Below are 230686 nucleotides of genomic sequence, written 5' to 3' on the forward strand. Positions count from 1 at the left end.
TAACGGCTGCCGGAGCCGCCAAGCACAGCTGCCTTCTTGATCTGACGATTCATATCGCCTACAACCCGCACATGATTCACATCGAACTGCTTCTTCACTGTATTCACTAGGTCCTGGAGCAGAATAGGTTCAGACAGCTTGCCGACACGTCCCAGCCCAAGCGTTCTTCCCTTCATATCCATATGATACAGATCATAAGCAACCTCTTCATAAGGATGAGCCTTCAGCATCGCCTGTACGACTTTGTTCCGAATGCTATGTGGTACAATTGTTTCAATTCTGACCTCTTCCACTCGCTCCATTTGTCCTTGCTTACCGATGAACGGCGTTGTATCATCTCCCGGGACAAAGGTACCATATCCGTCAATATTGAAGCTGCAGTGACTATAGTCCCCGATTGAACCTGCGCCCGCGCCAAGCACCGCATCAAGCACCTTTTGGTGATGGGACTTCGGTACAAATACAACCAGCTTGTACAGATGATCTGTATGCAGATCTTCTAGTGGAGAAACATCTGTTAGTCCAATGGCTTCTGCCATCCAATCGTTTATGCCGCCTTCTGCCACGTCAAGATTCGTATGGCTGATATATACCGCGATATCATGTTTGATCAGTTTCTCATACAGCTTGCCCATTGGGGAATCCGTATTCAGCGATTTGAGTGGCCTGAAGATGATCGCATGATGTGCAATAATGAGGTCTGCTTCCATACGGATCGCTTCTTCAACGACCTCATCTGTCACATCAAGAGCAACCAGCACCTTCTTTATTTCTTTCCCCAGCGTTCCCAGCTGAAGACCGATACGGTCATCAGGGACAGCTAGATGCTTGGGAGCAAGCTCCTCCATATAGGAGATTACGGTTTGTCCTTTTGCATACATGAGAGCACCTCCTCAATTCGTTTCAGCTCCTGTTCGAGCTCCCCGGCCTTTCCCTTTGCTTCAGGAAGGTCAGATTTAGATAAAGAAGCCAGCACCTTTTGGATCTTATCTATTTCCCACTCCCATTTTTTTACGAATACAGCTCCGCCCTGTTCCACCAAGAAAGGCCCCATCTTCAGCAGTTCGTCAGAAGTCAGCTCGATTACATGGTCAGCTGTCCCGATCAGTTTCGGTTCATATACTTCATCATTCGAGATATGGCTGAAATACCCGGGTACAGCAGCGATTATTTCATAAATTTTGCCATCTTCCTCAAGAATTCGTTCTGCTTCAATCACATAGTCATTATCGAACAGCCACTTTCGCAAAATATCCTCTCCAACATTAGGCTGCAAAATAAGACGTGTGACCCCCTTAAGCTTAAGCTTGCCGCGTTCTAGTATATTTGTGATAAGCGCGCCGCCCATCCCTGCGATCGTGATCGTATCCACTTCGCCTGCCTCGATTACATCCAGACCGTCTCCCCGTCTGACTTCGATCTTGGCCTGTAAACCACTGCTTGCCACTTGTCTCTTCGCTGCTTCATAAGGACCTTCATTCAGCTCTCCGGCAATTGCCGTGGCCGCCTGGCCGCTCTGAATACAAGCTACTGGCAGGAGCGCATGGTCTGAGCCGATATCAGCGAGATTCCGTCCCGGATCCATTAGATCATGTAATAGCTGCAATCTTTTCGATAATTTCAACATGCATTGCACCGCCCAACTTCATACTAAATGTGTACATTGCAAAGAATCTCACGACGATGACTTCGTGCACAAGTCAGGCACTGCGTCGTTTCGATGTTTGCAATCATCATAAAAAAAAGCTAAAATAATGGGTAATAAGAAATCGAAGGAAATATATCCAAAAAAAAGAAAAAACTATCCTCAGATTAAACAAAAAGACCTCCTGCCGCAAGCACAGCAGAAGGCCCTTAATCTAACTATTCAAGGAAATCTTTAAGCCGTTTGCTGCGGCTTGGATGGCGCAATTTGCGAAGTGCCTTCGCTTCGATCTGACGAATCCGTTCTCTCGTTACACCAAACACTTTACCAACCTCTTCAAGTGTGCGTGTACGACCATCATCAAGTCCGAAGCGGAGACGAAGGACGTTCTCTTCACGTTCAGTCAGTGTATCAAGTACATCCTCCAATTGCTCCTTCAGTAATTCATATGCAGCAGCATCAGCCGGAGCAAGTGCTTCCTGATCCTCGATAAAATCTCCGAGATGAGAATCATCTTCTTCACCAATTGGTGTTTCAAGCGACACAGGCTCTTGTGCAATTTTCGTAATTTCCCGTACCTTTTCCACACTTAGATCCATTTCTGCCGCGATTTCCTCCGGTGTCGGTTCACGCCCAAGTTCCTGCAGCAGTTGCCTGGAGACACGGATCAATTTGTTAATGGTCTCAACCATATGAACAGGAATACGAATCGTACGAGCCTGGTCGGCAATAGCACGAGTGATCGCTTGACGAATCCACCACGTGGCGTAGGTACTAAATTTAAAACCTTTGTTGTGGTCAAACTTCTCAACCGCTTTGATCAGACCCATATTACCTTCCTGAATGAGGTCAAGGAACAGCATACCACGGCCTACATAACGCTTGGCAATACTGACGACGAGACGTAAATTGGCTTCAGCGAGCCGACGTTTTGCTTCCTCGTCTCCATTCATAATTCGTTTAGCCAGTTCAACTTCATCGTCTGCCGACAGAAGCGGCACACGTCCGATTTCCTTCAGGTACATGCGGACCGGGTCATTAATCTTAATTCCGGGAGGCAGACTGAGATCATCATCAAAATGAAAATCGTCCCCGTCATTATTCTCGGAATCGTCATTAGGCCGAAGTGGATTATCCTCATCACTTTCATTTACCACATCAATTCCTAAATCACTGAGTTGTTCATAGAACTCATCCATTTGTTCAGGGTCTTGATCGAATGGAGACAGTTTCTCCATGATCTCTTTGTAATTCAAAGACGACCTCTTTTTGCCCTGCTCAATCAGTTGGTCCTTTGCTTGATCCAGCGTCAATTCTGTTTCTAGTTCAGCATGCTGATCATTCGCCATACTTCGACTCCCTCCTCCCTAGAAACATGGTATGATAATTACAATCATTGTCTCTCTAGGGTTATAATCTCACTTGCGATTTGTGCTGCACGCAAAAAGTCTCCGGATCGTTCGGCAGCAATCATTTCCTCTTTTTTAGAATCGATCTGCTGTAATACCGGATACTTTAATACCTCTTTAATACAATCATCCAGTGCTCCGTGATCCCACTGCTCAGGCGTATCCATCATGGAAATGGAGCTTACCGTCTTCTCAAGACGATCGTCTTGAAGGGACAGCATAAACATCCTTAGATCCGGAGGTTTGCCTTGAGCGTAATAAGCATATAGATAAGCAGCGATAGCTGCATGATCGCTAATGTTAAAGGCTTCACCAAGACGTTCACCAACATATCTAGCCGCCTCATCATCTTGAAGCATCCAGGATAGAAGCCTTCGTTCGGCCGTATGATAGGCAGGGAGTAAATTAGGTGTAGGAATCTGCCTATTTTGTTGCCTACCATTATTCCACCTTTTGTCGTTATTATCCCCATAACGCTCGTTTTTTTGCATTTGCTGCCTTTCGAGATTGCATTCCTGCTTCAGTGTCTCAAAATCCACATGCACTTCGGAAGCTAACTCCCGCAAGTACACCTCTCTCTCTGTAGGAGAAGAAAGTGGAGCAATCAGCTTGATGGCCTCACGCGAATAAGCAATCCGGCCACCTTCTTCTAGCAGTATATGGTTTTTTTTCAAGTTTATAAGTCTAAATTTTAACGGTGGAACAGCACCTTCAATGATTTGATGAGTGAAGCGGTCTCCACCATGCCTGCGAATAAATTCATCAGGGTCTAAACCATCTGTCAGGAGCGCAACCTTTGCTTGAATTCCTGCCGACTCCAGGATCGGTAAATTTTTGAGTGCGGCAGCTTGACCGGCGCGATCACCGTCATAACAGATAATTACCTCATCACTGAGAGATTTAAGCATACGGGCTTGATTTTCCGTCAGGGCAGTCCCCATCCCGGCAACCCCATTTTGTATTCCATGCTCCCAGGCGGAGATAACATCACCGTAACCTTCGAACAGAATCGCTTGTCCTTTTTTGCGGATAGAAGCCTTTGCATGATCCATATTGTAGAGGACACGACTCTTGTTAAACAGCCTCGTCTCCGGCGAGTTAAGATACTTCGGCTGGCCATCACCCATAATTCGGCCTGCAAAGGCGATGATTTTGCCACTGCTATTCTTAATTGGAAATATAACACGGTCTCGAAACCGATCTACGTACCCCTCACCTTCGTTCCGGGCCGAAATTAATCCGCCCTTCTCCATTTCAGCGAGCGGGAACGATCGTTTCGTTAGAAACTGTACAAGTGTATTCCAACCGGCTGGAGCATAACCAATCTGAAAATGGTCAATCGCTTTATCATTCATTCCCCGATTACGTAAATATTCGATTGCTGCCTTACCGTACTCCGTATTCTTCAACAAATAATGGTATAATTTAGCAGTAAGCTCATAAGCCTGCAGCAAACGCTCCGTTTCAGGATTATGATGTGCGACATCACGCCCTTGCCATTCCCCAAGAGGAACATGGCTCTCTTCTGCCATCGTCTTGACAGCCTCGGGAAAGGTTAATCCTTCGATTTCCATCCTGAATTTGATGGCGTTGCCTCCCTTGCCGCAGCCGTAGCAATAGAAGATTTGGCGTTCTGGTGTAACCGTAAAAGAAGGGGTATTCTCTGAATGAAATGGACAAAGCCCTTTCATATACTTGCCCTGCTTGGTCAGATGTACAAACTTGCTTACCGTGTCGACGATATCATGTTGACTCAGCACTGATTCGATAACACTTTCCGGTATATTACCCTGCCCCGCACTCATCTTAACCACCTTCATCTCTTTAACACGTAAATAATTATTCGCTAAACTTACACAATCTCCTGCAAATCCTTCAAAAGTTTTGTCAGTTTATGTTGAAATAACTTCCTGTCCTCATCTGTCATGGGCTTTGGACCCTTGCCATACTGGCCTCTCTTCCTAGCCTTAGCGTGCGAATGCCGAGTATCAAGCAAAAAGTCAATATCCTGATTGTCGATAATTCTGCCTCGGAACGTAATTACGCTGCAGGATTTGGCCAGAGCTAATGCAGCAAGTCCATAATCCTGGGTTACAACAATATCTTGTGCCTTGATATGATTAGCAATATACAGGTCAGCACTTTGATCACTTCGGTCAACATGCACGATCGTGGTCCCTTCTGCGCCTTCTAGCCGATGGTCGTAGGAAGACACCATGAGTACATGAATCTGAAATGCTGCTGCGACAGTCTGAATTTCACGTTTTACAGGACATGCATCCGCGTCCACCACAATTTTCCTATGCAATATTCATCACCGGTCCGGGATATTATTATATACGCCTTCATGCATCGTAATTCCTGCTCCAATCTTCACATGGAAAATAAAGGACAAATACGGAACGGAGCCTATTCCCCGTTCCGTATATATATTTCTAACCAAATTACCTTTTTAAGCAAATATCAGGCATTAAATTACCAGACGAGCTTGGAGAAATCTGCAAAAGCCTTCAAGTCTTTGTCAATGGATGCGAGAAGACCCAACCGATTTGCTCTAATTGCTTCATCTTCAGCCATGACCATGACCGAGTCAAAGAAGGAAGTTATCGGCTCTCTCCATTCAGCTGCTATGCTTAGTGCCTTCTCCGCATCCCTCGCGGTCAATGCCTCGCGATAAGCCTGTGCTGTGGAGCTCCATGCTTTATACAATGTACGTTCACCTGCTTCGACAAAGACCTCCTCAGTCACAGAGGCATTCGACGCCTTGGCTGCGAGGTTGCCTACACGGTTAAACGAATCAACGGTAGATTTAAATTCACCAGCTGTCTCCACCGTGCTCATTAGTGCCATACCACGGTTCACAACAGATACGATATCATCATACCCTGCGCTGATCACCGCATCCACAACATCATAACGCATCGTTTCAGACAAGAGCTTCTTAACACGCAATGCGAAGAACTCCTGCAGGTCCTTACGGATATCATCCTTGGAACGCTTCATCGCCCGCATGTTCTCATGGATTTCAATTCCGATCTCGAAGATCTCATCAAGTGTGATCGGCAGCTTATGATCAAGCGCGATTTGTACAATGCCTGCAGCCTGACGACGCAGTGCATACGGATCCTGAGAGCCGGTAGGGATAATGCCGATAGAGAAGCATCCCACAATCGTATCTATTTTATCCGCAATGCTTACAATTGAACCAACAATAGAAGCAGGTACTGTATCCGACGCGCTTCTTGGCTGGTAATGCTCAAATACAGCCTTTGCTACTTCAGGGCGTTCTCCTGCGCGCAGCGCATAATCTTCACCCATGACACCTTGCAGCTCTGGGAATTCATACACCATCTGTGTGACAAGATCAAATTTGCAAATGTCCGCTGCCCGGCTTACCAGATCCACTTGATCCGCAGAAACCTGAAGCTTGGCTGCAAGCGTATCAGCGATCTTGCGAATGCGGCGAACCTTATCTCCTACCGTACCGATTTCTTCCTGGAATACGATGCTTTCCAGCTTCGATAGCGCATCTTTGATCTGCAGCTTTTGATCTTCCTCGTAAAAGAATTTCGCATCAGACAGACGAGCACGTAATACTTTTTCATTCCCTTTTGCAATGACGTCAAGAGATTCCGCTCCCCCATTACGAACCGTAACAAAATAAGGAAGCAATTTGCTGTTCTCGTCCAGTACCGGGAAATAACGCTGATGCTCTCTCATGGAAGTAATCAGCACATCCTGCGGGATGTCCAGGAACGATGCTTCGAATGAACCGTAGAGTACAGTCGGTGTTTCAACGAGAAACAGTACTTCTTCCAGCAAATCCTCTTTAATAGCAATCGTCCAATTCTTCTTAGCTGCCAAAGCTTCGATCTGGCTCACGATAAGTGCACGGCGCTCTTCAATGTCAACAATGACATGCTGTTCACGAAGGGCCTCTACATAGGCAGACGGCTCTGAGATCGTCGTGTCTGAACCGAGGAAACGGTGCCCTCTCGATATATTCCCCGACTTCACACCTGCAATCTCAATATCGATAACATCGGAACCGAACATCGCCACGATCCAGCGAATAGGTCTAACAAATTTCAAGTCATAAGCAGCCCAGCGCATAAATTTAGGGAAAGTCATCGCATGCAGCACCTGAAGCAGTCCGTCTGCAAGCACCTCTGAAGTCTGGATACCTTTACTGCTCTTCGTAGCATAGATGTATTCTACGCCGCTCAATTCTTTGAAGGTAAACTGCTCAGGTTCTACACCTTGGCTTCTGGCAAAACCAAGTGCAGCTTTACTCCAGTTTCCGTTGTCATCGAGTGCAATTTTTCGGGAAGGACCTTTAACTTCCTCTTCAATATCCTCCTGCTTCTCAATGACATCCTTGATGATAACAGTCAATCGGCGTGGAGTGGCATAGGCCAGAACTTCGCCGTGAGTGACTCTTACACTGTCCAACCATTTAACAAGCCTGTCTTCGAGCTGCTCTATCGCTCCCCGAACAAAACGTGCAGGCACTTCCTCAAGACCGATCTCAAATAACAAATCTTTAGACATTATAGTGCACCTCCTTGTTTGAGCAGCGGGAATCCGAGCTTCTCGCGTTCCTCCAGATAGGTGGCCGCTACTTGTCGAGCCAAGTTACGCACTCTGGTAATATACCCCGTGCGTTCTGTAACACTGATGGCTCCTCGTGCATCGAGGAGGTTAAATGTGTGGGAACATTTAAGAACATAATCATAAGCAGGGAATACCAAATGCTGATCCATCGCTTTTTTGGCTTCTTCCTCGTACATGTTGAACAGAGTGAACAGCATGCGCACATCAGAAACCTCAAAGGTATACTTGGAGTGTTCATATTCCGGGTGTTTAAATACATCACCGTAAGTAATGCCGTTAACCCACTCTAGTTCGAATACGTTGTCCTTGTCCTGTATATAAGAAGCAAGACGCTCCATACCGTAAGTAATTTCAACGGAAACCGGATGAGTTTCAATACCACCTACCTGCTGAAAATAAGTGAATTGAGTGATTTCCATGCCATCCAGCCATACCTCCCAGCCTAGACCTGCGCAGCCAAGCGACGGGTTCTCCCAGTTGTCTTCAACAAACCGGATGTCATGCTTCTTAGCATCAATACCAAGAGCCTGAAGGCTCTCTAGGTAGATCTCCTGAATGTTATCTGGCGAAGGCTTGATGATCACCTGGAATTGATGATGCTGATACAGCCGGTTCGGGTTCTCTCCATACCGTCCATCCGATGGCCGTCTGGAAGGCTCTACATAAGCTACCTTCCATGGCTCAGGACCAATTGAACGCAAGAAAGTCATCGGATTCATCGTTCCGGCGCCTTTTTCCGTGTCATAAGGCTGAACAATAATACAGTTATGCTTTGCCCAGAAATCTTGCAGCGTCAATATCATTTGCTGGAAGTTCATTTTCATTTCTCTCCTTTGCAAGGTAAACTATTTCAAGTGCGCGAGGACAGCAAAAAGCCCCCGTCCTACGCCTGATGTTCAGACGTAGGGACGAGAGCTACTCCCGCGGTTCCACCCTACTTGACTGCACTCTGAAGAGTACAATCCACTTTTCCGTATCCATTTCATGCTCACGAGTGCCATTTCCTAAACCCGACCTGCCGGACTTTCACCATCTCCGACTCGCTCATTAACCAAAGGTCCTTTATTTAGTACTTTCTCGATCAACACATGTCTCATAAAGAGATATTACTATGAATAATAGCTTATATGTCATGTCATTGTCAAGCTGAACTCCCGGCATCGCAGCTTCTTCACTTTGAAGTCCAACGAAATAGTGCTATTTTCAATTAAAAGCCGTATTTGTCCATTTGATCGAGAAAATTACGAGATTTTAAATTCAAACCAAGCTGCTGATCCATGAAAGCTCGCATGATCTTCTTTATCTCCAGTTTGGTCTCATCACGAACAGAGACGTTTCCCAGCCGCTGCAGATCGACCAAGGCAAATAAACGAAGCAGCTTCAGCGCCCTAGGTGAAATGGACAATGCAGGCGGATCGAAATGCTTGCAGGCCCTGCACAGTGTTCCTCCGAGTCCTGGACTTATAAAATATTCCTCATCCGGTCTTTCCCGGCCGCATGATATGCAGGTAGTCAATTCAGGTGCATAACCAGCGGATTGCAATATTTTCATTTCATAAAGAGAAATGATAACAGCAGGATCTTTGTCTTCATTAAGTGCCGTAAGGCATGCTTTTAATTGCTTAAACCAAAAGCTTCCCGTCTCCTCATCCTGCAGCACGCGGTCGAGCAACTCACAAGCATAAGAGGCATAGGCAGCTTTAACGATATCTTCGCGCAGCAAATGGTGAGATTCAATAATCTCACCTTGGTTTAACGTTCCGAGCCCCTGATTTCGAAAAAAAACATATTCTCCGTGAGTAAAGACCTGTGTCAACCCGGCATGACGGCTTTTCGGTTTCTTGGCTCCACGAACCAAAACTCCTATTTTGCCTCCACTTTCGGTGCAAAGCGTAATAATTTTGTTCCCCTCACCGTAGTCCATACTGCGGATGACGATGCCTTCCAACCTATATAGCATGTCTCATCCCCCAATAGAAAGTCATGCTGTACTCTTTTAGGATTCGGTCTGTAATTCATCATAAGCCTCTCCCTCTGCGTCAGCATCTGCCCCTGCTTCACCCATGCTGCACGCACAGGATTCCTTGTATAACAGATAGGCATCGACATCTCCTGTCTTTGCAAAATACGTCCACGAAAAATCTCGCACAAGTATTCATCCTCTCTCTTCGGAAATGACGTGATAAGCATCTACGAATAGGATGTGCAGGGCTGTTGTTTCTATGCGATACATTAACTGGAATTGCTTGCTCACGAGAGGTTAGGCTGTTCATGTTTATTGACCGAAATTATGCGTCCCGATGGAAACCTAAATCTTTAAGTACACGCTCTTGATTACGCCAATCCTTCTTAACCTTTACCCACAGCTCCAGAAAAATTTTGGAACCGAGCAGTCTTTCAATATCTTGTCTGGAACGCTTTCCGACCTCTTTAAGCAGCGAGCCCTGTTTGCCGATAATAATCCCTTTTTGGGAATCGCGTTCTACGAAAATGACGGCAGATACCTGCACCGTTCCATTTTCTTGCACACGCATATCCTCAATGGTGACCGCGATGGAATGCGGCACTTCCTCACGGGTCATATGCAGAATTTTTTCGCGAATGAGCTCTGCAATGACAAATTGCTCCGGGTGATCTGTAATTTGATCATCAGGATAATATTTCGGACCTTCTGGCAAATACTTTTTGATCTGATCCATTAATGTATTGACATTATTTCCAAATTTGGCAGAGATCGGCACAATTTCAGCAAAATCAAGCAGATTGCGATATTGATCAATAAGAGGCAGCAGCGCTTCAGGCTCCACCTGATCAATCTTGTTCAGCACAAGGAACACAGGCGTCCGGACATTTTTGAGCTGTTCGGCAATAAAGCGGTCCCCGCCGCCCATTCCTTCAGAAGCATCGACGAGAAATAATACGGCCTCCACTTCGGAGAACGTATTAAACGCCGTTTGATTCATGAAATCTCCAAGCTTGGACTGGCGCTTATGAATTCCGGGTGTATCCAAGAATACGATTTGATTATCTTCTGCCGTATAAACCCCATGAATTTTGTTGCGAGTGGTTTGAGGCTTATCCGACATAATTGCAATTTTTTGTCCGATGACTTGATTCATCAGTGTAGATTTTCCAACATTGGGTCTGCCAATAATGGCAACAAATCCGGATTTAAAAGCTGTTTTAGACATATTTTCCTCCAAAAAGGGTCAATACCCTTATCCTTTTTATGCTTTCTCCAGAGCTTCCGGCCCAAAAGCGCCGGGCAGCAGATCGGTGATCGTTGTCTCCCGAATTTCTCCCTTGAGGTTGCCAAGGTATACAGGCATGCTGCTGTCACATAGTTCAAGTATAACTTGCCGGCACACCCCGCACGGTGCAATAGGTTCTTCCGTGTCGCCTACGACTGCCAGTGCCTTGAATCTGCGGGGGGCATGACCACTCGCAATGGCACTGAACAGTGCTGTACGCTCTGCGCAATTGCTCGGACTATAAGCTGCATTTTCAATATTGCATCCATGATATATATACCCATCTTCCCCTAAAAGCGCAGCGCCTACGCCAAATTTGGAATAAGGAATATATGCTTTTTTTCTTGCTTCGATCGCTTCCTGCATGAGCTGATTTGCATCCATATTTGTACCTCTTTTCGATTATTGTAAACGTGTATATAACGATGAGTTAAAAAATCCATCTAATGAACGGTTTAAGGTAGACAAAAATGCCGATGATGACGGCAAAAACCGCCGCCAGCAGTACAGCTCCGGCAGCGGTATCTTTGGCGGCTTTGGCCAGCGGGTGAATCTCGGGGGATGCAAGGTCAACAACGATCTCAATCGCTGTGTTAAGCAGCTCTGTCACAATTACAAAACCTATTGCCAAACTAATGAACATCCAATCCGTACGTGAAATATCCAGAAGCCATCCGGCAGCAACGGCCACTAGAGCAAGAACAGCATGAACCCGCAGGTTCCGTTGTGTTCTAAAGCCGTAAATCAGCCCTTCCATCGCATTTCGGAATACATCCACTATGGACCGTTGTCTCATTAGCGTGTCAACCCGACGCTTGCCAAGACAGCTTCTTGTTTACCCATCATTTCAGCTTCGCTTGTTTCATCCTGATGATCATACCCCAGCAGGTGGAGAAAGCCATGAACGAACAAAAATCCAAGCTCCCTTTCCACAGAATGACCGTATTCCTCGCTCTGTGCGATAGCCGTAGGGACAGAAATGATAATGTCACCGAGTACATCCGGAACGTCCACCGATTCGCCTTCCTCTAATTCATATACAATGTCAAGCTCTTCATCCAGCGTTTCATTCATTGCAAATGAAAGCACATCGGTAGGGCGGTCTATTCCGCGATACTCCTTGTTCAGTTCATGGATCTCTTCATCATTGACGAATGTAAGTGCAACCTCGCCTTCGTCTACACCTTCCATTTCGGCCGCTTTTTCAAGCAGTTGAGTCAGAAGAGAGATAAGCTCATCACTGATATTATATTGTTCTTGATTATTATCCCATGCAAGCTGCACACTCATATGGCATGCTCCTTTGTTTCAATAAATGTGATTTGAATTAACTATCTTTTGGTTTCTTGATCTCTTCAGGATACTCAATTCTCGAATGAAAAATCCCCATGACCGTCTCTTTCAGTGTCCTGGAAATAATGTCGAGCTCCCTCATGGTAAGATCACAATCGTTAAGCTGATGATCGTCCAGTCTGCTCTTAACGATCTTCTCGATCATGGATTCAACCTGTTCCACAGTAGGCTTGCGCAGTGATCGCACTGCAGCCTCTACACTGTCAGCGATGCCCACAATCGCTGCTTCTTTGGACTGAGCCTTCGGTCCCGGATATCTGAAGTCTTCTTCCGTAAAATCCGGTTCTACGCCTGCTTCTTCAGCCTGTTTCAGCGCCTTATGGTAGAAATAATGGAGGAACGTTGTACCATGATGCTGCTCCGCAATATCCCTTATTCGTTTAGGAAGCTTGTAATCCTTCTGCATCTCCACACCGTCTCTGGCATGTGAAATGATGATGGACTTGCTAAGCTTGGGATCCAGCGTATCATGCGGGTTCTCCATATTGTTCTGATTCTCGATAAAATAAATCGGTCTTTTCGTTTTGCCAATATCATGATAATACGAACCGACTCTGCATAGCAGTCCGTCAGCACCAATTGCTTCTGCAGCAGCCTCCGATAAATTCCCAACCATGACACTATGATGATAGGTACCTGGTGTTTCTGTCAGCAGCTTACGCAGCAGCGGATGGTTAGGGTTCGACAGCTCCACCAGCTTCAGAGCTGACAAAATACCGAATAATGATTCGAAGAATGGCATCAGCCCAATGGCAAGGACAGCCATCAAAATGCCGCCAGCAAAAGCAAAGCCTACACTATACATCGCTGCAGTTCGATCCCATTCCCCATTGCCAAGTATGGCCAGCATAAAGACTACGAGTGAGCCGATCAGAGAAACGATGATACCGCTCTTAAGCAGGGTCGAACGCTGACTAGCCTTATCCGTTGCGAAAATAGCCGCAAAGCTGATGATAATCGTAAACAGTCCAAAATTAAAGTCAAAGTTCTCGTTCAGCTGCGTGTTCAGGATAATGCTGCTTAGTATGCCGAAGATAATAGCACACACGTAAGCGAGGGGAATATCCAGCAGCTGCGTAATCAGCATGACACCAATCCCTACGGGAGCCAAGTAGCCGACATAGGCTCGGTTGTCATTTTGTAAGAAGCTGATGAGATGCATGCATCCGATCGTGATCGCGAAGATGCAGAACAGCATCAGGAGCTGAGAATTATTGTATTTGAACTCTGGACTGCTGATTTGTTTCATGTACATCAGAATTCCAATCGACAAACTGAACGATAAGAGCAGCAGCCCAAGCTGAGGCCAGTAGTTAACCTCGTCGCGAAGCAGCTTGTTGTCTTCCAGCAGCTTGTACACTTCTTCAGTAATAATCTCACCTTTGGCTACAAGTGTTTCGCCCTCTTCAATGAAGACCTGAGGTGTGTTCTCTCTTGCTCTTGCCTTGGCTTCTTTCGTTGCTTCCTCATCATAAAATTTGTTTGCCGTTATAACAAACCGAGTAAGCTCCTGTACGACCTCACGTGCAGTTCTATCCGTCAGGGAGCTGGTATTGACCATCTCAGCTACCTTGGCTCTTGGGGTTGAAGCATCCGTGATCTGGTCAACCATTAATCTTGATACGAGCTCACGGGCAACAGGCTTCATCTCCTGTATCTGTTCAGAGGACAACCGGGCGATCTTGATATAGGTCTCCTCCGGAATTCGGTAGGATTGCTCCTGTGTTACTCTATGAATCTCATCAAGCAATGCATCCGAATAGGTGCCTGTTCCCCGGTTGTTATTGATATAATTCGTAATCGAGTCACTTAGTCTTTGGGGAATTTCATCCTTATAGATCTCAATCTTATCTTCTCGGGAAATATCATCCTGATTGAGTCTGTCAATCCGATCCAATATGGAGGTCACCAAGTTCTCGTTTCGTAACGATACAATCTGATACACCGGCTGAACCGCTTCAGCAGCTTCCTCTGCTGCAATCGCCCTTGCCTGATTATCCTGTATCTGCATAGGAGCCTTGATTTCTTTTTCGCTGCGAGTTCCCTGCACAATATCATATCGTTCAGGCAGAAGACCTGGCGCCAGGCTGACGTAAAACAGAATCATCAGAAACAAAAACAGAAGATAGCGGACTCCTCTGCTATTCTTCCATCCAAGCTTTCTATTCTGAATAGATTTGTCCTTCGACAATTCCTTAAGGGTCATCCCACGACAATCCCTTCCTATTCTTGATTTTCGGCGGCTCGGTCATACGCGGTAATAATTTTTTGCACAAGAGTATGCCGCACGACATCCTGTTCTGTAAAATAGACAAACCCGATCTCTTCTACACCTTCGAGGATTGCCTTAGCATCAATGAGTCCAGATTTTTTCCCGCGGGGAAGGTCAATTTGCGTCACATCACCGGTAATGACCATCTTGGAACCAAATCCAAGCCGTGTCAAAAACATCTTCATCTGTTCTGGCGTTGTATTCTGTGCCTCATCCAGAATGATGAATGAATCATCAAGTGTCCGTCCGCGCATATAAGCAAGTGGAGCGATTTCAATTAATCCGCGTTCAAGTGCTTTGGCTGTCTGATCAGGACCCATAACGTCGTACAGAGCATCGTACAGCGGTCTCAGGTACGGGTCCACCTTCTCCTGTAGATCACCTGGCAAGAATCCGAGATTCTCTCCCGCTTCCACCGCTGGACGCGTCAGCACAATCCTTTTGACAGAACCTTCCTTCAGCGCTGCAACAGCTAGAACTACAGCAAGATACGTCTTACCTGTACCCGCCGGGCCGATGCCGAACACAATATCACGTTTTTTGATCGTCGTCACATAATGCTTCTGGCCAATCGTCTTCACTCGAATCGGCTTGCCGCGATATGTATTCGTAATCTCACCTTTAAATAGATCAAGAAGCTGATCCGCCCGCAGATCCTTAGCCAATTCAATGGCATACTGGACATCTCTTTCGGATAGGATATGGCCGTTACGGATAAGTACGAGCAGCACCTCAAACAGCTGACCCATGATCTCTACTTCCTGTTCCTTGCCTCTAATCGTTATTTCTGCTTCCCGGGAGTCAACAGTCGCCGGAATCTGCAATTCCATCATTTTAAGAAAAGCGTCCTGTGGTCCAAATAACGACTGCCCTTCTCCCGCGTTCTGAAGCGAGATTCGAATGCTGTAATTATTATCTGACAAATAGCCTCATTCTCCTTGACTTGGACTTGGGTTATGAACGAGCGGAAGCTCTTCCGCTATACTTTCTTCTACTTCGAAAAGCACTTTCATATAAACTTTACCATTCTCTTTCTTCTCATGCAAAATTTTTTCACTTATAATCTTTGTTCCTTTCCCATTTTTCGCTAAAATATCGTTTTTTGCTGCTGTAATTCCATACTGTTTGGCTTCTGCCTCACTCGGAGTAAGCTCCCTATAGTTCGTCTCCCTGTCTGTCTCCGTCATCCAGCCAATCGGCAGCTTAAATGACCTCCACGTGAGCGGCTCAACATCCGTTATGGTCTCGTATTTACTGAACGGTGTTTTATCATATCCCCAATACTGAATAGCCCAGTCTCCGATGACGATATACCTCCGCTCTTTCGATTCGCCTGAATAGGTAACCTGCTTCTGAACAAGCGGCACTTCAATGTTGTATTCGTGCCATACCAGTCCCTTTACGTTACCTTTGGCTACGACCAATTCACTGTTCTCCTCGTCACCCAATATGCCTGAGATAAGGATTGAGCCCTTTTTAACACGTGTATTCTTCTGCACTACAGGTCTTCCCTGTTCAGCATAAATTTCCGTAATTACCGCATCCGCTTTGCTCACAAGATGTCTCGGATTTAACAAGGGCTGCTTCTCAGGCTCGTCTGCCTCGACAACTTGAATTGTAAATTTTGTTCCTTCCCGGTTGACTCCGATCCATGCCGCAGCCGGCAGCTGCTTGATCAAATCTCTAGCCAGCTTGTCCTGTGTTGGCAGCCGAAAGGACCATTGAAACGGATATAACCCCTCTTGTTTTGCTGCAGCCAGAATCTCCTCCTCTGTTATTTTGACATTTCCCTTCACCTCTACATCCCATACAAGCGAAGTCATCGAGAATAAGATGGCAAAAAACAGAAATGCGCCCGCAACAAACATTTTTCTTCTCAATAGACGAGCTAGAAAAAAAGGAAAGCCGATGCGCTTCTTTACACGAACACGGCAGCCTGTCCGCCGCAAGAGCGGGCGCAGCTTGAAGAAATCTCGAAGTAAAATGTTCAAGCTGGCGCTGCTCTCACCTATCGATTGAATCTCCCAAACCTGAAGACCTCTGACAGCAATCTGGTTAATCATCGCTTCAAGGTCTCCACCCAGGAGAACAATATGAACACTTCCTCTCAAATTGGCTAGACTCGGTGTCTTCACTTTTCATCCCCCGTTCCCAGGTACTGTATATTGGTAATCCGCCCTTCCACAGCTACTTCTTCCGGGAGAATGGTGCGAATCATCAGATTGTTTCCGCTGATCTCGAGCCTCCCGATGGATAAATCCAGTACGAGCCGTTCTTCGGAGAAGTGAGCCACACCGCGATGATTTTCTATGTATAGTTGATTACTTCCAATCAGGGTTAGCCTGGGCGTGTCAAAAAGAACATCCTGCGGCAAATCGAGTGCTTCGCTGGTCCATTTGCGCAAATTGCGGCTGATTCGGGTCATTGGGCTGGTCTTCCCCCTTCCTGTACTTTAAACCATATGCAGTAAATTTCTGTTTTATGAAAGCATCGAAACACAAAAAAAACCGTCTTTTCTCATAAGAGAAAAAACGGCTTCAAATAGCTTATTTCCGCTGCCTCGTAAAGGACTGCTTCGCACGTGGCGGTCCTAATATCTCGGCCCAAATGATTCCTTTACGAATCTCATCTGAGCTTAATGGGGCATGGTTCGCACTAGCATCTGTTGTTGTTTCAAGAGGTTTCACCCTGGAGGCCTTCTGCCGCTGAGCCTTATGCTCAAGTTTCAGCCTTGCACGCTCCGTACGCATCTTCTCCACTTCAAGCTCCCGCAGCTTTTGCTCCAGCGCCTCGTTCTGAGCTGCAGCATATGCAGGCTGAGGCTGATCAGAATAGGAAGACGAATCGTCCTCGTAATTTTCATTTTCTTCCTCGTCATCCTCATACCTCGTGTCATAAGGCCGTTGCTGCTGACGAGCGTCCTGAGGATGATTACCGGGACGCGGAGCCCTTTGGGAAGGATGCTCGTCATTCGGCTTCTTGCTCTTTCCTATAAAGGACACCAATGCGAAAATAGCACCCAGCACAAAAATGAAGTTATTCATCACCCATTCGATAAGGTTCATTGACATCCACCACCTTATTTATTAGGGTTTGATTCGTCGTTGTCTCCCTGGCGATCATCAGGTCTTGCGATGGAGCCACGCATTTGAGTATCTGCTTCAATGTTGCGGTAATTCATATAATCCATGACACCGATTTGACCATTACGGAAAGCTTCAGCCATCGCAAGCGGTACTTCAGACTCGGATTCAACAACGCGCGCTCTCATTTCTACGACGCGAGCCTTCATCTCTTGTTCCTGAGCAACGGCCATCGCGCGGCGCTCTTCCGCTTTTGCCTGAGCAATCCGCTTGTCTGCCTCAGCTTGCTCTGTTTGCAGATCCGCACCGATGTTATTGCCTACGCTGACATCGGCAATATCGATAGACAGGATCTCGAATGCTGTACCGGCATCAAGTCCTTTTTCAAGTACAGTACGAGAAATCCGGTCTGGATGCTCAAGCACGTCTTTGTGAGAATCTGAGGAACCATTTGTACTTACGATCCCTTCGCCTACACGGGCGATGATCGTCTCTTCACCAGCACCACCGACGAGTCTGTCAATGTTCGCACGAACGGTAACTCGCGCTTTAACCTTCACTTCGATACCATCTTTTGCTACGGCAGATACTACCGGTGTCTCAATGACACGCGGGTTAACGCTCATTTGCACCGCTTGCAGAACATCGCGCCCTGCAAGGTCAATCGCTGCAGCACGTTCAAATTCAAGCGGAATATTCGCACGCTGAGCAGCAATAAGGGAATTCACGACACGGTCGACGTTACCGCCGGCCAAGTAATGGCTCTCGAGCTGATTAATATTGAGTCCAAGACCTGCTTTGGTCGCCTTGATCAATGGATTCACAATACGGCTTGGTGTTACCCGTCTAAGTCTCATGGCTACAAGTGTGATAATGCTGATTCGTACACCGGATGCAAGAGCTGAAATCCAGAGCATAACCGGGAAGAAGCTGAAGAATACGCTAAGAACGATGATCACGACGACCGCGATCAGAAGAATAGGTACGATACCTGACTCCATCATTGATTAAATTCCTCCAAGAACTTATTATTTTGACTTACGATATTGCCTTTCGCATTGTGTATAAACGCAGCATAACCCTTAATTAGGGATTTAAACGCTTGACGACAACCCGTGTTCCTTCTACTTTATGAACTGTTATCTGCTCATTAGCCGAAATAAAGCTGCCTTCTGTGACCACATCTACATTCTCTCCATCAATGACAGCGGTACCGGAAGGGCGGAGTGTAGTCAGACTGATTCCATTCTTTCCGATCAAATCTTCTCTAGTCCGGATCGAAGAGTAGCCTTGGTCTGCTGTCATGCTATCTCTGAGAATAAATCGGTTCCATATCCCGCGCTCCTTGAACATAATCGCGACAATAATAACAACCGCTATCGCTGCCGCTCCCGCAATACCGAGGGAGAACAGCGCTGTTCCCGTGTCGTACGCGGCTCGAACTACACCTGCAATCAAGCTTACCGAGCCTAATATCCCCAGGATACCGAAGCTTGGAACAAACAGCTCGGCTACCAGCAGCGCCAGACCGATAATGAAGAGGAACCAGGTCTCGGAACCACCGATGCCTGCCACATAGCTGCCTCCGAAGTACAGCGCAAAGCTGATAATGCCTATAATACCCGGAACGCCAAAGCCAGGAACAAACAATTCGATCAGAATACCAGCGATACCGAGAAACAACAGAATGGTAGATACCACCGGATGTGTGAGGAATGTGGATATCTTCTCAAACGTAGTTGGCTCCATCACATATAGGTTATCTGAGGAATATTCAAGCCATGCAGCAACTTCTGCAGGGGTCGAGGCAATCTTATCCGCATAACCTACCTCAAGTGCCTCATTCGCGGTCAAAGAGATAACCTGTCCCTGTTGCTTCGTCTTGTTAATCTCCGGCATTTCAACAACCATGTTAAGGTCTGTCATGCCCTGCGCAATCTCACCGTTCCGGTCGTTCTTCTCCGCGGCCGCCTGCATATTCGCCTTCCATGTAGCAACCGCCTTCGGATCCTCAATATAGTTGTTGCTGGCATCAACGAGTGCTGCAGCACCGATTGTGCTGCCAGGTGACATCGCGATATGATCAGCCGTTAATGCAATATAGCTGCCCGCCGATGCGGCATCACCATGTATAAAAGCCGCCACCGGGATACTGCTGCTCTGAATCATATCACCGATTTCCTTCGTCGTCTGGACCAATCCGCCCGGCGTATTAATTTGCAATACAATAAGCCCTGCTTCCATTTCTCCCGCTTCCTTGAACCCTCGTTCCATAAACTTGTGGAGCCCGCGTTCAATAGGCCGATCGACCGGTATCACATACACCGCTCCGGATTTCGCAGCCTGTGCGGATGGCATGCCGAATAATGAGGAGAACATTGTGAGCAGGACAATAGCGATCATCACAACAGAGAAATTCCACTTTTTCAAGGTGAATGCCAAATTTATAACCTCCCTCCTGTATAAGTCTATAATGTCACCATATGTCGTATATTACGCTTCATGCAAGCCTTACGTTTCAAAAAAGAAAAAACACCCCCTGAAATCAGGGAGTGTTTACGGTTTATGTTAGTTCAGAAATTGTTGAACTGCTTGGCTCACCAGCTTGCCATCCGCTTTGCCTTTGACTTTAGGCAAAAGGGCTGACATAACTTTACCCATCTCGGCTTTCGAAGAAGCACCGGTTTCCTGGATGGTCTGCTGTACAATGACTTTAATTTCTTCTTCGGTAAGCTGTACGGGTAGATACTTGCTGATTATATCAATTTCCGCTTTGGCATTCGCCGCAAGTTCTGTGCGACCCGCTTTATCAAATTCTTGGAGGGCATCTTTGCGCTGTTTGATTTCACGACTGAGGATATCAAGCACTTCGTTGTCATCCAAAGTTCTTTTCAAATCTATTTCAAGATTCTTAATCGTCGAACGAACCAATCGAATGGTGGAGAGTGTGAACTTGTCCTGACTCTTCATCGCTTGCTTCATATCTTCGTTCAATCGTTCGCTAAGATTCATGTTGTTCTAATTCCTCCTAAAACTTTCTCTTACGAGCAGCCTCGGACTTTTTCTTGCGCTTTACGCTTGGCTTTTCATAATGCTTGCGTTTCTTCACCTCAGCCAAAACACCATCTTTAGCGATGGAACGTTTAAAGCGACGAAGTGCAGCATCAATAGTCTCGTTTTTGCGAACTTTAGTTTCAGACACCAGTTTTCCCTCCCTCCGACCAGACCGTCCAAGAGCATATAACACGGTTCATCAAACTTAATTATAGGTGAAAATTCGTTAGTGTGTCAACCTCTATAAGAACACCCGCTAAAAAAGTATATTTTGGGGTTCATTGGATCAATTACTTACCTCATTAAAACGAGGGATTTGAAACTATTTTTGACATAAACCATACCGTTTTTGAGCTTCATGGACTCTCGATTACAGCAACTTATAGTATTAATGAAAGGGGGGCTACCGATAGCAAACTCAGCTGTGAGATTTGGAAATACCCGTAAGAGCTCCGAGACGTGCACCGCCGAGAACATGGTAATGAAGGTGATGAACCGTCTGTTCACCATCCTTGCCACAATTGTTGATAAGGCGATATCCCGATTCAGCGATACCCAGCTGTCTAGCCGCTTCTTGAGCTGCCTTATGTATCTCCCCGATCAGAGCAAAGTCTTCCCCTTCCACCTCATTGATTGAAGCGATATGCTTCTTCGGAATCACGAGTACATGTGTCGGTGCTGCAGGCTGGATGTCATGGAACACAACAACCTGCTCATTCTCCAGCACTTTATTTGACGGAATTGTTCCTTCAACAATTTTACAAAACAAACAGTCCATAATTGTAACCTCCAAATAGGATTGAATTGGACAACCAAAATCCTTATGTATCCGACCAGATTGAACTAAAGAAACTATCAGTGAATATTCGATATAAGCTGAGCTTGCGGGATCGAAACCATGAGATCTTTAGTCCATTCTATCGAACAGACAAGTTTATCATACAAGTTCATGTCTCCCGTTTCAAGAATAGTTAGCAACAAGCTTGTAGACTCCATAATGTAGAACCTATATCTAGTTTTAATAATAAGATTCAACAGACTACTTTAACGAAATACTCAAATTTTATCCTGAAAATATTCGTCTCTTCCTACTAAGAAATACCCCCTGCTTAAGCAAGAGGGTATTTCAATGACTATATGCAAGTTAGATCGAATAGTGAGATTTTTAGTAAAAAGGCAGTAAGGAAATGGCTGAGAGTGCGAACAGAGGAAGAATCAGCCGATTAAAGCGGCGGCGTCTGCCATAACCAAATCCACCGTATGGAAAAAAACCTCTATAATCGCCGCACGGGGAAGGCATGCATCCACAATAAGCATTCATTCCATGAACAGGTGCTTGCTGATAAGTATCGCAGGTCATCGGTACGGCCAAATATACATTTTCATCGTCTACACTTTCCACGATGCCATCATGTACAGATCCATCCTCCATCCATACCGACACATAACGATATAGATGATCGGAACACATTTTCTTCTTATCTTGTTTCTCCATGTGATTAACGCTCCTCCTTAAGACATTGGACTCATACCCACAACATATTCAGAGCTGGGCGAATTGTCACTGATTTTAAGGAGAAAAATGAACATTTTACATAGATGAATCCATCCCATAACTTATCAAAAAGTTGAAATTTATTAATGGAATCAGATTACAGCTGTTCAATAGCCACTTTGGATCCGCTGCCGGCCTCCTCCGCCGGAATAACAATCAGCTTCCTCGCTAGTCTCGCCCGAAGCTCAGGTACGTGACTGATGACGCCGACGGCAAGCTGATCATTGTGAAGCTTCTCCAGAGACGTAATAACCGTATCAAGCAGCTCGGAGTCAAGCGTTCCAAACCCTTCATCGAGGAAAAAGAATTGGAGCGGATATTGTCCGCGGAGCTGGATCTGTGCTGACAGTGCTAGCGCTAAGGACAGAGAAGTCAGGAACGTCTCGCCTCCAGACAAAGTGGATACCGGACGCTTCACTCCGCCATTTGCATCATCAACAATGACAAAGCCACCGCCTGAATCCACTTCAAGCGCATAACGCTGTTTGGTCAAATAGCGCAGCCTTGCTGACGCATCTCTGCAGACCTGTATGAGCTGTTCTTCGGCAACATATTCCACGAATGTATTACCCCGGAATACCGATTGCAGCTTGGACAGCTGCTCGCCATACTGATTCAGCTCGCTGCGCCCTGCTTCAAGCTCCATCCAGCGCGTATGACGACGTGTAATATCCTCAAGATCCCGCTCTGCTCTGGCTTTTACCCGCATCGCTTCTTCATCCTGTGCTTTGGCACCGCGCAGCTGCTCACTCATGGACAGCCATTCTTCTTCTGTCAGCATGCTACCTTGCAGCTTATGCTCCAGATCTTTCAGCCGTAAAGTTAGTTCTTTCTCCCGTTCACGAAACTCCTGAACGGTATCTTCTGTTTTTTGAACCGCATCGGGAAGCATATAAGCTGCTCTTACTTCCCTGCCTTCTGTAAATGGTGAACCGCCAAGCTCTGTTTCGTACTTCTTCGATATAACTGCCAGCTGGTCCTGAATGGAGTCCGCTGCCTGCCTTGACATGACTGCCTGCTTCATCGCCTCCTGCTTCTTCAGCTCTGCTGCGACGAGCGCAGATTTGGCGGACCTCGCAGCCTCACGGATGTCAGACAGCCTTGATGCAGCAGCCTCTAGAAGAGACTCTACGCGTTCTTCCTGCACCAAATGGCGTAGACGCGCTTCCCGTTCCAGCAGCAGCTCCTTCTTGCCTTGCCATTCGGCCTTGAGCTGTACTCTTCGTTTATCAATGGAGGCCAGTTGCTGCTGAAGCTCGTTCATGGTGGATGCTTTCTCTTCAAGGAAGGATACGCTCTTATCCAGTCTGAGCTTGATCTCCTCCGCTGCAGCATCCCTCTCCTGAAGCGATTCGTACCTCTGCATCGCTTCCTCCGGTGCGATGCCAGGCCATTCACGCGCCCAATCTGCGCGAATGGCCTCGTACTCGGCGGTGTGCAGCTCGATGCGTGCTGCTGCCTCCGCCTGCTGGCTGATGCAAGCGTCATATGCCGCTTGCGCCAGCCATTTGCGCTGCCGCGCCGAGGCAGCGCGCGTCTCCTGCTGCGCGGCTTCCGTGCGCAGCGCAGTCAGGGAGGCGGCGAAGCGATCCGCCGCCTCGCGGTAAGTGCGGGTGCGCGCAGCATAATCGCGCACCACCGCATCCGGCGCCGCAGCAGCAAGCTCAGCTGCGGCGATCTCTGCCGCAGGCGCGGCTTCCGCCTGCGGGGCATGGACCGCGTGCACGTCCGCGGTCCCTGGGTCTTGCTGCGCGAGAAGTCCGCGCAGCTCATGCAGCTGCTCGCGCAGGCCGAGGCGGAGCTCGTAGAGCTCTGCCGAGATGACGCGCAGCTGCGCGAGGTCCTCTTCACGAGCATCGCCCGGCTCGTGAACAAGCTCCTGCGGGTTCGGGTGATGCACCGAACCGCAGACAGAGCATGGCACACCGTCTGTCAGCTCAGCTGCCAGACGTGCCGACAGATCCCTTCGCTCATTCTCTTTCAGTTCATTCCGCAAACGTTCTTCAAACCTACCTAGCTGCTCAAGCTCCCGATCAAGCTGATGTCCGCTGAGAGCAAGCGCCTCTTGAGCCTCTCGCAGCCGGATAGCCAGCTGCGCTTGCTCTTCAGCGAGCCTCACTTCCTCAGAAGTCGTCTGTTCCTGCTCTTCCTTTGCTCTGGTCAGCTTGAGATCGACCTGCTGGGCTTGCTTACGCGATTCATTCAGCCTCTCGGCAGCCGTATCGAGCTTATGCTTCCCGGATACGGCCCCCGATACTTCCTTTCTTTCCTGTGCTTTCACTTCACAGGATGCAAGACCGTCCTGCAGTTCCTTTCGTCTCTGCTGTCCGCGTGCATGAAGGTCTTGTTCTTTCACAAATGCCTGATGGGTTTGTTCATATAGAACCTCTTCAGCATTTCTCTGCTGCTCAAGCTTGGCTAAAGCTTTCTTTGCCGCATCTGTTTCCCGCTCCAGCTCCCGTGCTTGTTCAAGCTGCTCCAGCCGAACAAGCAGCTTAGGCTCTTCCTCAGTCAAGACTCTCGCAGCTTGGTGCTCTACTTGTGAACAGTCCAATGCGGCCTGCTCCCACTGATCAAGCTGTACCTTAGCCGCTTCCGCAGCTGCTTGACGTTTAACGGATTCAGTCTGTATCTTCTCAAGCTCCTCCAGGATTGGAATGAGACCTGCCGCTTTGGATGACAATTCAAGCTGCTTCTCAAGCTCTGTAATGTGAGCTTGCTGCTGGATCATTCCATCTAGAAGCTGCCGATATTTACTGCGCTCCAGCATTTGCTCTCTTATTTTTGCCATGCCTTCAGCTGCTGCTGTCAGCTCCTCAAGCTGCTTCCGGGCATTCTCGGCCACTAATACTGATTCACTGAGCTTGCTCTGCACCTCTTCCAAGGCCTCCTTGCTCGCAAGACCCAGTCCTTGCTGCTCCGCTTCCAGCGCTTTCAGTGCACTGTCGTTCTCTTTCACCTTGCGGCTCAGCTTGATCGCAAGCTGATCTCCATACTTCTCCAGATGAAACAGCCGCTGCAGCATTTGCCTGCGCTCCGCTCCTTTAAGGGATAGAAATTCCGCAAACTTGCCCTGAGGAAGAACTACAGCCCTTGTGAAATCATCCATTTTCAGACCAATCATCTCTTCTACAGCTCGATTGACCTCCGCAAGCTTGTCTGCCAGTACTTCCTCGCCTTCTTCCGTAACGGCAACAAAACGGCTCACCGTATTGCTGATCGATACTTCACCCGTTCGCTTGAACCTTCTGTCCACACGAAAATGCTGTACACCCTTCTCTGATTGCAGTTCAAAGCTGAAGGAAACATATAGCGTGTCCTCCGCCTGATTCATAATCCCCTGTGTTCCGTTCACGGCTCGTTCCACTTTACCGTACATAGCAAGAGTGATCGCATCGAGAATGGTAGATTTACCACTTCCCGTCGGGCCAAAAATTCCAAACAGCCCTGTTTCCGTTAATGTCCTGAAGTCAATTTCCTGTGCTTCACGGTAGCTCTGCAAACCAGACAGCTTCAATTTGACAGGTCTCATGACACAGCCCCCTCTTCACCTTCCGCTGACAACTCCTCCTCATTGACCAGTTCGAGAAACAATCGAACCAGACTGTCATCGGGTACTGCTCCCCCGGTTTGGCGCTGGTAAAATCGGCGGAACACCTCATGCACAGGCAGCTCAGAACGAGCTGCACGCAGCTCCTCAGTCAGCATTTCCGGGTATACCGGACGGATATGGATAATTCCCTCTCGCGCCTTGCGAAGCTTTTGAATCTCTCCGAGAGACATCGCCTCACTCAGAGAAATCTCCAGATCGATATAGGCATTCGCGTCTCTGCCCTCCTCCAGCCATTGATACACTTGTGCGAGCCCTTCCTGGGCCTTCCATCGTACAAGTGGCTTGCCGCTACTCAGATAAACCTCTCTAGCTGAGGGCATGCCTCCGGGAGCAACATCAACCATGACAACGGATTTGGTCTGTCCGGATTCAGAGAAGCTGTAGGCGAGCGGAGATCCGCTGTAACGTATCATCCCTTCACCCTTGACCGCTTGCGGCCGGTGTAAGTGTCCGAGCGCAGTATACTGCGCGCCTATGGCAAGTGCTGAAGGATCCACCGTGTAAGCTCCGCCTACCTGAATGGGTCTTTCCGAGTCGGATTCAAGGCCGCCCAGGACATAGATGTGACTCATTGCCAAATTAACAGTGTCCTGCCGAAATGAACGGCCCAGATGCCGCATCAGTTCGCCGACACGTTCACTATATGCCTTACGCATGCCTTGCTCTTCAGCGTCATCTGTGAGCAGCTCGTTTAACCTTGACTCAGAAGGATAAGGGAGTGCCGCGACTTTTGCGACTTCCCCCGTTCTCGCGGCATTAACCGTTATAATCTCGGATGTTGGCAAGCCAACCAGCGTAATGCCTCTATTGTTTACCAAAGGAGAGACCGAAGCGACACGCTCCGGCTGATCGTGGTTCCCCGCAATGACCACGAGAGGTCTTCCTCCTGACGTAAGACGGGCACAGGCATCGTAGAACAGCTGCTCTGCAGCCGCCGGCGGATTGACGGAATCATACACATCTCCCGCCATTAGTATGACGTCCGCCTGCTGATCATCCGCAAGAGTGACCAGCTCGTCTACAAACGCCTCCTGCTCTTTAAGCCTGCCTCTGCCTTCCAGCATCTTACCGAAATGCCAATCCCCCGTATGCAATATCCGCATATTGTATCTCTCACTCCTTTACGCCGCATTTCTAGAGCTTCACTGCCGTATCCGCATCAAAGAAATAAAGCCATTTTTCATCAATTTCGTAATCCAAAATATCTTTTAACGCTCTTGCATAGAGATCAAGCTGAAAACGGTAGCCATCCGCCAGCTGTGCAACCCCGCCCCTATGCTCAAGCACCTTGTCTGTCTTATAGTCCAGCAGCACACGCTTGCCATCCACCTCATACAAACAGTCAACGATACCACGAATCAATACCGTTTCCTGACTGAGCTCGCTCTGCAGCCTCCAGTCCTTCTCATGTGAGATAGGCATGAACAAACCTTCATCCGTCTCATCCGCGGGAAGTCCGTAGCTGAACGGCATCTCCCTTCTGATCCATGCTGCTCTTGTCAGCTGTAGTCCGGGCTCACTCTCGTAGAACCTGAGTATTTGTTCAGGCTCAACGGCCTCTGCTTGATGGGGCAACAGAATATTCATCTCAATCAATCTTCCGATCGTCTCCTTAATCAGATCAAGACTCATCCCTGTCAACATCGGCATATGCTGCATAATGGTGTGATACACCGTACCTCTTTCGGTAGGTGTGAGCAGGGTCTCGCTCATAAATTTCGGCCGCCGCAGATGGAGTGTTTCTCTGGACTCTGGGCGAGCACCGTAGAGCTCCATTTCGTCCATCCACTCCAGCGAAGGACGATCCTGTGCTGCCAGCAGTGCCTTCATCTCGGTAACAGACGTGCTGGCTGGTGTCTTCGCTGCTGCCATATATGGATACGTCCATGAGAGAACATGATTAATCATCTGAGCTGTTTCGACCTTCTCTTCCAGCTTGGACAACACAGGTCTGCGCTCCATAAGTGCGGTTTTGCGATGCATCCGTTCCTCATCTATTCCTTCTTCATCAGGGAGAACTCCACTGCTTAAGCCTTGAACCGCATAGCTAGGCGTGATAGAAACGATCCAACGCGACGGATCATCACTGAAGATCCGGTGAGGCATACTGCCCACATTCTCCATTCCAGCCATTTCCCGAAGCGGCTCCCCGTCTGGATGACGGAATAAGGCCGGGCCTAACCAGTCCATATAGCTTCTTCCTGAAGCAAGAAGGGTTTCCGGCAGCAGCATGGTTGAGAGATCCTTGATCTGGGACCAGGCAAGTGCCCGGGCAGCTGCATCCTTGACTGTACCGATAAGAATCATCTTTTCCTTGGGACGAGTCAGCGCAACGTACAGCACTCGCATCTCCTCAGCCAGCAGTTCAGCATGCGCACGACGGCGGATCGCCAGATTGGCAAGTGTCGGATAACCGACCCGATGGGCTTCATCAATGAATCTCGGACCAAAGCCAAGCTCCTTATGCATCATGAAGGGAGAGTTCAAATCTTGCTGATTGAACATTTTGGACATCCCTGCTACAAACACGATCGGAAACTCGAGACCTTTGCTTCGATGGATCGTCATAATGCGCACGGCTTGATCTGTATCCCCCGTACCACTGACCGTACCGAGATCACCGCCATGGTCCTTCAGCCTGGCAATGAACGTAAGAAAACGGAACAAGCCCCGATGGGAAGTCGAGTTCTCGTATTGCTTGGCCCGATCATATAGCGCCTGTAGATTGCGGCTGCGCTGCGTTCCGCCTGGAAGACCCACGACCCAGTCTAGATAACCTGTGTCTTGGTAGATCCTCCAGATCAGCTCGCTCAAGCTTCCATTACGTGCATCATGCCGCCATTGCTCAAGCCACCCGCTAAACTCCCGAAGCTTACTTACTAGCGCTTCACTAGCCGCAGGCTCACCTCCATGCAGAGGATGATCTTGAATCTCTTCCCCAGCCTTAGTTGTATCCTGCAAAGCAGCTGACAGTTCGTTTACTAATCGTTCTGGTGATGGTTCTGCAATAAATCCATCTGTAAGATCTTCAATACGATCTTCTGTATCATCTATCGTCTCTGTCGCTGCACTAGCCTCTCTGAGAGCGAACTCCATTTCCAGCTGTGCTGCTTGCCGTTCACTGCTCTCACTGATGTCAGGATCCGAATAGACTGTAGACGACGTACCGGCCGAATTGCCTGCATCTGTAATGGTCTTCATCATTGCATCGTAGAATGACATATTTTTACCGGACAGACGAACCAGAGCAAGCTCCTCTTCATCCAGCCCTACAATAGGAGATCGAAGAACGGAAGCCAGCGGAATATCCTGCTGGGGATTATCTACGATTTGCAGAAGTGACAGCATGATTTCTACTTCCGTAGCTTCAAAGAAGCCCTTGCTCTGATCACCGGTTACGGGAATTCCTTCCCGTTTCAGCACTTCCATCATGAGAGGTGTCCATATTCTGGCTGATCGCAGTAAGATAACGATATCTCCGTACTTCGCGGGTCTCATGAGCTTGGTATGCTTGTCATAGATTTGCGTAGCTTCTCCCGAGCTGCCGACCATCTGGTGAATCCGAGCGGCAATATAGGAAGCCTCCAGCTCCGCCGTTTCCATCTCCAGCTGTTCAACCTGTTCAGATGCATCTGCCAGCTCGCCTTCTATTGCCTCAGCGTCTTCCGAGGAGCCTGTTCCAGCACGATCAATGAGTACAAGCTCTGGTGTATAATCTTCTGCCGATTCGGATGTCTCTGGAAACGAGGCGCCAAAGGACAGTGCGGCTGCATCATCGTATTCAATCTCAGCTACACCGGCATTCATAATCTGCCTGAACAGCATATTGACTGCATCGACTACTTCCTTGCGGCTTCTGAAATTGCGTGCCAGATCAATTCGCAGACCTTCCCTACCTCCGTCATGGTCATACCTTCTGTATTTATCCAAGAACAAGCCTGGTTCTGCCAGACGAAAGCGGTATATGCTCTGCTTGACATCACCGACCATGAACCTATTCCCAGGATTCTCACGGGAAATGAGGCTGACAATATCCTCCTGAACCGTATTGGTATCCTGATATTCATCCAGAAGCACTTCGTCAAACTGCTGTCTGTATTCCATAGCTGCATCAGAAGGGTACGATTGCTCCGGAGTTGAATCCACATGACGCAGGATCCGGAGCGCATAATGCTCCAGATCACTGAAATCAACGACTCCTTTTGCTTGTTTTTCTCGAGTGAATCGTTCGCCGAATAAGATGACGATCTCGGCAAGCTTTTTCATAAGTGGCGCTATCTTCGATAGTTCGCTAAGAAATTGCTCTGGTGTTCTGCCGAACATGACCGATTTCAGCTCGGTCACGGTCTTCTTCACCGATTCTCTCAGATCCTTCGCCCTCTCCTGAAGACCCGGATCAGCCTGACCTTTACGCACCGATTTGAGCTTCCCGAAGGCGGAGCTGCTAAACACATCATATAATTCTGACCATGATCCGTTTCGAACGTGGTTTAATAGCCGCTCTACCATCTCCAAATCCTCGGTAAAGGTCTCGGCGTAAGCTGCCGGTCCCTCTGGCTCCTGTGCAATATCAAGCGCCTGCTTGAGCTGATCTGACGCTCCGCCCAGAGCCAGCTCCGCATCTCTCATAATGCTTGCGACCCACTCCGTCTTGCTCAGCTCTTCCAATGACCGAACCTCAAACGCGGCTGCCATCTCCGACAGCCAGTGTTCGGGCCATGAATGACTGCGGGCAAAATCATACAGTCTTTGGACAAGTCCATACATGGCATCATCGCTTCGTTCTCCGCTGAACCAATCAACAAGCCTGCGAAAATCGCTTCCTTCCCCTTCTTCTCCGTACTTTTCTTCAAATAGTTCCATCAGCAGCTCCTGACGCATAAGCTCTGCTTCGTATTCGTTCAAAATTCGAAATGTTGGATCCAAGGGAATCAGCTGATAATATCTCCGAATGATCTCCATACAGAAGGAATGGAGTGTGGTAATCGGTGCTCTACCAAGCAGAGTCAGCTGTCTGGCAAGATGCTCGCTGCCTGGACTCTGCTCAAGCGCCGTTTCCAATGCATCACGAATCCTCTCCCGCATCTCAGACGCCGCTGCCTTGGTAAACGTCGCAATCAGCAGCCGGTCCACGCTGTACCCTGCTTCAGGATCTGATATTTTACGAATGATCCGCTCGACAAGCACAGCGGTCTTACCTGAGCCCGCGGCAGCAGCCACGAGCATGTCTTCTCCGGAAGAAGCAATCGCCTTCCACTGATCGTCGCTCCAGAAGCTTCCTTCCGGCTTTGGAATCATGTTCATACCGGTTCTCCTCCTTCCCTGTTAAATAAATCCCAAGCCTGGTTCTTGCCCGGTCTCTTGAGTAAATTGTATTCACTGCCTGGCATGCTCTCATCAAACTGGCATACCGATTTTAATGGACAAAACGTACATGCACTTTGCTGCTGCATGCGATAAGGAGATATTGATACATCTCCATTTGTTATCCGTGTTCCAATATCTTGAATCGTTCCGCGTACGGAGCTCAGCAGCATGTCCCACTGTTCCTCTGTCGCGACAGACGAGCTGCTGTAGAATCCACCATCCGTCTTCACAGCTACCGGAAGGATTGAGGAGTATCCTTTTTCCAGGGAGGTATCCATCTTCCCGATAACTTCACGATCAGCGAGCAGTAGTCCCTTCATCTTAAAACGCTTAAGCAGCTCCTGTTCGGCTTGTTCGGCTCCCATGCCATTGGCAGATTGAAGGAGAGGATTATGCACATGAAAATAGAGCACGCCCGCAGGATGAGCCTCTGCTCCGATCCACTCCTCCGCGTAAGTCAGCAGTACATCCAGATAAGTGAGCATCTGCAGCGACAGACCATAAAACACCTCATGCAGCTTCAGATCGGTCTGGCTGGATTTATAGTCAATAACCCGAAGTAATATTTCGCCATCTTCTCCTTCGGCTACATCTACCCGGTCAATTCGGCCGACAATTTGCATCACAACGCCGTTATCCAGTGTAAATGACAGCGGCGGCAGCGGCTTGTCTGGACCAAAATCCAGCTCCAGCGCCAGCGGCTCAAAGCTGCCCCTTCTGGACTGCTCGCCCAATATAATGGAAGCACGGCTTACGATGTTTTTGAGCTTGCGATAAATATATCCATAACGCTGTGTACTCAGCAAAATTTCACCTTGCAGCTGAGGCGCTAATACATCGACCGTTTCCTCTGCATAGGAAACGCACTCTTCACGGCTGAGATTAGCCCAGCTTAAGTTCTGCTCCTTCAGCTTCATCGCCATTTTGCTTAGAGCCGCATGGAACAGCTGCCCGATATCTGGCGCCTTAAGACGATATACTTGTCTCTCTTTCAGCTTCAGCCCGAACGAAACAAAATGAGAGAAAGGACATAACGCAAAGCGTTCCATACGGGAAACGCTGGTCTTGAGCTGTGTTCCATACAGCTTGAAGCTCGTTTCCTTCGTAAGATTGCGGGTACGGTTCTTATAGAACACGGATTCGAGCATTCGTTCAAGTCGAAGCTGCATTTCCGGATGTGTGAGGTACCAGTTATATACTTCCCACCAGGACTCCTCAATGTTCTTTCCTCTGCGCCATTCCCGAAGCTCGCCAATCAGATAGGACATCGTCAGTTCAGGACGAAGCAGGAAACTTGCCTGCTCCTTCCAATCGGGGGCTTGTTCTGGCCGAGAGAGGAGCAAGCGCTCCTCCAGCCCAGGAAACATCCGCTTCAAATGGCGAATCATTTCTGAAGGATGGAGCGACTTGCCGTCTTCATCTGCAAGAGGATAGCTGATCCATAGTCTGTGGCTGGCCTGGGTGAAGGCAGCATATATTAAGAAGCGTTCATCCAGCATTTTACGTGTCACGTCTGGCCCGAGCTGCATGCCATAGTCCGTAAGAACAGCTCTTTCAGAAGCGGTTAGAACCCCTTCCTCCTGCTGGATTTGAGGCATGGCGCCGTCTGTTGCGCCCAGGATAAATACATGACTGACCTTTCCTGTTCTCGATCGATCCAGACTTCCTATAAGCACTTGATCCAGTGCCGGAGGAATCAATCCCAGCTTCAGCTCGGCTAGTCCAGTCTCTACAACCCCTGCAAACAGCTCGGCATCCAAATGCTCGGTGCCCATCATTTCAACGACTTGATCCAGCAAATCCAGAACGGCGGTCCATATCCCGCGATGCTCGCGCGCCTGCTCAGGACTTCCTTCCTCAAGCGCCTTGCTGCTCAGCGCATCCAGCTTACGGGCAATATCTGCATCCTCCAGCAGCTTGAATAGAGCGATACATTGCTCCTTCGCGTTCTTTGCTTTTTTGAATCTCTTCTCAAAGGTATACAATGGAGACACTATCGTTTCACGACAATTCTCCATTAATTGCAGGAACCTGCTGCGATTACGTTCAGAACCGGTTGGTTCATCTTCTTCGAGGGACAAACTCGGCACTCCCTTCCACGGCTTGCCATCTGTCCATCTGTAGCCGGAAATTCCGGTCGCCAGCACGTAGTTCTCCAGCATATCCATGTCGTATCGACTTACGGTCCCATCCAGCGGCAGCAGCAGATCCGTCTTCACCGCGCGGAATACATCCTCATACTTCCATCGTCTATTGACGACATCCAGGGCCGACCTTATAAACTCGGCAAGCGGATGATGCAGCTCATCCCTGCGCTCATCCAGGAAGTAGGGCACTTCGTAATCCTTGAACAAGGGTGCAACAATATGCCCATAATCGCCCAGATTTCGGACAAGGACTGCCATATCCCGGTAACGAACCCCTTCTTCTCTTGCCAAACGTCTGATTTCTCGCAGCACTCCTTCGACCTCAGCTCTGCTGTTCTCGGCTGCGAAAATATTAATCCCTTCATGACCTGCATCCTTCATAAGGACGCGACGAGCCTCGAAGCCAGCTTCCAAATGCGCAAGCGCCGAAGAAGCATAACGAGGTGAGAGCGCCGGAGATAAATGAGTTGTACTAAATCCCGCTGCTGTATCTTCAGCGATCCCTTTTAACTTGACATAAGACATACCTGCAGAATAGAACAAGTTCATTTCATTCGGCATATGCAATGCATCATAAGGCTTGTCCAGGGTGAGCGATATGGTCACGGAGCTCGCGTTCAACAGCAATTGTCTGATGACGGTGAGCTCCTGTGGCGTAAAGCTGCGGAAGCCGTCAATCCAAACGTCAGCCTGCCTCACATATTCCGAGGAAGGAATTCTGTCTGCCAATTTGTCCAGTGTATCTTCTTCATCCATATATAGTCTCGATACTTCTTCCTCGAAGTCCTGGTATACAGTCAAAATATCATGCATCTTGTGGTGCAGAATTGTACCTGCTCCGGGCACCTCTCTCACTCGCTCAAGCTCTTCCTTCAAAGATTGTTCCTGGGTTCCGTATCGCTTCATTTCCGCATACAGAGAACTCAATTGATGGGCAAATCCCATTTGTGTACCCGATGCAGAAAAAATCTTAAGCTCATCCTTGCGCTTCTGCATTATTTTGTAGAGCAGCATTTTCTTGCCTTCTGCCCGAATTGGAATGAGTGCAGATCCTCCTGTTTCCTGCATCACTCTCAAGCTGAGCCTGCGAAAATCAAGCACTTGGGCCCGGACGGAGCCATTCACGCCATGAGAACGAATCATTTCGGTTTCTGCCTGGAAGGATGCCTGTTCCGGAACGATAAGAATTATAGGGCTACCTGCAGGGTTCTCACGAAGCTGGGCTGTAATTTGATTGATAATAGCCGTGCTTTTTCCACTACCGGCTCGTCCAATCATCATATGAAGCGGCATTTATTGAATTCCTCCCTTTTAATTCTCGAACTACATCATCAGCATACTGACATGTATGTATTTGAAGTCAGACTTTTCCTCCTAAAAAGATCAACAGAGGCTTGTAAATGACCAATATAACTAAGATATACAACTTATAAATTTCAAAATAAATGAAACAAAAAACCTTATAGAGTCTAAGCACAAGTATAACATATCTCATTCTACAGGAACATGCGTTTGGTAATTCCAGTAAGTCAAACCATGCTAAAATTCTTCCAATACAATCAAGCTTGCAATCTTCTACCAGCATCCAATTAATCATCGCTCCATCAACATACGTATAGTAAAAAAGCATCCGCACACTCTTTCTTCAAAGAGAATACGGATGCTTCATGCTGCAGCTGGTCTTAGCTTAATTTATACCGGATGGCGTTTTTGATCGAACCTCGAAGATGGCAAATTTCAAATAATGCCCCTCTTCCACACCCAAAATTTGAGGATGGTCTTTACCGGCAGCGCGCCAATCTACGAGCCTTAGTACTTTCCCTGCATCGGCTGCAGCATCCTGAATCGTTTCAAGGAACAAATCGGGACGCATATGGTACGAACAGCTTGCCGTTACAAGATAACCGCCTTCATTAACGAGCTTCATGCCGTGCAGATTGATATCCTTGTAGCCGCGAACAGCTCCTTTAACTGCCCCTCTTGTCTTGGCAAAAGCAGGAGGATCCAGGATGACAACATCAAAGGTACGTCCACCTCCGGCCGTCATGGCAAGCGAGGTATCTACCTTCTTGTCTCCTTTTGCCCTTGCAGCACGTTCCTCCAAGCCTTTAACCTGATTTCTCAGATATTGAAAAGCATCATCAATTACAAATTCAACACGGTCCTCAAAGCCGTTCAGCTTCACATTATCCCTGGCACTTTCAATCGCGTGCTCCGAAATGTCAAGACAGGTCACCCGCTTAGCTCCAAACTTGCAGGCATTTAGTGTAAAGCTGCCTGTATGGGAGAAGCACTCCAGTACATTTGCACCATCCCAATAAGGGAAGGTTACCACTTTACCACTCTTGTTGATCGGAGCGAGCGTCTTCACACCGTCTTGCTCCACCTCTTGGATCGTAATTCCACTTCTGCCGCCCCAGCCTGTCATCAGCGGTTCTATCGCTGCCCGGTTCTCCCGCTGATCGAAGAAATAGCCCGTCTTTTGTCCCTGCTCTATATCAACCTTTATTTTAAGTCCGTTTTCCGTCACCGTTACATGTCTTGGACATTCTCCATATAGCAGTCCTTTGACTTGATCAAGCCCCTCGAGTTCCCTTACACTGACATCGCTTCGCTCATAGATGCCCTTGGGCTGTACAACTTCGACCAAAGCCTCGACAATTGCCTCACGGCACAGATCCATACCCAGAGTCAGTATCTGAACGACAAGCACATCGCCGAATCGATCCACAACTAGCCCAGGAACAAAATCTGCCTCTCCGTAGATTAGACGGTAAGCATCTCCGCCAGTAACAAAGCGGACACGATGCCGCAGAGCTTGATCAAATTTGCGAACAAAAAAGGCTTTGTCCATTGTCGTGACCGGTTCATAGGAAACGACTCGAACGGTAATTTGGGAAGCCGGATTATAGTATCCGGTTGCCAAATAACGGCCTTGATGATTCTTTACCTCCACCAGTTGCCCTGGTTCCGCATTTCCTTCTACCGACTCAATCTCATTTTTGTAGATCCAAGGATGTCCCTGCTCCACTCTTTTTTTACGGCTCTTTGTAAGAATAACCGATGCCAAAATGCTTACAACTCCTTTTTATAATCAAGTAATCTGGTCTCTCACATGAAAGTCATGGTTGTCCCTTCACTAACATAAGATGAACAGTAGACAAGTCATGGAAGAGAGAGAAGGTGTCCTTGTAATATCATGTTACATTCTATCGTGTTCCCTCTAATATATGGATTAATCATTTTCTTCCTGGGCATGAAGCTGATGGAGGCCTCACTCTATAAACTCAGTGGCCCGCTGCTATTAAGCTCGCTGAATCGGGCCACCGCAACCCCGTTAAAAGGCATGCTGTTCAGCACAGGAATGACCGCTGTGCTGCAGAGCAGCACAGCGGTCACCGTACTGACCATCGGCCTCGTAAATGCGAATTTGCTAGGGTATGCCCGCACCCTCGGCATCATTCTGGGCAGCAATGTGGGGACTACGGTAACCACAGAGCTGCTCAGTCTGAAGATTGGCAAATACTCAGTTCCCATGCTGCTCTTCTTCATCAGCTGCTGGATCGTCTGTGTCATGCTCGGGGAATTAAAATATGTCATGCACAGCCGGCATTCGAAGGCCGTTCATACGGCAGGATATATCAGTTTCGCGGGAGCCGGATTCTCCATGGTTATGCTCGGCATCCTCATGATGCAGCGTATCGGGCCCGCCTTAGAGCAAGGCGGGGTATTCCCCTGGTTTGTTCAGCAAGCCAGCCACAGTGTATGGTGGGGCATGGCTGCTGGGGCATGCCTGACTGCGATTGTGCACAGCAGTGCTGCGGTTATCGGCATGGCCATCAGCCTTGCTGCCACCGGCGCCCTGCCTCCCGAAATCGGGATCGCCATTGTACTCGGCTCTAATGTCGGTACCTGTGTTACCGCTTGGATGGCCGCCATAGGAGGCAGCAAGGCAGGTCAATTCGTAGCATGGTCCCACATTATCCTTAATGTTGCAGGAGCTCTGCTGTTCGCCCCGCTTATCTCATTGCTCTATCAGGCGGCTGCCTTGTTCACAACCGAACCAGGCGCACAAATCGCACATGCGCAGACCATTTTTAATATCGTCTGTTCCTTACTGGCTCTCCCGTTATGCTATCTTAAAATTTGGAAGCGGCTGGAGCCTTAATCAGAGTTAAAGTTAAACCGCTTCTCTTCGTAGAAACTGAATTGCAAATTTAGATCTAAACTTGAATCCCGAGCTGCCTTAGGGCTCTTCGCAGTATCCTATCGTTGTTATCGTAGCCTTGATGCTGTTGTCTACTCCATGCCTCAAGGGGAGAATACCATTCGACCGCTTTAATTTCTTCGATCTGTGCTCTGTGCTTCCCGCCTACAGCTTCAACCAGATAGTAATGCACTTCTTTATTTACTTTGCCGTGTACAGCATGATAATAGGTATATTTTATAATGTCCACAGGTGCAACAATTCTTCCCTTAAGACCTGTTTCCTCTTCAATTTCACGAAGCGCCGTTTGTTCAACCGTTTCACCCGGCTCCATCTTGCCTTTTGGAAGAGATATTCTAGCATAGCGGTCCGTAATAAGCTGAACCTGAAGCTCATCACCCATATGCCGGAATACGACGCCGCCGGCGGAAATCTCTTTTCTTGCCATCTGAAACTTAGCACCTCTCCCTCTAACAACAAGGATTCCGAATTCTTTCCTCAGGGAACCTTAACCAATACCCCTCCAAAAGAAAACGAAATCCTTGTTCGTCTCCGTGATCCTATACTGTCCGTATTAACTTAGAGGGCAGCTTTTTGTGGCCCATTCTCCATCACCCGAACAAGCTGTCCTTCACTCGCGTGAAGTCCGGCCTTCGTCATCTTCACACGGCATACCTCACCAACGAGATGATCGGCGCCTTCAAATTCAAGCTGGATATAATTATCGCTATACCCATGAAGATGGCCCTCTGCTCGATCTCCTCTGCCTTCAGGTATAACCTCCAGAACTTGTCCAGCAAATTTCTCAGCATAGCTGAGCTTCATTTGATCTGACAACGCTAGGAGCTCTGTTACACGCTCGTTCTTCACTTCATCATCGACTTGATCCTCCATGCGTGCTGCTGGAGTCCCGGTCCGCTTGGAATAAGGGAAGACATGCATCTCTGAGAAATTAATGGCTTTCATAAGGTCATAGCCATTTCGGTACATCTCATGCGTTTCCCCAGGGAAGCCGACAATCACATCGGTTGTAATGGCCACATCCGGCATTGCTTGACGGATCAGTCCCATTTTATTATAGAACTGCTCGGTCGTATACTTGCGGCGCATCCGCTTAAGAACCGTATCATCTCCTGCTTGAAGCGGAATATGGAAGTGACGGCACATCTTCGAGGAACGGTTCAACACATCCAGCATCCGTTCATCAATTTGGCTTGCTTCAATGGAGCTGATGCGAATTCTCTCTAATCCATCCACTTTATCCAGATCCCACAGAAGACTCGACAAGTCATAGTTATCAAGATCATCGCCGTAGCCGCCGGTATGTATTCCGGTCAGGACAATCTCCTTGTAACCTGCCTCGACCAGCTGATGCGCTTGAGTAATAATGCTCTTCGAATCACGGCTGCGAGACAGTCCGCGCGCCCATGGAATAATACAGAAGGTACAAAAATTGTTACACCCGTCCTGAATTTTAAGAAAGGCACGCGTCCGATCGGCAAAGTCAGGTACATCCATCTCTTCAAATACGCGATTCTTCATTATATTGCGTACCGCATTTACCGGCTCGCGTGTCTCTTTGATCTGATTGACAAAAGGAATGATCTTGTCCCGATCCTGATTACCTACAACGAGATCGACACCAGGAATGTCCATAATTTCTGCCGGTGAAGTCTGTGCATAGCAGCCGGTTACTGCAACGATCGCATCCGGATTCTTGCGAACTGCACGCCGTATAATTTGACGGCTCTTCTTGTCTCCTGTATTCGTAACGGTACAGGTGTTGATCAGGTACACATCAGCGGTCTGTGAATCAAAGTCCACCTGCTCATATCCTTGTTCTTTAAATTGCTGCCAAATGGCTTCTGTATCGTAGAAGTTTACTTTACATCCCAAGGTGTAAAACGCCACGGATGGCATAATTACATTCCTCCCATTTCATCAGTTTCATATAAAATACAAGTCAAAGCGACCATGCCTGCTGTTTCGGCACGAAGAATACGTTTGCCAAGACCGACGGATCTCGCCCCTGCGGTCTCAGCCGCCTGTACCTCCCCTGTTGTAAATCCACCTTCCGGACCCACAACAACAAGTACAGAGGCACTCTCATCCGCAGACAATCCGGCTGCTAATGGCTTAATTACATCTCTCAGCTGCAAGCCGTCTTCTTTCTCATAGCAATAGCAAACGAGATCATAACTATCAAAAGAAGCTAGCAGCTCTTTCCATGACCTCGATTCATATACGGCCGGAATGCGATTGCGATGACTCTGTTCAGCAGCTTCCTTCGCTATTTTGCGCCACCGCTCCAGTCGTTTCCCCTCTTTTTTAGCGTCATATTGGACAATGGTACGTTCGGATAAAAAAGGAATAAAACCGACCGCACCGATTTCCGTACATTTTTGAATAACAAGCTCCATTTTGTCGCCCTTCGGCAAACTTTGTGCAATGCTTACCGATACTCGCGGTTCGTGATCCATAGGAAGCCACTCCACGACCTCTGCCTGCACCTGCGAAGCTTCTATGTGTGTGATCTGGACCATAGCCTCACGGGAAACTCCGTCACTCACAATGAGCTTATCCCCAGTCTTGCCCCGCATCACCTTGGTAATATGACGAGCATCATCTCCATGAATAATGGCTGTCTGTCCGTCGAATTGATCCTGTTCAATAAAATAACGCTGCATGGATCGATATGCCCCCTGCTTAACCAACTATCATTCTCAGAACTACACTTCTTTTAAATAGAAAATAACCACATAACATCTTACAACTTTTTACCGTCTCTGACTAGCCGCCAAGCAAGGTCATCACCATCTGGGCTATACCTATGTACCAGCTCATGGACAATTCATAAAGAGGAGTTATTGTCCACCGGTTCAGCGGAGTAATGACGATAATTAGAAATATAAGGATTGACCATTGCTCAAGTGACTGCAGCTTGATCCGAATACGAGTCGGCACAAGCTCCTCTACGATTCGGTATCCATCAAGTGGAGGCAGAGGAACGAGATTGAAGAAGAATAAGAAAAAGTTCGTTACATTAAAAATAGAAAAGAATGTCGAGATCGCAAATACAACACGCTGATTCTCAATAGAGTCCATGACTCCGAGCTGGATCATGGCTGCATAAGTAATCGTTCCGATCAGTGCGAGCACCAGGTTGCTTACAGGCCCTGCCGCAGAGACAACCACGCTCATCATCCGTCTGCGATCAAAATTATCCCGGTTTACCGGAATCGGCCTTGCCCAGCCAAAGCCGGCGATCACCAGCAGTAGCAGGCCGAAGAAGTCGAAATGCACCGCCGGATTCAAGGTCATTCTTCCCAGCATTTTCGCGGTGGGATCACCGAATTTATTGGCGAAGTAAGCATGAGCAAACTCATGCACTGTAAACGCAATAAGAATCGTCAGAATAAAAAAGGGCAGCTGGTCTAATGGATAAAAGAAAAATTGATCCATACTCATCCCTTATTTCCTCGAAACAATCGCTAGCCAGTCTTCGTCGCGTTGAATATCCATAATTTCGAAACCTGCTTCTCGCAGTGCTGTAAGGACAACTTCCTCTTTGTTCTTCCAGATGCCTGAAGCAATATACAGGCCGCCCGGCTGAAGTGCTTCATAAACATCATTAATAAAGAGAAGGATGACCTCTGCCAAAATATTCGCGACAACGATTTGAACTGGCATTGTGACACCAAGGGAACCGTCCTGCTTGTCCAAAATGGACAGAAGATCACTCTCGTATACCGTAATATGATTAGTAAGCCCATTTAGAGCACTATTCTCCCGCGCGCTAGACACCGCTACAGGATCAAGATCAAGTGCAAGCACGTGCTTTGCCCCAAGCTTCATGGCGCCGATGGCCAGAATACCCGAGCCTGTTCCTACATCAATGACCTCTTCGCCGCCCTGAACATATTTTTCCAGCGTACGAAGGCATAGAGAGGTAGTTGGATGCGTTCCTGTACCAAATGCCATCCCGGGATCAATTTCGATCAATTTCTCCGTTGCGCTTTCTGGTGTATACTCTTCCCAAGTCGGTTTGATCGTCAGCGTCTCAGATACTCTAAGCGGCTTAAAGTACTGCTTCCAAGCCGTAGCCCAGCTCTCTTCATCCACTTGCTTCACCGTAATTTCGGCCTTGCCTGCATCAATTCCATAACTTGCAAGCTCCTTGATTCGCGGCTTAATCTCAGCAATCACGGCATCCATATCCGTCGTATCCGCAAAATAGCCCTGGATAACGGCTTCGCCCTTAGGAATATCATTTAGAGGGTATTCGTACCATTCCCCATACTTTGTCGTTCTGATCTTGTCCTGTGTACCTGATTCTTCGATAGCTACTCCGCCCGCACCCGCTTCATGCAAGAAGTTCGAGATCATCTCTTGCGCTATTTCCGTTGTATGTATTGTTATTTCATTCCATATCATAATTTGCTGTTTCCTCCCCTGTATTCATACCCTCTATTGTACTATACAAACAATAGTGAGCACAAAGAACGAGAGAACTCCCATCCTTATTTCTCCACAGTTATTTCCATATTCCACTGATAATATAGTGCCCCTCCAACCAAAACCGTGCAAAAAAGCATCGGCGCCCTCTACCCGGGACTCCGATGCTTCCTTGTATTTACTCATATCTGTAATCATCCAGCTTTCTCGTCTGCCGCTCATCTGCCGCCTCACTACGGCGAAGCGCTTCAATATCCTCTTGATCAGCCTCTGCACTGCTGAATTCAACATCCTCATTCTTTGCTGAAGCGAGCTCACTGATCTTCTCCGATTTTTTTAATACTCTATCTTTTCTGCGGTTAGAAGACATTCTATATTCCTCCTCGGTTTCTGAATTAAATTAGACCACCGGATTCCTCAATGATCCGCAGCGCCTCATGATGCACGGATTCATCCACAACGACAGTCAGCAGAATGTCCTTGCCTGTCGGCCCTCCTGCGCCTCCATCACTCATACCGCTGGCAGATGGGTCGGCAGCTGCCAGTATTCCAGAGGATGCACTTGTAAAGGAACCATGTAACGTCGCAGAGGATAAACTGTCCATTGCACTGTTTAATATTGGCTCATTGCTTCCTTCGCCTGGATAGCGGCTGAAACGATCGATCGAAATACTCTCGAGCTTCAAGCTGCCCAGCTTGGCTGCAACCTTCTGTGCCTGCTCCGGGGAATTGAAATAAGCAAGGATGTTCTTATCCATAAGAAAACACCGCCTTTAGTCACTTCTCATTTAATGAAATCGATGCAGCTCCAGGCTGCTCTTCGAGCCTTAACATAGAATGCCGCAAATGGATGACAGCTATTCAGATGACCACGCAAAAAAAGGACTGCCCATGAACCATGGACAGCCCTTCTTGCATAGATCAGTCACCTCTAAATGCACGTTTAACCCGATCAAAGAACGATTGCTCGTGCTCATCCATCTGTTCTCCGCCGAGAGCGGCAAATTCCCGAAGCAGATCCTTCTGCTCATCGTTTAATTTGGTCGGTGTAACAACGACCACTTTAACATGCTGATCTCCCTGACCAGAGCCTCTCAAATGAGGAACACCTTTGCCTTTTAGACGGAAATAGGTTCCTGTCTGGGTACCCGCCGGGATTTTGAGCTTCACTTTCTCACGAAGCGTTGGGATCTCAATCTCATCACCGAGTGCTGCTTGTGCAAAATTAAGCGGCACTTCACAATAAATATCATTGCCTTCCCGGTCAAAGAAATCGTGAGATTTCACACGGATAACAATGAACAGGTCCCCTGAAGGTCCCCCGCGAAGTCCCCCTTCGCCTTCACCGCTCATACGCAGCTGTGCACCATCGTCCACTCCTGCAGGAATCCGAACATTGATCTTGCGCTGTTTACGGACTTTACCGCTTCCTTGACAAGTTCTGCACTTATCCTTGATGGACTTGCCTGAACCACCACAGTTGGAGCAGGCACGACGGTTAACCATACGGCCAAACGGGGTGTTCTGCACCACTTCTTCTTGCCCGCTGCCACGGCAGACAGAACAGGTTTCCGGATGAGTTCCTGGTTTCGCTCCTGAACCATGGCACGTATCACAGCTCTCTGTGCGAGGAATAGTAATATCCGTCTCTTTGCCAAATACCGCTTCCTTGAATTCAATCGTCATCGTATATTGAAGGTCATTCCCCCGCTGCGGAGCATTGGGATCGCGCCGACCTCCGCCACCGCCGAAGAACATATCGAAAATGTCGCCGAAGCCACCAAAATCCTGACCGCCAAAGCCGCCGCCCATTCCTTGGTTCGGATCCACATGACCATATTGATCATAGCGGGCACGCTTCTGTTCATCACTCAGAACGTCATAAGCCTCTTTAACCTCTTTAAATTTGGCTTCAGCATCTGCTTCTTTGTTAACGTCCGGATGATACTGCCGTGCAAGCTTACGGTAAGCCTTCTTGATTTCATCATCGCCGGCACTTTTGCCAACACCAAGCACCTCATAATAATCGCGCTTATCTGCCACTCTTCCACCCCCATAACTTTATAACAATACCGCATATACGTGACAAAAGGAAGGATCAAAGCGCGAAGAACTCCGGCTCTGACCTTCCCATGCTTGTCACTTGTAAGGCTTATAACTTCCTGTCATCCTTATAAAGGATTATTTATCTTTTTTGTCCTCGTCAACCACTTCGTAATCTGCATCTACGACGTTATCGCGTCCGCCTGCACTTGCACCTGCTGCGTCTCCGCCTTGTGCCTGTGCATCTTGTGCAGCCTGCTCATACAGTTTGACAGACAGCTGTTGAACGATTTCGGTAAGCTCTTCCGTAGCAGCCTTGATGTCTTCCACGTTGTCAGATTCCAGCGTTTTTTGCAATTTTTCTTTTGCAGCATTCGCTTTCTCTACTTCACCTGCATCTACTTTGTCGCCAAGATCCTTAACCGTCTTATCCACAGTGTAGATCAGCTGGTCAGCTGCATTTCTTACTTCAACAAGCTCTTTGCGTTTCTTGTCTTCCTCCGCATGCAGCTCTGCATCCTTCATCATTTTCTCGATCTCGTCTTCGCTCAAACCGCTTGAAGAAGTAATCGTGATTTTTTGGGATTTGTTTGTTCCTTTATCCGTTGCAGATACGTTAACGATACCGTTCGCATCGATGTCAAATGTAACTTCGATTTGCGGTACGCCGCGTGGAGCTGGAGGAATATCACCAAGCATGAAACGTCCGAGTGTTTTGTTGCCCGCAGCCATCTCGCGCTCCCCTTGCAGTACATGGATTTCAACGCTAGGCTGATTATCCGCGTAAGTAGAGAATACTTGAGACTTGCTTGTAGGAATCGTTGTATTGCGATCGATCATCTTCGTGAATACGCCGCCTGCAGTTTCAATACCCAGGGACAATGGCGTTACATCAAGAAGAACGACGTCTTTAACGTCACCAGTAAGGACACCGGCTTGAACTGCAGCACCCAGTGCTACCACTTCATCCGGGTTAACGCCCTTATGTGGTTCTTTGCCAGTCAATTTCTTAATCGCTTCCTGAACGGCAGGAATACGAGTAGAACCGCCGACCAGAACGATCTTGTCGATATCGTTAGCAGTCATACCTGCATCGCTAAGCGCTTGGCGAGTAGGACCCAGTGTGCGCTCTACCAGCTGAGCAGAGATCTCTTCAAATTTAGCACGAGTTAAGTTTACTTCCAAGTGCTGAGGCACGCCGTCAGCAACAGTGATAAACGGAAGAGAGATCGTCGTCGTCAGTACGCCGGACAATTCTTTTTTCGCTTTTTCCGCTGCATCTTTCAGACGCTGAACAGCAGCTTTGTCTTTGCTAAGGTCAATGCCTTGCTCTTTCTTGAATTCATTTACAAGGTAATCGATAATGACTTGGTCAAAATCGTCTCCACCGAGGCTGTTGTCCCCGCTTGTAGCTTTTACTTCGAAGAAGCCGTCGCCAAGCTCAAGGATGGATACGTCGAAAGTACCGCCCCCAAGGTCATACACGAGGATTGTTTGATCTTCGGATTTCTCAAGACCGTAAGCGAGAGCTGCTGCCGTCGGCTCGTTGACGATACGCAGCACTTCAAGGCCTGCAATTTTACCAGCATCCTTCGTTGCTTGACGCTGACTGTCATTGAAGTAAGCCGGAACTGTAATAACCGCTTGAGTTACGGTTTGTCCGAGATAAGCCTCTGCATCGGATTTCAGCTTTTGCAGAATCATTGCTGAAATTTCTTGAGCAGAATAATCCTTGCCATCAATGTTTTCTTTGTGGTTCGTACCCATATGACGTTTAATAGAAATAATGGTGCGGTCAGGGTTAGTAATTGCTTGGCGTTTTGCTGTTTCACCTACGATGCGCTCACCGTCTTTTTTGAAGCCGACTACGGAAGGGGTTGTACGCGCACCTTCCGGATTCGGAATAACCACTGCTTCGCCGCCTTCCATTACGGCAACGCAAGAGTTTGTAGTACCAAGGTCGATACCGATAACTTTACTCATGGAAAATATCCTCCTTCTTAATCTATACAAGGCAACACAAGGCCTGTTCTAAATTCATGTGATATCATGTAAAAAACGTAGTGTTACTTATGTTCGGAATTTTTACATAATTCGATTTATGCAAAATCCTTATATGTTACATACTTACCTTAACCATTGCAGGACGGAGTACCTTGTCTTTCAGCATGTACCCTTTCTGCACTTCTTCCACAACGACGCCTTCTTCATGCTCTTCGCTCTCGACCTGCATGATCGCTTGATGGAATTCAGGGTTAAACGCCTCGCCAACGGTTTGCATCGCTGTAAGACCTTCTGCCTGAAGCACGCTTTCCAGCTGACGGAAGATCATCCCTACGCCTTTGGCAAAGGAATCGGTTTCTGTGTTCGCCGGAGCTGTCGCAATTGCACGCTCGAAGTTATCAATAACAGGTACTAGCTCTGTAATCAGCTTTACCGATGCATATTTCGCTAGATCTTCCTTCTCCTTCTGAGTACGGCGACGGAAATTATCAAAATCAGCCTGGGCACGCAAGTAGCGCTTCTCATTCTCTTCAGCAAGTGCCTTCAGTCTGTCTAATTCTTGAGTAGAAGCATGAGGTTCAGCGGCAGCAGATTCCGTATCATTCACGGCTGCTTCCTGCGCTTCAGCGGACTCAGCCTGTGCAGCCTCGTTCACCATTTCCTCCTGCGGAGTGTTCTCTTCTGTATTCTCCATTGCTTGTTCATCTTTCAAGATGTTCACCTCCTTAAACAGAACTTATACTTTTCTTCCTGATCAGAACATTTCCTTACGTATCATTCAACATTCATAAGGTTCAGCCCTTTGTTGCATCTAGATTTCATTATTAAGCTTAAATTGCCCATCTTAAACTTTAACATGATCATTGTCCTTGATGGGCAGTGAATTATGTTACATGGGTAGGAATCTATTTATTTGTAACGATGTGTCAGCATCGTTGTCAGATTCTTGGACAGCATATTCAAAATATTGATCACTTTGGCATATTCCATCCTTGTCGGTCCTAAGATCCCAATCGTTCCTAATGCTTCCCCTTCAACCGAGTAGGAGGCAGTAATAAGACTGCAATTGGCAAAGGCCTCATGATCATTCTCTGTTCCGATCTTCACTTGGACACCCGTTCCTCCAATGGAGGGTGTCATAATCTTCATTATGGTCGATGTTTCTTCAAGCAAATCAAAAATATCCTTGACCTTGTCGACATCCTTGAATTCTGGCTGGGACAGCATATTCGTCGTACCGCTAAGATACAATCGATGATCCGGCTCCCCATCAAAAGCAGTATCCAATATTTTCATGAAAGCTTCGTACTCAGAGACATTTCGCTCCATTTCTCTCGCGACCTCTGAATATAGTCTCGCCTTCAGCTTATATAGAGGTACTCCTACAAGTCTCGTATTTAGTAGATTGACGACTCTCTCCATCTCAGACAACGAGACATTCGACGGTAAGCTTACCGTCTTATTCTCTACCTGACCAGTGCTCGTTACAATAATCGCCACTGCCATATTCTCTCCAAGCGGGAGCAGCTGAAAATGACGGAGCGACGTATGAAAAACTTCCGGTCCAAGCAGGATGGAAGTATAGTTCGTCATATGCGACAAAATGGTGGAGGTATGCTGTATGACCTGCTCCATCGCGTTTAATTTCTCAGCGAGCAGCCATCTGAGCTCCTTGAGCTCAGATGGCTCGGTAAACTTGAAAGGAACCAGATGGTCTACGTAATACCTGTAGCCCTTATGTGAAGGGATTCTGCCAGCCGATGTATGCGGCTGTTCCAAATATCCCATGTCCTCCAGGTCGGCCATCTCGTTACGAATCGTTGCCGGACTATAGCCGACATCACCTCTTTTCGAAATGCTGCGGGATCCAACGGGTTCAGCCGAACGGATATAATCATCAACAATAGCATTCAGTATCAGTCTTTGACGCTCGGTTAACATACGTGTCTCCCTCCCTAAAGATGTGATCATCATTAGCACTCACAACTAACGAGTGCTAACCAGTAATACAAAAATACCAAACTGACCTGAGCATTGTCAAGTCAGTTCAGTATCTTAAGAACTGCGATTTCATCACATGCATGCTGCTTGCTGCAGTTCACGCAATCGGTCCATACTTTTTCCGGAAAAATCTCTTTATTCACAATGGAGAATCCATTCTTCACAAAAAAGGATACCTCATAGGTTAATGCCATTACCTTCGGAATTTGCTGTTCTCTTGCCTCTTCTACGAGCTTGTCCAGAAGCAGCGACCCGATCCCTTGCCCTTTATGGCCATCGGATATGCCTAGAGACCGGATCTCGACCAGATCCTTGCCCAGCATGCATAAAGAACCGCATCCCACTACATTTCCGTCAACTTCTGCGACGACGAAGAGATCAATCTGCCTATACAGTACGTCTCGTGAACGAGGGAGCATAATCCCTCTCTCTGCATAACCCTTGATCATCTCGTACAATGTCTCGACATCCTCATGAGATGCCTTTCTGCAAACCGCAGCCATGACCGCCTCTCCTCCTATTCACGCCCTGACAAAAAGTAACATGTGTATAAATATACATCAGAGCGCATAAAAGTTCAAGGGATTATTTGACGGTCAATACACCAATAAATTCAGCAAAAACTTCGTTCCCGTACAGGACTCCCTGACTGCTCAAACGGTATCCGTCACCTGTGGCATCAAGGAGACCTGCATGCACCATTTTATGCAGCGGTCCAGAGAATATGTCTTCGATTGTTTCACCGAACTGTGCTTCAAAGCGGCTGCTCGATACCCCATCAAGCATACGCAGACCCACCATCATAAAGTCTTCCATCGCTTCTTCTCTTGTAATTTGAGCGGTTTCGAGTCTAGGAAGACCTTGTTCCGCTTTTTCTATATAAGGGTTCACACCTTTGACATTCATGTGACGTTCACGACCCACATATCCATGTGCTCCGGCTCCGAGTCCGTAATAATCTTCATTTCTCCAATACGTCATGTTATGACGGCTCTGCATTCCAGGCTTCGCGAAATTGCTGATCTCATATTGAACATATCCGGCATCCTTCATTCTCTGCATCAAATGCTTATACATCTGGAGCTCATGATCTTCATCCGGGAGAGGCAGCTGATTCTTCTGAAAAAGCGTATGGAAGAGGGTATTCTCTTCTACTTTCAATCCATAAATGGAGTAGTGAGGCAGATCGAGCTCAAGGGCTCTTGTCACACTCTCCGAGAGCATATCGACCGTCTGATTCGGTAGGCCAAACATCAAATCAATAGATAGATTGGTAAGACCCGCCTTGCGTGCATTTTCCAGACTGCGGTACACATCATCCGTATTATGAATACGGCCAATGCCTGTCAGCAGCTCATTCTGAAAAGCCTGTACGCCGAAGCTGACCCGGTTGACGCCTCCCTCTTTCATGACGGACAGCTTCTCCAGATCTGTTGTTCCGGGATTAGCCTCCATGGAGAATTCGATATCGTCTGCCCAGTCTGGGAAATAAGTCCGAACGGTTCTCAGAAAGTATTCCATCTCATCAGGCTTCAATACGGTTGGTGTTCCTCCACCAACAAAAATGGTCTTAATTTTACCTGGAGGTGTCTTCTTGACGGTGTACTCCATCTCCCGTTCCAGTGCTTCTAAATATTTCATTACCGGCTGATCCTTCAGCACATAGGAATTAAAATCGCAGTAGAAACATTTATTGGTACAAAAGGGAATATGAATATACACCGCTTCGGGTGCTTTGGTTATTAATTTCGGCATCTCTGCTGCCATGCGGGTATACCCCCTCTAATATAAGTTGTCTTGCAAAAAATATGCATGATCATTCATCGCTTACAAGAAGCCATTGTATCGTTAATGAAGAAAAAAGGAAAGCCGATACGGCTTCCCTTATTCTGTACATTAATTATCGTCAATCTTCAGTACCGCCATAAATGCTTCCTGCGGCACCTCTACATTACCTACCTGCTTCATCCGCTTCTTACCTTCTTTTTGCTTCTCTAGCAGCTTCCGCTTACGTGAGATGTCACCGCCGTAACATTTGGAGAGTACGTTCTTGCGCATCGCCTTAATCGTCTCGCGGGCAACAACCTTCGTACCGACAGAGGCCTGGATCGGCACCTCGAACATTTGTCTTGGAATAAGCTCGCGCAGCTTCTCACAAATAATCCGTCCGCGCTGATACGCACGCTCGCGGTGTACGATGAAGGAGAGTGCATCGACCTGCTCACCATTAAGCAGAATGTCCATCTTCACCAGATTTGAGTGGCGATAGCCGGAAATCTCATAGTCGTAAGATGCATAACCCTTGGTACTGGACTTGAGCTGATCAAAGAAGTCATATACGATCTCTGCAAGGGGGATATCATAAGTAATCGTTACCCGGTTGGAATCGATATATTCCATATTCAGATACTCTCCGCGCTTGCTCTGGCACAGCTCCATTACCGTTCCGACATAATCATTCGGGACGATAATGTCAGCTTTGACGTATGGCTCCTCTACGTTATCAATACGTCCAACCTCCGGATAGTTCGACGGGTTGTCAATTTCAAGAACTTCTCCGTTCGTTAGGTTAACGCGGTAAATAACGCTTGGCGCTGTGGTGATCAGCGGAATATTAAATTCACGTTCAATCCGCTCCTGAATGACATCCATGTGCAAGAGACCAAGGAATCCGCAGCGGAAGCCAAAGCCAAGCGCACTTGACGTCTCCGGCTCAAAGCTGAGCGAAGCATCGTTCAGCTGCAGCTTCTCAAGCGCCTCACGCAAGTCATTGTAATCTGACGTATCAATCGGATAGAGTCCGCAATATACCATTGGGTTAATCTTACGGTAACCAGGGAGCGGTTCCAGCGTCGGATTCTTCGCATCAGTAATCGTATCCCCGACCCGGGTGTCGCCAACATGCTTGATCCCAGCAACCACGAAGCCTACATCGCCGACGTTCAGCTCGTCCACAATTGTCATCCGCGGCATGAACGCACCAACCTCGATGACTTCAAATAATTTGTTTGTCGCCATCATCTTGATCTTCGACCCGGCTTTGATCTTCCCGTCGATGACACGAATGTATACAATAACTCCCTTATAAGGGTCATAATGCGAGTCAAAAATAAGCGCCTTCAGCGGATTATTCGGATCGCCGGTAGGTGCAGGCACACCTGTTACAACCTGCTCCAATATTTCTTTAATTCCGATGCCTGCTTTGGCGGAAGCAAGTACAGCTTCACTGGCATCAAGACCGATAACATCCTCAATCTCCTGCTTCACACGTACAGGATCTGCGCTTGGAAGATCGATTTTGTTAATAACCGGTAGAATCTCAAGATCGTTATCGAGTGCAAGGTAGACGTTCGCAAGCGTCTGAGCTTCAATGCCCTGCGCAGCATCCACCACCAGCAGCGCGCCTTCACAGGCCGCCAGACTACGGGATACCTCATACGTAAAATCGACGTGTCCCGGCGTATCGATCAGGTTCAGAATGTACTCTTCACCATTATCTGCCTTGTACGTCAAACGTACGGCCTGAAGCTTGATTGTAATCCCGCGCTCACGTTCCAGCTCCATTTGGTCGAGCACCTGCTCCTGCATCTCGCGTGATGTCAGCGCACCGGTATATTCCAGAATACGGTCTGCCAATGTAGACTTACCGTGGTCTATATGTGCAATGATACTGAAATTTCTAATTTTCTTTTGTCTTGCCTGAATGTCTGTCATGCCTTACCCCCACAAACAGCCTAATGTCAATCATCTCATTATAGCAGTTAGAGGTACAGCCTTCAATATTTGGATCAGCTATTCCGTTACACCGTTAAAAAGGGATACCACCCAGCGGATTCCGCTCTGCGATACCTGCTGGAGCAGACCTGCCGTTTTTTCGGCAAGGACATCGACGGCAGAAGCTTTAGCAGGCTCAGTGGCAAGTACATCCCGCGGGGTGATAATCTGAGGCTGTGCTTCAGGTAAGGAAGCAGATACAGTCTGCTCATAATCATTAGCCTCCACGGTCTGTTCCTGCCGCTGTCCCTGCTGTAATTGCTGCTGCACAGTTGCACCCTGACCTTGCTGTTGGCCCTCGAATGAGAATCCAGTTCCCGCGATTTGCATCCCCATCAGCATTCCCAGAATGAGCAGAATTGCAAATATAATCAGCCTTTTTCCAAATGCAGCCATTGTTCTTCCCCCAAATATCGAATTTGCTCCTTTGAGAGCCTATTTGTCTACCCTTTATTTGCTGATGAGGAATCGTCGGTGCTTGCCTTCTCCACATTCTGATCTTCCATGTACACTTCAGCAATAATATCCGCCAGGGCTTCCGATGTGCGCTTTAGTTCCTCTTCCGTGTTATCAATTCCGCCGATTTCAACCAGGATGCTGTTATCTGACAACGACTGGTTATACTCGCCGTTATTTCCTCCTCCGCCGTCCTTACCCCATACGCCTCTCGATACTCCGGGATACTTCTTCTCCATTTTCTTATGCAGCTGTGCGGCGTAAGCCTCATTTTTTTCCCAGTTTGGATTGTCATGGCCTATAATGAAGTACACTTTGGCATAAGTTACTCCATCAATCGCAGCTGTCGTCTTGCTCTTACGCTGAGAGTCGCGATGAATATCGATCAGATACGTCAGCTCGTCATTTTCCGCCATCGCTGCCTTCACGGTCTCTCTTGAATATTTATAGGAATAATTCCAGTTATAATCGTCCTGTGTGGTTACATAGTCTTCCTGTGCGTGAACAGTGCCTACACCCTGCTTCTCAAGCTGCTTGCTGACAAAAGAACCCACCCTGAACACATTGGCACTGGCTTTTCCGGACGAAGGATTCGTGCTGTCCGTGCCGAGCAGGGGATTATAGGCTTCATGTGGATGGGAATGATAGATGAGTACTGTTTTTTTAAGAGCTTCCTCCGGATCTGGCTCATCAATGACCTGGCCAGGCACCTCCGTAGGAGGATTTGCTTCTGCGGGTGGTTCCTCTTCCTTATTGCTCTCTGATGGATCAGAATCCGTCTCGTCATCCTTTCCTTGAACTGAAGAAGCGACAAAACCGGGGTCAGGCTGATAATCCTGTGGAGCTTCTGCCATCTCATTGCCTGAACCACTTCTCAATAGTACTGGCTTATTGCTTGCCATTCCGGGAACCTGACTTGCGATCAAACTCTTGGGATTCAGCGGATCTACACCTGTCAGCAGTTCAAACACAAATGATGTCACCTGTTCTGAAGTTAAAGTGGACTGCTGCTTGCCTTGGGCCAAATGTGGAATCTCCATACCAAGCACATCCATAAATATTCCGCTTGATATCGACCCGGCAAAGCCCTGCATGGAGGAGACCGGTGAAGTATTCAGCTTTCTCTCCGCCATCCCTGATAGACCAAGCAAAACAAAAAACAATGCAGACACCAGTATAAGCAGCAATAGTGCACGCCCTGTCGCCAAAATACGAAGAACACGTGCTCTCATTCTTGAAGCATTCCAGGTTTGGATCTTATTCATAATGTGTCTATTCCACCTCCGCGAGAGAATCAGCTTGATTCTTGTAATCTCTCATAATTCAAAACTATGAACTCTCACGAAGAAGTAGAACCATGAAAATAGCAAAAAAAAGAAGACCGATAGATTCGGCCTTCTTATGTGAGGTGGAAGTTTTGCTGGTATATCACTGTATAGCTGTGTTCAGCGCTGTTTAATGCGTATAGGACGCTACATTTTCCAGCTTCACGGCATCATGCAATGCTGCATTCAGGCCGCTTGCGATAATATTTGCGATATCTTCGATAAATTCGTCAATTTCCTTTGGCGTCACAATCAAATCATGTCCAAGCGGATCAAGCACTTCTTTTACCAGACCCAGTCTTTCCTGCTCGCTGATCTCATTCAACACCCCGAGAATCTGGCTGCCTGCCTCCGTTTGCTTGTTAAAGTGAGCCTGCATCAGTTCAAAAGTTGTGTTGACAATGGTTGAAGCGTAGCAGACGGTCGGTACACCGATGGCAATACAAGGCACGCCCATAATTTCCTTCGTAATCCCTTTGCGCTTATTCCCGATGCCGGAGCCTGGATGGATGCCAATATCGGCAACCTGTATTGTCGTGTTTACTCTTTCAAGCGATCGGGATGCCAGCGAATCTATGGCAATGATCAGGTCCGGCTTGGTAAGCTCCACAATTCCCTGGATCGTCTCACTGGATTCAATACCGGTAATGCCCAGAACACCCGGAGCTATGGCACTGACCTCGCGGTATCCAGGCGATACCTGATCTGGCATCAGCTCGAAGTATTGCCGTGTTACGAGCGTATTTTCTACAACAAGAGGTCCCAAGGAATCGGGTGTCACATTCCAGTTTCCTAATCCAACGATAAACACCTTCGATTGTTTGTTAATGCCAATCTTGGCGATGAAATCTTCCATCTCTTTGGTAAATACAGCAGTAACCTGCTCTTGAAGAGTCGTGTCGCCATTCCGAAGCTTGGGTACTTCAAGGGTCACATAATGTCCCATAATCCGTCCCAAGCGCTGCGCTCCTTGTTCATTCAATACATCAAGCCTAGTCACTTTTACGTCACCTAACTGCTCCACGTCCTCCTGGATGCCGGAGATCTCTTGTACCCCGGCAAGCTCGCGGGCTTCGATGGCAAGATCGGTGCGTACGGCATACTTTTGCAGATCTAGTGTCATGCTGTGTAGTTCCTCCCTCAGTAAGTAACAAGTTTATCGTAGTGTGCGCCGAACAAGACCTTTTTTATGCAAAACTGCCAGCTGATCCTCTATTTTCACAAGAACATCACATATGTTATTGTTGCTTTTTGAGGGTGCTCATGCTAGAATATTTTAAGTTGTGAAACGTTTTGTATTTCATAAGTATTGCCTTAACAGGAGGTGAATGTAATGCCAAACATCAAATCCGCTGTGAAACGCGTTAAAACTAACGATAAACGTCGTGCGCTGAACGCTTCCCAGAAGTCCGCACTGCGTACAGTTGTTAAAGCTGCTGACCAAGCGCTGACTACGAACGAAGTTGAAACAGCTAAAGCTGCGATTCAAGCTGCTTCCAAAAAATTGGACAAAGCTGCATCTAAAGGTCTTGTTCATAAAAATGCTGCAGCCCGTAAAAAATCCCGCTTGGCTAAAAAATTGAACGCTCTTACTGCTAACGCATAAGATTGCGTTTCTTATAATGACTAAGCAAAAATCCTGACCAGCCCAGCTGATCAGGATTTTTTAGTTCTATTTTTTATTTCAGGTTATTATTTAAACCGCAAGGCTGCACTATTCTCCCCAGTTAGAAACCAGGCTTCAAGCTTCGCCGCTGAGCTGCCAGGTAATTCCGTACTTGTCACGAACCATGCCGTACAGGGGACTGAAGAAGGTGGACTGCAGTTCCATCAGCACTTTCCCTCCGTCATCAGCCAGTCCTTCGTAGATCCCCTTCAGCCGATCGAGCTCCGAGGTTGTAATGGCAATGGTGACCTGATCACCTAAGGTAAAAGGCTGTCCATACATTGAATCAGAGAACAAGATTTTGTTGCCGTCCATCTCCAGCGCTCCATGCAATACCCGATTCTTCAAATGCTCCGGCATGGGCTCAGGTGAATCAGGAAGCTCACCATACGTCTGTATACCCAAATTCTTCGCCTGCAGTACCTTCTCATAAAAAGGAATTGCTTCATCACACTGTCCATCCAAATAAATATACGGTGATATAGCCATTGACATTGTTCAGCCTCATTCCGTAACAAGAGTATAGGCAAAAGACATATGCACCTATCGACCCAATTATATCCAAATTATGGAGTGGAATCTACCAGATTAGGCACCTAACTTCAGCAGGAACAATTCGAGGCCAAGCACCTTATCAATGGCTCCCGTTTTCATTTGGTAATCAAGCTCTGCCAGATGCTTCAGAATGACGCGCAGCCGATCCGCCTGAAATTTCTTCGACTGCTCCCCGGCAATCTTGACCGCATAGGGATGAAGGCCCAGTTGACTGGCAATTTGCTGCTGGGAATAGCTCTGGGAAGCCAGCTCTTTCACCTGCAGTATAATGCGGAACTGCCTGGCGATCAGCGCCATAATCTTGATTGGTTCTTCCTTCTGCTTCAATAATTCGTAGAAGATTTCAAGTGCATTGCTCAGCCTTAAGCGAGCGATTTCCTCAATCATGGCAAATATATTCTGTTCGGTGTTTCTTGCTACCATTGCCTCAACGTCAGAGACCGTTACCGTTCCACCCGAACCTGCATAGAGACACAGCTTATCTACTTCAGCAGATAAGGTCTGCAGGCTTGTCCCTGCTCTCGATACAAGCGCATCTGCTGCAGGCTTCTCGAGCACTACTTTCTGAGATTCGGCCTTTTTCACAATCCAGCTGATCAATTCATCTCCTTGCAGTGCTCCAAAGGACAATACCGTCGCTTGGCTTTTCATCGTTTTTACGATCTTCTTGCGTTCATCCAGCTTCTCGCCCTGGACCATAAATATAAGTACACTGTATTCAGCCGGATTGTCCAGATAGGACGTCAGCGACTCCATTCGATGCTCAATCTTAGAATTATCTTTGCCTGCTGTAAACAGCTGATGATCCCGAATAAAGATTAGCTTCCGAGGCACCAAAAAAGGAACCGTCTCCGCTTCCTCGATCACTTGTTCAATAGGCGTATCGGCTGTATCATATGTTGCTATCGCAAAGTCACGATGAGCTTCTTCAATCAGCTGCTCCTTCATTAAATCTGCAAACTGCTTCATCTGGTATTTCTCTGTTCCATACAGCAGATAGACACTAGCCGGACTACCCCCACGAATTGCTTTTACTGCTGCCTTTACATCACTCACGAACACACCTCCATCCCTACTATCCTAACAGAAAAAAAGAAAGACAACAAAGGGACCTTTCCGTCTGTCCTAACAGGCGGCAGGTCCCTATTGTTCAAGCATCTATATAAACACCGGAGATCCGAAGACTGGCTCTAGAAACCATTCGGCCGGCGGTCATACGACGCCTTCCATAACTTAATCGACTCATCATAAACGATGAATCATCATATACTTATTCAGATGCTGCTCAAATGGTGTGGGCCAAGTCTTATTTATTCGATTCAGCATTCTCTGTATTTTTGCTAGAGCTTGGTGTGCTGCTATTTTGTGTTGATGTCGGAGCTGTGGTGCTGCCGTCCGACTTCACAGGTACAGCATAGCTATGCTGCGTCGTTTTCCCTTCATTCTCTAGTTCATAGCTATACTTCAAACTATCCTCAGACCAGTTTCCTTTAATCCAAGTTCCCTTTAACTCAATGGCTTGTAATAGCTTCTTCTCTTCCTTATTTGCTCCATCCAGCTGATATACGTTAAGCTTCGCATCCTTAACTTCGACCAGGTACTTACCGTCAGGCGAGAGCCAATTCGGAGAAATCGTCATGACCATCCCTGGAAGGTCCATGCTTCTGAAGCCCTGGCTCTGAATCTGTGATTCATCTCCTGTACCTGGAAGCTCGCTTGCTCCTGGTGCACTGCTCGTTTCTGAAGAAGAATTCGACTGAATACTGAACGTTCCAGTGTCCGTTGAGCCCTGCTCACCAGCAGAGTTCTGCCCACTGGTATCGTTTTGCCCTTCAGCATTATTCTCTGCACCCTGCACATTCCCCGTTTGGTTGCCTGTGTTAGGCTGTGAAGATGATGAGCTGCTTGAGCTCGGGGCCGGTGTTTGATCCGTAGAAGACTTCGACGGTGATTCCGATTTATCTTCTCCATTACCATTCCGAGTGCCCTTACCAGAGTCAGCGGCAGAAGAAGACGGCTTCTCCGGATTATTCTGAGCAGATGTGTTGGGTTCAGCACGGTTGGTATAAGAAACAGGGGGGTCCGTGACCTGAGCGTTGTCGTTCCCTGCATTCGATTGTGACGGCACTTCTTCCGTTGGAGCTGTATCCGCCTTATTAGATCCAGTCTCGCCCGTGTCAGTGCCTGCTGCCTCAGTCTCCTCAGCGGCGGCTTCCTTCGGCTTCTCACTTGCATCCGCTTCTTCCGATTGAGAAGCGTGGCCCCCACTGCCGCTTGCAGGATCTGATTCCTGCTCCGTTTCACGCATCAGATGCGAGTCCACTTCGGCCTGATCCAATTGCTGTGGTTCATAATTATATACGGCAACACCGAGAATAACCGCTGCTGCTGCAGTACCCATGATCATACGGCCAACACGGGATTTCATCCATCCCTTAGAAGCTTTGGTCGAAGGACGACCAGGTAATACAGTGAGTTCAGGCTCCTTCTTCATCTCTTGAAGAGTACTTCCCTGTTCTTTTTTAGCACGATCTAACGCATCCAGCTGCGGCATAATTCGATCTACCAAGCTGAATGGCGGGGCTACGTCAGGTAATGCTTCTAAATCCCGCGACAATGCTTTTAATATTTGAAATTTCTCGGAACAGCTTGGACAAGTCTTCATATGCACAAAAAGCTGCTCTTTTTCCTTATCGTTCAGATCATTATCGATATATCGGTGCATGCTTTCCACCACCTCTTGGCATTTCATCTACGTTACACCACCTTTCTGATACTCCTGTAATAGATTCTGCAATTGCTGCCTGGCTCTAAACAAATAGGATTTCACCGTGTTTAACGGCAAGTCGAGACAATCGGCAATCTCATTATAAGAGAGATCCTGCAAATATCTTAATACGATCACGGCCCTGTGATGCTCGGATAGCTGATTAATTGCGGACTGGACATCCTTCGTTACATAAGTCAGCATGACTTCATGCTCGACATCCTGCCGATCTTCAAATATCATTTCATGCTCATCAATAGAAACGGTCGGTTTGGTTCTTCTAAATTTATCTATACAAATATTGGTAACTATACGCTGAACCCAGGTTTTGAACTGTGCTTTTTCTTCATACGAATCGATCTTGGTGTAAATGCGAATGAGCGCTTCTTGGGCAGCGTCTAGTGCATCCTGCTCATTATTTAAAATGTAGTATGCCGTTTTGTAGACGTGCTGTTCGATTTGTTGCAATAGGGTAATTAAAGCGTCGCGATCGCCTGATTGAGCGGCTCTGATGAGTTCCTGCTCTACCACAAAGGATCCCCCTCTCCTTGTATCTTTACAGACGCAAGTTATGCTCCATTTGTTGCATACATGCGTGATTAATACTCATCTAATTGTTAATACAGAATTTATGTTGGACCGAGTTATGCAAATCCTTATATAGAAAATATAGGTTTTTAAAATAAAAGCTTCCTCTACAATATCAAAATTCTGGAACATCGTCATCCAAATTTACCTAGTTCATTCATTTATATTGTTTGCAGAAGTCATTAGTTCCAAGGTTTGGGATGATAATGGGTATATTTACACTTCACGAAGGAAAACAGGAACCTTTATTCCCTCGCGTCTAAGTTCACACTACTCATTCTGAAGCATTAAAGACATGGAAGAAGTGCTCCCTCCTTAGTGCTTCCTTCGTGTCTCTATCCTTCAGGAAAAATATGTTTTTGCATGTCAGAAAGGGATAAATATAATATATCTATCGTTTGAATCAAAGCTTTTTGATAAGTCACAAAATTGATTAATTGAAAGAAACATATATAAGATAATCGCGTCTAACCTAGAGGTACAAAACGGAAGCTTGGAGGATATTCAGCATGAAGATCATTTACTCATTACTTGGAAGTATAGTTACTGCTCTAGCACTCTATTTATGTGTATATCAATTGATGGACGTATTCTACTATAACTCGCAGCCTGATGCAGGTCCCGGCAGCTTCCCGGGTCTATCGGCAACACTTGCCGGTATTTACTTATTCCCGGCAGTTACTCTTGTTATCTTTATTTTGTTTCTGTTCGTGTATAACAAGATGAATGTAAGAGGGATCGTATTTGGAGGTATAGCAGGTTTATGGCTTTACTCTCTGCTGATGACACTTGCTCCATCGCAAGTAATTAAGTACCTGCCTATTATTGCGATCATAGCGGGGTTCATTCTTATCAAACCTAGGATGTCCGACCGTGTTCTAAACTGGACACTACTGGGCGCCGCTTGCGGCTGGCTTGTGACTTATCTGATCATTATTGGAGGACGTGCATTTCAAAATACACACACCTCGTATTTTAACTTCAGTCCATCACAGCAAATTGTCGTGCTGGCTGGTATTTTAGTGCTTGGTATTGTCGGATGGCTGATCGGGATCAAAAAAAGCAGGGTTCAAACTAGATACTAATTCAAAGGCTGGTCTCATTTGAGTCCAGCTTTATCCGGCTTATAAATCCAAATTCTACTCGTGTTCCTGCTTCTGTATAATCTTTGATTTCTGCGATACGAAACTCTCCTTTTTCAGCCTTTTAGACAGCTCGTTTTCCCCACAAAAAAACGAACAGAAAACTAATGCGTTGTCTATTCGTCGTTAACATTGAACTATTCAATTATACCAAAGTCTAAAGTACACATAAGACTGAATGAAAGTCCGGCAACCTGTCCCTCCTATCAGCCTTCACTGATTGTAATTCCAGCAAGCAGTTCGTCCCAGGTCGTCTGGTCATTCATGTCGGGAGGAACATTCAGGGAACAGACCCGATCCAAATTCCATCCGGCATCAGTAATGCCATATTGACCCTTTACCGGATTCAATACCAATATGTGAAAATCACCCGGAGTCATCTGGGACAAAATGGCGCGTAATTGATGAGTCTCCTCATAGCTCGCGGACCATCGGATAAATAAGGTAAAAGAGCTGCGGGCTAGCTTGTCATAGAAACGCTGAATTCGCCTTTGCAGCTTCTCTTTATATTCCGGATAGACCACTGACCAATGCTGACCGGGAACAAGGGGAAAGTCATGTACGGAAATGATGTTATACAATGTATCCTTGATCATATAGGACTCCACAAGTCCTCCACGATCATGGAACACTGGACTTCCGTCATCCAGCATAATATGGGTATCTTCCAAGACTTGCAGATGGTTCAGCTCCATGAAGCCTTGAAATCGGTACTGCAGCAGTCTGTTCACATCGGATAGCTTCGTGGATATCATCCAGTCGAGCGGCAAGGATATTCTCCTCAGGTTATGCGTTGCTCTTATAATATGGAAGAGAGGGAGTGACTTTTTCAAGAAAAAGGGTGGAGGAACTTGAGCGTACAGGAACTGAAAAAGAATTATGATCTCATCGTAAGTTTAGGTATTTCCTGTGCGCCTGCAATTCAGTTGAGACGCCGGCTCATACTCAGCTGCTCAGCAAGGTCGTTCTCGGAGAGCAGGGTTCCTGGCAGATACTCTGCAAATATGATTCGGCGGCGCAATTCCTGATATGCTCTTGATTCTAGCGTAGGGGGAGACATTTCCTCACAGTTCCTTTGCTTTATTTATTTTATGTTAGCAAATAGACCATTTTTGAAAAGAGCAGACGGTTTGGCTAATATTACATTACAGCTTTCTGTTTATACTTCAATCTAATCATTTAGACGATGGATTGTTCTTAAGTTCAAATCCCCCCCAGCTTACTCCGTATATCCATCACTCCGTCTCTCACCCGGAACTGAACCTCGCCCATTGTATCTGTGCGGTAAATTTGCGAGCCGTATTGATCCAGTCTGTCCGTCACCGTAGGGTGTGGATGCCCATACGTATTGTTCACTCCTGCAGAGATGACTGATAGCTGAGGCTGCCAATAAGCAAGCCATTCCTCTGTAGTGGAGGTCTTGCTTCCGTGATGTGCGACTTTCAGGACGTCCACCGGACCCACACTACTACTCTTGCTCGTTAGATCCTTAGCCTCCTCATCTCCTCGTGATGAAGCCGCAGAAAGTTCCTTAGCATTCCCATTTAGAGCATTGTCCTCATGACTAACAGATTCACTCTGATTTCGCAGCCGATCCAAAATGTCCAGCTCAGCAGCCGCATCAATATCTCCTGTAAATAGGAAGGAACGCCCCTCCATATCCAGCTTGAATACAACCGAATCATGATTCTGCTCCTCCGATACCGGCAGAGGCGTCTTGTGATCTATACCAGGCAGCATCTCTTCAGGAGGAGCCGCCGGAGCCATAAAGGTAAGCCTCGTATCCTTGTCAGGCTCGTAAACCATACCATCATATGCTTCATATAACCGTATCCCCTTATCAAGTGCTGTCTGCAGCAGCTCATGGAAGGCGTCTTTGTCAGTCATCCGTCCATTAAACATAAATGTCGAAACCGGAATATCCTCTAGCACGGCCTGCAATCCCCCAGCATGATCATGATCACCATGGCTTAAGATGACTGCATCGAGCTGCTGAATCCCTCTTTTCTTCAGCAGCGGCACAAGCAGCGACTCCCCCACCTCATAAGGATCCCTGCGCTGCTTCCAGCTCTCTTGCTCTCCAAACTGAATCGTGCCCCCGCCATCCACCAATATATGCTTGCCCGCCGGCGTTGAGATAAGAATACTGTCCCCCTGCCCAACGTCCAGAACAGCTACAATCCCTTCGGAGGCCCGGTATGGACCTTGGTAAGATACGAACAATCCTGCAGACAATATTACACACAAAGCTGCTAACAACACCTTATGAAAAAAGTGAAAAGGTGCACGTGCATAATATCCCGCCCCTTGAGGTCCGAACACACTCTCCAGCTCTGGCCAGGCAGATGAAATTTGCAGCGCATCAATCGCGCCTTGGAGACGGGTTTCCCCACGAAGGAAAAATGTCCCTTGTTTTCGTGGCATGAAGCCGACAGCATGCTGTCCCTTAGAATGAATGACGTGATCTACCGTTAGTGGAATGGTATCATCATCACGCGGCGTTAACGGCTGTCTGCTGGCTCTCCATTCTTTTAGTAACAAGCAAATAAAATACAGCGCTAAGTAATAGGCAGCTACCGCCATATAATGAGGGGTTGACCAGATAAGAACAAACGACTCAAAGGTATTCAGCCAGGCTACAAAGTCAAAGGTCAAACTATTCAGCCACTCCGTAATCCATACAATAGGCTTCGTCGCAGGCTCCCACAAGTAGACGAGAGCCAAAGCAAGGGTGCCTAACGGCAGCACAAGGAAGCTGATAAAGCCTACGAGCAGAAAATTAGCTCCAAATGATAATAACGAGAATTGGTTAAAATAATAGACTGTCATCGGGAATGACAGCAGCTGAGCAGCGATAGTTACAACCGCAGTGCCGGACAAGACCTTTGGCCATTTGGTAAAATGCGGAGTAAGCATAGGGACGAAGATCATCAGACCTGCTGTAACCAGAAACGACAGCTGAAAGCTCACATTGACCAGCATGTAAGGCTCCACCAGCAGCATAATAAGAGCCGTCAGGCAGAGAATGTTCAGTCCATCTTTCATGAGGCCTTTTCTCGCCATATATAACCCCAGCATTGACATAATCCCAGCCCGAACGACAGAAGGTGAAGAACCGGATACAAGCACATAGACAGGCACTAGAAATAACGTAATCGTCAGTGCTGTCTCCTTACTGAGCCTGCATTTGGTCAACACAAATAGGAGAGCAGATACATAAATGGCGACATGCATGCCAGAGATTGCAAGAATATGCGTAAGTCCGAGCTGCGAGAACTCACCGTAGGTATCCGGGTGGATTTCGTCCCCGATCCCGATGACAAGCCCTTTCATATAGCCCGCATTCGGCTCCTTGAACATCGCCTCCATCTTGCCTCCGAGTTCTTCCCGTGCTGCATCGCTCCATCGTAATATGACATTTTTATCAAAAATGCTATCCAGCACAGTATGCTCTATGCCGTCTATCCCTTTGGCTTTCAAGAGCCAGTGAATTTGGTGTGTATGTAGATACTTTCTATAGTCAAAGCTGCCAAAATTGCGAGCCTTCCCGGGAGCCTCCAGTGTCCCGATTATAGAGAGCGTATCTCCTCGCTGCCACGAGTCTGCAATGTGTTGCTCCGATTCCTCAAGCAGTCTGATCTGGACCTGAATTTTCTCATTGAGCAAAGAGTCCGTTTGAGCTGCTATTTCATTTGCTTCTTCACTTGTTGCTCTGTCTGTACCTTCATTCGTATTTCCATTCGTACCTTCGGGGACTGGAGCTCCAATCTCTCTTGCATCATGTGCATGCAGTACAAACTGTACTCTGTCGCCATCCACCTCTACCTTGGACGCGATCGTTCCATGAAGCTCCACCGTCAGCCCGGTGATTTCGCCCTGTGGTTTTTCTTCTAAATAGGCGGGAAGCTCTGTTATGTTCTTCAGATCGTTCCATTCATAATAGGCACAGGACAGAACGATACTCGTCATTAGTACTGCAAGCAGGACTCCTCTAATATGCAATAAGTAAAATAAAATACTGAGCAGCATCATGACACCAAGCACAATGGCATAAAGTCTTAGCCCATCGTACAGATAAGCCGCAGCACTTCCAACAATCCAGCAGGCACAAAATAAGGCAAGCGGTCTTCCTTTCAATGGCTCCTCCCTCCTAAGCACAAAAAAAGAACCTCAAAGTACAAGCCATATTCTCATGGCTGCCTTCGAGGTTCTTCCTCTTGTTATTCGTTATTCGTTCTTATTCCGACACGGTCATCAATGTTTCTCTTGGCGGTTCATACCCGCTGAGCGATCGGAACGTAATCCCTTTATGCTCCATCATCTGGCGGACCTTGGTCGTATCCTTCGGATAGGGTCTATGGAATACAATTTCCGTAATCCCACTGTTGGCCAGCATGTTGGCGCAAGTCCAGCAGGGCTCATCGGTTACATAAACAGAGGATCCCTCCCGATCGGCCCGGTCTGTGAAGAGCAGTAGATTCTGCTCGGCATGAATGGTGCGAACACAACGCTGCTTCTTCACCATGACCTCCTTGCCATCCTCGATCGTAAGCTCATAGGCCTCGGAGATCATACATCCCGCCTCTGAACAATCCGGTACACCCATCGGTGCTCCATTGTAAGCTGTACCTAGCAGCTTCTTCCCCTGTACGAGTACGGCTCCTACATGTCTGCGGGGGCATCTTGAACGAGTAGATACCATATAAGCGATATCCATGAAGTAAGTATCCCAGTCTTTTCTTATGTCTGCACTCATCGTTCCTCACTACTCCTTAGACATTGATTACGCTTTATATTAATTTATATATAGATAGGGAGACATTTTCTCCAGCATCTTCATACCAATCCCTTTAACATTCGTCAAATCGCTTGGTTTCTGAAAAGGTCCATGCTCAGCGCGATAGTCCATGATGGCCTGTGCTTTTGTCTCACCTATACCAGGAAGCTCCATCAGCTCTGCCAGCGTAGCCGTATTAACGGCTACCTTGCCTTCAGCAGCAGAACTCACCTCTCCTGACACTACAGCGTCATCGGCCGGCTCTGTATCCTGAACTGCTTGGATAACAGCTGATTCTCCCTGAACATTTCCGCCACTGTTTCCCTCAATCTTTGTTGGTAATGATGAAGTCATGTTCTCTTCAATCGTTCCCTCAGGAGCAGTCTTTGAAGAATCTTCTGAAGTTACATGAGTATTGGCAGAAGAAGTATTCTGGCTTATAGCCTGCTCTTCTGCAGTCTCCTTCTCCTTGCTCTCAACAGCTTCTGTCTCCTTACTCTCATTAGCTTCCTTCTCCTTGCCCTCAGCTGATCCAGCTCCAGCTCCAGCATCTGCATTCCCTTCATTTACTGATAGAGCAACTCTGTCACTGATTTCGGTCCATTCTTCTGTACCTGAATCGCCAGATCCTCCAAACAATATGAGCGCGCTTGCAGACAGTGCTGTCAAGGCTATGACAATCGTTCCTCGCTTCACCTCATAAACCTCCTAAACTATTGTGACATTGATGTAAAATTTGTCGTCATGTAGTCCAAGACCTGGTGCATACACTAAGAAGAACGTAAGCCTGCGTAAGTACCGTAAAGCAAGAAAGGGGGAACCTCAAGATGTTGAAGGTTGGATTTATCGGAACCGGCAGCATGGGAAGTTTACTCATTAATGCCTTCCTTGCTTCTGGAGCACTTGACGCTAGACAAATTGTGGCAAGCAATCGGACACATGCCAAAGTTCTTAAGCTTTCATCCATCTATCCAGGTCTGAAAGCCGCTGAAACCAATCAGGAAACGGTCATGAAAGCGAACTTTATCTTCTTATGCGTAAAGCCGCATGAATTCAAAGAAGTCGCTCAGGATATCAAGCCCTTCATTAAACCGGAGCATATTCTTATTTCAATTACAAGTCCTGTTCAGATTCGGCATTTGGAGTCTGTGCTGCCTTGTAAAATCACGAAAATCATCCCTAGCATCACTCATTTGAGAGGAAGCGGGGCATCTTTATGTATTCATGGAAATCGAATGAAGGATGAAGATAAAAAACAGGTCGAGCAGCTGTTCTCTTATATCAGCCGACCGGTCCAGGTAGAAGAGTCCTTTACCCGGATCAGTTCTGACCTTACCAGCTGCGGACCCGCATTCATCGCTTATTTTCTGGAGCAATGGATCCAGGCAGCCGTGCAGCATACCGGAATTGATCATGAGGATGCCACTTGCCTAGCCAGTGAAATGCTCCTTGGAACAGGAAAGCTGTTAACAGAAGGAGCCATGACACCGTCACAGCTCCAAAAACGTGTTGCCGTCCCGGGTGGTATTACCGCCAAGGCACTCAATTTACTGGACTCAAACCTGGCTGGCGTATTCGACCAATTGATCCAGGTGACTCACGCAAAATACGAGGAGGACCTGGAACATCTGGATGCCGAATTCGGAGCGGGTGAGATTAACCGGCAACAATATTAACAAGCTTGCCTGGTACAGCAATCACTTTACGGATTGTTTTGCCAGAAAGTAATTCTTTGATGGCAGGCAGCTCAAGACTATGCGCTTCAAGTCCTTTGGCATCAAGATCAGCTGCGACGTGTGCACGCTGTACAATCTTGCCATTAATCTGAATAACGATCTCCACTTCCTTGTCTACCGTAAGGGATTCATCATAGTCCGGCCAAGCAACATAAGTAACGCTCTCTTCATGACCAAGGCGGGACCACAGCTCTTCTGCAATGTGCGGAGCGAGTGGTGACAAGAGCTGAACAAAGTTCTCCATTGCTTCGCGCGGAAGACGGTCTGCCTTGTAAGCATCATTAATGAAGATCATCAGCTGACTGATCGCTGTATTAAAGCGCAGATGCTCCAGATCGTCCGTTACTTTCTTGATTGTCTTATGCCATGTACGCTTGAATTCCTCGGTGCCTTGATCGCCGATCTTCTCGTTCAAAGTACCATCCTCGTTGATAAACAGGCGCCATACGCGAGCCAGGAAGCGGTGTGCGCCTTCAACGCCATTTTCGTTCCAGGGCTTCGTCGCTTCAAGCGGTCCCATGAACATCTCATAAATACGCAATGTGTCGGCACCAAAGTTGTCAACGATATCATCTGGATTAATGACATTACCACGGGATTTACTCATCTTCTCGTTGTTGGTTCCGAGGATCATGCCCTGGTTCACCAGCTTGTGGAACGGTTCCTTCGTCTCAACTATGCCCAGATCATACAGCACTTTGTGCCAGAAACGAGCGTACAGAAGATGAAGCACCGCATGCTCCGCTCCCCCAATATACAAGTCTACCGGCAGCCACTCACGCTGCTTCTCCTTCGAGACAAGCTCTTTGTCATTGTGAGGATCAATGAAGCGCAGGTAATACCAGCAGCTTCCGGCCCATTGCGGCATCGTATTCGTCTCACGGCGAGCCTTCATGCCTGTCTCTGGGTCAACCGTATTAATCCAATCCGTCACATTAGCAAGTGGAGATTCACCGGTACCGGAAGGCTTAATTTGCTCTACATCAGGCAGTACTAATGGCAGCTGATCCTCAGGCACAGTCTTCATTGTTCCGTCTTCCAGATGCAGAATCGGAATCGGCTCTCCCCAATAACGCTGACGGCTGAACAGCCAGTCCCGCAGGCGGTAAGTCACTTTGCCTTGACCTTTGCCGTTCTCTTCAAGCCATGAAATAGCTGCGGCAATTGCTTCTTCATTATGCAGACCATCCAGGAAGCCGGAATTCACGTGAGCTCCGTCGCCTGTATATGCCTCTTGTGTCACATCGCCCCCGGATACCACCTCGATAATTTCAAGGCCAAACTCCTTGGCGAATTCCCAGTCGCGGCTGTCATGACCCGGAACGGCCATGATCGCACCTGTACCATATCCAGCCAGAACGTAGTCTGCAATCCATACAGGTAGTTTTGCCCCGTTAACAGGATTGATGACATACGCCCCTGTAAATACACCCGTCTTCTCCTTCGCAAGATCGGTGCGCTCCAGATCGCTCTTCCGAGAAGCCTTCTCGATGTATGCTTCAACCGCTTCACGTTGTTCAGCTGTTGTGATCTCTGCAACCAGCTCATGCTCTGGAGCGAGTACAGCATAGCTTGCACCGAACAAGGTATCTGGACGGGTAGTAAACACGGTTACACCTGCATCATGACCTTCGAGAGGGAAAGTCACCTCCGCACCTTTGGATCTTCCGATCCAGTTCCGCTGCATATCCTTGATGCTCTCTGCCCAGTCCAGTTCGTCCAGGTCATCAAGCAGACGATCTGCATATTCCGTAATCTTCAGCACCCATTGGCGCATCGGCTTACGTACAACCGGGAACCCGCCGCGCTCACTCTTGCCGTCGATTACTTCTTCGTTAGCAAGGACCGTTCCAAGCTCCTCACACCAGTTCACCGGTACTTCGGATACGTACGCCAGACCGCGCTTATACAGCTGGATAAAGATCCACTGCGTCCATTTATAGTAATCAGGATCCGTCGTGCTGATCTCACGATCCCAGTCATAAGAGAAGCCTAGGGATTTGATCTGACGACGGAAGTTATTGACATTCTTCACGGTTATATCCCGTGGATGCTGCCCTGTATCAATGGCATGCTGCTCTGCCGGAAGTCCAAATGCATCCCAGCCCATTGGATGGAGCACGTTGTAGCCGCGCATTCTCTTGTATCGGGACACGATATCTGTTGCCGTATAGCCCTCTGGATGTCCTACGTGCAGACCTGCGCCTGAAGGATATGGGAACATATCCAGAGCGTAGAATTTCGGTTTATCCGAAGTTTCCTCTGTCTTAAATGTCTTGTTCTGATCCCAGTACTGCTGCCATTTCGGCTCGATTGCCTGGGGATTATAGCCGTGCTTCGGCTGTTCTTTCTGACTCAATGTGCATCCTCCTCGTCATCATAACCAACTTCTCCACGCGATTACAGAATGGTTCAGCTAGCCATGTAGCTTGCAACTTAATGAATTCTATAATCAAAAAAACCTCCGCATCCCATAGCGTGTCATCGCTAGGGACGAGAGGTTGTAATTCCCGTGGTACCACCCTAGTTAGCGGACATACGTGCTTCGTCGTCCACTCCCTTAAGCACCCTGTAACGGCGGTGAACCGATGAGGCTTACCAAATACTGAATAATTAGCTTAACCTCATATCTCCAAGGCGAGTTCATAGTGCTCCGGCAACCAGCTTGCACCGACCGCTGGCTCTCTGAAATACACAGGCTCTACTACTATTCCTCTTCATCGAAATTTCAATAATAATCGGAATCATTATACAAGAAGGACAAGGATAAAGTCAAATTTTGACGCTTTACAGTGCCGTATCATCCACATTGTCAAGCCATTCCTCAATCGTTCCGATCACCGAGGTGACACAGCCTTCTTCAAATGGAGAGATCAAGCCCGCAGTAGCCACCAGCTCTGTAAAGGATTTGCTTCCTCCTTGACGACATAGATTCAAATAATCAGACCATGCAGCAGCATAATCCTCTCTCGAGCGCTTCCAGAACTGGAACGCACAGATTTGAGCTAGCGTGTAATCAATATAGTAAAACGGAGAGCTGAAGATGTGTCCTTGTTTATGCCAGAAGCCTCCTTGCTCCAGATAACTGTTGTTCTCGTAGTTACGGTGCGGCAGATACTTCCGTTCGATCTCACGCCATGCCTGCTTCCGTTCTGCTGGAGTCGCATCTGGATTAGCATAGACGAAATGCTGGAATTCATCGACCGAAACACCGTAAGGAATAAAGATAAGGCCGCTTGCGAGATGCTCGAAGCGGTATTTGTCCACTTCATGCTCGAAGAACAAATCCATCCATGGCCAAGTAAAGAATTCCATACTCATGGAATGAATTTCGGCTGCTTCATGTGTGGGGAACATATACTCAGGAACTCCAAGCTCACGGCTCTGATACACCTGGAACGCGTGGCCTGCCTCGTGGGTCAGAACGTCAATATCTCCGGATGTTCCGTTAAAGTTCGAGAAGATAAACGGTGCTTTGTAGTCTGAGATGAACGTGCAATATCCGCCGCTGCGCTTTCCTTTTTTGCTGACCAGATCCATCAGCTCATTGTCCAGCATAAAGTTGAAGAATTCACCCATCTCCGGTGACAGCTCATCATACATCTTCTTCCCGTTCTGGACAATCCATTCCGGATCACCCTTAGGCGTTGCATTCCCTGTAGGGAAGACTACATTCTCGTCATAGTAATAGAGCTTATCTACGCCGATCCGTTTACGCTGACGCTCCTTGAGCTTGGAGGCTACGGGTACGATATGCTCCAGCACTTGAGCCCGGAATTTCTCCACCATTTCAGCGTTATAGCCTATTCGACTCATGCGAGCATAGCCCATCTCCACAAAATTGTTAAAGCCCAGCTTGATAGCCATGCTTGTTCTTACCTTAACCAGATCATCATAGATCCGGTCCAGTGTTTCCTCATGCTCGCTCATAAAGGCGGTACGTGCTTCCTCCGCCCGTTTGCGCATGGAGCGATCGGTCGATTCCCCAAATGGGACAAGCTGGGATAATGTGCGCTCCTCGCCTTCAAATTCGATCTTGGCTGATGCAATCAGCTTGGAGTATTCCGTTGTCAGCTTATTTTCAAGCTGTAAATCACTGATGATGTCAGGGCTGAACGTCTTGATCTCGAGCTCGGCGAGCTGAAACAGCTGCTTCCCAAATCGGGCTTCGAGCTCTGGACGAAATTCGGAATGGACTAGAGCTTCATAGTACTCAGTTATGTATTTCTGAAACAGGGGGGTTGTCTCATCGGAGAAATCCTTCTCTGCCTTGTAGAACTCATCGTTGGTATCCACTGAATGACGAATGGAGACAAGTGTCAGCTGTGTGGTTACGGCTCCTCTGAGCTTGTTGAGCTCATTCATTGCTTCGGCTTGATCGTCAGCATTCTTCGCTTCGCGAAACGACGTAAGCAGAATGCCAAACTCTTGTTCAAACTGAGCTACATCAGGTCTTTCATAACGATATTCACTAAATTTCATCGACGTTACACCTGCCCTCTCTTGATTTTACTACCCATTATATCCCAATTAGTTGTCCAGTTCTATGGAGTAAATGAAATTAATTGATAAGTGGTTAAAAAACAAATGACCTAACTCTCCTTGTCCACATCTGACTTCGCCGAAAAATATAAAAATAGCACCGCCGCAGCTCCTCATCTCAAGATGACCGCACTGCAGCGATGCCTACTATTAGAAAATATAACTTACCTGTTCATGCAAGCTCAGGCTGCCCGGCTATAGTCCGAAACATCGACATCCAGAGGAAGCTCATTGGCACGTGCTTTTTGTGCAGCTCTGAAGAAAACAACAACCAATACGACACTAATGACGCCTCCTGCTATATACGAAGCATCCATGCTCATACGGAAGCCGATCTCTGCATTCAGAATATAAACCATTGTTGTGTACAGCATTAACGCTCCCGGAATGAGGGCCACCCAGAAGTTCTTCCGTGCGACATACAGGTACATCGCTCCGACAAACAAGGCAATCACACCTGTTGCTTGATTCGCCCAAGAGAAATATCTCCACAGAATGTTAAAGTCGATCTGAGTAAGCACGATAGAGATAATAAAGAGCGGAACAGCGATGATCAGCCGTCTCTTCATGCTAAGCTGTGGCAGCTTGATGTAGTCTGCAATGATCATTCTTGCGCTTCGGAACGCTGTATCGCCTGAAGTAATCGGCAGTACAATAACGCCTAGCACGGCAAGTGTACCAACGAAAGCACCCAGCGTCACCCTCGCTACCTCGCTTACAACAAGCCCGGTGCCACCTTCTGCAAGCAGCTCATTTAAGCCAACCGGACCTTGAAACAGGCTCATCGCTGCTGCAGCCCATACCATTGCGATAATTCCTTCTGCAATCATCATGCCATAGAAAATTTTACGTCCCTGTCCTTCACGCTGTGTCGTCCGTGAGATAATCGGTGTCTGTGTCGCATGAAAGCCTGATAAGGCACCGCATGTAATCGTCAGGAACAACAGTGGAAAGATTGGCAGATTATCCGGGTGGAGGTTCGCCAGCGTCAGCTCAGGGATTGGGGCTTGCTTAAAGATCAGCATAGCTCCTACACCCACTGAAGATATCAGCAATAAAGCACCGAAGATCGGATAGAACCGGCCAATAATTTTATCAATCGGCAGCAAGGTCGCCAGAATGTAGTAGGCAAAAATGGCGACAAGTATATACCACATGCTGATTTGTCCATCCATCAGGTTATGAATCAGGCTCGCTGGAGAGGTGACGAACACGGTTCCCACCAAGATCAGCAGTAAAATAGCGAATGCGTTTACAACATGCTTCATGACTTTCCCGAGGAACTTGCCTGCAAGTTCTGGCAAATGAGCTCCGCGGTTTCGAATCGAGATCATGCCTGTCAAATAGTCATGTACTGCCCCGGCAAAAATACAGCCGAATACAATCCATAAAAAAGCGACTGGGCCGTATAACGCGCCCATAATCGGGCCGAAAATCGGGCCGACACCTGCGATGTTGAGCAGCTGAATCAAGGAGTTCTTGCTTGTGCTCATTGGCAGATAGTCTACTCCATCCTGATTTACATAGGCAGGGGTCGAACGTGAATCTTTAACCCCGAACATCTTTTCAATATATTTTCCATACGTGAAATAACCGAGTACTAACAGCAAGATTGATATGATAAAAGTAATCAAAATTACCGCCTCCTTATGAAATCGCTTACATTAAGTATAAATAAATGAGTAAGCCACGGGGCGATTTACGATTAACATGTCGTAATCTTGAGATAAGATGCATTAAATGTGCCATGAAGTGCATCAGATATGTGATGTGATGCAGGAATAAAGCGCACAGTTCTGTTATAATTCCATTGCTTCGCGGAACGCTTTTGCATAATTGCGGCTTACGGCAAGCAGCTCATTACTGCCTTTCAGTTCAAGCTGATATGCCCCGTTAAACCATGGAACCAGCCTTTTTACATATTTCATATGAACCATATAGCTCTTGTGAATGCGAAAGAACGGGTAGAGCCTGAGTTTTGCCTCCAGGTTCTTCAGCGGCGTTCTCACATGATGGACTTGATGGACAGTGACGATCTTCGTATAGGACTCTTCACGGGATAGATAAATGATGTCATCCGGGTCAATAAAGTGAATTTCTCCTTCTTCCTCTATGGATAGCTTCCCACAAGACTTGATTTGCACTGGGGAAGACAGCTCCTGACGTGGAGCAAGAATTGTTCTCTCCAATCGCTTGACGGTCTCTGCCATGCGTTCTTCGTCTATCGGCTTGAGCAGATAATCGAGCGCTTCCACTTGAAACGCATCAACCCCAAACTGAGGGTAAGCCGTTGCGAACACAATCTTTGGCGGACTCTTCATCTTCATCATGGCTTCCGCGGCCTGCAATCCGTTCATAATAGGCATTTCGACATCCAGGAATACCACATCAGGCTGCAGCTGAATTGCCTTCATGACCGCCTGCTCTCCCGACTCTGCTTCTCCCACCAGCTCGACTGAGGGATATTGCCCCAGCAGATACCCAAGCTCTTCCCGGCTATACCGTTCATCGTCAACAATTAAAGTTCTGATTCTCTCAGTCATTAGGTGTGATTCCTGCCTTTCATGGGTCTGATCTTCCGCTTGTAGTCACGGATGGAATGTGGAACTTCACTTCCGTTCCTCTATGCTCACTGCTCTTAATCTGTAACGAAGCTCCACTACCATACATCAGAGTCAATCGACGGGATACGTTGAACACTGCAAGCCCTGTTCCCGATGAGGATTCTATCCTCTGTATGCCTAGCTGCTGAAGCCGTTCCTCTTCAATTCCTTCTCCATTATCCCTGATCAGCACTGATACGCCAGTCATCGGGTCACCTGTGATCTCAATGTGAATTACACAATGCTCTGTCCGGTTACGGAAGCCATGTCGAATGCAATTCTCCACAAGCGGCTGTAAAGTAAGCGCGGGGACCATTGCCTGCAGAGCAGACTCTTTAACATCATAATGAATTGTGAGCTTGTCCTCGAACCTTATTTCTTCAATATTCAAATAGGAGCGAAGATGCTGCAGTTCCTCTAGAAGTGTTGCTCTTTCCGCAGTGGCTGCTGTCAGATTCTTGCGAATATAGTCAGACAAGCTCCGAAGCAGCTTGCGAGCCTTCACCACGTCAATTCTCGTTAATGACAAAATGGTATTCATCGTGTTGAACAGAAAGTGAGGATGAATCTGTGCCTGAAGTGCCTTAATTTCCGCCTCCCGTGCGAGCTCTTTCGCTTCGACCAGCTGGGCAGCTTCGAGCTGGTAGCTTAGCAGCATGGTGAGTCCAGACATGAGCTCAGTTGTTACATGTGTGATCTCCTTTTTGCTGCGGAAATAAAATTTCAAAGTCCCCACCGTCTGGCCTCCCTGTTTTAGAGGTCCTATGACAGCTGCCCCGAGCGGACAGCCCTGCTTCTGACAATGTATCTCCTCATTGTCTACAATGAGCATTTCGCCCTGCTCAATTACGTGCCGGGTTACCTCCGTCTGCAGCGGTCGCCCCGCAACATGATGATCGTCCCCGATCCCGATATGAGCCAAAATAACACGTTGATCCGTCATCGCAATGGCACTCGCCCTAACCTCTTTGAACAGAATTCGGCATACCGCTTCAGCCGATTCCATCTTCATGCCCTGGCGCATGTATCCAAGCGTCTGGCGGGCAATGCGGAGTGAAGTCTGCGCCTGCTGAGCGGCTGCCTTCTGCTCCTCGTTAACGACAGAACGGATAATGAGTACAAAGAGTGCACACCCAATTCCATTCGCAACGATCATCGGAAGACCGATATACCCGACTAAGCTGAGTGCCTGCTCGTACGGTCTTGCCAGCAGCAGAATAATCAGCATTTGCAGGGATTCCGCTAACGCTCCGAGAAAGAGTGCTTTTGAGAACCGGATCTGTCCGCCTTTCTTGCGAAACACACCTGCCAAAATTCCGGCCAATATACTCGCAAGCCCGCACGCAAGGCTAGTAAAGCCTCCCAAGGTAAAACGGTGCAAGCCAGCGATTAACCCGGCACCGAGCCCGATCTTCCATCCGCCAAAAAGTCCGGCCATCACGATGCCAACCACTCTGGAATTAGCAATGGCTTCCTCCTGGGATACCTCAAGCATCCACTTGTTAAGCGCCAATGAATCAGGATGGACCGTAAGCCCGGTATAGGTTCCGATGATACCCAGTACACCAAAGACCAGTACCGCGTGCACCTGTTGAACGGAAGTTAACTTGTCCCGGCTCAGCATCGTCCGAAAAAAACGCAGACGGGTCACGATAAACGCAATCGTTACGATGATACCAATGCGCTCCGTCATAGTAATTAGCAGTTCAAACAAGGGTTTCCCTCCATTTCCGTATTACATCCAGCCAGCCAAAAAAATACGAGGACTCCTGTAGTAGGAACCCTCGGTTGATGATCTAACACTCCCCAATTTATCATAGAGGCTTAACTGCAACGAAAAATAACCGTGAAGCGTCTTCTCCCGCAGGCTTCCACTCAAAATCCGCATAAATCTGTACATCAGAGAAACCTGCCTTGTGCAGCTCTAGCTGCATCCACACCGGATCATACGCCCTTTGATTATGAATTTCCTCGAATCGACGGTACAGATCCTTTCCACCCTCTTCGACTCGTGTAAAAATGCTGAGATGGTGCTCAATCTCATACGTCGGACGATGAAAGTCACAGGTCCATATGTAAGAAATCGATTTTTCATCAAGCACAAAGGGCTGCTCCTCATCATAACGAATAAACGTATTAGGATGGTGCACATCAAACAGGAACACACCGCCCGGCTTTAGGCCGGCATAGGTTTTTTGGAATGTCCTTACAATATCTTCTTCTTTGAGCAAATAATTTATGCTGTCACAAAAAGAGATGACCGTATCTGCCTCCTCAGGCAGCTCCCAATCCCGCATATCCTGCTGAACCCAGCGAATGGTGCCTTCTCGGAAAAAGCGGTTTCCTTGCGGCGACTCGTCCAGCTTCTGCCGAGCAACAGACAGCATATCTGCAGATAGATCGATGCCTGTCACTTCAAAGCCCGATTTCACCAGCGGGATCGTAATCGAACCGGTGCCGCAGCCGAGCTCGACAATGCTTTTTGGTATGCCATGCTTCTCCCAAGCCGTTCTAGCAAACCGCAGCCAATCCGGATATGGCATATCTTCCATAAGTTCGTCGTATACATAGGCAAATTTCCGATAGGACATGTTTGACACCACTTTCATAATAAAACTTAGTGTAAAAGTTGAGGTTAATAAGCGATTGCCTGGCTGATTACTCATGAGGGAAAGCGATTCTGTGAAAGAAGCACAGATATGTAAAATGATAGGCTCGCGCTGCGTTCGCTTTTTGGCTGAATCTCTCCGGTTGACTAAAGTCAAAAGTCGTTCTTATCCAAAAACCTCACGATCACGTAAACTCATTTTTCATAGACGTTTGCTCTCTCATAGAGGAATAAAATTCCCCTTATTCTGAATCCGCCAACATCAGCCTCGCTTATTAAAAAAACCTTTTTGCACCCAAGTACGGGGCAAAAAGGGGTTGCTCCTGCCTTACAAAGTGACGGCAGGAGCAACAGATGAAAAGCTTACATGATTTAGTGTGAGAGCTTTCGCTTCACTCAAATCATGCACAGCCAACAGCTTTAATGTCTCAGATAAAATTCATTCAAATAAATTAACTTCATCAAGAGAGCTCCAGCTTCTCGTTATTCCGACGGCTTATCTTCAGGGCCGGCAAGATACGTCCAGTTCTCTTTCTGCGTCACGAGACCGTCCTTCATTAGCTTGCCAAGTGCACGCTTAAAAGCTGACTTGCTGATGCCGAATTTGGACTTAATGATATCCGGTGGCGTCTGATCAGAATAAGGCATCCCTCCATTCGGGCGCTCCTTCAGGAAGGCTAGGATCCGGTCAGAATCCTCCGTTCTTCCGATCTCTTTGCGCGGAGCCATACCGAGGTTCACTCGGCCATCCTCTCGCACCAGCGTAACCCGAGCTCTCACCGTCTCACCGAGTCTTAAGAGACGGCTTCGCTCGGATGAATGGATCATGCCGATTGCACCAAAGCCAAGCACACCGCCATGCACCAGGACGAAGGTTCCCATCTGCAGCGGCTTGTACACCGTAGCTTCTACCCACTCATTCATCCAGGTTGTCGGGGCATGGAAGGCCAGTGGTGCAAGCTCACGCTCCCCAGCCAATTTGGCACGAAGCCGGCCCTGCTTGTCATGCTCCATAATAACAAAAACCTCATCGCCAACCTGAGGATGAAGTTCTTTCATTTCCGGCAATTCGCGGATTGGCAGCAGCAGCTGGCGGCCCAGCCCCATTTCAAGAAAACAGCCCAATCTTGGATGAACGTCTGCCACAACCAGCTTGGCCATCTCACCTAAGGTTAGAAAAGGTTTCTTCATCGTAGCCGCCAGGCGATCCTCAGTATCGTAAAAAATAAAGACTTCCAGCTGCTCGTCTACCTTAATCTCGCGTGTCAGCTCTGTATAATGCAGCAGCACATCCTCACTGCCCGTTGTCAAAAAATAACCGTACGGCGACACTTCCCGAGCGACCGGGAGTGTAACGACTGTTCCTGCAATTAAACTCATACCGTATTCACCACTTTGGCATCGGACCAAAGTCTTTCAATATTATAATACTCGCGTTCATCGCGATGGAATACATGAACAACGACGTCTCCAAGGTCCATCAAAACCCAGCGGGCAGAGTCCATGCCTTCAATTCCGTTTATTTTTACATTTTTCTCTTGCGCGCGTTTACGAACTTCTGTCGCGATCGCCTGAACCTGTGTATCTGAGTTCCCGTGACAAATGACAAAATAATCAGCGACTAATGAGATACCTCTAAGGTCCAGAGCAACAATATTCATCGCTTTTTTATCGTCTGCTGAATCAATCGCCATTTGAAGCAATTCGTTAGATGATACTGTCATGGATCAACCTCCAATTGGATTTGCAAAATTTTGTGATACTTTTAATTGGGCAATAAGATCATTACGCGTAAATAAGGTTAAAGGGTAAATCACTTTTTTTAATGTAATCAGATGTGAAATGGTGCCGTCAAAGCCAGCGAGAAGTGCTTCCTCAAGGCTATGCTCCGCCAATTCTCGAATATTATGCACACCTGGAAAATCACGCCCCGGCTCTATATAGTCCGCTAGGCAGACCACCTTATCCAGGAGAGACATGTTCACTCTTCCGGAAGTATGCCATCTGATCGCATTCAGCACCTCTGAATCCGTCACCCCATAGTCCCGTTCGGCCACAAATGCTCCAACCTCAGAGTGCCACAGCTGTTTGTCGTGCAGCAGAAGGTCCTGATTCAACCCGTTTCCCCGGATAACCTTCTCCATTTCATTTACCGGCCAGTACTTTGCAACATCATGCAAAATGGCAGCCAGATCGGCTTTGAGGGGATCAGCACCAAAACGTTCTGCCAATATTACCGCTGTTTCCATGACTCCTTGTGTATGTTTCCAGCGCTGTGGCGGCATTTGTTCGGATACGGCCTTGATCAGTTCATCTCGGCTCTGCAGCATACAACCCGCTCCTTGTAATATAATCAAGCACCGCTTTGGGAACCATAAACCGAACCGATCTCCCCTTCGCCAGTCTGCGTCTAATGCCTGTTGAAGAGATTTCGACCTGCGGCATGTCGGCATGGAGCACATGCTCCTGTAAGAAATCAGGCAAATCATCCAGATGCAGCTCAAAGCCCGGGCGGCCTACTCCAATAAACGTGACCAGCTTCGTCAGATCCTCGATTCGTTCCCAGCGCGACAAATAGTTAACCATATCCGCTCCAATAATAAAATACAGATTGATGTCAGGATGCTGTCTTCGAATAATCTCCATTGTATCTATCGTATAGGATACGCCGCCGCGTACGATTTCGACATCGAGCACTCTATAATCCCCATACTCTTCTGTCGCAAGATTCGTCATCTCGAGTCTCTGCTCTCCGGTAGCACCCGCTGCATGCTTATGCGGCGGAATATGAGATGGCATAAACCAGATCTCATCCAGCTTATACACATCCTTAACCGCCTCCGCTGCCATCAAATGTCCCATATGAATGGGATCAAATGTTCCGCCCATAATTCCAACTTTCATGCAGTGAACTCCTTTTTATACTGTACTCGTTACCTTCGTATCAGTTATGGAAGTACGATTTGCTTGTTATCACGCGATTCTTTGTAAAGTGTAATCGTGTTGCCGATAATTTGTACAATTTCGCTGCCTGTATGTTCTGCCAGCTCTTCCGCGATTTCATGCTTGTCATCCAGATTGTTATTTAGAATGGAGATCTTCATCAGCTCGCGCTTTTCAATCGCTTCTTCAATATGACGGAACAGATGTTCATTGGTACCGCCTTTGCCGATTTGAAAAACAGGGTCCAAATGATGAGCCTGTGAACGAAGATATCTTTTTTGTTTTCCAGTTAACATGATTATATTTGCTCCTTAAACTTTCATTTCGTTATTCTCAATTCACGAGGTAAAGCTGGCAAGAACTGCTCTGCGCATCGCTTCTACTGGTGCCTGTACGTGCAGCCAGTGCTCAAACGCAATGGCACCCTGATATACAAACATGCCGAGACCACCGTGAATAATACAATTTTTGTGCTTGCTGTCTGTCAGCAATTTGGTTTCCAATGGGTTATATATCAGATCACTGACAACAATACCTTCAGGTATGTGATGAATGCTGACCGGCGTTTGATCCGTATGAGGGTGCATACCTACCGATGTTGTGTTAATTACGATATCAGCCTGGGCCAATACCTGTTCCGCGCTATCTATACTATACCCATTTACATTGCCGAGCACCTTAAAATCTTTGGCCAGCTCCTCCGCCTTCTCCGCTGTGCGATTGAGAATGGTTAAGGACTGAGGTTGTTCCAACAGGAGGGCATAGACAATCCCGCGTGCAGCTCCACCTGCTCCAATGACAACCACATGCTTGCCTTCAATCGTAGAAACCGCTTCTTCCTTCAAGGAGCGCACATAACCGACACCATCCGTATTATAACCGATGAGTCGGTCATGCTCGATGACCACCGTGTTCACAGCACCGATGAACCGGGCACTCTCATCCAGTTCGTCCATATAGGATAGGATATCCACTTTATGCGGAATCGTCACATTGAATCCTCGGAAATTCATCGCCTTCATTCCCATTACGGCTGCCTGAAGATTCTCGGGCTCCACGTGCAATGGAACATAAGCACCCTGCACTCCAGCTTCCAGTAGTGCGGCATTATGCATCGCAGGAGACTTACTATGAGCAATAGGGTTCCCAATAACACCGAGAAGATAATACCCGTTGACGGGGCGGGTAACCTCTGTCGTCAAGTCCATATAAATCCCTTCCTCCCATGAAGCTCTTAAGGTGCTCCGTTGTAGGCTTTCGCCTCGATTAGATCAAGGATGGCCGAACCATTACACGAACTCCGCGAGGGGCATGAACAGCGACAAGTGCTCCAGTCTGTCCATTCACTTTAATCCAGCCAAGACCAGAGATAAATACATCGCTGCGGCTGCCTTTCGCAATTCGGATATCATGCCTCGTCCATTCAGGTAATTCCTCAAGACCTTCACGCGTTGGAGGCGATAACAATTCACCTGCATGATTCTCGAACAGCTCGTCCGCTTTCTCAAGCTTCGTCCGATGAATCTTGAGTGTATTATTCGTGTATAGAGTGAAGGATTGGTGTTCTCCTTCAATGAAATCAAATCTAGCGAGTCCCCCAATAAACAGGGACTGGCCGCTGTTCAACTGATAAACACTCGGTTTGAGCGGTTTGTCCGGCATAATCGCCTGCAGATCTTTACGGGATACAAGCTCACTGTAGCGCCAAGGATAAACGATACCCGGGGTATCAATAATAGAAGCTCCATCGTCGAGTGGAATATGCACCATATCGAGTGTCGTGCCAGGGTATCTTGATGTCGTAAGTTCCTGCTCCAGATCACTGTAATCACGGATCAATCTATTGATCAGCGTAGATTTCCCTACATTTGTTGCACCCACCACATATACATCCCGATCTCCACGATGCGTATTTACCGCTTCCAGCAATCGATCAAACCCTTGATTCTGTTTCGCACTGCAGAGTACGACATCCACAGTACGAAGCCCTTGAGCCTTCGCTTGCTGCTGTACCCAGTTGCGTACTTTGTTCCAATTCGTCACTTTTGGCAGCAGATCTGTTTTGTTCACCGCGAGAAGCACAGGATTATTCCCTACAAAACGCTGTAACGCCGAGATCAAGCTTCCTTCGAAATCGAACAAATCCACAATATGAATGACAAGCGCATCCTTGTCGCCAATCTTGCTAAGAAGCTTTAGGAATTCATCCTGATCAACGGTAACAGAAGAAGCTTCACTGTAATTTTTTATACGAAAACAACGCTGGCAGATCACAGGATCACGATCCAGCGCTTTCATCGGTGTATATCCCGGCAATTCAGGGTGTTCTGTTTGTAGTAGAATTCCGCATCCACTGCATCTCCCTTGGCCGTCATGCGTATGATTCATTTTTTCTTTTCCTCCTCAAGCCATAAACCTTTCCTGCGCAGGCGAGACAGTGCAATCCGCTCGACCCGTCTATTCAATTTCGTCATCCATCCTTCATCCGCTATTGCGATGGGAAGCACGAGGACGGTATACAGTCCCAGACGATTTCCACCGAACACGTCCGTCAGCATTTGGTCACCAACTACGACCGTTTGATCCTCAGCCAAATTCATCATTTTCATTGCTTTACGAAAAGGTATATTGGAAGGCTTTCTGGCCTCGTGAACGTATTCAATTTTATGGGGTGTTGCAAAAGTGGATACACGGGTCAGCTTGTTATTCGATACGATGACCAGCTTGAAGCCGGCATCTCTAACCTTCTCAAACCAAGCGATCAGCTCAGGCGTTGCTTCAGGAGCCTTTGCACCGACAAGTGTGTTGTCAAGATCCGTTATAATCCCTCTATAGCCCTGCTCATAGAGCGCAGCCAAATCAATATCAAATACCGTGTCAACCCGCAGCTTGGGCATCAACATTTCAAACAACATGTTCACCTCGTTTTTTCATACGACAAACTATAACATAATCTTTGCGGTTAGTAAAAAGGCAAACGGGCACGGGGCGCTTACGCCCGTGCCGTTCTCAGCCTTTTTTTCATTTGTCCGGCAATCCGCTGGACGTCTTGCCATTCCTTCTCTTCAACATGACCTGGGCTGTACCTTGCCAGCTCAAATTGCTTCAATAAGGAATTAAGCTCACCCGCTACATGCGGAGCTTCGGACTCCCATCTTTTTACCGATTCCCTCAGCGTCTCGTGCTCTGCACGTTTGAATCCCTTGCGCCTAAATGAACGTATCCATCGTTCTGTCTCAATGACCACCTTCTGATCGGGTGTCAGCGGCTTGCCTAATCGAAGTCTTAATAAATAGAAGTGAAGAGAAAAACGATTACGCCATAGCATGTAACCAACCCAAGCGGCAAGTACAGCACCCGCAGCCCAAATAATAGCCGGGCTTACCGTAAAGTCAGAGCTTTCTGTATTTTGCACAGGCTCTGCGAGCTCTTCTTCTTGCTCTGCTTCTTCGACCTCCGGTGTCTCTGCAAGATCCGGCTCCACCTGTTCCGTCAGCAGCGGCATATTGAATCCTGGAGTGGCTTCAACCGGAATCCACCCATATTCCTCTCCGAAGTACACTTCTGCCCAGGAATGGGCATCCGCATTGGTCACTGTATAAGACAGGGTTGGTGTATTACCCGTTGCCTGGGACAACACAGTATCCTCTCCAAAGGCTGCTTGACCCGGAGCATAACCTTTCACCCATCTTGCCGGAATATCCAGAGAACGTGCCATCATCACGAGAGCTGTCGAGAAATAATCACAGTAGCCTTCCTGTATTTCGAACAGAAAGCTGTCAACAAAATCTGTACTTTGTTTCAGCGATAAATTGGGATTGTTTGTGTATGAGAAATTAGTTGTTAAATATTCTTGCAGTAAACCGACTTTTTCATACGGCGTTTCGGCATCAGCCGTTATTTCTTCGGCAAGACTCACTACACGGTCAGGAAAATTGTTCGGGATCTGCAGGTAGTTATCGTTCACCGGGCTGCTATATAGGTCTTCCTGAGTCTCTTCAATCAGTCTCTCAACAGGAACGAGGGGAACCTCGGATACAATGGTATATGTCGAAGGGTAGCTTAATTCTCTTGGATTAGAATCCCAGTGAAGTTCTGCTTGTCCGCTCTTCCAATCCAGCTGATTAAACTCGGTCCCGCCATTAATCGCCTGAACCTGACTAATTGCATAAGCCCCAAATAGCACGGGGTAAACATCATCATTCAGCATGCTTACCGTCTGGGTTACCTCCCTCGTCTGGATCGAGCCCCCATCACCATTCACTAAATCATTACCCGAATCTACCTCATCAAACTGCCTTCTAGAAGTCGATGGCTCTTCCCATCCCGTACCGGAATATTCATCACGTGTCTCCCCGCGCCAATAGCTTCGCTCTGTCGTTGTGATCGTCATTACAGGAGAGTAGTCATAATTGAAGCCCCTGCCCAGACTGTTATCCTCTCTGCTGTATCCGGATTCTGAGGCGGACTCAAGTCCTCCTTCTCCCCCAGCAGTATTGCTTGCAGGAATGATATCCCCTCGGTAGTTAACCCAAGCCGTATAAGGGTCCGTTAGGACTGGCGGAACTTCAGGCATATTTACACCTGCTACAATAATAAGTGCAAAGATAACGACAACGTTAGCGATTACTTTGAGCGGATTACGTCTAAGCCTTTTCCACCCTTGTGGAAATTTAAGCTGGAACCTGCGCAGATGAAGGCACACGAGCCAGCCCATTGCAGCAAATACTATCCAAGCAACCTCTTCCCACAAAACAGCGAAAGTAAAAGAATCCAGAATACCCATTGCAATAATGTTTAGCCCGACAAACACGAGAATTCGCTTGGCATTCACTGCTAACCGAATAATGCACTCCAACATCACCCAAGTGCTTAATGAGAACCAGATATACGGATTGATCGTCAGCACGAATTCAACAAGCCAGCTCGACTCTTCGTCAGGAATAAAGATCGAGTACGACGACAGCACATAATATAAAATAAATAGCAGAACGATTGCTTTAATAACAAAGCGGTATCCTGACTTGATTGGAAAAATAATGTCTACAAGACTGATACCGATCAGTGTCAAAGCGACCAAGCTGGTCGTTTCCTGAAACCAGATAGGCTCCGTGTAAGTTACCCATTGCATTCCGATAATGACAATCCATAACAGGGCGAATGCATTGTACCAGGACCCTACAACTTTGCCGGCCCATGTTCTCATAGACCTCCACCTCCCATCGCTGAAGGCAGCTCTTGCAAATCAGACACTGCATACCCTTTGATTCCACGTGCACGCAGAAGCGACAGCCATTCACTCTTTTGCGTTTGGCTCGCACGCTGCTCGATACGGATATGGGAAGCGGTCATCCCGCGTGTACCCGCATATCGAAGTGATTCCAGTACATTTGCGTTATCCAGCGGCGAGATGAGAACAAAGAACGCTCCTTGCGGGAAAGTTCGAATTGTATCCTGAATGCTCGGCAGAAGATCACTCGTGCCTGTATAATCCAGATCGACAAGATGCTGAATCATCTTCTGTCGCTCGTTCTGACTGTCCGTAGGCAGGAACAGCTTGGTCTCATCGCTGATGGTGCATAGCCCCATGCTTAAGCGCTCGCGATTGCCATATTCAAGGAGCGAGGCTGCAGTAGAGACAGCAAGTTCAAATTGCTCCGAGCTCTTGTAGCCCTCTTCAGTCGCATCCAAGACCAAAATCATCTTCGGCAGCGACTCATGTTCAAATTCTTTGGATTTCCATTGTCCCGTCTTGGCCGTTGCATTCCAATGAATACGAGATAACCGGTCACCGTAGACATAGTCTCGAACTCCATTAATTTGCGTTGTCTCTCTGCGGGACCGTGTGAGTGCAGCTTGCGGACCAGACAGCCGGGAATTTTGATCGTAGAGCTGCCAATAAGGAATAAATACCGTTCTTGGAAGTACTCTGAAACTGCCGTAGGCGTTAAACGTCCCTTTATGCTCAATAAGACCGAAGATATCCTCGCTAATACATTCTGTTTCCATAAATTTGTATTTGCCTCGCTCAAGCGGAGGGGTAAGAAATACCAGATTTCCGCTGCCCCGCATATTCGGAACGAGACTTTCTTCAAATGACCACGATTCTCCATTATGACGCTTAAGCACTTCTCTCACGATGACGTAAGGCAACGGCAGCAGCCCTGGAATTTGAAGGCCGAGCTGAACGTGCACCTGATCTCCTGCATGAAGCAGCTCCGTATGTTCTCCACTGGAGGTTAACTGCCGTGTTCCCACAGCTCTCCTCGCACCGCCAAATTGGCCAATTAGCAAGTAGATGCTAAGCAAGGTCACCATGCCAAACAACATGATGGAAGTCTTGCCTCCCTGAAACAACACATAGAATAAACATATGATCCAGATGAATAGCACGATCCATGCTCTCGATTTCGTATATCGACCTGTGCGATAGCGAATTGGCTTCAGCATAATATTCAGCGCTCCATCGATACAGGAACGTGCTTCTGTTCAATAATTTGGGCAAGAATTTCTTCCTGGCTCATACGATCCAGTCTTGCTTCAGGCTTCAGCACAACCCGGTGTGAAATGACGTACGGCGCAAGAACCTTAACGTCATCAGGAATGACATAGTCTCTGCCGTTCAAGAATGCGAACGCTTTGACTGCATTCATAAATGCAATGGAAGCACGAGGGCTAGCCCCAAGCAGAACCGAAGCATGCTCTCTTGTACTGCGTACAATTCCAAGCAGATAATCGGTCACAGCCTCATCCATATAAACACTTCGAATTTCTTGCTGTACTTCTGCAATTTGTTCCATGTGGGTAACAGGTCTAAGCTTGTCCACAGGTTGTCCTTGCTGATGCCGTTTCAATAGATACTTCTCTGTTGCGGCATCCGGATAACCAAGGCTGATCTTGAGCATAAATCGGTCCAACTGCGCCTCTGGGAGCATATAAGTCCCTTCAAAGTCAATCGGATTCTGTGTTGCGCACATCATAAACGGTTTAGGAAGCTCATACGTATCTCCATCGACCGTGACACTTCGCTCCTCCATGACTTCAAGCAGTGCGGATTGCGTCTTTGTTGTGGCCCGGTTGATCTCATCGGCGAGCAGTATATTGGTCATAACCGGACCCGGTCTGAAATAAAAACGCTCATCCCTCGGATGGAAAACGGAGACACCCGTAATATCACTCGGCAGAATGTCAGGGTTACATTGAATCCTGCGGTATTCTCCCTGCATGGAGCGGGCTAACGCCTTGATTAGCTGCGTCTTCCCCGTTCCGGGAACGTCTTCTATAAGAACATGCCCTCCAGCCAGCAATGCTGTGAGCAATAATTGAATTTCAAAAGATTTGCCTAATATAGTAGATTCGAGGTTCGATTTTACTTCGGATATGATCTGTATCGATTCCTTACTTACGGGCATGTACGTATGTACCTCCTAATAGGCAGTATATTTTCCTTTTATTGTACATGAAGTGAGTAGGGAAAGTACAATGTTTGCTCTACCTTTTTTCATATTATGATTGCTAGATTTGAAGCTATAGGGTTTTCTTGTTTTCATAAACCCTTACTCTGAGCTTTGATAGTGTAACTTACTCAACCTTCTTAAGCAACAAAAAAAGGAGAAGCATTCTTACTTATGCTCCGCCTTTTTTAATGACTAACCATATTTTATTAACTCAGCCCTTCGGCTTAAAAAACAACGCTGCCAGAAAGGAGAAGATAATAGCCGATGATATACCTGCACTGGTGAGGTTGAACACCCCCGTGATTACACCGAGCCAACCATCTCGCTCCAGTTCGGTCAGAGCTCCATGAACAAGCGAGTTGCCAAAGCTCGTAATCGGTATCGAAGCGCCGGCGCCGGCAAACTTCACTAAAGGATCATACCAGCCTACCGCATCCATAACCGCACCCGATACGACCAGCGTACTCATCGTATGTGCAGGAGTCAGCTTGAGCACATCGAACATTAATTGTCCGATCACGCAGATCAGTCCACCAATAATAAAAGCCCATAGAAACTGCATGTTTTATTCCTCCCCTCTCTCAATTGCTACGGCATGAGCGATACAAGGTATCGTTTCGCCCTGCTGATAAGACAAAGGAGATAATAAAGCGCCTGTGGCAACAACCAATACTTTATTTAATTCCCCTTTTTTGATTCTTTTTATTAAATGACCATACGTTACTGTAGCAGAACAGCCGCAGCCGCTGCCCCCAGCAAATACATACTTCTGTGTGTTGATATCATAAATCATAAGTCCGCAGTCGTTGAACTCCGTCTGCTCCATCGGTATCCCTTCCTTATGAAGCAGCTGCTTGGCAATAGGCAGTCCAACTGAAGCGAGGTCGCCAGTTACGATCAGGTCATAATATCCAGGCTCGAGTCCTGTATCCCGAAAATGAGAAATGAGCGTGTCCGCTGCTGCAGGCGCCATCGCTGCTCCCATGTTATACGGATCTTTAATACCTAGATCCATAACTCGTCCAATCGTCGCGCGGCGAACGACAGGTCCGCTTCCCGTCTTGCTGATAATGGCGCAGCCAGAGCCTGTTACTGTATTTTGCGCAGTTGGGGGCTTTTGAGCCCCATATTCCGTTGGAAAGCGGAACTGCTTCTCAACCGTGCAGTTATGGCTTGAGGTACCAGCCAGAACGTAGTCTCCGCCTCCTGAATCCACAATCAAGGAAGCCAGCGCAAGACTCTCCATGGACGTCGAGCATGCACCGAATAAACCTAAGTATGGAACACCAAGTTGCCGCGCAGAAAATGAACTGCTGATGATTTGATTCATCAAATCACCACCTACAAAATACTGCAGCTCACTTTTCGATATGTTTGCGTTTGCGATAGCAATCTGCGCAGCCTGCTCAAACAGCCGGCGTTCCGCTTTTTCCCATGTCTTCTCGCCGATTTGCAAGTTGTCATAAATGTAATCAAAATCCTCGGCCAGCGGTCCCTCTCCTTCTTCAGGTCCCACAACGCTGGATGTACCGATTATCCGCGGCTTGTTCTCAAATTCCCAGGTTTGTCCTCCGACTCTTTTCATAGATGGTATCCTCCGAATCCAAGGCAAGCGTAGATTATACCTATAATAAATGCAGCAACGACACCAAACACGATGACTGAGCCAGCCAGCTTGAACATGTTGGCACCAACCCCCAGCACCAGTCCTTCAGCCCGATGCTCAAGTGCAGCGGAGCACATGGAGTTCGCAAATCCTGTAACAGGAACCGCGGTGCCCGCTCCCGCAAATTGCGAGATCTTATCGTATACACCGAAGCAGGTTAGAATAATGGAGATCAGAATCATAACCGCAACGGTCGGGCTCGCTGCTTCCTTCGTGCTCATATCGAGTCCGGCAACAAAAGCCTGCTGAATACATTGACCGATGAAGCAGATAAAACCACCTACAAAAAAAGCTTTAATACAGTTTGTCAATACTGCTCTTGGCGGTTCATGATTTTTGGCAATTTTCTTGTATTCCTTCGTATCAAGGGATAACGATGGAGTATTTGAGCTAGTATCTTGAGATTGAGATTGATCTGGAATCGTTGACACCCCCTCTAACCGTCTTAAATTTCGCTCGGGTCTTCACATTGTTTACCGAGGATAATTTAATTATGGTTAAAGCCCGCAAATGTTATGAATGGTAAATCATCCTTTCTTGTAGCCTTATGTGCAGCAGAGCCTGGGGGAGTCACATTTATTTTGCTGAAAATTGATTCGATCCAGCGTTATTTATAAAAAAGCAAAAAAACAGTTAAAATAAACAATACGCAGAGCATAATTATTCCTTTTCGTACATGAGGGTCCATATCGATCGCATACTCCCTTCATAAGTCCGGCTGATTTTATGGTTTCATAAAGCTATGCATTTCAGTATATGCACTGGGCGCTAGTCATGTGAGTCAGCTTCATCATTCCTTATTCTTAATGGATGGACAACAGGAGATCGTCAGTCCATAATAGAGTAATTGAACAGTGGTACATAAAGAAGGTACTTAACAATCAGAAGGAGAGATGAAGATGGAAAACAAAACCAAAGAATTGTTTAAGACACTTACCGAATTCCCTTCGGCTCCAGGATTTGAGAGAGAGCTGCGTGCATATGCCAAGAACCTGATGTCACAATATACGGAAGAATTCGTACAAGATCGGCTTGGGAGCTTGTTTGGCGTACTTCGCGGCGACGAGCAAGGCCCGCGGGTTATGGTGGCTGGACATTTTGACGAGGTAGGATTCATGACTTCTGGCATTACAGAAGCGGGTATGGTCAAATTCCGCCCGATTGGGGGCTGGTGGAGCCAAGCTGTTCTGTCGCAGCGTCTGCAAATTATTACTCCGGACGGCCCGATCGTAGGTGTCGTAGGATCAACACCAACCCATCTCTTGTCACAAGCTGATCGTGCTAAGCCCGTAGAGATGGACTCCATGTATCTGGATATCGGCGCGGACAACCGTGCAGAAGCAGAATCGTGGGGCATCAAGCCAGGTATGCAAATTGTACCGATTTGTGAATTTACCCCACTCAAAAACCCCAAGAAAATTATGGCAAAGGCCTGGGATAACCGTTACGGTGTAGGACTTGCAATCGAGCTGCTGGAAGCTCTGCATAAAGAGAAGCTGCCTAACATCCTGTATTCCGGCGCAACCGTCCAGGAGGAGCTCGGACTGCGTGGTGCACGCACTTCCGCGAATTTGATCCAGCCGGATATTTTCTTTGCTCTTGATTGCAGTGCTGCCAATGATATGACCGGAGATAAGAATGCTTTTGGACACATCGGCCAGGGGGCCTTGCTCCGTATCCTTGATCCCGGCATGCTAACACATCGCGGTGTTGTAGAATACGTACAGGATACCGCCGAGACGCACAAGATTAAATATCAATATTTTATTTCACCAGGGGGAACGGATGCAGGTCAGGTGCACTTGAGCGGTATTGGGGTGCCTTCCACGGTGATCGGTGTGTGCGCAAGATATATTCATACCTCATCCTCGATTCTTCATACGGATGATTATGATGCTGCGAAGGAGCTGCTCATCAAGCTGGTGAAAGGTCTTGACCGTACAACGCTTAATACCATTATTGAAAACTCTTGATCGTATGGCTGCTTAGCCAATAATTAATTGAGCAAGTGAATGACATATCACATAAAAAGAGGTGTCCTGTGACCGGCCTGCAATGGCCCACAAGACACCTCTTTTTATGTGAAGAAATAGTGTTAATTCATTGAGAGAGATTAAAGAAACAGGGGCGAGAATGCAATCCACGCAATAATGAATGTAACGCCTATGAAAAAAATCTCTACCCAGGCTCCCTGCTTGGACCCTGTACTCATTAATTTAAACTTGATCTTCCACTTGAGGGGTGGAAGCGGCTTGATTCCCCGATTCGTTAAACTATCTGCTGCCAAATGCAGCAAATAAGACAGACCACCGGCCATCCAAACCGCATCGCCGTATGATTGAGTTGAGCCATAGAGGAGAAATGTCCAAACGCCTACGCCATAAAGGGTATGGGTTAACCCACGGTGAGGCACCAGCGTTGTCAATATGAGCAGACTTCCGACGAGCAAATTCCAAGGAAGAAAGCTCCCTCCATAGATGATAAGCCCCAGTCCAATAAAAAACATAACCCACTGTCTCAGCGATCTTGAGGGCATAAAGGATACAATGGCGATTAGCGCTGCAAGAATTAAATTCCATGGATAGTTCTCCATCCCGTAAAAGCCCACGACAGCTGCCGCAACAATAAGAGCTGCCTGAACGATCCGAAGAAGCCAATTCGGAATGACCCGAGTGACCAGCAGTGAATTCGGTTCATCAATGTCAGGCAGCACCGAGCTGATCAAGGCAACGGCTGCCGCCGGGATTGACAAGCTAATTCCTCCCATATGCAAGAGTGAGAGCGAGACACCCGTCCCGACGATAATATGGGTTCTACCCATCATGATTCCTGTACTTCCTTTCTCTGCCCAATCTGTAGTTGTGAAATAGCCCCAGGTGTGTATACAAGACGGAGCAACTTACTTAAGGGAAATATGGAAATCATTATAGCACATACGTTCGTACTCGTACACCCAATATTATCCTCACATTAATATTCATTATGTAATTTAACCGCTACTGAATCCATATCATAATACCGTTAGCTGTTACAGCAAAAGCATAAAGGGAGCGAAGTTCGCTCCCTCTAATTTTTCCAAGCTGTTATATAAATAGGGTTAATTCCATACCTCATCTGCAATTTCTTTGACAAAACGAAGCTTGGCCCATTGCTCTTCCTCAGATAAGATATTGCCTTCCTCTGTCGAAGAGAAGCCGCATTGTGGACTTAAGCAGAGTTGTTCAAGCGGCACATAGGTTGCTGCTTCTGCGATGCGGGCTTTGATCTTCTCTTTATCCTCCAGCTCACCTGATTTGGATGTGATTAACCCCAGTACAATTTTTAAATTTGGGCGATTAACGTATTGCAGAGGTTCAAACCCTCCTGAACGCTCATCGTCAAATTCCAGGAATAACCCGTCCACATTCAAACCGCCAAATATCGTCTTCGAAGCATAATCGTATCCACCGCTTGCGAAGAAGTTGGATTTATAATTGCCCCGGCAAATATGCATAGTAATGACTAAATCTTCTGGCTTATTTGCAATGGATTCATTGATCATTCGCTGCATGACCTTCATCTCTTCAGCTGGATCGAGCCCCTTGGCACGAAGCTTATGATGACCTTCCTCTGAGAAGAGATCTGCCCAAGCAGTATCATCTAATTGCAAGTAACGGCAACCAGCATCATAGAAAGCTTGAACCGCTTTTTGATAACCAGCAATCGTATCCTGCAGGAAGGCTTCACGATCCTGATAAATCTCTTCATTCTGGTCCATACGGTACACGAGCATATTAGGACTTGGTATCGTCTGCTTAGCTACCGCTTCCCCTGCGTGCTCATTAAGGAATTGAAAATGTGCAATAAACGGATGTGATGAAAAATCAATCTTGCCCAGGACGTAACAGACTTCCTACATGATCATGATGAAATGGTATCATAGTTGTCTCTCCCTAAATTTGAAGTACCGAAAAGTATAACATAACTGAATAGAAAGATATTATTCATATAGTAATCATTTGCTAAAACTATTAACTATAACAAGTGAGTCTTTACTATCACATGAAGGCAATGATAGCAGATGGGTCTAGATTTATAAAAAAGACTACTCCTATGAGTAGCCTTAATGGATAATTTTTTCATTTTTTTGCCTTGTAAAACTCATGATACAGCTTCATTAATGCCCGCTTCTCAATCCGGGATACATAGCTGCGGCTGATGCCGAGCTCCTTCGCAATCTCTCGCTGCGTACGTTCCTCTCCGCCTGCTTCTAGCCCGAAACGCCCGACCACAACTTCCTTCTCCCGTTCATCCAGAATGTCGAGGTTCTGATATATTTTGCTCTTCTCGATCTTGAGCTGTACCTTATCCATGACCTCATCCGCTTCCGTGCCAAGGATATCTATTAAGGTAATTTCATTGCCTTCCTTATCCGTTCCGATCGGATCGTGGAGTGATACGTCCTTGCGAGTCTTTTTTAATGAACGAAGGTGCATCAAAATCTCATTCTCTATACAACGGGCTGCGAATGTCGCCAGTTTGGTACCTTTTCCCTGCTGAAAGCTCTCGATTGCTTTAATCAGTCCGATCGTACCGATCGAGATCAGGTCTTCCAAATCCTCACCGGTATTATCAAACTTCTTCACAATATGGGCAACCAGCCTCAGGTTATGTTCGATCAGAAGATTACGCGATCTTGCATCGCCTTCTGCCATCAGCTTCAAATGTTTGGCTTCGTCTGCCTCTGATAACGGCTGAGGAAATGCATTGTTCTTCACATAAGAGACAAGCAGTGTCAATTCCTTAATAAATAGAGCAATGGCCGTAAAAATACCAGGCACAGGTGACACCTCCTACAATCTTCAGAGTCTACATTCTTTGTCGTCTAACTAATGTATGTAGGCATGCACCCATTCGTGCCTGTACGAAGGAACTGCAGCGTTGTTTTTGACCTCAGCTCTTTCGTCATGACACCCCACATTCCTGCTTCGTATCGTCGAAGGACAAATTTGATCAAGAACAGGCCAATTTAGCAACAACTGTGTAGAAAGCTTACCTTTATTTGTACTATTCTGACAGTAGTTTATAGAGGAGGCTGATTATATTGGCAGTTAAAAAACGCTATGCACACGTCGGTACAGGAGGACGGGCATCCTTTTTCTATGAAGCGATCGTGGGCAGTTATCAGGATAGTGCCGAACTGGTTGCTTTTTGCGATTCGAATCAGACCCGCATGAACTATGCGAACAACCGGCTCGCTGAGAAGTTTCCGCACTATCGCCCCATCCCTACCTATAAGGCCGCTGATTTTGATGAAATGATTCGCACGGAGAAACCGGATGTCGTTATCGTAACGACTATAGACCGTACCCATCATCATTATATTATTCGGGCGATGGAGCTCGGCTGTGACGTCATTACCGAGAAGCCAATGACCGTTGACGAGGACAAATGCCAGCAGATTATTGACACCGTCGAACGGACCGGGCAGAAGGTACGCGTCACCTTCAACTACCGCTATTCTCCTCATTCGACCAAGGTAAGAGAATTGATCCGCGATGGCGTAATCGGTGATGTGCTGCATGTCAATTTTGAATGGCTGCTGGATACGAGACACGGAGCTGACTATTTCCGTCGCTGGCACCGGGACAAACGCAACAGCGGCGGGCTGCTTGTGCACAAATCAACTCACCACTTCGATCTGGTCAATTTCTGGTTGAACTCGGAGCCGAAGACGGTCTTTGCCATGGGAGATCTATTATTCTATGGAAAGGAAAATGCCGAAAAACGCGGGGAAACCTCCTTCTATCAGCGTGCATACGGCCATCCGGCAGCCAAGGAAGATCCTTTTGCCCTGGATCTCGAGAAATCTCCTTCATTAAAAGGACTGTATCTGGACGCCGAGCACGAGGACGGTTACCAGCGGGATCAAAGTGTATTTGGGGACGGCATCTCCATTGAAGATACGATGAACGTGCTTGTCAGATACAAGAATAATGCCATGCTCAATTACTCCCTTCACGCTTACGCCCCATGGGAAGGCCATATGGTATCCTTTAATGGCACCAAAGGACGCATTCAGATGCGGATTGGTGAAAAGTCCTATGTAAATTCCGGTGGCAAACAGACCGATGAAGGAGCAACCCGGCTCAGACAGATTCTAGTTCAGCCGATGTGGGAGGATGCTTATGAGGTTCAGCTGGAAAATAAATCCGGTGGTCATGGCGGAGCAGATCCTATTCTGCTTGAAGACTTATTCGGAACACCACCGGAGGATCCATTCCACCGTTCCGCATCCCATTTGGACGGAGCCATGTCCATCCTCACTGGTATAGCGGGCAACGTTTCTATGAGAACCGGGCAGGCTGTTCAGATTGAGAACTTATTAAAGTTTCCTTCAAGAGCTTAAATGAAAGCGTTCCCTATCCAGATGAACCTTAACGGTTTTTATCTCAAAATAAATTAAGGTTAGTAGACTGAATTGCATAGCATCTCGTTACTTGCATCAACCAATGAAGAAGCCGCATCTGTAAGGGATGCGGCTTTATTTATTGAATACAACTCTTGGTTCTATTACAGCTTACTCTACTCCAGTATCCGTAATCTTCTGGTTGGATTCCTCTGCGTATTCTCTAAAGATCGTATTGTAGTCGCCCTCGAGTACCACTCTTGGAGCTGCCTTGGCGTAAGGTGTATTGATCGTACGGTCATGATCGGATTTAAAAGGAATCTTGGCAAATTCATTATAGAACGCCGCGCCGTAGTTCTTGCCTTGATATACGCTGTCTGCTCCATATTGCTCGATAATGCTTTCATCATTCAGAACCGGCATGATTCCATTTCTGGACAGCTTCGTCTGTACCTCTTTCGAAACGAGGTATTTAATGACCTCCATTGCCGCATCTTTATTCTCTGTCATCTTCGTTAAGCTGAAGTAGGTAGGGTAGGCCTGCGTTCCGATCCCAGGTGCATCCGCAAAGGTTGGCATGGCGACCATATCCCAGTTCATCTTCGAGAACTCATCAGGAAATACCGATGTGATGGAAGACAGCCATCCGAACATTGCGAGCTCCTGAGCTTCAAGGAATTCTTTGCGATAAGGCAGCTTGTTCTCATGGGCCTGCATATATTCGCGGTAGCCGGATACATCTGCTGGTTTGGCAAATACGGTTTCATAGAAGGTTTTCCAGCGCTCATCCTGATCTAGCGTAGACTTTTTCGTGTCAGGGTCGACATACGGGATCGATAGATGATTCATTAGCAGAAGATGGGTCTCCGAGGAAGACAAGCCGACATATGACTTATCGCCTTCGGAACGGGTCAGCTTCTTGGACAGCTCAGCGGCTTCGTCCCATGTCATTCCGTCGACGGGATAATCGACACCAAACTTATCGAACAAGTCCTTGTTATAATACAGGACCATCGTGTTGTTGAATACGGGTACGCCCCAAATTTGGTCTCCCGAGATTTGCTTGATGGCATCGACAATGGTCGGTTCAAATTGGGTCATATCGATCTCATGCTGTTGAATCAGCTCTGTCATATCGTACTGAAGATCGAAGTCCGTGAGATACGTCGAGAATCCGCCAATGGATTCCCAGTAAATATCAATGCGCTGTCCTGCTGTAATCAATTCCTTCAGACCGACCTCATTGGTCTTCGGAATGTATTCAATTGTATAATCCGGAAATTTCTCCTTCAGCAGATCCCCAAAACGCTCGTTCCAGCTCTCTACAGAATCTCCACTGTTGGAATACACGTACAATGTATCTTTCCCTTCCACTTTGTTGTCCACGACAGGAGTTGTCGCCGTTCCGCCAGGGTCTTCCCCTTCGCCTGTGTTTCCTGCACTTCCGGTTCCCCCCGAGCTACATGCACTAAGTACCCATACCAAACTTAAGCATAGTGTTAAGAGCACGGAGTAAAATTTGCGACTGTTCATAATGATCCCCCTTCAAATTATAGAATCATGAGAGGTATTAAATCTTACTGCTGTAACAGCTGCACTTCGGAAAATACAGAGGTATTATAATTCTCTACCGGATTATTCTCATCTCCCGCGTCAACGGCCATTCCAATATAAAAGGTATCCAGGCCTGCCATGGTGATAGATGATACTTCCGTCCAGGCTGTACCATCCGATGAGTGATAGCCAGTGATGGTATCGCCTTCCTTAACCAGCTTGAACCAGTAAGGAGTGCTCAGCGATGGAATCGGGGGTGTCTGTACCATCTGCCCCCCTTCTTCTTGTCTGCTGTAGAACACGGAGCAGTACTGGTCGCCTCTAACCGAAAATCCGATCATCGCTTCTTTGGCGGCTGGATTCAGGCTGCTGCGGATCATCAGTCCTGAACGGTTATGAGGAGCCGTTTCGGACAATTGATCCAGTCTTGCAACGAGCTCTGCATCGCCTTCGAGCTGCTGATATACGTAATGAAAGGACTGATCCTCATTCGTCCTCCCACTATTACCGGCAAAGAGCGGATCAATATTCCCTCCTCCTTTCACTGTAAGTACACCATTCCTCAGGTCTGCATGCCCCTCTATGCCCGTCTCACCGATATCGGAAGAGCTCCAAGCCCCAAGCTCACCGTCAGCATTAATATGGACGACAACCGCATCAGAGTCCGTCTTCGTGCCGCTATTATCTACCGCTCTAGCTGTAATATAGTAACTGCCTTCCGGCAGGTCATCCCATTTCCATTGATAGGGAGCCGTTGTATCTTCTCCGAGCTTAACACCGCTTGCCAAAAATTCGACTTTGGCGATACGGCCGTCCGGATCATATGCCTGTGCATTAATCATGATCTTGCCTGGCTGGCCCTTTAATTCATTCATCTCAGGTGAGACAATGTTAACCACTGGATTTATGGAACCGCTACCAACTATGCTGTTCAAATAGTTCTCCAGATTGGTATATCCGTCACCATTCATGTCTTCATTCCGGTCAGCTGCCTCATTCGGATTCAGGCCTTGCTCAAGCTCCCACGCATCCGGCATTCCGTCCAGATCCATATCATCAGGTGCTGCCCCGCTTGCAAGCTCGGTCCATCCACCCACTTCCTCCGGATGATTGATGTGTCTTCCTGTCCGGTTACGCACATCGTTAACAAGTCTGGCATCAATGGAATCCCGTTTCGGCAGAATTGCCCCTGCCTGTTCCAGCACCAACTCATAAGCGTCTGCTGCAGATTGCAGAGTAACCGGGGTTACATGAAGTGGTTCGTATACAAGCTCCTTCCCCGTATCCGGATTCACTGCAAGCCAGTTGTCTTGGGTTGCTGCCTCATCCCCGTCAACTACATTGCCTGACACATGAAGCTTGCCATTCGCCCCGGTCTGACTGAGGATGATGCTTCGTTTGTCCAGCAAAGTATCCGGTCCGTACTTGTAGTAGTTGTTCACCATGTTAATATCCGCCTGGTCTCCGCCATAACCGCTGAGGTAATTCCAGTTATATACGATGTTGTTGCTGAAATCGAAGTTCTTATTGCTATCTAGTGTTCCCTTTACTCTGGGGTTACGGCTTGAGTTATGAAGCAGAATGTTATGGTGATAGCTGGCATTCCCTGATCCCCACAGACCGCCAAAGCCATGTCTTCCCTTCGAATGGCTCGACATGTGCAGCGCTTCGCCGACAATGGACCACTGTACGGTTGTGTTCTGATTCTCGTAAGGAGACAGCACTTCATCAACGCCCCATGTGACGGAGCAGTGATCTATCATGATATTGCTGTACCTTCTGGCCGACATGCCATCACCAGTCGATCCGGTGTGATCTCCCATCCTAAAGCGCATATAACGTATGATCACATTATCTGCCTCGATGTAAGTCGAATGGTTGTTGACACTGATTCCGTCACCTGGTGCGGTCTGCCCCGCCAAAGTAATGTTGTCACCTCGGATACGAAGCGGAGAATCAAGTGTAATATTGCCTGACACTTTGAATACGATCGTCCGGTTCCCCTGACTAACCGCTTCTCTTAAAGAGCCGGGGCCGCTGTCATTCAGATTCGTCACATACACGACATCGCCGCCGCGTCCTCCGGTAGCGTACATCCCTCCTCCTTCAGCTCCCGGAAAAGCCGGGAGAGCTTCGCCGTCTGTCGTTACTTGGACGGGTGAAAGAGGTTCATCCTGTGCGTAAGCTTGATAGGGGACTGCAATGACTGCAAGCATAGCAGTCAGCAAAGTCACTGAAACTTGGCGTTTCCACAGACTAATCATCCATTATTCCTCCTCATTTGTGATATACAGCACTTGGCCTGGCTCCATCTGAATGTCATAAGTATGGGAATAGACGGTTGAGGCATGGACATCAAGGTCTACTCCGGTAAGACGATATTTAGCTGCAAAGTCCGGAAGAACAAGCGTAATATCCGTGGCTCGTTCCGCCTTAATCTCAGCTGCAAAGCTCTTTGTCCTGCGGTCCCACTGGAGTGAAATGCTTCCGGTACAGAACCGGAACCCTCGAACGCGTCCCGCTTCCAACCGATCGGGAAGTGCTGGCAGCAGCTTCACCATCCGGGGGGATACATACAGCAGCATCTCTTGGATTGCATTCGTAATCCCGAGGCTCGCATCGAGCTGAACCGGTGCCTGAGCTTTATTCATGCTGACTCCCATATCTCTCCAGTCATTATGAACTGTGAAGAGATTAGTAAGCAGACAGGAGCGGGTCAAGATATCCAGCGAATCAAGTGCCTTCTCTCCGTCTCCCAGCCTTGCATAGACCGCAGACATATGTGCCAGCGACCAGCCGGTCTGTGCTCCAAGAACACGCATATGAACAGCCCGCTCCAAACCGTGAAACAGTTCTGGACTTTCCTCACGTGCAAATTCCTGACCCGGAAATACAGGATAGATATGGGACAGATGCCGGTGATTGTATCTGTCATGAAATTCGGGATGAATCCATTCCTTCAGGACCCCATCCTCGTTCAGCTTATAGGCAGGAAGACGCTTCAGAATGTGCTCCCAGCGAACAATATCCTCCTCACTGTGTCCCGTTCTTCGGCTACCTTCTATAAGATTCGTGAACAACTCTCTGATGATGGCAACGTCCATGGTAGCATCTATCGCAGTCGGCATAGGATGATCCAGGGACTCTGCCATGTCGGGTATATAATTGCCTGGCGTATTCTCGGGAGAAACGGATGGATATATATGGAGCAGTCCATCCTCACCTTCCGTCAGAAAGTCCTCGTAGAATAAGGAAGCCTCCGTCATGAAGGGCAAGGCCTCGTCTCTCAGGAATTGCTCATCTCCTGTGTACAGGTAGTATTCATAATAATGCCTCGCCAGCCATCCAGCTGCGCCGGTCCAATTCAAGATCACCGGAACGATCTGGGTCGGACTTCCGATACCCGGCGTCGTTCCTGCCGGAATGAAGATGCCTCTGGCACCGTATAACTTACGGGCATTCTCCCTAAAGATCCCCAGCAAGGAATCATAATGACGAAACAACGGTTTCATCAAAGAGGATAGACCTCCAACGGGTGCATGCCAATTCATCATCTGTACATTCTCATTGGCCATGTAATGACACCACATCAGTCTGTAATCTCCGCCCCATAATCCATATAGAGGCATTGGCAAGCCTTTCTCCTCGGTAGAGGAAATATAGAGATACCTCCCATAAGCCCACAATTTTTCAAGCAGAGATACAGAAGCTTTTCCGTCATAAGCAGTAAGAAGCAATTCTTCCGTCGATCTGTTCTCGTCATTCTCTGGCTCCTCAGAGCTGCTCAGCTCAACGGAGGCAGAAGAAAACAGTGCCTTATGAAGCAATACATGCGCTTCAAGCAGTTCTGTATAGGAGGAGCCCACTTCTGCCAATTCTTTTTTCAGACGGGGCCACGCCTTGCTCCTTGCATCCTCTGTAAATACCTTAACGAGAATGAGAACCTCGTTCGCTTTCGTAACCCGAAGCCGTTCACCTTCTCGCCTTACCTGTCCGCCGCTGTCTGTCTTCACCCTCAGAACTGCACCGTAGTCCGTTCCATTCTCATACCTTGCAGCAAAAGACAGAAACTCCCCCTCAACTGCCCAGTCTGCCGTCTCTTTCAAAGCTTGCAGCTGCTCAGCTCTCGAAGGATTATCACTTGGATGGATATCAAATGTAAGGGAGGCATCCACACTGGAAACACTAGATTTCAGTCTGTATACGATCATGTGATCCGCACGCGACACAAACAGGCTTCTATTATATGCCTCCTCCCCGTCCAGCCAGGATACGACCACTTCTCCCGTCTCCATATTCAAGCTGCGCCGGTAATGCCTAAACGCCTCCTGACCTGTCATGGAGAGTCTTAAATCCGCAAGTGGCAAAGGAGCAGACAGTGTACTGTTATACCCTTTTTCCTTGAGCGCGCGGGTTAGAACCCAGCTGGCCTCCTGGAACCGTCCCTCATCCATAAGCCTCCGTGTATCCTCAAGCGTATGACTGACATCGGGAAGAACTCCGATCTGCCCGCCGTGCCATAGACCGAGGTGGTTGATCAGGATCGTTTCATCCTGCACGCCTCCATACACGGATGCCCCGATCATCCCGTTTCCGGAAGGCAGTGCCTCTCTCCATTTGCTCTTCCACCACGAAGAAGGATACCTCGTGACCAGCCTGTTTTTGCTGCTTACCTTACCGCCCTTCATTCCTGCCGTCATCACGTACATTGTCTCCTTCCCTAAAGTAGCTGCATTCAAGTATGCGTTTACATTTTGCAGTTCATGGCGGTTGATGTGATGCACTTCACCCATAAGTCGGTTCTTCTTAGAATTATTTCTTGATCTTATTTCAGTTTTACCACGGCTCGCCGCACTGTTCTAATCTTTTCTTGCCTTAAGTATGCTCACCTTGATCTTTTTTGCTCTTATTTTATGGCTTTATTTACTATATTTTCTATCTATCTCGAACAAGGAACGCTATACTATAACCATCCTCAAAATGTTTACACCTGGAGGTGAGATAGGTGAAGGATTTTGCTATTTATCCGGCCAAGCGCAAAGGAAGCTATACGATGCCGAAATATCATTATCATGACTATTACGAGGTGTATTATCTTCTCTCGGGACATCGCTACTATTATATTGAGAATAAACGTTATTCGATTGATAAAGGAACCATTTTATTTATAGGCAAAAACGAAATTCATAAAACCGTTGATTCTGATAATCAGACCCCGGATCATGAACGACTGGTCCTCTATTTTAGCAGCCGATTTTTGCGTCGCTTCTCCGAAGATCAGCTTGAAATCCTGCTGTCCCCGTTCGACCAGGATAATCGCAAGCTCCAGTTCAGTATCAGGGACCAGAGTTATATTGAGCGTCTGATGTTTCAAATGCATCACGAATTTAACCAGCAGGTCTCCTTCGGACGAGAGCTGTATTTGGAATCTCTGCTGGTTCAGCTCCTGCTCTTCTCCACTCGTAAAATAGAACAAGACCAGCCCGCAGTTCCGGAGGATTCCATGAACGCAAGGATGGCCGAGATTATAGTGTATTGCAACACGCATTTTCGTGAGGAGCTGGGGCTCGAAGAGCTCGCAGCGCAATTTCATTTGAGCACGTTTTATTTGAGCCGGTTGTTTAAGCGAACGACGGGATTCACATTCAAGGAATATATCAATACACTCCGCATTCGTGAAGCCGAGAAGCTGCTGCGCGAGTCGAATCACAAGATCATTCATATCTCCGAGCAGGTCGGCTTCGCGAATGTGTCGCATTTCAATCGTAAATTCAAACAAGTCACCCGAATGGCTCCCAAGGAATTCAAAAAATTATTTACTGGCGATCGGCCGTTTCGTGGGTTCTAGCTGCTCAGCTTGCTCTCCACTGATCCCGGTATTCACTTGGTGTCATCCCCTCATATTTCTTGAAGATTCGATTGAAATAGCTGTGTTTATAGCCGACGCCCTCTGCGATCTCATTAATCTTCATATCTGTCGTCCGCAACAGCTCCTTAGCCCGCACAACGCGATAATCCGTTAAGTAATCGACAAAATTCACGCCGGTCACCTGCTTAAACAGGCGGCTTAGGGTATAGGGTGTGGTTCCTGCTGCACGGGCACAGCTGTCCAGGGATAAGTCCTGCATGTAATGCAGATGAACATATCGAATGGTCTCTTCGACCATTCGTTTCATTTGAATATTCGTCCGTTTCTTGAGATGCTCCATATACGGATGAATGACAGCTTCCTTCAACCAGTGCGAGAGCATGCGGGGCTCCCGAATCATGGACAGCTGCTCATACATGTTCTTTCCCTTGAACAATTGGTGAGGCTGAATTCCTGTCTGCAGGATGACATATTGCATGCTGCCATACAGCTGAAGTACACATTGCTGAACCCAGTATTCCTTCTCTTGCCCTGCCGAAACCTCTTCCAAAAACTCGTCAATCAAGAGCTCCATCTTCTCTTGTTCCCCCATTCGCATCGCCTCGATCAGTTCACGATCCAGTGCAAATGGATAATTTACACTCTTCTCCGATTCCGCATGTACATCCCACTGAGCATACTCCTGGTTCATATCAATAATCTGATTCTCGTCCCTGAACAGCCGTAAAGATGCGGTCTGATTCACCTCCATGAATAGATTCGGAAGTGATCGAACAAGTGTCGTTGGTTGACTAATCGTCACGGTAACCGCAAGTCTAAGTACTCCGCTCACTGTAGCCGACAGCGCTTCGGCAAAGCTCTGCAAGCCATTCAGCCGAACCTCCTCCACAGGCTGAATAACGAGCACACCGATCATCAGGTTATGGAAGCTTAGAATACTATACTGAGATAATTGATCTTTGGCCGTATCTTCAATAATGTTTGCTGCAGCAAAGGCGACCAGCCCTTCTTCGCCGATATCAAATCGAGGATCGGTACCTGGCTGACCTGTCAGCTGCACGATGATCAATGTGAATTTGCAGTCGGATACATTCCATCCATAATGCTTCATTCGTTCCCGGATATCCTTCTCTGAATATCCTTGCAAATGCCCTTGTACCAGTTGAAGTAAAAAGCTCTCCTTGATTCTGGGCAGTTCCTCCTTAAGTCGAAGCTGAAGCGCTTTGCTCTCGAGCGAAATTTCCTGCCATTCCTGCTCGAACAGCTTAAATTCATCAATATAATAACCATGGTTCCCAAGCTGCCTGTCACCTCTGAGCAGTGTGACAAATTGTTCGACAGGAGAGTAAATATGGCGTGAAGCAATCCAAGAGAGAAACAGAGCTGCAAGCAGCATCAACAGGCTGATCATAAAAATAATGGTCGATATCAGCTCGACCGTAGACGTAATAACGGACATTGGCGCCGCGGCAACATATGTCCACTGCTCCCCAAGACGGTCAAACGTATTATAGGACACCGAATAGGTGACCCCTCTCCATTCCTTTATGCTGCTCCCACTGGGCTTCCCCGTCTTTAAAAGATCTTCTCGCAGGCTGCGCTCGAATACCTCCGCATCAATACCATCATTGCTAGACACCATCGGCTTCATATTTTCATCCAGCAGAAAAGCGCTGCCCTCATTGTAAGGAGTCAGTGTCATCAGCTGGTCCAGCAGCTTCTCGGGTACCAGCGTAACCATGAGCACACCAAGCGGAGTCTTGTCCGCTCCACTAATTTTGTGGGACAGCATAATGACGGGTCCCTCCTTCACAGGTCCTTCTTGGGATGCACCGCGAAGTATGGTGGGCTGTGTGCTCCACATAAAATGCTCAGGGCGAGCTAATAAGGTCTCATATTCTTGTTGCAGCTTAGGTTCATACAGCTGTGTAAGCTGTGGATTAAACAAATAATGCTGGTTCTCTTGCTGGACAAATAATTGAACTTGTGAAATCAAAGGATGAGATCCATGGATAATGTCAAGCACCTGACTTATATTCCAAATCTCATTTCTGTTTGCGGGAAGAGAAAAATCCACCTTTTTCAGAGCTTCACCAAAGCTTGATTCCAAGGTCCAGCTCTCTACGCTCTGCTCCAAATATCCCAGAAGATCATCTATGCTTGCGGCCCGCTCCTCCATTTGCTTGCGGTGCAGCTCTGTCATATCGTCATTGATTGCCCCCACAGCAAACCAGTAAATACCGAGACTGGCGAGGAGACCAGGAATACTTGCGGCAAACAGAATGACGAGCAGGCTTTTACGATAATACTTTCCTTTGGAGCTCGGATATTTTCTCATTCCTATCCCCCTTTAATATGGAAAATAAAGCGTATACATTAGTTAATTTACATTTATATGTATCTAAAAAGCAACCCATTCATATGTCCGATGCCCCCTGCTTGAAAGCGCACTTTTCAGCGCAAGAATATAAAAAACCCTAACCCATAAGGTCAAGGTCGACTAATAACATCTCATTTTTCAAGGATTTCTGATGATCATCGCTAAACACTAAACTTCAATACAGGTAGTCAACGTTACTGGTCCAAGCATACCAGAGGGTAATGACACCCGATCATAACGATTTGCAAGTGTATTTGTTACCTCGACCTTCAGCACATTTTTTCCCGTCAATAAATGATCTGACAATGAAAAACGGTACGGAGACCACAGCTTCACATCTATAAGCCGCCCGTTCAGGAACACCTTGGCCATTTCGTGGATCTCTCCTAAATCCAGAATGACATCCGCATAGGAAGCTGTCCTGTTCCATTCGAGCTCTCTAGTATACGTCATCGTACCAGAGAAATGCTCCCTTCCTTCCCATTCAGTCCATGACGTAAGCGGGACTTCTCCTTCTACACCATCTACTTCCCAGCCATCGTTCAAGTCCTGGGCAACAGCCTCTTGCTTGGAGATGACAGGGTTTAAAGTCACAGCAGCTGCCGGGTCGAGCGCGATAACCAGACATTGTCTGCGTTCGATCGTTAGGGGGATATTCATTCCTCCATTTCTCGCTTCAGCCTGTACAGGTATAGAGGTGCCGCTCCATGCATCCCACAATTCAGGCTTACCCTCACCGTTCATAGATAAAGTACCTTTGATTGCTGTTTCGCCTTCGTTGACAAGCACATACAGATGGATACCCTCCTTAACAACATGACTGATTCTCAGTCCAGGGCTTAAGGGTTTAAATTCAGCTCGATGCGGGAGTATCTGTTCCACTCGATCTGCTACTGCTTCGATGGAGTGATGAACCTCCCAGCCCGGTTCAACGCAGCCGACAGGTGGTGCAGTTACTCGGTTGTGCTCCAGAATTCTCCCACCTTGACAGACAAATTCCTTAAGCTTCTCCCGTGTGTCCAGTTCAAACTGCTCTACATCCTCAAGAAGAACAATACGGTACCGCTGATTTGCTATAGCAATCATCCCGTTCTCAAGAACAGCTTCGTTCTGAAGCAGCTCCTCCTCCAAATAGTTAAACTCGATTTGACCTTCATACAGCGGTCTCGCCAGCTCCCAGGACAAATGATCCGCACGGCACAGAACACACACTTCAGGCTGATTTATGCTCTCTGTCATAACCCAGCTCATACGTTTAATATACTGCGAGAGACGGTCATACTCCGGCCACCAGATGTTGTTTGGTCCTACATCGGGAGCCCGCTCATGAAGCCGCTCCCCTTCGATAGAATAGTAGAAAGCATGTGGACTTATCAGATTAACGCCCCGGACGAAGAGCCAGTCCAAATACCACTTCATATCATCTGCCGTTAGAGCCCAGCTGTTACCTTTGGCGCATACGCCAAAGCATTCGTTCAAATTTCTTGATTTGTTCCGGTGCCGCGCTGAATCGGCCGAGCATTTGCCCATCGTGCTGTGCTTACCGGTTATACCGAGGTCCCCTTCAGGAGCAATCCAGCGCCAAACGATGTCTTGACCGGGTATGTGAAAATAGCGTAACAGCCCCATGTCGTCACTCGCTGCAGGGTGTCCAGTCAGCGCAATGCTATGCGCCTCACACCAATCATGAAGCGGCTTGTAGAAGCTTCGCTCCATTCTGTGTCTAACCGCCTTGCGGTAGCATCTCCGAATTTCGGCTGTGTTGTCACCGCTCTCAAGCCATAGGAGAACAAGATCCTCCTCCCGGTTCCCACTGCTCATGAACTCCTCAAGGAATCCTGCCGTCCAGGGCAGCATACCCTTGCGATGTTTTCTTCCGAGCAAATCCGGCTCATCTGTGAACATGGCGATGATACTGCTGCCAAAATGACGGCCGATCCGCTCATAATATCGTTCATGCGTAAGCTCAATGAACAGCTGTACGGCTTCCGGATTTAACAGATCGGCTGCACGGGGTGCACCCGGTTCCCCATCGTCCTGGCCGTAATGAATGCCCCGAATCGTGCCTAAGCTATACCGGTCGATAAAGGCGACATATGACCATGCTCCTTCATCTGGCGGAGCAAAGCTCACGATGCCACAGCTATCATCTGCCACTTCAATGATCTGCGTCTTGCTGCCTTCAATTCCTTCCAGCTTCGGCCCCGTCCGGCTAATCGCCTGCACTGATACGATACGGTCGCCTTCTTCAAGCGGGATAATCCATTCGGGTGTATTCTTCATTGGCTGCTCCAGCATGATAAGCCCGCGGCTCGCGTATTCCGGTTTACAGCGTACAATTTCCCCATTAGCACTCCCTGATGGATACATTCCTTCATCGTACAGGATGACGCGCATATTCATGCTTGCTGCCTCATCTACGATAGCTTCCACGAGCGCCATGAATTCATCGGATAAGTAACCAAGGGTATCCGGAATACCTATACGCGGGTGAAGAACAAAGCCTTCGACTCCTTTATCACGAAAATCACGGAGCTGCCGAAGCAGTTCCTCTTGCTCTAGGTTTCCATTCCAGAACCAGAAAGGCATAGGGGTGAATGCCCCATCGGGTGTCAAAAATTGTGTTCTGAGACTTTCCAGCTTCATCATCACAGTGATATCGTATCCCCTTTCCCAATTGAATTTAGACAGTCCGCTGCTTCTTATTCTACGAGACCTGTGCGGTCAACTCCTTCTACAAACCATCTTTGTGCAAATATATACAGAATGAGCGGAGGTAGTATCATCAGGAACGAAGCAGCCATCTTCATCGGCTCATCATAGATGGACGGTCCGATCTCCTCGGCTCTCATGTTTATCTCATTCGTTATACTGGCTACACCGACAGATAGAGGCTGATCTTCCATACCATGCAGGAAAATGCTTGGCGTATAGAAGTCATTCCAGTTCCAAACGAAGGAGAATAAGAATACGACGACAATGGCTGGCCTTGCCAGCGGCAGCATCACTCGGAAGAATACTTTTAACGGATTGGCTCCATCCATCATCGCTGCTTCCTCCAGCTCCTTCGGCTGTTTGGCGAAGAACTGCCTATAAATGATGACAAACAATGCTCCTTTGACTCCTTGACCAAATAACGCGGGCAGCACAAGCGGAACGTAAGACTCAAGGAATCCCAGCTGTGAAGCGGCAATCAGCTTCGGCAGTACGGTCAGCTGCGGCGGTACAATAAAGGTAAGCAGCAAACAGAAGAACCAAAATTTCTTCAAAGGGATATCAAGCCTGGCAAACGCATATCCTGCAACTGCGCATGAAATCGTCTGGAATACGGCTATGCTCGTTGAGAGAGATAAACTGATGGTGAGTGCTTTTGGATACTGCAGCATTTCCCATGCATCCTGCAGCATCCCGAAATAAATAACCCGAGGCACCCAGGTCACCGCCGGGTCCATCAAATCCACAGAATCCTTAATCATGCTCGTGATCATAAAGATAATGGGATTAAGATAGATATACGCCGTATCAATGAGGATGACATACAGGAAGCATTTGAATATAAGGCCTTTGTCCGCCTCAAGCCCAATAAGCTTGGTCTTCACGAGACGGCGGGCGGTTAGCGGCAAGCTCTTCGTTTTATTTTTGACAAAGACCGGTCTAGCCATGATATACCTCCTTTAACGGTAAGCGCTGGCCCTGCGTGAAATTCTCGAGAACAGGAAGAAAATAATACCCAAGAAAACGAGAATAATACTGAAATAGATCCAGGCCAGAGCACTCGACAATCCATAATCCGCCGTATTGACCATGTCGATAACAGGATTGGTCGGAAAAGTAAACAAATCGACCACCGTATAAATCGTATTTAACAGGATGAAGGGGACCATCTCTGGAAGTGTTATTTTCCAGAACGTCTCCCAAGGGGCTGCTCCATCCATCCGGGCTGCCTCATAGATTGAGTGCGAGATCGTTTGTCTGCCTGCAAGAAAGATCAAGATTTGAACTCCGGCATACCACAGCACAAGTACAAACGAACCCATTACCGCAATGATGGGTGCAGCCCAGCTGCCAGGAAGCAGCTCCGTTACGAAGGAAGAAATATTGTATCTCGTTAAGAACTCAATATCACCTTCACCTTGTGCCATAAATTCTTCAATCACCTGCCCGGTCGTAAAGATAACAGGAAGAAAGAAGATGACTCGAAACGCGGTGCGTCCCGCAAATTTCTGATTAAGCATAATCGCAATCAGCAGGGCGAAGATGACAATAACCGGGATCATGAGCAGTGCTTCTCGCAGAAATGGAATCAGCCCTTCGTACAAATATCTGCCATTCTCGAATAATATCGTCTTGTAATGCGCAAGTCCTCTATATTCCACCTTGAGCCCGCTCGCTAGAATTTCCAAATGATGAAAACTCATGTACAGCGAATACGCAAGCGGAAACGCCATAAAGATCAAGAAACCGATAACCCAGTTGGATATGAAGATGGAGCCCCACAGCTTTCGATGCGCTCGTGCACTAAGACGCCTCTTTTTACGTTTCATCTACGCTCCATCCCCTTTCAATACCTTGAAATTCTGCCCGGCAACCTCCTCACCGTCATATAAAATTGCCGCCTCCGTATAATTGACGATAATCATGGTTCCATCTTCATAGGTGGTCGCCTTTACCCCGTCAGCCAGCTCACGATGCTCAACAATAAACTGATGCTGTACATCTGAGAGCGCCTCATTATACCTCCTGTACTCCGAAGCTGCGGTATCCGCCCAGCTTGCATAGTGGGAGCTTTTGAGCTGGAGACCGTGTGCCTCGGTCAATCTGTCAGCCGGCACTGCTGTGAATAGAAATGAGGGGAGCGCACCATATTCAATATCCCGCAAAAAATCGTGCTTAAATTGCTGCCTGTCATTCTCAAATCCAGACGTATAGGTGATTAGTCCATGCACTGCGATTTGTGCAAAAGGAATGGCCTCCTGCGAGAACAGATCATAGGAGTAATCGTCTGGGAGCTCATTCACATGAGTAGCACCGCCCAGCATATAAAAGTTCGGACTTTCAATCCATGCCTCGCCCAATTCATCCTTCACTTGCTGAAGGAGCTCTTGCTGTATGGAGATCGCTTCCGTGCGGGAGGCTCCGATTCTAGTGTTATAGTCGCTGTCCAGACGACTGCCTGTGACGAGGAGAGACAGCCCATCTGCCCCTAGCTCAGCATAGGAGCTCAGCTCCTTGCGCAGAGCATTCTGAATAAAGCGACTGCTGGCCAAATAGACCTCATCACCGCGGATTCGGGCTTCCTGCATCGTCCCAGCCATGTTTCTTATCGCATGATACTGCTCACGGAATCCTCCGTTACCGGTATTATTGAACTCATAATTGACTCCCAGCATAACCGGGATATCAAGCGAATGGGCATGCTCGATTAACTCCTTCATCCCCTGCTCGCCGCCAAGCGCCGGATCAACACCAAGATATCCGCCATACTGTGCATAACCGCCTTTCTGCCATCCCAAGTAGGTTAATGACATCGAGTCAACTCCCCGCTCCCGGAGATCGGACAGAATATGTGCAGCTTGTTCAGTTGTCGTCGCTTGAATATAACGGCTCCCGAGCATCCCATCTTCAGAATCACCACCCAGAAGAGTGAGATGAAGCGGGATATTGGCAGATTCCGAATCGCTTTGTTTCTCAAGCCCTTTCTCTTCCATCAAGTACTTGCGGTATCGATCCGCCATGCCGACATAATCGGATTTGCCATTGTTCAAGAAATAATATCGTACAGTCCGATCAGTGCCGAAACGCTTATCTTTATTGTAGGTCGTAAAGCTCGTTCCTTTGCTCCGGTTCGTAATTTGCTCAAACGTGGCTCGATAGGTCTGCTGTGCCGTAATCCAGTTATAGCCGCTCAGCATGCCGGAAGGGGCGGCGAAAATATCGCTGTATTCGGCTCCCTCTTCTATTACAGCAAGCATTCCCTTCTCGCCAGAGTGAATTCCGAAGACCGGCATCTGGGCTGGATAACGAGAACTGAAGCCAAGCCGACTCATATAGGAGGGGTCTTTGCCGTATACACTTTCCTGATAACCAAGATTCGTATTCAGTCTGTGATCATCATAAGCGATCAATGCGCCGGATCCGTCCGGAACGAACAGATAACCTTCCCGATCGTTTGAGTGCTCTGATGCCATAAATGGGAACAGTCTCAGCCAGATCAAGCTGTATTTGCCTTCCTTCATGCCCTTATCCACGATCTTGGTCTCCACGTAATCGTCTTGTATCCGGATTTGGACAGGCACGGTCAATTCCAGCTTGGGCATGTCATATGTCCACTGAATGCCTCCGTCGATCTCCTGGATGTCTTCAATTGTGCCGCCTAAGGTCCTGAAATTACTCTCACGAGGCTGCGTGTTATATACCGTGAAATCGGTGTACTGGAACATGAGTGGCGAGACCAGGTGTGTCTTCCAAATTCCACCGATCGTCTCATTCTCGAAGTCTTGCGGATCAGGATAGGATCTCCAAATATTGCCGTTACGTTTATCCTCGACAATGAAGTGTCCTGTCTTCTCATCCAGCTTCAGAATCAGTGAATCGGTTTCTGCCGCTGCTCTAAAATCAGCCTCTACCGGGAGTGAGGCCTCTTGCTGCTCCGCACCTCCTGATGTCCCTTGCTGAGCTGCTGGGACCATGTCATCTCCTCTAAACTTCACTTCGAGCCTACTGGCACCAAATATGATAACGAAGGCGAGAAGAATGAAGAGCACAGCTTTTCTGTATTTTGCAAGCCTCATCTTAACAGCACCTCCTGATAGACTTCATGGACAAATACGAGCAGCTCGTTCGTAAGACCAATGACAAGAAAGATCAAGACTGCGAGCACAATTAAAGCGAACAGGCTCATTATCATATTCATCAAGGTTTCCCCTACGGTGTAATTATGTAAGGACTGAACCATCCAGATGAACAGAAAAGCGAGCCAGATATACATTCCGAGCTGGAGATAATCGTAAATTGCACCTTCTGCGCGTGTCATGACATTGGATAGGACAGCCAGCGGTACACCAATGAGAATAAAAGGCGTGAGTGCATAGGCACTGCCAACAAAAACATCCTTGAAACGTCCCTCTCCCCTGTAGATGGAGCTAATCAAATAATTGCTTACAACCCAACCGCACCACAGCCCTAGGAAAGGGAGCAGCACCGAGGTCACTGTAACCGAAGACGGCGAAACCGGGTTGAACGCAAAGCTCGTCATCTGTTCAGATAGAAGGAGCGCACTTCCTGTCAGTACCAACAGAATACACGCGCTCACATACCCGCCTTTATTCTCAAACCTTAATGCGGTAAAACCGTCGATGGGATGTCTTAGAATGACAAAAGCCTGTTTTAGTTGGGAGAACAACAGATACCTGTCATCCATTCGGTTTGAGAAGCCTTCCATCATCCGATTTGTTCTTCCTCTAGCTAGTCGGTTGACAACAAATATAAGTACTGCGGCTACTGCGAGCAGCGTAGCAAAGAATGAGAATCGAGCCTGGAACCACTGCAGCCGGATCTGCCAGAAGGACTCTGAATAACCTGCATCGTTTCCCGCAATTTTGAACAGCCTGGCGGCTTCCTCGTAATTTCCCTTCTTATACGCTACCTGTGCTAGACCTAGAATGGCCGGCAAATATTGTTCATTGAGACGAAGTACTTCCTTCCAGGGCTGCTCACTTTCGAGATACCTGCCCTCTTGGGTCAAGCGGTTCGCCTCATGCACCATTGCCCCGAATTCCGACAGACGATAGGCTTGCAGTATGCTTTCCTGACTGTCGAGCACATAAATTTCTCCTCTGGAATTAATATCAATCGCAGCAGGTGTCTTAATTAAACCGAGCTGGGACGAAGCAGATGATGAAGGTCCGCCGAAATAAAAGAGCAGATTGCCATTAGCATCATACTGGCTCAAATAGGTGTAATAGGAATCAACGACTGTAAAATTCCCTTCCGAATCGACTGAAACATCGACAATTTGGGGAGGGGTTGTAATGCCGTCAACATAACGAATGTCATACCAGTTATACTCGCCGAAGCTCTTCTTCGCCGTGCCGAATTTATTATATTGGGCAAGAATATTCTCTCCCTGGAAATTCAGCTTTTTAATCTGCTCGGCTTCCACTTCAGCACCGTTCGTTACGGTATAGATGAACCCCCCGTCATCGATCGCAAGATTGTTGACAGCAGGAGGAATTTTGCTCGTTTCATTTTCATACATCTCCCGGGTGTAAAATGCTCTTTTTATGGAATCAATGAAGGAAAATGGTGCCGCATTGGCTCCATAGAATCTTTGAAATTCCCCATCCGGGTTAAGCTGTACCAGCCCGTAATATCCGCCCATCGTGACAATATATATGTATCCGCGTTTGTCCGCCGCCACCTTGATGGGATCGTATTTCAGCTCCTCTGGTACATTGCTGGATTCAGGACGCTTATATTCCTTAAGCAGCTGGCCTGATGCCGACAGTCGAACAACGCGCTTATTCCCGGTATCCGCAATGAAAATATGACCCTTCTCATCAACAAATACGCCTTGAGGAGCATTCAGCGGATTCTCCGCCAGCTCATAATACCTTTCAAAATTCCCGTCTTTATCAAATTTCACAATTCGATTGTTACCCGTGTCTGCCACATAAATTTCATCAGACTCACTGATATAGACATCCGAAGGCTTCTGCATCGGCGAAGCCACGAATTGCCCCGGATTGTCTGGATCGGGTGCGGCGAGATCCTTGCCTATCATTTTGAAGGGTGTGTAGGCGGGCTGGGTGTCAATCTGATGTCCATAGCTGTCTTTCGTAAAAGTGCCGTAGGTTACGTCCGCCCATGCCGTATGCGGAACCTGCACAGCAGTCAGGATCAGTGCCAAACTAACGACAGACAGCCATGCACGTAATCCACAGTTAAACTTCATACGGATCCTCCTTTCCTTCACTACTTGATGCCGGAATGCGACATTGTGGCAATCACCTTGCGCTGAAAGAACAGAAACATAATCAGTGTTGGCAAGAACATGATGAGTGCAGCTGCTGCCGCTGCCGTCTGTCTGGCTACAGAGTTGGCAAGATTCTGGGTAAGGGTCGACAGAAAGAAAGGAAATGTCTTCATCGCATCGTCCTGCATGAACAGCGTCGATGTGGATACATCGCCCCAGATCGACTGGAAGGAGAGGATGGCGACTGTAGCACAGGCCGGCAGTGTAATCGGAATAATAATTCTTGCGAAGATCGTAAACTCCCTCGCTCCGTCAATTTTACCTGCTTCAATCAGCTCATTCGGAACCTGATCCATAAACTGCTTCATCAGAAATACACCTACGGTACTCGCGATATGAGGCAGGATATGTGCCCAATAAGTGTTCATAATACCCAGATTGGCAACCACTACATATCTGGGAATATTAATTGCCTCCTGCACAAACATCAGGGACACGACAATAATGGAAAATAGCAGCTTGTGACCCGGAAATTTATGCTTCGAGAGCGGATAGGCGCAGAGAGCGCTTACAATAGTGACGCTTCCTGTTCCGATGACGCCAACGACGATGCTGTTAAACAAATATCGTGAAACAGGGATAACGGCATCCCGGGTCATGACAAACAGCTCGGTAAAATTGCTCAAGGTCGGCTGCCGGACAAAAATATTCGGAGGGAAAATAAACAGCTCCGAGTACGGCTTGAGCGCATGGTTTATGATGTAAATGATCGGCACCAGCATCAGCACAGCGAATATGCCGAGCAGAAACGTCAAAATCAGCTGTGTTCTGTCCATACGCCGAAGCCAGAATTTATGGCGTATTACAGGCCGTTTGACTGACTTCTGTGATCCATCATTTGCGGCATGGTCCATGTTCATTCCCCCTTCGTACCAAACAATCTCCAGCTGAGCCTGTTGAATATATAGATCGTAATGAGCAGAACAACGGATAAAGCTGCTGCATAACCCATCTCAAACCGGACCAGCCCATAATCGTCAATGTGATTGACGAGAGTATGGCCTGCATATTCAGGAGTGGGCTTGGTCTGCGACAGCTGTTCACCAATGGCTCCAGCCTTGAACGCAGATACAATGGCCATCACGGAAGCAAACAGCATCTGCGGCCGCATATAAGGAATCGTAATATACCAGATTTCCTGCAATCTGCTCTTGATCCCGTCAAGCCGCCCGGCCTCATAGAGTGTCTCATCGACGTTCAGAATTCCGGCGAGCATCGCAAGGAAGCCCACGCCCATACTTGACCACAAGGTGACGATAATCATGGAATTCATCAGGTATGCAGGATCAAGCACCCATAACTGCGGTTCGTCAATGATGCCAAGCTTAAGCAAGAAGCTGTTTAGATAACCGATCCGATCTCCGGACAGAAGCGGCTGCCAAATAATCTGCATCACTACGCCTCCTGTTAGAGAGGGAGCATAAATCGCAAGCACGAACCACAGCCGAATTTTGTCTGGAATCTGAGCGATCAGCCAGGCGAGAATAAAGGACAGAATCAATCCGCCTGGACCAACCAGCACCGCAAATTTGATCGTATTCGGAATTGCGTGCTTTAGAAATAAGGTATCCTGTGAAAAAATGTACTCATAGTTGTCCCAGCCGATAAATCTAGGGAATTGAATTGTATTGAAATCCGTGAAGCTAAGCCCAAACGCAGCCAGTACCGGCAGAAGAATGAACAACGTAAAGGCGATGACAAAGGGAGAAATAAACAGGTAAGAAAGCCGGTATTTCCATATCTCCCTAAACAGCGCTGCAATACGATTGCTGCTGGTCTTTTGCTTTTTCTCTGGAGGTCTTAATGGCTTAGAGAGCTCTGCCTCATGGGTTGACATACCTATCCACTCCCTTCCAAGGCTCTGTCACCTGTGGTGGATCATAGGTGCTTACAATCTGTCCCTGATCATCAATGAAATTGAATTCCCTCGCCTTACGCCAAATCTCACGATCAATGCCGAGTATTCCCTCTTCAAGGGCATCACGGTAGTTCTGACCGCTCAGGACGGTTCTGTTCCATGCGTTCATCACTTCCCGCGGGATAAAATACGAGCCTGGTATATTGGCCATATCCTTGTACCAGCGCCACTGCTCAAGCATGACTGCAAGCTCTTCCTCGTTCCACGGCAGTCCTGTAAAGGCTTCAAGATTCGCCGTATTCCAGCGGAACGCTACGCCGTAGAATCCTTCCAGATCATTCCCGAATCGCTGCTGCGTCTCGCTCGACAGCCACCATTGCAGAAACTGCCAGGCTTCCTCTTTAAGATTGCTGTTTGAGAAGATCGACGCCGCGGTCTGATTTCCGCCTGTCCAGCGTTCTACTTCCCCGCGCTCACTCTCTGTTCCCGGCAGCGGTGCCATTCCCCACCAGCCATCCAGCTCCGACGCAGCTACACGCATCTGCAAATAAAAGTTAAAATCAGCGATCCCGATCGGCATATCTCCATCGCGGAAATGCTGGTAGAAGCTCGGAACTTGCTGCTCGATTCCATATACAGTAAACAGATCGGTCATAAGCTTGAAGCCGGTGAACGCCTCGGGTGAATCAAGTGCTGTCTTCATTCCGTCTGCCGTATAAAATTCAGCACCGTACTGATATAGGAAGGTCATGTAATCGTTATACGGAATGTGGAAGTTATATCCGTTCTGCTGCAGAGTGGGAAGCATCTCGATCACATCTTCCCATGTATCGGGCACGCCAAGCCCCAGCTTCTGCAAAATGTCCTTGCGGTAATAGAGCACCTGAAACCGCTGTGTTTCCGGCAGTGCATAGTAGCCGTCAGCAAAATAGTAGGGTAAAGTAGAGCCTGGTGAGTATTGTTCAAACAAATCATCAAATCCCGGATAATTGGACAAGTCCTCTACTGCCCCGCGAATGGCCAATTCAATCGGCCTTCCTTCCGTCATCCCCAGGGCAATATCCGGAGATTTACCTGCCGCATTCGCCATCACTAGTAAATTTTCATCTGGCAGCAGGTCCACCTGGACTTCGATGCCCGTCTCCGGAGTAAAATATTGATCCGCCATCTCCTGTATCAGATTGACATAGTCACGGCCATAGTTGACCCATATATTCAGTACCTCATCCTCACTGGACGATAGTCTGTTGTCTGAACTAAAGGAATGAAAGAAAGAAGAGGCATTTCTTAGCGTCTTCTCCCCCCAATTGGCTTCCATTCGCGGAAAAGCTGTGCCTGCCGGAGCAATATACAGCTTGTCAAGCGCAAGCGGTGCAGCCGTGAGACTCGCTGTAATTGAAGCAATCCGGGATGAGATCAGACTTAGATCCTCCAGCTTGTAGGGTATATCATTCGGATAACGAAGAATGTCCTCTACATCGGTTATTGCTGTAGACAAGGACTGTGAGTTTGCATCCGCTTCGCCATTCACCTCAAGCAGCATGGCCGCCATACGTTCAAGCTTCCGCTTAATCTCCTCTGTCCTTGTAATCAGCTCCGGAAAGTTCTCTTTGATTCTCCACGTTCGAGCTGTATCTTCTACTCCTCCGGTAATCGTGTTGATATTCTCAGATAAGGCTCTAATTGAAGCGAGTACTTGTTCTTGCTCGTTAAGAACTTGATTGTAAGGAGCATATGTAACAGCCAGTGTGAGGGTGTGCTCACCTTTTTCAAGGTATATTTCATAAGGTTCTTCCGCAGATTGGCCGATCACCAGCCCCTGCCAGCTTGTAGAATAAGAGATCGGATATGCCAGCAGCTCTTCGAAGGGCACCTTCCCGTCAATCATGATCTTCCGATACACCTTTTTGCTCGATTGGTAGCCTTGATAGGCCCTGATCCCTAGGTTATAACGTCCACTGTCCGGTACTGTGAAGCTCCAGGTTATTGCGCCGCCGCCATTCTGCCAGCGTGTGCCGCCGACGGCATTAAAGATCAGCTTGCTCGCGGCGTCCGGTGTCATGAGCGGGTCCTGATCCGTCATCGCTTGAATCGCTACATCATTCTTGGCCTGCATATTCTCGGCCTCAATTACGATGACTTCACTTCCACTCGCATTCCCATTGCTCACCGGCATGTTAGTCTGAAACACCTCGTAAGGCGGTATCCTTGTTGGCGGAACAAGCTCAATTCGATCGATAACGATAGGTGCAAAGGATTGAAGACGCAAGGTATGCTTGCCTTCGGTCAGCTTCCACTTTAGCGGTAGAGGAGTGGTTCCCTCCGCATCCTGAAATGGCTGTCTCATCCACTGATTCTGTTCAATCGGCCTGGGTCTAATATGGTTTCCATTCTCATCTGTCTTGAAAGGAAGCTCATCCCTGAACCATCTGGGAAACTCGATCGCCCTTGCCTCGTTGAACACATATTCACCTTCAAAGGATACAGCCATCGTTGTCGGCCGGTAGCTCTGATAAACGGCATCCTCATCAATCAAGGCGTGATATGACAGCGCCATTTCATACATTCCTTCGGCAGGAACATCAATTTCATACTCGATCCATTCCGTCCGGTTATTGCTCCAGATCAGTACATCTTCCTTGCCTGCGTATGAGCCGGCGGATACACTTGCCCCTTCCGATTGGCCTGAGATACTTGTGCCGGGTACGAGAATGGACTCCCGAGCCGGCGGAACTCCTTCTTGCTCCCATGAATCAGCAACATCCGAATAATACGGTTCGAATGCGCTTTCAATTGTGGGATTAACAAGCGGATATTCTCCATCCTTTGAATCTTGTAAGGAATCGGCAGCGGAGACAGGTGGAGTGGCAGAAGGGCCTGTGGATGGAAAGATGCCCGTAAACAGAACGATACCAAGCAGAAGGATAAGGAAAATATAGCGGATATGCTTCATATTGCACCTCTCTTTTCCTGTAAATCAGCTGAACCTTTCACCCGTAGTTTTATCGAAAAATAGTGCCTTGTTCATATCCATCGCCAGCCGTATCTCTGTCAGCTCTTCCACATGGTCTCTCGGGTTCACCCTGACAATTAAATCCTTGTCAGTTCCAATATCGACATACAAGTAGCGGTCGGCACCCATTAGCTCACTGAACTGATGTATGCCTTGGAATACAGCGTTTGGAAAGGTCTCGAACATGATTGGTTCTATGCTTATATTCTCCGGCCTGATCCCGAGGATAACGTACTTATTGACCCTGTTTCGCTTCCTCAAGGGAACAGCAGCGCTCTCCGGAATAACGAGACGATGTCTTCTCGTCTGAAACTCCAGCTGATCGTCCGCTTCTACAATTTTCCCTTCTATAAAATTCATCTGTGGAGAGCCGATAAAGCCTGCAACGAACATATTCTGCGGACAATTGTATATCAGCTCTGGAGAATCCACCTGCTGAATAATGCCGTCCTTCAGTACGATAATTCGGCTGCCCATCGTCATCGCTTCTGTCTGATCATGGGTTACATATATGGTTGTCACTCCAAGCTGTTTATGAAGCTTGATGATCTCAGTACGCATATGAACCCGGAGCTTGGCATCCAAGTTAGATAACGGCTCATCCATGAGAAATACCTGCGGATTACGCACGATGGAGCGGCCAAGTGCTACACGCTGACGCTGTCCGCCGGACAGCTCCTTCGGCTTTCGGTCAAGATACGATTCGATCTCAAGTATTCTCGCTGCTCGCTTTACCGCCAGATCAATATCATGCTTTGGCAATTTGCGAAGTCTTAGTCCAAACGCAATGTTCTCATATACGGACATATTGGGGTACAGTGCATAGTTCTGGAACACCATCGAGATGTCTCTATCCTTCGGCGGTAGCTGATTGACCATTTCATCATCGATCCAAATCTCGCCCTCAGAGATTTCCTCCAGCCCGGCAAGCATACGCAGCGTCGTCGATTTGCCGCACCCCGATGGTCCAACAAATACGATAAACTCTCTGTCCACAACCTCCAGATGAAAATCCTGTACGACGGGCTGCTGATCTTTGCCATATCTTTTGTACACATGGTTAAACAGGATTCGTGCCATCACCCTTCTCCTCTCGTTTCATCCTTCTTTTCACTATGGGCTCCTGCTGAGCTTTCCTGCAATTCCATTATTTTGTATCTGTGTATAAACGCTTTACTTTCGCTATTCGGTGTAGTCTGGATTGTTTCTGCTAACAGATCAACCATTTGTATAAATGACTAACCGATGCCGTATTTCTTTGTACTCCATAAAAAAGAATGCGCCGAATTCACGCATCCTTTTTGAAAATTCTATAGCAGCCTTTTCACAGACTATCGTACAATGTATATCGCTCTTTTACGGAAAAAACTCTCTTGAGAATTTGTTTTGACTCTGTCACTATTCCCGCTTTTCCTCACGAACCGGCTTGATATAAGCAGGGATCCCGCCTACTTTGATCGGAATAAAGTCTGTATCAAAGCTTCCATGATAACCAAATAGCGGTCCCCAATGATCATTTGTCACTTTAACGTCTATACGATATTTATCCATAGTCTCATCGTACCACTCCCTCACATCCGCTACACCGGAGAACCGCATGGGAAACCGAAATCCGATAATGCCTTCATAAAAACGCTGCTCACCAGATCGCAGTCTTAAGCCTCCTTCCTCATCGACAGTCAGGTCAATGTCCACTGCCAGATGCTGATGCGTGCCTAGATAATCCACAATCCTGTTCCGCTGACAGCTATAAATCATGGTGGCATCAAATCTGCGGCGTTGGTTACCAAAATCATAGGTCCGGATCCAAGTCACGGTCTCTCTTCCGAATTGATCCAGATAAGCATAGTTTTCTATCGTAAACGGCACATTCGTCCCTTTCTGAGGAAACATAATATTTCGCCAGGTACCGATATATAGAAAAGGAAGGGTATACATTCGTCCATACCATACGGAATCCATCACTCCTCTCCCGATTGAAGCGATTCCGCTTAAGCTGTTAAACCCAAATCGCTTCTGAATTCGGGGGTGGAGCTTCTCAAAATCGGTTCCTAGTACTGTCCGATAGATCGAATCCATTGCTTGTTCTCCTCTCTCATAGCTGCTTGCGGATACAGTGCTTTGCGGATGGAAGATGTGCGAGTGTCATACAGCCTATCCAGGCAAGCAAACAAACTGCCATATTTAAAGTGGCTGGATTAAACGGCGCAAGGAAGACGGATATATCTGAGATCGCTGCACCGATAGCGAGAAGCAGCATAGCTGCAATGTTGAATATGTAGAGCGCCTTTCGCCTGTGAAATAAGAGGCATAAGATCCCAACGGCTATTTCCAGCAGCCCCACCACCTGCAGCAAGAGCACTGCATTCGCCTCCGAACCGATGATCCCCTTCAACAGTGCAAGCTCCTGAGCATCCTGCGTAAGCAGCTTCGGTACCAATCCATGGTAAATCCAGGTAAACATAAGGCCAAACGTGACGATCGCATGAATAAATAGCTGCCGGTAGGATATTTTAGGAGAAATTCCTTTTTCAAGCCAAATCTTAAGTACATCAAAGCTGAGCGCTGTTGCCCAGCCCATCAATGGCCTGAAAACAAAAAAGTCAAACCATTTTCCCAGGAAATAAAATCGGGTCTTGTAATCATAACGGGTTAGAAACCGGATGCCCTTATCCGCCTGCTCATAGCGCCAGTACCCTCCTCCAGACAAAATAAGAGAGATCGCCTGATCCGAGGAGAAATGTAGGGAAGACATACGTTTATGATCCTGATGTTTCCCGGAAGTGGTCACTCCCTCCCCTTCTATTCGGAGCCCGAATCCGATGTTCGTCACATAACGAAATCGCTGTTTTTCCTCCTCTTCTTGCTTAGGGATGTAATCAATCTGCGAAAAACGAAGATCCCATTCCACATGCTTCTGTGGGTTTTGCGTGGCCTCCCAGATCGATTCCATGTCCGTATGGATGAGTGTCTCGACATATATCGGCTGATTCGCAAACACTCTCATGCCACCTCCTTAACGAAGCTCAAATTGTATATGAGAAAATAATCACAATGTAATTTATATTATAGACGCTGTAATACAGTAAAAGTTTCCTGTTTGTTCAAAAAAAGAGCTTCTCTGCAACAGGAGCTACCTGCTTGCATGAGAAACTCTCTTTTATCCACATCTTAGATTAGTTCAGATTTCTGGAGGAGCCGCTCTACAATCGCTGCAACTTCAGCTCTGGTCATATTTGCTTTTGGAGCAAGCTTGGTTTCACTTCTGCCATTAATAACGCCTGCTTGTACACTCTTCGCAATGCCCACGCTCGCCCATTTCGACGCATCTGGTGCATCCACGAAAGTATCAAGCTGGGAAGCATCCGCCGGCAGCGTGGTATTCAGCTCCGTGATTTCCATCGCCTTTGCAATGATGACCATGGCCTGCTCACGAGTAATTTGTTCATTCGGACGGAAGGTGCCGTCTCCAAAACCTTGAATAAGTCCAAATTCGGCTGCTGTTATTACAGCACTGTTATACCAGTCTGACATAGCTACATCCGTAAATGACGATGGTTGATTATCACGTGCTAGCCCTAACCCGCGAACAACAATTGCCGCAAATTCTGCTCGGGTAATATTCTGATCAGGATTGAACAGGCTGCTGCCTACTCCATCAACTACCATTCTTGATCCCATATTATTTACTGCAGCTTGTGCCCAGTGACCTTGTACATCACTAAATTCAATAGGATTCCAAATTACAGAATAGGAATTGCCGCTCGTCAAACTATTAATCATTGCATAATACTTGCTGTTGATCTGCGTAACTTTGGTTGGTACGTGACGTACCGAGCCATTTGCATCAACGATGACGCCCGTCGTGATCTTGCTTACGTCTACTCCATCAGGAATAGCAATCATCCGAGTAACAAATTGATTAAATTCAGAAATTTCAACGGACTGATTACCATAAGTGGCACTTATAGAAAAATCAACAGCAGGTGTAATCAAGGTGAATTTGCCGTTTACAGCTGCATTCTCGATTACCTTAACCATTTCACTATTGGTCGCTGCAACCTTCACTTCAAATTTAATATCCTGAAGTGCTGCAGCTCCAAACTCTTTCGAAATTTCATCAACTCGGATTGCATCTGCAGGCAGAATATATGCTGCATTTGATGTCTTGATTTCGAGCTTGGTCTCTGTCTTCTCCAGATTCTTGACCGTCTGCCCGGTTAGTTCACCGATCAGTACATCGGATTCCTGCTTGGAAGTAATGGATAAGATTGAGCTTGAACCTTCACTTGCAAGCTTATCATTTAATTTCTGTTCGTCTATAGACATTTTGATTACACTTTGACCATTTTGCTCACTAGTTGACACTGTTCCGATATCCTCTGCTTTGCCGTTTATCAGAATTTCTGATTCAGCTTGTGGTGCCGTCACTGGAGTAGTCGGCGGAGTCGGTACATTTGTATCGTCCTCGCTTGGCGGAGCAGTTGGTACCAATGGGGTCACAGACTCCGATTCAGCAGATTGCACACTGTTTCCTTTGCCATTAATGGCGGTAACCGTAAAGGTATAGCTCGTCCCGTTATCCAAGCCTGTCATTGTAATAGGGCTAGATGTTCCAAACACCTTATGGTTTCCTGGCATGGCGGTAACTTCATATCCCGTAATTGGGCTTCCTCCGTCATCCACAGGAGGAGTAAAGGTGATGATCGCTTGACGATTGCCTGCTGTGGCCGTTATATTGGTCGGCACCCCAGGAACCGTCATCGGCGTAGCAGTAACCGGTAAGGAAGGGGCACTATCACTGCCCGTGTTCGTTGCCTTTAGTACAAAATAATAGGCTTTGCCATTCGTTAACCCTGTAATGGTGTGACTGTAGACTGAATCTGTTACGGCAGCTACTTCGTTATCGATCGCTTCCGGCGATTCACTCATGAACACTTTATATCCCGTTGCCTCGTCCACTCCGTTCCAAGTCAAGGTCACTTCTCCATTACCAGCAACAGGCTCAAGCAATATTGGCGCTCCTGGTGCAGGCGGCATTGGTGTAACACTTGCCGATGAAATCGAAGATAGGGAATCTCCTGCACGATTAGTCGCTACCACGGTGAAGGTGTAGGCTATACCATTTTCCAAACCTGTAACTTTGATCGGACTTTCCGTACCACTAGCCATAATACCCCCAGGCTGAGCAGTTACCGTGTAATTCGTAATCGGACTGCCTCCATCGAAGGCAGGCGCTGTAAAGTTAACTATCGCTTCACCATCACCCGGAATTGCAGCCACATTCTCAGGTATGCCTGGCTTGTCCGCCACATTGACTGTCACTGTATCTGTATACTCACCGTCAACTGTCGTGACAGTTATAATCGCTGAGCCAGGTCCAACCGGTGTAATAACACCGTTCTCATCAACAGTAGCAACTGATGGATCGCTGGAGGACCAGATTACATTAGGATTATTTGCATTTGCAGGGGATATAGACGCACTCAATTGCTCATTCTCTCCACCCACAGTCAACTCAAGATCATTCTTGCTCAATATTACATCCGTTACAATAATTTCTCCCGTTCCATTTACAATAAGCTGAAAGTCGTAATATTCAGTAATTATTCCATCATTAACCTTGACTGTAATTCTGGATGTACCATATTGATTAGCTGTTGGCTTCATTGTAATTGTTCGATTCTCTTCAGCCCCGCTGATCTCCAAATTATCATTCGAAATGAGATTCGGGTTAGACGACACAGCTGTAACTTGAAGCTCATCTCCATCTACGTCGAACACTTTAAACGCTCTCTCTGCCGTTCTGTTCATGTCTGTCGTAACTGCGCTGATGAATCCTTCTGCTTGTTTAAATACAGCATTTTCAATCTGGCCATTCATTACTTCTGGCAAGCTGACAGCGTTATCTCCATTGCTGCTGCTGTCTAATCTGTAACTCGCAATGAGATCGGTCTCTGTACCTGTAAGCGTAGTATTCATTTCTCGAATGACATCTTCTTTGCTCTTCGCCTTACTCCAGAACCTTACATCCTTCATGCCTCCGGAATAATAGCCATCCTGTCCCCAGCTACTCTTGCCAAGATAATGATTTGCTCTAAATCTAGATCCAATAGAGCTTAAATCTGCAGCACCAGAAGCCTTAAGCTCACCATTCCAATAGATATACGCTCTTTTCTCTTCCTGATTGTACACTAGCGCAACATGAACCCATTGATTCAAAGGAAAGCTTTCTACTGTAGTCATATTATTAGTTGCCCCAGCAACAGGACCACTTGAACCGTTGTATGCAGAAAAATTCATCTTGCCTTGAGTAAATCCGACAAAGATGTTATCACTGCCCGGACCATTGGCAGACTCGAAAAATCTCATCCAAGTGTTAAACTGATTCACCTTTAAATATCCTTCAACTGTGAAGGAATCTGCGTAAATCGAATTTATGTTGGATGGCAGCGTAACGTAATCTCCATTTCCGTCAAAATAAAGATACTCTCCTGCTTGCTCATCCGTCAGATACGGCGCGTCATTTACAGGAGTCACCGAAATATATGCTTCTCCCTGATCCGTACTATAAGCAGCTGAGCTCGTATCTACATTTTTTGCATATCTGCTTCCACTGGACATATCCCACAGCTTGTACTTCATACTTGCCTGACCATTCCAATTCGGATTGGGAGTAAAGCGAATTTTATCTGAACCTGCCAGTAATATATAAGCGGTTCCTCCATCTGTTTTCTCAATGTTGTACCAGATGCTCCCGTTGTAATACTCCCAGATTCCATTTGCAGTATCCGTATCCATAATAGCTATACCCAGCACTTCCTCGGACGGCACCTTATCCTGAAGTATAGAGGAAACGCTAATTTCCCGACTTCCAGAATCCTCCTCAATCGGTTGAAGCACCGTTTCTCTATCATCCGTACTCCAACCCATGCCTGCTGCTTGGGCCCAGGCACTCCCACTGTAACCAGTTCCAGATACCGCAATACCAACAGATAGCGTCGTACTTACGGCGATTTTTACAAATTTCCGGTTCATTTGTTTCTTCCCCTCTATTACTAATTGCTCAATTCGACATAATTCTCCTAAATTATACATTTATGAAATAAACAAAAAATAAACAAGTAAAAAGGACCTAGGATAATAGACTTATTATACAAGGCCCTTTTTTGCATCATTACACAAGTGAGCTGATTAGCTTTTTAATAGAAGATACCGGTTCTGTCCCTAGTTCTATTTTATATAAATCTTCTAAATTCTGATAAAAACGGAGCGCTTCCTTTTCCCTTCCCAGCTCTAAGTACATTTTTATCAATTCTTCGCCAATATCCTCACGAAAAGCATCTATTCTGATCATTTCTTCATAAAAGTATAGAGACCGTTCGCTATGATTTGTTTTTCTATAGTATTTGGCAGCATATTCAAGCATTTTCATATAATCCTGTTCAAGCTCTAACCCCCTGCTGCTCGCCCATTCGTATGTCTTTCCTTTCAGAAACGGTCCGGTATACAACTTCATGGCTGACTCTACTTGTTCAATTTCAAAAATACGACTGTTGCTTTGCTGCTTCATCAAACGATCAAACTCATATATGTCACAGGACAAATACCCTACATCAATACGAATTTCATTTCTGGTTGCTTGGATAACAGATGCTCCCTTGTAGCAGCCATTAATAGCTTGGCGAATGTAATACAGGGTGGAATTCAGATTTTTCCAAGCTTTTTCAGGCTCAAAATTTTTCCATAAAGTATCAATAATCTCATCACGACTGACTGTTCTTTTATGCAGCAAAAAAGCAAACAATTCTTCCGTCTTAGGGCTTCTCAGCTTAACCCATTCTTTTTGATGATTGCTTTGATATACTTTAAATCCGTCAAACATTTCAACCTTCAAGAGCAGATCAGTGGTCTCTGCAGTCAGCCTTTTTTCTTGGATCTTAGTTGAAACGGTTCTGCGAATTTTGTTTAAAGTCACCTCTACTCTCTGTGCCGTGACAGGCTTTAATAGATAATCCAGTGCGCTAATTTCGAAGGCTTGAACCGCATATTCATCGTATCCGGTTACGAAAACGACCTCAATGGAGTCATTGTGATGCTTCAGATACTTGGATAGCTCCATTCCATTTAATTCAGGCATTGAAATATCTAAAAATACGATGTCCACGTGGTTTGCTTCTATATATTCAAGGGCATCCTTTGGATTCAAATAAGTACGGCAAACCTCTATTTCCTCATTATCCGTCAGCAGTCTTTTCAAGCGATTAATAGAGAGCTCTTCATCATCCACAATAACGGCTTGCAGCATTCTTTAATTACTCCTTTTCATGTATTCTGGATGGGCCGGAATTTGGAACATAATTCGTGTCCCGACTCCCTCCACGCTTGTAACCTCAAAGTCGATACCGTATAACAGCTTGATTCGCTGACCTATATTCCACAGGCCTACACCTTTTGTCTCTGTCTGAGGAGATAGAATCTCCTTAAGCTTCTTCTCACTCATCCCACAACCATTGTCGGATACGGAAAAGGACATCATATAATCCTCCTGCTTCCTCACCACGACATTAACAATTCCTCCATTGGAGTTGGACATAAGCCCATGTCTGATTGCATTCTCTACTAACGGCTGCAGGCTGAGGGGGGGAATTTGGATAAATGGATCCGCGTCAATGTCATACTCTACTTGAATTCGGCTGCCAAACCTTGCTTTTTCAATATGGACATAAGCTTCAACCAGTGCTAATTCTTTCTCGAGCGTAGTGAACGAATCCAGCTGTTTAAAATCAAAGCTATTTCTTAAATAACTGGAAAGATGAAGCACCAAATCTTCTGCCTGAGAAGGCTCAACGATACATAGCTCAGCTATCGAGTTCAAGGCGTTATATAAGAAGTGCGGCTTAATTTGTGAGCGTAAAAAAGCAATTTCAGCGTCCTTCGCATGTTTCACAGCTGCTTTCATTTTTGTAAGGTTGTTGACCCTAGCCAGCAATTCCTCTGTCTCAAATGGCTTCCCGACGTAATCATTCGCACCGTTATCCACAGCAACCCTCATATCATCAGCCTTATTTCTCGCTGTAAGCATTAGTACTGGCAGCTCAAAGAGCGTATATCTTTCTCGGATTTTCGTTAGTACCTCATAACCGCTCATATCAGCCATCATAATGTCCAAAATAACAAGATAAAAATCCTGGTTTTTATCCAGCTCCTGAAGCGCCTGATGCCCATTGTTAACGGCAACAATCGAGTAACCCTTCAGCTTCAAAGCATTGATTATGGATTGCATATTGGCTAAGTCGTCCTCGACGACCAATATGGGTTCTTTGATTTTACCCTCCAGATATAACGGATATTGAACTTGTAAATTCAATGACTCGTTAGCCTCCACATGATGTTCCTTTGATGCTGTATCCCGCTCAGCTGAATCCATACCTAGCTGTGGTAGGGTAAATGTAAAAACAGATCCTTCTCCGATCGCAGATTCCACTTGAATCTGGCCCCCGTGCAGTTCAACGAGCTTCCTAGTAATATTCAGTCCGATGCCTATACCGCTTCGATCGTATTTCGATGATGATTCAATCTGCTCGTAGGCTTGGAATATAACCTCTTCCATATCCGGAGCGATTCCAATTCCAGTATCTCTAACATGAATCACGACCGTATTTCGATTCATCCCTGCACTGATTTCAACTTCACCAAGGTCTGTATACTTAATCGCATTCCCAATCAAATTATGCAGAATTTGTAGTAATCGATCAGGGTCGGCATAAATATCCGGGAATGCTTCCGAAATGCTATTTATGAGACGGACGGGCTTGTTCCCGAGTATAAACATCTGCACTTTAATAACCGCGTCTACAGATGCTTTCAGATTCATCCTTTTCTTATAGATTGTTATGTCTCCATTCTTCATCTTGGAGTAATCCAGCAATTCGTTAACCAGCATAGTTAATCTTCTTCCACTGTTCTTAACAATGGTTAAATTCTGAATTTGCTGCTCGTTAAGAGGTCCTTCAACACGCTGAATGATCGAGTCAGTAATACCCACAATCGCACCAAGTGGTGTCTTTAGCTCATGAGATGTATTGATTAAGAAATCATCTTTAATTTTATCAAGCCTAACCAATTTATTTTTCATCTCTTTCATTTTCTGATAAGCCGTAAAGAAACGAAGCACAACGAGAAAGATCATAATGATATTAAAAATAACAATGTATAATTGCCCAAGCCATATCTCTTCTTTTAGAGAGAAGGCAAACAAGAGCAGGTCTAATGAATACAGATTTATTGTGAGCATCCCTAAAAACAACAATAAAGAATTTATTCGCTGATTTGTTGTACTTTTAACGTACAGTCCCCCTGCCCTCACCAGCATCCATAGAAGAAGAAGCTCATAAAATACAATTACATATACTTGAATTAGGGTATAGCTTTGAATAGGAAGAAGCACGATAAGCAGTGTAAATATACTAAGTACGGTAATCGTTATTTTCGTAGCTCTTCGTGAAATGATATTCTGTTGTAACTGATTGAAGAGGAGAGCAAGTACGATAAAGTAGGTTATCGAGCTGATATCCTTTATTTTGTAGATCCATTCAAAGGAAAAGCTTGAACCAAACAGCAATAAGACCCTTTCCCCTACTAGCCCCTGATAGATAGAAAATAGTAAGCATATCAAGGAAAATAGAAGCAATGAATAATCTTTCTTTCCATTCAGCCATGCAGCTATGAAGCATACGGCGTATATAACCGCAAGTGTAACCAGGATAGCAATCAAACTGAACTCACGAACGATCAGCTGTTGTTGATGTTTCGTCATATGGTTCAGCTCGCCAAAATAAATGGAAGCTGGAATCCCAGCATTTATATAATCATAGTTAGCTACATGAACTATAATTTCTATATCATCACCAGTAGATGGGAATCCTCCCATTTGAGGGATATTGCCTGCTGTATAGTCTGTATTGCGATCAGAGGGATTCCCATCAGACAGCAACCTCTCACCATTGATATAAATATCACTTGAAAAACGGATATTCGTTTTTTTTAATGCAAAAACCATATGATCAGGAACATTGCTCAGTACCATCCGATAAGTCGCATACCCGTGCGCAGGTAGAGGCTTGCCGTTAATTCTGCTCTGGGTCCAATCAGAGGGCACTTTCATTATCATTCTGGAAGCAGCATCTGATGAGTCTTGCCTGAAGAAGGAAGGGGGAAGTAACTCATTCCAATAAAACTCCCATTCACCATCCAACTTTATCCTGCCGTCCTGCTCTGGATTCCAAGCTGCGAGGTCCATCACTCCGTTTTGTACTTGTAATTCTTGACGTGCTTCGTTACTAATAAGAATAGATATGGGAATCAAAGAAAGTAAGACAATAAAGATGATAGAAATCGTTAATAATCTTTTATACAAAAATCCCGCTCCTTCAACAATCATTTCACCTATTTATCGGCTATTAAAGAGCTTTGATTTAACAAAAAAAAAGAGCCTCCTTCGACAACAGCACTGCTGCTTATCAAAAGAAACTCTTTATAATTTCACTCACATACCGGCTGATTCTTTCTGACTAGACTTCTGTCAGCTTCTCCTTACAAAACGCATCAAGGACAGCGATCTCATCTTCCTCCAGATCAAAATCCAAATATTGATCTGTTACGCTCTCGTATAGCTCATATTTGACAATACCGGAATCCGCTTCGCTGGTTCTATAAATGACCCGGATGTACACACCGTTCTCGGAGTACAGCTCGTCATCTTCCTCTACGTCCAGATCAATATGGAATTCATAACGGGTTCCTGCCAGAATGCCAAACGGATCTTTAACCTCTTCAAATCTATAGCTTCTCATTTCAAGCATTGATGTAATTCATCCTCTCTACCTTATGACGCTTTATTATATCAAGACACACCTGAAATCGTAAGGGTCTATCCTTCTTATTATTCTTTTCGCTTTCACGCGATAAATATACGGGGTGTTCCAAAAGGATTGACGATTCACAGTATACGAGCTCAAAGTGACAACAGTGTGGCACTATTTTCTGCTGGAAATCAGAATTAACTACAGTCTTTTTCCTCAATCTCCGATATACTTAGATACGACAACACGCCAGCAGGAGGAAGAAAGATGTATAGAAAAGTCGGTACTCAGCAAGAACTCGATATTTTTTATCTCATTAAAAAGACAAGCTGGGATGAGAAAGGGTTTGAAATGGAATACGCTGAACCCCATTCGGAGCAATTCCTTTTTTATATAGACGAGGAACCCGGGGGAACCTTTCAATTTACACCTTATGCATATTCAAGGCCTTTTATTAGAAATAAATTTGATGATATTGTATTAGACGGGATGAATCTCGTGGAGGTCGATAGTTTTGCTGTATTGCCAAGCTATCGCGGCAAGCTCGGAAGAGAAATTGTCAGCTTCATGATTCACTATGCCAAAGAACATCAATACACTCATGCCGTTGGAATGGCAGATCCTTACGTATTTGAACTGTTCAACCATACGTATCGTATCAGAACCACCCAAGTACAGAAGGAAGAGTGGTTTAAGGGAGCTCTTGCTATTCCAGCTCTTTTTCATCTGAAAGAAGTGTATGAACAAGCTCCATATGACTGGTATAGTCCACCCGAGGAATGGAAAGCGGGTGTTTTTTGACGTGGACAAGCATTACTTACTAAGGAAGAGAAACAACTGGGTTGTTGCCGTGTTTGCCACGGTCATTACTGTCGTACAAATGCTTAACTTTGCATTAGGAATCCCGCTGAGATTTGTACTTACGGTGGAGGGGATCATATTTCTCGTGCTCGTTCCGATGACGATTGTGGCCAGCTATTCTAAATTTGAAGAGCGGCTTACACCTTATATGAAGTATTTTAATATGATCGTGATTGGTATTTTTATGTTCATGATTAATCATATTGATCCTCACATGATCAACATCATGACCATGTATTTTTATGTCGCTATCATGGGAATTTACCAGGATCGGTTTATTAATCTGATGACAACGCTGATTACATTAGCCATTCTATGCTACTACTTCTTTACTCAAGGTGAATTCATATTCCATTCGACAAACGTGAACGATCTCCTGTATTACATCGTTACTTTTTGTTTTGTGTCCGTCTCTAATATTATGCAGGCTAAATTCAACAATAATTTGCAGCTGGAGAACCGAAGCAAGACGCAAAAAGTGATCGAAGCGAAGCAAGCGATGGAACATATGCTGTCCAGATTAACGGAATCGGTCCAATCGATTCGTGAATATCAGACCAATCTGAATACCACCGTAGACACGACCAACCAGCGTTCTGTAGAGATCGTCTCCTCCATCGAGAACATTCTATATTCTTATGAAGTACAGAATCAGAACTCTGCCTCGCACCGTCATCAGATGATTCTCATATGCGAGAAGGTAGAAGCGATGAATGCAGAGCTCGTGAGATCACGCGGGACAGGAGAAAACACTCCACAATTAAGCAACTACGATCAACTAATGGCTGAATTAAAGGATATGCTGCAGGTCGCCAAAGAAAGAGCGGAATATACAGCCAATATCACAGAACAACATAAAAGCAGCCTGAAAGATGTACTGGACCTCGTATCAACCCAGCAGCAGGAAATGACGAACTTATCGGAAGGCTTCAATAAGCTTGAGAAGCAGATGAGCAGGATGAATCGTAAAAATCAGGTATGATGTCGTGATTTTGCACTCTTTTATGTCATAATCTTGGAATATCCCCGCAGATGGCTGTCATGCTAAAATGTTCCCGAAACGAATCTCATATCTTCTCCATCATTGGCAGAATAAGGAGGACATTTTCTCGTGAACAAACAGATCAGAACAGCCATCATCGGCTGCGGCGGCATTGCATTTGGGAAACATTTACCAAGCTTAAGTAAGATTAAGGAAGCGGGCATTGTCGCATTTTGTGACCTCATACCGGAACGGGCAGAAAAAGCAAGAGCGGAATATGGATTGCCGGAAGCTAAGGTGTATACCGATTACACAGAGTTGCTGCAGGATGAGTCGATTGAGGTTGTACATGTGCTGACGGCAAACGATACGCATGCCGAAATCTCTATTGCAGCACTAAGAGCCGGAAAGCATGTGATGTGTGAGAAGCCGATGGCCAAACTCGCAGATGACGCCAAGCGAATGACGGCCGCAGCCAAGGAGTCGGGCAAGAAGCTGACGATCGGTTATAATAACCGTTTCCGTTCGGATAGCTTGACCTTGAAGAAGATTGTACAGGACGGAACACTTGGCGAAATTTATTACGCCAAAGCCCATGCGATTAGAAGGCGCGGGGTACCCACATGGGGCGTATTTCTGGACGAAGAGAAACAAGGCGGCGGACCGCTGATCGATATCGGTACTCATGCACTTGATCTCACATTATGGCTGATGGATAACTACGAACCCAGCATTGTCCTCGGCAGATCCTTCCATAAGCTGTCCTCCAAAGAAAATGCTGCAAACGCCTGGGGACCATGGGATCCAGCCAAATTCAATGTCGAAGATTCCGCTGTCGGTCTAATTGTTATGAAGAACGGAGCCACGATTTCACTGGAAGCCAGCTGGGCACTGAATATCATGGACGTTCAGGAAGCCAAGACAACCTTATGTGGAACCGAAGGCGGTGCAGATATGGTAGGTGGCCTGCGTATTAACGGCGAAACTCATGGCAAGCTCTTCCTGAATCAAATCTCATTGGATGCCAAAGGCGCTGATTTCTATGAAGGCCAATCCGATTCCGCACCTGATCTTGAGATGCGCAGCTGGTATGATGCCATCCTGCATGACACCGAGCCGCTGGTTACACCGGAACAAGCCTGTGTCGTTTCAGAGATACTTGAGGCCATATATGAATCGAGCAGAACCGGAAAAGCGATTTATTTTGAATAGTTAACCACAACCAATACAATGGAAGCGAGGTCGATATGATGAGCAAAATGCTGAAGCTTGGAATTCTCGGTTACTGGCATGTCCACGCGAGTGATTATGCATCGCAAGCGGATGCCCATCCTCTGACAGAAGTTACGGCTATATGGGATGAGGATATCGAACGCGGACGAGCAGAAGCAGCCAAACGCAGTGTTCCATTCTATGAGAATCTAGATCAGCTGCTCGCAAGTCCAGAGATCGATGGCGTTATTGTTGTTACGAGCACGGCTATTCATCATGAGGTCATAACCCGTGCAGCGAGAGCCAAAAAGCATATATTCACCGAAAAAGTGATCGCGCTTACAACAGAAGAATGCGCTGATATCCTCCGATGTGTACAGGAGGAGAACGTAACTCTCACCGCCTCCCTGCCACGATTGTATGAGCCCTACACACTCAAGGCAATGGAGATTATTCATAGCGGTCTGTTGGGGCAGCTCACCCTTGTTCGTACCCGGCTATCTCATAATGGAGCGATTCCGCAAGGTACCAACCATCAAGGCTGGCTTCCGGAACGTTTCTTCAGCTATAAGGAGACGGGCGGAGGTGCGATGACAGATCTCGGATGTCACCCGATGTATTTAGCCAATCTGTTCTTGGGTATGCCGGAGCAAGTCTACGCCAGTTATGGCTATGTAACTGGCAAAGAAGTTGAAGATAATGCCGTAGTCCAACTCAGCTATGCGAACGGAGCGCTTGGTGTTGTGGAAGCTGGGTTTGTAAACCGTCATTCCCCATTTTCCTTTGAAATTCACGGCACAGAAGGCAGCCTTCTCTACTCGGATCATGATCGCAAGCTCCTATACCGGGGAGCGAATGATGAGAAATGGCAAACGGCAGATCTGCCTGATGCAGAGCCAAGTGCCTTTGAGCAGTGGATAAGCCATATCGAGGCTGGTACTGTATTTGAAGCAAATTTGGTCATGGGATCTCAGCTGACCCAGCTGATGGAAGCCTCCAATCGTTCTGCGAGGAGCGGAGTGCCAGAGAAGCTTACCACCAAGCTCAAGCTGCCTAATTAAAGAGCGTAAAAGCTCTGATTCTACATTATACAAATCTAAATATGATCATCTGATATTCTTTAGGCCAATAAGCAAGGAGGCATGCAAGATGGAACGGAATGAATCCAGCCTGTCTTACCCCTATGAACTTATGAATGAACAACGCCATGCACTGGAGCAGCTAAATGTAGACTTTTCCTGGGGACATTACGGGATCCGGGTCGTTCAGTTCCATCTGATCACCTTTCCGGCGGGTAAAATCATTGAGTTTCATAAGCATTCAAGTGAGTTTGAATTCCATTTTATTCCGAGGGGCAAAGGCAAGGTTATACTGGAGGATCAGGAATATAAGCTATCGGAGGGAATGATGTATCTAACCGGCCCTCATGTGATGCATTATCAGGAAGCCGCTCCTGATGAGGCCATGGAGGAGCTGTGCCTCAGAATCGAAATTGTTCCGCTACGGCCTTCTGCCGCTTATGATAACTCCCCTATGGAACAAGGCTATTGGAGTACGGGAATCCAAGAGGAATACAATGAGGCTGAAGCCTGTATACGTCAGCTGAGCTCACTTCCCAAGATCCCGACGACCGATCGGTTCAAAGCAATGGAATGCTTTCTTACCGCCTATACCGCTTGGTATCGGAATGAACCCGGTTTATTTACGCTCATGAAGCAAGCCGTTATTAATATTATGCTTCGTACAGCCAGAGCTTATTTTCCTCAGCCCGGACGTTCTCTCCCCTCCAGAGATATGGGGCGTCATCGATACCTGCTGGCCGAACAATTCATGAAGGATAACTATATGGAGCCGCTCACCGTGGAAGTCGTTGCAGATCGGATACATCTTAGTGCCCGTCAGCTGCAGCGGATATTGAAAGAATACGGCGGAGGCACCTTTACCGAAATGCTGGAATCCATCCGTTTGTCTCATATCTGCAAGCGGCTGACAACAAGCGACAGCACGATAGATGAGATTGCGGAGGAAACCGGTTATTCCAGCGCTAATTATCTCCATGCCGTATTCAAGAGAGTCTACGGGATAACGCCCATGGAATACCGCAAATCCATGAGGATCAGGATGCTGCAAGCGAATACGGACATCTCTTCAGCTCCAGTCTCGGCTTACCGATTTTCTGAGCGGGAAAGCTCACTCCTGTAGGTGCCGGATGGAAGTGAGGACGCATACGGCATACGGCATACGGCGTCCCACGTCGGAATCACATCTTTTTACATGACAAGACGCTTAAGAGCCCCCAGCTTATGGAGGCTCTTAAGCGTCTGTGTTACAACGAAGACAACTTCGAGTGTTTTACTCAGGACGCTGCAAGGAGAACAACTCACCCAACTTACTGTAATCATTACCTGCTAGTCTTGATATCGGGCGCAAATCCTTCATCCGTATCTTACCATCATAATAGAGCTCATCATCGACATGAAAATGAACGACTCGTCCAATCAATAGGTCGCATCCGGGCACGTTCTTCTCTCCTCCGAGAGGAATGGAATGCTCCAATACGCACTCCATCCGTATTCTGGACTCCGCTATGCCAGGAACATCAATATTTATGCTTGGCACAAGTGTCAAGCATGTCAGAGCAATTTCGCTCTTGTCTTCCGGCAGATTGGCCGCTGTCTTGTTAATTTCCTCGATGTACGTCTCATCTGAAATATGTACGACAAATTCTCCACGCTCGTTTGCATTGCGGGCCGTGTCCTTCATCTGACCGTCCTTTCGCTGAACGGAGACGGATATCATTGGTGGATTAGCTGTGACGATATTGAAATAGCTGTATGGAGCGGCATTCAGCACACCATTCTTAGATAATGTCGTTACAAACGCAACTGGCCGGGGAATGATGCTGCCTGTCAGCAATTTATAATTATCACGTTCACTTTGCTCACTAGGATCAATAGATACCATTTGCTTCCTCTCCTATCACTGTATATAAATCCATTACACGTGGTAGCTGCCGCTTGGTTGATCGATGACCCATTCCAGCATCATGATCATATCCTCCAAACGAAGTACCTGTACATTTGCCGCCGCTTCTTCGGCAGACATCCGGCTCTTCATCATATCCAGCTGCCGTTTTAGTTCATTTAATTTGCGTTTAACCTGGTCTTCTGATCTCATGTTTGGTTTCTCCCTCATTATCTATATTTATCTCATTCATATCAACAATAGGGTAACATCTTCAAGCTAAACAATCCAATTCGATAAGAGTTAATTAGAAATGCCAAGCTCGGAATAACAGTCTGGGCCGCAACAGGTTTCGAGTTCGCCTCCGTTTTCGAATATAGTGCACTAGCGATTATGATCGATCCTCCTATAATCAAGCAGCAAATTATATTAGTCACGTTTCTTTGTTCCAATCACATGCATTCCTTTCTATAACTGAAATGCTTCTTTGATTCGCTGTGCGGTTTCCTCCGGGCTGAGCTTAGTATTATTAATTCTTATGTAATGCTCCTTCTTGATTTCCCCCACGAGAGAATTCAGCCGATGGCGTGCCATGGTTTGAAGCAAATCTCGCTCAGAGAACTCAATATCCCGTTTAGTCGGTTTGTGTTCAAGCCGGTTCGGTGTGTTATTGCGCTTAAGCCTCTCCTCTATATCTGCCTCCAGTTCAACGTAATATACGGTTCCTCCTCTAGACTCAAAAATCTGGCTGATCTCTTCGATATAAGTCCAATCATCAGGATGGTCAAAAGCCCACACAAAAGTGAACATAAGACCCGGCAATTCACTCTTGGATACCTCTTCAAAAATCTCTCTGCGAAACAGACCAACCAGCCGCTTGCCTGACGGAGTTCCGTAACTAATAAAGCGGGATACCAGATCAATCGTCATATGATTATGAAACAGCTTCAAATCTGTAATTCTCTCCAGCTCCTGCCCTACCGTCATTTTCCCGACAGCTTGGGGTCCAAAAATAATGACAAACTTCATACCGTATCTCACCTTCTAATTTTCCAAATATTTCAATACATAATATTCCATATTATTCTAAGAGGCAAGAAGTATGTAATCACAAAAAAACGCCAGGCATATGCCTGACGATCTTTATTTGTTAAAAGCACTTCACCACGAGCTTTATGTAAACGCATTCATAAATAATTCTTTCCATGCGCGATACACAAGCCTCCCATCTCATTCATCATTCTTCTTGTCTGTCATCTCAACTTCATGAAGAACGAGCTGTCTTACATCCGGCAGATTATCGAATGTTTTAATGGTATACCTAAGCTCCACTTGTGTTCCACTGCGCCAGTTCGCCAATTGCTCCATCAGGCCTTCTTCCAGCTGAAAAGCAGCAGCCTCTCCGTCAATCTTGAACTCAGCGGTATGTGGATCGGCAAGACCCGTATAGATCGCCGTTTCTTCTATTATATTCTCTTCAGCTTGTTCCTTTTGTGTTTCGGCTTGCGTCTCGACGATTGTTCCACGTACGATCGGCTCTGCAGTACTTGTCGCTTCCAGGCTCGCTGCCGCTTCAGCCGCTGCAGTCTGTTCTGCCGAAGTAATCACCGCAGTCAGCAGCAAGATCGTTACACTCAAGGTAGCTGATGTTTGTCGGTTTCTTTTTTTCATCCGAGTTACCTCCAATTAAATAGCCTTACTGTTTATTACACGAATACCATTCTTGTTAATCAGCTGATCTTTCGGTACAGGTTATACGTTGCCAATGAATTGCTATTCCTAATTGCTAGCTGCTCCGGTATAATGTGTATGTTTGAGTTAAGCTTAAGAAAAATACATACACCATAGGAGTATTCAATCATGTCTAGCGCTAAAAGTTCCTTCAGTAAGTATGAAATGCTTTATATCATTGGTATCATAGCCATCTCATTCTCTTCCATCTTTGTTCGCTGGTCGGATGCGGAAGTGTCTGTTATCGCGATGTACCGTCTGTTTCTCACCAATTTGCTCATGGCCCCTCTTCTTTATAAATACCGTCACGATATCGTTCGGCTGACAAAAAAAGAATGGCTGTTCCTAGCAGCTTCCGGTCTGATGCTTGGTCTCCACTTTTTATTATGGATGGGCTCGCTCCGGCTCACCACTGTCGCCAGTTCAACCGTTATTCTCACACTTGAGCCGATCCTTGTTATGCTCGGGTCCATGTGGCTGTTCGGTATCCGCCCCAATAAAGTCATGCTCATCGGAATGGGGATGGCGGTAATCGGTTCAGTTGTCATCGGTGCAGGGGATTTCCAAATATCGGGAGATGCGCTGCTGGGTGATTTTCTATCTTTTCTGGGAACGATTGCTGTAGCCGTGCACATGCTGTTTGGGCAGCATCTTAGAAAAAACATCAGTGCTTATGTATATAATTTTTGGGTGTTTTTATTCGCTGGTTCTGCTCTTGCCGCCTATAATGGTGTGAATCGCATTCCCTTTACCGGATATGATGCAAGAGAATGGGGCATATTCCTCCTGCTTGCGATTGTCCCTACACTGTTCGGCCACTATCTGTTCAACTGGCTGCTTAAAGTAATGAATGCGGCGACAGTGTCGATGGCCGTACTGGGCGAGCCTGTATTTGCCTCCATTCTTGCCTGGATGCTGCTCGGCGAGGCACTCACTAGTGTGCAGTTAATAGCAGGATTCATTATTTTGCTTGGCGTATGGATCTTCCTGAGGTATGGCAAAAACAACATTCACGGGGAGGAAGAAATGCTGCCTCCGGTTCAGCAGAAACCAAGCACATCGGAAGTTTAGTGGGTCAACTAGAACTACACATGATTTTGCGGATTATTATAAGCCAGAGTCTCTAAGACTCTGGCTTCAGCTTGTCCCTATTTTCCCGCCGTTTCAACACATAATGACATCCAGTACAGCAGCAATCTTCATCTGTTCTTTCAGCATTTCCGGCACGGGCAAGCGCCAAGATGGCTTCCTGAGCCATAACCTCTCCTCCTGCTCCTTGCTTCATCAGATCATCCTAGACATCCAAAACGGTATTCCATGCTTCTATGGCCGAGATCTTCCCTTTGCTGCTGCTGGCTCCGCTGCCTTCTTCCGTCCACAGGGGTGGATAATAAGCAAACACCTCACCTGGCTGAAGCCGATTCGTCTCCTCCTGCCACCCTTTCCAGCGAAAGGTCTCATAGTACTGGGCTAGATCCCCATCAGCGAGCCAGCTTACAAAACCGGAATACGCAAGATCCGTCGATTCCCACTCCCGTGTATCCGGCGCATAATAATAGATGAGCCCGTCATTTCCAAAACGGCCGATATTCAAACTGAAAAATCCGCCCGCCGCATCATAGGCGACAAGCAGCATTCCTTCAAGAGCGGGAACGCCCTCACGATCGAGAAGTCCATTCCAGTACGGAAGACTGCCGTATATACCGTCACCCCCTGCACCGAGTAACGTAATCCATCCATGGTCAAACAGAATACCTGCCGTTTCATAAGCTACGGCGCCCAAGTAGGATTTGGTGCTGACCTGCAAACGATATAGCGTGTCTGCTCCAGATTCATGCTCTGCGGGAATGATCACACTCTTGTTTTTACCCTGACTTAGCCTATTCTCAAGCTCTTCCCAAGCATGGTCCTCTTTGTGAAGCAATTCCTGAATCGTTAAATATCCCATCCTTCTCCCCCCCTTTGAATTCAAAACCCTTTCTATCATACGATATGCCAATGCGGCCCCCGCGCTCTGACTTATATGCACTGATCCCATCAAGCGGGTCCTGACCTCCAAGAGAATAAGGAAGCAAAGTCCCATAATCCTTTGGCTCCTGATCTCCGTAAATAGGCTTTAATGCTTCATCTATGGCATCCCAACCGGGTGCTTGATCCATCTGTTCATTTACTTCTTCATTCATCTCTTTACTCATCTTTTCATCGTCCTCCTAGAATTCATCCACTGTCTAATAATCTATTATAGTTGGATTTTGACTGCCTATTGCTGAATAAGGCAAATTTGAGCATTATTTACTACATGAAATACAAAACAGAAATAACAATCAGATATGAAATGCACGCCAAACGTCAAGTAGGATTTTCGTTCGACTGGAAGAATTTGCTGAAGATATCGGTTCTTATCCTCATAAGTAGGCTCTAGCGTTTAAGAATTCTCAACTCATAAAAATTCAGTTGTTCGAAAAAATGCGTGAATATGAACTCCTTCTGCTTAATTCTGCCTGGGTCACACTTCCTTCTTAATATATTTATAGAATAAAAAAACATTTACTTAGAGACATCCAATAAAGAATTTATCTATTTCGCATGCGGATTGGCGGTGAGCTCCATTTAAAGTAAAATACAGCTAGACATGTTTTACATAAAACAGAATTCGCATGTATAAACCAACATTCCAAGTAAAGAGCGGTGATAAGCAATGAAATTTATCGTATCCATGAAATGGGTGCTAGCCCGTATGTATGAACCGGATGTGGCGATTGTCGACTGCCGTTTTGCCCTGGGTCAGCCGGAGTCAGGCAGACAAGTCTTTAGCGAGAGCCATATACCAGGGGCTGTTTATTTTGATCTGGAGCAGGATCTGTCTTCACCCGTGCATGAAAAAGGTCACGGCGGACGGCATCCACTGCCAGATGTAGAGCAGCTGGTTGACCGAATTCGCAAAGTGGGAATCAGTAACGGGACCCGAATTATTGCTTACGATGACCAAGGCGGTGCGATGGCGTCAAGATTCTGGTGGCTGATGCGCTATCTCGGTCATGAGCAGGTATATATCATGGATGAGGGATTTGCTGCATGGCAGGCCGCGCGCTTCCCGGTCACTGCCGATGTGCCGATTCGGATACCGGCATCCTACACCCCGCATATTCAGTCTCACCTGCTGGCTGATATAGAAGATGTGCGTAAGGCTTCAACCACTGGAGCTGCTGTGCTGATCGACTCGCGGGAATACCCGAGGTACCTTGGAGAGGTAGAGCCGCTAGATAAAAAGGCTGGACATATACCAGGTGCGGTCTCCTATTTTTGGAAGGACAATCTTCAGGAAGGCACGTCTAAATTGAAGTCAGCTGAGGAGTTAAGCAATCGGTTTGAATCGGTGTCCAAAGATCAAGAGATTATCGTCTACTGCGGATCAGGTGTGACGGCCTGTCCCAATGTGCTGGCGTTGAAGGAAGTCGGATATGAGAAAGTGAAGCTGTACGCAGGAAGCTGGAGCGACTGGATCAGCTATGAGGAGAACCCAGTGAAGGTCGGGAACGAGGAGAAGCCCACAGAAGTTTAGCATTGTTTAAATCTATGGATACATCGCCATGCGGCTTTAAAGCCCTGGTGATGTATTTTTTGTACTCCAAGGTTAACTAGGAGTCATCATCTTCATCCATCATGGCAATAATTAACCAAAAGAAAGAGACCGCCCCACAGCAAGGTAACGGTCTAAATCTGATCGTATTGCCGAATCTTCACTTCACCCGAAACGTACGCGAGGCATACTTGCGTACTAACGGCAGAGCAGCCACAAGATAGATCAGCGCTATCGCAGCAGTACTCATGGAGAAAACAGCCGGATCTGGTCTTAAGCTGATCGATAGGACAAAGATGCCTGACACAAGCCAGCTAAACAGATAAAAGAACGGATTTTTCGTATTCAGTTCATGACCGCCGTCAAGCTTGGTTTCCCCGCTCAAGCCATTAAATAGGGTTGTTTTCCCTGCACCATTCCGGCCCAATAGACCATAAATTTTTCCGTTTTCAAACGTAAATCCGGTGTTTTGCAGCACACTTTTCTTTCCGTAGCTTTTGACAATGTTCTCCAAAATTAATTCCACGTGTAAGAGCTCCTCCTTATTTCCATCTGTTTCTGTTAATATGAGCATAAGAGCAAGTGGTGTCGTGATAATTAGGATAAGTTGCATCTTGTCGAACTTGAGAAGCTTGCTTTCGTATTTCCTGCTGCACTAATATATTTTAAAGTAACGTCGATATAGGGGAGGGCAATTCAAGATGAGCTATAACTTTAAATCAGAGGAAGCCGCAAAAATAAAAGAGCGTTTTGGTGAACCTGTTTACGAAGAAGTGCTGCAGTATCTCGGCATCTACGCAGACAAGTGGTCTCTAACTTCATTTCAATTCATCCCTTCCTATTCGGCCAACCTGGTGTTCAAATGCGAGTCAGACCTGTATGGCAGCTACATATTAAAGATCGGTAACCCTTCTGCCACAGAAACGTTAACCGAATTCAGCACCCTGGAGGAATACAAGGGAAGACCATTCTGCAAGGTTTACGATATAGATCGTGAACACGGCATTATTTTGGAAGAGCGGATCGAGCCTGGTTATACTTTAAGAAAAGAGAGCTCGCTTGAGCGAAGACTTGCCGTCTTCTGTTCCCTATATACAGACCTTCATATTGAACCCGCTGACGCTGAGATATACCCAACCTATCTCACGTGGGTGAATCGAATTACGAATTATATGAGCCAGCGGCAGGATGCCGAAGAGCTCTATTTGCATATGAAAAGGGCCCAGGAGATTTGCATCTCGCTCTCTTCCCAATATTCAAAAGAACGGCTTCTGCATGGCGACTTTCATCATGACAATATTTTGCTGGGTGGTCATGGAGAGTATAAGATTATCGATCCGAAGGGCGTCATTGGCGATCCGATCTTTGACACTCCCCGTTTTATCTTAAATGAATTCGAGGAGGAGATCACCCCGGAGCTCTATGACAAGATCAACAATATCATCCTCACACTGGAGAAGGAGCTTCATATCCCGGGTGAGATCTTGCGACAATGTCTCTATGTGGAAACTGCGATGGGAAACTGCTGGAGTGTACAAGACGGTGCTTCACCAGAAGAATTCCCGAAGCTGTTAAACTATGTCGCTTTTGCTGAAAGGATTTTGAATAAGCAGGCTCTTTAATGGAAGATGCTATTGCGAGAATTGTAAACAAATATGATTTTACAGGAGGACATTGAATGAATGGAAACTTCAAATAAAAGTCTGAGAACCTGCAGCCATGGACACCAATATTATAAAAGCAGTGATTGTCCGACATGCCCCATCTGTGAGAAGGAGAGAAAACCGGACAGCGGGTTTCTCTCACTGCTCTCTGCACCTGCAAGACGCGCACTGGAGTATCATGGAATTACCACCTTGGAGCAGCTTTCCACTTACAGTGAGAAAGAGATTTTGAAATTTCACGGTATGGGGCCCGCGTCACTGCCCAAGCTTAGGGCTGCACTTGAGAATGCCGGGCTAGCTTTTAAACTGTAAAAAATGAAAACTTTAAAAAAGCGATCTATAGATTGCTTCATGACTACTAAAAAACTTAGCTGCTTCTAACCCAGGCATCATTCGAATAGCCCCGCTCTTCCCAATAGCCGATATGCTCTCCTTCAATCAACTCGATCCGGGTCAGCCATTTGACCGATTTATAGGCATACATCTTCGGTACGATGAGTCTGACCGGACCACCGAGGTCACTGGGGATCGGGTTCCCATCATGCAGCACAGCGACCATCACATCATCCATATCTGCCTGCTCCAGCGTCAGCGTATCGGTATAAACCCCGTCCCCAGAATAGAATTTTACCGTCTTCGCTGTTTGCTGCACTCCGGCCTGCTTCAGCAGGTCTTTTAGCCGTAGTCCCTCCCAGGTATTGTTGTAGACTGACCAGCCTGTTACACAGTGAAAGTCACTCACCTGTACCGTACGCTTAAGCTGTACAAACTCCTTCCAACTCCAATTCAAGCGATTATTCACGAGCCCATCGATCGTGAAGGACCAGTTCTCGTTGGTGAAGACAGGCATTTTCGTTACGGTATATACCCGAAAATCCCCTTCCGCTCCCCCACCCATTGGATGCTGAGATGACGAATGCGGCACAGGAGAGGGAATAAGTCTGTTCTCGTTCTGCTCAAGCAGCTTCTCCATGGAATTGCTCCCGCCAAAACTCCCAAGCCATTTCAAAAAGGACGGGGCCAGCGTTACGGTTAGCCCGATTCCAATCACTCCGCCGATAAAAGCTCTTCTCGTGTATATGGGCTGAGGGGCCGCAGGATGAAGCTGGTTCTCCTTGTGTCCCGTTTTGATCGTTCGGCGTGCGGGTTCCTTGAACCATTTTAATCTGGTAATCGAGTGATAGATGATGTAGGGAAGTCCAATCCAGGTGAGCAAATCATGAGCAACTAACGCAGCATTCGAAACCGCAGGACCTACCTGCTTGAACTGCCACAGCAGCACCCCCGAGATAAACCAGCCAACAAGAAGTGCCAGTACGATAACAACATTTAGTCGCTGCAGAGGTTTTTGCTTCAGCTGCTTCCAGTGTTTCCCTGCAAGCAGCAGATAATTGAGAACCGGAAGGATGGAAGCCACACCGACAATAATATGGAGCGTTTTGATCCATACCCTTCCCTCTCCCAATAAACTCCGCCAGAATCCGCCGATAAGGATCAGACCGGTTAAAGCCAGTAAGAATACAATCCAGCCATTCCAGGTATGTAAGGAAACCAGCTTTTTGCCATAACCTTTGCGAAGCTGCTTGAGCCAAGTTCTCATATTTACCCCCCTCTGCATTATGCTGCTGGCCAATCATATTCAATCATTGTTTTTACTTATAGTGCTGTTCATCTCACTACCTACTAATAATTTACTATACATCTCACATTTTCAGGGAATATTTGTTGATATATAGAAGCACTCACACATGTTCGATCATAGTGAATGAATTAATCAGTCTGTTAAGCATTACAAACATCACATGACAAAAAAGTGGTGTAACCTTGGAGAGAGGTTACACCACTTTTACGCATTAAATATGTTTCCTAATTTCTTCCTTCAACGGGTCAGAAATCGGAAGCAGAGGCAGACGAACCGAGTCGGATTCGATCCAGCCGAGCTCAGACAAGATCCATTTCAGCGGAGCCGGGTTCGGCTCTTCCTGGAATAACAGACGGATCAGTGGAACCAGCTCATCGAATTGCTTCTTCGATTCGGAGACCTCACCGCTGATGTACCGGTTATATACGTCAATGAATTTCGACGTATTCAGGTTGGCTGATGCGAGCATCCCTCCACTTGCCCCTTGGCTCAGGGAAGCGTGGAACAGAAGATCCTCGCCGCAGAGCACCGGCTTCGAGCCATGCCGTGACAGCTCTGAGACCAGTTCTACACCGCCCGAGCTGTCTTTTAATCCGATGACTTGCGGGAGTTCAAGGATTTCTCTTATCGCATCCACCGACAACCGGATTCCCGTCCGGCCTGGAATTTCATAAGCGATCACAGGGACACCAGCTTCAGATATCTTTCTAAAATGCTCTACAACTCCCTTGTCTGTCGGCTTGTTGTAGTATGGTGTCACCACGAGGACGGCATCTGCCCCGAGCTCTCCTGCACGCTCTGTCCGCTTAACCGATGAGAGTGTGTCATTGGTTCCGGTGCCAATGACAATGGGAACACGTTTATTCAGCTGTTTCATTACAATCTTCGCTATTTCGACTTGGCTCGTGACCTCTTCCCAATTGGTCGTCGGACACTCTCCAGTCGTTCCGTTGATGACGAGTCCATCAATATCATGGACCAAAAGGTGCTTTAAGTAGGATTCAAATGATGCTAGATCAAGGGTATGATTAGTTTGGAATGGAGTAACGACAGGTACGTAGATGCCCTTCAAGTTTTGCTCGCTTAACATGTTACAGCTGCCCCCAATACGTTGTATTTATTTTAATTTACCATAGCATGCAGCATCACTGTTATCTATAATAGTTGATATGTATTATCAATATTATTGATGAGGTGAGCTCATGGATTTTATATATCTCAAAACATTCCGGCAGGTCGCCCTGCGTCAAAGCTTTACTCGAGCGGCGGAAGAGCTCGGCTATGCCCAATCCAGCGTGACGACCCAGATTCAGAAGCTGGAGAAGGAATACAATGTCAAATTGTTCGAGCGCCATGGCAAAACGCTTCGTCTCACTTCGTCTGGTGAAGAGCTGCTGAAGATTGCCGTCCTAATTATTGAACTGTACGATCAATCCAAAGAGAAGCTGGCGATGCAAGGAGGCGGAACTTTATCGATCGGCACCATTGATTCCATCGCCTCTTACTTCCTTCCACAAGTCATTCAAACCATTCGGGAGTCTTACCCCGAGATGAATATACGGCTGCAAGCCGATCGTGAGGATTACATCCTGGATCAGGTTAAAGAGGGAGAGTTCGATATCGGTCTCATTCTCGGGAATACGCTGCCTGAGCCAACCTTGAATACGATTGTCATTAGGGAGGAGCCGCTTGTACTCATCTCAAGCCCGAATAATCCATTATTACAGCTGACCCAGCTTGAAATTAACGATTTGAAGCATACGGATTGGTTTATGGCTGAAGCCAGCTGCAATTATCGGATTATGCTGGAAAAGGTGCTGCGCGCACATGGCATACCATTCAATGTCCGCCTCGAGCTGGGCAACCCTGAAGCAATTAAACGCTGTGTCATGGCAGGTGACGGGATTGCACTGCTGCCTGAGATGGTTGTACGAGATGAGATACACAGACAAGAGCTGAGTGTCCTCCCTTTTGCTCATTCTGACATCAAGCTGTATATGTATTTGGTGATTCATCCCAAGAAATGGATATCGAACAGCCTGATGGAATTTATTTCCCTCTTGAAGCCGGATCAGGAGCTGATATCATTATAATTCTGGTCTTATTTATGACTTCAACAATGTGACCTGTACTTTACCATTTTGTCATTTCCTTATTTTACTGCAGTGTTAGTATTAACCTATTGAATTTGTTTGTGAAAGGAAAGGTTTACGCATGTTCCAAATGACCACTTACTTGACTCCACACACCCAGACGTTTGTGAATATGAACTATACGGAGATGACTCCGTTTTCTGACCAAAAACTGCAGCATGTGTGTATGGCTGAGGTGAAATCTCATGCCTAAACCGATGAAAACAGGCTCCCGCTATATGCCGGGACTGGATGGATTAAGGGCTTTGGCGCTGATTGGCGTCATGTGCTACCACTGGGGGCTTGATGAAGCTCCGGGTGGATTTTTAGGTGTCAGCGTCTTCTTTGTATTATCCGGCTATTTAATTACAAACATCCTCGCCATGCAATGGCATCACCATGGCAGAATCGATCTGAAGCATTTCTGGTACCGTCGGTTCAGGCGACTTCTCCCTGCTATGCTCGTCATGCTCCTCATGACGGTGGTGTGGATGACCTTGTTTGATACTTCCCGGCTCGCGTCTCTACGCTATGACGTTGCTGCCGCAGTTACATACATAAGCAATTGGCAATTTATTTTCCAGGATATATCCTATTTTGAATCGTTTGGTCCTCCCTCGCCGCTTGGACATATGTGGTCCCTGGCCGTTGAAGAGCAATTCTACCTGTTATGGCCGCTTCTTATGCTGATTGGACTCAAATTGTTCCCAAGACGGGGCAAGATGTTCCTATTTATTTGTACGCTTGCTGTACTGTCAGCGCTTCTCATGTCCCTTCTTCATGAGCCCGGTTCGGATCCAAGCCGAGTCTATTTCGGAACAGATACCCGGGCATTCGGGCTGTTGACCGGTGCCGCCCTTGCCATCGTCTGGCCCAGCTACAAGTTATCCGGGAGAGTCCAGCCGGCTGCACGACTGGGTCTGGATGTGACAGGCATATGTGCGCTGCTGTTTGTTCTATATATGATGTGGAGCACAGACCGCTACGAATCATGGCTATATAACGGCGGGATGCTTCTCTTCTCGATTGCATCCGCTGTTCTGGTTGCCGTCCTGGCACACCCGGCTTCCTTGCTTGCCAAGGTGCTTGGAGCAGAGCCGTTACGCTGGATTGGAGTTCGGTCGTACGGCATATATTTGTGGCATTATCCTGTACTGATTCTGACGAGTCCCGGAGGGAATCCGGAAGGGATCGGGGCTTTCTATACCCTTCTCCAGGTCGCTGCAAGCGTCATTCTGGCTTCTCTGTCCTGGAAGTACATTGAAGAACCGATACATGAAGGGGCTCTTCGTGCATGGTGGCATGAAGTATGGCATCCGAAGCGCAGTAGTTCTGCATTAACACCCCGAAGTGTTGTCGTCTACTGCAGCTCACTTCTGTTCATCGGGATATTCTGTATAGGAATGACGATGAATATATCGGATGCGAAGAAACCAGATGCAAACGGAGTCTTTTCTGAATTTCCTTCTCCAGGATCTATAGATGAGCCGGACCCGGACCAACAACAGGAGAAGGAACCTGTTCCGAATGAAGAGCCGCCAGACGGCGAGAAACCAAGTACCGAAGAACCCAATGACGAAGAATCCAATGCTGAAGATACAAAAGATAGAGAGCCAGAGACGAATGGCAACAAGGATGCTGTAAAGGATACTCCCGATTCAACGATTGATGCTGATGATATAAAGGACACACCGGGAGACCATAAAGTGAAGCCGATGTCCGGTGATTCCATTACGGCGATTGGTGATTCTGTAATGGTCGGAGTAACTCCCTACTTGGAGAAGATGCTCCCCGGTATTACCGTTGATGCAGAGATCGGAAGACAGATGAGCCATGCAGACGATTTGCTTCCGGCACTCGAAGCGAAAGATCGTTTATCCGGTACAGTCATTATTGGACTTGGCACGAATGGCGCTTTTTCGGAGGAGAGCCTGACTTCTCTGCTCGACTCTCTCCAATCCGCCGAACAAGTGCTTCTCGTGAACACGAGAGTACCTAAAGATTGGGAAGAGAACGTAAACAAGATGCTGTCCGAGATTGGGAGCAGCTATTCCAACACAACCATCGTTGATTGGCACCGAGCTAGCAAGGATCATCCTGAGTATTTTAGAGAGGATGGCGTTCATCTGGAGCCAGCTGGAGCGGAAGCTTATACTCGTCTGATCATAAATGCACTGCGTTAAATTAAGATATCTGAATTCATCCTTCGATTATTTCAGGATTTTGAGTTTACAAATCAGCGGTCTGCCCCCTATAATAGGATAGTAAATGACCACAGCACATGAATGCTGTCTGATTTATTTCTAAAAGAGCTGCGCAATCTTACAGATTTGCATCAAGCGATTAAAGGATTTTTTTCTCCTTTAATCGCTTTTTTTGTGTGATTGAATCCATTTTCTAGCGTTTTAGTGCATCATTTTGCATTATTTGTATTCATGGAGGGTTTGTTATGAAAAAAAGAATGTTTGATATGATCATGCTGCTTGCAGGAGCATTTATCTTTGCGCTTGCAGTCAATTTGTTTGTCATTCCCAATGATTTTGGAGAAGGCGGCGTTACGGGAATTTCCATCGTTCTTTATTATTTGTTTCAGTGGTCGCCTGCCCTGGTCGGCTTCGTCATCAATGGCATTCTGCTTATCATCGGGTATAAGCTGCTCGACAAGCAGACTACCTATTACACCATTATCGTTGTCGCGTTTAATTCCTTGTTCCTGCACTTGACTGAGCACTGGTCCATACCGGCAGACGAGCCGGTACTGAATGCCATATTTGCAGGACTTCTCGCTGGTCTCGGCATCGGACTTATTATACGTGTTGGCGGGACCACGGCTGGGACAACGATCCTGGCACGTCTTGCAAACAAATATCTTGATTGGAGCATCAGTTACGCGCTGCTCTTTTTCGATATTATTGTGGCCGTGTTTTCTATTTTTGTTATCGGCATTGAAAACTTCATGTTCACGATCCTGATCCTGTATATCGGTACGAAAGCCATGGAATTCATTATTGAAGGACTTAATCCGAAAAAGGCAGTTACCATCGTGTCGGCCAAGCATGATGCGATCGCCTCGAGGGTAACCGATATTATGGATCGTGGTGTATCCGTGCTTCGGGGCTATGGCTACTACACGGGTCAGGAGAAGGAAATCCTGTATATCGTGATCAGCAAGCAGGAAGTATCTATGCTGAAGAAAATTGTAAAGTCAGAGGATCCCTCCGCTTTTGTAACCATTCATGATGTCCGTGACGTGTTCGGAGAAGGATTTATTGATATATCCAAATAATGATTTATTTTAACAGCTACAGCCGCGACTAATATGTGCGGCTTTTTTATTTACCTATGGATGGGGCCGTTCTTATGTCAGTCTTAAGTCATTTCTTTTGCTTTTTGTGAAACATTTTTACAGAAATATGATTATGAGACCAGCTGTCAGATAATAATTTACAATAAATATCATTTTGTCATATACAATAGTGTGTGTCATACAGTATAATGTGATCAGGAGTTGATGATATGAGTGATGTAACAGAAACGATACAGAATTTACTAAGCGAACTTAGACGAGGAAGCATCATTATCGCTGTACTTAGCCAGCTGTCAGAACCGCAATACGGTTATTCGCTCGTCAGTGTGCTCGAAGACAAAGGACTCTCTGTTGATCCCGGCACACTTTATCCCTTGCTTCGCAGACTAGAGAAACAAGAGCTTTTAATGAGCAGCTGGGACACAAATGAAGCCCGCCCCCGGAAGTACTATACCATTACTCCATTCGGTCAGGACGTCTTTGAAGGAGTATGCCGGGAATGGTTGTCACTGACTGAGAGTATGGAGAACATTATTGGAACTAGGGGAGGATAAGGAAATGGAGCTTATTGAGCGTTATGTGTACGCAGTCACACAGAGACTGCCCGAGAAGCAAAGAGCAGACATATCCAAAGAGCTGCACGGACTGATCGAAGATATGCTGGAGGAACGAGCATCATCGGATGAACTTAAAGAGCAACAGGTAGAGAGTGTACTGATAGAACTGGGACATCCGGAGATGATGGCTGCAAGATACGAAGGCGAACGCTATCTCATTGGTCCAGCATTGTATACTAGTTATATGACAGTCATGAAAGTTGTTCTTGCTTCTTTTTTGATTGCACTCAGTATATTCGCGATAGTTGAAGCTATCATGACGCCTGGCAATATTTTGGACCATTTTACCGATTTCCTCATTGATATCGTCATCTCTATTTCCCAAGCAATCGCATGGGTTACGGTGATATTTGCGCTCATTGAATATGGGCAGCGGAGAAGATCAATTTCACCAAACAACGGTCATTCGATGAAAGAATGGAATCCGAAAGATTTGCAATCTTTGCCTGATCACGGTAAAGAGATCAAAAAGTCAGACCCGATCGCCAGTATTATTTTTATCACTTTGTTTACGGCACTGTTTGCCCTAAATGTTGAGTTAATTGCTGTGTATCAATTCAATGATCAGGGTTTCTCCTCTATTCCGTTCATCAGCTCAGCCGGAATTGAGAAGTATATACCTTTCATTTGGCTGTTAGGAGCCGTAGGCATTTTGGGAGAAATATTTAAACTGATTCTGCGCAAAAGGACCACTTCTCTCCTCGCCTACCATATAATTTTCACCATACTCTCGTTTGTTCTTGCCTGGATTATGCTTCATGATTCCTCGTTCTGGAATGCATCATTTATGAGTCAACTGGAGACCTCAGGCCTAATTCCCCCTGGACAAGAAAGCTATGAGATCGTCTCAAACATATGGTCAGGAGTCATTCAGAACTTGATCTATGTTATTGCCATCATCAGCCTAGTCGATTTGGGAAGCGAGATCTACAAATGGAACCGCAGCAAAAAGTTCACTGGCCGTGCATAAGCACGGCTTTTTTTTATGTTCTATAAGCCCAGCCTCTCTCTTCATATGGATTCTGCCTGATCATTTGAATGAAATTGCTCACTGATGCAGACAAGGTTTCATTTTTTCGAGTACAAACTGCAATCGTATTCGTAAGCTGGACTCCTGTTACCATAACGCGTGCTAGTTCACCCCGTCTAACCTGCTCTTTCACGACAAGGGAGGATACGAAGTTTGCTCCATATCCAGAAACAACCGCGGCGATGGCCTCATGCAAGCCGTTGAACGTAAGGGAAATAGAAGGAGCGGGCGCATTATACGTTCGACAGAGTGATAAGAGTCTTTCCCTCGTTGAGCTCCCTTCCTCTCTCATAACAAACGGAATCCTTGTCATCTCCTCAAGCGTAACTTCCTGATTGGCATAAGAATGACTCGGAGCAACAACGAACCAAAGCTCATCTTGAAAAAGCTCCTCTGCATAGATGGAATCAGGATGCTCTTCCGGAAGGCCTCCATAGATGGCCAGATCAACCTCCACACCCAGCAATTGCTTTAGGGCATCGCTTGAATTGGTCGTATTGATCTTCATTTCCACTTGCTCATAGCGTTGCTTATACTTTGCAATCCAGGATGGAATCAGAAAATTGGCAGGTAGATATGTAGCTGCAAGCCTAAGCCTTCCTCTCCCGCCATCCCGGTACTCTGCTGCATACTGCTCGATCTGCTGCTCTACGGCAAACAGCCTTGCGGCCAGCACTGCAAAATGCTCCCCCGCATCCGTAAGGGCAACGCCCCTTCCTTCCGGCTTTAACAAAGGCAAAGACAGCTCCTGCTCAAATTTCTTAATCTGTGCGGTAATCGCTGGCTGGCTGATGCTCAGTATTTCGGCTGCACGTGTAACACTTCCCGTCTCGGCAACGACATGAAACAATCGCAGGGCATGCAAATTCATGGGCACGGCTCCTATCTATATAATAAATTTATGAATATCGCGTAAATATATATTATTTTTATCATTTTAACCGGAATACAATATGAATAGAAGCAAAATAATCCAAAAGGAGAAGTGATACTTATGAATCAGTTCAACACATGGATGCAGGTCGATCGGTATGTGGAGGATAAGCTTATCCCTCCAGATCCTGTGCTAGAAGCCGTTCTAGCAAACAATCAGCAGGCAAATCTACCTCCCATTGATGTCGCTCCCAATCAAGGGAAGCTGCTTCAGCTGCTTCTGTGGATGCGTAAAGGGAAAAGAGTTCTCGAGATTGGTACACTTGGGGCATACAGTACCATCTGGATGGCACGTGTGCTTCCTGAAGATGGCAAGCTGATTACCTTGGAGCTTGATCCCCATCATGCAGCCATTGCGCATCGCAATCTTGAGCTCGCAGGGTTAGATCATTTAGTCGAGATTCGTGTCGGGGACGCTCTTCTGCAACTGGAAAAGATGAAAGTTGAAGAGGAGGGGCCTTTTGATTTTATCTTTATCGACGCAGACAAACCAAATAATCCATCCTATTTAAAGTACGCCTTGCAGCTCTCTCATCCGGGTACAGTCATTATTGGCGACAATGTTATTCGTGAAGGAGAAATTATAAATCATCACAGCACAGATCCACGGATCCACGGAGTCAGACAATTTTACGACATTCTGTCAAACGAGAAGCAGATTTCGGCAACCGCTATCCAAACTGTAGGAAGCAAGGGTTATGACGGCTTTGTTATCGGAATTGTTAATTGAGTCTTGGTCAAAATAGTGTTACAAAACGGGAGCCTCCTGTACTAAGGGAAGGCTTTTTCTATATATTTTTATCTCGTTTAATGCAGGGGTATTTATCCAAAAAGCGAATATATATTCCCTATCACATTCTCAAGGTACACCGGCATATCCCAATTTCAGAGAAGGAGTTGATTCATATTGAGTAATCATCACACTACTGCCAATACGCAAATTAAACCGATAGAAAACCGGATAACGAGCCTGTTTGTTCATGTTACGGATTTACGAAGAGCGGCTGAGTGGTATAGTCAATTGCTTGGTCTTCAGGTCAGGGAAGAACGCCTAACGTCAGGACCTGTGTATTGGTTTGATCTGCCGGAGGCTCATCTTATTCTGGACTCGAACACCGAGAATCGAAAAAATCCGGAGTGGCGTGAAGAGATGAAGCCCCGCTTCATGCTCGCCTGCAGCAATATAGATGAGGCATACGAACATACCGAGCACAAGGCGGTGACTTACTCTAAGCCCTCTCATCATGGCTCTATGGCCTATTTCAACTTCAGTGACCTCGAAGGAAATACACTCATGGTAAGTCGTAATACGGCTTCTGCTGAGGCAAACGCATTGAACCCTGCCGATTGTGTCAGTCCGATCCTTCCCCGAATTGGCGGCGTCTTTGTCGATGTGACCGATATGAAGTCCGCTGTCCAGTGGTATACGGAGCTATTTAATCTGCCTTATGACGACAAGGACACGGATCCTCCCATTTACAGCATTCCCATGACAAACGGGCCGGTATTGCTGCTGGACCAGCATCGTTCTTGGCGGCAGGAAAATTTCACAGAGCTGTTCTATTTCGAAACAGACGACATTGAGGCAGCATATCAATACGTCTTGGATCAGGGCTTTAAAGTGACAGGTAAACCGAATGACTTCGAAGATTTGGCCGAATTTGCCGTTATTGATCCAGATGGAAACCGGATCGTCATTGCATGTATGAAATAATGGATTGAAATTTCTTGTGAACAGCAAAAAAAGAGCCTAAAACCGTAATGGTTCAGGCTCTTTAGTATGTTTCTTAATTATTGACCGACCATACCGCCGTCAACGGTGTATAGAGATGCTGTGACAAAGGAAGCTTCGTCAGACAGCAGGAAATTCATGACTGCAGCCACTTCTTCCGGCTTGCCGTAACGGCCCATTGGAGTTGCAGCTTCGTTGGCTTTTTTGTACTCTTCTGCTTGACCGGAATTTGCCTCGATTTGCTCCATCATACGAGTTGCAATCGTACCTGGAAGAACCGCATTGACACGGATTCCAAATGAAGCCAGCTCATTTGCTGCTACACGAGTAAGACCAATGACAGCATGCTTGGACATAATGTAAGGAGACATCCCTGGAGCACCCATCAGGCCTGCTAGTGAAGAAGTGTTCAAAATTGCGCCTGAATTTTGTTTCTTCATTACAGGGATCACATACTTCAAACCAAGGAATACACCGCGAACATTCACGTTATATACGAGGTCAAGTGCTTGTACACTCATCTCATCGATGGTAGCTGTAGGACCTTCAATTCCCGCATTGTTTGCAAAATAGTCAATAGTGCCAAACTTCTCAACAGCCTTGTTCACATAGTTTTGCACATCTTCCTCTTTGGATACGTCTGCTGCAACGGCAAGTGAATTAGAATCATTAAGACCCAGATCTTCGATTGTTGCTTTAATCGCATCTTCCTTCAGGTCAACGAGGACCACGTTCACTTGGCGTTCTGCCAAACGACGTACCAGTTCCTTACCAATACCGCCTGCTGCTCCAGTAACAATTGCTGTCTTTACTTGTGTTTGACTCATTGTATATTCGCTTCCTTTTCCTCGGGATAGGTATGACGTCTGCAGCATTACTTCAGATGCCATACGATGGTAATGTAATTCATTTCCATAAGAATCATGCAAGATTCTTAGTTGTTAGTAACTCACTTCTTGTTTATCGTACTCCTCTCGAAAAAGAAGGACAATAATCAGTATTCACAGAATTGTCATCTAATCGACACATAAAATTTAATTGTTAAATTTACAATTAGAAGTTGGACACTCTCGTTAAAAATGTTCAAAATTGGATCACAGTGATTTGGGAACGAAGAGGACTTACGTTATAATCGTAAGTAACCGAAGCCATTTCATATTACCTTTAACTGCTCTAATTGAGAGTATTACGAAACTGATTCAACTATGAACGAATAGGACAGGAGTCTACAGGCAAATGGAAGATACGAACGACAGAAGAAGCAAACGAACACGGCTTGCCCTTAAAGTCGCTTTTATAGAGCTAGTGCTTGAAAAAGGTTATGAGGCTACCACTATTATGGACATCGCCAGTCGTGCAGACTACAATCGCGGGACTTTTTATAATCATTATATAGATAAAGAGGATTTACTTAGAGAAATCAAAGGGGAGTTCTTGCAAGGGGTTTCAACTGCATTGCTCGCCCCTTATGAAGGTATGGATCGGGTTGATGCGGACAAGATTTATCCTTCCACTCTGCGTCTCTTAGAGCACATTGAGCATCACAAAGACCAGTTCAAAGCCCTTCTTTCTGTAAGCAACGATCTTTCGTATGACATCTGTAATCTGCTTAAAGATGCCATGAGAAATGATATGCATATCGTGATGAATGATTCCTCAAGATCAATAGACTATGAAATTATGCTCAGCTACCGCATGCCGGCTTTTGTAGGCGTCATTATGTACTGGGCGGAAACCGACTTTAAATACTCAGCAAGCTATATGGCAGAGCAGGTTATGATTCAAACGAATCTGAGTCTGGATTATATTGAGTTCAAGAATCGATGAAGATGGTTTCACTTTCTTGAAATATTGTTACAATAGGATGTGGCTGTATCTAGATTGCGAGACATGATATGTCTAACGAAAGTGAAAGTGAGGAATATAACGAATATGATTATAAAACCTAGAACACGCGGCTTTATTTGTACAACAGCACATCCCGTTGGATGCGCGCGCCAGGTGGAGGAGCAAATTAAATACGTACAATCACAGCCGCAAATCAATGGCGGACCTAAGAACGTACTTATTCTTGGTGCTTCTACAGGCTACGGCTTATCCTCCCGCATCGTTGCTGCTTTTGGTGCAGGTGCCAATACCATCGGTGTATACCGTCCAAGTGCAGGAAGCGAGAAAAGAACGGCATCTGCGGGCTGGTATAACTCCGCTGCATTTGAGCAGGCAGCAAACGCGGCTGGACTTAAGTCTTATAGTGTTAACGGAGATGCCTTCACCGACGAAACGAAACAAAAAACGGTAGAGGTGATTCGTGAACAATTGGGACAGGTTGATCTGGTTGTTTACAGTGTCGCTGCACCCAGACGCCAGGACCCGGCAACCGGAGAAATGGTAAACTCTGTTCTTAAGCCGATTGGAGAAGCGTTCACAAACAAAACGGTCAATTTCCATACAGGTGAAGTCACTGAAGTAACCATAGAGCCTGCAACCGAGGAAGAAGTGCGCAATACTGTAACGGTGATGGGCGGTGACGATTGGAAGCTGTGGATTAAGGCGCTGAAGGACGGAGGCGTGCTGGCAGACAGTGCCACTACGATTGCATATTCCTATATCGGCTCTGAAATTACACGTTCAATTTACCGTGAAGGATCCATCGGTCAAGCGAAGGATCACCTTGAGGCGACAGCACATGAGCTGAACGAGGAGCTATCCAGCACGGGCGGACGAGCTTATGTTGCTGTAAGCAAAGCGCTTGTTACCCAGTCCAGTTCGGCAATTCCGATCGTTCCGCTATATGTGTCCGCATTATATAAAGTCATGAAGGAAAAAGGGCTGCATGAAGGTACGATTGAACAGATGTATCGCTTATTTGCAGATCGTCTGTACCATGGCGAGCAAACGCTTGTTGACGATGTAGGACGCATTCGAATTGATGACTGGGAGCTTCAAGAAGATGTACAGGCTGAGGTTCTTCGCATCTGGTCTGAGGTCAACAGCGACAACATTTATGACATTTCGGACCTGAAAGGATACAACACAGAGTTCTTCCAGCTGTTCGGATTTCAGATGGATGGTGTTGATTATGAGAGCGATGTTAACCCTGATGTTCAGATACCTGGTGCCTACAAGGTAGAATAGCTCCGCGAGTGACCATGTCATCAATACAGCCCTTCTGGTTTACTTACCAGGGGGCTTTTTGGGCATGGCCAATTGAATACCCTGGCTTAGCAAGTGATGCAATTCATATGAAAAATAAAGATTGACATGCTTCATATCGATTGATATTATTTACCTCAATAACATATCAATTCGATGGGAATTATGAGATTTAGAATTGTTCTCACCGTCTACCGTACAAACGGAGGCATTTTCGATTTTGGAAGATGCCTCTTTTTTGTACCCATTTTTCTCGCATAGAGTAGTTATCCCATCATCCACCCTATTAAGGAGGTCAGCTTATGATTGAGCAAGTGAAGTCTTCAGGCACTAAAATAAAGCCTGCGGCAACGCGCAAAAAACGCTCTAATGCTAAAGCTTCAAAAACAAGTCATCTCAGCTCCATTCTGCTAGGACTACTCGTACCAGGCACCGTACTCATTCTGTGGCAGGTTGCAGGAAGCTCAGGATGGATCTCAAGCACAATGCTCCCCACCCCGCTGCAAATTGCATTATCCTTCAAGGACCTGATGATTTCGGGCGAGCTGTTTGGTCACATGCAAATCAGTATCGCGAGAGCAGCAAGCGGTTTTCTGTTAGGTGCTGGGCTTGGCCTGGTATTTGGTACCCTTGTCGGCTTCCTGCGCCGGTTTGAGCAGACTTTAGACCCCACCTTTCAAATGCTGCGTATGATCCCCCATCTGGCACTTACTCCGTTATTTATTCTATGGTTTGGGTTCGGCGAGACCTCCAAAATATTGCTTATCGCCAAAGGCGCCTTTTTCCCAATGTATGTTAATACCTTTCTTGGCATTCGCGGTGTAGATCTTAAGCTGTTTGAGGTTGCCAAGGTGCTCGAATTCAGCCGTTTCAAGCAGTTGATCCGCCTCGTGCTGCCTGCTGCACTGCCTAACATCCTGCTCGGACTTCGTCTATCCCTCGGCGTTGCCTGGCTGGGACTTGTGGTAGCTGAGCTTATGGGCTCAAGTGAGGGAATCGGGTATATGATACAGGATGCACGTCAATTCACGCAGACCTCAGTGGTGTTTGTCGGTATCATTATCTTTGCCGCGGTCGGGAAGATCACGGATTCCTTCGTCCGGTATTTAGAGAGAAAGCTGCTTCGCTGGCGAGACAGCTTCAATGGTTGAATAGAGAGGAGCTCGATAGCAATGTCTGAACAAATGAAGAAGAAACCACGCACCATTGCAGTCTTCCTGGCCGCGCTCATTGTCTTGCTCATGTTAAGCGGCTGCGCCAATCAAGGCGGCAGCGAGGCAGATGTGGCAGGAGCCGTCAGTTCAGGAGATAAAGTTGTCATCAATATAGGAGTGCAAGGCGCCACCGGCATTTTCTCCTATGCAAGAGATACGAAGGCTTTTGAAAAAGCATTTGAACAGGTCGGTGCAGAAGTAAAATGGCATGAGTTCGCGAGCGGACCTCCCCATTTTGAAGCACTCGCATCGGGCAGACTGGATTTTGGAGGTACAGGTGGTACGCCAGTGATCGCAGGACAGACCGGAGGTATCGACTTCAAAGCGATCGCTGTTACTGGTGACGGCAAGAAAGGAAATGCCCTTCTCGTGCCTGAAGGCAGTGATATTAAGCGAATTGAGGATCTAAAAGGTAAGAAAATTGCCGTAGCCAAAGGCAGCAGCGCCTACAACTTCCTGTTCCAGGTCATTCATACCGCGGGACTTACCGGAAATGATATCGAACTAATTCAGCTTCAGCCCGATGAAGCAAGGCCTGCCCTCGACTCCAAAGCAGTGGATGCATGGTCTGTCTGGGAGCCTTATGTAACAACAGCCGCCACGCAGACAGGGGCTCAGGTTCTTGTTGACGGAGAACAATTGAACATATTAGCGCCTAGTTTTCTCATCGCACGTACCGACTTTATTGAAACCTATCCGGAGCTGACGGTTACTTTTCTTAAGACTTACGAACAGGTAAGGCAGTATTATGAAGGTCATGTCGAGGAGGTTGCAGCCCATTTTGGACAAACGAAAAATGTGGACGCAGACATGCTGGTGAAAATTATGAATAACAACACTTCCCTCCTGTCTCCAATTACACCTGAATTTGCAGCCGCGCATCAGGAACAGGCTGACTTCCTCTATTCCATTGATGCGATCGACAAACAGCTTGACACCTCCTTAGTGCTTGAGAACAAATATATTGAACTAGCACTTCAGGAGCTCGAAATAGATACAAATTAAGAGTATTGAGCTTAACTCCCATTTGTTTTCTTCCTCCATTCCCTTAAAATAAGATCATGTATGCTTCACCCTTCGGGTCACATTTTAAATCAGAAACGATGGATTCTGGATTAACACACGAAAAAACCGTGCTCCCTATTTTTTTAGGGGGACGGTTTTCTTGCTGTCCGTAGAATTCGCTCTGATGTCTGCCCGATTTGCTAACTCCTCATTACTTGGCAGCATATATATATAACTCAGGATTGTGCAAAATCTCTTCAACTCGTTTCGTAGAGAAGACAACCGGAAAGGGGCATATATACATGCATATCGTGATGGTTAGTCCTGAGCAATTTCCTCTGCCTGGAAGCGGATCTGTAGAAATCTGCATGCTCGCCATCGCCAGAGAGCTCTCGATGCACCATCAGATCACGATAATTAGCAAACTAACTACGCAGCTTCCGCATGAGACATGGATCAGTGATCAGCTTGTCATCAAGAGAGTACCTGCTCTTAGTAAAAAGGATTATGCGGTAGAGGTGATCAAATGCATCCAGACACTAGATCATGTGGATCTTATTCAAGTTGATAACCGTCCGCGCTGCATGGCTAAGATTAAACAGGCTTATCCGGATAAGCCCGTAGCCCTCTTTCTTCACTCACTTACCTTTGTTCCCAAATCCAATACCATCTCTTCTCTGCTTCGGAGAGCAGATCTTATTATCGCAAACAGCCGCTCCTTGAAAAGACGGATCATAAGCCGATTCTCCCTGCCCTCTGATCGCATCATAACGATACCTTTAGGCGTGGATGTTCATCGTTTCAAGCCATTAACCGCGGTGGAAAAACAAGCTCGTATGGAACACTACGGTATATCCAGTAATCGTTATAACGTACTGTTTGTCGGCAGAGTGATCCCTCAAAAAGGAATTCCCGTTATCATGCGCGCCCTCTACCGAGTACAGCCTTCCATCAGAACCAGGCTTATCATCGTCGGTAAAAGCAAGAATAAAGCATATCTTGCCAGACTCAAACAGCTTGCCAAAACACTCAGAATTGAACTCCTTTTTCTAGGTGAAATTCAGCATGAGCAGATCCACGAGCTGTACCCGCTTGCAGACTGTATCGTATGCCCTTCTCAGAAGCATGAAGCGTTTGGACTGGTCAATGTAGAGGCGATGGCCTCAGGCATCCCGGTCATAGCTTCAAAAAATGGAGGAATCCGTGAAATCATCGAAGATGGCCATGACGGATTTCTGGTTACGCATTATAAGAATCCTTTTGGCTTTGCCAAACGGCTTGCTCAGCTCGCTAAGCACCCTGAGCTGGCTCAGTCTATGGGAGCAAACGGAAGAGAGAAGGCCCTGCACCATTATACCTGGCAAGCGACGGCTGCACAGCTGGAAGCGAGCTATCAGCATTTGACAGGCCGTGATATCCAGATTGAACAACAGAATTAAAAATACGTTACATCCTCTCGGATGTTCGGTACATAATGAAGACTTCCTTCTCTTCCGCTCCCGGCATAGAGGTCACTTCTCTAAGCTCGATAATCGCCATATCCTGAAAGATAAACTGTACAATTCCAAGAGTCTGCTGCTTGAACGTATCATATATTCTACCTGCACTGCAGCAGCCTCTTGGCACGATTTCCGGATGGTTTGCTATGTAACCTATTTGTCCATGAGGAGGAAAAACAACGCGAATCGCTTCAGAGTCGGACAAGTTATCTGGATCTTTAATTAGAAAAACAGGCTCTCCTACTCGTAATTTTGAGGAATACCGATGGTTTTCCATATCAGTTATTGCGGCATAAAGTTTTTTATGCACGTAAATACCTCCTTTGCTCGTAGTAGTCAATGATAAGTTTATCGGTAACCGTTATAGTTTTTTTTACAGAAAAAAACAAAACTTTTGGACTATTTTATATAAATGTAAATCAAAAAAAAGGATCTTAAGACCTGTTTTAACCAACTATTTTTGTCACGGTTATTTTTCATAATTTATCATATATCAAAGTTTAATTTTCGCAATTACGAAAATTGATCATTCCATTAAAAATACGTATGTGTACTAAACTGATAGCATATACATCATACAGATTCCATTGCTCAAGGAACAAAATATGAACGAATAGTCCGGTTTCCTCTACTTTAGAGAAAGGTGTTGATCACGCATCATGAATTCTTCCCATTCACAGTTTAAATCGTATGAGCCATTTATTGGTCCGTTTGATCCGTGCCCTCCCATTCGTGTGAAATATTACAGCACACCACCCAATTTATATCTTGGATTTCAGCCACCCAATCTGCCCCAGTTCAGCGCATTTGACGCGTTGAAATATGGCACTTTGTGGAAAGTACTGTATAGCCCATATGACCCGCCAAGGAGCAAGTGATGTAGAGCAGATTTTGCTGCATTGCACTTGAAAAACATCTGATTAGAAAGGGGCGAGTAGATGTGAACCAAACGCTTGACGAGAACTACTACAAATTGCTGCATGAGCTGCAGGCACTGGATTTTGTGCTTGTCGAGTTAAGCTTGTATTTGGATACGCACCCCGATGACCCTGCCGCACTCGAGCAATTCAATCTGTATGCCAAAGCGAGAAGAGAGCTTGCTGATCAGTTTGAGGCTCTGTATGGTCCCCTGCTTCAATACGGTCAAAGTGGAGCACAGCAATCTTCCTGGCTATGGTCCAAATCCCCTTGGCCATGGCAAGTCTAAAGTAAAGGAGGCAAATTCATACCATGTGGGTATACGATAAGAAACTGCAATATCCCGTTCGCGTAAGCAAATGCGATCCTATGATGGCCAAATTTTTGCTTGAGCAATACGGAGGTGCTGACGGAGAGCTGGCTGCAGCGCTGCGTTATTTGAATCAGCGGTACACTATCCCCGACAAAGTCATCGGACTGTTGACGGATATCGGAACTGAAGAATTTGCCCACCTAGAGATGATTGCCACTATGGTGTACAAACTAACAAAAGATGCGACACCAGAACAGCTGAAGGCGGCTGGACTTGGAGCTCATTTTGCCAATCACGATCATGCCTTGTTCTATCAGAATGCTGCCGGCGTGCCGTGGACGGCTACCTATATTCAGGCCAAAGGCGATCCGATTGCTGATCTATACGAGGACATTGCTGCTGAGGAGAAAGCGCGGGCGACCTATCAGTGGCTCATTGACATGACCGATGACGTTGATCTACAGGACGGTCTGAAATACCTTAGACAGCGGGAGGTCGTGCATTCCCAGCGCTTCCGTGAAGCGGTTGAGATCATTAAGGATGATCGGAATCATCGAAAGTTTTTCTAGCTGTAAAATTGACTGCAATTTATAAGCAATAATAAGCAACCTAAGTCTGATTTTTATGCAGGCTTGGGTTGTTTAACTGTAGGCTTATCTCCCAAAATATAGCAGGGAAAGTACCATAACCCTAACAAATTCCTTCAAGTGGGATAAGAAATACATCCCCCATATTCACTTTTTTTCTTCCCATCATTTAATCCCCCCTCCGAATTGTGAAAAACGGAGCCTTTTGTATTTAATCTGTTTTATAAATCAGGTTAAAAAGGCAGCCTTTTGTCAACCTTATTCAACCACTTCAATATGCTTAGCAGACGCTTGCGCAGGGTACGATGTATTTACTCCCCCGTCTATTGTGACCTTAACTTGTTCACCGACGCTGTAATCATTCTCTCTATTATCGCCGATAGAAACCCAAGTTGCATTTGGATCAGCAATTTTTAATATTTCTTCAACTGTCTGCTCATGTATATCAAATTCGGATTCATCTAATCCTTCAACAACAAGTAATCGCCCTTCTTCCTTGTCAATAATATACCCTGTAATAATAGTATAGTTGTTGTTTTCCTCACTTAACGAACATCCACTTAATATTAGTGTTACTAATAAAAAAGTAATCATTACATTCTTCATAGTAACCATCACCACCCTCTCTGCCTCTTTAATTTAGACAAAATATCACTCGGAAAAGTTGCATCTGATTAATTTTTTTCAGATCGTATACAGCTGCTGTTTTTATTTTTTGTATCCAGTCAGGTAAGCAATTATATGTATTCTATTCATTTAAAAAAGACCCTGCGCGTTAATTGCGCAGAGCCCTTTATAAATATTCTATATTCTACCCATCTTAATTACTCTTCTTCAGAAGACGCTACCTCTCCATCGGCACTAGACTCCGCCGCCTCGCCTGTATCCGTATCTGCTGCACGCAGTACCGTTACAGAAGCCACGAGTGTATCTTCGGGCGTAATCAAGGTTATACCCTTCGGCAGTTGAATTTCGGAAGCTGCCAGCTTATCCCCGACTTCAAGCTTTGTAATGTCTACTTCAATGACAGAAGGAAGATCTTTAGGAAGTCCTTCTACATCCAGCTCGGTTATGAGCGACTGGAATACGCCGCCTGTCTTGGAACCAACCGCTGTACCTTGGAAATCGATCGGAATCGTGACCTGAATCGGCTTGTTTCTCGCAATTTTTATAAAGTCAACATGGAGCAGTCTATCGTTTTGTTTCTGCATATCCTTGATCAGCACCGGCACCGTTTTACCGTCCAATTTCAGCTCGAACAGCTCGGAACGCCCTGTGTGAGATATGCGGGAAAATTCCTTCGCATCTACATGAATCGGGATACTGTCAAATTGCTGCCCGTATACAACAGCCGGAACGCGTCCGCTCTGTCTTAGATTTCGTAAACCTGAACCTTTTTTCTGTGTCCTTTGTTCGGCAATTAGTTGGACCGTTTCTCCGTTGGATTTCATATCTAAACATCCTCCTTACAAGTCCATGGTTCGAATTTGCCCCCAAAACCAGATAGAATCAGGGCCATATCTATAATTAACCCCTATTAACGAGATTGAATCTCCATTTGTTTACGCACTACTAAGCCCATGCAAGCGAATTCTGCTGCCCACCCACTGCAACCACCACTTCTCTCGATCCGCTGTGCACATGAACCTTAATCCGTTCGTTCCCTGGAGAAGGCGGAATATCTATATAGTAATCACGGTCCCCTTCCCGCTCCTCCCATTCATTCAACCGAATGATATACCCAATCCGTTTAATGCCGGGAGCCACTCTAATCCGTGCCCTCACAGTCTGATTTCCTTCTTCTTGCAATGGTATCTTTCCATCATGAATTCCCGTGCCCCATACCCAGACATTCCAGCCCTCATAAAGTCCATCCGGCCGAGAATATTCAATTTCAACCGTACGGACGAAATAAGGCTGCACTTGAAAATGACATTTTGTCTTCGCCTCGCCTGCTTGTGCAGTAAGCGTCGCCATACCAGGACGGATCACTTTAACCTTGCCCGCCTCATCCACAGCAATGACGCGAGGTGTTGTGGTTTCCATCGTAAATGGAACTCCGCTAAGCACCTCTTCATACTGGTTCCAGATCGTCACCTGAGGTCGAAAAGCCTGGGTCGCGTAGATTGACTTATCCACAGCTATCTCAATCCGGTCAGGATATAGATTATCGACCCTCATTTGAACCGTCGAGAATATTTCCCCATGAGCTGCAGTAATTGTACATTCTCCATTCTCGAAGCTCCTCGCCTTGCCCGTCTGTCTTACCCGAATCACACGATCATCAGAGGAGCTCCATACCGCAGTAACGCCTTCCATCCGCTTACCGTGCTGATCTCTATAAATCGCTTCAAACTCAAAATGTTCCCCTGCCGCCACTGCTCTTCTGGAGGTCCTAATTTCAATTGAATTCAAAACTTGCGCTTCAATTCCACTCTCCCGATCATAGAGCACCATCATGGACAACCTTGGGACAACAATCTGTGAAGTCACTTGCCCCAGTACCTCGTCTCCGGCTATACGATCACTGACAACGATGTTCCAGGCAGCATCCTGTGGCAAGGCTACCACATCATCCTGCTCTTTCCCGTTGTAAATGACGATAATCCGGTTCCATATATCCCCTGCCCGATAACCTTCCAGCATATAAGCAAGAACTCCGTTACCGCATTGGAGCACTTTCAAATATTGCTCGATCTGATCCCGGTGCTCCAAACGAAAGGCAGCATGCTTTTTCCGAAGCGAAATGAGGCCCTTGTAGTAATCAAATACAGCTCGAAACCTCGCTTTATTTCTCCACCTCAGCGCATTGACCTTATCGCCGCTCCGATAGCTGTTGTGATCCCCGTATTTGGAGCGAAGCAGTTCATCCCCTGCATGAATAAAAGGAATGCCTTGTGAGGTAAGGATTACTCCATTGGCAAGCAACGAGCGCCTCACCGTATCATTGTCGAACAAATGGAGTGGATCTACATGGCGGTATGGATCCGCATGACGGACTGCATCCGCAGGGCTGGTTCCACTTGTCGGAAGGCCATCCCTCCATTCAGGAAAGGCCACCAGATGTCTGATGCCTTGAGCTGTCACGATTTTATCCCATAGATTCAGGTTATCATGCGCGGTCACATAATTGATCGTCTCTGCCGGGGAATAAGCAAAATCATGTATTGCACCCTGTACCCCGGTCAGCACTGCACCTTCGACTCCCCACCAGCCTGTGGCAAATCCACTTCCCGCACCATCACTATCACCCTTAATCGCTGAGCGATAATGGTCATTAAAGACCGCAAAGCCTTTGCCGCGCTGTACACCTTTGAGTGTTTTGTCTGGAAGCGGTGAATCGCCGCCAGTCCATGGTTCGCCATAGATGAGGATCGAAGGGTCCATCTCCTGTCTAAGCATTTCCGTAATTTCCGTCATGGTCTGAACATCAATCAGACCCATGAGATCAAAACGGAAGCCGTCGATATGATACTCCTCCGTCCAGAATCGGACGGAATCTTTAATATATTTTCGGACCATGGGCCGCTCAGTTGCCAGCTCATTCCCTACACCGGATCCGTTGGATAAGAATCCGTGTGCATTTTTTCTGTAATAATATCCTGGAACAATGCCGTCGAAAGGACCGTCATCCACGCCATAGGTGTGGTTATAAACGACGTCCATAACGACTCGAATGCCGGAGCGGTGCAGAGCGCGGATCATATCCTTGAACTCTCGAATTCTTGTATACGGATTTGAAGGATCACTTGAATACGAGCCCTCCGGTACATTGAAATTCTGCGGGTCATAGCCCCAGTTATATTTGTTATCGGCTGCTTTTGTATCATGCACTGTTAATTCGTTAACCGTCTTGAAATCAAACACCGGAAGCAGGTGGACATGGGTTACCCCTAGCTCCTTCAGATGGTCAATTCCAATACGATGTCCGTCTCGATCGGTTAAGCCTTCTTCCGAAAAAGCAATATAGAGCCCCTTCTTCTGAAAGATCGACTCCTCGTCCATAGAGAAATCCCGGACATGAAGCTCATAGATTACAGCATCCGTTGGCTTGATTAGTGGAGGCCTTACATCATCCTCCCAATCGTCCGGATCTGTCCTTGTCATATCGATGATTGCGGTGCGCACACCCCCAGCTGCAACAGATGTAGCGTATGGGTCAACTGCATAATGTACCTGTCCGTTCGGGAAACCGGCTTTGTACATATAGAACTTCCCTTCCAAATCGCCCTGCAGTGTAAGTCCCCAAGTGCCCGCTTCCATTCGGTTCATAACATAGGGCGCTCCGCCATCCTCATGATCCGCAACCAAGCCGTTAGAGTCATATCGACCCGCATCTTCATAGAGAACAACCTCCATCTTGCTCGCTGTAGGAGCCCATACTTTAAACGTGCAGCTCGTACGTGTATAAGTCAATCCGAGATCATTTTTGTCATAATAAACGTTATTCAGATTCTGCATCAAGCTCACCGCCCGTGATTTTGATAATTTACGGACCCTGCAGTCTTACCCGTTTGTGCGTTATGACTTTAAAGACTCATCTGCTTCTCCCTGCACAGGGTGATCGATCCTAAGCTGTTAAATATATAAACTACAGAGCAATGACTCTATCGCCATTACTATCATTTATGCCACTTTCATAGAGAAACTATAACCGCCTGCACGAGAAAGAATGAAGCAAAGCAGGTATCCTGTAATCGAAAACGCTTACATGATAGTATATGACATCATTCTGCAAAGGTTGTCGGCTAATGTATCTCCTCTGTAAAAAAAGGCTTCCGCACAGCATAAAAAGACGTCCATCAACAAGTTCGATGGGACGCCGTTTTGCTTGCAATCATAATGATGTTCTAATAAACCTTAGAATAGGAGCAGGGAAAGAGAATTCGGTTTCGACAGGGGGTGTATGGGCAATGACCATTCCCTCGCGAATCACATACAGCGGCTTCGGACGAAGCCGAATCGCATCTGCGGCCTGCCAGGTAGGAAGCACGACAAGATTAGCCGGATTTCCGGGTGCAATCCCGTAGCTGTCCTCAAGTCCAAGAACGCTGGCCCCATGTCTTGTGATCATATCCAGCAGTGAGGATACGTCATCTCTTCCCGTCATATGCTCCAAATGTGCTGCCATATGTACTGCCTGCAGCTGATTTCCGTCTCCATACGGATAGAATGGCGTCAGCATGTCATCGTGGGCAATGGAAACCGGAATGCCTGCTCTCGACATATCTCTGATCCGCGCAATCCCTCTGCCTCTCGGATATGCATCGAATCTGCCCTGCATGGAGCTGTTAATCAGCGGGCAGGCAATAACATGGATACCGGAGGCTTTGACAAGTCCAAGCAGCTTCTGGAAATACGACTCATTGTAATAAGCAGTGGCACTGCAATGACTGGCCGTCACCTTGCCATATAGCTCATGCTTAATAGCAAGCGCTGCTGTACTCTCCAGGAAGCGAGACTGCTCGTCATCCGTTTCATCGCAGAAGACGTGAGCGAATGCGCCGTACTTCTTAGCCAGCTCGAAGCAAATCTCAAGTGACTCTACCCCATCCTCTCGGGTTCGTTCTCCATGGGGAATCGCCCCTACACCATCGGCGCCGAGCTGCAGTGCCTCCTCCATTCGCTCTGCATTTCCAGGACATGCAACAATGCCGTCCTGAGGGAAAGCGATGACCTGAAGCTGAACAACCGATGCCCACTCTTCCTTAAGTGCAAGTAGCGTCTTTAGTGCTGTCATCTGAGGATCAGAAATATCTGCATGGGTCCGAATATACAGGACTCCGTGTCCCACCAGCTGACGTATCACTTCACTCGCCCGGTGCCGCACATCTTCTGGGGTTAGCCGCTTCTTGCGTTCACTCCACAGCCTGATCCCTTCAAGCAAGGTACCGCTTAAGTTCCAGTCTGGATCACCCGCAGTGAGCACGGTATCCAAATGAATGTGGGATTCTACAAACGCAGGGAGCATGAGTCCTCCCTGCCCATCAATGGTATGTACCACTTCCTGATCGTCTTTCCAGACTAAGTAAGTGCCGAATGGCTCAATGGAATGAATACGGCCCGATGCAATGAATACATCCACATGACGGCCTTCCGGTGTCATTACATTTTTCAATATCGTCATTTCCATACCACGCTACCCCCAATTCCTTCCGTATCTAACACCGACTCCTCCCATAACCTTTGAATTCGTTCTTCTCCAAAACGGCTTGATGCCCTTGTCACACTGACCCATGCTCCTGATTTGGCGACCCATCGGCCAGCCGGCAGACATGTGAACACTTCCTCTGGGCTTCTTGCATCTACGATTACAAAGTCGGCCGTTCCACCAGCACGAATACCGTAATTCTCCAAGCCGGCAATGAGGGCAGGATTCACCGTTACCATATCGAGGAGACGCACCATGTCCTCGGGACTTCCATAATGGGCCGCATAACCTGTGAGCTGCGCGATTTGGAGCAGATCCCCTCTCCCGAAGGGATGGAATGGATCATGAATATTATCAGATGCCGCGGCGAGAGTCACTCCCCCTTCCATCAGTTCACGGACCCTCGTCACACCGCGTCTTACAGGCCCCAGATCTGCTCTGCCTTGAAGATACAAATTCGCTGCCGGAAGGGTTGCCGCATGAACTCCAGCGAGTGACATCATCTCGATCAGCTCATCAGCCTCAGCTGCGGGCATGGAAGACAAGGAGCATAAATGTCCTGTATTGACCTTTCCATAGTAATCATATCTTAATGTTTCCTGAGCTACTTTAAGTACGGTCTTCATCTCAGGATTGTCCGTCTCATCACAGTGCAGATCAATTGGCACGCCAAGACGTACAGCCAGCTCAAATATCCCTTCGATATCTGCATCCGGTTTAGCCGATAAATGCGGCGCACCGCCAATGCCGTCAAGACCCATTCTGAGCGACTCTTCAATCAGCTCCATGCCTCTTCTTCCAAGATCCCGATAAGGAACCATGGGATACAGCTCCAGCTCCACAACGCCACCCAGTAATGCTCTGGCTTCCAGTGCAGCTTCCACCGTACGCATAGCAATATCCTCGCCTGCATTCACATTAAAATCAAGATGGGATCTTAGCCTTGTCGATCCATAAGACACGGCCTGCAGAGCTGTCCTTACGATTCGTGCACGAATCGTCTCCTTGGAGAAGGAAGAAGCTGCGCTGCTGTAATTTTGAATGGCTTCAAGCAGTGTGCCTGTTTGATTCCCTACCTGAGGCAAGCTGAAGGCTTTATCAAGATGCATATGTATATCCACCATGCCAGGAAGTATCATTCGTCCGTTCAGATCAAAGACATTCTGTCTCCCGTGTTTTTCCCCTTCCATTGGAAGTCCAAAAGATGCAATATCTGCAGCCTGGACCCTTTCCTCACATGAGGTCTGCTCTTGAACAGACTCGAATCTCCCCTCACGAATGTAAATATCATAGAGCTTCCCCTTATGTTCAAGACCGTGCAGGGTTGCATTTATTAAACGCAGCGTTCCTGACATCCTTCGCTCCTCCTATTCAGCACTGGCATAATTGAAATCAGGTGTATCCATCTCATTAAAAACAGCCCCCTGCAACTTATTCTTCCGCTGCCCAAAAGGTCGGCGTCCGATAAGCCAGGAGGCTGCAGCTTCACCAGGCTGTCTATTGATTACTCGTTAGAACCGGGAAGATATTCAGTCGTAAAAACATTCGTAATGTCCTCTTTTTCTTTCAGAAGTCCAAGGCTATGCATATCTTCCTGAAGCTTCGTCCAACGTTCTTCTGTCATGCTGAGCAGTCCATTCGCTTCCGTTTCATCTGTAAAAATCAATTCAAACTCCTGCTCAGCTCCATATTTCATCCCTTCCAGCGTGAGATCCGGATTTCTTTCCTTCAAGAACTCGTTCATCTCTTCATAGTTGTCTTTGTAGTAATTCCAGCCTTTGATGGAGGCTGCAAGGAACGATTTTACAACCTCAGGATTCTTCTCAAGGAACTCTTCTGTTGTAAACAGCACATTGGAATAAGGCTGGAATCCTGCATCATATGTCAGCAAATGACGGGTCTCAATGCCTTGCTGCTCCAGTGTGTAGGGCTCTGATGTGACATAGGACTGGGTCACCGCATCCTTATCTTCAATGAAGTTAACGAATTGCCCTGTATAGGTCTGATCCTTCACTTCGGTGAGCTCATATTTCTTCTTGATAAAATCCCAATACCCTGACCCAGGTGCAATATATACATTACGTCCGTCTAGATCCTCAAAATCCTGAATATCCGCATCCGCATGGAACAGCATCGCTTGCGGGCTCTTTTGGAAGATCGCGGCAATCGCTACAACCGGAATTCCGTTATCTCTTGCAGTGAGCACTTCATCCGCTTGCCCCATACCAAACTGCGCTTTGCCGGAGGCCACAATCTGCATGGAGGAAACCTGAGGTCCACCCGGCTCGATGGTCATATCGATACCTGCCTCTTCATAGTACCCTTTGGCAAGAGCGGTATATTGCCCTCCATGCTCAGGCTGTGCAAACCAGTTCGTCACTTGGGTGATTTTTACAGGTTCCTTGGCGCCTTCTTCACCTGCGCTGGCACTTCCTTCGGTTGTACTGCTGCCAGAGCCTGAGCTGCTGCATGCTGAGAATATAAGGGCGAGTGCCATCGTTACCGTGAGACCTGACATTTTCTTCTTCAATGAATTGTTCATTCCTTTAAATCCCCCTTATATTTTATATTCAGGAATTTTAGTTCTCGGATTTCATTTCAGACTCATGCCAGGAGCTGAGCGCCCATTTGGAGAAGGCACTTACGAGCAGATAGAAGGTAATTCCAAGAATGGAGGCACACAGTCCGCATGCGAACAAATAAGGCGTCTGGAGTCTCGAAGAGGCTACAGTAATGGCATACCCGAGACCGCCCTCGCCGCCGCCGATTCCTGCAATGTATTCACCGACGATGGCCCCAACGACAGACAGGGTACAGGATACTTTCAGTCCTGCAATAATGTAAGGCATGGCTGCAGGCAGACGCAGTCTCCACATGACCTGCCACCGTGAAGCATTATACAGCTTAAATAGATTCTGCATATTGCCATCTGTAGAATTAAGGCCAATCAAGGTGTTGGATATCATCGGGAAGAAGCCGATCAAGAAGGCAATAATAACAATCGAGTTCACTCCTGCACCAAACCAGATGACGATAATCGGAGCGATCGCTACAACCGGAATGGTCTGCAGCACGATCGCATAGGGATAGACCGCTTTCTCGATTATTTTTGAACTGGCAAGCAGTACCGCTCCGGATACCCCGATGATGATGCTGAGCAGAAATCCAAATACGGATTCATACACTGTCGTCATGACCGATGTCATCAGGTTGCTCCAATTCTCCACCGCCGATAATACGATATCCGATGGCTTAGGGAGCAAATAGGGGGCATACCCGAGTAATCTCGTTACGATCTCCCATAAGCCGACAACAACGATGAATGCGATGGCAGGAGGAAGGAATTTCTGCATGAAATTGTTGCTTTTCGCTGCTTTCGTGGTTTGGACAGCAGATGCAGAAGGAGCATTGCTGTCCTCTTTCTGACCCTTCTTTTCATAAGCAAGCTTCGGCTGATTCATTGCCATTGTCTATGCACGTCCTTTCATTGAAGAGCTCTCTTCTACTCGATCTTGCCAGGGTTAAGCAGTCTTAATGGATCATTCTCCCGTTTCTTCTGTTTCATGAGCGGCAATATTCCTCGTCCGCCCGAGTCCAGCGAATACGTATGTGGGTTAGCTACATAAATTCCGTTAGCATTAAAGAAGTTGATAATCTCGTTCAAGCGCTCCTCTGTCGTATATCGCACGACGGGCAGTGAAGATGGTGTTACTTTGCCACGGCTTCTCATCCATTCAAAATGAAGCAGCACTTCATCTCCAAAGGTTTCTTTAACAAGCTTCACTTGTTCTCTGAAATGCGATAATGAGAACCCAGCCTGCAAATACGTAATATTGTTCTCGCATTTAAGCGCCCATAATGTCGTATGGTTCCAGCCAAAGTCAGACAAGCCAATGCCTGATCTATACTTCTCAGCCGGAATGTAATGACCAATTGTACCGCCATGCTGTTCAGCGAGACTTGCTAGGGCAGGCTGGCTTCCCTCCTCTGTCTCTAACAGAACGGCTGCTTTCTCGGGTACGACTACCTTTTTCAAAGGTCTGAAATACGAAGGTATTGGCCATTCGTGGGGAGAGATAAGTCTCTTGCGGATGGAATCATTGTGAGATAAGTCATGGGAGAACTCCATAGCCTGCATAAAATCATCAAAAAAGACGATAGACTGCTCCCACTCGGTCTTTGGTGCAAGTGGAATGACGAGCTCCGTCAGAATTCCGGTTGTGCCATAGTTATGAATGTAGGCTGGAAGCTCTTCGCCGGAAACGACCAGTCTTCTCGGTTCCTCTTCCAAGGTATAGACGACGACCTCCGTTACATTGCCGTCCCACAGGTCACCCCAGGTAATCGAACCGATCCCGCCTGAACCACCGCATACATATCCGCCGACAGTTGCCTTCATGAACGTACTCGGATAAATTCGCAGCTCAAGATCTCGTTCCCGAGCCGCACGCTCCAGAGATCCAAGCCTTACTCCACATTGTACCCGGACTGAATTCTCACCCCATTCGAGGATTTGATCCAGCTTGCTTAGATCGAGCACAATGCCTCCTTCGAGCGGTACGGCTTGACCGTAGTTACCCGTACCCGCACCTCTTACCGTAACGGGAACCTTGTGGTGATATGCGATCTTAAGCAATGTCTCCACTTCAGCATCCGTCTCGGGTCGAACAATACTATCCGCAATTTTATCCTTCAACCGTTTTTCGAGGACAGGAGAATACCAGTAGTAATCCTTCGAGAGCTTCTCCCTGGAATCAAGATCAAGCAGCACCTTATCTATACCAAGCCCATCAATACACACCTTCTCGATCTCAACAGCCATCATCTTCGTCCTCCCTGAGCACGGAATTTTTAATTAATGCTAGTGATGCAGCACCTCTGACACTTGACCGACTAGCTTGCTGAACTCCGGCGCGGTACGGAACGTTTCGTCTCTCGGAAACGGAACCGAAACCGGAATTGTGCTCGCGATTTTGCCAGGTCTTGCTGTCATGACAACGATTGAGGTCGAGAGGTACACCGCTTCAAAAACGTTATGTGTAACGAATAATACTGTCATTTTCTTATCCCTCTGCCATATGCCGAGCAGTTCATCCTGGAGCGTTTGTCTGGTCATTTCATCCAGTGCTCCAAAAGGTTCATCCATTAACAGCAGCTTCGGATCTGATGCCAGTGCTCTCGCGATCGACACTCGCATCTTCATTCCACCCGAGAGCTGGCGTGGAAGAGCGTTCGCGTAATCCTTCAGGCCGACCATCTCGAGAACATGCATTGCCTTCTCCACTCTTTCCTTCTTCTGCACCTTACGCAGCTCCATCGGCAGCGTAACATTGTCGATGACCTTACACCATGGAAGTAGTGTTGCATCCTGAAAAACGAATGAAATATCACTCTGTTTCCTCGCTTCTGCAGGCTCCATGCCCATCAGCCGCATTTTGCCAGCTGTCGGATCTCCAAGACCGGCGATCATACGAAATATGGTGGATTTACCGCAGCCGGAAGGACCTACAAAGCTGACAAACTCTCCTTCAGGAATGCTAAGATTGACGTCCTGAAGGGCAACGGTGCCGGTCTGATAAATCTTGCTGATGCCTTCCATCTCCACTAACGGTGCCAGTCCTGGGTTAAGATTTGCCTTGTTTCCCTGTGCTGTAATCAAACTGCTCATCGTCATCTCTCCCTTTAAACGGATTCCATTTCTATTTTCTTGTCAAACTGGAATTCAAGCATCAGTTTAAACAGCTCCGCTGCATTCCTGCCTGCCGATGTCAGCAGTGTGCTGCCCTTCTCAGCTGTAGCCAGCTGTGCATTTCCACAAACGCCGGATATGGATAGATCCTTCATCACCCATGCAAACCGTTTGTTGCTGAATTGAAGCTTCATTTCTGAGCTAACAGGCGGAAATTCATTTGGAAGCACATCGTGATGCACCCATGCGTTATGTAGATGCATAATCATCGACGTTTCCGAATCACCTGCGTGAATGCCATACATTCGTTCTTCAGGTGTTAAGAGCTCTTTATCGTTATCGAGACCGCCTCCATCGAGCCTGAATACCATCATGCCTGTCTTTTCTCTAATATCTCTGGCAGCCAGATTAAGTAGATCGGCATTTCCGCCGTGAGTATTAAATAATACGAGCCTGTCAAAGCCGGTTCTGGCAAGGCTGTCTGCAATATCCATCAGTACAGCGAGCAGCGTCACTGCGGTTAAGGTCACCGTTCCACTCCAGCCTGCATGCTCATTGCTTTTTCCGTAAGGGAGATGCGGTAATAGCCATATATTATCCTCTGAAGTCAGATGCTTGAATGCCTCCGTTAACATCCCTTCTCCAATCAGCGTGTCGGTATAAACAGGAAGATGCGGTCCGTGTTGTTCCATGGCACCGATCGGCAAGATCAGCATGGCTCCCGTCTTGGCAAGTTCACCGATCTCAGGCCCGGACAGTCTGGGGAGGAACAACTCGTTGTAAGCCATTCCTTGATAACGTGCGGTCATTCATATCCACCCCTCAGTTATGTATTGTTGTTAGAAACAATGTAATGGGATGGAGAGATGATGTAAACAAAATTTACGTCGTTTTGGTTTTTTGAATAAAATGGCAACTTTGTTTTGTGCTTTGAGCACTTTATAGCGTCATGTTAATGTCAGATATTAGGGATTATATACGAAAAATAATGTAGATATTAATTATTATTGTTCGTTTTTTAGAAGGAAATGAATTCAATGCTGGTTAAAATTGTTATATAATTCATGAATGTAATTTAACTTTCGTTTTCATGCTTTGCAACTAAAAAAGAGAAGAATGACTGATTCATGTCAGCTATTCTTCTCTTTATATTAAGCTTTAAAGTTATGGAGCTGCCTCACGCTGTCGGCAACATCCTCTGCATAGCTGATCGCAGAAATGACGGCTACTCCGTCTGCTCCTGCTTCAACGACTTCCCTGCTATTTGCCGCCGTGATCCCGCCAATTCCAACGATGGGAAGCATGATGTTCGCTTCCCGCATAGCCTTGATAATTCCAGGACCCTGTACAGCCTCTGCATCATCCTTCGACCTTGTCGGATAGATTGGCCCCACTCCGATATAGTCGGCTCCTTGCTCATAAGCTTTCACCGCTTCTTCAATAGTATGCGCCGATATGCCAAGGACTCGGTTACCAATCCTCTGTCTCACCATGCCCGCTTCCTCATCATCCTGACCGACATGGACACCATCTGCATCGATTTCAAGCGCCAGATCGACATCATCATTAACGATAAAATGTACATTATGCTCCCTGCACAGCTTCTGCAAACGCCGGGCGAGTTCGATCCGCTCAGCGCCTTCACGACAGCCGGTCCCCTTCTCTCTGAACTGGAATAATGTCACCCCGCCGGTTAGTGCAGCCTGCAGCGTATCCTCCGGTGCTTTCACACAATTTGCACTGCCCATAACAAAATAAACTCGGAGCAGCTCCTTCATACGAGCACTCGAAATCCGGCTCATACGCTCACTCCCTTTTGCTTGCGATAAGCCCAGTGATTCGTCGGACCATGTCCCCCTCCAATACCTAATGTATCGGTGAGTGCAGCCTGGACATAATCTCTTGCCGTCCTCGTCGCTGATAGGACATCATTTCCTTTTGCCAATTCTGCGGTAAGCGCCGCTGAGAACGTACAGCCTGTTCCATGGGAATGAACGGTGTCCACCCTTGGTCCTGCAAGCTCCGTAAAGGCTGTCCCATCGTATAATAAATCTGTAACCGTATCGCTGCCTGCATCATGGCCCCCTTTAACAATGACATACGCTGGGCCATAATCATGGATTCGCATAGCCGCCTCCTTGCGGTCTGCCAGCGAATGAATAGTGCAGCCTGTCATCACTTCCGCCTCGGGAATGTTAGGTGTAACGACAAGTGCAAGCGGAAGCAGCTGCTGAACAAGCGCCGTTACAGCTTCAGATTGAAGCAGGGATGCGCCGCCCTTTGCAATCATCACTGGATCGATGACCAGCTTATCTATCCGATGCTGTGCAGCCTGCTGTGCAACCTCTGCAATAATTTCACTGCTGAATAACATCCCTGTCTTCACCGCATCCGGTCTCAGATCGGCAAAGACAGACTCAATCTGCTGCGCTACAAATGGAACCGGCAGAGAGTGAACGCCTTGCACGCCAAGTGTATTTTGGGCAGTAACCGCTGTGAGTGCTGACATGCCATAGACATCCAGCTCCTGAAAGGTTTTGATATCGGCCTGGATTCCGGCTCCGCCTCCGCTGTCTGAACCTGCAATGGTAAGCGCCTTAGCGATTTCCATCATTTATGCCTCCTCCTTGATGAACAGCTCGTTCATATCTGTAATTTCCACATACTTCTCATAAACAGACGGCTCAAGATTGGACAGTTCATCCAAAAATGCAATCTGGAAGCTGCCAGTTCCCATCTGCTCTGTCTTCTGTCCTGCTATGCTTGCAGCCGCTCCGTAATAGCCGAGACCCGCGGCTCCTGCTTCTAATACCGAATCATGAACTGCAAGAAAAGCACCGATGACAGAGGTTAAGAGACAGCCTGTCCCTGTGACACGTGTTAGTAACGGATGGCCGGACTTTATAACAAGTCCTGTATCACCATTGGTAATGACGTCTTCTGGACCAGATACAACGACGGTTGTTCCCAATGTTCGGGCAGCACGCACCGCCATTTGGGCTCGTTCTACGACCTCGGATTGACCTGCATCTACACCTTTTACAGTCATTCCTTCCCCGATGAGGTGACTGATCTCTCCTGCATTGCCTCGAATCAGTGTAATCTCCACTTCACGAAGAATCCGAAGAGCCGCATCCGTTCGATAAGGTGTAGCTCCCGCTCCGACAGGATCAAGGAGCACAGGAACACCGTATTTATTTGCCGCCTTGCCTGCGGTGACCATCGTATTGACAAGGTCTGTAGTAAGTGTCCCGATATTGAGCACCAGTGCGCGGGCATGTTGAACCATATCCGCCACTTCCTCCTCCGCATATGCCATGACCGGGGAAGCACCAAGGGCTAGTAAACCATTAGCCGTAAAATTCGTAACGACCGTATTCGTTATGTTATGAATCAATGGTTGTTCTTCATGAATTCGAGTAATAAGAGAGGATAGTACATCATTAGACATCGTCATCAGACCTTTCTTTTTGGAAGGTACACAGGAGCCGATCTTGGAACTGAGGGGTACCGCAAATATAAAAAAACGCATGCGAAGGCATGCGTAATCATCATGTTCGCTCCCTACGCTGGCATTATCCATGGCAGGTTCAACCGGTCAACAACAGATTAGTTGTACTCTCAGCTTGCTTCCGCAGGCTCCCGTATTTATATAATTGTTGAAGTTGCTCGTTCCTCTTCATTGTATAGTACATCTTCCCAATATTCAATTTGTTGACTTTTGCTAACCTGTAGCCTATGATACAAAGTAACTCATCCAAAAAAGGAGAGATTTTTGATGTCGGTGATCGTTCTTAACTAATTAATTTCATACTGAGGCTTGATCTATTGCTTTATCGCCTGAATTTGCGATGTTTATTTTTTATGCGCATTTTCAAGCACTCACTTCAGATGCCTCATGAAATCAGTTAAGAACAGCGGATAACCAAACTCTCTATGAACATGAGTTATGTAATAATTGACTTGTGAACTCATCCGTGCTGTTTTTGCAGCGCGGTTTTTTTGTACCCGGAATCCATCTATTTACAGACCATCAAAGTTCTGTTATGAACATAACTTTGATGACCGGGGACCACTCACAGGTTGATACCTTATGGATTAGCAGCATTCTTTGCCCGATCCTTAAGATAACTCATGCATAAAGACGTAAGAACGAACGCTTCTGTTCGTTTCTTGCGTCTTTTTTTTATCCGCTTCAACGTCATTCAAACATTACAAAAAAAGGAGCATTAACCCATGAATCAACAAAGCATGCAAAGACTCGAATACAATACTGTCAAAGAACAGCTGCGGTCCTACGCAGTATCCTACCTTGGAGAGCGACAGATCGATTCGCTGTCCCCCATGACTCGTCTAACCCAGATCCGTCAGGCACTGGCTGAAACGGATGAGGCACTGGGACTGATCCGGCACGGAGCAAGCGTCCCTCTTCCTTCATTATCAGGAATTGAGAATATCATGAATCTGCTGGGCACCGGCTATTTATTTACCGAACAGGATTTCATGCATCTACTGCAATTTCTGCGGAGCTGCGCCCAGCTTATGAAGTACATGCAATCCAAAGGAGAAATCGCCCCGAATGTAAGTGCCTATGCTGGCTCCATGTACACCCTGGATTCCCTTCGTGAAGAGGTAGAACGCTGTATTTACTTAGGACGGGTAACGGATCACGCGAGTAAAGAACTGCTCAAGACGAGAAAACAAGTTCAGGTCATTGAGGAACGGCTGAAAAAAAAGCTCGATACCCTCCTGTCCAAGCACCGTTCTATTCTGCAGGACCAGCTCATTACAAGACGCGGGGATCGCTACTGCCTGCCTGTTCAGAAGGAATTCCGCAAGCTGATCAGAGGAACGGTTCACGGTGAATCAGCCAGTGGCCAAACGGTATTTATTGAGCCTGACGAAATCGCTGCCCTCCAGATGGAGCTCAGCCTGCATCGTGCTGCGGAGCAGCGAGAAGAAATGAAGATCCTCAGTGAATTGACGCGTTTGGCAGATCAAGCTGAATATGAGCTTCGGGTTAATACGGACACAGTGGGCATGTATGACTTTTTATTCGCCAAAGCGCGCTATGCTCTCTCCTATCAGGGACGGTCCATTCATCTCGTCGATCATGGGGTCATTCGATTAAGATCCGCACGGCATCCGCTAGTGAATCATATGGTTCCACTGGACTTCCACATTGGTGATGCATTCAAGTCCTTGATCATTACAGGCCCCAATACCGGCGGTAAAACATTGTGCCTCAAGACCATCGGCTTGTTGACGCTGATGGCCCAGTCCGGACTTCTAGTCCCTGTTGGAGAAGGCAGCCAGCTGAGCGTATTTGAGCAAGTTGCCGTCGATATCGGAGATGGTCAGAGTATTGAGCATCAGCTCAGTACGTTCTCTGCCCACATCAAGAACATCATCGAGATTCTGAAGATGGCGGGCCCCTCAACGCTCATTCTTATTGATGAAATGGCTTCGGGTACAGATCCTGGGGAGGGAACCGGACTATCCATTGCTCTGCTGGAAGAGATGCATAGAAGGCAGGCTACTGTCGTGGCAACAACCCATTTTTCGGAGATCAAAAATTTCGCAGCTTCGGCTAACGGATTTGAAAATGCCCGCATGGAATTTGATACCGAATCATTAAAGCCGTTATATCGGCTGACGATTGGGGAAGCAGGAAACAGCTATGCTTATGCCATTGCCCTAAAGCTCGGAATTCCGCCGTATATCATTGAGCGTTCCAAACAGATCTCTGCCACATCATTGACAGCGAATGCTGATTCGTTAGGGGAATCGAAATCCAGCGGTAACGAGGTCAACCTCGCGGAATCCCGAAGTTTAGATCCTCAAGATCTAACCCGTGACAATACAAATCGGGTGAATAACGACCGCCGAGAATCCAGCGCTGCCCATGCCAAGAGACCTCAACCAAGCGATGTGGAAGCTCAGCCGGTCCGGCCGCTGCAGGTTGGTGACAGGGTGCACATCCCTTATATGAAGGAAGGGGGGATTATCGTCGAAGCAGAGGATGCAAAAGGCAAGCTTACCGTACTAATTCGAGGAAAAAAGCTGAAAATTGCCAAGCAGCGAGTGAAGCTTCATATTGCAGGCGAGGAGCTTTACCCGGACGACTACGATTTTGACGTTGTCTCCCAGACCAAGGAGAATCGAAAAAAACGAAAGCAAATGTCCAAGAAGCATGTTCCGGGTCTCAGTATAGAAATGCCAAAAGATGAGTCTTAAATGTTCATTTGAATAAGCGGAATTATGCAATTGAATAACCCAAGACGGGCGGGGATTTGTCTCTCCTCGTCCGTCTTTAACATTTCCATAAAAGATACTTTACTTCTTAGGTAAGCTCATATCCTGGCTTACGTACAAATATGACTTTGGATTCAGTTACCCATATGATAGACTTAAGCTTAAATTTGAATACGGTATCGTGATTGCACGGATGCTCATTTTCTTGATACTGGTCGATTTTGTACAGCCAACAGACTAATAATAAGCAGGTGAAAAAGATGCCCTCCTCAACGATTGACATCAATCCGCACATCTGCCCCTTATGCCACAAGCCTAATGGATGTGCCCATGCAGCCGGGAAACCTCACACTGAATGCTGGTGCATGAGCCAGTCTGTGCCCAAGGAGCTGCTGTCACGTATTCCGGACGAGCAGAGACGCAAGGCATGTGTGTGTGAAGCATGTGTGACCGAGTTTCATGCCAGGGGAACGGACGAAGTCTAAGCTGCCTGGCATATTTTCACCTTATCAATCAATTTCATATGCGAATGATTGTATATTCAAAACTTTAGCGGCAAGTGAACGTTATATAAAAATATATACTAATCTTTCTGGGAGGTTATCATTATGAAGACCCATGTTATGAGGACACAATCATCATTCAAGTCAAAAGTATTTACTCTTACCGTCTCTTCCATCCTTCTTGCCTTCGCGTTCATTCTGTGGCCCAATGTACCTTCTGCTATATCTCCACCTTCAAACATATCATCAGAGTACGATGGTCACAGCTCCCTTCAAGTCGCATTCCCGCTAGATAAATATTCTGTGGTGACGAGCAGCGTTCCCGGATTTCCAATCGAAATAAGTGAAGATCATAATAATTTCCCACTAATTATAGCAACTTCCTCTGGTGAATTACTGGTTATGGAAGGTTCGGCTGGCAAGCAGGTGAGATCATCGGGAACATCACTTGAGTTGAAAGAAGGAAACACCATTTATTGGTCCCCTCTTGCAGCTACACCAGTAAGTGAAACCAGCATAACGGTAACAAGTCAGTCTCAACATCAGAATTCGGCAATTAAGCCGGTTTCGATTCATATTTCAAAGGATCAAGATGGATTTTATAAAATTAATTAACCCCATGAGTTTCGTTCCACGAGAAACATTTTTTACCATAACGGATATAATCCATGTTCAGTTCAGTTATACCTAAGTGTTATAAGCCGACATCATTCAAAAAAAGCTGATCTCCCCTTTAAGACAGGAAAATCAGCTCATACAATTTAAACAAACGCGTTATATATTATAGAATAATTAAATAAATATATTCTTACTCTTCAGTATGCGCGCGATACGCATCTGCATCCAGCAGTTTAGTAAGAGCAGCTTTGGAATCTCCATTTATTTTCACTTCAATCATCCAGCCGTCACCATATGGTGCAGCATTTACAAGCTCCGGCTCGTCTTGAAGCTTGTCATTAACACTGACGATTGTTCCGCTTACTGGCGCAAACAAATCAGATACGGTCTTAACCGATTCAATGGTACCAATGCTATCGTCACTGTTAATTTCCGTTCCAACTTCAGGCAGCTCCACAAACACAATATCTCCCAGCTGATGCTGAGCAAATTCAGTAATCCCGATACGTACCGTATCTCCGTCTAACGTTTGAACCCATTCATGCTCTTTACTATACAACAAACCGTTAATCACTTCGCTCATGTTCTCGTCAGCCTCGCTTTTTTCAAAAGTTAGAATTGTGTTTCTTCTCTGGTTCCTGCCCTTTTTCCACCCATAGCGTAAAACAATCCTCATCACAATGTCAAGAATGCTAACAAAAAATATGTTTATTTAACATACTCCTTGACTTTTCGGATTTAATCACGTATTAATGTAGTATAAGCGTTAGATTGAACGGAAGAGTTCGCTATTTCCGAACATTCTAGCCCATTAAGCGGTTGAACGTAAAGGGAGAGATTACCGCAGGATCATCGTTCTGAGCTTCTGACAGCTGTTGTATGATGTTCATTATCAGCTTGTAAGCAGGGACATTTCCGCATGGTAACGCCGAAGGAGTAAGCCCATTGATAAGCAAAGGGTGAATCTCTCAGGCAAAAAGGACTTTTACCGGACGCGACTCTGGAGAGCATCCATAACCGTTCGCTGCTTATGATAAAGCGAACGATGTTAATAAAGGATCACCCAAGGGGAAACTCGTGAGCATCATGCGGGGTAACTCTCAGGTACCAAGGACAGAGCCTAAGAAGAACACATGCTTTATTAGCGTGTATTTTTCTTTGGCCTGTCCTTTTTCCATTTTCCAATAGCCCTTTTTCCTTTTTCCCTTTTCAAGTGTTTATTCTGAAAACTCTACTTAATTCTTCTTCTAAATTACAGCCGAACGCCGGCTTTTTACGAGGTGAAAATTATGTCCCAATTATTGAGAACACCGCTTTTCCCTCTTTATGAACAATATCCAAATGTACGCTGTATCGATTTTGGAGGCTGGGAGCTCCCGGTTTCCTTCAGCGGAATCCAGAAAGAACATGAGGCTGTGAGACAGCAGGCTGGACTATTCGATGTATCCCATATGGGTGAATTTCGGGTAGAAGGCGAGAATGCAGCAGACTTTTTACAAGGAATGCTGACAAATGACGTATCCCTGCTTGAAATCGGTCAGGCACAATACACACTCATGTGCTATCCAACTGGTGGTGTAGTGGACGATTTGCTTGTCTACAAGCGCAGCGACCATTTGTTCATGCTCGTTGTGAATGCATCTAATATCGAGAAGGACTGGACTTGGCTGCAGGACCATCTGCCTGAGAACGTTCAAATGGTGAATGAATCGGAAGCAACGGCTTTGCTTGCATTACAGGGTCCGAAGGCAGAAGCTATTCTATCCCAAGTGACCGATGTGAATCTTGCTGAGCTTGGCTCTTTCCGTTTTGTGGACGGTGCGGAAGTGAGCGGCAGCACCGTTATTCTATCGCGTACAGGATACACTGGTGAGGATGGATTCGAAATCTATGTCAGTGCCGATGACGCACAGAAAGTATGGCTTGCGCTTATGGCCGCAGGTGAAGATGAAGGTCTGCTTCCCATCGGGCTTGGCGCGAGAGATACACTTCGATTTGAAGCTAAACTCCCGTTATATGGACAGGAGCTTTCTTCTACGATTACACCGCTTGAAGCCGGGCTTGGCATGTTCGTGAAGCTGGCTGCTGGTGACTTTATCGGTCGGGATGCACTGGTGAAGCAAAAAGAGGAAGGCCTGACCCGCAAGCTCGTCGGTATCGAGATTACGGATCGAGGCATTCCACGTTCTCATTATCCGGTCTATGCAGAGGGAGAGCAAATCGGTGAGGTAACGACTGGTACCCAGTCGCCTACACTCAAACGCAATCTGGGCCTTGCACTGCTGGATATTCAGTATACAGAACCAGGCACCACTGTTGAAGTCGAAATCCGGGGGAAACGCCTCAAGGCAGAAGTGATCAAAACCCCATTCTATAGAAGACCAAAACCTACAGCCCAAGCGGCAAAAGGAGCGAATTCATAATGGCAAATCGTTATCTACCGATGACGGAACAAGATCAGGCGGAAATGCTGGCAGCAATCGGAGCGGAAACGATGGAGGATCTCTTCTCCGACATTCCTGAAGAGATCCGCTTTAAAGGCGAACTCCCTGTTTCATCCAAGCTGGACGAATACGCACTCACTCGTCATATGTCCCGCCTTGCCGGACGTAATGTGAACGCAGATACACACGCAAGCTTTCTAGGTGCAGGTATCTATGACCACCATGTACCTTCTGTTATTAACCATGTCATTTCCCGCTCCGAATTCTATACTGCTTATACGCCCTATCAGCCAGAGATCAGCCAAGGCGAGCTGCAGGCGATTTTTGAATTCCAATCCTATATCTGCGAGCTGACCGGAATGGCTGTCGCCAATGCAAGTATGTATGATGGAGCAACGGCCTTTGCAGAAGCAGGTAATCTGGCTGCAAGTGCGACACGTCGTAAAAAGCTGGTTGTATCGAGTACGGTGCATCCAGAATCCCGCCAGGTACTCGCCAGTTACGCACATGGTCTGAATCTTGAGGTCGTTGAGATTGGTTATACAAATGGTGTTACAGATATGGAAGCACTCGCAGCTGCAATCAGTGAAGATACGGCTGCAGTGATGATTCAAAGTCCGAATTTCTTCGGTAGCGTAGAAGACATCCAGGCTGCAGCTGACCTGATCCATCCAAACAAAGGACTCCTTATCGTCAGTGCGAATCCAATTTCACTCGGACTTCTGGAAGCTCCGGGCAAGCTTGGTGCGGATATTGTGGTTGGTGATGCTCAGCCGCTTGGAATTGCAGGCTCCTATGGCGGTCCTACCTGTGGATATTTTGCTGTATCACAGGCCCATATGCGCAGAATTCCTGGACGGATCGTTGGTCAAACGACAGATCGTTATGGCAGAAGAGGCTTTGTACTCACACTGCAGGCTCGTGAACAGCATATCCGCCGTGAAAAAGCGACCTCCAATATTTGTTCCAACCAGGCTCTGCTTGCGCTAAGTGCGTCGGTCTATATGTCTCTGCTCGGCAAACAAGGCATGCTGGATGTGTCGGAGCTTAATTTGCAAAAGAGTCATTATGCTAAGCAGACAATAACTTCTATTGAAGGAGTAAGTACTCCTTTTACTTCACCGACGTTTAACGAATTTGTTATTAAGCTTCCCGACAATTCGAGTATGGAAGATGTGCAGAGCAAGCTGCTCGCTGCAGGATTTATCGGCGGATATGATTTGGGACGTGAATACCCGGAACTAAGTGGTCATATGCTGATCGCCGTTACAGAACGCCGGAGCAAAGAAGAGATCGATGAATTCAAAGCGGTATTGGAGGGATTGCTGTGAGTAAGATTGAAGCAGAGAAACCACAAGTTCAGAACGAGACAGCTGCACTGGATTTTGGAAGAACGGCCGGATCAGAAGCTCCTGAGCAGAAGCTGATATTTGAACTAAGCAAACCAGGTCGCGTCGCATACTCCTTGCCCGAGCTTGATGTGCCTCAGGTACGTCAGAATGAGCTTATCCCTTCTGGGTTTTTGCGTAAGGAGGCAGCTGCACTGCCAGAAGTATATGAAGTCGATGTCGTTCGCCACTATACAAGCTTGTCCCGCCGCAATTTTGGTGTAGATAACGGCTTCTATCCTTTAGGCTCTTGTACGATGAAATATAATCCGAAGATTAACGAGGATGTTGCTCGTTATACCGGGTTTGCGAAGATTCATCCTTATCAGCCGGAAGAAAGTGTACAAGGCGCACTTGAGCTGCTGTATCAGCTGCAATCCGACCTCGCAGGTCTTACTGGAATGGACGAAGTGACACTTCAGCCGGCAGCCGGTGCACACGGTGAATGGACAGGACTGATGATGATTCGTGCTTATCATGATAGCCGCGGCGAAGTTCGCACCAAGGTCATCGTGCCTGACTCTTCCCATGGTACGAACCCTGCCAGTGCGACAGTTGCAGGCTTCGAGACCGTGACTATTCCTTCAACTGCAGAGGGACTGGTCGATCTGGATGAGCTGCGTGCAGTGGTAGGTAGCGATACAGCCGCGCTTATGCTGACGAACCCGAATACACTCGGCCTGTTTGAGAAACAAATTGTTGAGATTGCCAAGATCGTGCATGATGCCGGCGGTCTTCTGTATTACGATGGAGCTAACTCCAACGCAATTATGGGAATTGCCCGTCCAGGTGATATGGGCTTCGACGTGGTTCACTTGAATCTGCATAAAACGATGAGTACTCCTCATGGCGGCGGCGGCCCAGGCGCTGGTCCTGTCGGTGTGAAGAAGCTGCTCGTGCCGTTCCTTCCAAAACCACACGTGAAACGTACAGAAGAGGGTACATTCTATCTGGATCGTGAAGAAGGACAATCCATTGGCCGTGTTAAAGCTTACTATGGTAACTTCGGAATTCTTGTTCGTGCGTATGCCTATATCCGTACTTATGGTCCGGTTGGACTGCGCCGGGTATCCGAGTATGCTGTGCTTAATGCCAACTACATGATGAAACGACTGGAGCCTTATTATGAAATTCCTTATCCAGGCGTCTGCAAGCATGAATTCGTGATGTCCGGCAAAGGCTTGAAGCAGTATGGTGTACGTACACTTGATGTAGCGAAGCGCCTGCTTGATTTCGGCTATCATCCGCCAACCATCTACTTCCCGCTGAACGTGGAAGAATGCATCATGATCGAACCGACAGAAACCGAAAGCAAAGAAACGCTCGACGGCTTCATCGACACGATGATCCGCATTGCTAAGGAAGCCGAAGAGAATCCAGAGCTCGTTCTTAATGCTCCTTACGGGACACCTGTTACTCGTTTGGATGAAACGACAGCTGCACGTAAGCCTGTCCTAAACTGTGCATGCAGTTAATTTCATAAGCAGATAGTCTCGCCTTGATCTAAAATAGAACAGAAATAGACCAAACAAACCTCCAATCCTATATTGGAGGTTTGTTAATTGTTTTTAAATCCAAGTGCATCATTTATCATATCCTGCTCTTGTCTCTTCCTCATATCTCCCATTCTTCACGAAGCATTCCGAGTCTAATGGAATCATAGTACTTGCCGTTATAGTATCTCACCTTTCGGATTCTTGCTTCAATCTGCATGCCCAGCTTCTCTGCGACCCGAATCATTCGGGTGTTCCCTGACCAGGTGGTCAGTCCCACTCTAACAAGAGGCAAATGATTAAACAAATGATCGATCCATAAGCCTAAAGCTCTTGTTCCAATGGATTGGTTCCAGCTGCTTGGCTGATGCAGCACAATCCCCATTTCCAGCCAGTTCTTCTGTTCATCCTCATAATAGTAAGAAACCATTCCGCATATTTCTTCGTGTACAGTAATGACCCAGCGGTGATCGCTTACAATCCAGCCATCCTGCATTTCAGCAAACTCTTCCCAACTCTTCGTATAATGTGGAAAATAGGGTGCATCCCACTGTTTCCACTCTGGATTCTCCTCTGTATAGATCAGCTCCCATAAACGCGGTAAATCTGCCCTTTCTATCGGTCGAACTGCAATTTCCTTATCTTTGTACATGGAATCTCCTTTATCATGTTCTCTATGTATTTCTCAAATTCTGTAAGTGCTCCATTTCATTCTAATTTAGAGACTGAGTGATCACCAGGTATAGATCGATTTAAACTAATTTAGAGGATATACACAGGCTGTTCTGGATGCGGCGGTAGAGATAATTAAGCACATTTGCTAAATAGTAAAAAAAAACGGTATCCGCATGATGCGAATACCGTGAAAATGTTGGAAAAGATAGAGAATTAGAAAATAGAGATTTCAGAAATTTCGAAAAACAAAGATTACTGTTCAATGCTCTGAACAAGCTCTACCACCTGTTCAGCAGTCTGCATATCCAGTGCTTTTGCAGCAAGCTCTTTCATGTCTGCTTGAGACAGCTTGGTCAGCTGGCTGCGTGCAGGCAGAATTGAAGTCGCGCTCATACTGAATTCATCCAAGCCAAGACCCAGAAGCAGTGGAATTGCGGTAGCATCGCCTGCCATCTCTCCGCACATGCCAACCCAGCGGCCTTCGCGATCCGCTGCATCAATGACCATCTTGATCAAACGAAGAATAGATGGGTTATAAGGCTGGTACAGATAAGATACACGTTCATTCATCCGGTCAGCTGCCATCGTGTACTGGATCAGATCGTTCGTTCCGATACTGAAGAAGTCCACTTCCTTGGCAAATTGATCGGCAAGCACTGCAGTTGAAGGAATTTCAACCATGATTCCGAGCTGAATGCTGTCGGATACTTCAAGACCTTCAGATACAAGCTTCTCCTTCTCTTCGAGAAGAATTGCTTTTGCTTCACGGAATTCTCCGAGCGTAGCAATCATCGGGAACATGATGCGCAGGTTACCATGCACACTCGCGCGAAGCAATGCACGAAGCTGTGTACGGAAAATGTCTTGACGATCCAGGCATAGGCGAACCGCACGGAAGCCCAGGAATGGATTCATCTCTTTTGGAAGGTCGAGGTAAGGAAGCTCCTTGTCACCACCAATGTCGAGTGTACGAACGACAACCGGTTTTCCTTCCATTTTTTCAAGAACAGTTTTGTAGGCATTGTACTGCACATCCTCAGATGGCAGCTTGTCGCGTCCCATGTACAGGAATTCTGTACGATAGAGACCTACGCCCTCTCCGCCGTTCTCAAGCACACCAGCTACATCGTTAGGAGTACCAATGTTTGCAGCAAGTTCAACATGCACGCCGTCTACAGTTACTGTAGGCTCGTCGCGTAGCTTTCTCCACTCTGCAACTTGAGCTGCATAAGCAGCCTGCTTGGATCTGTACTCTTCCACAACGGAAGCCTCCGGATTGATCAGTACATGACCGTCCAACCCGTCCACGATGATCAGATCACCGTTCTTCGCTTGAGTCAGTACTTCCTTCGTTCCCACAACTGCAGGAATTTCAAGAGATCTGGCCATGATTGCGGAGTGAGAGGTACGACCTCCAATATTGGTAGCAAAGCCAAGCACGTATTTACGGTTCAGCTGCGCTGTATCAGACGGAGTCAAATCCTCAGCAAGTACGATGACTTCTTCGCTGATCTCTGCCGGATTCACAACTTGAAGTCCAAGCAAGTGACCAAGCACGCGTTTGGTAACGTCACGCATGTCAGCTGCACGCTCTTGAAGATACGCGCTTTTCATATTTTCAAACATCTGAATGAAAGTAGCTGCTGTTTCTTCAAGTGCAAATTCAGCATTTACTTTTTCATCAGAAATTTTGGACTTAACAGGATCAATAAGTTCCGGGTCATTCAATATAAGCAAGTGAGATTCAAAAATTTCTGCTTTTTTCTCACCCAGTTCTTGCAAAGTACGTGCTTTGATTGCCTGGAGCTCGGCTTCGGATTTCTCCAAAGCCGCTTCCAGTTTAGCAATCTCCGCATCAACGTCGGTGATCGAGCGTTTGTCTACAGAGTAATCAGGATGCTCCAAGATAAACGCCCGGGCAATGGCAATACCCGCCGAGGCAGCAATCCCGGAAACATTAGGCATGAACTTCGCCCAGCCCTTCGTTAACCATAACGTCTGTCAGTGCTTGAATCGCTTCTGCTTCTCCTTCGCCTTCAACGATGATGCTAATTGTGTCGCCTTTTTCAAGACCAAGGGAGAGAACACCCAGAATGGATTTCAATGTTACTTTTTTGCCTTTCGCTTCTGCAAAAGACTCAGCACCTTTGAATTTGTTAGCCGTGTTTACAAGTGCTGTTGCAGGGCGTGCATGGATTCCATCTTCGTCAGTAATTCTGAATGTTTGTTGCATAGTTTTCATCCCACTTTCGTCATTTTTTAATTTGGTTGTGATTACGTCATATACGTATATTACCTGTTACACAGGAGTATCGAACCACAATAGACTGATTTTTCCCAGATTCATGCTGCTGATAAATGAGGTGCAAGATTTAGCCAAAACTTAAGTTTTAACTAGATCTTGCGTGAGCTCTTCTACGGTGCTATGAATTCAAACGTAAAAATCTCGTCTTTATTTGATTGTTATAATTCCCTTTTCGCCAGCTTTCAGTACACCAGATTTATTCAGTGTAACAGCGGAACCCTCCGGCAGGTTAGAGAAAATAATTGGTGAAATAATGGAAGGAGCATGCTCCTTAACATAATCCACGTCAACTTCCATGATCGGTTGACCTGCAGAGACGAGATCTCCTTCGGCAACCAGAACATTAAAGCCTTGGCCTTTCAGCTTCACGGTGTTGACTCCAATGTGAACGAGTACTTCCTTGCCGCCGTCGGACATGATGCCGACCGCATGCTTGCTAGGGAATACGTTGAACACTTTACCGTTCACTGGTGACACAATCGTTCCATCATGCGGCAGAATCGCAAATCCATCACCTGTCATTTTCTCGGAAAATACTGGGTCTGGAACTTTCGTAATATCGAGAAGCTCACCGTTAACCGGCATAACGATCTGCTCATTGATGATCGCTTCACCCGCTTCACCTTGTGCCTGCTCTTCTTCTGGTTTAGGCTCTGCAGTGGCTTGCGCTGGTGCTGGCGTACGCCCTTCGATGATGTCTTTCATTTGCGACTTAATCGTATCCGAACGTGTCCCGAAGATCGCTTGTACGTTGTTACCGACTTCCAGTACTCCAGAAGCACCAAGGTCTTTCAAACGACCTTTATCAACGTTGCCTTTATCTTTAACCTCGATACGAAGTCTGGTGATACATGCATCCAAATGCTTGATGTTGTCTGAACCACCAAAAGCTTTCAGGATTTGATGCGGCAGCTCGTCCTTGGATCCTGTATTCTGTGATCCCGTCTCTACAACTTTGTCCTCACGTCCCGGTGTTTTCAGATTGAATTTCTGAATAACGAAACGGAAACCGAAGTAGTAGATCACCGCGAACACAAGACCTACAACAATAACCAGCCACCAAGGCGTACGGTTTGGCAATACCCCGAACAGCATGAAGTCAATGAAACCGCCGGAGAAGGTCATCCCGATCTTAACACCGAGAATATGCATCACCATGAAGGACAAGCCTGCAAACACAGCATGAACTGCGAACAAGATAGGTGCTACGAACAGGAACGAGAACTCAAGCGGCTCTGTAATACCTGTCAGGAATGCTGTCAGTGCACCGGATACCATCAAGGAGCCGACTACTTTCTTGTTCTCTGGCTTCGCTGTGTGATAGATTGCAAGTGCTGCAGCCGGAAGACCGAACATCATGAACGGATATTTACCTGTTGTAAATGTACCCGCTGTAAATGCTACGCCATCTTGCAACTGAGCCATAAATATCTTCTGGTCACCACGGATGACTTGACCTGCTTGGTTAACATATTCTCCAAACTCGAACCAGAACGGTGAGTAGAAGATATGATGCAAACCAAATGGAATGAGCGAACGCTCAATCAGACCGAAGATAAAGGCAGCCAGTGTTTCATTCTCACCAATCATGCTTCGAGAGATGAAGTTCATCGCTTCTTGGATCGGCGGCCAAATTAGTGTCAATGCCAAACCAATCAAGAGCGACATCACTGCGGTGATGATCGGTACGAAGCGTTTACCTGCAAAGAATCCCAAGTAGGACGGAAGTTCGATCTTAAAGAATCGATTATACATCGAGGCAGCTAAGACCCCGATTATGATACCACCGAATACGCCTGTCTGCAAAGTCGGGATACCAAGAACGTTTGCATATGCAGCTCCACTTTGGGCTATAGAGTAAGCATTTACGCCCATGACTGTTCCCATGGTTACGTTCATAACCAAATAACCAATAATTGCGGCTAGACCCGCAACGCCGTCCCCACCGGCAAGACCAATCGCTACGCCAACGGCGAACAGCAAGGACAGGTTATCAAAGACAATTTGTCCCGAGTTCATCATGACGCTAGCAACGACTTGGATCCAGTGAGCCTCTAGAAAAGGCACATACTGCAGGAAGTCAGGGTTAACCAGAAGGTTCCCAATTCCGAGCAGGAGACCTGCCGCCGGCAGGATCGCAACCGGAAGCATGACTGCTTTACCGACACGCTGCAACACGCCGAAAAGCTTTTTGAACATGTGTTTCACTCCTTCAAGGATATATGTGTTAATTGATTTCGAAGAATGCAAAAAAAGCATGAGCGTATAGAGCATGTGTGCAACAACCTGTGGGTTATATTGCCCAATAGTAGTCATTGCCAATCATACTTTAATCAACTCATGCCTGATCGAATCAGTAACACGTCATAATATTAAGCTGTTATTTACTACGGTGAACATCATAGCACCAGAAAAAAAAGATTGCAAGCCTTTACAATCAAAAAAATATTTTAATTTCGAAACATCTTAATAACCACAAGATATAGTTAGAAACAAAATTCATACCCTGCATATTGAATAGAAATTTATTCGTTTCGCTCCTTTTTCTGGGAAAGCCGCTGTAAATGCATCGTCAAGTAGCTCACCTCGGCGGAATACACAGGAAGATTAATCCGTCTTTCCATTATCTTCGTCAGCTTCCAAGCAAGCGAATACATCTCCGGATATTCCTGATTAAGCAGTGAATCCAGTTTGTAAATCTCGGCTACTTCTTCACCGCGCCGAACCCGTTCGATCGCGAATCTAAGATGGGTCACAAGCCTGGAATAATCCAGAGAATCACGAGGAATTCGGTAATCGAGCTGCTCCTCAACCAAAGCAACCAGGTCTGCAATAAGCTTGGAGTGCTCTTGGACCTGTGAAATATTCTGATTCGTCATGGCGCTATAAATGTGAAGGGCTACAAATCCAATCTCTTCTTTGCCAAGATCGACTCCGAGGCGCTTCTCTATCAGCTCGATGGCATACTCAGCAAATTCATATTCCATTGGATACATATCTTTTGTCTCGTACAAGAATGGATTATGCAATACGATACCTTGTTCTTTGCGCTTCATAGCAAAGGCAATATGATCCGTCAGTGCAATATGGATATGTTCGTTGAGAGGAACGTTACTCTTGCTTGTTATATTTAAAATAATATCGTTAATCGTCTCTATTAACTTTTCACTAACACGAGGAACCAGCTGCTTGTATTGTTCCTGCTCCTCCTGTCTCGTTAATATAAACATTTTTTCTACTGCTTGCAGAGGAATTTGATCACCTGATTTGCGATTGAATCCAATCCCTTTGCTGATGATGACGACTTCTTCGTGTTCAGGGTGGGTCGCGATAATCACATTGTTATTCAACACTTTAGCTACCTTCAGGTTCACTTTTGCACCTCTTTTAGCCCCATAATTCGTAATTCGGCATGTTATATCTAAATAAGATACACCACGCTTAAGTTAACAAATTATGAGGCTAAGGTCAATATTTAACCTTTGGAGTGCTTAGATCAAACTGTTTCTTTGGTAGCAACCGCTTCAGCTGGAATCTTCAAGTTTTCCAATGCTGCCGGCTCTGAAGGAGCGGTTGGGATTGCCTTCTTGGTAAATCCTTGGATGAGCTGCTCAACATCGATTCCAGACACGCTCTTTAGCATTTCAGGAGCAGTTGACATGAGCTCGGTCACATAATTGCTGACTCTTGCAGCACCTTCTCCCTTGCCAGTATCGACCACGGTAAGTTTGTCGATGGAGGATAATGGCTGGGCGATACGCTCAGCAAGCTCAGGCAGCATTTTCACAATGATGTCGAGAACAGCGGCTTCGCCGAACTTCTGGAAAGCTTCTGCCAGCTTCTCCTTCGCCTCCGCTTCTGCAAGACCACGCAGACGGATAACTTCTGCATCTGCTGTACCTTTTGCACGTTCAGCATCCGCGACAGCCTGACCTTCAAGACGCTTTTGTTCAGCTGTAGCCTTTGCTTGTGTTTCAATAGAGTATTGTACAGCATCTGCTTCGCGCATTCTTTTTGCCTTGTCTGCTTCTGCCGCCTGCTCTACTGCATAACGATCTGCCTCGGCTTTTTTCTTCACTTCCGCATCATATTGCTTCTCACGTACCGTAATTTCTTTCTCCTGAAGATCGATCTCACGCTCCTTGCGCACGAGCTCTACCTTCATTTGCTCCTCAACCATCGTCTGTCTCGCACGGGCTTCCTGAATGTGATAAGCCTGATCAGCTTCCGCTTTGGCTGTATCTTGATCTTTCTTAAAGGATGCTATCTTCAACTCTTTTTCTTTGGCTGCTTCTGCGATATTCGTATCCCGCAACAATTCCGCCTTCTGCCCTTGCTCTTCTGCATTCGCTTTTTGAATCCTCGCATCTCTGACGGCTTCTGCTTCGGCAATTTCAGCGTCCCGTTTCACCATTGCAATTCGGGGCTTACCGAGCGCATCAAGATATCCGTGTTTGTCGCGTACGTCTTTGATTGTAAAAGAAACGATAGACAAACCCATCTTTTTTAAATCTCTTGCCGCCACACCCTGAACTTCTTGAGCAAATCGATCCCGGTTACGGTAAACTTCTTCTACCGTCATTGAGCCGAGAATCGCACGCAGATGTCCTTCAAGAACTTCTTGTGCTTCGCTTTTTAGAGCTTCAATGGGTTTACCAATAAATTGTTCTGCCGCTGTAGCAACATCTTCGATCGAACTGCCGACCTTGATGATGGCTACTCCGTCTGCAATAACCGGTACTCCTTGCTCTGTATAGACTTCAGGTGTTGTTACGTCGAGCTTGTGAGATAAAAGCGATATGAATTCCGATTGTTGAAACACCGGCCATATAAAAGTACCCCCACCGCGAACAATCTTTATTTCCCGTCCGGATTCATCACTAGATATATTCTTCCTTCCGAGAAAAGATCCGGTAACGATCATCGCTTCATCTGGACCCACTGTCTTATATCTCGCCCAGAACGCGATCCCGAGGATTAAAATTACAACCACTACAATTACGGGAATAAGTAAAGATTCTTGCATGAAATCTGGCATTCTCATCTCTCCTCTAAGTATAATTGGTCATTACTACAGACTGTCTAGCTCCGCTACCCGAAGCACGCCATCTGCAACCTCCACAACAACCACCCTGGTGCCTGCCGTAATCGGTTTAGCTTCAAAGCTGGAAGCTGTGTGAAGGGTATTGCCGCTTACGAGCTTAATCATCACTTCACCATAACCCTTCTCTGGAACGGGGACGGTGATTTCACCAATCTTTCCAGCAAGCTCACGCATGGAAAAACCAGTCGATACCTCACTGTTTCGTGCAGGCCTTATGTAGGCAAAAAATACAGTCAACGCCCCGAGAATGCCGAACAACAAGGATAGCAGAACATGAACTGCTGTATTCAGCTCGGTATACTTCATCAGTAGAATGCCTGCTCCCCCGAAGGTCGTTATTGAACTGGCAATAACTGTAGAATTCAAAAATTCTACCCCTGCCAGCTCAAATGAACCTTCCAGCAAACCATCAAACAGATCTCCGAACAAGACGCTAACAAGTGCAAATATTGCTCCTCCGATCAGACAAGCCCAGTATAACGTCTCCATATTTCACCCCCTCTGCCCTCAGATGCACATGTCAATATATACGTATGCATTAGGTAAATGTTTCAAAATTATGAATTAGGAGCTAATTGAGGTGGAAATAAGAATGTTAGTGGTGATGAAGGAAATATGGATAAATCATGAGATGAGTGCATGGGATTGTGGCTGCGGTTGACGGATTGTTCATCAGATCGCAAATTGTCTTTGGATTCTCTGATCTTATAAAATATTCAATGGTTAGAATCCAAAGACAAAAAGCGAACGCTTCGCTACTTCTGGTACAACTTCATCCTCCTCCGCTTGCCCATGCTTCTCTAGACCAAAGCACGCTAAAAAGCCCTTTGCACTAATAAACAAGAGCAAAGGGCTGTTGGTTATGCTTTTTTTTACAAGGACGCTTTATAAATTTCTACTACATCCTCGCGCTGCAATTTGTTGAAGTTACCGAACGGTCCAAAGCGCATTGCTTTATCCGCCATCACATCAATTTGACTTGCATCAATATCATAGTCCGCCAATCGGTTTGGAGCGCCAATGCTGGTCCAGAACGAGCTCAGCGCCTCGATTCCTTCGAGTGCAATCTGCTCATCGCTCTTGCCTTCTGGATTCACATCAAACACGTTAATCGCAAGACGCTTAAAGCGGGATACATCTACATGCAGGTTATGCTTCATCCAGTTCGGGAACAGGATCGCAAGCCCTCCGCCATGCGGAATATCATAAACGGCAGACACGGCGTGTTCAATATTGTGTGTAGCCCAGTCGCCTGCAAGACCCATGCTCAGTATATTGTTCAGCGCCATCGTTCCGCAGTACAGAATGGTTTCACGCAGCTCGTAATTCTCCAGATCGTTAATTAGCTTAGGAGCTGCCTCGATTACCGTCCGAAGGATCGTTTCACAGAAGCCCAATTGTACTGGGGTATTCGTATCCAAATGGAAGTAATGCTCCAATGTATGCGACATCATATCTACTACGCCATAAACCGTTTGATCCTGAGGTACAGAGAAGGTATGAACCGGATCAAGAATTGAAAAAGCCGGATATACCAGTGGACTTCCCCAGCCCAGCTTCTCCTGAGTCTCTTGATTCGTAATGACCGAGCCGCTGTTCATCTCTGAACCCGTTGCAGCCATCGTCAGCACTGTAGCAAGCGGCAGGGCGGCTTTTGGCTGTGCCTTACGCTCTGCAAAGTCCCACATGCTGCCATCATATTTGGCACCGACTGCAATGGCTTTGGCACAGTCTATTACACTGCCGCCGCCAACAGCGAGAATCAGATCAATTCCGTGTTCTTTGCAGAGGTCTGCCCCTGTATGTACTGTAGATAGTCGAGGATTGGGCTCAACTCCGGCCAGTTCATGAACCTCTGCTCCAATCTCGGACAAGAGCTGGATGACTTGATCGTAGAGACCATTGCGTTTGATGCTGCCACCGCCGTAGACAAGCAGCACTTTGTTGCCGTATTTAGGCACTTCGGTTTTTAGAGCTGCAAGCTGACCTTTACCAAAGATCAGACGTGTAGGATTATGAAATTGAAATGCTCTCATTGTAAAAATCGCCTCCAAGCATACATTTTTATTCGTTACACATATCTTATTATAGAACCAATTGTTTTCAAAAAACAAACTTCCGGGAAAAAGAGAAGCCCCTCCCCAATGAAGGGACGGGCTCTGCACCGCAATCAACGATGAGTTTCTATTCTGTATAACCCAGATGCTGTACAAAACGACGGAATGCTTGTTTGCCCGCTTCGTCTCGTTTGTAAACACCGGCATGCTCAAGAATTTGAGCAAATTTATTACCCGCTTCCTCCTGGACCCGGGCCACAGCCGCTTCCTTAGAGAGCGCAGTACCATACTTCTCAATCAGTGCATGAATCCATTCTGTATGCTTGTGAAGGTCAGAAACTTCATCACTGACAGCTGATTTCAGAAGCTCCTCATCACCTGTCAAAATATCAGCGATAAGATCCAATTCTTCTTTTAGTCGGCCAGGCAGAATAGCAAGTCCCATCACTTCAATCAGACCGATATTCTCTTTCTTCAGATGATGCATTTCACGATGCGGATGGAAGATTCCCTCAGGATACTCATCACTTGTACGGTTATTGCGAAGAACGAGATCCATTTCGTATCCCCCGTCCTCAGCACGCCGGACAATCGGTGTTACCGTATTGTGCGGTATCATCTGTCCATCCTGCTCCGTATGTGACAGAATATCTGCTTCCGGATCACTGTATACCTTCCATGCCTCATAAATATCATTTGCCGCTTCCAGCAAGACAGCTTGATCCTTGGAAGAGAGTCTAAGCACAGACATCGGCCATTTTACAAGACTGAGTGAAACGCCTGGAGCGGCATCATTATGGAATACAGCCTCCTGTACCGCTTTTTGAATCGCAAATGTATGTCTTCCACCCTGGAAATGATCATGCGTCAATATGCTTCCACCCACGATTGGAAGATCCGCGTTAGAACCGATGAAATAGTGAGGATATTGATCCACGAACCCAAGCAGGCGGCGCAGCGTATCCTTAGTCAGCTTCATCGGCACATGATCATGATGGAACACGATACAATGCTCGTTATAGTAAACATAAGGAGAATATTGGAACAGCCATTTCTCATCATTCAGCGTGAGCGGAATGGTTCTCAGGTTCTGACGTGCCGGGTGATTAATTCGGCCTCTGTAACCTACATTCTCACGGCAGAGCTGACATTTAGGATATACAGGCGGTGGAAGCAGCTTAGCCATTGCGATTTCTTTTGGGCTTTTTTCCGGCTTGGACAGGTTAATCGTGATCTCAATATCCCCATATTCCGTAGGCTGCTTCCAATATACATTCTTCGAGATACGATCCATGCGAATATAGTTTGAATCAATAGACAGTTCATAGAACCGGCTTGTTGCCGCCTCCATCCCCTTCTTTGTCTGAATCTCACGGAACTCCCGAATCACTTCGGAAGGGCGAGCCATCACAAGGCCCATAATCTTCGCATCCAGCAGATCCCGATACGTGTCCGTATTTTCTGGAATGAGCCCGATCTCATAGCCGAAATCAATCAGTACATCAATCAGCGGCTGCGGTCCAGACAGCTCGGATTCATCCATTGTACCCGCATAGGGCTCATCAAAATTAAACAGACTCAGCAGCTGGTTACGGCTATAATCATAATCCGCATCCTCGATCAGATGACGTCTTGCTGCAAACAATACCAAACGTTCAATGGCATGAAGTGCTTCTTGTGCAGCGGATGACTGCGCGTTCTGTTTTTCTCCTGCATTCGTATTCACGTTCATCTCTGCCATTTGCTTACTCCCCTTTTTGGTTTGTGCTGTACCCATCGGGATGGGACTGATGCCAGCTCCAAGCACTCGCAATGACCTTGGCTAGATCGGTATATTTCGGCTCCCAGCCAAGCACTGCACGGGCTTTATCCGAGGAAGCAACCAGTACCGCAGGGTCACCCGCACGTCGTGCTTCCAAGACAACCGGAATGTCGAGCCCAGTTACTTTCTTCGCTGTTTCGATAACCTCTTTGACGCTGAACCCTTGACCGTTGCCGAGGTTAAACACGTTACTCTCTTCGCCCTTGCGCAAATAATCCACTGCACGTAGATGTGCATCCGCAAGATCACTCACATGGATATAGTCACGGATACATGTTCCATCTTCTGTAGCATAATCGTCTCCAAAAATCGCAATATGCTTGCGCTGCTTCAATGCCGTTTGAAGCACTAGCGGAATGAGATGGCTCTCAGGCTGGTGATCCTCACCGATCTTGCCGCTGTCATGGGCGCCGGCTGCATTAAAGTAACGAAGGGATACATATTTGATGCCTAGTACTTTATCAAACCAGGACATCATGCGCTCCATCATGAGTTTGGTTTCGCCGTATACATTGGTCGGTTCTGTACGGTCACTTTCCTCAATAGGTACCTTTTCAGGCTCGCCATAGGTTGCTGCCGTTGAGGAGAAGACAATTCTCTTAACGCCTGCATCCTTCATGGCTTCGAGTAGTGACAATGTACCGAACACATTGTTATCATAGTATTTCCCTGGATTTTGCATACTTTCTCCTACAAGGGAATTGGCTGCAAAATGAATGACCGCATCAATTTCGTTCTCTGAGAACAGTCTTGCAAGAAGCTCCTTGTCCCGAAGATCTCCCTCGTATAGCTTGCCGCCAAGAAGGGCCTCCCGGTGACCTGTCTGCAAATTATCAAGAACAACAACTTCCTCACCGCGCTCAAGCAGCGCTGCAACGGTATGAGAACCGATATAACCTGCTCCACCTGTTACTAGAATCGCCATCGTCTTACGCCTCCCCTTTCAATTCTTTAACGCCGTCGCCCACTCCGCATACATAGAATTCTCCAGTGAGTCCAGTCCGCTCCTTGTATGCTGCACCAACCTCCTGCACAAACCGATCCACATCGTTTTCATGCACGAGTGATACAGTACAGCCTCCAAATCCTGCACCTGTCATGCGGCTGCCGAGTGTACCTGGAATTTTGCGAGCTTCTTCAACCATCACATCAAGCTCCTCACAACTGACTTCATACAGGTCGCGCAAGGAATCATGAGATGCGTTCATTAGCTCCCCGAAAGCTGTGAGGTCTCCGCTGCTAAGTGCGTCTACTGAGGCCAGCACACGAGCATTTTCTTCAACAACATGCTTGGTCCGTTTCTTCAGAATATCATCACCAAGGGTTGACTCCAACTCGCTGTATTGTGCCGGAGTAAGCTCAGCCAGATAAGACAGTGAAGGCAGCTGCTCCTTCAGAATAGCGAGGGACTGATCGCACTGCTGACGTCTCTCGTTGTAGGCCGAATCCACAAGTCCGCGGCGCTTGTTCGTATTGCCGATAATCAGCTTGTAATCTCCCGTGCGGAACGGCACATGCTTGTATTCAAGCGTATCGCACATCAGAAGAATCGCTTGGTCCTCTGCACCGTTCGCTACTGCAAATTGGTCCATAATTCCGCTGTTCACTCCCACATACTGGTTCTCAGCGCGCTGGGAGAGCAGTGATATTTCAACCGTATCGACTTTGCCTTCTTCAAGCGTGAGCAAAGCGTATGCAGTTACTACTTCGATTGAAGCAGAGGAGGATAGGCCTGCTCCGTTCGGAATCTCACCATGGAACATCAGATCGTAGCCTTTCGTAATGTTAGTGCCTGCCTTAATGATCTCCACCATTACACCGACAGGATAATCGATCCACTCGCCTGATTTATCCTTGCCGATATCCCCCACCTTAATTACCGCTTCATAGGTAAGGTTCGTGGAATAAAAATGGATCTCGTCATCCTGACGTTCGCGGATGATCAGCGTTGTTCCAAATTCAAGTGCGGCAGGAAGAACATAGCCACCATTATAATCGATATGCTCGCCGATCAGGTTCACGCGTCCAGGGGCATTAAACACGCGTATTTCAGCAGAATTATCACCATATTTTTCAGTAAATTGTTGTTTGAGTTGTTGTACGTTCATTAACCTTCACCTCTTTGTAAAAGTTGTTTTAATCTTAATTAAATTATACATGGAAGCGTTATAAACGGTAATGTATGCATGTGTTCAATATATGGACAAATGTGACTGCGACCTATTTGAAAACATGGAAAACACTGGCTTTTATTAATATGTACTCCCTGCTTTTTATGGTATACTGGTGACATGACAGCTATACTTTTATGTACATTATTGTTCTGCAAGCTCGCTTGCAGAAGGAAGGAATCAACAAATGATGCAGGACTCCTATTCAGTAGCTTCCAATCCCGTAGATTACGAGAATAGTCCGCTGCACGTCCTCTTCGTAGGCGAGAGCCAAACCAAACCGGGACATGCCCTTGGACCGAAAATATATGATTACTACCTTCTTCATTATGTCGAGTCAGGCAAAGGTATTTTTCGCACAGAGAGCCGTACTTACCACCTTTCCGCAGGGCATATATTTCTAATTCATCCATCTGAGCTGGTCAGTTACGTGTCCGACGAGGAGGAGCCTTGGCGTTATCGCTGGATGGCATTTACGGGTAAAGAGGCCGACAAGCAGGTGAAGGATGCTGGGTTCAGCCTTGAACAGCCTGTTATTCCAACCGTGCAGGACAGCAGGTTGTCGTCACTCCTATCCACCATGCAAGATGCCTTTTTCGAAAAAAAAGAAAGTGCTCACCTCACCTCCATCGGCTGTTTATATCTGATCTTTGCTGAGGCAAAAGAAAGACTCGTGCTGGAATCGGCGGTTACAACGGCGGAATCTCAAGTAGGCCGGACGGTGAAGCAGATGATCCAATACATGTCGACTCAGTATGCCCATCCAATCTCCATCGAACAAATGTGTGCAAGCTTGGGTTATAATCGTGCTTATTTGTCCCGCATTTTCAAAAAAGAAATTGGGCTCTCACCCGTCACGTATTTGCTGAAGCTGAGGATCGATAAGTCAAGACAGCTGCTCAGAGAACGGCCTGAACTTTCAATAGAACAGATCTCTGCCTCTGTCGGCTTGCCGGATGCACTCTATTTCTCCAGACAATTCAAAAGGTTCTATAGGCACTCACCCAGTGCATACCGCAGACAGATGCAGGAGCAGTCCAATTGAACCTTCCATGACTGAGTCACGAGCATTTTCCTATGTATAAAATAATACAAGCCTGCCTATGAATTTGATCATAAGGCAGGCTTGTTCTTTTGTCACGATGGGAATTCGATCAATCCTTATCCCCTTAGTTGTCCGTATGCAGAATAGATTCAATGTCCGCTAATTCTTCGGAAGAGAAGTCAAGGTTGCTCAGAACCGCCACATTCTCCTCGATCTGGCTAGGCCGGCTCGCTCCGATTAAGGCAGAAGTTACTTTTCCTTCTCTAAGCACCCACGCGAGGGCAAGCTGAGCCAGACTTTGACCGCGGGAAGCGGCCACCTGGTTTAAGGCACGCACTTTACGCAGCGTCTCTTGTTTGATCTGAGTCTCATTCAAGAAGACAGAACTGCTCTTCGCTCTGGAATCTTCAGGGATTCCATTGAGATACTTGCCCGTCAGTACCCCTTGCTCTAGAGGGCAAAAAGCAATGCTTCCCACACCATTTTCCGTCAGTACGTCTTGAAGCCCGTCTTCAATCCAGCGGTCGAGCATGGAATAACGAGGCTGGTGAATAAGTAGAGGAGTGCCCAGCTTATTCAGAATATGTACAGCTTCCTTCGTTTTTTCAGCTGAATAATTCGAGATTCCGACATACAAGGCCTTGCCTGAACGAACGATATGATCGAGCGCCTGCATCGTTTCCTCAAGCGGAGTGTCTGGATCAAATCGATGAGAGTAGAAGATATCGACATAGTCCAGCCCCATTCGTTTCAAGCTCTGGTCAAGGCTCGAGATCAAATATTTGCGTGACCCCCATTCGCCGTAAGGTCCCTGCCACATATGATAACCCGCCTTCGTTGAGATGATCAGCTCATCCCGATAAGGCTTCAGATCTTGAGCGAGCACCTGTCCAAACATTTGTTCAGCAGAGCCCGGTGGAGGTCCGTAGTTGTTAGCCAGATCAAAATGTGTGATTCCCAAGTCAAATGCCCGTCTAATCATGTCTCTGCCATTCTCGAACGAATTAATTCCGCCAAAATTATGCCATAGTCCAAGTGAAATGGCCGGCAGTTTAAGTCCCGAGCGTCCTACCCGGTTATATTTCATTTCATCATAACGTCTATTATCAGCTACATATCCCATTTGCACATCTTCCTCCCGCGACTAATCTGTTAAAGCTTATCCATTCATTTATTCATGATAGACCCAAAACTTCAGCTTGACAAGAAATCGTTTACATAGAGTATAGATCGCCTTGTGCCTCCGACAGCAAAAGAACCCCCTTTATCTAGAAAGGCAGGCTCATGACAAATCATTATAATAGTGCATTCACTTGGTCCAGCACACGGCCGATCGGTTCTGTTATCAGCAGCTCTGCCCTGCTGTCGTAAGGCGTTGGTGTTGCATTCAGCAAGACGGTATGCTTGCCTTGAAAATAAGTGACGAGCTGCGCAGCAGGCTGAACGGTTAATGAAGTTCCTCCGATGATCATCAAATCCGCTTCAGACAGAGCATCCACAGCATGGTACAGGGTCGTCTGATCAAGTGATTCTCCGTACAGCACGACATCCGGCTTGATAATACCATTACATTTGTTACACAGAGGAACCAATGATTCTGACGCTATTATGGCATCGAGATCATAGAAATGGGCACAGTCCATACAGTAGTTGCGATGAACAGAACCGTGAAGCTCATGTACCTTCCCACAGCCTGCCGCCTGATGCAAACCATCGATATTTTGAGTGATCACAGCAGACAGCTTACCTTCCTTCTCAAGCCGGGCAAGCAAGCGGTGTGCACCGTTGGGCTTGGCATGAGGGTGAAGCATTTTGGAACGATAAAAGTCATAGAAAATATCCGGATGCAGCATAAAAAAGTCAATACTGAGCAGCTCCTCAGGTGAGTACGGAGAATGCTGCTCTGTCTGATAAATCCCGGCAGCAGATCGAAAATCTGGAATTCCACTCTCCGTAGATGTACCTGCTCCGCCAAAAAACACGATCTTCATGCTCTCACGAATCCACGTAACTAAAGGTTCAAACGCATCAGCCATTTCCTCGCCCTCCCTTCGTACCCCTTTTACGATAAATTGTTCTTTTGGATCCAAGCAAAAGCTTCACTTCAGAAAAATTTGGTCATAATGCGTAATCACGGTGTCCGCATGCTTTAAATAGGACGTATCTCCTGATGGAACAATTCCGATGTTTATTTGAGCACCCGCACTTCTCCCCATTTGCATATCTCCGTTGCTGTCGCCGATGACAGCCAGCTGCCCAGGAGAAAGTCCAAGTGCTAAACAAGCCGCTTGCACACTTTCAGGATCAGGCTTGCTGCTCGTCACCCGGTCAAATCCAATTATAACATCAAAATAGTCGAGAATATCCAGCCATTCGAGATGCAATGTAGCATTAGAAGTAGAATCTGCCGTAACCACACCCAGCAAGAGTCCCTGAGCCTTACAGCGGTCCAGAAATGGAATCAGTCCGTCCAATGGAATTGCATGATCCTTGCTTATCAATTCGTTAGCTCTGGCACTAATCTCACGAATGCAGGTTATTGCATCATTCCAGGCCATTCCGGCAGCATACAGCTGCCAGGCAAGAACTGCGGTAGACTCGCTTACCGTTGCAATAGCAAACGGTCCTTCGGCGTCGTAGCCTGCGACCTTCCCATGTGCATCATATCTGGTCCCCAGCACTTGGTCACGCTGTCCAGTAAAGTTCTTCCCCATAACAGCCAGCTGAGCTTCCAGTGCATCAAGTACATAATTTCCCCAAGGGGTCCATAATGCCTCAATGTCTAGGAGCGTTCCATCCTTATCGAATAAAATGCCAGAAATATGCGCTTCCTTCTGTCCGGCCTTCAATAGAGCGATTTGAATCACTTCCTCTTGATTATTTAAAAATTCTGACCGAAGGTTCGGCCAGAATTTTTAGGGGCTTATTCCTGTGCAGAATCGATTTGCTGCAGCCATGCGATTAACATAGCTCTTTCCTGCCACCAGCTTCTCTCGACTAGTTATTTCTCTTGAACTGCCTTCCGGTATGCATCCATATACTGCTCGGCTTTGCGGCGGACATGGGTCATATCACCGGTCTTGACGGCCTCCGCTGTCAGGTCTGAACCGATTCCGACGGCGACCGCTCCTCCTTTAATCCAGTCTCCCAGATTGCTTAATGACACTCCGCCAGTTGGCATAAAGTTCGCTTGAGGGAGTGGGCCCTTCATTGTTTTGATAATTGAGGGATCGTATACGTTCCCTGGGAATAGTTTAACAACATCCACACCAAGTTCCAAGGCTGACTGAACCTCGGCAATCGTCATGACTCCCGGCAGAATAGGAACACGGTACAGATTGCACAATTTGACGGTGTCAGGATTCAAAGCTGGGCCTACGATAAACTCCGATCCTGCCATAATCGCAGCACGTGCAGATTGCGGCTCCAGAACCGTCCCTGCCCCGATAATAGCAAAATTCTGTTCATTCACTGCATTCCATGAATAGTTCTGGCTCAAACGCTCAATGGCCTGCAGTGCCCCAGGTACGGTCAGTGTGATCTCAATGACTTTGATGCCGCCTGCAATCGCCTGCTCTGCCATCTGAACAACCTGATCGGCCGAATCCGCACGTAGCACAGCAACGACGCCATGCTCAAATATTTTATGTAGCAGCTCTAATTTTTTCATTGTTATTTAATCCCCTTTGCATGATTTAATAAATGAACTACAGTAAGATTGAGATCACCCTATTACACTTGCTTACCGTTCAATATGGTGGGCATTGCTGAGCTTGGCCTTAACTTCAGCTGCTGTAGGAAGCGCTTCCCAATCTCCTACAGCTTGAACCATCAAGCTTCCGGTCAGACTGCCAATGCCTGTTGCCTGCACAGGATTCAAGCCTTGCAAAATACCGGATAAAAATCCTGCGGCAAAGCCATCGCCTGCGCCAACGGTATCTATAACTTGATCCGCCTTTACAAAGGGAACTTCTTCCACAGAACCTTGCTGCAGTACATAAGTCAACTCCGGACCACCCTTAACAATGGATACGGCATCTAGTTGTTTTAGACGATCAAATATTTTATCCGTATTCTCTTCCTCATAGAGCATCTTGAGTTCATCCAGTCCCGGAAGAAAATAATCGGCCTCTTGTGCAAGGGACAGCAAAACAGGCCTTGCCTCTTGAAGTGTCCACAGCTTCAGTCGCAAGTTAGGGTCAAAGCTAACAAGAACACCTGCCTGCTTGGCGATCCGAACTGCTTCAAGGACTGTCTCTCTGCTGGATTCACTTATTGCTGCAGTAATACCTGTAACATGCAGAATTTTAGCTCTCGAAATGTAGTCCGTGTCAAGGTCTGAGGTCGTCATCTGGCTTGCAGCTGAATATCTGCGATAATAATGTACAGAAGATTTGCCCGGCATATTTTCTCTGATCATAAGTCCTGTAGCTTCGCCTTCGCTCAGCTGAGCCCGGGAGACATCTACACCTTCGCCGCGAATCGCCTTATATATCATCTGACCCAGCGCATCATTACCCAGCCTTCCAAACCAGCCTGCACGGTGACCCAGTCTCGCCAGACCAATCGCTACGTTGCTCTCAGCGCCGCCAAACGATTTAGACAAGGTGCTCGCATATTCAAGTCCGCGTGTATCTTGTCCCGTAAACAAACCCATACTTTCACCGAACGTTACCGCTTCAGGCGAAGAATATTCCGTTTGATTTCCCATAACAATCCCTCCCTCTCTCTTGTACCCTTCCTCACTTCCATTTAGGTGCGCATACTTTCAAATTCGTTTACTTATTCCATTGTTATCATCCATGGAACCGTTGTCAATCTACAATTTATACGATTTTTCTCAAAATAAATGAACTCAGGACTTTATGTATGAAAATGATTCTACTATCCAAATTTTTGAAATTTTATCCGTTTCATCTATTTTTGTTCGTGGTAAGTACAAGCATATCCTTAACATCATTTAAGAAGAGGAGTGATTCATCCATGGCACACACGCTGAAAGGAAATCGCCCCAAGATGACCCGTGCAGAAGCTGGGCGCCTCGGTGGAGAGGCAACATCCAAAAAGTATGATCGATCCTTCTATCAAAAAATCGGACGTAAAGGCGGCGAGACCACATCAGAAAATCACAGCTCTGACTTTTATCAAGAAATTGGCAGTAAAGGCGGAAAATCCACTGCTCGTTCACATGATCGGAGCTTCTATCGAGAAATCGGCCGTAAAGGAGGCCTTCGTTAGGAAGGAAGTCCCCCCGAAATCACCTTAAATTTGTAGAAATCTGACGTGAACTGTGATAGACTCATTTAAATACATTCTTACTATTAGCTCTTTAAAGCAGCACAGAAACAGTGATCGTTCATTCATTTCGTGCATACTGCTTTCACATGTGCAGTTCAAATGCTAATCAATATTTGATTCTTGGGGGGAAACAGACACCATGGCACCAAAAAAAATGCGTTCAGACATGATTAAAAAAGGTTTTGACAGAGCGCCGCATCGAAGCTTGCTTCGTGCAGCCGGGGTAAAAGAAGAGGATTTCGGCAAGCCATTTATCGCCGTATGTAATTCATACATCGATATTGTACCAGGTCATGTTCATCTTCAGGAATTCGGAAAAATTGTAAAAGAAGCTATTATTGAAGCTGGCGGCGTTCCATTTGAATTCAATACAATCGGTGTTGATGATGGGATCGCAATGGGGCACATCGGTATGCGCTACTCGCTGCCAAGTCGTGATATCATTGCCGACTCCGTTGAAACGGTCGTATCTGCACACTGGTTTGACGGTATGGTCTGCATTCCGAACTGTGACAAGATTACGCCAGGAATGCTGATGGGAGCTCTTCGTGTTAACATTCCAACCATCTTCGTCAGCGGCGGACCCATGAAAGCAGGCCGTGACAAGAACGGACGCGCACTGTCGCTTACTTCTGTATTCGAAGGCGTTGGTGCTTATCAAGCCGGCAAGATCGATGATCAAAGCTTGCTTGAGCTTGAACAATTTGGCTGTCCGACTTGTGGTTCCTGCTCGGGTATGTTCACGGCGAACTCCATGAACTGTCTTGCTGAAGCGCTCGGTCTTGCTCTGCCGGGTAATGGTACCATTCTGGCCGTTGCGCCTGAGCGCCGTGATTTTGTTCGCAAATCGGCAACTCAGCTGATGGAACTAATCAAGATGGATCTGAAGCCGCGTGATATCGTGACTCCAGAAGCAATCGATAATGCATTCGCTTTGGATATGGCTATGGGTGGCTCCACCAATACGGTGCTCCACACACTAGCTCTTGCTCATGAAGCCGGCATTGAGTACCCGATCGAGCGTATCAATGAAGTCGCTAACCGCGTACCGCATTTGTCTAAGCTCGCTCCTGCTTCCGACTATCATATTGAGGATGTCCAGAACGCAGGCGGCGTAAGTGCTGTACTGAACGAGCTGCTCAAGAAGCCGGGCGCACTTCATGCAGAGAATATTACGGTTACCGGCAAAACATTGCGCGAGAACGTAGAGAATTCACCTATTTTGGACGAGAATGTTATTCACAGACTGGATAACCCACATTCTGAACGCGGAGGACTTGCCGTTCTCTTCGGTAATCTTGCACCAGAAGGCTCCATCATCAAGGTTGGTGCAGTAGATCCTTCTGTAGGCGGCTATCACAAAGGACCTGCCATTTGCTTCAACTCTCAAGAAGAAGCTCTTGAAGGTATTGCCAATGGCAAAGTAAAAGAAGGTCACGTTGTCGTTATCCGCTATGAAGGACCTAAAGGCGGACCAGGTATGCCAGAAATGCTTGCTCCTACCTCCCAAATCGTCGGGATGGGACTTGGTGCCAAGGTCGGCCTGATTACGGACGGACGTTTCTCTGGTGCATCTAGAGGAATCAGTATCGGACATATCTCTCCTGAGGCTGCTGAAGGTGGACCAATCGCCTTTGTACATGACGGAGACCTGATTGAGCTTGATCTCAACAATCGTAAGATTGAGCTGCTTGTCAGCGAGGAAGAGATGGAACGTCGCCGTGCTGAAGAATGGACGGAGTTTGAACCAAAAGTGAAGACGGGTTACTTGGCTCGTTACTCCAAACTCGTTACCAACGCCAGCAACGGCGGTGTCCTCAAAATATAATTCTGCACTTATAGATAAATTAAAGGGATCCAATGCATAACAAGCATTGGATCCCTTATTCTTTTTCATAATTATTCGAATCAACTTTAAGATAACTATACTATGCCACAGGCGGTGTACGCGTTAAATCTGTATTACCTGTTAATGAGATTTCATCCTCATCCGAATAGGCTGACTTGGCCGTGCTTTGATCATAGACCGTGTCTTTTTTACGTCTCAATCCATCACCGAAACGTTCAAATAAAATATCCATTGGCATCACAATCATTTTCGGAGTCATCTGATGACTTCCTTCCCGTAATCTTCCTTGACCTTCCGGATGTATTACACTAAGCAGAATTTTTAAATACACTGATGTAGATGCCGCAAACAAACCACGCGGAAGATCCAGCACCGAGAATCCAAACTGTTCGGGTCCACGATTGATCATGCTGACACCGTACAATGCCTTCGCATTAGCCACTTCCGGGTCAAGGGCAGCAATCTTGACGAGATCAGGCAGCTGCTTCTCCATCATCCGGATCATCCGGATCGCGAGATGAACAGGGGTTTTTGAAGAGGATCCCAGCTGGTACAGCTTCTTATTATCAAAATGAAGCTCAATGATGTCGTCCCCTTTTTGCAGGGCATGGCCATTCGGCAGCTTAATGGCCTTGCCTTGATAAGGACGAACTCGGTAATGCAAGAAAGGATCCTGAGGAGTTATCGTCTTCAGCTTGGTAACCATATGGAATATCTGCTCCCAACCGAGCCATGCCCGCACTACTAATCTTTTTAGACCTGATTGAATCTTCATAACTGCCTCCCTTCCCGGTATTTGCTGCTTGGCAGCATAATGGAGTGAGATCATATCATCAATCCGTATACTTTGTATGTTTCGCTGACCGGCCTCAGTCAGAACCCGATCCAGCGCGATGAGCATTTGAGCCGGCGCATGCCGATCCGCTCCTGGCGTCGTTCCACAATCATGAAGCACCATCACCTCACCGCCACGCAGTTTCTTCAGCATCCGCTCTGTCAGTCGATCTGCGCCTAACCGTTCTCTCCAATCGCCGAACATACCCGACCACAATACGATGCGATGGTGATGCTTCTTGGAAAAATCAAATAAATTGGTAATTCCCCAAGGTGGACGGTAATATAGTGCATGAGAGCCAGTAATCTTATATATAATGGAGCCTGTTCTTTCTATCTGCTGACGAACGACTTTGGGTGTCATTAGCCAGTTCGTTTGATGTATATAATTATGGATGCCGATGAGATGACCTTCGGCGTGCATTCTTTTTAACAGCTCGGGGTTGCGCTCCGCATGTTCACCCACAACAAAAAAGGTGGCTTTGGCATTATGCTTCTTCAACAGATCAAGCAGCTGCGGCGTGTAATTGGGATCCGGCCCATCATCGAAAGTTAACGCAAAATCATTAAGATTCCTTCCGCGTCTGAATACTCGAAATCCGAATAAACGGCTAATTAAACTAGGTATAAATGCATAAAAAGATGTAATGTAAAAGAGCAACAGCAGCAAGTTCTGCATAACGGTATTCCTCACTTTTTTAGACTCGTAACGTGTGGTTGTAAGACGTACATTACAAAATCTTAAAAACAACACTAACTATTATTTTATCATATTGTGAATAAAATGAACCCTTCAATTTAAAATTAACGTATACTTCCTAGACAGATTAAACCAATATCTATACAGTAAATTGTAGTATTCCGAACCCATTCTCTAACTCATCCCGCTGAAATTGATTTATTAGTTTAATCTTTCAAGTGAATTACACACTTTTCAAAAGGAGTCGTTGTTATAATATGCTTCCTCTTTACAAAAAATATTGGCGAACCGCACTCGATATTGGATTAATTGCGCTGACCGTATTTCTGATCATGTTTGTTTCAAGCCAGCTGTACCAGATTGCCGCTCCTGTATTTCTATCTTTTCTTGTATTTGTCATTATTGAGCCCTTGGCTAAGTTCCTACATAAAAAGGGATTAAAAAAAGCCTTAGCATCAGCCATCTCTGTGCTTCTGTTCGTGGCTGTTCTCTTAGGCATCTTCTTCGGACTAGGCGTTATCATTGTATCGTCCATTAGTCAATTCCAGGATAATATTCCGGCGTACATGGCACTGATACAGAGTCAGTTCACCCAGCTGCTTGAACTGTTCCAGACCCAGTGGAATGCGCTGCCAGCAACGGTGACCGACCAAATTAATCAGAATTTTGAAAAAGTAACGGCAGCTCTCTCCTCCTGGGGTGCGGGCTTCCTCGGTTACATTGTCGGTATGCTGAGCTCCTTCTCCTCATTCATCGGAAATTTTGCAGTAGCGATTATACTTGCCTTCTTCCTGAGCGTCGAGTTTGATATGTGGCGGATGATTACCAAAAGTAAAGCGCCCAATACGCTAAAGAAAGCTTATCTGTTCTTGAAGAATCATGTGTTCAAGGCAATTGGTGCTTATCTTAAGGCACAGCTGATACTCATCTCCATCACATTTGTGCTTGTACTGATCGGTCTAATCATTCTGGGAACCGGAAACGCCCTTACGCTTGCGCTCATCGCAGCTGTTCTGGATCTTCTGCCGCTGCTCGGGGTACCTGTTATATTTATTCCTTGGAGCATTTATTTGTTCATCGTGGGTGATGTCGGAACTGCGATTGGCTTATTAGTGGTTATGGGCGTGACCATGCTCGTAAGACAACTGGCCGAGCCAAAAATATCAGGCAACTCCATCGGTGTGACGTCTGCGTATCTGATGCTGTCCTTTATGCTGATCTCGCTTTCGATCTTCGGCATTTCTGGAGTGATCCTCTCGCCAATCTTGCTGATTTTGATTAAAGAGTTATGGCAGCAGGGGTATTTGCAGCGCTGGATTCGATTGCCTGAGGATGAATTCCAATCCTCTCCTTTTGCAATGGATGATCACGACAATCGAAATTAATATCTAACTCAAAAAGGATAGACAGGCACCTAAAATTAGCATGCCTCCTCTATCCTTTTTTTGTTTGTGGAAATTATGGATTGCTTACTCTTCTAACCCGAAGTTTCTGCAAGTACGTCCATGACCTGTTTAAAAAGCGCTGTAGCTTTATGTTGGGAACGAACAGACTCATTTTTCACCAGAACGGCTACAGCATACTTGGGATTACTCACAGGTCCATAGCCAATAAACCACTGATTATTCTTCTCCACCCCATTGTGCAGCACTTGGGCAGTCCCGGATTTGCCAGCCAATGGCCAAATTGCCTGCTGCAGGCGGGTACCTGTTCCTTCTTCAACAACCTTCTCCATATAGGACTGAAGCTGCTTAGCGGTAGAACTGTGAATTTGAACTGGAGGAGCTTCAGACGTCCCAGACTGAGTCAAGAACTGATCTCTAATCTCGGCGAGGAGTGTGCCGTCAGCATAATGAATCTCCGAAACAATCTTGGGAGAGCGCACCTGTCCTCCTTGCAGCACAGTAACGATCATATTCGCCGCTTGAAGCGGGGTAATTTTAACATCTCTTTGACCAATTGCCGTCTGAATTCGGATTCCTTCATCGTTCTGCTTCAATATCTCTTCTGAGTGAAAAATCTCGCCTGCGTCCTCATGATCAAAAGGTCTAAACTCCTGCAAGCCAAGGTAACCCTCCCGATGATAGCCTACTTGCTGTCCAAGTCCCAGGGCATATGCCGCTTGCAGCAGCTGGCTTGAGGTCAGCCGAGAAGCCACCTCCGCAAACGCAACGTTGCAGGACTCGGCAAAAGCCTCTTCAAAGGTGATCGTTCCATGCCCTTCTTTTTTCCAGCAGGCCAGTCCATACTTACCGTAATGACCTGCGCAATGGAATGTTTCTACTGAGCTCACAACTTCCTGTTCCAAAGCCGCTGCGGCTGTGACCAGCTTAAAGATAGAGCCGGGAACGGCCGCCATTGTGGCCTGATTGACCGAGCTGCCGTCATCAAGGTGAATATCTGTTGGATTGTAGAAAGGTCGAGATACCATCGCCATTACCTCGGCATTGTTCGCATCGAGTACCACGATCGCTCCTTCGTTCACTTCCGCTCCGGTGGTCAGTTGTTCCAGCCTCTGCTGCAGCGACAAGTCTATCGTTGTTTGAATATGGAGCGGATATTTGGGATTATGAGGTGCGATAAGGCGGGGTCCCATTCCTTCTACCGGCTTCTTGTGACTGTCTACCATATTCGAGACGATCGTTGGGCCAAGCCCCTTTAGCAAGGGTTCAAGACTTCTTTCCAGACCTGCCGCACCTGTCTTCACATTAAAGGGATCCTTGACTTCAAGCTTTACATCCCGTTTCTCAGCGCCAGGCATCTCGGATAGATAGCCCAGCCATTGCATTCCATTCGCGTTGAAGGCTGCATATCGATCCATATAAGGCAACGCCTGAACATCCTCTAGCTGCAGCTTCCCGATTGCCTTAATCTGGGCCGGGGTTAATCTCAACGGCTCTCCTGTGGACGATTTCCAATATTCAGGGGAATGAAGCGACTTCCATGTCTCCCACAGCTTATTAGGATCTATATTCAATATGTGGGCCAATTCCTGATGCTGCTGCTCCTGGTCAGCATTTAACGAATCCTCTAACGGGAATAAGACCGGAACCCATATCAGCTGCCCTGTAATCGGCTTGTGATTCCGATCGATAAACTGTCCACGACCAGAATCCAGCACAATTCCCTGCTCACGCTGAAGCACGGACATTTGCAGCATTGTTCGTTCAGAGCCCCCTAATGGGTGATTCACCTGAATGAACTGAATATATGCAAGACGCATAACAATCGCTGCAAATACGATCAGCATCAGAAATAAGGCATAAAATATTCTTTGTTTACGAAGTAATTTCATAGCTGCTGCCTGCCTTCAATTCCTTTTTTGAGTTTTATGTATGCCAAATCCTCATTTACATGCTATTATCTCCCTTTCCGATATGCCCAAAACATACTTTCTCCTAAACTTTATCTCCTTTGACATAAAAAAACCTCCGTCCTGTGGACGGAGGAAGCTTAAGCCATTCATATGATGAAAATTATATACGGAACGCAGATAATGTATGTTTCAACTCCTCAGATACCCGTTCCATTTTGTTCGATAGCTCCACGAGCTGGTTACCGATGCTCTGCTGTTCACTGCTAAGGGACGCGACTTCCTGAGATGTAGCAGATGACTGCTCAGCAACAGAGCTTACACTCATCATCGTTTCAGACAGGGTAACCTGGGATTGACTCAGCGCATCGATGGAAGCGGACGTCTCGGTTAGCTTGTTCACGAACATCCCCATCTGCGCTTCTACGGTTTGGAAAATCTCGCCTGTCTCCTTCACTGCTTGAATCTGTTCCTGGAAGAGTGGATATGCTTCCGACAGTGCAGCTACAGTCTCATTCATTTCATTCATAATCCGGTCCGTCATCTCGGCAACCATGTCAATCGATTGCTTCGATTGATCTGCCAATTGCCGCACCTCACCGGCTACCACCATGAAGCCTCTGCCTGCCGCACCGGCTCTTGCTGCCTCGATTGTCGCATTAAGCGAGAGAATATTCGTCTGTCTCGCAATATTATGGAGTACATCCAGAATGCCTAGAATGGATGAAGTGCTTGTTTTGAGTGTATCTACTTTTGTGACCAATGCTCGAATCATCTGCTCACTTTGTTCTGTTTTTCCTAGCAGCTCACCAAGATATTTTGTACCTTCCTGGCTCGCCCCTTCAACCAGTCTAGCGGATTGATCAAGCTCCTCATTGGTTCCAACAACCTTCTGCATCTGTGTTGAGATCAGTTCAGTCATTTCACTGCCTCTCTCTGCTTCAGAAGCCAGATTCGTCGCGCCACCTGCAATTTGCTCTGTTGCAATTGCCACTTCAGCTGCCGATGCAGCGGTCTTCTGTGATGCCGAGCTAAGCTCAGATGCCGTCAGCAGCACATCCTCTGCCGTCTGGTTTGTCTGATTCACAAGAGTAGTGATCTGCTCCATCATCAGATTAAAGCTCTCTGAGAGCATTCCAATCTCGTCTTTGCTCTTATGTGTCGTACGAACCGTTAGATTCCCCTTTGCTCCTTCAAACATAAGATCCTTCAAATGCACAAGCGGCTTCGCAATCATACGGACCATCCATATTCCGAGTAGAATAGCAAGGAGTAAGGAAACAATGGCGACGATAATCGTCGTCACGAGAATCGATTGTGCATCCTTGACCAGCTCAACCACCGGGATCATCCCAATAATCTTCCAGCCGGATACATCAAGTGTGTTATAGACGGCCAGAACCTCTTCATTCTGACCATTGATGGTATTCCTAGCATCCTTGGCGCCTGCCTCATCCGTAATTTCTGTGTAGAAGGAGAGCTCGGTTTCACGGCCTGCACGGTCAGGAAGGGTAGAAGCAACCACAATTCCATTCTCCGAAATCGCTTTTGTGACACCGTTCTCGCCGAGATTTACGGTCTTTAACTCATCTTCAATGGCACTTGCCTTAATCTCTATAACGATAATGTAAGTCCCGATGCTAGCATTCACATTTTTAAGAGCTCTGGCCATTCGATATGTTTGTTCTTGTCCAGATTCTGCTGCTGTAGTCGGCAGCCACATGACACCTCCGGCTTCGAGCAAGGTTTCAAACCATTCCTCTTCACGAATGGCACTCATCGTTGAAGCTGCTCCGGTGCTGATCACAGGAACCTCTTCATTCTTATGAACGATGGTCATAGAAGCAACCGTTGCATTCGTAAACTGCATATTTGTGAGCGAATCGCTTAACAAGGACGTCGCTTCAAATTTGTCAAAATCCGATATGTTGCCTCTGAGCAGAGTTTCTAGATTGCTCTGAATATGGGTATCAAAGAAGATTTGTGTCGATAAATCTACGTAACGCTCCATAATCAGATCGAGCTTTTGACCCACTTGATGAATGGCTTCCTGGTTGGCAACAGAGGCCGTTTCTTTGATGGTCGATTTGGCTGTTTGATAAGATAGGGTGCCTAGACCAAATACGACAAGCAGGATAGCAATCATGAAAATAAGAAATAATCGTACACCTACTGAACGCAAGGGGTTAAATTTAAATACTTGCTTCCAGGACAAGACTGAAGCCAGATCAAATCTCTTTCTTTCCTTTTTTTGGATCTCCTCCTCATGTTTACGCTTTCTTTTTTTCATTGGATTCCACTTCATCTTTGTTCACCCACCGTAAAGAATTATCATAGCTATGTAAACTTTCTAGTATTATCTTTTATTTCGACAAGTTTCTTCCAAAACCTTTGCTTTTTCGAGAAATTAACTATAACTTTTTTCCTAGATTACTATTAAAAAAAAGCCCTCGTCTGCCGATATACGAGGGCTTTAGTCCTGAGACTTATTCACTTCTTCTTACGCATCATGTCAAAATAAGCAACCGGCTGGTCCACTTTCATCTTGATGAACTGCAGCGGATGGCGGGCAGCCTCCAGCTGATTACCGGCTTCATCACATAGTTATCCGGATCTACCATATAGGAATCAATCGCTTGCCGATAAACATTCACGACAGTCGCCACATAATGAATGGATTTCATTCGGCCTTCAATCTTGAACGAGTCAATTCCTACATCAATTAAGTCTGGAATATGCTTAAGCATACACAAGTCCTTGGAGCCCATTGTAAAGGCAGTATCCTCTTGTTCATACAGCGGGATCTGATTGACACCCAGCTCAAAATTTTGAAGCACACGGGAGTTCTGCATATTCTCTTCAGATACCCAGACACTTTCCTCACACCCATCTTCAAACAGGTCATATTTCCAACGGCAAGAGCACATAGCGCCATGAATAACGCCTCAATCTCAATATCCACATGGTCCTTAATCTCTTGAATCTCCTCTAAGCTTGCTTCACGTCCCAGAACGACACGGGGCAGTCCTTCTTCTTTCCAGAAGCAGGCACTCCGCTTCCTGTAAATCACTTGCTGTGACGAGCCATTCATAAGGCCGTGTCAAAGCCATCCCTCCGTTATTCCGCACTTTCATTACTCTTCTCAATATTGTCTAGATGCTCTTCATAGGTTTCAGCAAACAAATGCTCCGAGCTTCCATCCTTTTTGGTGACGTAAAATAAATAATCAGATTGCTCCGGCGTAAGCGCAGCCTCAATCGCACTCATGCTTGGACTTGCAATCGGTCCGGGTGGCAGCCCCTGATTCCGGTACGTGTTATATGGACTCTCCACTTCAAGATCCTTGTACAAGAGACGCTCCTTCTGCTTATCCAGCAAATATTGAACGGTAGCATCCATTTCAAGCCTCATATCCTGCTCTAGCCGGTTGTAGATGACACCCGCAACAAGCGGTCTTTCATTATCAACAACCACTTCACGTTCAATGAGCGAAGCAGCGGTAAGCAGCTGATGAAGAGTCAGGTTATGCTCCTTGAGATCAGCATCCAGATCGGCGATACTATCCAGTCTATCCTGCATTTCCGTCAGCATACGACGGATAATATCTTCTGCCGTACTATCCTTCTTCATCTCATAGGTTTCAGGGAATAAATATCCCTCAAGTGCATATCGGTAATTTTCATTATCCGGGATAGAGGCAACAAGGGGAATATCACTGAACAGCTCCTTGTCTTGGACAAGCTGCATAAAGATCTTACCGTCCGTAACCCCTTCATCTTCCAGCTTCTGGGCTATCTGCTTCAAGGTATATCCCTCTGGAATCGTAAAACGCAGCATTTCTTCTTTTTGCACATCTCCACTATTAAGAGCAGCAATCATTTCATCATAATTCAATCCAGGTTGAAAGGCATAAGTACCTGCTTGAAAGTTCGCCCCTTGATCATTAAGTTTCAAATAAGCTTTAAATAATAGAGCGTTTCGAATCAGTCCCTTATCTTCAAGTAGATCGGCAATGCCTGAAGTACCTGTCCCGGGTTCTATCGTGAAGACAACAGGCTCATCCGTTGAAGCCACCGGCTTCGTTGATTGCCATACGTATAGTCCTCCGCCTACTAATACCACAATAAGCAGGATTAGCACGATGAACCGTCTGAAGTATTTTGCTTTCAAAAAAAGATTCCACCCCTTCATAGCTAAAAAGAGCGGACTGCTCCGCCCTTTCCATAATTCAATCTTATTTATACTATGATAACATACAAATCAGGCACCTCGGTAGAGGTGCCTCATTCTATCCTTCATCATCTGGTAATGACCATTCATCATAGAGCTCGGCGATGTTCTCCCACTCTTCGTCATCCTCAATAGTGATAAGCTCAGGAACTCCATTTTCATTGTACATTACCCGAAGCAGCTCATAATCATCGAACGTACTCTTCAAGGCTTGCAGTACAACATATCCTTGACCTAACACTTCGAACTCAGCCAGTAGCTCATAGGGAACCGACTTACCGCTCTCATCTTCCAGTTCAACCTCAGATCCAAATGTTTCCCTTAAGCGAGTCGTTACGACAAGATTCGCTCTTGAAAAAGGATATTCGGTCATCTATACATTCTCCTCGTCTTCTTCAGCGGCAACAAGGGTATTGAAAGTTTCTTCAACGATGGCCCATTCCGCTTCATCCTGAATCGTGAACAGTTTAATATCATCCCCGTCTTCTTCATAACGGAATGCATATACCTCGGACTCATCTTCATCCTCATCCGCTTCTACAGGGACAACCATCATGTATTTCGCATCTGAACCATCGACGTCAAAGGTCATGATGACTTCAAATTCCTCATCGTTGCCTTCCTCATCCGTAATATAAATAATCTCGCGATCCTCGTCCATACCCAAACGATTATCCGTCATAGCTTGCGTCCCCCTCACCTTGTACTTTTGGCATCTAAATAATTTTGCAATATTAGGCTTGCGGCCATTTTGTCCACAACCTTCTTGCGCTTCTTCCGGCTGACGTCAGCTTCAACGAGCGTTCGTTCTGCCGAAACGGTGCTCAGCCTCTCATCCCACAGGTGAACGGGCAAGTCCAGCGTCTCCCGCAGCTTCTCTGCAAATTCCATACAAATCTCGCCGCGAGGACCTACGGTGCCATTCATGTTCTTGGGTAAACCAACGACGATCTCGCTGACTTCGTTCTCACGAACGAGCTCATTGATTCGTCCAAATTCATCCCCATCCCGGCGCCGTTCTATTACTTCCAATCCCTGGGCAGTCCAGCCAAAGGCATCACTGATCGCGACACCAATTCTTCGGTCGCCATAATCCAAACCCAAAATCTTCATTCAGTTCTCCTATTCTTATCGGTGATTGGCCAGATAAGAACGTACCAGTTCTTCAATCAGTTCGTCGCGTTCTTTTTTGCGGACTAGACTTCTGGCATTGTTATGACGAGGAATGTAGGCAGGATCCCCGGAAATCAGATAACCTACGATTTGGTTAATCGGGTTATATTCTTTCTCCAGTAATGAATCGTATACCTTTAGAAGAATCTCTTGTGCAGAGGTTTCTTCCACATCGCCCTTGACGTTGAATTTAACTGTCTTATCCATGGAGTCCACTTATGACACCTCGCTCCTGCATACGGCAAGAGAGTAAACTCTTGCCATGCCGAATTGATTTCTTCTATATCATAACATATTTTGGCGCTTTGCAAATATATCAAAGAAAGTGAGCGTTTGAACTTATTACGGGAAGTGCCGAAACGTTATCCTGCTACAATCTGTTCCGCTACACGGAGCGCTTCATCCAGCTTGGAGGCATCCTTACCGCCTGCTTGCGCCATATCAGGACGACCGCCTCCGCCTCCGCCGCATACACTTGCTACTTCTTTAACAATTTTACCCGCATGTAAGCCTTTTTTCACATGCTCCTGCGGTACGACAACGACAAAATTCACTTTATCTTCATTTGCCGCTCCGAGCACAAGCACCGTATCCGGCAATTTCACCTTGAGCTCATCCGCAAGTGTACGAAGTGCTTCCATTCCGGACACTTCCACTCGCGTTGCAAGCATTTTGGTATCACCATGCTGAACAACTTTATCTGTAAGCTGGCCTGCTTCAATCGAGCTAAGCTTGCCTTGAAGAGATTCGTTCTCACGCGTCAGCTCCTTCACTTGTACATGAAGCAAGTCAATGCGCTTAGGAACATCGTTAAGATTGGATTTAAGCAGTGCAGCGGATTGTTTCAGAAGATCCAGCTGTCCTTCCAGGTATTCATACGCGCCCCGTCCTGTAAGTGCCTCGATCCGTCTTACACCTGACCCAATGCCGCTTTCGCTTACCAATTTGAAGAGACCGATCTCAGAAGTGTTGTTTACATGACATCCTCCGCACAGCTCCAAGCTGTAATTGCCTACTTGAACGACGCGCACGATGTCGCTGTATTTCTCGCCAAACAGTGCCATGGCTCCCATTGTTTTTGCTTCATCAATAGGCTTGTACTCGATCACAACATTCAATTGATTCCAGATCTGCTCATTTACTTTACGTTCAATGATAACAAGCTCTTCCGGCGTAATGCTTCCAAAATGAGAGAAGTCAAAGCGCAGCCGTGAAGGTTCGACCAGAGAACCTGCTTGATTGACATGCTCGCCAAGCACTTCTTTCAACGCTTTGTGCAGCAAGTGGGTTGCGGTATGATTCTTGACAATCGCATCCCGGCTCGTCTTATCTACTTCGGCTTTAATCTTATCCCCTACGCGAAGCTCACCCGCTTCAACGTTTACGATATGAACATGCTGTCCAAGCGGAGCTTTGAGCAAGCCCTCGACTTTAGCCACGGCAGTTGCTCCGCGAAGAAGCCCCTTGTCACTGACCTGACCGCCGCTTTCCGCATAGAAAGGGGTGACATCAAGTACGACTTGACAAGTATCGCCTTCACCGACTGCATCTACGTTCGCATCATTGTGAATAAGAGCAACAACCGTTGATTCTGTCACGAGGTCATTATATCCAACAAATTCACTTTTAACCGTCAGATCGGCAATGGCCCCGCCTTGAATCTTCATACTCTCATTCTCATGCCGTGCAGAACGAGCACGATCCCGCTGTTCCTGCATCGCTGCATCAAAGCCTTCACGGTCCACAGTAAGACCATGTTCTGCAGCATAATCCTCTGTCAGATCAAATGGGAAGCCATACGTGTCATACAGTTTGAACGCATCTTGTCCACCGATAACAGAACGTCCTTCCGATTTAGCCCGTCCACTGATATCTCCCAGAATCGCAAGACCATCACTCAGCGTTTCATGGAAACGTTCTTCCTCCGTCTTCACGACTTTGGCAATAAATTCTTGTTTGTCGATGACCTCTGGATAGTATACACCCATCACATCTGCAACCTGCTGTGTCAATTTATACATGAATGGACGATCTAGACCAAGAACTTTACCGTAACGGACTGCACGACGCAGCAAGCGGCGGATAACATAGCCCCGTCCTTCATTGGACGGCAGTACTCCATCCCCTACGGCGAATGCAACGGTACGAATATGGTCGGCAATGACTTTGAGTGCCACGTCCACCTCTACGCTGTCGTTGTATTTCACTCCAGCAATTTCTGCTGTACGCTGAATCATCGGCTGGAACAGATCTGTATCGAAGTTGGAGTCCACATCCTGAAGAATCGAAGTTATACGCTCAAGACCCGCACCTGTATCGATATTCTTATTCGGTAGCGGTGTATAGCTGCCGTCTTTATTATGATTGAACTGGGAAAATACCAGGTTCCATACTTCCAGGTAACGCTCGTTCTCTCCACCTGGGTATAATTCCGGATCACTCGGGTCATTGCCGTAAGCTTCACCGCGGTCATAGAAAATTTCGGTACACGGTCCACACGGACCTTCGCCGATGTCCCAGAAGTTATCTTCGAGCTTGATGATGCGTTCAGCGGGAAGTCCGATTTTTTCATTCCAGAATTTATAAGCTTCTTCATCCTCTGGGTAAACGGTAACGGACAAGCGCTCCGGATCAAATCCGATCCATTTCTTGTCAGTCAAGAACTCCCATGCCCAAGTGATGGCCTCCTCCTTGAAATAATCGCCAATGGAGAAGTTGCCGAGCATTTCGAAGAATGTATGGTGTCTGCGCGTTTTGCCGACATTCTCGATATCGTTGGTACGAATACACTTTTGAGAATTGGCAAGGCGCGGATTCTCAGGCTTCACGCGTCCATCAAAGTATTGCTTAAGAGGAGCCATCCCTGCGTTAATCCATAATAGGGATGGATCGTTATGGGGTACAAGCGATGCGCTCGGTTCGATTTTATGTCCTTTGGATGCAAAAAACTCAATCCATTTGGAACGGATTTCACTGGCCTTCATAGTTCATAACCTCCGATTTTTAAATGTATATCGATTAACCTTCCCGCCTCTTAAAGAGACTCCGCTCCGTTGTCAGATTGTTCTCCGATCGTCGTTGCTTCTGAATTATAAATATCGGAATAGTAACCCGCGGTATAAAAAAGGCTAAAAAATAAATTGAAGAAAGGTTACTCCCTGTGCGGGAGAAATAACCCAAGGGAATAAAAAAACGCCCCTGATTAGATCAGGGACGAGTTATTCGCGGTACCACCCTGGTTATCGCTGCTCATCATACGAATGAGAATACAAGCGATCGCCTTGTTAGGACCTGATAACGGTAGGTCAACCGGCGGCTTTAACCGCTCTCCGAAATTAGCTTTCCGCCGCTTCATTCCAGGACTCTTACACCCAGCAGCTCATCACCTAATCTTACTTATTAGTTAACATGAGCTGAAGGAGTCCATTCTCTGAGGGAACACCCTGGCGTACTTGATTTCATCATTGAATTTACCATATAAACATACATAATTTATTATATCGTTCCAGAAAGTCCATGTCAATGCAGCCTTCCTGGGATGGGATCGAAGGGTCCGTTCACTTTTATTCTATCGTTTTCCGCTTGATATAATATATAAAGAAATGCTGAAAGATCACCTTAAGCGCGGCAAATACAGGCACAGCCAGAACAAGACCGATTACTCCCGCCAGTTCTCCTCCAACAAGCAGCGCAAATATGATCGTCAGCGGGTGCAAATGAAGTGTTTTGCCAACCACTTGAGGGGACACCACATTACTCTCCAGAATTTGGCAAAGTGTGTTTACGATCACAACAAACAGCACCATTTTAAATGAGATCGTGGAGGCCATTACTACTGCTGGGGCAGCACCTAGAAAAGGACCCAAGTACGGAACAATATTAAACACACATACAACGCTCGCTAGAAGCAAGGCATACGGCATGCCAATGATAACATACCCAACATAAGCAAATATACCGACCACAACACATACGATAAACTGACCTCTTATATAATTGCCAAGAGCGGTATCAATATCCTTTAAGAGCATGACGATGGATTTCCGCTGTGAACGCGGGAGATAGGAGACCACCGCTTTTTCCATCACATCAAAGTCTTTGAGCATGTAGAAAATCAGAAATGGGACGATAAAGATATTAAAAATCGTATTGATTGTTGAGCCGATGTTATCCATAAAAGTCGAAATCCCTGTTGCCAAACGATTCTCCAATTGATACAACCATCCGTTAATACCCGATCTGATCCCCGGAGGCATCAAGCCGCTGTTCATATTATTCATTAAGGTTTGCGCATGCATATTGAGCTCAGGTAAGTGCTCGTTCAATTGTTCAAGCTGTTCAACAAACATCGGAATGACATTCATTAGAATAACGACAAGACAAGTGATAAACACAGCGTATATGAGCAGCACAGCTATGCTTCTGGGAACTTTACGTCCCCCCAGCATACTAACAACAGGGTTTAAGACATACGATACGATTAACGCAACAATAAATGGCGCAAGTATAGTTTTGAAAAAAACGTATATGTCAAGGAGCATCGGCCGAAGCAGCCAAATAAAATATAGAATGATAAGGGTAAGTAATATGAGCAATCCGTAACGAAACAGCTTGCTGTTTTTTAAGTGCTCCACATCTGTCTCCTCCTCGGACGGGCTTATCCATGTAAGTATATGTAGGACCATCTCAATTTAATCCTGTACTTGTCCGAGGCATAAATGGTCAACAAAAAACGCTAACTGTATCTCAAATGGTCTGAAATACGATTAGCGTTTCTATTTTTCCTGACTATTCCCCACCCGCGTAAACCGACCGCTATGTATACTTCTTCTAGAAGTCATGACTAGCGCGTGTTAGAGCGTGCGTAGAGGAAGTTGTTGGTAATGAATTATTGTGATATTTGCATTCCAGGATAATCCTGAGCCATCTCATCACCAAAGAATAGATCATCAAGCGAGCTCAGTGTTCCATCCTCTTCCACTTGATACACTGACATCTTATCTCCGTTCACTGTCAGTTCAATAAAGCATCCCCAGCAATAAAATTGGTGTGAACCGATCTTTCCTATATCTTTGGAACTACAATTTGGACATTTCATAAACTTCACCTATCCGTTAGCAGAATATTAAACATTGATACTGTCATAGCTTGAACTTAAGATCATATACTTGGTTACATATCCGCTCTCTTAATTCATTCTATACAGATGCTGCTCGCTGGCAGTAGGAACGATAATGGCATGCTCGCCAAGCGTTATCTCTTCTGCAAGAGGCAGCCATTTCCGGCCTTCCATCAAGTCAGTGACAAACCCGTCACTAATTTCGAGACTTATTATATGATTTCCCAATTCCTGGTCAAAATAAACATCGGTCACATGCCCGAGCACTAAACCTTCTCTAGTGAGCACCGACATATCTCTTAATTTATGATGACCTTTGGCATAGCTATATTGTATGTCGTCAGCTTCCGTATGCCGGATCGCCTGTTGATTGCGAATCATTACTGCATCCTCGCCATAAGCGACGATGTCTCCCCATTCAATCGTTTTGACCTTGCCCGAAAAAAGGGCTCTACCGTCTAACTCGATTCCACAAATCTTCCAGTCCTCTGTAAGCAAAAAATCAACAATTTTGCCGATTTGTCTGCCGACCGTTATATCATAAACGGCAAGACCTATCATCTCTTGAAGTTTCATGTCTGCTTGGGGTATCCCTTCATCTCCTTGAATTAGAATATGAGCAGCACGAGGTGCCGCTATATTCGGCCGATGACAACAGGACGCGAATTCCCTCCTTTGTCCGTATATATAGAAACCCTTAAGCTCTACTACGCAGCCGCTTAATAATGGTTCCAACTTTTTGAGCGGTATATACCAAATCTTTTTTAGTATTACCCAGCCCAAAACTGAATCGAATCGCAGAATCCATAATTTCTTCAGGTAATTGCATCGCCTCTAGTACATGAGAACGAGAAAGGGAGCCTGAGGTGCATGCTGAGCCGCTTGCGCAGGCTACGCCTTCTACATCAAGATTCATGAGCATCGTCTCCGTTTTGACAGAAGGGAAGCTTACGTTAACAATGTGAGGAAGGACCTGTTCAGGATGACCATTGAGGACGAATTCTCCTTCCCCGACTTCTTTGTTAAGCTCTTCAAGGAACACACTTCGCAGCTCAAGATCGTGAGCTGTTCTCTCCTCCATATGAGAAGCTGCATGCTCCACAGCTGCGGCAAAGCCAACGATCCCTGCCATATTTTCCGTACCTGCACGGCGTTTACGCTCCTGAAGTCCCCCGTACGCTATAGGATTCAGTTTCACCTCTCGGCGCAAATACAGTGCCCCGACACCTTGAGGTCCGTTAATCTTGTGGGCCGAGAAGCTCATCATATCCACAGGCAATGCATGCAGATTTATAGGAATAGAACCGAGAGCTTGTACTGCATCGACATGAAATAACACACCATGCTCCCGTGCTATGTTTCCGATCTCTTCGATAGGCTGAATGGTTCCCACTTCATTATTGGCATACATCACACTAATCAGTACCGTATCCGGCCTTATGGCCGCTATCACATCGTCCGTATGGACAAGTCCATAGGAATCAACCGGAAGATAAGTAACCTCGTAGCCCTCCTGTTCCAGCTGCTCAAAAGAATGAAGCACGGCATGATGCTCAATGGAAGTGGTAATGATATGCTTTCCATTATTTTCATGGGCAGATAAGGCGCCAAAAATAGCCAGGTTGTCACTCTCTGTCCCCCCTGACGTAAATATAAGCTCATCCGGAAAAGAGCCCAAAAAAGCCGCAATCTTATCCCGGGCATTGCTTACGGTACGCTTCGCGGCACGCCCGAAGGCATGCACGCTCGATGCGTTACCGAACTGACCAGTCATCACCTTAAGCATTGCTTCTGCAACTTCAGGATGCACAGGAGTGGATGCGGCATGATCCAAGTAGATATTCATTTTGACTTTCACCCCGCTTAAATATGGAACATCTTTTAGTACTCATCATTACAAAACGTTTTAACATACTCTAATAACTTTCAAACAATATATTGAATATTATTTATACGGACATCTAAGCCGTCATCGTTATTTTTCTGTGATGTTTTATTCATTCATACTATAACAGGCGACAAAAAATTATACTAGTAGCCCTTAGCAGGTTTCAAATAATCCTCATAAAGACTCCTCAATTCTCAAATGTTCCACAGTCCTTTTTTGTTTAAATAAAATCAGCAGCAACTGTAAGACTAGGAAACCAACCTGAGCGTTAGATTAACGTAATATAGAGCAGCTGCCAACTGGCAAACTGCTCCATGCTTATGTTAACTAACGGGTAAAAGCCAGTAAACAACAGGGAGCTGGAAAATCACTATTCTGCTATGCTTTACATTTAATTTTTTGATATTTATCCAAAGTTTGGTATCAAGAAAAGAATTCCTCTGTGACTGTTCATAATAATCAAAGTTTAGGAGAAAATAACTATCGCTTACATGAACTATAAAACAGGAGGATCTAACAAAAGAAAAGATTAAGTGTAACATTTTTGGCTGCCATGAGTATTGCTTTATTGATTGCAATGCCTGCATTCGCTGATAACAATGATGGGAATGCAAACAACATGAACACCAACAATTACAATGCAAATGCTGCAGATGATAATGATTTCGATTTGGGTTGGTTAGGTTTACTAGGACTAGTCGGTCTAGCTGGTATGAGACGTCGTGAAAAAGAACATCGTAATTGAAGAAAGTCACAACTTTCTTTTGTGACTTTGCTGACAGCTACATTGGAATTCTATATTAGCACTAAATTTACTAACAAAGGAGATTAATTAATGAGTATTTTGAGCGGTAACCCAAAAGACGAACCAATGCATTTTGGTGAGATTTTTAGCGTTTGGCAATGTTCAACAGTGGCTAGAGGAGCCGTATCTTGTTATCAAGCCTTCAAAAACCATGCAGGTGACAAGGAACTGAAGAAAATTTTGGATGACCTTATTGATCAAGCGAAATTAGAAATTAAAGAGTGTGACCATTTATTAATAAACAATGGGCTTCCTACTGCACCGATCCTTTCTGAAAGACCTGCAGTAAAACTTGAAGATATACCACCAGGAGCCAGATTCACTGACCCAGAGATTGCTGCAAAAATTGCAGCAGACAATTCAATTGCCCTTGTCGCCTGTAGTCAAGCTATTGGACAATCCATCAGAGAAGATATTGGTGCACTGTTTGCAAAATATCATGTTACAAAAACTGCATTTGCTGTGCGTATTCTTGAAATGAACAAAAACAAAGGGTGGTTAGTTCCTCCTCCGCTTCAGTTTAAACGTCCTGAGGATGCTGTTGTTGAATAGCCTTTCAAATAGGGCCCAAAGGGGCCCTTTTCATATCGTATTTTTTATACTGATCTTGTTATAGGATCCGTTCCTCGGCCTCCCCATGAATTCCACTTCCGTAATGCTCGCAACGATGTCATAAACGTACATAATATCGACTCTTGTCCATTTACGCAACATGAAACACCTCAGGTTATTCACTATACCGTTTAGTACAATGAATAACCTGAGGTAAGTAATGGGCTTATCTCTGGATTTTCGTGCAGGAGAGCTCTGTAACCCCAATAGTCAGATTCCAACTTTTAAACAAGCCATTGTCCATGAGGTTACAGCCCATTTAGGACAATTGTAAAACTAAATATAGAACATGTAGCTGTCTGATTCGGTATCCTCTTTATAGGAGATCAGATCTTGAAGTGTTGTAGAATCCAGCACCTCTGCGATACTGTTGCGGATACGCATCCACAAGTCACGTTTGGCCGGATCATCTTCTTCTGTAAAATCAACCGGAGAAATCGGTCCTTCCAGCACACGAATGACATCTCCTGCTGTAATCGTCATGGGCTCACGCGCCAAAATATATCCGCCATATGCCCCGCGAATACTCTTAACAAGACCTGCGTTGCGAAGGGGTGCGATGAGCTGCTCCAGATAATGCTCTGACAGCTGATTCTTCTCCGCAATGCTCTTAAGTGAAGTCGGGCCCTCGCCAAATCGCCCAGACAGCTCCATCATAATAGTTAATCCGTAACGGCCTTTAGTAGATATCTTCAAGTGTGTACACCTCATTGTTTAGTCATATTCTAAGAAACCCGTCGTAATTCGTAATAGCGAGCTCGTTCTCATCATTAGAAATTTTAATTGTCGTTAGAAGATTCGGGCTTATGATCAGCATTGCCAATTTCACAGTATTCCGATCATAACTATTAAACAATGGTAACATAAACAGGACGTTTATGGGTAGAAAACAGTGACGATAATATTAAGAATTAGATGAAGTTTTCTTTAGTTTCAGCACTCTATATCGTAATTGTCCGATTTACGTCGTAAGTTAGGGTAGAGTATGTTAAAATAAAACGCGTATTACAATTTTAGATAGAGATGGTGATGACGATGTCTAACGATAATCAAAACACCCGCGTCATCGTCGGCATGTCGGGAGGCGTGGATTCCTCCGTCACAGCACTGCTGCTTAAACAGCAGGGTTACGACGTCATCGGTATTTTCATGAAAAACTGGGACGACACCGATGAATTCGGTCATTGTACGGCAGAAGATGATGCGGAAGATGTCCGCCGCGTCTGTGAACAGCTGGACATTCCTTATTATACAGTCAACTTCGAGAAGGAATACTTTGATAAAGTATTTTCCTATTTCCTAGATGAATATAAGTCCGGACGGACTCCTAATCCCGATGTCATGTGTAACCGCGAGATCAAATTCGGCGAATTTCTCAACAAGGCACTGGACCTTGGAGCCGACTATGTTGCTACAGGACATTATGCACGT

General features: G+C 46.7%; 197 protein-coding genes, 4 pseudogenes, 2 riboswitches and 1 other annotated feature (2 of these 204 only partly in view). Of the genes and pseudogenes, 44 read left to right on the forward strand and 157 right to left on the reverse strand.

The genetic code is table 11. From position 1 onward, the window contains the following. The 29 genes from BM415_RS13055 to BM415_RS13200 form a co-directional block, all read right to left on the reverse strand. Nucleotides 1-881 carry the 5' portion of a Nif3-like dinuclear metal center hexameric protein gene (locus BM415_RS13055; RefSeq protein WP_091158594.1) on the reverse strand. The gene continues 235 nt to the left of window position 1, outside the view, so only the first 881 of its 1116 coding nucleotides appear in the window; the start codon lies at nt 879-881; its stop codon lies off the left edge, out of view. Continuing rightward, nucleotides 857-1627, reverse strand: coding sequence for a tRNA (adenine(22)-N(1))-methyltransferase (locus tag BM415_RS13060; RefSeq protein ID WP_348272316.1), 771 nt, complete (start codon nt 1625-1627; stop codon nt 857-859). The genes BM415_RS13055 and BM415_RS13060 overlap by 25 nt, the downstream gene beginning before the upstream one ends. Before the next feature lie 236 nt (nt 1628-1863). Further along, nucleotides 1864-2994: an RNA polymerase sigma factor RpoD gene (gene rpoD / locus BM415_RS13065; protein ID WP_091158596.1), complete on the reverse strand. Its 1131-nt coding sequence runs from the start codon at nt 2992-2994 to the stop codon at nt 1864-1866. 44 nt (nt 2995-3038) lie between these two features. Continuing rightward, nucleotides 3039-4859: a DNA primase gene (dnaG, locus tag BM415_RS13070; RefSeq protein WP_091158598.1), complete on the reverse strand. Its 1821-nt coding sequence runs from the start codon at nt 4857-4859 to the stop codon at nt 3039-3041. 47 nt (nt 4860-4906) lie between these two features. Further along, the gene (locus tag BM415_RS13075; protein ID WP_091158599.1) at nt 4907-5365 is read right to left on the reverse strand and encodes a YaiI/YqxD family protein; all 459 of its coding nucleotides are present in this window, start codon (nt 5363-5365) and stop codon (nt 4907-4909) included. Between the two features lie 164 nt (nt 5366-5529). Then, the gene (gene glyS / locus BM415_RS13080) at nt 5530-7605 is read right to left on the reverse strand and encodes a glycine--tRNA ligase subunit beta (RefSeq protein ID WP_091158601.1); all 2076 of its coding nucleotides are present in this window, start codon (nt 7603-7605) and stop codon (nt 5530-5532) included. Then, nucleotides 7605-8486, reverse strand: a complete 882-nt coding sequence (gene glyQ, locus BM415_RS13085; RefSeq protein ID WP_091158603.1) for a glycine--tRNA ligase subunit alpha — start codon at nt 8484-8486, stop codon at nt 7605-7607. Before glyQ ends, glyS begins: the two co-directional genes overlap by 1 nt. Before the next feature lie 389 nt (nt 8487-8875). Then, nucleotides 8876-9628 (reverse strand): DNA repair protein RecO, encoded by a 753-nt coding sequence (recO, locus tag BM415_RS13090; RefSeq protein WP_091158605.1) that lies wholly within the window; start codon nt 9626-9628, stop codon nt 8876-8878. Nucleotides 9629-9664: 36 nt separating this feature from the next. Further along, complete coding sequence (locus BM415_RS13095; RefSeq protein WP_091158606.1) at nt 9665-9817, reverse strand: YqzL family protein; 153 nt, start codon at nt 9815-9817, stop codon at nt 9665-9667. Nucleotides 9818-9956: 139 nt separating this feature from the next. After that, nucleotides 9957-10859, reverse strand: coding sequence for a GTPase Era (era, locus tag BM415_RS13100; RefSeq protein ID WP_047910827.1), 903 nt, complete (start codon nt 10857-10859; stop codon nt 9957-9959). Nucleotides 10860-10895: 36 nt separating this feature from the next. After that, a complete protein-coding gene (locus BM415_RS13105) occupies nt 10896-11303 on the reverse strand; it encodes a cytidine deaminase (protein ID WP_091158608.1) in 408 nt (135 codons plus the stop codon). A gap of 46 nt (nt 11304-11349) precedes the next feature. Continuing rightward, the gene (locus BM415_RS13110) at nt 11350-11715 is read right to left on the reverse strand and encodes a diacylglycerol kinase family protein (protein ID WP_091158610.1); all 366 of its coding nucleotides are present in this window, start codon (nt 11713-11715) and stop codon (nt 11350-11352) included. Next, complete coding sequence (ybeY, locus tag BM415_RS13115) at nt 11715-12209, reverse strand: rRNA maturation RNase YbeY (protein ID WP_091158611.1); 495 nt, start codon at nt 12207-12209, stop codon at nt 11715-11717. The genes BM415_RS13110 and ybeY overlap by 1 nt, the downstream gene beginning before the upstream one ends. 37 nt (nt 12210-12246) lie before the next feature. Beyond that, entirely contained in the window at nt 12247-14478 is a 2232-nt protein-coding gene (locus BM415_RS13120; protein WP_091158613.1) for an HD family phosphohydrolase, read from the reverse strand. A gap of 17 nt (nt 14479-14495) precedes the next feature. Beyond that, nucleotides 14496-15467, reverse strand: coding sequence for a PhoH family protein (locus tag BM415_RS13125; RefSeq protein WP_091158615.1), 972 nt, complete (start codon nt 15465-15467; stop codon nt 14496-14498). A gap of 6 nt (nt 15468-15473) precedes the next feature. Then, the gene (gene yqfD, locus BM415_RS13130) at nt 15474-16679 is read right to left on the reverse strand and encodes a sporulation protein YqfD (RefSeq protein ID WP_091158617.1); all 1206 of its coding nucleotides are present in this window, start codon (nt 16677-16679) and stop codon (nt 15474-15476) included. Next, the gene (gene yqfC / locus BM415_RS13135; protein ID WP_091158618.1) at nt 16676-16969 is read right to left on the reverse strand and encodes a sporulation protein YqfC; all 294 of its coding nucleotides are present in this window, start codon (nt 16967-16969) and stop codon (nt 16676-16678) included. The genes yqfD and yqfC overlap by 4 nt, the downstream gene beginning before the upstream one ends. A gap of 121 nt (nt 16970-17090) precedes the next feature. Continuing rightward, the gene (locus BM415_RS13140) at nt 17091-17609 is read right to left on the reverse strand and encodes a hypothetical protein (RefSeq protein ID WP_091158620.1); all 519 of its coding nucleotides are present in this window, start codon (nt 17607-17609) and stop codon (nt 17091-17093) included. A gap of 14 nt (nt 17610-17623) precedes the next feature. Beyond that, the gene (gene floA / locus BM415_RS13145) at nt 17624-18631 is read right to left on the reverse strand and encodes a flotillin-like protein FloA (RefSeq protein ID WP_091158621.1); all 1008 of its coding nucleotides are present in this window, start codon (nt 18629-18631) and stop codon (nt 17624-17626) included. 82 nt (nt 18632-18713) lie between these two features. After that, nucleotides 18714-20030 (reverse strand): NfeD family protein, encoded by a 1317-nt coding sequence (locus tag BM415_RS13150; RefSeq protein WP_091159252.1) that lies wholly within the window; start codon nt 20028-20030, stop codon nt 18714-18716. A gap of 165 nt (nt 20031-20195) precedes the next feature. Beyond that, on the reverse strand, nt 20196-20639 hold the full coding sequence (locus BM415_RS13155; protein ID WP_091158623.1) for a GatB/YqeY domain-containing protein: 444 nt from the start codon (nt 20637-20639) through the stop codon (nt 20196-20198). Nucleotides 20640-20655: 16 nt separating this feature from the next. After that, nucleotides 20656-20829, reverse strand: a complete 174-nt coding sequence (rpsU, locus tag BM415_RS13160; RefSeq protein ID WP_005547957.1) for a 30S ribosomal protein S21 — start codon at nt 20827-20829, stop codon at nt 20656-20658. A 270-nt stretch (nt 20830-21099) separates the two neighbouring features. After that, nucleotides 21100-21459, reverse strand: a complete 360-nt coding sequence (locus BM415_RS13165; protein ID WP_091158624.1) for a histidine triad nucleotide-binding protein — start codon at nt 21457-21459, stop codon at nt 21100-21102. A gap of 387 nt (nt 21460-21846) precedes the next feature. Beyond that, complete coding sequence (locus tag BM415_RS13170) at nt 21847-22176, reverse strand: hypothetical protein (RefSeq protein WP_091158626.1); 330 nt, start codon at nt 22174-22176, stop codon at nt 21847-21849. Nucleotides 22177-22333: 157 nt separating this feature from the next. Beyond that, complete coding sequence (locus BM415_RS13175) at nt 22334-25768, reverse strand: AAA family ATPase (RefSeq protein WP_091158627.1); 3435 nt, start codon at nt 25766-25768, stop codon at nt 22334-22336. Beyond that, complete coding sequence (locus BM415_RS13180) at nt 25765-26952, reverse strand: exonuclease SbcCD subunit D (RefSeq protein WP_091158629.1); 1188 nt, start codon at nt 26950-26952, stop codon at nt 25765-25767. The genes BM415_RS13175 and BM415_RS13180 overlap by 4 nt, the downstream gene beginning before the upstream one ends. A 31-nt stretch (nt 26953-26983) precedes the next feature. Further along, nucleotides 26984-31153: a helicase-exonuclease AddAB subunit AddA gene (gene addA, locus BM415_RS13185; RefSeq protein ID WP_091158630.1), complete on the reverse strand. Its 4170-nt coding sequence runs from the start codon at nt 31151-31153 to the stop codon at nt 26984-26986. Then, on the reverse strand, nt 31150-34656 hold the full coding sequence (gene addB, locus BM415_RS13190) for a helicase-exonuclease AddAB subunit AddB (protein WP_091158632.1): 3507 nt from the start codon (nt 34654-34656) through the stop codon (nt 31150-31152). The genes addA and addB overlap by 4 nt, the downstream gene beginning before the upstream one ends. A 394-nt stretch (nt 34657-35050) precedes the next feature. Continuing rightward, nucleotides 35051-36433, reverse strand: coding sequence for a class I SAM-dependent rRNA methyltransferase (locus tag BM415_RS13200; protein WP_091158635.1), 1383 nt, complete (start codon nt 36431-36433; stop codon nt 35051-35053). 129 nt (nt 36434-36562) lie between these two features. On the opposite strand from BM415_RS13200, the gene BM415_RS13205 reads away from it, so the two are divergent. Then, nucleotides 36563-37531, forward strand: a complete 969-nt coding sequence (locus BM415_RS13205) for a Na/Pi cotransporter family protein (RefSeq protein WP_091158636.1) — start codon at nt 36563-36565, stop codon at nt 37529-37531. 55 nt (nt 37532-37586) lie between these two features. Here BM415_RS13205 and BM415_RS13210 read toward each other — a convergent pair whose 3' ends face one another. From BM415_RS13210 to gpr, 17 genes are all read right to left on the reverse strand, one after another. Continuing rightward, nucleotides 37587-38018 (reverse strand): NUDIX hydrolase, encoded by a 432-nt coding sequence (locus BM415_RS13210; RefSeq protein WP_091158638.1) that lies wholly within the window; start codon nt 38016-38018, stop codon nt 37587-37589. A 131-nt stretch (nt 38019-38149) separates the two neighbouring features. After that, nucleotides 38150-39490: a tRNA (N(6)-L-threonylcarbamoyladenosine(37)-C(2))-methylthiotransferase MtaB gene (gene mtaB, locus BM415_RS13215; protein WP_091158639.1), complete on the reverse strand. Its 1341-nt coding sequence runs from the start codon at nt 39488-39490 to the stop codon at nt 38150-38152. A gap of 2 nt (nt 39491-39492) precedes the next feature. Beyond that, the gene (locus tag BM415_RS13220) at nt 39493-40257 is read right to left on the reverse strand and encodes an RsmE family RNA methyltransferase (protein WP_091158641.1); all 765 of its coding nucleotides are present in this window, start codon (nt 40255-40257) and stop codon (nt 39493-39495) included. Between the two features lie 103 nt (nt 40258-40360). After that, the gene (locus tag BM415_RS13225) at nt 40361-41038 is read right to left on the reverse strand and encodes a site-2 protease family protein (protein WP_091158642.1); all 678 of its coding nucleotides are present in this window, start codon (nt 41036-41038) and stop codon (nt 40361-40363) included. 3 nt (nt 41039-41041) lie between these two features. Then, nucleotides 41042-42004, reverse strand: coding sequence for a 50S ribosomal protein L11 methyltransferase (gene prmA, locus BM415_RS13230; RefSeq protein WP_091158644.1), 963 nt, complete (start codon nt 42002-42004; stop codon nt 41042-41044). 199 nt (nt 42005-42203) lie between these two features. Continuing rightward, on the reverse strand, nt 42204-42395 hold the full coding sequence (locus tag BM415_RS13235; RefSeq protein WP_091158646.1) for a YfhD family protein: 192 nt from the start codon (nt 42393-42395) through the stop codon (nt 42204-42206). A 25-nt stretch (nt 42396-42420) separates the two neighbouring features. Further along, complete coding sequence (locus tag BM415_RS13240) at nt 42421-42783, reverse strand: hypothetical protein (RefSeq protein ID WP_091158647.1); 363 nt, start codon at nt 42781-42783, stop codon at nt 42421-42423. Between the two features lie 163 nt (nt 42784-42946). Continuing rightward, entirely contained in the window at nt 42947-44068 is a 1122-nt protein-coding gene (gene dnaJ / locus BM415_RS13245; protein WP_091158649.1) for a molecular chaperone DnaJ, read from the reverse strand. A 138-nt stretch (nt 44069-44206) separates the two neighbouring features. Then, the gene (gene dnaK / locus BM415_RS13250; protein WP_091158650.1) at nt 44207-46051 is read right to left on the reverse strand and encodes a molecular chaperone DnaK; all 1845 of its coding nucleotides are present in this window, start codon (nt 46049-46051) and stop codon (nt 44207-44209) included. 136 nt (nt 46052-46187) lie between these two features. Continuing rightward, nucleotides 46188-46766: a nucleotide exchange factor GrpE gene (gene grpE, locus BM415_RS13255; protein WP_091159254.1), complete on the reverse strand. Its 579-nt coding sequence runs from the start codon at nt 46764-46766 to the stop codon at nt 46188-46190. Nucleotides 46767-46981: 215 nt separating this feature from the next. Beyond that, nucleotides 46982-48013 carry a heat-inducible transcriptional repressor HrcA gene (gene hrcA / locus BM415_RS13260; RefSeq protein WP_091158652.1) on the reverse strand — a complete coding sequence of 344 codons (1032 nt, stop codon included), beginning with the start codon at nt 48011-48013 and terminating at the stop codon, nt 46982-46984. A gap of 101 nt (nt 48014-48114) precedes the next feature. After that, entirely contained in the window at nt 48115-48576 is a 462-nt protein-coding gene (locus tag BM415_RS13265; protein WP_091158653.1) for an N-acetyltransferase, read from the reverse strand. A gap of 82 nt (nt 48577-48658) precedes the next feature. Beyond that, nucleotides 48659-49840 carry a radical SAM family heme chaperone HemW gene (gene hemW / locus BM415_RS13270; protein WP_091158655.1) on the reverse strand — a complete coding sequence of 394 codons (1182 nt, stop codon included), beginning with the start codon at nt 49838-49840 and terminating at the stop codon, nt 48659-48661. A gap of 129 nt (nt 49841-49969) precedes the next feature. Further along, a complete protein-coding gene (gene lepA / locus BM415_RS13275) occupies nt 49970-51787 on the reverse strand; it encodes a translation elongation factor 4 (RefSeq protein WP_091158657.1) in 1818 nt (605 codons plus the stop codon). A 78-nt stretch (nt 51788-51865) separates the two neighbouring features. Then, nucleotides 51866-52243 (reverse strand): DUF3679 domain-containing protein, encoded by a 378-nt coding sequence (locus BM415_RS13280; protein WP_091158659.1) that lies wholly within the window; start codon nt 52241-52243, stop codon nt 51866-51868. Nucleotides 52244-52290: 47 nt separating this feature from the next. Then, entirely contained in the window at nt 52291-53568 is a 1278-nt protein-coding gene (locus BM415_RS13285) for a stage II sporulation protein P (protein ID WP_091158661.1), read from the reverse strand. Nucleotides 53569-53758: 190 nt separating this feature from the next. Beyond that, nucleotides 53759-54751: a GPR endopeptidase gene (gpr, locus tag BM415_RS13290; RefSeq protein ID WP_091158662.1), complete on the reverse strand. Its 993-nt coding sequence runs from the start codon at nt 54749-54751 to the stop codon at nt 53759-53761. 210 nt (nt 54752-54961) lie between these two features. Here gpr and rpsT point away from each other — a divergent pair, with 210 nt between their 5' ends. Further along, entirely contained in the window at nt 54962-55234 is a 273-nt protein-coding gene (rpsT, locus tag BM415_RS13295; protein WP_091158664.1) for a 30S ribosomal protein S20, read from the forward strand. 135 nt (nt 55235-55369) lie between these two features. Here rpsT and BM415_RS13300 read toward each other — a convergent pair whose 3' ends face one another. From BM415_RS13300 to BM415_RS13315, 4 genes are all read right to left on the reverse strand, one after another. Beyond that, a complete protein-coding gene (locus tag BM415_RS13300; protein ID WP_244533228.1) occupies nt 55370-55789 on the reverse strand; it encodes a VOC family protein in 420 nt (139 codons plus the stop codon). Nucleotides 55790-55882: 93 nt separating this feature from the next. After that, entirely contained in the window at nt 55883-56905 is a 1023-nt protein-coding gene (holA, locus tag BM415_RS13305; RefSeq protein WP_091158665.1) for a DNA polymerase III subunit delta, read from the reverse strand. A 250-nt stretch (nt 56906-57155) separates the two neighbouring features. Next, a complete protein-coding gene (locus tag BM415_RS13310; RefSeq protein ID WP_091158667.1) occupies nt 57156-58601 on the reverse strand; it encodes an anti-sigma factor in 1446 nt (481 codons plus the stop codon). Then, nucleotides 58602-59147: an RNA polymerase sigma factor gene (locus BM415_RS13315; RefSeq protein ID WP_091158668.1), complete on the reverse strand. Its 546-nt coding sequence runs from the start codon at nt 59145-59147 to the stop codon at nt 58602-58604. Between the two features lie 566 nt (nt 59148-59713). On the opposite strand from BM415_RS13315, the gene BM415_RS13320 reads away from it, so the two are divergent. Beyond that, nucleotides 59714-60289, forward strand: a complete 576-nt coding sequence (locus BM415_RS13320) for a hypothetical protein (RefSeq protein WP_091158670.1) — start codon at nt 59714-59716, stop codon at nt 60287-60289. A 263-nt stretch (nt 60290-60552) separates the two neighbouring features. On the opposite strand, the gene BM415_RS13325 is transcribed toward BM415_RS13320, so the two are convergent. From BM415_RS13325 to BM415_RS25585, 5 genes are all read right to left on the reverse strand, one after another. After that, nucleotides 60553-61179: a DUF1796 family putative cysteine peptidase gene (locus tag BM415_RS13325; protein ID WP_280142861.1), complete on the reverse strand. Its 627-nt coding sequence runs from the start codon at nt 61177-61179 to the stop codon at nt 60553-60555. A gap of 89 nt (nt 61180-61268) precedes the next feature. Beyond that, nucleotides 61269-61406, reverse strand: coding sequence for a GntR family transcriptional regulator (locus BM415_RS13330; protein WP_091158671.1), 138 nt, complete (start codon nt 61404-61406; stop codon nt 61269-61271). A 143-nt stretch (nt 61407-61549) separates the two neighbouring features. Beyond that, the gene (locus BM415_RS13335) at nt 61550-64483 is read right to left on the reverse strand and encodes a ComEC/Rec2 family competence protein (protein ID WP_244533230.1); all 2934 of its coding nucleotides are present in this window, start codon (nt 64481-64483) and stop codon (nt 61550-61552) included. A gap of 100 nt (nt 64484-64583) precedes the next feature. Next, nucleotides 64584-65102, reverse strand: a complete 519-nt coding sequence (locus tag BM415_RS13340) for a deoxycytidylate deaminase (RefSeq protein WP_091158673.1) — start codon at nt 65100-65102, stop codon at nt 64584-64586. A gap of 39 nt (nt 65103-65141) precedes the next feature. Then, complete coding sequence (locus BM415_RS25585) at nt 65142-65819, reverse strand: ComEA family DNA-binding protein (RefSeq protein ID WP_244533231.1); 678 nt, start codon at nt 65817-65819, stop codon at nt 65142-65144. 116 nt (nt 65820-65935) lie between these two features. Here BM415_RS25585 and comER point away from each other — a divergent pair. After that, a pseudogene (comER, locus tag BM415_RS13350) lies at nt 65936-66799 on the forward strand (late competence protein ComER); the annotation flags it as partial. Here comER and leuS read toward each other — a convergent pair. The 20 genes from leuS to spoVAC form a co-directional block, all read right to left on the reverse strand. Further along, nucleotides 66780-69218 (reverse strand): leucine--tRNA ligase, encoded by a 2439-nt coding sequence (gene leuS, locus BM415_RS13355; protein ID WP_091158676.1) that lies wholly within the window; start codon nt 69216-69218, stop codon nt 66780-66782. The pseudogene comER and the gene leuS sit on opposite strands and share 20 nt — an antisense overlap. 127 nt (nt 69219-69345) lie before the next feature. Continuing rightward, nucleotides 69346-69589, reverse strand: a binding site (T-box leader). 57 nt (nt 69590-69646) lie between these two features. Further along, entirely contained in the window at nt 69647-71341 is a 1695-nt protein-coding gene (locus BM415_RS13360) for a M3 family oligoendopeptidase (RefSeq protein ID WP_091158677.1), read from the reverse strand. Nucleotides 71342-71583: 242 nt separating this feature from the next. Then, complete coding sequence (locus BM415_RS13365; RefSeq protein WP_091158679.1) at nt 71584-73035, reverse strand: carbon starvation CstA family protein; 1452 nt, start codon at nt 73033-73035, stop codon at nt 71584-71586. 165 nt (nt 73036-73200) lie between these two features. Continuing rightward, the gene (locus BM415_RS13370) at nt 73201-73944 is read right to left on the reverse strand and encodes a LytR/AlgR family response regulator transcription factor (protein WP_091158680.1); all 744 of its coding nucleotides are present in this window, start codon (nt 73942-73944) and stop codon (nt 73201-73203) included. A gap of 19 nt (nt 73945-73963) precedes the next feature. Next, nucleotides 73964-75718 (reverse strand): LytS/YhcK type 5TM receptor domain-containing protein, encoded by a 1755-nt coding sequence (locus tag BM415_RS13375; RefSeq protein ID WP_091158681.1) that lies wholly within the window; start codon nt 75716-75718, stop codon nt 73964-73966. Between the two features lie 100 nt (nt 75719-75818). Beyond that, nucleotides 75819-76595, reverse strand: a complete 777-nt coding sequence (locus BM415_RS13380) for a class I SAM-dependent DNA methyltransferase (RefSeq protein ID WP_091158683.1) — start codon at nt 76593-76595, stop codon at nt 75819-75821. A 500-nt stretch (nt 76596-77095) separates the two neighbouring features. Continuing rightward, nucleotides 77096-77992: a CvfB family protein gene (locus tag BM415_RS13385; protein WP_091158685.1), complete on the reverse strand. Its 897-nt coding sequence runs from the start codon at nt 77990-77992 to the stop codon at nt 77096-77098. Next, complete coding sequence (gene rsfS, locus BM415_RS13390; RefSeq protein ID WP_091158687.1) at nt 77989-78336, reverse strand: ribosome silencing factor; 348 nt, start codon at nt 78334-78336, stop codon at nt 77989-77991. Before rsfS ends, BM415_RS13385 begins: the two co-directional genes overlap by 4 nt. Before the next feature lie 3 nt (nt 78337-78339). Beyond that, nucleotides 78340-78942 carry a bis(5'-nucleosyl)-tetraphosphatase (symmetrical) YqeK gene (yqeK, locus tag BM415_RS13395; protein ID WP_091158688.1) on the reverse strand — a complete coding sequence of 201 codons (603 nt, stop codon included), beginning with the start codon at nt 78940-78942 and terminating at the stop codon, nt 78340-78342. Next, complete coding sequence (nadD, locus tag BM415_RS13400) at nt 78923-79516, reverse strand: nicotinate-nucleotide adenylyltransferase (RefSeq protein ID WP_091158690.1); 594 nt, start codon at nt 79514-79516, stop codon at nt 78923-78925. The genes yqeK and nadD overlap by 20 nt, the downstream gene beginning before the upstream one ends. A gap of 44 nt (nt 79517-79560) precedes the next feature. Then, a complete protein-coding gene (yhbY, locus tag BM415_RS13405) occupies nt 79561-79851 on the reverse strand; it encodes a ribosome assembly RNA-binding protein YhbY (RefSeq protein WP_091158691.1) in 291 nt (96 codons plus the stop codon). Between the two features lie 42 nt (nt 79852-79893). After that, nucleotides 79894-80763: a shikimate dehydrogenase gene (aroE, locus tag BM415_RS13410; RefSeq protein WP_091158693.1), complete on the reverse strand. Its 870-nt coding sequence runs from the start codon at nt 80761-80763 to the stop codon at nt 79894-79896. A gap of 58 nt (nt 80764-80821) precedes the next feature. Further along, the gene (gene yqeH, locus BM415_RS13415; RefSeq protein WP_091158695.1) at nt 80822-81943 is read right to left on the reverse strand and encodes a ribosome biogenesis GTPase YqeH; all 1122 of its coding nucleotides are present in this window, start codon (nt 81941-81943) and stop codon (nt 80822-80824) included. After that, a complete protein-coding gene (locus BM415_RS13420; RefSeq protein ID WP_091159260.1) occupies nt 81940-82467 on the reverse strand; it encodes a YqeG family HAD IIIA-type phosphatase in 528 nt (175 codons plus the stop codon). Before BM415_RS13420 ends, yqeH begins: the two co-directional genes overlap by 4 nt. Nucleotides 82468-82547: 80 nt before the next feature. Beyond that, complete coding sequence (locus BM415_RS13425; RefSeq protein ID WP_091158697.1) at nt 82548-84761, reverse strand: DUF4129 domain-containing transglutaminase family protein; 2214 nt, start codon at nt 84759-84761, stop codon at nt 82548-82550. Further along, nucleotides 84758-86005, reverse strand: coding sequence for a DUF58 domain-containing protein (locus tag BM415_RS13430; RefSeq protein WP_244533232.1), 1248 nt, complete (start codon nt 86003-86005; stop codon nt 84758-84760). Before BM415_RS13430 ends, BM415_RS13425 begins: the two co-directional genes overlap by 4 nt. A gap of 5 nt (nt 86006-86010) precedes the next feature. Beyond that, nucleotides 86011-86967, reverse strand: a complete 957-nt coding sequence (locus tag BM415_RS13435) for an AAA family ATPase (protein ID WP_091158698.1) — start codon at nt 86965-86967, stop codon at nt 86011-86013. Nucleotides 86968-87223: 256 nt separating this feature from the next. After that, nucleotides 87224-87574, reverse strand: coding sequence for a stage V sporulation protein AE (gene spoVAE / locus BM415_RS13440; RefSeq protein WP_091158700.1), 351 nt, complete (start codon nt 87572-87574; stop codon nt 87224-87226). A 3-nt stretch (nt 87575-87577) separates the two neighbouring features. Then, nucleotides 87578-88597, reverse strand: a complete 1020-nt coding sequence (gene spoVAD / locus BM415_RS13445) for a stage V sporulation protein AD (protein ID WP_091158702.1) — start codon at nt 88595-88597, stop codon at nt 87578-87580. Further along, nucleotides 88594-89100 carry a stage V sporulation protein AC gene (gene spoVAC, locus BM415_RS13450; RefSeq protein ID WP_091159264.1) on the reverse strand — a complete coding sequence of 169 codons (507 nt, stop codon included), beginning with the start codon at nt 89098-89100 and terminating at the stop codon, nt 88594-88596. Before spoVAC ends, spoVAD begins: the two co-directional genes overlap by 4 nt. A gap of 477 nt (nt 89101-89577) precedes the next feature. Between spoVAC and BM415_RS13455 the strand changes: the two genes are divergently transcribed. After that, complete coding sequence (locus tag BM415_RS13455) at nt 89578-90651, forward strand: M42 family metallopeptidase (protein WP_091158704.1); 1074 nt, start codon at nt 89578-89580, stop codon at nt 90649-90651. A gap of 140 nt (nt 90652-90791) precedes the next feature. Here BM415_RS13455 and BM415_RS13460 read toward each other — a convergent pair whose 3' ends face one another. From BM415_RS13460 to sigK, 3 genes and pseudogenes are all read right to left on the reverse strand, one after another. Next, the gene (locus BM415_RS13460; RefSeq protein ID WP_091158705.1) at nt 90792-91502 is read right to left on the reverse strand and encodes a metal-dependent hydrolase; all 711 of its coding nucleotides are present in this window, start codon (nt 91500-91502) and stop codon (nt 90792-90794) included. 273 nt (nt 91503-91775) lie between these two features. After that, nucleotides 91776-92558: pseudogene (locus tag BM415_RS13465) on the reverse strand (5-methyltetrahydropteroyltriglutamate--homocysteine S-methyltransferase); the annotation flags it as partial. A gap of 238 nt (nt 92559-92796) precedes the next feature. Next, the gene (sigK, locus tag BM415_RS13470) at nt 92797-93498 is read right to left on the reverse strand and encodes an RNA polymerase sporulation sigma factor SigK (protein WP_091158707.1); all 702 of its coding nucleotides are present in this window, start codon (nt 93496-93498) and stop codon (nt 92797-92799) included. A 263-nt stretch (nt 93499-93761) separates the two neighbouring features. Between sigK and BM415_RS13475 the strand changes: the two genes are divergently transcribed. Next, on the forward strand, nt 93762-95066 hold the full coding sequence (locus BM415_RS13475) for a Gfo/Idh/MocA family oxidoreductase (protein ID WP_170862445.1): 1305 nt from the start codon (nt 93762-93764) through the stop codon (nt 95064-95066). 171 nt (nt 95067-95237) lie between these two features. On the opposite strand, the gene BM415_RS13480 is transcribed toward BM415_RS13475, so the two are convergent. The 3 genes from BM415_RS13480 to BM415_RS13490 are packed head-to-tail and all read right to left on the reverse strand — an operon-like array spanning nt 95238 to nt 101413. Then, nucleotides 95238-96599, reverse strand: coding sequence for an ABC transporter substrate-binding protein (locus BM415_RS13480; protein ID WP_091158710.1), 1362 nt, complete (start codon nt 96597-96599; stop codon nt 95238-95240). A gap of 44 nt (nt 96600-96643) precedes the next feature. Continuing rightward, a complete protein-coding gene (locus BM415_RS13485; RefSeq protein ID WP_091158712.1) occupies nt 96644-98884 on the reverse strand; it encodes an Ig-like domain-containing protein in 2241 nt (746 codons plus the stop codon). A gap of 3 nt (nt 98885-98887) precedes the next feature. Beyond that, nucleotides 98888-101413, reverse strand: a complete 2526-nt coding sequence (locus BM415_RS13490) for a glycosyl hydrolase family 95 catalytic domain-containing protein (RefSeq protein WP_091158714.1) — start codon at nt 101411-101413, stop codon at nt 98888-98890. Nucleotides 101414-101625: 212 nt separating this feature from the next. Here BM415_RS13490 and BM415_RS13495 point away from each other — a divergent pair, with 212 nt between their 5' ends. Beyond that, the gene (locus BM415_RS13495; protein ID WP_091158715.1) at nt 101626-102468 is read left to right on the forward strand and encodes an AraC family transcriptional regulator; all 843 of its coding nucleotides are present in this window, start codon (nt 101626-101628) and stop codon (nt 102466-102468) included. Between the two features lie 4 nt (nt 102469-102472). Here BM415_RS13495 and BM415_RS13500 read toward each other — a convergent pair whose 3' ends face one another. The 16 genes from BM415_RS13500 to BM415_RS13575 form a co-directional block, all read right to left on the reverse strand. Then, nucleotides 102473-104827, reverse strand: coding sequence for an AraC family transcriptional regulator (locus BM415_RS13500; protein ID WP_091158717.1), 2355 nt, complete (start codon nt 104825-104827; stop codon nt 102473-102475). A 210-nt stretch (nt 104828-105037) separates the two neighbouring features. Then, the gene (locus BM415_RS13505) at nt 105038-107518 is read right to left on the reverse strand and encodes a glycosylhydrolase-like jelly roll fold domain-containing protein (protein ID WP_091158719.1); all 2481 of its coding nucleotides are present in this window, start codon (nt 107516-107518) and stop codon (nt 105038-105040) included. Between the two features lie 53 nt (nt 107519-107571). After that, on the reverse strand, nt 107572-108531 hold the full coding sequence (locus tag BM415_RS13510) for a carbohydrate ABC transporter permease (RefSeq protein WP_091158720.1): 960 nt from the start codon (nt 108529-108531) through the stop codon (nt 107572-107574). Nucleotides 108532-108543: 12 nt separating this feature from the next. Beyond that, nucleotides 108544-109413: a carbohydrate ABC transporter permease gene (locus BM415_RS13515; protein ID WP_091158722.1), complete on the reverse strand. Its 870-nt coding sequence runs from the start codon at nt 109411-109413 to the stop codon at nt 108544-108546. Then, complete coding sequence (locus BM415_RS13520) at nt 109414-111660, reverse strand: DUF5696 domain-containing protein (RefSeq protein WP_091158723.1); 2247 nt, start codon at nt 111658-111660, stop codon at nt 109414-109416. Further along, nucleotides 111657-113822 (reverse strand): YIP1 family protein, encoded by a 2166-nt coding sequence (locus BM415_RS13525; RefSeq protein ID WP_091158725.1) that lies wholly within the window; start codon nt 113820-113822, stop codon nt 111657-111659. The genes BM415_RS13520 and BM415_RS13525 overlap by 4 nt, the downstream gene beginning before the upstream one ends. Before the next feature lie 20 nt (nt 113823-113842). Then, nucleotides 113843-114679, reverse strand: coding sequence for a carbohydrate ABC transporter permease (locus BM415_RS13530; RefSeq protein ID WP_244533358.1), 837 nt, complete (start codon nt 114677-114679; stop codon nt 113843-113845). A gap of 80 nt (nt 114680-114759) precedes the next feature. After that, entirely contained in the window at nt 114760-115740 is a 981-nt protein-coding gene (locus BM415_RS13535; protein WP_091158728.1) for a carbohydrate ABC transporter permease, read from the reverse strand. After that, a complete protein-coding gene (locus BM415_RS13540; RefSeq protein ID WP_091158729.1) occupies nt 115727-118714 on the reverse strand; it encodes an extracellular solute-binding protein in 2988 nt (995 codons plus the stop codon). Before BM415_RS13540 ends, BM415_RS13535 begins: the two co-directional genes overlap by 14 nt. Nucleotides 118715-118738: 24 nt before the next feature. Next, nucleotides 118739-119854 (reverse strand): ABC transporter ATP-binding protein, encoded by a 1116-nt coding sequence (locus BM415_RS13545; RefSeq protein WP_091158732.1) that lies wholly within the window; start codon nt 119852-119854, stop codon nt 118739-118741. 318 nt (nt 119855-120172) lie between these two features. Beyond that, nucleotides 120173-120853 (reverse strand): DUF4166 domain-containing protein, encoded by a 681-nt coding sequence (locus BM415_RS13550; RefSeq protein WP_091158733.1) that lies wholly within the window; start codon nt 120851-120853, stop codon nt 120173-120175. A 16-nt stretch (nt 120854-120869) separates the two neighbouring features. After that, nucleotides 120870-121781: a DoxX-like family protein gene (locus BM415_RS13555; protein WP_091158735.1), complete on the reverse strand. Its 912-nt coding sequence runs from the start codon at nt 121779-121781 to the stop codon at nt 120870-120872. Nucleotides 121782-121945: 164 nt separating this feature from the next. Further along, on the reverse strand, nt 121946-125812 hold the full coding sequence (locus BM415_RS13560; RefSeq protein ID WP_170862446.1) for an S-layer homology domain-containing protein: 3867 nt from the start codon (nt 125810-125812) through the stop codon (nt 121946-121948). 139 nt (nt 125813-125951) lie between these two features. Then, entirely contained in the window at nt 125952-127082 is a 1131-nt protein-coding gene (locus tag BM415_RS13565; RefSeq protein ID WP_091158738.1) for a response regulator, read from the reverse strand. Between the two features lie 3 nt (nt 127083-127085). Further along, nucleotides 127086-130193, reverse strand: coding sequence for a sensor histidine kinase (locus BM415_RS13570; RefSeq protein WP_170862447.1), 3108 nt, complete (start codon nt 130191-130193; stop codon nt 127086-127088). Nucleotides 130194-130347: 154 nt separating this feature from the next. After that, nucleotides 130348-130638 carry a DUF6509 family protein gene (locus BM415_RS13575; protein ID WP_091158742.1) on the reverse strand — a complete coding sequence of 97 codons (291 nt, stop codon included), beginning with the start codon at nt 130636-130638 and terminating at the stop codon, nt 130348-130350. Between the two features lie 267 nt (nt 130639-130905). On the opposite strand from BM415_RS13575, the gene BM415_RS13580 reads away from it, so the two are divergent. From BM415_RS13580 to BM415_RS13600, 5 genes are all read left to right on the forward strand, one after another. Further along, nucleotides 130906-131439: a GNAT family N-acetyltransferase gene (locus BM415_RS13580; protein WP_091158744.1), complete on the forward strand. Its 534-nt coding sequence runs from the start codon at nt 130906-130908 to the stop codon at nt 131437-131439. Nucleotide 131440: 1 nt separating this feature from the next. Then, the gene (locus tag BM415_RS13585; protein ID WP_139236988.1) at nt 131441-132481 is read left to right on the forward strand and encodes a hypothetical protein; all 1041 of its coding nucleotides are present in this window, start codon (nt 131441-131443) and stop codon (nt 132479-132481) included. Between the two features lie 129 nt (nt 132482-132610). Then, the gene (locus BM415_RS13590) at nt 132611-133693 is read left to right on the forward strand and encodes a Gfo/Idh/MocA family protein (RefSeq protein WP_091158747.1); all 1083 of its coding nucleotides are present in this window, start codon (nt 132611-132613) and stop codon (nt 133691-133693) included. 47 nt (nt 133694-133740) lie between these two features. Then, nucleotides 133741-134754 (forward strand): Gfo/Idh/MocA family protein, encoded by a 1014-nt coding sequence (locus tag BM415_RS13595; RefSeq protein ID WP_091159266.1) that lies wholly within the window; start codon nt 133741-133743, stop codon nt 134752-134754. An 88-nt stretch (nt 134755-134842) separates the two neighbouring features. Next, the gene (locus BM415_RS13600) at nt 134843-135895 is read left to right on the forward strand and encodes an AraC family transcriptional regulator (protein WP_091158749.1); all 1053 of its coding nucleotides are present in this window, start codon (nt 134843-134845) and stop codon (nt 135893-135895) included. A 150-nt stretch (nt 135896-136045) separates the two neighbouring features. Here the strand turns inward: BM415_RS13600 and BM415_RS13605 are convergent, their stop codons facing one another. The 4 genes from BM415_RS13605 to BM415_RS13620 all read right to left on the reverse strand — a co-directional run bounded on the left by BM415_RS13605 (nt 136046) and on the right by BM415_RS13620 (nt 138328). After that, the gene (locus tag BM415_RS13605; RefSeq protein WP_091158751.1) at nt 136046-136657 is read right to left on the reverse strand and encodes a flavin reductase family protein; all 612 of its coding nucleotides are present in this window, start codon (nt 136655-136657) and stop codon (nt 136046-136048) included. 33 nt (nt 136658-136690) lie between these two features. Continuing rightward, entirely contained in the window at nt 136691-136870 is a 180-nt protein-coding gene (locus tag BM415_RS13610) for a hypothetical protein (protein WP_091158752.1), read from the reverse strand. A 255-nt stretch (nt 136871-137125) separates the two neighbouring features. After that, nucleotides 137126-137686 carry a DEAD/DEAH box helicase family protein gene (locus BM415_RS13615; protein WP_091158754.1) on the reverse strand — a complete coding sequence of 187 codons (561 nt, stop codon included), beginning with the start codon at nt 137684-137686 and terminating at the stop codon, nt 137126-137128. Nucleotides 137687-137887: 201 nt separating this feature from the next. Continuing rightward, on the reverse strand, nt 137888-138328 hold the full coding sequence (locus tag BM415_RS13620; RefSeq protein WP_091158755.1) for a hypothetical protein: 441 nt from the start codon (nt 138326-138328) through the stop codon (nt 137888-137890). A gap of 189 nt (nt 138329-138517) precedes the next feature. On the opposite strand from BM415_RS13620, the gene BM415_RS13625 reads away from it, so the two are divergent. Beyond that, a complete protein-coding gene (locus BM415_RS13625) occupies nt 138518-139459 on the forward strand; it encodes a DMT family transporter (RefSeq protein ID WP_091158757.1) in 942 nt (313 codons plus the stop codon). Between the two features lie 52 nt (nt 139460-139511). Here the strand turns inward: BM415_RS13625 and BM415_RS25100 are convergent, their stop codons facing one another. The 3 genes and pseudogenes from BM415_RS25100 to BM415_RS13635 form a co-directional block, all read right to left on the reverse strand. Further along, the gene (locus BM415_RS25100; RefSeq protein ID WP_170862448.1) at nt 139512-139673 is read right to left on the reverse strand and encodes a hypothetical protein; all 162 of its coding nucleotides are present in this window, start codon (nt 139671-139673) and stop codon (nt 139512-139514) included. Nucleotides 139674-139682: 9 nt separating this feature from the next. Next, on the reverse strand, nt 139683-140336 hold the full coding sequence (locus tag BM415_RS13630) for a DUF2625 family protein (protein ID WP_091158758.1): 654 nt from the start codon (nt 140334-140336) through the stop codon (nt 139683-139685). Between the two features lie 38 nt (nt 140337-140374). Then, nucleotides 140375-140571: pseudogene (locus tag BM415_RS13635) on the reverse strand (suppressor of fused domain protein); the annotation flags it as partial. Nucleotides 140572-141086: 515 nt separating this feature from the next. Between BM415_RS13635 and BM415_RS13640 the strand changes: the two are divergent. After that, nucleotides 141087-141950: a sulfurtransferase gene (locus BM415_RS13640; protein WP_091158760.1), complete on the forward strand. Its 864-nt coding sequence runs from the start codon at nt 141087-141089 to the stop codon at nt 141948-141950. A 178-nt stretch (nt 141951-142128) separates the two neighbouring features. Here the strand turns inward: BM415_RS13640 and BM415_RS13645 are convergent, their stop codons facing one another. Continuing rightward, a complete protein-coding gene (locus BM415_RS13645; protein ID WP_091158762.1) occupies nt 142129-142494 on the reverse strand; it encodes an ATP-binding cassette domain-containing protein in 366 nt (121 codons plus the stop codon). 175 nt (nt 142495-142669) lie between these two features. On the opposite strand from BM415_RS13645, the gene BM415_RS13650 reads away from it, so the two are divergent. Both BM415_RS13650 and BM415_RS13655 read left to right on the forward strand, forming a co-directional pair. Next, complete coding sequence (locus tag BM415_RS13650; RefSeq protein ID WP_091158763.1) at nt 142670-143590, forward strand: aminoglycoside phosphotransferase family protein; 921 nt, start codon at nt 142670-142672, stop codon at nt 143588-143590. Between the two features lie 60 nt (nt 143591-143650). After that, nucleotides 143651-143944 (forward strand): RNA polymerase alpha subunit C-terminal domain-containing protein, encoded by a 294-nt coding sequence (locus BM415_RS13655; RefSeq protein ID WP_091158765.1) that lies wholly within the window; start codon nt 143651-143653, stop codon nt 143942-143944. 55 nt (nt 143945-143999) lie between these two features. On the opposite strand, the gene BM415_RS13660 is transcribed toward BM415_RS13655, so the two are convergent. Further along, nucleotides 144000-145232 carry a molybdopterin-dependent oxidoreductase gene (locus BM415_RS13660; protein WP_091158767.1) on the reverse strand — a complete coding sequence of 411 codons (1233 nt, stop codon included), beginning with the start codon at nt 145230-145232 and terminating at the stop codon, nt 144000-144002. 253 nt (nt 145233-145485) lie between these two features. Next, a complete protein-coding gene (dapA, locus tag BM415_RS13665; RefSeq protein WP_091158768.1) occupies nt 145486-146364 on the reverse strand; it encodes a 4-hydroxy-tetrahydrodipicolinate synthase in 879 nt (292 codons plus the stop codon). A gap of 112 nt (nt 146365-146476) precedes the next feature. Here dapA and BM415_RS13670 point away from each other — a divergent pair, with 112 nt between their 5' ends. The 5 genes from BM415_RS13670 to BM415_RS13690 all read left to right on the forward strand — a co-directional run bounded on the left by BM415_RS13670 (nt 146477) and on the right by BM415_RS13690 (nt 152300). Next, nucleotides 146477-147367: a LysR family transcriptional regulator gene (locus tag BM415_RS13670; RefSeq protein ID WP_091158770.1), complete on the forward strand. Its 891-nt coding sequence runs from the start codon at nt 146477-146479 to the stop codon at nt 147365-147367. 245 nt (nt 147368-147612) lie between these two features. After that, complete coding sequence (locus BM415_RS13675) at nt 147613-149589, forward strand: acyltransferase family protein (protein WP_091158772.1); 1977 nt, start codon at nt 147613-147615, stop codon at nt 149587-149589. A 266-nt stretch (nt 149590-149855) separates the two neighbouring features. Next, on the forward strand, nt 149856-150692 hold the full coding sequence (locus tag BM415_RS13680) for a YitT family protein (RefSeq protein WP_091158773.1): 837 nt from the start codon (nt 149856-149858) through the stop codon (nt 150690-150692). A 230-nt stretch (nt 150693-150922) separates the two neighbouring features. Further along, nucleotides 150923-151267, forward strand: coding sequence for a PadR family transcriptional regulator (locus tag BM415_RS13685; RefSeq protein ID WP_091158775.1), 345 nt, complete (start codon nt 150923-150925; stop codon nt 151265-151267). A gap of 4 nt (nt 151268-151271) precedes the next feature. Next, entirely contained in the window at nt 151272-152300 is a 1029-nt protein-coding gene (locus BM415_RS13690) for an MFS transporter (protein ID WP_091158777.1), read from the forward strand. Between the two features lie 13 nt (nt 152301-152313). On the opposite strand, the gene BM415_RS13695 is transcribed toward BM415_RS13690, so the two are convergent. After that, nucleotides 152314-153231, reverse strand: a complete 918-nt coding sequence (locus BM415_RS13695; protein WP_091158778.1) for a LysR family transcriptional regulator — start codon at nt 153229-153231, stop codon at nt 152314-152316. A gap of 123 nt (nt 153232-153354) precedes the next feature. Between BM415_RS13695 and BM415_RS13700 the strand changes: the two genes are divergently transcribed. Continuing rightward, the gene (locus BM415_RS13700) at nt 153355-154023 is read left to right on the forward strand and encodes an O-methyltransferase (protein WP_091158779.1); all 669 of its coding nucleotides are present in this window, start codon (nt 153355-153357) and stop codon (nt 154021-154023) included. A gap of 177 nt (nt 154024-154200) precedes the next feature. Further along, nucleotides 154201-155007: a VOC family protein gene (locus tag BM415_RS13705; RefSeq protein ID WP_091158781.1), complete on the forward strand. Its 807-nt coding sequence runs from the start codon at nt 154201-154203 to the stop codon at nt 155005-155007. A gap of 77 nt (nt 155008-155084) precedes the next feature. On the opposite strand, the gene BM415_RS13710 is transcribed toward BM415_RS13705, so the two are convergent. Next, nucleotides 155085-155852, reverse strand: a complete 768-nt coding sequence (locus BM415_RS13710) for an SDR family NAD(P)-dependent oxidoreductase (protein ID WP_091158782.1) — start codon at nt 155850-155852, stop codon at nt 155085-155087. A gap of 409 nt (nt 155853-156261) precedes the next feature. Between BM415_RS13710 and BM415_RS13715 the strand changes: the two genes are divergently transcribed. The 5 genes from BM415_RS13715 (at nt 156262) to BM415_RS13735 (ending at nt 161836) form a co-directional block, all read left to right on the forward strand. Beyond that, the gene (locus tag BM415_RS13715; RefSeq protein WP_091158784.1) at nt 156262-156852 is read left to right on the forward strand and encodes a TetR/AcrR family transcriptional regulator; all 591 of its coding nucleotides are present in this window, start codon (nt 156262-156264) and stop codon (nt 156850-156852) included. Between the two features lie 105 nt (nt 156853-156957). Next, complete coding sequence (gene fabV / locus BM415_RS13720) at nt 156958-158160, forward strand: enoyl-ACP reductase FabV (RefSeq protein WP_091158786.1); 1203 nt, start codon at nt 156958-156960, stop codon at nt 158158-158160. A 320-nt stretch (nt 158161-158480) separates the two neighbouring features. After that, nucleotides 158481-159329, forward strand: a complete 849-nt coding sequence (locus tag BM415_RS13725) for an ABC transporter permease (RefSeq protein ID WP_091158787.1) — start codon at nt 158481-158483, stop codon at nt 159327-159329. A gap of 21 nt (nt 159330-159350) precedes the next feature. Continuing rightward, a complete protein-coding gene (locus BM415_RS13730; RefSeq protein WP_091158789.1) occupies nt 159351-160397 on the forward strand; it encodes an aliphatic sulfonate ABC transporter substrate-binding protein in 1047 nt (348 codons plus the stop codon). Nucleotides 160398-160699: 302 nt separating this feature from the next. Continuing rightward, the gene (locus BM415_RS13735; protein ID WP_091158791.1) at nt 160700-161836 is read left to right on the forward strand and encodes a glycosyltransferase family 4 protein; all 1137 of its coding nucleotides are present in this window, start codon (nt 160700-160702) and stop codon (nt 161834-161836) included. Nucleotides 161837-161843: 7 nt separating this feature from the next. Here the strand turns inward: BM415_RS13735 and BM415_RS13740 are convergent, their stop codons facing one another. Next, on the reverse strand, nt 161844-162206 hold the full coding sequence (locus tag BM415_RS13740) for an HIRAN domain-containing protein (RefSeq protein ID WP_091158792.1): 363 nt from the start codon (nt 162204-162206) through the stop codon (nt 161844-161846). 349 nt (nt 162207-162555) lie between these two features. On the opposite strand from BM415_RS13740, the gene BM415_RS13745 reads away from it, so the two are divergent. From BM415_RS13745 to BM415_RS13755, 3 genes are all read left to right on the forward strand, one after another. Then, nucleotides 162556-162774 carry a spore coat associated protein CotJA gene (locus BM415_RS13745; protein ID WP_091158795.1) on the forward strand — a complete coding sequence of 73 codons (219 nt, stop codon included), beginning with the start codon at nt 162556-162558 and terminating at the stop codon, nt 162772-162774. 62 nt (nt 162775-162836) lie between these two features. Further along, complete coding sequence (locus BM415_RS13750) at nt 162837-163103, forward strand: spore coat protein CotJB (protein WP_091158796.1); 267 nt, start codon at nt 162837-162839, stop codon at nt 163101-163103. A gap of 23 nt (nt 163104-163126) precedes the next feature. After that, nucleotides 163127-163696 carry a manganese catalase family protein gene (locus tag BM415_RS13755; protein WP_091158798.1) on the forward strand — a complete coding sequence of 190 codons (570 nt, stop codon included), beginning with the start codon at nt 163127-163129 and terminating at the stop codon, nt 163694-163696. Nucleotides 163697-163972: 276 nt separating this feature from the next. Here the strand turns inward: BM415_RS13755 and BM415_RS13760 are convergent, their stop codons facing one another. From BM415_RS13760 to thiM, 13 genes are all read right to left on the reverse strand, one after another. Then, nucleotides 163973-164320 carry a YobA family protein gene (locus BM415_RS13760; RefSeq protein WP_170862449.1) on the reverse strand — a complete coding sequence of 116 codons (348 nt, stop codon included), beginning with the start codon at nt 164318-164320 and terminating at the stop codon, nt 163973-163975. Nucleotides 164321-164538: 218 nt separating this feature from the next. Then, nucleotides 164539-165165, reverse strand: a complete 627-nt coding sequence (locus tag BM415_RS13765) for a 50S ribosomal protein L25 (RefSeq protein ID WP_091158801.1) — start codon at nt 165163-165165, stop codon at nt 164539-164541. A gap of 121 nt (nt 165166-165286) precedes the next feature. Beyond that, entirely contained in the window at nt 165287-168175 is a 2889-nt protein-coding gene (gene pulA, locus BM415_RS13770) for a type I pullulanase (RefSeq protein ID WP_091158803.1), read from the reverse strand. A gap of 376 nt (nt 168176-168551) precedes the next feature. Next, nucleotides 168552-169847 carry an amidohydrolase family protein gene (locus BM415_RS13775; RefSeq protein WP_091158805.1) on the reverse strand — a complete coding sequence of 432 codons (1296 nt, stop codon included), beginning with the start codon at nt 169845-169847 and terminating at the stop codon, nt 168552-168554. Continuing rightward, nucleotides 169838-171220, reverse strand: coding sequence for an amidohydrolase family protein (locus BM415_RS13780; protein WP_091158806.1), 1383 nt, complete (start codon nt 171218-171220; stop codon nt 169838-169840). The genes BM415_RS13775 and BM415_RS13780 overlap by 10 nt, the downstream gene beginning before the upstream one ends. 149 nt (nt 171221-171369) lie before the next feature. Then, nucleotides 171370-172407 carry an ABC transporter substrate-binding protein gene (locus tag BM415_RS13785; RefSeq protein ID WP_091158808.1) on the reverse strand — a complete coding sequence of 346 codons (1038 nt, stop codon included), beginning with the start codon at nt 172405-172407 and terminating at the stop codon, nt 171370-171372. A gap of 37 nt (nt 172408-172444) precedes the next feature. Then, complete coding sequence (locus BM415_RS13790) at nt 172445-173332, reverse strand: ABC transporter permease (RefSeq protein ID WP_091158809.1); 888 nt, start codon at nt 173330-173332, stop codon at nt 172445-172447. A gap of 35 nt (nt 173333-173367) precedes the next feature. Further along, the gene (locus BM415_RS13795) at nt 173368-174690 is read right to left on the reverse strand and encodes an FAD-binding oxidoreductase (protein ID WP_348272317.1); all 1323 of its coding nucleotides are present in this window, start codon (nt 174688-174690) and stop codon (nt 173368-173370) included. 36 nt (nt 174691-174726) lie between these two features. Beyond that, nucleotides 174727-175533: an ABC transporter ATP-binding protein gene (locus tag BM415_RS13800; RefSeq protein WP_170862450.1), complete on the reverse strand. Its 807-nt coding sequence runs from the start codon at nt 175531-175533 to the stop codon at nt 174727-174729. A 14-nt stretch (nt 175534-175547) separates the two neighbouring features. Then, on the reverse strand, nt 175548-176363 hold the full coding sequence (locus BM415_RS13805) for a creatininase family protein (protein WP_091158814.1): 816 nt from the start codon (nt 176361-176363) through the stop codon (nt 175548-175550). 342 nt (nt 176364-176705) lie between these two features. Then, entirely contained in the window at nt 176706-177356 is a 651-nt protein-coding gene (gene thiE / locus BM415_RS13810) for a thiamine phosphate synthase (RefSeq protein ID WP_091158816.1), read from the reverse strand. Next, entirely contained in the window at nt 177353-178165 is an 813-nt protein-coding gene (gene thiD / locus BM415_RS13815; RefSeq protein ID WP_091159267.1) for a bifunctional hydroxymethylpyrimidine kinase/phosphomethylpyrimidine kinase, read from the reverse strand. Before thiD ends, thiE begins: the two co-directional genes overlap by 4 nt. Nucleotides 178166-178168: 3 nt before the next feature. Then, nucleotides 178169-179005, reverse strand: a complete 837-nt coding sequence (gene thiM, locus BM415_RS13820) for a hydroxyethylthiazole kinase (protein ID WP_091159269.1) — start codon at nt 179003-179005, stop codon at nt 178169-178171. A gap of 93 nt (nt 179006-179098) precedes the next feature. Continuing rightward, nucleotides 179099-179210, reverse strand: a riboswitch (TPP riboswitch). A 580-nt stretch (nt 179211-179790) separates the two neighbouring features. On the opposite strand from thiM, the gene BM415_RS13825 reads away from it, so the two are divergent. From BM415_RS13825 to BM415_RS13835, 3 genes are all read left to right on the forward strand, one after another. After that, the gene (locus BM415_RS13825) at nt 179791-181791 is read left to right on the forward strand and encodes an endonuclease MutS2 (RefSeq protein ID WP_091158817.1); all 2001 of its coding nucleotides are present in this window, start codon (nt 179791-179793) and stop codon (nt 181789-181791) included. Between the two features lie 278 nt (nt 181792-182069). Beyond that, nucleotides 182070-182294: a cysteine-rich CWC family protein gene (locus tag BM415_RS13830; protein WP_091158819.1), complete on the forward strand. Its 225-nt coding sequence runs from the start codon at nt 182070-182072 to the stop codon at nt 182292-182294. Nucleotides 182295-182417: 123 nt separating this feature from the next. Further along, the gene (locus BM415_RS13835) at nt 182418-182927 is read left to right on the forward strand and encodes a hypothetical protein (RefSeq protein ID WP_091158821.1); all 510 of its coding nucleotides are present in this window, start codon (nt 182418-182420) and stop codon (nt 182925-182927) included. Nucleotides 182928-183120: 193 nt separating this feature from the next. On the opposite strand, the gene gcvH is transcribed toward BM415_RS13835, so the two are convergent. Next, a complete protein-coding gene (gcvH, locus tag BM415_RS13840) occupies nt 183121-183513 on the reverse strand; it encodes a glycine cleavage system protein GcvH (protein ID WP_091158823.1) in 393 nt (130 codons plus the stop codon). 236 nt (nt 183514-183749) lie between these two features. Then, a riboswitch (glycine riboswitch) is annotated at nt 183750-183925 on the forward strand. 294 nt (nt 183926-184219) lie between these two features. Between gcvH and gcvT the strand changes: the two genes are divergently transcribed. Genes gcvT through gcvPB form a run of 3 tightly spaced genes read left to right on the forward strand, consistent with a single transcriptional unit; the run spans nt 184220 to nt 188237 of the window. Continuing rightward, the gene (gene gcvT / locus BM415_RS13845) at nt 184220-185353 is read left to right on the forward strand and encodes a glycine cleavage system aminomethyltransferase GcvT (protein WP_091158825.1); all 1134 of its coding nucleotides are present in this window, start codon (nt 184220-184222) and stop codon (nt 185351-185353) included. Continuing rightward, nucleotides 185350-186705 (forward strand): aminomethyl-transferring glycine dehydrogenase subunit GcvPA, encoded by a 1356-nt coding sequence (gcvPA, locus tag BM415_RS13850; protein ID WP_091158827.1) that lies wholly within the window; start codon nt 185350-185352, stop codon nt 186703-186705. The genes gcvT and gcvPA overlap by 4 nt, the downstream gene beginning before the upstream one ends. A gap of 47 nt (nt 186706-186752) precedes the next feature. Then, on the forward strand, nt 186753-188237 hold the full coding sequence (gcvPB, locus tag BM415_RS13855) for an aminomethyl-transferring glycine dehydrogenase subunit GcvPB (protein WP_091159271.1): 1485 nt from the start codon (nt 186753-186755) through the stop codon (nt 188235-188237). 139 nt (nt 188238-188376) lie between these two features. On the opposite strand, the gene BM415_RS13860 is transcribed toward gcvPB, so the two are convergent. From BM415_RS13860 to BM415_RS13910, 11 genes are all read right to left on the reverse strand, one after another. Next, entirely contained in the window at nt 188377-188907 is a 531-nt protein-coding gene (locus BM415_RS13860; protein ID WP_091158829.1) for a GNAT family N-acetyltransferase, read from the reverse strand. A 275-nt stretch (nt 188908-189182) separates the two neighbouring features. Then, the gene (ptsP, locus tag BM415_RS13865) at nt 189183-190895 is read right to left on the reverse strand and encodes a phosphoenolpyruvate--protein phosphotransferase (protein ID WP_091158830.1); all 1713 of its coding nucleotides are present in this window, start codon (nt 190893-190895) and stop codon (nt 189183-189185) included. After that, complete coding sequence (locus BM415_RS13870) at nt 190888-191163, reverse strand: HPr family phosphocarrier protein (protein ID WP_076313442.1); 276 nt, start codon at nt 191161-191163, stop codon at nt 190888-190890. Before BM415_RS13870 ends, ptsP begins: the two co-directional genes overlap by 8 nt. 219 nt (nt 191164-191382) lie before the next feature. Next, nucleotides 191383-193434: a glucose-specific PTS transporter subunit IIBC gene (ptsG, locus tag BM415_RS13875; protein WP_091158832.1), complete on the reverse strand. Its 2052-nt coding sequence runs from the start codon at nt 193432-193434 to the stop codon at nt 191383-191385. Between the two features lie 326 nt (nt 193435-193760). Continuing rightward, a complete protein-coding gene (locus BM415_RS13880) occupies nt 193761-194609 on the reverse strand; it encodes a glucose PTS transporter transcription antiterminator GlcT (protein ID WP_091158833.1) in 849 nt (282 codons plus the stop codon). 122 nt (nt 194610-194731) lie between these two features. Further along, on the reverse strand, nt 194732-196261 hold the full coding sequence (locus BM415_RS13885; protein WP_091159272.1) for a flotillin family protein: 1530 nt from the start codon (nt 196259-196261) through the stop codon (nt 194732-194734). A 45-nt stretch (nt 196262-196306) separates the two neighbouring features. Beyond that, nucleotides 196307-196828, reverse strand: a complete 522-nt coding sequence (locus BM415_RS13890; protein WP_091158835.1) for an NfeD family membrane protein — start codon at nt 196826-196828, stop codon at nt 196307-196309. A 383-nt stretch (nt 196829-197211) separates the two neighbouring features. Next, complete coding sequence (locus BM415_RS13895; RefSeq protein ID WP_091158836.1) at nt 197212-198375, reverse strand: iron-containing alcohol dehydrogenase; 1164 nt, start codon at nt 198373-198375, stop codon at nt 197212-197214. A 148-nt stretch (nt 198376-198523) separates the two neighbouring features. Further along, nucleotides 198524-200128 (reverse strand): UDP-glucose--hexose-1-phosphate uridylyltransferase, encoded by a 1605-nt coding sequence (locus BM415_RS13900; protein WP_244533360.1) that lies wholly within the window; start codon nt 200126-200128, stop codon nt 198524-198526. Between the two features lie 13 nt (nt 200129-200141). Beyond that, complete coding sequence (galE, locus tag BM415_RS13905) at nt 200142-201143, reverse strand: UDP-glucose 4-epimerase GalE (RefSeq protein WP_091158839.1); 1002 nt, start codon at nt 201141-201143, stop codon at nt 200142-200144. A gap of 4 nt (nt 201144-201147) precedes the next feature. Continuing rightward, complete coding sequence (locus tag BM415_RS13910) at nt 201148-202326, reverse strand: galactokinase (RefSeq protein ID WP_091158841.1); 1179 nt, start codon at nt 202324-202326, stop codon at nt 201148-201150. 250 nt (nt 202327-202576) lie between these two features. Here BM415_RS13910 and BM415_RS13915 point away from each other — a divergent pair, with 250 nt between their 5' ends. Then, nucleotides 202577-203434, forward strand: a complete 858-nt coding sequence (locus tag BM415_RS13915) for an AraC family transcriptional regulator (RefSeq protein WP_091158842.1) — start codon at nt 202577-202579, stop codon at nt 203432-203434. Between the two features lie 124 nt (nt 203435-203558). Here BM415_RS13915 and mgrA read toward each other — a convergent pair whose 3' ends face one another. The 5 genes from mgrA to BM415_RS13940 all read right to left on the reverse strand — a co-directional run bounded on the left by mgrA (nt 203559) and on the right by BM415_RS13940 (nt 208145). Further along, a complete protein-coding gene (gene mgrA / locus BM415_RS13920; protein WP_091158844.1) occupies nt 203559-204557 on the reverse strand; it encodes an L-glyceraldehyde 3-phosphate reductase in 999 nt (332 codons plus the stop codon). 172 nt (nt 204558-204729) lie between these two features. Then, nucleotides 204730-205470: an NAD-dependent protein deacylase gene (locus BM415_RS13925; protein ID WP_091158846.1), complete on the reverse strand. Its 741-nt coding sequence runs from the start codon at nt 205468-205470 to the stop codon at nt 204730-204732. A gap of 63 nt (nt 205471-205533) precedes the next feature. Beyond that, a complete protein-coding gene (locus BM415_RS13930) occupies nt 205534-206301 on the reverse strand; it encodes an HAD family hydrolase (protein ID WP_091158847.1) in 768 nt (255 codons plus the stop codon). 134 nt (nt 206302-206435) lie between these two features. Then, complete coding sequence (locus BM415_RS13935) at nt 206436-207104, reverse strand: bifunctional 2-keto-4-hydroxyglutarate aldolase/2-keto-3-deoxy-6-phosphogluconate aldolase (protein WP_091158849.1); 669 nt, start codon at nt 207102-207104, stop codon at nt 206436-206438. A gap of 72 nt (nt 207105-207176) precedes the next feature. After that, nucleotides 207177-208145, reverse strand: a complete 969-nt coding sequence (locus BM415_RS13940; protein WP_091158851.1) for a sugar kinase — start codon at nt 208143-208145, stop codon at nt 207177-207179. Between the two features lie 272 nt (nt 208146-208417). Here BM415_RS13940 and BM415_RS13945 point away from each other — a divergent pair, with 272 nt between their 5' ends. Together BM415_RS13945 and ilvD are read left to right on the forward strand one after the other, a co-directional pair. Next, a complete protein-coding gene (locus BM415_RS13945) occupies nt 208418-208672 on the forward strand; it encodes a con-10 family general stress protein (RefSeq protein WP_091158853.1) in 255 nt (84 codons plus the stop codon). A 199-nt stretch (nt 208673-208871) separates the two neighbouring features. Beyond that, complete coding sequence (gene ilvD / locus BM415_RS13950; RefSeq protein ID WP_091158855.1) at nt 208872-210560, forward strand: dihydroxy-acid dehydratase; 1689 nt, start codon at nt 208872-208874, stop codon at nt 210558-210560. 100 nt (nt 210561-210660) lie between these two features. Here the strand turns inward: ilvD and BM415_RS13955 are convergent, their stop codons facing one another. Then, the gene (locus BM415_RS13955) at nt 210661-212094 is read right to left on the reverse strand and encodes a polysaccharide deacetylase family protein (protein ID WP_091158856.1); all 1434 of its coding nucleotides are present in this window, start codon (nt 212092-212094) and stop codon (nt 210661-210663) included. 278 nt (nt 212095-212372) lie between these two features. On the opposite strand from BM415_RS13955, the gene BM415_RS13960 reads away from it, so the two are divergent. Further along, a complete protein-coding gene (locus tag BM415_RS13960; RefSeq protein WP_091158857.1) occupies nt 212373-213500 on the forward strand; it encodes an AI-2E family transporter in 1128 nt (375 codons plus the stop codon). A gap of 92 nt (nt 213501-213592) precedes the next feature. On the opposite strand, the gene BM415_RS13965 is transcribed toward BM415_RS13960, so the two are convergent. The 15 genes from BM415_RS13965 to BM415_RS14025 all read right to left on the reverse strand — a co-directional run bounded on the left by BM415_RS13965 (nt 213593) and on the right by BM415_RS14025 (nt 227796). Further along, complete coding sequence (locus BM415_RS13965) at nt 213593-215410, reverse strand: peptidoglycan D,D-transpeptidase FtsI family protein (RefSeq protein WP_091158858.1); 1818 nt, start codon at nt 215408-215410, stop codon at nt 213593-213595. Between the two features lie 181 nt (nt 215411-215591). Beyond that, nucleotides 215592-217718: a methyl-accepting chemotaxis protein gene (locus BM415_RS13970; RefSeq protein WP_244533233.1), complete on the reverse strand. Its 2127-nt coding sequence runs from the start codon at nt 217716-217718 to the stop codon at nt 215592-215594. A gap of 200 nt (nt 217719-217918) precedes the next feature. Continuing rightward, a complete protein-coding gene (locus BM415_RS25915) occupies nt 217919-218008 on the reverse strand; it encodes a hypothetical protein (RefSeq protein WP_348272328.1) in 90 nt (29 codons plus the stop codon). Beyond that, the gene (locus tag BM415_RS13975) at nt 217969-218355 is read right to left on the reverse strand and encodes a peptidase U32 family protein (RefSeq protein WP_348272318.1); all 387 of its coding nucleotides are present in this window, start codon (nt 218353-218355) and stop codon (nt 217969-217971) included. The genes BM415_RS25915 and BM415_RS13975 overlap by 40 nt, the downstream gene beginning before the upstream one ends. Before the next feature lie 190 nt (nt 218356-218545). Next, nucleotides 218546-219598 (reverse strand): endolytic transglycosylase MltG, encoded by a 1053-nt coding sequence (mltG, locus tag BM415_RS13980; protein ID WP_244533234.1) that lies wholly within the window; start codon nt 219596-219598, stop codon nt 218546-218548. Nucleotides 219599-219716: 118 nt separating this feature from the next. Next, a complete protein-coding gene (locus BM415_RS13985) occupies nt 219717-220031 on the reverse strand; it encodes a DUF1292 domain-containing protein (protein WP_091158863.1) in 315 nt (104 codons plus the stop codon). Beyond that, nucleotides 220032-220340, reverse strand: coding sequence for a DUF1292 domain-containing protein (locus tag BM415_RS13990; protein WP_076313463.1), 309 nt, complete (start codon nt 220338-220340; stop codon nt 220032-220034). A 14-nt stretch (nt 220341-220354) separates the two neighbouring features. After that, entirely contained in the window at nt 220355-220771 is a 417-nt protein-coding gene (gene ruvX / locus BM415_RS13995) for a Holliday junction resolvase RuvX (RefSeq protein WP_091158865.1), read from the reverse strand. 15 nt (nt 220772-220786) lie between these two features. Further along, a complete protein-coding gene (locus BM415_RS14000) occupies nt 220787-221047 on the reverse strand; it encodes an IreB family regulatory phosphoprotein (RefSeq protein ID WP_091158866.1) in 261 nt (86 codons plus the stop codon). A gap of 146 nt (nt 221048-221193) precedes the next feature. Then, complete coding sequence (alaS, locus tag BM415_RS14005) at nt 221194-223815, reverse strand: alanine--tRNA ligase (protein WP_091158868.1); 2622 nt, start codon at nt 223813-223815, stop codon at nt 221194-221196. Between the two features lie 218 nt (nt 223816-224033). Further along, nucleotides 224034-224186 carry a hypothetical protein gene (locus BM415_RS25105; protein ID WP_170862452.1) on the reverse strand — a complete coding sequence of 51 codons (153 nt, stop codon included), beginning with the start codon at nt 224184-224186 and terminating at the stop codon, nt 224034-224036. Nucleotides 224187-224394: 208 nt separating this feature from the next. After that, complete coding sequence (locus tag BM415_RS14010) at nt 224395-225465, reverse strand: AI-2E family transporter (RefSeq protein ID WP_091158869.1); 1071 nt, start codon at nt 225463-225465, stop codon at nt 224395-224397. A 254-nt stretch (nt 225466-225719) separates the two neighbouring features. Then, on the reverse strand, nt 225720-225929 hold the full coding sequence (locus tag BM415_RS14015) for a hypothetical protein (protein WP_091158871.1): 210 nt from the start codon (nt 225927-225929) through the stop codon (nt 225720-225722). Between the two features lie 90 nt (nt 225930-226019). Next, on the reverse strand, nt 226020-226526 hold the full coding sequence (locus tag BM415_RS14020) for a PRC-barrel domain-containing protein (RefSeq protein ID WP_091158873.1): 507 nt from the start codon (nt 226524-226526) through the stop codon (nt 226020-226022). 121 nt (nt 226527-226647) lie between these two features. Next, nucleotides 226648-227796 (reverse strand): cysteine desulfurase family protein, encoded by a 1149-nt coding sequence (locus BM415_RS14025; RefSeq protein WP_091158874.1) that lies wholly within the window; start codon nt 227794-227796, stop codon nt 226648-226650. A gap of 577 nt (nt 227797-228373) precedes the next feature. Between BM415_RS14025 and BM415_RS14030 the strand changes: the two are divergent. Beyond that, nucleotides 228374-228583 (forward strand): annotated as a pseudogene (locus BM415_RS14030) (WGxxGxxG family protein); the annotation flags it as partial. 90 nt (nt 228584-228673) lie between these two features. Next, a complete protein-coding gene (locus BM415_RS14035; protein WP_091158876.1) occupies nt 228674-229195 on the forward strand; it encodes a DUF3231 family protein in 522 nt (173 codons plus the stop codon). A gap of 336 nt (nt 229196-229531) precedes the next feature. Here the strand turns inward: BM415_RS14035 and BM415_RS14040 are convergent, their stop codons facing one another. Beyond that, nucleotides 229532-229951, reverse strand: coding sequence for a cysteine metabolism transcriptional regulator CymR (locus BM415_RS14040; RefSeq protein ID WP_091158877.1), 420 nt, complete (start codon nt 229949-229951; stop codon nt 229532-229534). Between the two features lie 333 nt (nt 229952-230284). On the opposite strand from BM415_RS14040, the gene mnmA reads away from it, so the two are divergent. Then, nucleotides 230285-230686 carry the 5' end (the start) of a tRNA 2-thiouridine(34) synthase MnmA gene (mnmA, locus tag BM415_RS14045; protein ID WP_091158879.1) on the forward strand. The gene runs 729 nt beyond the window's last position, so 402 of the gene's 1131 nt are visible here — the first part of the coding sequence; the start codon lies at nt 230285-230287; its stop codon lies off the right edge, out of view.

It is taken from the genome of Paenibacillus sp. 453mf (assembly GCF_900116105.1).
GTDB classification, from domain to species: domain Bacteria; phylum Bacillota; class Bacilli; order Paenibacillales; family Paenibacillaceae; genus Paenibacillus; species Paenibacillus provencensis.

Excerpts from the sequence above, each read along its gene's own strand:
- recO (WP_091158605.1), bottom strand. The coding sequence starts at position 9,628 with ATGCTATATAGGTTGGAAGGCATCGTCATCCGCAGTATGGACTACGGT.
- BM415_RS13940 (WP_091158851.1), bottom strand. The coding sequence starts at position 208,145 with ATGGGAAATCAAACGGAATATTCTTCGCCTGAAGCGGTAACGTTCGGT.
- BM415_RS14020 (WP_091158873.1), bottom strand. The coding sequence starts at position 226,526 with ATGAAACTTCAAGAGATGATAGGTCTTGCCGTTTATGATATAACGGTC.
- BM415_RS13565 (WP_091158738.1), bottom strand. The coding sequence starts at position 127,082 with ATGCTGCAAGCCGTTATTGTGGATGATGAAGAGCTCTCTATTAATCGC.
- BM415_RS13480 (WP_091158710.1), bottom strand. The coding sequence starts at position 96,599 with ATGAACAGTCGCAAATTTTACTCCGTGCTCTTAACACTATGCTTAAGT.
- BM415_RS13670 (WP_091158770.1), top strand. The coding sequence starts at position 146,477 with ATGGATTTTATATATCTCAAAACATTCCGGCAGGTCGCCCTGCGTCAA.
- BM415_RS13520 (WP_091158723.1), bottom strand. The coding sequence starts at position 111,660 with ATGAGGCTTGCAAAATACAGAAAAGCTGTGCTCTTCATTCTTCTCGCC.
- ptsG (WP_091158832.1), bottom strand. The coding sequence starts at position 193,434 with ATGTTCAAAAAGCTTTTCGGCGTGTTGCAGCGTGTCGGTAAAGCAGTC.
- BM415_RS13060 (WP_348272316.1), bottom strand. The coding sequence starts at position 1,627 with ATGTTGAAATTATCGAAAAGATTGCAGCTATTACATGATCTAATGGAT.
- BM415_RS13310 (WP_091158667.1), bottom strand. The coding sequence starts at position 58,601 with ATGAAATGCCAAGAGGTGGTGGAAAGCATGCACCGATATATCGATAAT.
- BM415_RS13795 (WP_348272317.1), bottom strand. The coding sequence starts at position 174,690 with ATGATGGCTGTTGAGATCGAGAAGGTGTGTATTGATGGGCTTGGTATA.
- BM415_RS13885 (WP_091159272.1), bottom strand. The coding sequence starts at position 196,261 with ATGCAAGAATCTTTACTTATTCCCGTAATTGTAGTGGTTGTAATTTTA.
- dnaG (WP_091158598.1), bottom strand. The coding sequence starts at position 4,859 with ATGAGTGCGGGGCAGGGTAATATACCGGAAAGTGTTATCGAATCAGTG.
- addB (WP_091158632.1), bottom strand. The coding sequence starts at position 34,656 with ATGCCGCTTCATATGATGATTGGACGAGCCGGTAGTGGAAAAAGCACG.
- rpoD (WP_091158596.1), bottom strand. The coding sequence starts at position 2,994 with ATGGCGAATGATCAGCATGCTGAACTAGAAACAGAATTGACGCTGGAT.
- BM415_RS13485 (WP_091158712.1), bottom strand. The coding sequence starts at position 98,884 with ATGATTAGTCTGTGGAAACGCCAAGTTTCAGTGACTTTGCTGACTGCT.
- BM415_RS13715 (WP_091158784.1), top strand. The coding sequence starts at position 156,262 with ATGGAAGATACGAACGACAGAAGAAGCAAACGAACACGGCTTGCCCTT.
- BM415_RS13640 (WP_091158760.1), top strand. The coding sequence starts at position 141,087 with ATGAAATTTATCGTATCCATGAAATGGGTGCTAGCCCGTATGTATGAA.
- BM415_RS13620 (WP_091158755.1), bottom strand. The coding sequence starts at position 138,328 with ATGAAAAAAAGAAACCGACAAACATCAGCTACCTTGAGTGTAACGATC.
- grpE (WP_091159254.1), bottom strand. The coding sequence starts at position 46,766 with ATGGAGAATACAGAAGAGAACACTCCGCAGGAGGAAATGGTGAACGAG.
- BM415_RS13580 (WP_091158744.1), top strand. The coding sequence starts at position 130,906 with ATGTATAGAAAAGTCGGTACTCAGCAAGAACTCGATATTTTTTATCTC.
- BM415_RS13320 (WP_091158670.1), top strand. The coding sequence starts at position 59,714 with ATGAAGATCATTTACTCATTACTTGGAAGTATAGTTACTGCTCTAGCA.
- BM415_RS14025 (WP_091158874.1), bottom strand. The coding sequence starts at position 227,796 with ATGAATATCTACTTGGATCATGCCGCATCCACTCCTGTGCATCCTGAA.
- BM415_RS13360 (WP_091158677.1), bottom strand. The coding sequence starts at position 71,341 with ATGAAATTTAGTGAATATCGTTATGAAAGACCTGATGTAGCTCAGTTT.
- BM415_RS13695 (WP_091158778.1), bottom strand. The coding sequence starts at position 153,231 with ATGAATTTGCATGCCCTGCGATTGTTTCATGTCGTTGCCGAGACGGGA.
- rpsT (WP_091158664.1), top strand. The coding sequence starts at position 54,962 with ATGCCAAACATCAAATCCGCTGTGAAACGCGTTAAAACTAACGATAAA.
- mtaB (WP_091158639.1), bottom strand. The coding sequence starts at position 39,490 with ATGCCATCCGTGGCGTTTTACACCTTGGGATGTAAAGTAAACTTCTAC.
- BM415_RS13535 (WP_091158728.1), bottom strand. The coding sequence starts at position 115,740 with ATGTCAACCCATGAGGCAGAGCTCTCTAAGCCATTAAGACCTCCAGAG.
- BM415_RS13965 (WP_091158858.1), bottom strand. The coding sequence starts at position 215,410 with ATGAAATTACTTCGTAAACAAAGAATATTTTATGCCTTATTTCTGATG.
- pulA (WP_091158803.1), bottom strand. The coding sequence starts at position 168,175 with ATGCAGAATCTGAATAACGTTTATTATGACAAAAATGATCTCGGATTG.
- BM415_RS14035 (WP_091158876.1), top strand. The coding sequence starts at position 228,674 with ATGAGTATTTTGAGCGGTAACCCAAAAGACGAACCAATGCATTTTGGT.
- BM415_RS13210 (WP_091158638.1), bottom strand. The coding sequence starts at position 38,018 with ATGGCAAGAAAAGAGATTTCCGCCGGCGGCGTCGTATTCCGGCATATG.
- nadD (WP_091158690.1), bottom strand. The coding sequence starts at position 79,516 with ATGAAAGTTGGAATTATGGGCGGAACATTTGATCCCATTCATATGGGA.
- BM415_RS25100 (WP_170862448.1), bottom strand. The coding sequence starts at position 139,673 with ATGAAGCAAGGAGCAGGAGGAGAGGTTATGGCTCAGGAAGCCATCTTG.
- BM415_RS13560 (WP_170862446.1), bottom strand. The coding sequence starts at position 125,812 with ATGAACCGGAAATTTGTAAAAATCGCCGTAAGTACGACGCTATCTGTT.
- BM415_RS13835 (WP_091158821.1), top strand. The coding sequence starts at position 182,418 with ATGAAGACCCATGTTATGAGGACACAATCATCATTCAAGTCAAAAGTA.
- BM415_RS13690 (WP_091158777.1), top strand. The coding sequence starts at position 151,272 with ATGGAGCTTATTGAGCGTTATGTGTACGCAGTCACACAGAGACTGCCC.
- BM415_RS13655 (WP_091158765.1), top strand. The coding sequence starts at position 143,651 with ATGGAAACTTCAAATAAAAGTCTGAGAACCTGCAGCCATGGACACCAA.
- BM415_RS13790 (WP_091158809.1), bottom strand. The coding sequence starts at position 173,332 with ATGGCAATGAATCAGCCGAAGCTTGCTTATGAAAAGAAGGGTCAGAAA.
- BM415_RS13555 (WP_091158735.1), bottom strand. The coding sequence starts at position 121,781 with ATGAGAGTGTTTGCGAATCAGCCGATATATGTCGAGACACTCATCCAT.
- BM415_RS13615 (WP_091158754.1), bottom strand. The coding sequence starts at position 137,686 with ATGAAGTTTGTCATTATTTTTGGACCCCAAGCTGTCGGGAAAATGACG.
- BM415_RS13165 (WP_091158624.1), bottom strand. The coding sequence starts at position 21,459 with ATGGACTGTTTGTTTTGTAAAATTGTTGAAGGAACAATTCCGTCAAAT.
- thiE (WP_091158816.1), bottom strand. The coding sequence starts at position 177,356 with ATGAGCCGGATTTCGAGTGCTCGTATGAAGGAGCTGCTCCGAGTTTAT.
- rsfS (WP_091158687.1), bottom strand. The coding sequence starts at position 78,336 with ATGACAGTATCATCTAACGAATTGCTTCAAATGGCGATTGATTCAGCA.
- gcvH (WP_091158823.1), bottom strand. The coding sequence starts at position 183,513 with ATGAGCGAAGTGATTAACGGTTTGTTGTATAGTAAAGAGCATGAATGG.
- BM415_RS13725 (WP_091158787.1), top strand. The coding sequence starts at position 158,481 with ATGATTGAGCAAGTGAAGTCTTCAGGCACTAAAATAAAGCCTGCGGCA.
- BM415_RS13860 (WP_091158829.1), bottom strand. The coding sequence starts at position 188,907 with ATGTACAAAGATAAGGAAATTGCAGTTCGACCGATAGAAAGGGCAGAT.
- BM415_RS13970 (WP_244533233.1), bottom strand. The coding sequence starts at position 217,718 with ATGAAAAAAAGAAAGCGTAAACATGAGGAGGAGATCCAAAAAAAGGAA.
- BM415_RS13755 (WP_091158798.1), top strand. The coding sequence starts at position 163,127 with ATGTGGGTATACGATAAGAAACTGCAATATCCCGTTCGCGTAAGCAAA.
- BM415_RS13490 (WP_091158714.1), bottom strand. The coding sequence starts at position 101,413 with ATGGGTGAAGTGCATCACATCAACCGCCATGAACTGCAAAATGTAAAC.
- spoVAE (WP_091158700.1), bottom strand. The coding sequence starts at position 87,574 with ATGCAGTTTCTATGGGCTTTTATTATTGGTGGACTGATCTGCGTGATC.
- BM415_RS13150 (WP_091159252.1), bottom strand. The coding sequence starts at position 20,030 with ATGATCGCTATTGTCCTGCTCACAATGTTCTCCTCATTATTCGGCATG.
- BM415_RS13300 (WP_244533228.1), bottom strand. The coding sequence starts at position 55,789 with ATGTCAATGGCTATATCACCGTATATTTATTTGGATGGACAGTGTGAT.
- BM415_RS13425 (WP_091158697.1), bottom strand. The coding sequence starts at position 84,761 with ATGAGAACATGGGCCGGCAAAGTTGTAGGGTCCTGGTACAATGCATTC.
- BM415_RS13545 (WP_091158732.1), bottom strand. The coding sequence starts at position 119,854 with ATGGCACGAATCCTGTTTAACCATGTGTACAAAAGATATGGCAAAGAT.
- yqfC (WP_091158618.1), bottom strand. The coding sequence starts at position 16,969 with ATGACCCGAATCAGCCGCAATTTGCGCAAATGGACCAGCGAAGCACTC.
- BM415_RS13780 (WP_091158806.1), bottom strand. The coding sequence starts at position 171,220 with ATGTCAGGAACGCTGCGTTTAATAAATGCAACCCTGCACGGTCTTGAA.
- BM415_RS13630 (WP_091158758.1), bottom strand. The coding sequence starts at position 140,336 with ATGGGATATTTAACGATTCAGGAATTGCTTCACAAAGAGGACCATGCT.
- BM415_RS13700 (WP_091158779.1), top strand. The coding sequence starts at position 153,355 with ATGAATCAGTTCAACACATGGATGCAGGTCGATCGGTATGTGGAGGAT.
- BM415_RS13985 (WP_091158863.1), bottom strand. The coding sequence starts at position 220,031 with ATGACCGAATATCCTTTTTCAAGAGCGAATCTTGTCGTAACGACTCGC.
- BM415_RS13385 (WP_091158685.1), bottom strand. The coding sequence starts at position 77,992 with ATGAGTTTAATTGCAGGAACAGTCGTTACACTCCCGGTCGCTCGGGAA.
- dnaK (WP_091158650.1), bottom strand. The coding sequence starts at position 46,051 with ATGAGTAAAGTTATCGGTATCGACCTTGGTACTACAAACTCTTGCGTT.
- yqeK (WP_091158688.1), bottom strand. The coding sequence starts at position 78,942 with ATGCTGCAGAGCCGAGATGAACTGATCAAGGCCGTATCCGAACAAATG.
- BM415_RS13960 (WP_091158857.1), top strand. The coding sequence starts at position 212,373 with ATGCTTCCTCTTTACAAAAAATATTGGCGAACCGCACTCGATATTGGA.
- BM415_RS13430 (WP_244533232.1), bottom strand. The coding sequence starts at position 86,005 with ATGCTGAAGCCAATTCGCTATCGCACAGGTCGATATACGAAATCGAGA.
- prmA (WP_091158644.1), bottom strand. The coding sequence starts at position 42,004 with ATGATATGGAATGAAATAACAATACATACAACGGAAATAGCGCAAGAG.
- glyS (WP_091158601.1), bottom strand. The coding sequence starts at position 7,605 with ATGTCTAAAGATTTGTTATTTGAGATCGGTCTTGAGGAAGTGCCTGCA.
- BM415_RS13625 (WP_091158757.1), top strand. The coding sequence starts at position 138,518 with ATGTCTAGCGCTAAAAGTTCCTTCAGTAAGTATGAAATGCTTTATATC.
- BM415_RS13870 (WP_076313442.1), bottom strand. The coding sequence starts at position 191,163 with ATGCAACAAACATTCAGAATTACTGACGAAGATGGAATCCATGCACGC.
- BM415_RS13280 (WP_091158659.1), bottom strand. The coding sequence starts at position 52,243 with ATGGCTGCATTTGGAAAAAGGCTGATTATATTTGCAATTCTGCTCATT.
- BM415_RS13805 (WP_091158814.1), bottom strand. The coding sequence starts at position 176,363 with ATGACCGCACGTTATCAAGGAATGGCTTACAACGAGTTGTTCCTCCCC.
- BM415_RS13525 (WP_091158725.1), bottom strand. The coding sequence starts at position 113,822 with ATGAAGTTTAACTGTGGATTACGTGCATGGCTGTCTGTCGTTAGTTTG.
- BM415_RS13610 (WP_091158752.1), bottom strand. The coding sequence starts at position 136,870 with ATGAGATCAGAAGACCAGGTTAAACGCAAATTAAATGAACTAAAACGG.
- BM415_RS13925 (WP_091158846.1), bottom strand. The coding sequence starts at position 205,470 with ATGGCTGATGCGTTTGAACCTTTAGTTACGTGGATTCGTGAGAGCATG.
- ruvX (WP_091158865.1), bottom strand. The coding sequence starts at position 220,771 with ATGAAGATTTTGGGTTTGGATTATGGCGACCGAAGAATTGGTGTCGCG.
- BM415_RS13120 (WP_091158613.1), bottom strand. The coding sequence starts at position 14,478 with ATGACCCTTAAGGAATTGTCGAAGGACAAATCTATTCAGAATAGAAAG.
- BM415_RS13650 (WP_091158763.1), top strand. The coding sequence starts at position 142,670 with ATGAGCTATAACTTTAAATCAGAGGAAGCCGCAAAAATAAAAGAGCGT.
- BM415_RS13825 (WP_091158817.1), top strand. The coding sequence starts at position 179,791 with ATGAATCAACAAAGCATGCAAAGACTCGAATACAATACTGTCAAAGAA.
- BM415_RS13500 (WP_091158717.1), bottom strand. The coding sequence starts at position 104,827 with ATGAGAAAATATCCGAGCTCCAAAGGAAAGTATTATCGTAAAAGCCTG.
- ilvD (WP_091158855.1), top strand. The coding sequence starts at position 208,872 with ATGGCACCAAAAAAAATGCGTTCAGACATGATTAAAAAAGGTTTTGAC.
- ybeY (WP_091158611.1), bottom strand. The coding sequence starts at position 12,209 with ATGAGTGTGCAGCTTGCATGGGATAATAATCAAGAACAATATAATATC.
- BM415_RS13240 (WP_091158647.1), bottom strand. The coding sequence starts at position 42,783 with ATGGATAAGAACATCCTTGCTTATTTCAATTCCCCGGAGCAGGCACAG.
- BM415_RS13680 (WP_091158773.1), top strand. The coding sequence starts at position 149,856 with ATGAAAAAAAGAATGTTTGATATGATCATGCTGCTTGCAGGAGCATTT.
- BM415_RS13800 (WP_170862450.1), bottom strand. The coding sequence starts at position 175,533 with ATGAGCAGTTTGATTACAGCACAGGGAAACAAGGCAAATCTTAACCCA.
- galE (WP_091158839.1), bottom strand. The coding sequence starts at position 201,143 with ATGGCGATTCTAGTAACAGGTGGAGCAGGTTATATCGGTTCTCATACC.
- BM415_RS13235 (WP_091158646.1), bottom strand. The coding sequence starts at position 42,395 with ATGTCTTCTAACCGCAGAAAAGATAGAGTATTAAAAAAATCGGAGAAG.
- aroE (WP_091158693.1), bottom strand. The coding sequence starts at position 80,763 with ATGGACTTGACGACAGAGGTTACCCGCCCCGTCAACGGGTATTATCTT.
- BM415_RS13775 (WP_091158805.1), bottom strand. The coding sequence starts at position 169,847 with ATGGAAATGACGATATTGAAAAATGTAATGACACCGGAAGGCCGTCAT.
- floA (WP_091158621.1), bottom strand. The coding sequence starts at position 18,631 with ATGATGGAGTCAGGTATCGTACCTATTCTTCTGATCGCGGTCGTCGTG.
- BM415_RS13605 (WP_091158751.1), bottom strand. The coding sequence starts at position 136,657 with ATGGTATCTATTGATCCTAGTGAGCAAAGTGAACGTGATAATTATAAA.
- fabV (WP_091158786.1), top strand. The coding sequence starts at position 156,958 with ATGATTATAAAACCTAGAACACGCGGCTTTATTTGTACAACAGCACAT.
- BM415_RS13660 (WP_091158767.1), bottom strand. The coding sequence starts at position 145,232 with ATGAGAACTTGGCTCAAGCAGCTTCGCAAAGGTTATGGCAAAAAGCTG.
- BM415_RS13895 (WP_091158836.1), bottom strand. The coding sequence starts at position 198,375 with ATGAGAGCATTTCAATTTCATAATCCTACACGTCTGATCTTTGGTAAA.
- BM415_RS13505 (WP_091158719.1), bottom strand. The coding sequence starts at position 107,518 with ATGATGAAGCTGGAAAGTCTCAGAACACAATTTTTGACACCCGATGGG.
- mgrA (WP_091158844.1), bottom strand. The coding sequence starts at position 204,557 with ATGGGATATGTAGCTGATAATAGACGTTATGATGAAATGAAATATAAC.
- BM415_RS13735 (WP_091158791.1), top strand. The coding sequence starts at position 160,700 with ATGCATATCGTGATGGTTAGTCCTGAGCAATTTCCTCTGCCTGGAAGC.
- addA (WP_091158630.1), bottom strand. The coding sequence starts at position 31,153 with ATGAACATGATTCCAAAGCCGGAAGGAAGCTTCTGGAGCGACGATCAG.
- BM415_RS13510 (WP_091158720.1), bottom strand. The coding sequence starts at position 108,531 with ATGGCTAGACCGGTCTTTGTCAAAAATAAAACGAAGAGCTTGCCGCTA.
- BM415_RS13455 (WP_091158704.1), top strand. The coding sequence starts at position 89,578 with ATGGAAAACAAAACCAAAGAATTGTTTAAGACACTTACCGAATTCCCT.
- BM415_RS13900 (WP_244533360.1), bottom strand. The coding sequence starts at position 200,128 with ATGAACGTGAATACGAATGCAGGAGAAAAACAGAACGCGCAGTCATCC.
- yqeH (WP_091158695.1), bottom strand. The coding sequence starts at position 81,943 with ATGAATCATACGCATGACGGCCAAGGGAGATGCAGTGGATGCGGAATT.
- BM415_RS13710 (WP_091158782.1), bottom strand. The coding sequence starts at position 155,852 with ATGAGTCAAACACAAGTAAAGACAGCAATTGTTACTGGAGCAGCAGGC.
- BM415_RS13380 (WP_091158683.1), bottom strand. The coding sequence starts at position 76,595 with ATGTCCTATCGGAAATTTGCCTATGTATACGACGAACTTATGGAAGAT.
- BM415_RS13175 (WP_091158627.1), bottom strand. The coding sequence starts at position 25,768 with ATGAGACCTGTCAAATTGAAGCTGTCTGGTTTGCAGAGCTACCGTGAA.
- BM415_RS13830 (WP_091158819.1), top strand. The coding sequence starts at position 182,070 with ATGCCCTCCTCAACGATTGACATCAATCCGCACATCTGCCCCTTATGC.
- BM415_RS13600 (WP_091158749.1), top strand. The coding sequence starts at position 134,843 with ATGGAACGGAATGAATCCAGCCTGTCTTACCCCTATGAACTTATGAAT.
- BM415_RS13540 (WP_091158729.1), bottom strand. The coding sequence starts at position 118,714 with ATGAAGCATATCCGCTATATTTTCCTTATCCTTCTGCTTGGTATCGTT.
- thiD (WP_091159267.1), bottom strand. The coding sequence starts at position 178,165 with ATGGAAATCGCTAAGGCGCTTACCATTGCAGGTTCAGACAGCGGAGGC.
- BM415_RS13435 (WP_091158698.1), bottom strand. The coding sequence starts at position 86,967 with ATGCCCGTAAGTAAGGAATCGATACAGATCATATCCGAAGTAAAATCG.
- BM415_RS13225 (WP_091158642.1), bottom strand. The coding sequence starts at position 41,038 with ATGAGTATGGATCAATTTTTCTTTTATCCATTAGACCAGCTGCCCTTT.
- BM415_RS25105 (WP_170862452.1), bottom strand. The coding sequence starts at position 224,186 with ATGAAGCGGCGGAAAGCTAATTTCGGAGAGCGGTTAAAGCCGCCGGTT.
- ptsP (WP_091158830.1), bottom strand. The coding sequence starts at position 190,895 with ATGCCTAATGTTTCCGGGATTGCTGCCTCGGCGGGTATTGCCATTGCC.
- yhbY (WP_091158691.1), bottom strand. The coding sequence starts at position 79,851 with ATGTTAACTGGAAAACAAAAAAGATATCTTCGTTCACAGGCTCATCAT.
- BM415_RS13915 (WP_091158842.1), top strand. The coding sequence starts at position 202,577 with ATGATGCAGGACTCCTATTCAGTAGCTTCCAATCCCGTAGATTACGAG.
- BM415_RS13170 (WP_091158626.1), bottom strand. The coding sequence starts at position 22,176 with ATGGAGAAACAAGATAAGAAGAAAATGTGTTCCGATCATCTATATCGT.
- glyQ (WP_091158603.1), bottom strand. The coding sequence starts at position 8,486 with ATGAACTTCCAGCAAATGATATTGACGCTGCAAGATTTCTGGGCAAAG.
- BM415_RS13105 (WP_091158608.1), bottom strand. The coding sequence starts at position 11,303 with ATGGATGCAAATCAGCTCATGCAGGAAGCGATCGAAGCAAGAAAAAAA.
- BM415_RS13370 (WP_091158680.1), bottom strand. The coding sequence starts at position 73,944 with ATGACTGAGAGAATCAGAACTTTAATTGTTGACGATGAACGGTATAGC.
- BM415_RS13220 (WP_091158641.1), bottom strand. The coding sequence starts at position 40,257 with ATGCAGCGTTATTTTATTGAACAGGATCAATTCGACGGACAGACAGCC.
- spoVAD (WP_091158702.1), bottom strand. The coding sequence starts at position 88,597 with ATGAAAAGAGTCGGAGGACAAACCTGGGAATTTGAGAACAAGCCGCGG.
- BM415_RS13765 (WP_091158801.1), bottom strand. The coding sequence starts at position 165,165 with ATGAAATCCAACGGAGAAACGGTCCAACTAATTGCCGAACAAAGGACA.
- BM415_RS13595 (WP_091159266.1), top strand. The coding sequence starts at position 133,741 with ATGCTGAAGCTTGGAATTCTCGGTTACTGGCATGTCCACGCGAGTGAT.
- BM415_RS13515 (WP_091158722.1), bottom strand. The coding sequence starts at position 109,413 with ATGAAACGTAAAAAGAGGCGTCTTAGTGCACGAGCGCATCGAAAGCTG.
- dapA (WP_091158768.1), bottom strand. The coding sequence starts at position 146,364 with ATGTTAAGCGAGCAAAACTTGAAGGGCATCTACGTACCTGTCGTTACT.
- BM415_RS13575 (WP_091158742.1), bottom strand. The coding sequence starts at position 130,638 with ATGCTTGAAATGAGAAGCTATAGATTTGAAGAGGTTAAAGATCCGTTT.
- alaS (WP_091158868.1), bottom strand. The coding sequence starts at position 223,815 with ATGAAGGCCAGTGAAATCCGTTCCAAATGGATTGAGTTTTTTGCATCC.
- BM415_RS14015 (WP_091158871.1), bottom strand. The coding sequence starts at position 225,929 with ATGAAATGTCCAAATTGTAGTTCCAAAGATATAGGAAAGATCGGTTCA.
- BM415_RS13460 (WP_091158705.1), bottom strand. The coding sequence starts at position 91,502 with ATGATGGGTAGAACCCATATTATCGTCGGGACGGGTGTCTCGCTCTCA.
- BM415_RS13945 (WP_091158853.1), top strand. The coding sequence starts at position 208,418 with ATGGCACACACGCTGAAAGGAAATCGCCCCAAGATGACCCGTGCAGAA.
- BM415_RS13745 (WP_091158795.1), top strand. The coding sequence starts at position 162,556 with ATGAATTCTTCCCATTCACAGTTTAAATCGTATGAGCCATTTATTGGT.
- BM415_RS13550 (WP_091158733.1), bottom strand. The coding sequence starts at position 120,853 with ATGGATTCGATCTATCGGACAGTACTAGGAACCGATTTTGAGAAGCTC.
- gcvT (WP_091158825.1), top strand. The coding sequence starts at position 184,220 with ATGTCCCAATTATTGAGAACACCGCTTTTCCCTCTTTATGAACAATAT.
- BM415_RS13975 (WP_348272318.1), bottom strand. The coding sequence starts at position 218,355 with ATGTGCTCTTGCCGTTGGAAATATGACCTGTTTGAAGATGGGTGTGAG.
- BM415_RS13955 (WP_091158856.1), bottom strand. The coding sequence starts at position 212,094 with ATGCAGAACTTGCTGCTGTTGCTCTTTTACATTACATCTTTTTATGCA.
- BM415_RS13205 (WP_091158636.1), top strand. The coding sequence starts at position 36,563 with ATGTTACATTCTATCGTGTTCCCTCTAATATATGGATTAATCATTTTC.
- BM415_RS13935 (WP_091158849.1), bottom strand. The coding sequence starts at position 207,104 with ATGAAAAAATTAGAGCTGCTACATAAAATATTTGAGCATGGCGTCGTT.
- BM415_RS13140 (WP_091158620.1), bottom strand. The coding sequence starts at position 17,609 with ATGAACCTTATCGAATGGGTGATGAATAACTTCATTTTTGTGCTGGGT.
- BM415_RS13890 (WP_091158835.1), bottom strand. The coding sequence starts at position 196,828 with ATGGAGACGTTATACTGGGCTTGTCTGATCGGAGGAGCAATATTTGCA.
- BM415_RS13110 (WP_091158610.1), bottom strand. The coding sequence starts at position 11,715 with ATGAGACAACGGTCCATAGTGGATGTATTCCGAAATGCGATGGAAGGG.
- BM415_RS13685 (WP_091158775.1), top strand. The coding sequence starts at position 150,923 with ATGAGTGATGTAACAGAAACGATACAGAATTTACTAAGCGAACTTAGA.
- hemW (WP_091158655.1), bottom strand. The coding sequence starts at position 49,840 with ATGGCAGCAGAGATGCCGAAATTAATAACCAAAGCACCCGAAGCGGTG.
- BM415_RS13155 (WP_091158623.1), bottom strand. The coding sequence starts at position 20,639 with ATGAATCTTAGCGAACGATTGAACGAAGATATGAAGCAAGCGATGAAG.
- era (WP_047910827.1), bottom strand. The coding sequence starts at position 10,859 with ATGTCTAAAACAGCTTTTAAATCCGGATTTGTTGCCATTATTGGCAGA.
- hrcA (WP_091158652.1), bottom strand. The coding sequence starts at position 48,013 with ATGTTAACCGAGCGTCAAAGACTGATACTGAATGCTATTGTTGATGAT.
- BM415_RS13675 (WP_091158772.1), top strand. The coding sequence starts at position 147,613 with ATGCCTAAACCGATGAAAACAGGCTCCCGCTATATGCCGGGACTGGAT.
- BM415_RS13330 (WP_091158671.1), bottom strand. The coding sequence starts at position 61,406 with ATGTCTCCCCCTACGCTAGAATCAAGAGCATATCAGGAATTGCGCCGC.
- BM415_RS13760 (WP_170862449.1), bottom strand. The coding sequence starts at position 164,320 with ATGAAGAATGTAATGATTACTTTTTTATTAGTAACACTAATATTAAGT.
- BM415_RS13180 (WP_091158629.1), bottom strand. The coding sequence starts at position 26,952 with ATGCGGATATTGCATACGGGGGATTGGCATTTCGGTAAGATGCTGGAA.
- BM415_RS13285 (WP_091158661.1), bottom strand. The coding sequence starts at position 53,568 with ATGAATAAGATCCAAACCTGGAATGCTTCAAGAATGAGAGCACGTGTT.
- BM415_RS13990 (WP_076313463.1), bottom strand. The coding sequence starts at position 220,340 with ATGACGGATAATCGTTTGGGTATGGACGAGGATCGCGAGATTATTTAT.
- BM415_RS13340 (WP_091158673.1), bottom strand. The coding sequence starts at position 65,102 with ATGAGTGCAGACATAAGAAAAGACTGGGATACTTACTTCATGGATATC.
- thiM (WP_091159269.1), bottom strand. The coding sequence starts at position 179,005 with ATGTCTAATGATGTACTATCCTCTCTTATTACTCGAATTCATGAAGAA.
- gpr (WP_091158662.1), bottom strand. The coding sequence starts at position 54,751 with ATGACACTAGATCTGCAAAAGTATGCCGTACGCACCGATCTTGCCATC.
- BM415_RS13730 (WP_091158789.1), top strand. The coding sequence starts at position 159,351 with ATGTCTGAACAAATGAAGAAGAAACCACGCACCATTGCAGTCTTCCTG.
- BM415_RS13785 (WP_091158808.1), bottom strand. The coding sequence starts at position 172,407 with ATGAACAATTCATTGAAGAAGAAAATGTCAGGTCTCACGGTAACGATG.
- BM415_RS13265 (WP_091158653.1), bottom strand. The coding sequence starts at position 48,576 with ATGGCTGCGGTTTGCAGAAAGGCATCTCATGAGGATGTCGAGACATTG.
- BM415_RS13530 (WP_244533358.1), bottom strand. The coding sequence starts at position 114,679 with ATGGACAGAACACAGCTGATTTTGACGTTTCTGCTCGGCATATTCGCT.
- lepA (WP_091158657.1), bottom strand. The coding sequence starts at position 51,787 with ATGACAGACATTCAGGCAAGACAAAAGAAAATTAGAAATTTCAGTATC.
- BM415_RS13910 (WP_091158841.1), bottom strand. The coding sequence starts at position 202,326 with ATGAACGTACAACAACTCAAACAACAATTTACTGAAAAATATGGTGAT.